This is a genomic window from Paenibacillus sp. FSL R7-0652 (assembly GCF_038595045.1).
In the GTDB taxonomy this organism is placed as follows: domain Bacteria; phylum Bacillota; class Bacilli; order Paenibacillales; family Paenibacillaceae; genus Paenibacillus.
The window spans coordinates 1,336,030-1,566,715 of record NZ_CP152001.1 but is presented as its reverse complement, the minus strand read 5'-3'; the positions used below and the strand labels follow the sequence as shown (position 1 = coordinate 1,566,715).

200 protein-coding genes, 6 tRNA genes, 1 pseudogene, 1 riboswitch and 2 other annotated features (2 of these 210 running past the window's edge) are annotated in these 230,686 nt (G+C 47.7%); of the genes and pseudogenes, 55 read left to right on the top strand and 152 right to left on the bottom strand.

Annotated features, from left to right (window positions below):
* The 14 genes from MKY97_RS06915 to MKY97_RS06850 form a co-directional block, all read right to left on the bottom strand.
* Positions 1–733, bottom strand: the 5' portion of a protein-coding gene (locus MKY97_RS06915; RefSeq protein WP_342554734.1) for a pilus assembly protein. The gene continues 338 nt to the left of window position 1, outside the view; 733 of the gene's 1,071 nt are visible here — the first part of the coding sequence; it begins with the start codon at positions 731–733; the stop codon falls past the left edge of the window.
* Positions 730–2,841 carry a hypothetical protein gene (locus tag MKY97_RS06910; RefSeq protein WP_342554733.1) on the bottom strand — a complete coding sequence of 704 codons (2,112 nt, stop codon included), beginning with the start codon at positions 2,839–2,841 and terminating at the stop codon, positions 730–732. The genes MKY97_RS06915 and MKY97_RS06910 overlap by 4 nt, the downstream gene beginning before the upstream one ends.
* Before the next feature lie 96 nt (positions 2,842–2,937).
* Positions 2,938–3,615, bottom strand: coding sequence for a TadE/TadG family type IV pilus assembly protein (locus tag MKY97_RS06905; RefSeq protein WP_342554732.1), 678 nt, complete (start codon positions 3,613–3,615; stop codon positions 2,938–2,940).
* On the bottom strand, positions 3,593–3,775 hold the full coding sequence (locus MKY97_RS06900) for a Flp1 family type IVb pilin (protein ID WP_342556267.1): 183 nt from the start codon (positions 3,773–3,775) through the stop codon (positions 3,593–3,595). Before MKY97_RS06900 ends, MKY97_RS06905 begins: the two co-directional genes overlap by 23 nt.
* Before the next feature lie 44 nt (positions 3,776–3,819).
* Complete coding sequence (locus MKY97_RS06895; RefSeq protein ID WP_342554731.1) at positions 3,820–4,689, bottom strand: type II secretion system F family protein; 870 nt, start codon at positions 4,687–4,689, stop codon at positions 3,820–3,822.
* A 12-nt stretch (positions 4,690–4,701) separates the two neighbouring features.
* The gene (locus tag MKY97_RS06890; protein WP_342554730.1) at positions 4,702–5,481 is read right to left on the bottom strand and encodes a type II secretion system F family protein; all 780 of its coding nucleotides are present in this window, start codon (positions 5,479–5,481) and stop codon (positions 4,702–4,704) included.
* 75 nt (positions 5,482–5,556) lie between these two features.
* Positions 5,557–6,915: an ATPase, T2SS/T4P/T4SS family gene (locus MKY97_RS06885; protein ID WP_342554729.1), complete on the bottom strand. Its 1,359-nt coding sequence runs from the start codon at positions 6,913–6,915 to the stop codon at positions 5,557–5,559.
* Complete coding sequence (locus MKY97_RS06880) at positions 6,912–8,177, bottom strand: hypothetical protein (RefSeq protein ID WP_342554728.1); 1,266 nt, start codon at positions 8,175–8,177, stop codon at positions 6,912–6,914. The genes MKY97_RS06885 and MKY97_RS06880 overlap by 4 nt, the downstream gene beginning before the upstream one ends.
* Positions 8,178–8,336: 159 nt before the next feature.
* Entirely contained in the window at positions 8,337–8,720 is a 384-nt protein-coding gene (locus MKY97_RS06875) for a VOC family protein (protein ID WP_342554727.1), read from the bottom strand.
* 224 nt (positions 8,721–8,944) lie between these two features.
* On the bottom strand, positions 8,945–9,805 hold the full coding sequence (locus MKY97_RS06870; RefSeq protein WP_342554726.1) for a DUF6612 family protein: 861 nt from the start codon (positions 9,803–9,805) through the stop codon (positions 8,945–8,947).
* 129 nt (positions 9,806–9,934) lie between these two features.
* Positions 9,935–10,357, bottom strand: coding sequence for a thiol-disulfide oxidoreductase DCC family protein (locus MKY97_RS06865; protein ID WP_342554725.1), 423 nt, complete (start codon positions 10,355–10,357; stop codon positions 9,935–9,937).
* A 150-nt stretch (positions 10,358–10,507) separates the two neighbouring features.
* Positions 10,508–10,786, bottom strand: a complete 279-nt coding sequence (locus MKY97_RS06860) for a hypothetical protein (protein ID WP_342554724.1) — start codon at positions 10,784–10,786, stop codon at positions 10,508–10,510.
* A gap of 106 nt (positions 10,787–10,892) precedes the next feature.
* Positions 10,893–11,138 carry a zinc ribbon domain-containing protein gene (locus MKY97_RS06855; RefSeq protein WP_342554723.1) on the bottom strand — a complete coding sequence of 82 codons (246 nt, stop codon included), beginning with the start codon at positions 11,136–11,138 and terminating at the stop codon, positions 10,893–10,895.
* 222 nt (positions 11,139–11,360) lie between these two features.
* Complete coding sequence (locus tag MKY97_RS06850; RefSeq protein WP_342554722.1) at positions 11,361–11,780, bottom strand: organic hydroperoxide resistance protein; 420 nt, start codon at positions 11,778–11,780, stop codon at positions 11,361–11,363.
* 480 nt (positions 11,781–12,260) lie between these two features.
* Between MKY97_RS06850 and MKY97_RS06845 the strand changes: the two genes are divergently transcribed.
* Positions 12,261–13,556, top strand: a complete 1,296-nt coding sequence (locus tag MKY97_RS06845) for an Nramp family divalent metal transporter (protein WP_342556266.1) — start codon at positions 12,261–12,263, stop codon at positions 13,554–13,556.
* Between the two features lie 202 nt (positions 13,557–13,758).
* On the opposite strand, the gene MKY97_RS06840 is transcribed toward MKY97_RS06845, so the two are convergent.
* Complete coding sequence (locus tag MKY97_RS06840) at positions 13,759–14,457, bottom strand: HAD family hydrolase (RefSeq protein ID WP_342554721.1); 699 nt, start codon at positions 14,455–14,457, stop codon at positions 13,759–13,761.
* Between the two features lie 149 nt (positions 14,458–14,606).
* Entirely contained in the window at positions 14,607–15,035 is a 429-nt protein-coding gene (locus MKY97_RS06835; RefSeq protein WP_342554720.1) for a hypothetical protein, read from the bottom strand.
* Positions 15,036–15,153: 118 nt separating this feature from the next.
* Positions 15,154–15,329: riboswitch (cyclic di-AMP (ydaO/yuaA leader) on the bottom strand.
* 390 nt (positions 15,330–15,719) lie between these two features.
* Between MKY97_RS06835 and MKY97_RS06830 the strand changes: the two genes are divergently transcribed.
* Positions 15,720–16,196 carry a glutathione peroxidase gene (locus MKY97_RS06830; RefSeq protein ID WP_342554719.1) on the top strand — a complete coding sequence of 159 codons (477 nt, stop codon included), beginning with the start codon at positions 15,720–15,722 and terminating at the stop codon, positions 16,194–16,196.
* Positions 16,197–16,384: 188 nt separating this feature from the next.
* Here the strand turns inward: MKY97_RS06830 and MKY97_RS06825 are convergent.
* Positions 16,385–16,467: transfer RNA gene (locus tag MKY97_RS06825), tRNA-Leu, on the bottom strand.
* Between the two features lie 500 nt (positions 16,468–16,967).
* Here MKY97_RS06825 and MKY97_RS06820 point away from each other — a divergent pair.
* The 3 genes from MKY97_RS06820 (at position 16,968) to MKY97_RS06810 (ending at position 18,791) form a co-directional block, all read left to right on the top strand.
* Complete coding sequence (locus tag MKY97_RS06820; RefSeq protein WP_342554718.1) at positions 16,968–17,669, top strand: urease accessory UreF family protein; 702 nt, start codon at positions 16,968–16,970, stop codon at positions 17,667–17,669.
* A gap of 260 nt (positions 17,670–17,929) precedes the next feature.
* Positions 17,930–18,133 carry an XRE family transcriptional regulator gene (locus MKY97_RS06815; RefSeq protein WP_342554717.1) on the top strand — a complete coding sequence of 68 codons (204 nt, stop codon included), beginning with the start codon at positions 17,930–17,932 and terminating at the stop codon, positions 18,131–18,133.
* A gap of 28 nt (positions 18,134–18,161) precedes the next feature.
* A complete protein-coding gene (locus MKY97_RS06810) occupies positions 18,162–18,791 on the top strand; it encodes a hypothetical protein (RefSeq protein ID WP_342554716.1) in 630 nt (209 codons plus the stop codon).
* 99 nt (positions 18,792–18,890) lie between these two features.
* On the opposite strand, the gene urtE is transcribed toward MKY97_RS06810, so the two are convergent.
* From urtE to MKY97_RS06760, 10 genes are all read right to left on the bottom strand, one after another.
* Entirely contained in the window at positions 18,891–19,586 is a 696-nt protein-coding gene (gene urtE / locus MKY97_RS06805; RefSeq protein WP_342554715.1) for an urea ABC transporter ATP-binding subunit UrtE, read from the bottom strand.
* The gene (gene urtD / locus MKY97_RS06800; protein WP_342554714.1) at positions 19,564–20,373 is read right to left on the bottom strand and encodes an urea ABC transporter ATP-binding protein UrtD; all 810 of its coding nucleotides are present in this window, start codon (positions 20,371–20,373) and stop codon (positions 19,564–19,566) included. The genes urtE and urtD overlap by 23 nt, the downstream gene beginning before the upstream one ends.
* Positions 20,312–21,358 carry an urea ABC transporter permease subunit UrtC gene (gene urtC / locus MKY97_RS06795; RefSeq protein ID WP_342556265.1) on the bottom strand — a complete coding sequence of 349 codons (1,047 nt, stop codon included), beginning with the start codon at positions 21,356–21,358 and terminating at the stop codon, positions 20,312–20,314. The genes urtD and urtC overlap by 62 nt, the downstream gene beginning before the upstream one ends.
* A 92-nt stretch (positions 21,359–21,450) precedes the next feature.
* The gene (urtB, locus tag MKY97_RS06790; protein WP_342554713.1) at positions 21,451–22,356 is read right to left on the bottom strand and encodes an urea ABC transporter permease subunit UrtB; all 906 of its coding nucleotides are present in this window, start codon (positions 22,354–22,356) and stop codon (positions 21,451–21,453) included.
* Positions 22,357–22,481: 125 nt separating this feature from the next.
* Entirely contained in the window at positions 22,482–23,732 is a 1,251-nt protein-coding gene (urtA, locus tag MKY97_RS06785) for an urea ABC transporter substrate-binding protein (protein WP_342554712.1), read from the bottom strand.
* A 364-nt stretch (positions 23,733–24,096) separates the two neighbouring features.
* Complete coding sequence (locus MKY97_RS06780; protein ID WP_342554711.1) at positions 24,097–24,531, bottom strand: helix-turn-helix transcriptional regulator; 435 nt, start codon at positions 24,529–24,531, stop codon at positions 24,097–24,099.
* Positions 24,532–24,839: 308 nt separating this feature from the next.
* Positions 24,840–25,277 carry a helix-turn-helix domain-containing protein gene (locus MKY97_RS06775; protein ID WP_342554710.1) on the bottom strand — a complete coding sequence of 146 codons (438 nt, stop codon included), beginning with the start codon at positions 25,275–25,277 and terminating at the stop codon, positions 24,840–24,842.
* 373 nt (positions 25,278–25,650) lie between these two features.
* Positions 25,651–25,733, bottom strand: a tRNA-Leu gene (locus MKY97_RS06770).
* A 15-nt stretch (positions 25,734–25,748) separates the two neighbouring features.
* Positions 25,749–25,824: transfer RNA gene (locus MKY97_RS06765), tRNA-Lys, on the bottom strand.
* A gap of 118 nt (positions 25,825–25,942) precedes the next feature.
* Positions 25,943–26,014: transfer RNA gene (locus tag MKY97_RS06760), tRNA-Glu, on the bottom strand.
* A 372-nt stretch (positions 26,015–26,386) separates the two neighbouring features.
* On the opposite strand from MKY97_RS06760, the gene MKY97_RS06755 reads away from it, so the two are divergent.
* Positions 26,387–27,163 (top strand): DeoR/GlpR family DNA-binding transcription regulator, encoded by a 777-nt coding sequence (locus MKY97_RS06755; protein WP_342554709.1) that lies wholly within the window; start codon positions 26,387–26,389, stop codon positions 27,161–27,163.
* A 4-nt stretch (positions 27,164–27,167) separates the two neighbouring features.
* Positions 27,168–28,070, top strand: a complete 903-nt coding sequence (locus tag MKY97_RS06750) for a Cof-type HAD-IIB family hydrolase (protein ID WP_342554708.1) — start codon at positions 27,168–27,170, stop codon at positions 28,068–28,070.
* 100 nt (positions 28,071–28,170) lie between these two features.
* On the opposite strand, the gene MKY97_RS06745 is transcribed toward MKY97_RS06750, so the two are convergent.
* The gene (locus MKY97_RS06745) at positions 28,171–28,830 is read right to left on the bottom strand and encodes a flavin reductase family protein (RefSeq protein ID WP_342554707.1); all 660 of its coding nucleotides are present in this window, start codon (positions 28,828–28,830) and stop codon (positions 28,171–28,173) included.
* Positions 28,831–28,902: 72 nt separating this feature from the next.
* Between MKY97_RS06745 and MKY97_RS06740 the strand changes: the two genes are divergently transcribed.
* Positions 28,903–29,601, top strand: coding sequence for a helix-turn-helix transcriptional regulator (locus MKY97_RS06740; protein ID WP_342554706.1), 699 nt, complete (start codon positions 28,903–28,905; stop codon positions 29,599–29,601).
* Positions 29,602–29,803: 202 nt separating this feature from the next.
* Here MKY97_RS06740 and MKY97_RS06735 read toward each other — a convergent pair.
* The 3 genes from MKY97_RS06735 to MKY97_RS06725 all read right to left on the bottom strand — a co-directional run bounded on the left by MKY97_RS06735 (position 29,804) and on the right by MKY97_RS06725 (position 30,529).
* Positions 29,804–29,892 (bottom strand) — tRNA-Ser (locus tag MKY97_RS06735).
* A 6-nt stretch (positions 29,893–29,898) separates the two neighbouring features.
* Positions 29,899–29,974: transfer RNA gene (locus MKY97_RS06730), tRNA-Asn, on the bottom strand.
* Between the two features lie 93 nt (positions 29,975–30,067).
* A complete protein-coding gene (locus MKY97_RS06725) occupies positions 30,068–30,529 on the bottom strand; it encodes a SprT family protein (protein ID WP_342556264.1) in 462 nt (153 codons plus the stop codon).
* Between the two features lie 120 nt (positions 30,530–30,649).
* Between MKY97_RS06725 and MKY97_RS06720 the strand changes: the two genes are divergently transcribed.
* Together MKY97_RS06720 and cmpA are read left to right on the top strand one after the other, a co-directional pair.
* The gene (locus MKY97_RS06720) at positions 30,650–31,006 is read left to right on the top strand and encodes a hydrolase/acyltransferase (RefSeq protein WP_342554705.1); all 357 of its coding nucleotides are present in this window, start codon (positions 30,650–30,652) and stop codon (positions 31,004–31,006) included.
* Positions 31,007–31,372: 366 nt separating this feature from the next.
* Positions 31,373–31,516 carry a cortex morphogenetic protein CmpA gene (cmpA, locus tag MKY97_RS06715; RefSeq protein ID WP_342554704.1) on the top strand — a complete coding sequence of 48 codons (144 nt, stop codon included), beginning with the start codon at positions 31,373–31,375 and terminating at the stop codon, positions 31,514–31,516.
* A 337-nt stretch (positions 31,517–31,853) separates the two neighbouring features.
* Here cmpA and MKY97_RS06710 read toward each other — a convergent pair whose 3' ends face one another.
* From MKY97_RS06710 to MKY97_RS06685, 6 genes are all read right to left on the bottom strand, one after another.
* Positions 31,854–34,067, bottom strand: a complete 2,214-nt coding sequence (locus MKY97_RS06710) for a Tex family protein (protein WP_342554703.1) — start codon at positions 34,065–34,067, stop codon at positions 31,854–31,856.
* Positions 34,068–34,587: 520 nt separating this feature from the next.
* Complete coding sequence (locus MKY97_RS06705; protein WP_342554702.1) at positions 34,588–36,777, bottom strand: alpha-galactosidase; 2,190 nt, start codon at positions 36,775–36,777, stop codon at positions 34,588–34,590.
* 237 nt (positions 36,778–37,014) lie between these two features.
* Positions 37,015–37,365, bottom strand: coding sequence for a type II toxin-antitoxin system PemK/MazF family toxin (locus MKY97_RS06700; protein ID WP_024630714.1), 351 nt, complete (start codon positions 37,363–37,365; stop codon positions 37,015–37,017).
* A 3-nt stretch (positions 37,366–37,368) separates the two neighbouring features.
* Positions 37,369–37,650: a ribbon-helix-helix protein, CopG family gene (locus MKY97_RS06695; RefSeq protein WP_024630715.1), complete on the bottom strand. Its 282-nt coding sequence runs from the start codon at positions 37,648–37,650 to the stop codon at positions 37,369–37,371.
* Between the two features lie 259 nt (positions 37,651–37,909).
* The gene (gene alr / locus MKY97_RS06690) at positions 37,910–39,097 is read right to left on the bottom strand and encodes an alanine racemase (RefSeq protein ID WP_342554701.1); all 1,188 of its coding nucleotides are present in this window, start codon (positions 39,095–39,097) and stop codon (positions 37,910–37,912) included.
* A 375-nt stretch (positions 39,098–39,472) separates the two neighbouring features.
* A complete protein-coding gene (locus MKY97_RS06685) occupies positions 39,473–40,690 on the bottom strand; it encodes a DUF4367 domain-containing protein (RefSeq protein WP_342554700.1) in 1,218 nt (405 codons plus the stop codon).
* A gap of 347 nt (positions 40,691–41,037) precedes the next feature.
* Here MKY97_RS06685 and MKY97_RS06680 point away from each other — a divergent pair, with 347 nt between their 5' ends.
* Positions 41,038–42,510, top strand: coding sequence for a serine hydrolase (locus MKY97_RS06680; RefSeq protein WP_342554699.1), 1,473 nt, complete (start codon positions 41,038–41,040; stop codon positions 42,508–42,510).
* A gap of 56 nt (positions 42,511–42,566) precedes the next feature.
* Here the strand turns inward: MKY97_RS06680 and MKY97_RS06675 are convergent, their stop codons facing one another.
* Positions 42,567–44,429, bottom strand: a complete 1,863-nt coding sequence (locus MKY97_RS06675) for an ABC transporter substrate-binding protein (protein ID WP_342554698.1) — start codon at positions 44,427–44,429, stop codon at positions 42,567–42,569.
* 137 nt (positions 44,430–44,566) lie between these two features.
* Between MKY97_RS06675 and MKY97_RS06670 the strand changes: the two genes are divergently transcribed.
* The 4 genes from MKY97_RS06670 (at position 44,567) to MKY97_RS06655 (ending at position 49,256) form a co-directional block, all read left to right on the top strand.
* Positions 44,567–45,814, top strand: coding sequence for an MFS transporter (locus MKY97_RS06670; RefSeq protein ID WP_342554697.1), 1,248 nt, complete (start codon positions 44,567–44,569; stop codon positions 45,812–45,814).
* Between the two features lie 171 nt (positions 45,815–45,985).
* Positions 45,986–46,213, top strand: coding sequence for a helix-turn-helix transcriptional regulator (locus tag MKY97_RS06665; protein WP_342554696.1), 228 nt, complete (start codon positions 45,986–45,988; stop codon positions 46,211–46,213).
* Positions 46,197–46,985, top strand: a complete 789-nt coding sequence (locus MKY97_RS06660) for a DUF3169 family protein (protein ID WP_342554695.1) — start codon at positions 46,197–46,199, stop codon at positions 46,983–46,985. The genes MKY97_RS06665 and MKY97_RS06660 overlap by 17 nt, the downstream gene beginning before the upstream one ends.
* 54 nt (positions 46,986–47,039) lie before the next feature.
* Complete coding sequence (locus MKY97_RS06655; protein ID WP_342554694.1) at positions 47,040–49,256, top strand: serine hydrolase; 2,217 nt, start codon at positions 47,040–47,042, stop codon at positions 49,254–49,256.
* A 70-nt stretch (positions 49,257–49,326) separates the two neighbouring features.
* Here MKY97_RS06655 and MKY97_RS06650 read toward each other — a convergent pair whose 3' ends face one another.
* Positions 49,327–50,382, bottom strand: a complete 1,056-nt coding sequence (locus MKY97_RS06650) for a hypothetical protein (protein WP_342554693.1) — start codon at positions 50,380–50,382, stop codon at positions 49,327–49,329.
* Positions 50,382–52,217, bottom strand: a complete 1,836-nt coding sequence (locus tag MKY97_RS06645) for an HSP90 family protein (RefSeq protein ID WP_342554692.1) — start codon at positions 52,215–52,217, stop codon at positions 50,382–50,384. Before MKY97_RS06645 ends, MKY97_RS06650 begins: the two co-directional genes overlap by 1 nt.
* Before the next feature lie 356 nt (positions 52,218–52,573).
* On the opposite strand from MKY97_RS06645, the gene MKY97_RS06640 reads away from it, so the two are divergent.
* The 3 genes from MKY97_RS06640 to MKY97_RS06630 all read left to right on the top strand — a co-directional run bounded on the left by MKY97_RS06640 (position 52,574) and on the right by MKY97_RS06630 (position 56,082).
* Positions 52,574–53,476, top strand: a complete 903-nt coding sequence (locus tag MKY97_RS06640) for an ABC transporter ATP-binding protein (protein WP_342554691.1) — start codon at positions 52,574–52,576, stop codon at positions 53,474–53,476.
* A complete protein-coding gene (locus MKY97_RS06635) occupies positions 53,469–54,302 on the top strand; it encodes an ABC transporter permease subunit (protein WP_342554690.1) in 834 nt (277 codons plus the stop codon). The genes MKY97_RS06640 and MKY97_RS06635 overlap by 8 nt, the downstream gene beginning before the upstream one ends.
* Positions 54,303–54,696: 394 nt before the next feature.
* Positions 54,697–56,082, top strand: a complete 1,386-nt coding sequence (locus MKY97_RS06630; RefSeq protein ID WP_342554689.1) for a helix-turn-helix domain-containing protein — start codon at positions 54,697–54,699, stop codon at positions 56,080–56,082.
* Between the two features lie 44 nt (positions 56,083–56,126).
* On the opposite strand, the gene MKY97_RS06625 is transcribed toward MKY97_RS06630, so the two are convergent.
* On the bottom strand, positions 56,127–56,714 hold the full coding sequence (locus tag MKY97_RS06625; RefSeq protein ID WP_342554688.1) for a GbsR/MarR family transcriptional regulator: 588 nt from the start codon (positions 56,712–56,714) through the stop codon (positions 56,127–56,129).
* Between the two features lie 498 nt (positions 56,715–57,212).
* Here MKY97_RS06625 and MKY97_RS06620 point away from each other — a divergent pair, with 498 nt between their 5' ends.
* Both MKY97_RS06620 and MKY97_RS06615 read left to right on the top strand, forming a co-directional pair.
* On the top strand, positions 57,213–58,442 hold the full coding sequence (locus tag MKY97_RS06620; RefSeq protein WP_342554687.1) for a glycine betaine/L-proline ABC transporter ATP-binding protein: 1,230 nt from the start codon (positions 57,213–57,215) through the stop codon (positions 58,440–58,442).
* Complete coding sequence (locus tag MKY97_RS06615) at positions 58,408–61,008, top strand: glycine betaine ABC transporter substrate-binding protein (RefSeq protein ID WP_342554686.1); 2,601 nt, start codon at positions 58,408–58,410, stop codon at positions 61,006–61,008. The genes MKY97_RS06620 and MKY97_RS06615 overlap by 35 nt, the downstream gene beginning before the upstream one ends.
* 274 nt (positions 61,009–61,282) lie before the next feature.
* On the opposite strand, the gene MKY97_RS06610 is transcribed toward MKY97_RS06615, so the two are convergent.
* The 12 genes and pseudogenes from MKY97_RS06610 to MKY97_RS06555 all read right to left on the bottom strand — a co-directional run bounded on the left by MKY97_RS06610 (position 61,283) and on the right by MKY97_RS06555 (position 74,471).
* Positions 61,283–62,257 (bottom strand): ABC transporter substrate-binding protein, encoded by a 975-nt coding sequence (locus MKY97_RS06610; protein WP_342554685.1) that lies wholly within the window; start codon positions 62,255–62,257, stop codon positions 61,283–61,285.
* A gap of 339 nt (positions 62,258–62,596) precedes the next feature.
* Positions 62,597–63,925, bottom strand: coding sequence for an ABC transporter substrate-binding protein (locus MKY97_RS06605; protein ID WP_342554684.1), 1,329 nt, complete (start codon positions 63,923–63,925; stop codon positions 62,597–62,599).
* Between the two features lie 343 nt (positions 63,926–64,268).
* A complete protein-coding gene (locus MKY97_RS06600) occupies positions 64,269–65,090 on the bottom strand; it encodes a carbohydrate ABC transporter permease (RefSeq protein ID WP_342554683.1) in 822 nt (273 codons plus the stop codon).
* Positions 65,087–66,051 (bottom strand): annotated as a pseudogene (locus MKY97_RS06595) (sugar ABC transporter permease). Before MKY97_RS06595 ends, MKY97_RS06600 begins: the two are co-directional and overlap by 4 nt.
* A 434-nt stretch (positions 66,052–66,485) precedes the next feature.
* Positions 66,486–68,303 carry an APC family permease gene (locus MKY97_RS06590; protein ID WP_342554682.1) on the bottom strand — a complete coding sequence of 606 codons (1,818 nt, stop codon included), beginning with the start codon at positions 68,301–68,303 and terminating at the stop codon, positions 66,486–66,488.
* Between the two features lie 345 nt (positions 68,304–68,648).
* Positions 68,649–69,494: a rhamnulose-1-phosphate aldolase gene (gene rhaD, locus MKY97_RS06585; RefSeq protein WP_342556263.1), complete on the bottom strand. Its 846-nt coding sequence runs from the start codon at positions 69,492–69,494 to the stop codon at positions 68,649–68,651.
* Positions 69,495–69,928: 434 nt separating this feature from the next.
* Positions 69,929–70,468: a GNAT family N-acetyltransferase gene (locus MKY97_RS06580; protein WP_342554681.1), complete on the bottom strand. Its 540-nt coding sequence runs from the start codon at positions 70,466–70,468 to the stop codon at positions 69,929–69,931.
* An 84-nt stretch (positions 70,469–70,552) separates the two neighbouring features.
* Positions 70,553–71,242: a hypothetical protein gene (locus MKY97_RS06575; RefSeq protein ID WP_342554680.1), complete on the bottom strand. Its 690-nt coding sequence runs from the start codon at positions 71,240–71,242 to the stop codon at positions 70,553–70,555.
* A gap of 156 nt (positions 71,243–71,398) precedes the next feature.
* Positions 71,399–71,680 (bottom strand): hypothetical protein, encoded by a 282-nt coding sequence (locus MKY97_RS06570; RefSeq protein WP_342554679.1) that lies wholly within the window; start codon positions 71,678–71,680, stop codon positions 71,399–71,401.
* A 186-nt stretch (positions 71,681–71,866) separates the two neighbouring features.
* On the bottom strand, positions 71,867–72,355 hold the full coding sequence (locus MKY97_RS06565) for a DinB family protein (RefSeq protein WP_342554678.1): 489 nt from the start codon (positions 72,353–72,355) through the stop codon (positions 71,867–71,869).
* A 32-nt stretch (positions 72,356–72,387) separates the two neighbouring features.
* Positions 72,388–73,344 carry a helix-turn-helix domain-containing protein gene (locus tag MKY97_RS06560; RefSeq protein WP_342554677.1) on the bottom strand — a complete coding sequence of 319 codons (957 nt, stop codon included), beginning with the start codon at positions 73,342–73,344 and terminating at the stop codon, positions 72,388–72,390.
* A 290-nt stretch (positions 73,345–73,634) separates the two neighbouring features.
* Positions 73,635–74,471: an AraC family transcriptional regulator gene (locus MKY97_RS06555; RefSeq protein ID WP_342554676.1), complete on the bottom strand. Its 837-nt coding sequence runs from the start codon at positions 74,469–74,471 to the stop codon at positions 73,635–73,637.
* A 128-nt stretch (positions 74,472–74,599) separates the two neighbouring features.
* Between MKY97_RS06555 and MKY97_RS06550 the strand changes: the two genes are divergently transcribed.
* Positions 74,600–77,809 carry a glycoside hydrolase family 2 TIM barrel-domain containing protein gene (locus MKY97_RS06550; RefSeq protein WP_342554675.1) on the top strand — a complete coding sequence of 1,070 codons (3,210 nt, stop codon included), beginning with the start codon at positions 74,600–74,602 and terminating at the stop codon, positions 77,807–77,809.
* A gap of 246 nt (positions 77,810–78,055) precedes the next feature.
* Complete coding sequence (locus MKY97_RS06545; protein WP_342554674.1) at positions 78,056–78,886, top strand: hypothetical protein; 831 nt, start codon at positions 78,056–78,058, stop codon at positions 78,884–78,886.
* Between the two features lie 271 nt (positions 78,887–79,157).
* Here MKY97_RS06545 and MKY97_RS06540 read toward each other — a convergent pair whose 3' ends face one another.
* The 8 genes from MKY97_RS06540 to MKY97_RS06505 all read right to left on the bottom strand — a co-directional run bounded on the left by MKY97_RS06540 (position 79,158) and on the right by MKY97_RS06505 (position 85,153).
* Complete coding sequence (locus MKY97_RS06540) at positions 79,158–79,394, bottom strand: hypothetical protein (RefSeq protein ID WP_342554673.1); 237 nt, start codon at positions 79,392–79,394, stop codon at positions 79,158–79,160.
* Between the two features lie 146 nt (positions 79,395–79,540).
* A complete protein-coding gene (gene groL, locus MKY97_RS06535) occupies positions 79,541–81,172 on the bottom strand; it encodes a chaperonin GroEL (RefSeq protein WP_342554672.1) in 1,632 nt (543 codons plus the stop codon).
* Positions 81,173–81,245: 73 nt separating this feature from the next.
* A complete protein-coding gene (gene groES / locus MKY97_RS06530) occupies positions 81,246–81,527 on the bottom strand; it encodes a co-chaperone GroES (RefSeq protein ID WP_090918205.1) in 282 nt (93 codons plus the stop codon).
* A 589-nt stretch (positions 81,528–82,116) separates the two neighbouring features.
* Complete coding sequence (tatC, locus tag MKY97_RS06525) at positions 82,117–82,899, bottom strand: twin-arginine translocase subunit TatC (RefSeq protein WP_342554671.1); 783 nt, start codon at positions 82,897–82,899, stop codon at positions 82,117–82,119.
* Between the two features lie 77 nt (positions 82,900–82,976).
* Positions 82,977–83,225, bottom strand: a complete 249-nt coding sequence (gene tatA, locus MKY97_RS06520; RefSeq protein WP_342554670.1) for a twin-arginine translocase TatA/TatE family subunit — start codon at positions 83,223–83,225, stop codon at positions 82,977–82,979.
* A gap of 246 nt (positions 83,226–83,471) precedes the next feature.
* Positions 83,472–83,957, bottom strand: coding sequence for a MogA/MoaB family molybdenum cofactor biosynthesis protein (locus MKY97_RS06515; protein ID WP_342554669.1), 486 nt, complete (start codon positions 83,955–83,957; stop codon positions 83,472–83,474).
* 37 nt (positions 83,958–83,994) lie between these two features.
* On the bottom strand, positions 83,995–84,498 hold the full coding sequence (moaC, locus tag MKY97_RS06510; RefSeq protein ID WP_342554668.1) for a cyclic pyranopterin monophosphate synthase MoaC: 504 nt from the start codon (positions 84,496–84,498) through the stop codon (positions 83,995–83,997).
* A 16-nt stretch (positions 84,499–84,514) separates the two neighbouring features.
* A complete protein-coding gene (locus MKY97_RS06505; RefSeq protein ID WP_342554667.1) occupies positions 84,515–85,153 on the bottom strand; it encodes a 5-formyltetrahydrofolate cyclo-ligase in 639 nt (212 codons plus the stop codon).
* A gap of 278 nt (positions 85,154–85,431) precedes the next feature.
* Between MKY97_RS06505 and MKY97_RS06500 the strand changes: the two genes are divergently transcribed.
* Positions 85,432–87,393, top strand: coding sequence for an ABC-F family ATP-binding cassette domain-containing protein (locus MKY97_RS06500; RefSeq protein ID WP_342554666.1), 1,962 nt, complete (start codon positions 85,432–85,434; stop codon positions 87,391–87,393).
* 572 nt (positions 87,394–87,965) lie between these two features.
* Here MKY97_RS06500 and MKY97_RS06495 read toward each other — a convergent pair.
* The 7 genes from MKY97_RS06495 to MKY97_RS06465 form a co-directional block, all read right to left on the bottom strand.
* Positions 87,966–89,519: a 2-isopropylmalate synthase gene (locus tag MKY97_RS06495; protein ID WP_342554665.1), complete on the bottom strand. Its 1,554-nt coding sequence runs from the start codon at positions 89,517–89,519 to the stop codon at positions 87,966–87,968.
* 268 nt (positions 89,520–89,787) lie between these two features.
* Positions 89,788–90,129: a binding site (T-box leader), on the bottom strand.
* A gap of 58 nt (positions 90,130–90,187) precedes the next feature.
* Positions 90,188–90,537, bottom strand: a binding site (T-box leader).
* A gap of 149 nt (positions 90,538–90,686) precedes the next feature.
* Positions 90,687–91,745: a tRNA (adenosine(37)-N6)-threonylcarbamoyltransferase complex transferase subunit TsaD gene (gene tsaD, locus MKY97_RS06490; RefSeq protein WP_342554664.1), complete on the bottom strand. Its 1,059-nt coding sequence runs from the start codon at positions 91,743–91,745 to the stop codon at positions 90,687–90,689.
* A complete protein-coding gene (rimI, locus tag MKY97_RS06485) occupies positions 91,742–92,263 on the bottom strand; it encodes a ribosomal protein S18-alanine N-acetyltransferase (RefSeq protein ID WP_342554663.1) in 522 nt (173 codons plus the stop codon). Before rimI ends, tsaD begins: the two co-directional genes overlap by 4 nt.
* A 17-nt stretch (positions 92,264–92,280) precedes the next feature.
* Positions 92,281–93,174, bottom strand: a complete 894-nt coding sequence (gene tsaB, locus MKY97_RS06480) for a tRNA (adenosine(37)-N6)-threonylcarbamoyltransferase complex dimerization subunit type 1 TsaB (protein WP_342556262.1) — start codon at positions 93,172–93,174, stop codon at positions 92,281–92,283.
* Positions 93,175–93,236: 62 nt separating this feature from the next.
* Positions 93,237–93,722: a tRNA (adenosine(37)-N6)-threonylcarbamoyltransferase complex ATPase subunit type 1 TsaE gene (gene tsaE, locus MKY97_RS06475; RefSeq protein WP_342554662.1), complete on the bottom strand. Its 486-nt coding sequence runs from the start codon at positions 93,720–93,722 to the stop codon at positions 93,237–93,239.
* A gap of 245 nt (positions 93,723–93,967) precedes the next feature.
* Positions 93,968–94,144: an H-type small acid-soluble spore protein gene (locus MKY97_RS06470; RefSeq protein ID WP_342556261.1), complete on the bottom strand. Its 177-nt coding sequence runs from the start codon at positions 94,142–94,144 to the stop codon at positions 93,968–93,970.
* 4 nt (positions 94,145–94,148) lie between these two features.
* On the bottom strand, positions 94,149–94,448 hold the full coding sequence (locus MKY97_RS06465) for a hypothetical protein (RefSeq protein WP_342554661.1): 300 nt from the start codon (positions 94,446–94,448) through the stop codon (positions 94,149–94,151).
* 164 nt (positions 94,449–94,612) lie between these two features.
* Here MKY97_RS06465 and MKY97_RS06460 point away from each other — a divergent pair, with 164 nt between their 5' ends.
* The 5 genes from MKY97_RS06460 to ligD all read left to right on the top strand — a co-directional run bounded on the left by MKY97_RS06460 (position 94,613) and on the right by ligD (position 99,961).
* Positions 94,613–95,524: a Ku protein gene (locus MKY97_RS06460; protein WP_342554660.1), complete on the top strand. Its 912-nt coding sequence runs from the start codon at positions 94,613–94,615 to the stop codon at positions 95,522–95,524.
* A gap of 296 nt (positions 95,525–95,820) precedes the next feature.
* Positions 95,821–96,690 (top strand): VOC family protein, encoded by an 870-nt coding sequence (locus MKY97_RS06455; protein ID WP_342556260.1) that lies wholly within the window; start codon positions 95,821–95,823, stop codon positions 96,688–96,690.
* 187 nt (positions 96,691–96,877) lie between these two features.
* The gene (locus MKY97_RS06450) at positions 96,878–97,975 is read left to right on the top strand and encodes an endospore germination permease (protein WP_342554659.1); all 1,098 of its coding nucleotides are present in this window, start codon (positions 96,878–96,880) and stop codon (positions 97,973–97,975) included.
* A gap of 64 nt (positions 97,976–98,039) precedes the next feature.
* On the top strand, positions 98,040–98,990 hold the full coding sequence (locus tag MKY97_RS06445) for a DNA ligase (RefSeq protein WP_342554658.1): 951 nt from the start codon (positions 98,040–98,042) through the stop codon (positions 98,988–98,990).
* A gap of 80 nt (positions 98,991–99,070) precedes the next feature.
* Positions 99,071–99,961, top strand: coding sequence for a non-homologous end-joining DNA ligase (gene ligD, locus MKY97_RS06440; RefSeq protein ID WP_342554657.1), 891 nt, complete (start codon positions 99,071–99,073; stop codon positions 99,959–99,961).
* A 103-nt stretch (positions 99,962–100,064) separates the two neighbouring features.
* Here ligD and MKY97_RS06435 read toward each other — a convergent pair whose 3' ends face one another.
* Both MKY97_RS06435 and cls read right to left on the bottom strand, forming a co-directional pair.
* On the bottom strand, positions 100,065–100,976 hold the full coding sequence (locus tag MKY97_RS06435) for a YitT family protein (protein ID WP_342554656.1): 912 nt from the start codon (positions 100,974–100,976) through the stop codon (positions 100,065–100,067).
* Positions 100,977–101,334: 358 nt separating this feature from the next.
* A complete protein-coding gene (gene cls / locus MKY97_RS06430) occupies positions 101,335–102,774 on the bottom strand; it encodes a cardiolipin synthase (protein WP_342554655.1) in 1,440 nt (479 codons plus the stop codon).
* 402 nt (positions 102,775–103,176) lie between these two features.
* On the opposite strand from cls, the gene MKY97_RS06425 reads away from it, so the two are divergent.
* On the top strand, positions 103,177–104,529 hold the full coding sequence (locus tag MKY97_RS06425; protein WP_342554654.1) for a hemolysin family protein: 1,353 nt from the start codon (positions 103,177–103,179) through the stop codon (positions 104,527–104,529).
* A gap of 138 nt (positions 104,530–104,667) precedes the next feature.
* Here the strand turns inward: MKY97_RS06425 and MKY97_RS06420 are convergent, their stop codons facing one another.
* From MKY97_RS06420 to MKY97_RS06310, 23 genes are all read right to left on the bottom strand, one after another.
* Positions 104,668–105,741, bottom strand: a complete 1,074-nt coding sequence (locus MKY97_RS06420) for an AI-2E family transporter (RefSeq protein WP_342556259.1) — start codon at positions 105,739–105,741, stop codon at positions 104,668–104,670.
* Between the two features lie 133 nt (positions 105,742–105,874).
* Positions 105,875–106,675 carry an ABC transporter permease subunit gene (locus tag MKY97_RS06415; protein ID WP_342554653.1) on the bottom strand — a complete coding sequence of 267 codons (801 nt, stop codon included), beginning with the start codon at positions 106,673–106,675 and terminating at the stop codon, positions 105,875–105,877.
* Positions 106,659–107,570 (bottom strand): ABC transporter ATP-binding protein, encoded by a 912-nt coding sequence (locus tag MKY97_RS06410; protein WP_342554652.1) that lies wholly within the window; start codon positions 107,568–107,570, stop codon positions 106,659–106,661. Before MKY97_RS06410 ends, MKY97_RS06415 begins: the two co-directional genes overlap by 17 nt.
* Before the next feature lie 30 nt (positions 107,571–107,600).
* A complete protein-coding gene (locus MKY97_RS06405) occupies positions 107,601–107,849 on the bottom strand; it encodes a hypothetical protein (protein WP_342554651.1) in 249 nt (82 codons plus the stop codon).
* A 296-nt stretch (positions 107,850–108,145) separates the two neighbouring features.
* On the bottom strand, positions 108,146–108,658 hold the full coding sequence (locus tag MKY97_RS06400; protein WP_342554650.1) for a hypothetical protein: 513 nt from the start codon (positions 108,656–108,658) through the stop codon (positions 108,146–108,148).
* Positions 108,659–108,750: 92 nt separating this feature from the next.
* Positions 108,751–109,299, bottom strand: coding sequence for a VanZ family protein (locus MKY97_RS06395; protein WP_342554649.1), 549 nt, complete (start codon positions 109,297–109,299; stop codon positions 108,751–108,753).
* A gap of 38 nt (positions 109,300–109,337) precedes the next feature.
* Positions 109,338–110,255 (bottom strand): LCP family protein, encoded by a 918-nt coding sequence (locus MKY97_RS06390; protein ID WP_342554648.1) that lies wholly within the window; start codon positions 110,253–110,255, stop codon positions 109,338–109,340.
* Between the two features lie 41 nt (positions 110,256–110,296).
* Positions 110,297–111,628, bottom strand: coding sequence for a UDP-glucose/GDP-mannose dehydrogenase family protein (locus MKY97_RS06385; RefSeq protein ID WP_342554647.1), 1,332 nt, complete (start codon positions 111,626–111,628; stop codon positions 110,297–110,299).
* A complete protein-coding gene (locus MKY97_RS06380) occupies positions 111,625–113,013 on the bottom strand; it encodes a sugar phosphate nucleotidyltransferase (RefSeq protein WP_342554646.1) in 1,389 nt (462 codons plus the stop codon). The genes MKY97_RS06385 and MKY97_RS06380 overlap by 4 nt, the downstream gene beginning before the upstream one ends.
* A gap of 29 nt (positions 113,014–113,042) precedes the next feature.
* Positions 113,043–114,044, bottom strand: coding sequence for a polysaccharide pyruvyl transferase family protein (locus tag MKY97_RS06375; RefSeq protein WP_342554645.1), 1,002 nt, complete (start codon positions 114,042–114,044; stop codon positions 113,043–113,045).
* Positions 114,010–115,395: an oligosaccharide flippase family protein gene (locus MKY97_RS06370; RefSeq protein WP_342554644.1), complete on the bottom strand. Its 1,386-nt coding sequence runs from the start codon at positions 115,393–115,395 to the stop codon at positions 114,010–114,012. Before MKY97_RS06370 ends, MKY97_RS06375 begins: the two co-directional genes overlap by 35 nt.
* Complete coding sequence (locus MKY97_RS06365; RefSeq protein WP_342554643.1) at positions 115,395–116,291, bottom strand: glycosyltransferase; 897 nt, start codon at positions 116,289–116,291, stop codon at positions 115,395–115,397. Before MKY97_RS06365 ends, MKY97_RS06370 begins: the two co-directional genes overlap by 1 nt.
* A 42-nt stretch (positions 116,292–116,333) precedes the next feature.
* Positions 116,334–117,416, bottom strand: a complete 1,083-nt coding sequence (locus tag MKY97_RS06360; protein ID WP_342554642.1) for a glycosyltransferase family 1 protein — start codon at positions 117,414–117,416, stop codon at positions 116,334–116,336.
* Positions 117,397–118,587: a glycosyltransferase gene (locus tag MKY97_RS06355; RefSeq protein WP_342554641.1), complete on the bottom strand. Its 1,191-nt coding sequence runs from the start codon at positions 118,585–118,587 to the stop codon at positions 117,397–117,399. Before MKY97_RS06355 ends, MKY97_RS06360 begins: the two co-directional genes overlap by 20 nt.
* An 8-nt stretch (positions 118,588–118,595) precedes the next feature.
* Positions 118,596–119,900, bottom strand: a complete 1,305-nt coding sequence (locus MKY97_RS06350; RefSeq protein ID WP_342554640.1) for a hypothetical protein — start codon at positions 119,898–119,900, stop codon at positions 118,596–118,598.
* A 1-nt stretch (position 119,901) separates the two neighbouring features.
* A complete protein-coding gene (locus MKY97_RS06345; RefSeq protein WP_342554639.1) occupies positions 119,902–121,095 on the bottom strand; it encodes a glycosyltransferase family 4 protein in 1,194 nt (397 codons plus the stop codon).
* Between the two features lie 4 nt (positions 121,096–121,099).
* The gene (locus MKY97_RS06340) at positions 121,100–122,062 is read right to left on the bottom strand and encodes a UDP-glucuronic acid decarboxylase family protein (protein WP_342554638.1); all 963 of its coding nucleotides are present in this window, start codon (positions 122,060–122,062) and stop codon (positions 121,100–121,102) included.
* 25 nt (positions 122,063–122,087) lie between these two features.
* Positions 122,088–122,756 (bottom strand): sugar transferase, encoded by a 669-nt coding sequence (locus tag MKY97_RS06335; RefSeq protein WP_342554637.1) that lies wholly within the window; start codon positions 122,754–122,756, stop codon positions 122,088–122,090.
* Positions 122,753–123,664 (bottom strand): UTP--glucose-1-phosphate uridylyltransferase GalU, encoded by a 912-nt coding sequence (galU, locus tag MKY97_RS06330; RefSeq protein WP_342554636.1) that lies wholly within the window; start codon positions 123,662–123,664, stop codon positions 122,753–122,755. Before galU ends, MKY97_RS06335 begins: the two co-directional genes overlap by 4 nt.
* A 231-nt stretch (positions 123,665–123,895) precedes the next feature.
* Positions 123,896–124,570, bottom strand: coding sequence for a CpsD/CapB family tyrosine-protein kinase (locus MKY97_RS06325; protein ID WP_342554635.1), 675 nt, complete (start codon positions 124,568–124,570; stop codon positions 123,896–123,898).
* On the bottom strand, positions 124,551–125,303 hold the full coding sequence (locus MKY97_RS06320) for a Wzz/FepE/Etk N-terminal domain-containing protein (protein WP_342554634.1): 753 nt from the start codon (positions 125,301–125,303) through the stop codon (positions 124,551–124,553). The genes MKY97_RS06325 and MKY97_RS06320 overlap by 20 nt, the downstream gene beginning before the upstream one ends.
* 1 nt (position 125,304) lies before the next feature.
* The gene (locus MKY97_RS06315; protein WP_342554633.1) at positions 125,305–126,111 is read right to left on the bottom strand and encodes a CpsB/CapC family capsule biosynthesis tyrosine phosphatase; all 807 of its coding nucleotides are present in this window, start codon (positions 126,109–126,111) and stop codon (positions 125,305–125,307) included.
* 151 nt (positions 126,112–126,262) lie between these two features.
* On the bottom strand, positions 126,263–126,700 hold the full coding sequence (locus MKY97_RS06310) for a hypothetical protein (RefSeq protein ID WP_342554632.1): 438 nt from the start codon (positions 126,698–126,700) through the stop codon (positions 126,263–126,265).
* 339 nt (positions 126,701–127,039) lie between these two features.
* Between MKY97_RS06310 and MKY97_RS06305 the strand changes: the two genes are divergently transcribed.
* Complete coding sequence (locus MKY97_RS06305) at positions 127,040–127,408, top strand: helix-turn-helix domain-containing protein (RefSeq protein ID WP_123063221.1); 369 nt, start codon at positions 127,040–127,042, stop codon at positions 127,406–127,408.
* A 107-nt stretch (positions 127,409–127,515) separates the two neighbouring features.
* On the opposite strand, the gene MKY97_RS06300 is transcribed toward MKY97_RS06305, so the two are convergent.
* The 4 genes from MKY97_RS06300 to MKY97_RS06285 all read right to left on the bottom strand — a co-directional run bounded on the left by MKY97_RS06300 (position 127,516) and on the right by MKY97_RS06285 (position 136,244).
* The gene (locus tag MKY97_RS06300) at positions 127,516–127,668 is read right to left on the bottom strand and encodes a hypothetical protein (protein WP_342554631.1); all 153 of its coding nucleotides are present in this window, start codon (positions 127,666–127,668) and stop codon (positions 127,516–127,518) included.
* 213 nt (positions 127,669–127,881) lie between these two features.
* Positions 127,882–132,480: a glutamate synthase large subunit gene (gene gltB, locus MKY97_RS06295; RefSeq protein ID WP_342554630.1), complete on the bottom strand. Its 4,599-nt coding sequence runs from the start codon at positions 132,478–132,480 to the stop codon at positions 127,882–127,884.
* Between the two features lie 682 nt (positions 132,481–133,162).
* Positions 133,163–135,445, bottom strand: coding sequence for a YhgE/Pip domain-containing protein (locus MKY97_RS06290; RefSeq protein ID WP_342554629.1), 2,283 nt, complete (start codon positions 135,443–135,445; stop codon positions 133,163–133,165).
* A gap of 202 nt (positions 135,446–135,647) precedes the next feature.
* Positions 135,648–136,244, bottom strand: a complete 597-nt coding sequence (locus MKY97_RS06285) for a TetR/AcrR family transcriptional regulator (protein ID WP_342554628.1) — start codon at positions 136,242–136,244, stop codon at positions 135,648–135,650.
* Between the two features lie 411 nt (positions 136,245–136,655).
* On the opposite strand from MKY97_RS06285, the gene MKY97_RS06280 reads away from it, so the two are divergent.
* On the top strand, positions 136,656–137,870 hold the full coding sequence (locus tag MKY97_RS06280; protein ID WP_342554627.1) for a glycosyltransferase: 1,215 nt from the start codon (positions 136,656–136,658) through the stop codon (positions 137,868–137,870).
* Positions 137,871–138,157: 287 nt separating this feature from the next.
* Here the strand turns inward: MKY97_RS06280 and MKY97_RS06275 are convergent, their stop codons facing one another.
* Positions 138,158–139,015: a cell wall hydrolase gene (locus MKY97_RS06275; protein WP_342554626.1), complete on the bottom strand. Its 858-nt coding sequence runs from the start codon at positions 139,013–139,015 to the stop codon at positions 138,158–138,160.
* A gap of 130 nt (positions 139,016–139,145) precedes the next feature.
* Complete coding sequence (thpR, locus tag MKY97_RS06270; RefSeq protein ID WP_342554625.1) at positions 139,146–139,748, bottom strand: RNA 2',3'-cyclic phosphodiesterase; 603 nt, start codon at positions 139,746–139,748, stop codon at positions 139,146–139,148.
* 199 nt (positions 139,749–139,947) lie between these two features.
* On the opposite strand from thpR, the gene MKY97_RS06265 reads away from it, so the two are divergent.
* Positions 139,948–140,904: a D-2-hydroxyacid dehydrogenase gene (locus MKY97_RS06265; RefSeq protein ID WP_342554624.1), complete on the top strand. Its 957-nt coding sequence runs from the start codon at positions 139,948–139,950 to the stop codon at positions 140,902–140,904.
* Between the two features lie 130 nt (positions 140,905–141,034).
* On the opposite strand, the gene MKY97_RS06260 is transcribed toward MKY97_RS06265, so the two are convergent.
* The 8 genes from MKY97_RS06260 to MKY97_RS06225 form a co-directional block, all read right to left on the bottom strand.
* Positions 141,035–141,997, bottom strand: a complete 963-nt coding sequence (locus tag MKY97_RS06260; protein WP_342554623.1) for an RNA methyltransferase — start codon at positions 141,995–141,997, stop codon at positions 141,035–141,037.
* A gap of 342 nt (positions 141,998–142,339) precedes the next feature.
* Complete coding sequence (locus MKY97_RS06255; protein ID WP_342554622.1) at positions 142,340–144,052, bottom strand: methyl-accepting chemotaxis protein; 1,713 nt, start codon at positions 144,050–144,052, stop codon at positions 142,340–142,342.
* Between the two features lie 341 nt (positions 144,053–144,393).
* Positions 144,394–145,371, bottom strand: a complete 978-nt coding sequence (locus MKY97_RS06250) for an MsnO8 family LLM class oxidoreductase (RefSeq protein ID WP_342556258.1) — start codon at positions 145,369–145,371, stop codon at positions 144,394–144,396.
* A 140-nt stretch (positions 145,372–145,511) separates the two neighbouring features.
* Positions 145,512–146,927, bottom strand: a complete 1,416-nt coding sequence (gene dgt / locus MKY97_RS06245; protein WP_342554621.1) for a dGTP triphosphohydrolase — start codon at positions 146,925–146,927, stop codon at positions 145,512–145,514.
* A 427-nt stretch (positions 146,928–147,354) separates the two neighbouring features.
* Positions 147,355–149,238, bottom strand: a complete 1,884-nt coding sequence (gene htpG, locus MKY97_RS06240; RefSeq protein WP_342554620.1) for a molecular chaperone HtpG — start codon at positions 149,236–149,238, stop codon at positions 147,355–147,357.
* 392 nt (positions 149,239–149,630) lie between these two features.
* Positions 149,631–150,530: a nickel transporter permease gene (gene nikC / locus MKY97_RS06235; protein WP_342554619.1), complete on the bottom strand. Its 900-nt coding sequence runs from the start codon at positions 150,528–150,530 to the stop codon at positions 149,631–149,633.
* Positions 150,531–150,673: 143 nt separating this feature from the next.
* Positions 150,674–151,678: an ABC transporter permease gene (locus tag MKY97_RS06230; protein WP_342554618.1), complete on the bottom strand. Its 1,005-nt coding sequence runs from the start codon at positions 151,676–151,678 to the stop codon at positions 150,674–150,676.
* Positions 151,679–151,856: 178 nt separating this feature from the next.
* Positions 151,857–153,506, bottom strand: coding sequence for an ABC transporter substrate-binding protein (locus MKY97_RS06225; protein WP_342556257.1), 1,650 nt, complete (start codon positions 153,504–153,506; stop codon positions 151,857–151,859).
* A gap of 1,048 nt (positions 153,507–154,554) precedes the next feature.
* Between MKY97_RS06225 and MKY97_RS06220 the strand changes: the two genes are divergently transcribed.
* Together MKY97_RS06220 and MKY97_RS06215 are read left to right on the top strand one after the other, a co-directional pair.
* Positions 154,555–155,112 (top strand): XRE family transcriptional regulator, encoded by a 558-nt coding sequence (locus tag MKY97_RS06220; protein ID WP_342554617.1) that lies wholly within the window; start codon positions 154,555–154,557, stop codon positions 155,110–155,112.
* 30 nt (positions 155,113–155,142) lie between these two features.
* Positions 155,143–155,622: a YbaK/EbsC family protein gene (locus tag MKY97_RS06215; RefSeq protein ID WP_342554616.1), complete on the top strand. Its 480-nt coding sequence runs from the start codon at positions 155,143–155,145 to the stop codon at positions 155,620–155,622.
* A gap of 184 nt (positions 155,623–155,806) precedes the next feature.
* Here MKY97_RS06215 and MKY97_RS06210 read toward each other — a convergent pair whose 3' ends face one another.
* The 26 genes from MKY97_RS06210 to MKY97_RS06085 all read right to left on the bottom strand — a co-directional run bounded on the left by MKY97_RS06210 (position 155,807) and on the right by MKY97_RS06085 (position 179,376).
* Entirely contained in the window at positions 155,807–156,778 is a 972-nt protein-coding gene (locus MKY97_RS06210; protein WP_342554615.1) for a glycoside hydrolase family 25 protein, read from the bottom strand.
* Between the two features lie 258 nt (positions 156,779–157,036).
* Positions 157,037–157,543 carry a phage holin family protein gene (locus MKY97_RS06205; RefSeq protein WP_342554614.1) on the bottom strand — a complete coding sequence of 169 codons (507 nt, stop codon included), beginning with the start codon at positions 157,541–157,543 and terminating at the stop codon, positions 157,037–157,039.
* Between the two features lie 485 nt (positions 157,544–158,028).
* Positions 158,029–158,451: a hypothetical protein gene (locus MKY97_RS06200; RefSeq protein ID WP_342554613.1), complete on the bottom strand. Its 423-nt coding sequence runs from the start codon at positions 158,449–158,451 to the stop codon at positions 158,029–158,031.
* Entirely contained in the window at positions 158,444–159,094 is a 651-nt protein-coding gene (locus MKY97_RS06195) for a hypothetical protein (RefSeq protein ID WP_342554612.1), read from the bottom strand. The genes MKY97_RS06200 and MKY97_RS06195 overlap by 8 nt, the downstream gene beginning before the upstream one ends.
* The gene (locus tag MKY97_RS06190) at positions 159,095–159,940 is read right to left on the bottom strand and encodes a tail fiber protein (protein ID WP_342554611.1); all 846 of its coding nucleotides are present in this window, start codon (positions 159,938–159,940) and stop codon (positions 159,095–159,097) included.
* Positions 159,940–160,530, bottom strand: a complete 591-nt coding sequence (locus MKY97_RS06185) for a YmfQ family protein (RefSeq protein WP_342554610.1) — start codon at positions 160,528–160,530, stop codon at positions 159,940–159,942. The genes MKY97_RS06190 and MKY97_RS06185 overlap by 1 nt, the downstream gene beginning before the upstream one ends.
* Before the next feature lie 188 nt (positions 160,531–160,718).
* Complete coding sequence (locus MKY97_RS06180; protein ID WP_342554609.1) at positions 160,719–161,858, bottom strand: baseplate J/gp47 family protein; 1,140 nt, start codon at positions 161,856–161,858, stop codon at positions 160,719–160,721.
* A 4-nt stretch (positions 161,859–161,862) separates the two neighbouring features.
* The gene (locus MKY97_RS06175) at positions 161,863–162,318 is read right to left on the bottom strand and encodes a DUF2634 domain-containing protein (RefSeq protein ID WP_342554608.1); all 456 of its coding nucleotides are present in this window, start codon (positions 162,316–162,318) and stop codon (positions 161,863–161,865) included.
* Positions 162,311–162,721: a hypothetical protein gene (locus tag MKY97_RS06170; RefSeq protein ID WP_342554607.1), complete on the bottom strand. Its 411-nt coding sequence runs from the start codon at positions 162,719–162,721 to the stop codon at positions 162,311–162,313. The genes MKY97_RS06175 and MKY97_RS06170 overlap by 8 nt, the downstream gene beginning before the upstream one ends.
* Complete coding sequence (locus MKY97_RS06165; protein ID WP_342554606.1) at positions 162,714–163,703, bottom strand: phage portal protein; 990 nt, start codon at positions 163,701–163,703, stop codon at positions 162,714–162,716. The genes MKY97_RS06170 and MKY97_RS06165 overlap by 8 nt, the downstream gene beginning before the upstream one ends.
* Positions 163,700–164,329, bottom strand: a complete 630-nt coding sequence (locus tag MKY97_RS06160; protein ID WP_342556256.1) for a LysM peptidoglycan-binding domain-containing protein — start codon at positions 164,327–164,329, stop codon at positions 163,700–163,702. The genes MKY97_RS06165 and MKY97_RS06160 overlap by 4 nt, the downstream gene beginning before the upstream one ends.
* A 56-nt stretch (positions 164,330–164,385) precedes the next feature.
* Positions 164,386–166,158 carry a hypothetical protein gene (locus MKY97_RS06155; RefSeq protein WP_342554605.1) on the bottom strand — a complete coding sequence of 591 codons (1,773 nt, stop codon included), beginning with the start codon at positions 166,156–166,158 and terminating at the stop codon, positions 164,386–164,388.
* Positions 166,159–166,182: 24 nt separating this feature from the next.
* Positions 166,183–166,305, bottom strand: a complete 123-nt coding sequence (locus MKY97_RS06150; protein ID WP_260410751.1) for a hypothetical protein — start codon at positions 166,303–166,305, stop codon at positions 166,183–166,185.
* A 35-nt stretch (positions 166,306–166,340) separates the two neighbouring features.
* Positions 166,341–166,775: a hypothetical protein gene (locus MKY97_RS06145; protein ID WP_293202845.1), complete on the bottom strand. Its 435-nt coding sequence runs from the start codon at positions 166,773–166,775 to the stop codon at positions 166,341–166,343.
* Positions 166,776–166,929: 154 nt separating this feature from the next.
* Entirely contained in the window at positions 166,930–167,337 is a 408-nt protein-coding gene (locus MKY97_RS06140) for a phage tail tube protein (RefSeq protein WP_095288940.1), read from the bottom strand.
* Positions 167,338–167,505: 168 nt separating this feature from the next.
* Positions 167,506–168,969, bottom strand: a complete 1,464-nt coding sequence (locus tag MKY97_RS06135) for a phage tail sheath subtilisin-like domain-containing protein (protein WP_342554604.1) — start codon at positions 168,967–168,969, stop codon at positions 167,506–167,508.
* On the bottom strand, positions 168,969–169,169 hold the full coding sequence (locus MKY97_RS06130) for a hypothetical protein (protein WP_342554603.1): 201 nt from the start codon (positions 169,167–169,169) through the stop codon (positions 168,969–168,971). The genes MKY97_RS06135 and MKY97_RS06130 overlap by 1 nt, the downstream gene beginning before the upstream one ends.
* An 80-nt stretch (positions 169,170–169,249) precedes the next feature.
* Positions 169,250–170,239: a hypothetical protein gene (locus tag MKY97_RS06125; protein ID WP_342554602.1), complete on the bottom strand. Its 990-nt coding sequence runs from the start codon at positions 170,237–170,239 to the stop codon at positions 169,250–169,252.
* Between the two features lie 816 nt (positions 170,240–171,055).
* The gene (locus MKY97_RS06120; RefSeq protein WP_342554601.1) at positions 171,056–172,759 is read right to left on the bottom strand and encodes a DUF4127 family protein; all 1,704 of its coding nucleotides are present in this window, start codon (positions 172,757–172,759) and stop codon (positions 171,056–171,058) included.
* 403 nt (positions 172,760–173,162) lie between these two features.
* Positions 173,163–174,125, bottom strand: coding sequence for a hypothetical protein (locus MKY97_RS06115; protein WP_342554600.1), 963 nt, complete (start codon positions 174,123–174,125; stop codon positions 173,163–173,165).
* A gap of 126 nt (positions 174,126–174,251) precedes the next feature.
* A complete protein-coding gene (locus MKY97_RS06110; protein ID WP_342554599.1) occupies positions 174,252–174,962 on the bottom strand; it encodes a ring-cleaving dioxygenase in 711 nt (236 codons plus the stop codon).
* Positions 174,959–175,417, bottom strand: a complete 459-nt coding sequence (locus MKY97_RS06105; RefSeq protein WP_342554598.1) for a VOC family protein — start codon at positions 175,415–175,417, stop codon at positions 174,959–174,961. The genes MKY97_RS06110 and MKY97_RS06105 overlap by 4 nt, the downstream gene beginning before the upstream one ends.
* A gap of 82 nt (positions 175,418–175,499) precedes the next feature.
* Positions 175,500–176,069 (bottom strand): NADPH-dependent FMN reductase, encoded by a 570-nt coding sequence (locus MKY97_RS06100; RefSeq protein ID WP_342556255.1) that lies wholly within the window; start codon positions 176,067–176,069, stop codon positions 175,500–175,502.
* Between the two features lie 249 nt (positions 176,070–176,318).
* On the bottom strand, positions 176,319–177,104 hold the full coding sequence (locus MKY97_RS06095) for a response regulator transcription factor (RefSeq protein ID WP_342554597.1): 786 nt from the start codon (positions 177,102–177,104) through the stop codon (positions 176,319–176,321).
* Positions 177,105–177,123: 19 nt separating this feature from the next.
* Positions 177,124–178,797 carry a GAF domain-containing sensor histidine kinase gene (locus MKY97_RS06090; protein WP_342554596.1) on the bottom strand — a complete coding sequence of 558 codons (1,674 nt, stop codon included), beginning with the start codon at positions 178,795–178,797 and terminating at the stop codon, positions 177,124–177,126.
* A gap of 96 nt (positions 178,798–178,893) precedes the next feature.
* Entirely contained in the window at positions 178,894–179,376 is a 483-nt protein-coding gene (locus MKY97_RS06085) for an ArpU family phage packaging/lysis transcriptional regulator (protein ID WP_342556254.1), read from the bottom strand.
* A 714-nt stretch (positions 179,377–180,090) separates the two neighbouring features.
* On the opposite strand from MKY97_RS06085, the gene MKY97_RS06080 reads away from it, so the two are divergent.
* From MKY97_RS06080 to MKY97_RS06070, 3 genes are all read left to right on the top strand, one after another.
* Positions 180,091–180,534 (top strand): helix-turn-helix domain-containing protein, encoded by a 444-nt coding sequence (locus tag MKY97_RS06080; RefSeq protein ID WP_342556253.1) that lies wholly within the window; start codon positions 180,091–180,093, stop codon positions 180,532–180,534.
* A 45-nt stretch (positions 180,535–180,579) separates the two neighbouring features.
* Positions 180,580–180,996 (top strand): ImmA/IrrE family metallo-endopeptidase, encoded by a 417-nt coding sequence (locus MKY97_RS06075; RefSeq protein ID WP_342554595.1) that lies wholly within the window; start codon positions 180,580–180,582, stop codon positions 180,994–180,996.
* Between the two features lie 176 nt (positions 180,997–181,172).
* Positions 181,173–182,996, top strand: coding sequence for a 5'-nucleotidase C-terminal domain-containing protein (locus MKY97_RS06070; protein ID WP_342554594.1), 1,824 nt, complete (start codon positions 181,173–181,175; stop codon positions 182,994–182,996).
* A gap of 579 nt (positions 182,997–183,575) precedes the next feature.
* On the opposite strand, the gene MKY97_RS06065 is transcribed toward MKY97_RS06070, so the two are convergent.
* Positions 183,576–185,312, bottom strand: coding sequence for a proline--tRNA ligase (locus MKY97_RS06065; RefSeq protein WP_342554593.1), 1,737 nt, complete (start codon positions 185,310–185,312; stop codon positions 183,576–183,578).
* A gap of 533 nt (positions 185,313–185,845) precedes the next feature.
* Here MKY97_RS06065 and MKY97_RS06060 point away from each other — a divergent pair.
* A complete protein-coding gene (locus MKY97_RS06060) occupies positions 185,846–186,520 on the top strand; it encodes a 3'-5' exonuclease (protein ID WP_342554592.1) in 675 nt (224 codons plus the stop codon).
* A 27-nt stretch (positions 186,521–186,547) separates the two neighbouring features.
* On the opposite strand, the gene MKY97_RS06055 is transcribed toward MKY97_RS06060, so the two are convergent.
* The 3 genes from MKY97_RS06055 to MKY97_RS06045 all read right to left on the bottom strand — a co-directional run bounded on the left by MKY97_RS06055 (position 186,548) and on the right by MKY97_RS06045 (position 188,755).
* Positions 186,548–187,519 (bottom strand): WYL domain-containing protein, encoded by a 972-nt coding sequence (locus MKY97_RS06055; RefSeq protein ID WP_342554591.1) that lies wholly within the window; start codon positions 187,517–187,519, stop codon positions 186,548–186,550.
* Between the two features lie 156 nt (positions 187,520–187,675).
* Entirely contained in the window at positions 187,676–188,380 is a 705-nt protein-coding gene (locus MKY97_RS06050) for a hypothetical protein (protein ID WP_342554590.1), read from the bottom strand.
* A gap of 207 nt (positions 188,381–188,587) precedes the next feature.
* Complete coding sequence (locus MKY97_RS06045; protein ID WP_342554589.1) at positions 188,588–188,755, bottom strand: hypothetical protein; 168 nt, start codon at positions 188,753–188,755, stop codon at positions 188,588–188,590.
* A gap of 330 nt (positions 188,756–189,085) precedes the next feature.
* Between MKY97_RS06045 and MKY97_RS06040 the strand changes: the two genes are divergently transcribed.
* The 6 genes from MKY97_RS06040 to queF all read left to right on the top strand — a co-directional run bounded on the left by MKY97_RS06040 (position 189,086) and on the right by queF (position 193,273).
* A complete protein-coding gene (locus tag MKY97_RS06040) occupies positions 189,086–189,541 on the top strand; it encodes a hypothetical protein (RefSeq protein ID WP_342554588.1) in 456 nt (151 codons plus the stop codon).
* Positions 189,542–189,559: 18 nt separating this feature from the next.
* Complete coding sequence (locus MKY97_RS06035) at positions 189,560–190,264, top strand: AIM24 family protein (RefSeq protein WP_342554587.1); 705 nt, start codon at positions 189,560–189,562, stop codon at positions 190,262–190,264.
* A gap of 375 nt (positions 190,265–190,639) precedes the next feature.
* Entirely contained in the window at positions 190,640–191,329 is a 690-nt protein-coding gene (gene queC / locus MKY97_RS06030) for a 7-cyano-7-deazaguanine synthase QueC (protein ID WP_342556252.1), read from the top strand.
* Positions 191,329–191,820, top strand: a complete 492-nt coding sequence (queD, locus tag MKY97_RS06025; RefSeq protein WP_342556251.1) for a 6-carboxytetrahydropterin synthase QueD — start codon at positions 191,329–191,331, stop codon at positions 191,818–191,820. The genes queC and queD overlap by 1 nt, the downstream gene beginning before the upstream one ends.
* A gap of 73 nt (positions 191,821–191,893) precedes the next feature.
* The gene (gene queE, locus MKY97_RS06020; protein WP_342556250.1) at positions 191,894–192,604 is read left to right on the top strand and encodes a 7-carboxy-7-deazaguanine synthase QueE; all 711 of its coding nucleotides are present in this window, start codon (positions 191,894–191,896) and stop codon (positions 192,602–192,604) included.
* A gap of 177 nt (positions 192,605–192,781) precedes the next feature.
* Complete coding sequence (gene queF, locus MKY97_RS06015) at positions 192,782–193,273, top strand: preQ(1) synthase (RefSeq protein WP_342554586.1); 492 nt, start codon at positions 192,782–192,784, stop codon at positions 193,271–193,273.
* A gap of 317 nt (positions 193,274–193,590) precedes the next feature.
* Here the strand turns inward: queF and MKY97_RS06010 are convergent, their stop codons facing one another.
* Complete coding sequence (locus MKY97_RS06010) at positions 193,591–193,707, bottom strand: putative holin-like toxin (RefSeq protein WP_342554585.1); 117 nt, start codon at positions 193,705–193,707, stop codon at positions 193,591–193,593.
* Positions 193,708–194,066: 359 nt separating this feature from the next.
* Here MKY97_RS06010 and MKY97_RS06005 point away from each other — a divergent pair, with 359 nt between their 5' ends.
* Positions 194,067–195,341: an MFS transporter gene (locus MKY97_RS06005; protein ID WP_342554584.1), complete on the top strand. Its 1,275-nt coding sequence runs from the start codon at positions 194,067–194,069 to the stop codon at positions 195,339–195,341.
* Positions 195,342–195,957: 616 nt separating this feature from the next.
* Here the strand turns inward: MKY97_RS06005 and MKY97_RS06000 are convergent.
* From MKY97_RS06000 to MKY97_RS05970, 7 genes are all read right to left on the bottom strand, one after another.
* Positions 195,958–196,803 carry an EcsC family protein gene (locus MKY97_RS06000; RefSeq protein ID WP_342554583.1) on the bottom strand — a complete coding sequence of 282 codons (846 nt, stop codon included), beginning with the start codon at positions 196,801–196,803 and terminating at the stop codon, positions 195,958–195,960.
* Positions 196,804–197,164: 361 nt separating this feature from the next.
* Entirely contained in the window at positions 197,165–198,145 is a 981-nt protein-coding gene (locus MKY97_RS05995) for a family 43 glycosylhydrolase (protein WP_342554582.1), read from the bottom strand.
* 673 nt (positions 198,146–198,818) lie between these two features.
* On the bottom strand, positions 198,819–200,234 hold the full coding sequence (locus tag MKY97_RS05990) for an arabinan endo-1,5-alpha-L-arabinosidase (RefSeq protein WP_342556249.1): 1,416 nt from the start codon (positions 200,232–200,234) through the stop codon (positions 198,819–198,821).
* Between the two features lie 164 nt (positions 200,235–200,398).
* Positions 200,399–201,241, bottom strand: coding sequence for a carbohydrate ABC transporter permease (locus MKY97_RS05985; protein WP_090918394.1), 843 nt, complete (start codon positions 201,239–201,241; stop codon positions 200,399–200,401).
* Between the two features lie 27 nt (positions 201,242–201,268).
* Positions 201,269–202,159 (bottom strand): sugar ABC transporter permease, encoded by an 891-nt coding sequence (locus tag MKY97_RS05980; protein WP_342554581.1) that lies wholly within the window; start codon positions 202,157–202,159, stop codon positions 201,269–201,271.
* Positions 202,160–202,563: 404 nt separating this feature from the next.
* On the bottom strand, positions 202,564–203,910 hold the full coding sequence (locus MKY97_RS05975) for a sugar ABC transporter substrate-binding protein (RefSeq protein ID WP_342554580.1): 1,347 nt from the start codon (positions 203,908–203,910) through the stop codon (positions 202,564–202,566).
* 139 nt (positions 203,911–204,049) lie between these two features.
* Positions 204,050–205,075, bottom strand: coding sequence for a glycoside hydrolase family 43 protein (locus tag MKY97_RS05970; RefSeq protein WP_342554579.1), 1,026 nt, complete (start codon positions 205,073–205,075; stop codon positions 204,050–204,052).
* Between the two features lie 333 nt (positions 205,076–205,408).
* On the opposite strand from MKY97_RS05970, the gene MKY97_RS05965 reads away from it, so the two are divergent.
* From MKY97_RS05965 to MKY97_RS05950, 4 genes are all read left to right on the top strand, one after another.
* The gene (locus MKY97_RS05965; RefSeq protein WP_342554578.1) at positions 205,409–206,326 is read left to right on the top strand and encodes a winged helix-turn-helix transcriptional regulator; all 918 of its coding nucleotides are present in this window, start codon (positions 205,409–205,411) and stop codon (positions 206,324–206,326) included.
* A 169-nt stretch (positions 206,327–206,495) separates the two neighbouring features.
* Entirely contained in the window at positions 206,496–207,419 is a 924-nt protein-coding gene (locus MKY97_RS05960; RefSeq protein WP_342554577.1) for a YafY family protein, read from the top strand.
* Between the two features lie 247 nt (positions 207,420–207,666).
* Positions 207,667–208,179, top strand: coding sequence for a DinB family protein (locus MKY97_RS05955; protein ID WP_342554576.1), 513 nt, complete (start codon positions 207,667–207,669; stop codon positions 208,177–208,179).
* 40 nt (positions 208,180–208,219) lie between these two features.
* Complete coding sequence (locus MKY97_RS05950; protein WP_342554575.1) at positions 208,220–208,807, top strand: YdeI/OmpD-associated family protein; 588 nt, start codon at positions 208,220–208,222, stop codon at positions 208,805–208,807.
* A gap of 234 nt (positions 208,808–209,041) precedes the next feature.
* Here MKY97_RS05950 and MKY97_RS05945 read toward each other — a convergent pair whose 3' ends face one another.
* The gene (locus tag MKY97_RS05945; RefSeq protein WP_342554574.1) at positions 209,042–209,965 is read right to left on the bottom strand and encodes an S-layer homology domain-containing protein; all 924 of its coding nucleotides are present in this window, start codon (positions 209,963–209,965) and stop codon (positions 209,042–209,044) included.
* A 627-nt stretch (positions 209,966–210,592) separates the two neighbouring features.
* Between MKY97_RS05945 and MKY97_RS05940 the strand changes: the two genes are divergently transcribed.
* The 3 genes from MKY97_RS05940 to MKY97_RS05930 all read left to right on the top strand — a co-directional run bounded on the left by MKY97_RS05940 (position 210,593) and on the right by MKY97_RS05930 (position 214,950).
* Positions 210,593–212,335: an ABC transporter ATP-binding protein gene (locus tag MKY97_RS05940; protein WP_342554573.1), complete on the top strand. Its 1,743-nt coding sequence runs from the start codon at positions 210,593–210,595 to the stop codon at positions 212,333–212,335.
* 145 nt (positions 212,336–212,480) lie between these two features.
* A complete protein-coding gene (locus MKY97_RS05935; protein ID WP_342556248.1) occupies positions 212,481–214,226 on the top strand; it encodes an ABC transporter ATP-binding protein in 1,746 nt (581 codons plus the stop codon).
* Positions 214,227–214,434: 208 nt separating this feature from the next.
* Positions 214,435–214,950 (top strand): hypothetical protein, encoded by a 516-nt coding sequence (locus MKY97_RS05930; RefSeq protein ID WP_342554572.1) that lies wholly within the window; start codon positions 214,435–214,437, stop codon positions 214,948–214,950.
* Here the strand turns inward: MKY97_RS05930 and MKY97_RS05925 are convergent.
* Positions 214,947–215,381 carry an Lrp/AsnC family transcriptional regulator gene (locus MKY97_RS05925; RefSeq protein ID WP_342556247.1) on the bottom strand — a complete coding sequence of 145 codons (435 nt, stop codon included), beginning with the start codon at positions 215,379–215,381 and terminating at the stop codon, positions 214,947–214,949. The genes MKY97_RS05930 and MKY97_RS05925 overlap by 4 nt on opposite strands.
* Positions 215,382–215,511: 130 nt before the next feature.
* On the opposite strand from MKY97_RS05925, the gene MKY97_RS05920 reads away from it, so the two are divergent.
* Positions 215,512–216,276 carry an MBL fold metallo-hydrolase gene (locus MKY97_RS05920; RefSeq protein ID WP_342554571.1) on the top strand — a complete coding sequence of 255 codons (765 nt, stop codon included), beginning with the start codon at positions 215,512–215,514 and terminating at the stop codon, positions 216,274–216,276.
* A 925-nt stretch (positions 216,277–217,201) separates the two neighbouring features.
* Here MKY97_RS05920 and MKY97_RS05915 read toward each other — a convergent pair.
* Positions 217,202–218,707, bottom strand: coding sequence for an alpha-N-arabinofuranosidase (locus tag MKY97_RS05915; protein WP_342554570.1), 1,506 nt, complete (start codon positions 218,705–218,707; stop codon positions 217,202–217,204).
* 178 nt (positions 218,708–218,885) lie between these two features.
* Between MKY97_RS05915 and MKY97_RS05910 the strand changes: the two genes are divergently transcribed.
* Positions 218,886–219,809, top strand: a complete 924-nt coding sequence (locus MKY97_RS05910; RefSeq protein WP_342554569.1) for an ArsR family transcriptional regulator — start codon at positions 218,886–218,888, stop codon at positions 219,807–219,809.
* A gap of 194 nt (positions 219,810–220,003) precedes the next feature.
* On the opposite strand, the gene MKY97_RS05905 is transcribed toward MKY97_RS05910, so the two are convergent.
* The 4 genes from MKY97_RS05905 to MKY97_RS05890 all read right to left on the bottom strand — a co-directional run bounded on the left by MKY97_RS05905 (position 220,004) and on the right by MKY97_RS05890 (position 229,736).
* A complete protein-coding gene (locus tag MKY97_RS05905; RefSeq protein WP_342554568.1) occupies positions 220,004–220,822 on the bottom strand; it encodes an SH3 domain-containing C40 family peptidase in 819 nt (272 codons plus the stop codon).
* Between the two features lie 573 nt (positions 220,823–221,395).
* The gene (locus tag MKY97_RS05900; protein ID WP_342554567.1) at positions 221,396–224,671 is read right to left on the bottom strand and encodes a glycoside hydrolase family 48 protein; all 3,276 of its coding nucleotides are present in this window, start codon (positions 224,669–224,671) and stop codon (positions 221,396–221,398) included.
* Between the two features lie 73 nt (positions 224,672–224,744).
* A complete protein-coding gene (locus MKY97_RS05895) occupies positions 224,745–227,738 on the bottom strand; it encodes a glycoside hydrolase family 9 protein (RefSeq protein ID WP_342554566.1) in 2,994 nt (997 codons plus the stop codon).
* Positions 227,739–227,999: 261 nt separating this feature from the next.
* Complete coding sequence (locus MKY97_RS05890; RefSeq protein ID WP_342554565.1) at positions 228,000–229,736, bottom strand: methyl-accepting chemotaxis protein; 1,737 nt, start codon at positions 229,734–229,736, stop codon at positions 228,000–228,002.
* A 353-nt stretch (positions 229,737–230,089) separates the two neighbouring features.
* Here MKY97_RS05890 and MKY97_RS05885 point away from each other — a divergent pair, with 353 nt between their 5' ends.
* Positions 230,090–230,686, top strand: partial view of an LCP family protein gene (locus tag MKY97_RS05885; RefSeq protein WP_342554564.1) — the 5' portion only. The gene runs 405 nt beyond the window's last position; the window shows 597 of its 1,002 coding nt (coding positions 1–597); its start codon is at positions 230,090–230,092; the stop codon falls past the right edge of the window.

The following is a 230,686-nucleotide window of genomic DNA, read 5'->3' as shown; positions in this document are numbered from 1 at the left end:
TCCATATCCGTTCTGCCGCAGCAGCCTGAATCCGCAGAGCTTTCCCGAGAAAAGGAACCTTCACAGGCAGCTCGTAACTCAGCTCAAGTCTGAAATAAGGATTCGTTCTACTCTTCAGGTTGGGAACGGATACTCCGTTAACATGAGTCCGCTCTAAATCCAGCAGCGCCGATTCAACAAATGGCTGCAGCAGCGGCTTGACAACAGGATCAAGCACCGTCTCCACTGCTGAGGATTTAATGTTTTGCAGCGGCTCTTCTCCACTTTTCGCTGCCGCTCGTACCCAGTCACTTAACGGTTCTGGTAATAAAGAGGCGTAATCGTCCGCCCATTCCGTCAGAGATAGCTTGGGCCACTTCCATGCCTGCTCTGAACTCTCGCCTCCGGCAGCATCAGAAGGAGCAAATACAAGCGAGACCGGATATACTTTAGTTGACAGCTGTTTTACGGTTTCCCCTGCTGCACTTTGCAGAGCAGTTGAGATTAATGTCATCTGAACGATGAAGATCAGAAACAGAATAAAGAATAGGAAAACAGGCAGAACCAGCGAAGCCTCCAGCACCATGCTGCCCTGCTCTTTTTTAGCTTCCAACATCTGTTCTCGCATCAGCTTCAAGCGTTCCGCTCTACTGATTCGCAAGATTCGATGCTGTATCCGCACACTTGTCCTTTCATCCTCAACCTGAATTTGTTTATCTACCCTGCCTGCAATCAAATCTCTCCACCTGTTCAATAGGAATAATCCGCCTTCCGTTCAATGAACAACCGTCCATCCTCTACTTGATCCGCACTGCCCATGGCAGCACCTATACTTCGTACAACTCCGGGCAGGAACCACAGCTTGATGCTGCTCCGGATCTGCCCGGAAGCATACGTCTGCTTCTCATCCGGATTCACACCCGTATTCAACCGAATCAATGCCAGCATACGTGACATTTTACGTTCATTACTGCTGTGCATGAGCAGGAATAGTCGAAGATGATCCCTATACGTCAGCTCCACTTTAATATATTTGGATAACTCGACACTGCCGTCTTTAGCCAGTTTGACCATATCTTCTACAGCATGCGTAATTCCATATAGTATTGCCGCAGACAGCACAAGAAGCGGATTCCCCAGCTTACTGTTCTCAACTAAACCTTCGGCTGTACGAATGGCCAGACGTATGCCGAAAACCTCCGCATATGCAGCCGCGATGTTACCTGAAGGATTGTGAAAGCCATAAATGATATATTCCAGCTCCTGATTCTCCAGCTTAAACACATCATTAGCATCTCCACTGCCTTCGGTCCAAGAGAACAACTGACCAAAATCCATCGAGTTAAAGTAGGCGAGTGCATACTCATTCTGAAATAACTCATCTCCAAGATCATCCAGCAGCCCAGACATTCCGCCAAACAGATGATCCATCCCCCTCATAGCCTGACCTCCGGAATCGTAAGGATCACTCGCAACGTCAGCCGTTTCCACATTTCCTTTACTCTTCTCATTCAGCTCCAAATTGTCCTCATAGAATTGTTCCAGCTGCTTGAAGGCCTGCTTCGAACCGGAATTCCCTTTTTCAATTCGGGTAAGTATTCGCTTGACTGCTCTCAATTCCCCTTTGGACTGCTTGTCATTCTCTTTGCGCTGCGCATCCGATCCACGCCCGTTCTCAAGCTCCTGCTTACTTTGCGCAATGAGATTGGAAGGACCTTTTCTCCCGAAGGAATCCATGTATTGTTCCACAGTCTGACCAGCCCGTATAACAGCAGGTTTAATCGGAACCCCACTCCTATGTATTACATCACGAAGCTGTGCGTTTAGTTCAATACTGTCTTTTCGCATGTCAGAAAATGATTCATTTTGCGAATGGACACGGGAACTTAAACGATCAAACAAAACATCCTCCCTCACAAGCTCCGAAGCAAGTGAACGTGTACTTTTGACTTCACTGCCGGAACCGGTAGATGGAGCACTCGTTCCAGGCAGAGCAGCGCTTCCCACGTGCTCATAATCGGCATTCTCGGAACGACTTTCTCCTTCTGCAATGACTCGTTTCATCTCTTCATTTATTTGCCGTGCCTCTTCAATCTTGGCCTGTGCTTCCACAAGCTTGGTCTGATGGGTCTGAAGTGCTGGCTGCAGCAGCATGCTGATCTCTGTCACTACATGATTTACTCCTGTCCGGTAACGCCCCAATTCCAATATGTACTGCTGTTCGTTAAAAGGCAGCCCCTCATCTGCCTGCTTCTTGCTTAAGTAATCGGCATAACGTGCCGCAGTTTCTGCTGCGGTATCCGGGGTTTCTTCAAGCATTTCGTCATAGATCATCTGGGCAGGGGATTTCATAATCAAGACGGGGAGCCTCTTGACCTTCTCTGCAGACGCTGCCTGATTGGATATCGCTTCATCCAGCAGTTTCTCGCGTTTGTCATAGAGCTTTTGTAATTTCTTCAGCAGGTCTACCGTATGTGCCGCTTCTTTCATCTCATCCGAGATTGGCTTGAATCGATTAATCACTTCAATCACAAAGTCAACCGGAGCCCTATACTTCATGTCCTCCTGAATCTGACGATTAAAAATATGATACCTGCCCAGTTCACGCTCCATACGTAGTGATGTCGTATCCCATTGAATATCCAGAATCGGGAACCCATCTTTTACAGATGAAGGTTTTACACTATCATTCAATACCTTAGCCATAATCGCATCTCCGCTGCTGTCGCCATACGCAAACAAACCATACTCCCGAAGTGATGTATCATAAGCTGACATAACCGATCTCATTGCAGCATGTGCCATCCGCTCGGCCTGTACCTTGAAAGCTGCCATTCGTGCATAATCAATAAAGATCGCCACAAACATATACACTCCAGCCAAAATTAAGATTATAAACAGCGTGACAGCACCTGATTCACCATCTCTTTTTCGAAACAGCGCCTCCCTCCTCCTCTACTATTTTTTGCTTTTGCCAAAATACTGTATAACTTGTCCCGCTTCTGCAGATAAAGCCGCTGCCTTCCCGCCTTTACCTTTGAACTTCGCACCGTAATACCTTGCCAAATCGACCATTCGAATGAATTCGACTGGTTCCACAACTGCGGATGAGCCCTGTGTGAGCACACCGCTGCCTGAATTGAATAAAAATGAGGGCAGAGGCAGAAATATGACCTGCTCAAGCCTGGTTGTGACCTTCCGCTGGATCAATGTATTTTGATACATCATTGTGCCTTTCATGGCTGAAGGCATATGACTGGAGGCTTGAATTAACTTTTTTTCTGAAAGATTACCGTCTTCATATCCAGGTACAGGAACACTAATCTCATTATCCGCTCCTGCCCACCCAAACAATGCACCCAATAGCCGATCGTCTGTTATCCGCCAGTACAAAGGATCATGTTCTCCGGCAGTATACTCCCCAGTCAGTGCTTGTTTGCGGCTGTTATCCCAGCTGTAGGCTGCTCGTTCAGACGCTGCATAGGCGTGCTGGTTCAAAAATGTTTTTTGATACATATACATGGTAAAAAAAAGCAGCAGCACCAGAATAAACAGCAGGATCGGAAAGACCAGGGAAGCTTCAACGGTGAAGCTCCCTTCTTCCTTCCTGAGCTTATTTACCCGGGAAAAATTCATTGCTTTTTGTATCCACTTTGGAAAGCAGACTTGTAATCAATCGTGTAATCTGGTCTTTAAAGATGAGCGCAATAATGATAATTACACCGATGATCAGAATCAGTTCCAGCGTACCCAGACCCTCTTCGTCTTTCCACAATGCGGCTGTCTTGTTCTTCATCACTTCGATCGTGCTGCTTCTCGGTACAAACATCCCAATCCCTCCTACATATTCATCATCATAAAAGCAGGCGCACCGATCATGACCACAATTGTAAAAAAGATCAATACCATCGGAAACACCAGTTTGGAAGAAGCCTTCTCTCCCTTGGCCCGGCTGACCGCCTTGCGTTTCTCCCACAAAACATGTGACAGATCCCGCAGCGCCAATACAAAGTCACCTCCCCCACGCCTTAAATTCAGCAGCACGGTCGTTGTAAAAATCGTCACTTCCTGTACACCACAGCGGCGGCTGAACTGCTCGAAGGACTGCTGGAACGAATAACCGTTATTCCAATCCTCTGCTGCCCTTCGCAGCTCGTTATACAATGGATGTTCCCGTTCGCCCTGGTTGTTCACACAATGAACGATCGCACGCTGCACCGTTTCTCCCGCTCCAACCAGAAGCACAATCCGATTAAGCAGTTCAGGCAGCTCTAAGAGGATATCCTGGTCCCTTCGCTTTACTTTGGTGTCAAGATCTTTATACATTGCAAAGGGTACAGCCATTCCAAGAACAAATCCCCCGACTAATCCTCCTGTACCTACTTCCCCGACAAGTGCAAGCAGGCACCCTGCCAGCATCAGCAGCCATGAGTAGGTCAGCATCTCGGCACAATAGAGCAGCGTTTTCTCACCGCTATGCTGCACGCCGTGCATCTTCTGGATCGCATGCTGCATTCGGAACATGAGCACAGGTAGTCTGCGGCTCATCTCCAACTTGTCCATGATGAACAGAAACGGGCCATGCATTTTTTTAAAACGTATCCCTTCCATATGCAGCTTTCGCAAATGTCTATAGGTTTGCCCCCGGGTTCGATCAAGCATGATCCACCCCGTTCCGAGCACGCCTCCAATGATGAGGGACAGCAGCATCCTTTCATCTCCTCACACTTTGATATCCATAATGCGATGAATCCACAAGTAACAGCAGACCAGAACAGCAAGTGCACCTGTAGAGATGAGATATCCAAGCCCGCTGTATAGCGGCTTCATGAAATCACCCGCCGTCCAGTTGAGAAATAGCAGAAAGATAAACGGTGCTGCAAACATCACCTTGGATTCAAATCTTTTCTGGGCCACGGCGACCATAATATCCTGCTGTATATCCAGCTTCTCTCCTATCACTGCAGAGGTACGGCGGACCACTTCCACCAGATCACCCCCCGTTCGTTTGCAGGTAATAAACACGTCTGCAAAATTGGTGATATCTTCAATCTGTGCACGATCCGAAAAATCCTGGAGCGCCTCTTCAATCGGCTGTCCGTATTCCATCCGTGTCCGCAATATGGTGAATTCCCGAATCAAATCCGTATCTGCTTCCGGATTCAACATTCGCAGGTCTTCAACCGATTCCTTAAACCCGTTCTCTACTGATTTTCCGGCCGCCAGCGCGGAAGACAGTGCATAAAGGGCTTGTTTGAAATGCAGACTAAGCGTCATTCTTCTCCGTTCAAGAAGCACCTTTGTCCAAAACCTCGGTACCCATATACACCCTGCAGCCAGAACAGCTCCTGCAAGCCAGTGATGATAAAAAAGCAAACCAACACCAAAGAACAATAGACCGCTGACCAGCATGCACACCAGACGCTGTTTGGAACCAAGTGCATATACGGTATAATCCGTCAAAACCTGCCTCCCTCGCTCCACACTGCACCTCCTCCCCATGATGTCGTTTCGTAAGCGAGATACGGATAACACTATCAACGACTTCAGCCAACGATTTTTCACTCAATACTGTTGTTATAAGATTTCAATTTCATTTTCTTCAACCTCTTGTTCGTTCTGCTGCTTATTATACTGCTCATTCACCTGCGACTCTCGCCCGGCGATTTGTTCCAGATATCCATCAAGCCATTGTCCAAGTCCAGCCATCCGAACTTTATCCACGTTCATTAGTCTCCCCGTTCCGATTAGTCCACCGATAATGCGCCCTTCCCGCTCCTCGTCTTCTTGAAAACGAAACAAAGGGTTCAGCACCACTTCCCCATGCTGCATACCAATCACTTCACTGATTTCCGTCACTCGCCTTGATCGGTCACGAAGGCGGGAAAGATGTACAAAAATATCGATAGCTGAGCCGATCTGCTGCCTCACAACGGTAATTGGAAGTTCCGCACCACTGAGTACCATCGTTTCAAGTCTGCTCATCATGTCCTGGATCGTATTGGCGTGCCCCGTTGACAAGCTTCCATCATGGCCAGTATTCATCGCCTGCAGCATATCCAGTGCCTCAGATCCCCTCACTTCTCCAATAATAATCCGGTTCGGACGCATCCGCAGGGAAGTTCTGATCAAATCCCGGATAGAAATTTGTCCTTTCCCCTCCGTGTTGGCGTTTCGGGTTTCCAACGAGACAAGGTTAGGGACCGTCACAATCTGCAGCTCTGCCGAATCCTCAATCGTAATAATCCGTTCATCAACAGGTATGAATTGGGCTAGAGCATTCAGAAAGGTCGTTTTCCCTGACCCTGTTCCACCTCCGATAAAAATGTTATACCTGCTCCGTACTAACTGTTGCAACAACACGGCAGCTTCCTGGTGCAGAGCCCCTTTCTCAATCAGTTCCGACATGCTCATCGGTTCGTGCGGGAATTTCCGGATTGTCATGGTTGGACCTTTAAGCGCAATGGGCGGCAGGACAATGTTGACCCGCGAACCATCCTTCATGCGCGCATCGACAATAGGAGAAGATTCATTAACAATTCGGTTCACCTGAGATACGACCATCTGTATAATATCCTCCAGCCGTTCTCTGGACTCAAACTGCTGCGGAATCCGCCTGACTTCCCCTTCCTTCTCTACAAAAATTTCCTGATGACTGTTGATCATAATCTCTGTAATATCGGGGTCATCAACCAGAGGCTGCAGCATATCCAGTCCGCGAAAAGAATCAAATAATCGCTGTATCAAAGCATGACGTTCACCCGAAGTCATATCTTTTAGATTCGGATCACCAAGGACCTTCTTCTCGATTCCCTGCCACAGTTCCTCATCGCCAGCCGATGAAGTCAGATCCAGTGATGCACGTATTTCCCTGCGCATGGCTTGAAATTGCTGTTCGCGCTCTCTGATATGCCCGAAACGTGAATGTTCTGTCATAGAACCCACGATCCCTGTTGAGGAGTCTGCCCTGTCTGCCGCCGCTCTTCTCCCTCAGCTCGAAACAGCAGTGCACACAATTTCTTCACTTCACGCTGAAAGATGGGCGAACTCAGCATAACCTCCGCCTGATTGAGCTGCTTCCAGGAAGGAATATAAGGCAGGACTGCATCCACTTGCAGATCAGCCCTTGGTAAAGGATTAAGCACCTGCTCACGATGTTTATTGATTACGAAATACGTACGTTCCAGCATACCTGCCAGCATATCCGGATGGGTTCGTTCAGCATGCTGCAGCCACTGCCCCCATCGGTGCATTGCAGCAATATCATCCTCAATCAGCCAGACGAAGGAATCCGCCGCTTCCATTATGCCTTCACTTCGTCCATTCCAGCCCGAATCTCCGTCCACAATGACTACTTCATAATGTCCACAATCACTCAGGTATCGGATAAGACTCACAGTGTCGGCCTTAGACATCTGCAGCATTTCACTCCGGTTTGCTAACGGCCAGAATATATCCGACTTTAACGCCTCATGTGAAATAACATATTCACCCGGCCCTTTGATTTCCCCACCTTTCCCTGGTGTCGAACTGTGCTCCGGCTCAGGATGTTTCTTCTGAACCTGTCCGTTCGCCATCTCCCTTTTATGAGCCTTTAGTTCGTATAACAGCCGTGATAATCCCGTCTCCGCTTCCCCATGAGGCTGACTGCCCTGCCCCAGTCCGCTCTCCAAAAAAGGAAGCGAACTGTCCAGCGTCTCCAGATTAAGATACAGCACTGCATACCCCGCGAGTCCAAGCTGCTTCGCCATATGCAGGGCTGCGGCTGTTTTACCACTGCCACCTGATGCCGATAATAAACCAACTGTTAACGTCTCTTGACCCGGACGCCGATTTCGCTTGGTCCGCGGCTGCCGGCAGGCGTTCCTGACAGCTTCCAGCAGAACAGGTAGCGGCTGATACTTCATGAGCCGATTTATCTCGCTTCCTTCTTCACTCCCCTCACTAAGCATGAGCCATGGCACGCCTGATTCCCTCCCTCCATTCATCAGCCACGGGTTCAAAAACTCCGGCTCAGCAATGATCACATCAGGCACTTCGCGTTCAGTCTGTTTATCCATATAACTTCTGAAGGCATCCCACTGGGAAAAAGCAGTGAATCGCATGTGGAAGCTTGATGAATGGCCCTGTATATAATCAAGCCAGGCACGAATATAATCTTTATCCCTTGACACCAGTACCGCTTTAAGTACGATCACCTTCTCATTCCCTCCTTGCAAAGAAGCACAAAAAAGCACCGTCCATTACCTGCGTAAAGCTGCAGGATATGGACGGTGCTTCCGTCACGTGCTGTGAATTTATACATAATATAACATACAATTTCTGGACGAGCAAGATATTTATTCTATCCTGCTTATCTAGGAACCATATGGTGCACCAAACTCGATAATATTTCGATCAGGATCGAGAATAAAAATCTGGGCAAATCCAGCCACACTATCAGGTCTGGCCTCATAATCAATGCCCTGCTGCTCCAGCCAGGCAATCGTCTCCGAATAACTGACCACCCATAGTGCAAAGTGTCCGTCTGTCGTATCAATTCCTGCTTCCCGCAAGGTGTGACCATCTGGATGCTGCAGCAGATGAAGCTGCTGACTGCCGATGGCGTACCACGTACCCGTTGAACGAAAAGGTGGACGTTTAATCTCCTGCATACCTAACAAGCCGGAATAAAATTTTTTAGCCTTCTCCAAATCTCGAACAGCCAGACTTACGTGATGAATATGTGCATATCTAATCATCTCAGCGTCCCCTTCCCAGTATGACAATGATGCATAACCTTACACAGCGATGCGGAGCCCCGTGCTTATCATGCTGATTATGTCCATAGTTATAAATAAATCACATATGCCTATACTATACCATTTTGACAGGAGGCAAAAACCAAAAAACACCCTTGACCCTCATTCGGCTACCTGCAGGGTATACCGAAGTCAGATTCAAAGGTGTTTTGTTAGGCTGTCACTTACTTCGCGCTGTCCAGCGCCTCTTGAGGGATCTTGATTTCCGCTACCTTGTCATGGTTGGAGAATGAAGTGTCCATTTTCATGTCCATCGTCATTTTCTGATTGTTTTGCTCCATTTCCATCATCATTTCTACATCGATCTTCTCCATAAGAGACGTCTCTTTGTTAATCAAATATTTCATTTTCATGCTCTTAATATTCATTTGATCAAGCATAGCCTTCATTTGAGCATCTGAACCGTTTTGTTCCATAACGGATTTAGCCAATTCCTTGACATTGTCACCAGACACATCTGCGTTCAGGACATAGTTGTCGCCCTCTTCGGTGATCTTAACGTCTTCTTTTACTTTTTTGAATTGGTCCAGCTCTTTTTCCGGATTCATGCTAGCTTTCAATTGTTCGATGAGTGCCTTCGTTTGATCTTCTGGAATGGCTACCCACTGGTCACCTACTTGGGAGTAAATTTTGTCTGAAGTAATATACTGTTTTACATTTTGCTTCTGTCCAGACATATCCAGTTCCATCTCTTGATAGATCATCATCGGATCTTTAATGATATCCATTTTCAAAGACGTTTTCACCTGCTGATCCTGAGACTGCTCACCTGCATCCAGTTTGATCTTCTGATCGATGTTGGCTTCAGTCGTGAAGCTTTTCAGTGCTTTCGTTGCTTCACCTGTTTTGGCAAGCAATTCATCCAGTGTTGGAACAGCCGCAGTCTGCTCCGCCGTTTTACCGCTCTCGTTTGTTGTCGTTTCGTTTCCTGCTGATGGCGCTGCAGATTTATCTGTATCGTTCCCGCATGCTGCCAAGCTTACTGTTAGTAATGCCCCAATAATCATTGTCGTCCACTTCTTCAAGTTGTTATCCTCCCAATAATGTAAAAATAATTTGACTTATACTATTACCCAATAATTTCCGACATTAAACATCTTACAGGCAATTTCTTTCTTATGGAAGATTATCCTGAAAAACTGCTACTTATATACTTATAGAAATCGGTCTTTAGTCTCAGGTGTAGGCAGCATACATGCTTCTTCTTTCCCGAACCAGCGATATCGATTGCGTGCAACCCAGTTATACACCGCATTACGAATGAATTTGGGCACGATAATAAACATATAGAGCAGCGGATAGGGAAACTTTAAACCTTTAGCCAGCCTTAGCGCCGCAGTTGAACGTGTGTAGTATTTTCCATCTTCAATCAAGACAAACGTATCCATGCTGTCTGTCTTCAGGCCGCCCTTCTCCAGCAGTCCCTTCGCCACCTCAGACTGAAGTGAAGCAAAGTGATATTTCCCCTCCGGGTCACGCTTGATAATCCATTTTGTTAATCCCTGGCAGAAGCTGCATACGCCGTCGACAAGAACAATCGGGTGTCCCTCGTGCTTATCCTTATGAGCTGCTGTCATCGTATAGTGGCCTCCTATTATGGTGCTGTGACAATACTTACCCACTTTGAGCCAACATTTCTCGCCGAATCTGAACTTTATGTCATGCTTTCCGTACCAAAATAGAAAAAAAGCGCAGGCTCATTGCCTACGCTCATATCTGTCCAACAATTACTCAGCCAGTGCTTTTTCCATCCACTCGTCGTCCACCATCTGTTGGTGCAGGTCACCTGACCATTGATCCATACATTTGCAGATGAAATCTTTACGACATACAGGGCAGGGTGTTTTCTGCAGACGGCTGATCGCAGTCATTTTCCAATCCGGAGACTTGGAGTAGAATACACGGCACTGTGTACCATCCACGAGTTTCATCGTAAATTCGTACAATCCGTCTTTTTCGTTTTTGCTGGCTACTTGCAGTTGTGCAATACTTGGTCTATAAGACATGGATATCACCCTGTGAATTCAAATTTGGTTCATGCTGATGACACTGACATTTTTCAGTACTAAGTCATATTAAAGAAATTTCAGGTCAATGTCAACTTACCAATGCCTATCCGCCAAAGAGAATATCCAGAATCGTACCAACCTGTCCCTGTTTTTTACCTTTCAGCACATCCGGGTTAAAGACCTCTACATAACCGCAGGACGTACAGCTTACAAACAAATAATGGTTATGCTGAATATCAAATACTTTGCTGAGTCCCGCGCCTGACATGGAAACTTCTTTGATGCTGCAATCCGTCCCCCGGCATTTGGTGCATACAAATTTTCTCTCAATCATCTCTTCAATACTCATCGCCGTTCCCCCTTATGGAATATGTGGCATGAATGTCTGTACTGTTATGTAAAAAAGTACGCGCTAAGGTCAGGATATTCCTCCCTTCATGTTTAGATATGGAAAACAAAACCCTGCTGAATCGCCAGCAGGGCTTCGTGTTTGAACATGGGGTATCGCTGCATACCCTGCTCTCTATTTCACCAGTGACTCCGGCATAAAGAGCTCGGGTCCGTCTATTTATTAAACTACGTTCAGTACAACGTCGATATTGCCGCGTGTTGCTTTGGAGTAAGGGCAGAAGTCATGAGCCTTGCGGGCCAGATCCTCAGCCTGGCTGTGATCTACGCCCGGCATACTTACATCGAGACGTACTGCCAGTCTAAATCCATCATCTGCAGGATCTTTACCGATGGAGACGTTGCTGGTTACAACGACGTTTTCCAATTTCACTCCTGCTTTGCGGGCTACATTAGCCAAAGCACTTTCGTAACAAGCACCGTATCCGGCTGCAAAAAGCTGCTCAGGGTTGGTTCCTTCTCCTCCGGCTCCACCCAGCTCTTTCGGCATTTTCAGATCATGCTGCAGTACCCCGTCCGAAGAAGCTACCGAACCTGTACGTCCACCTTTTACCGTTGCTGTAGCTGTATATAAAGCTTCCATCAGAAATCTCTCCTTTGCTGCTGTAATTTTAACTGCCTACAATTCATTTTAAACTTCTGGCCCGATTTGAAACGCCAGATTGTCCTCTTTATCAGCATTTACAATTGACTCCATTTCATGCACTCCCTATGTGAGGCTGTTTTTTTCGGCATCATGGGTAAGATATTATAAGATATATTTTGGTATGACTCTTTTTTTGTCCAAGCACATAAAAGTTGCACTAGACAAAAATTATTGTAGGTGTACAATGTAAATGTGAACATAAAATTTTAGATATATCGCTGTCGTTTTTTCCTTTATTGTTAAGCCTATCTTTTTATAGGAAGTATACACTGTAGTATTCGTGCCAGAGCACATACAAAAATTGATCAATCCTCGGCTGCAGGCCGATCACATCTTATTGTAAAGTCAGGTGATCCAAGTATGAGTCATAAAAATCCATTTAATTCTCCAGCCAGCGAAACTGCATCTGCAGCATCAATGGCCCCTTCACTGGGTGAAGCACACAGTTCCATGAAAGTCCCTAAGAATGCAGCATGGTGGAAAAAATTTCTTGCTTTTGTTGGTCCGGGTTATCTCGTAGCTGTCGGTTATATGGACCCTGGGAACTGGGCCACTGATATCGCAGGCGGCTCCCAATTCGGATATACCTTACTATCCGTCATTCTTATTTCAAACATGATGGCCGTAGTGCTTCAGTCCCTCGCAGGCAAACTGGGTATTGCGACCGGGCGGGATTTGGCTCAAGCCTGTCGCGAACGTTTTAGCCCCCCTGTTGTCATGATGTTATGGATTCTATGTGAGCTGGCGATTGCTGCTACCGATCTGGCTGAAGTCATCGGCTCGGCAATTGCTCTCAAGCTTCTATTTAATATCCCTATGCTGTACGGGGTGATCATTACCGCTGTGGACGTGCTTCTCATTCTGGTACTGCAGAACAAAGGCTTCCGTGCACTGGAGACACTCGTCATTGTGCTGATGGCGACCATTGCGCTCTGTTTTGGCATCGACCTGTTTTTGGCAAAACCCGATATGGGCGGTGTTCTTCACGGATTTGTACCCAGCACCGAGATTTTGCAAAACCCGGCCATGCTGTATATTGCGATTGGCATCATCGGCGCTACCGTCATGCCCCATAATCTGTATCTGCACTCTTCCATTGTACAGACCCGCCAGATTGAGCAGACCACTCAGGGCAAAAGAGAAGCCATTCGCTATACTACGCTGGATTCAACCATTGCTTTAACACTCGCACTGTTCATCAACGCCGCCATTCTGATCGTATCTGCGGCTGTATTTCACAGTGCAGGCATGACACAGGTCGCCGAGATTTCAGATGCCTATCATCTGCTGACACCACTGCTCGGCACAACGATTGCCAGTATCCTGTTCGGCGTTGCTTTGCTCGCATCCGGTCAAAACTCCACCCTTACAGGCACACTGGCGGGCCAAATCGTCATGGAAGGTTTCCTGAATATCCGTATCCCGGCATGGCTGCGCAGACTGGTCACCCGTCTGATCGCAATTATCCCAGCTGTCATCGTCACCGCAATTGCGGGTGAACACGGCACAGAAGAACTGCTGATCTTAAGTCAGGTCGTTCTATCTCTGCAATTGCCTTTTGCTGTCATTCCACTTGTCATGTTTACAAGCGACAAAAAAAGCATGGGACCTTTTGTCAACAAACTTTGGCTCAAAATCGTTTCCTGGATCATTGCTGCCATCATCGTTGTGCTGAATGTATATCTCATTATCCAGACCATCATGCTGTTCTAACCTATATAAGGCGAACGCTTCGCTTTTCAGGTTGTTCCTTTCAATCAACGTTTCTGTGTAAAAAGGATTTAGGCTTATATCATTCCAAAATAAAAAAAGGCTGATGTGCCGCAGTACACGGGCGCATCAGCCTTTTGGTGTCTTTGCTTTGTTAAGCCACCCAGACACCTATACCTCGAATCCGATCTCATCGACCAGATCGTTATATAGGTTTACTTGCATCGTCATCAGGTATGAGCAGGGGCAGCAGTTCGTCCAGTGATTCAACAGTCCAGTCCGCCCGCTCATCTTCCGACGTTTCGGGCTGAAACCTTCCGTATCCCTGTAAAATACGGATGGTATGCAGGCCCAGGCTGCGTGCTGGTATGATATCATTATCGATTCGGTCTCCGACCATCACCGCTTCTTCTGGAGCACATCCAGCTTGTTTCAGCGCAACCGCATACAGCTCCGGGTCCGGCTTGGACACGCCTTCTTCCGCTGAACAGGCCAGAACATCGACATACTTCCGAAGTCCGTAACTCTCCAGCCGAGTCTCAGTTCCAGGACTCTGATTGGCTATGATGCCAATACGATAGTAATGTGAGAGCCGTTCCAGCACCTTGGCCGCCGAAGGGAAGGGCCGCTCCAGTTCTTTGCGGAATTTCAGCTTGTCCTGAATCTGCTTGCGGTGATCTTCATCATGAATATATGTACGTATTGCAGCTTTCATTGGCCACTGTTCATAATTACGATAACAGGATGCAAACAGCTCTCGTACCGCTTCAATTTTCACTGGATAGCCATAAGCACAAGCTTCACGAACGAATTGACCGATGATATCGTCTACCGGCTCCCATTCATCCACCAGCGTATCCCCCACATCAAAAAACAACCACTTCAATCCGGCAATATCCGGCACGCCGATTCCTCCTCATAAGCCGCAGGTCACCCCTAGCTTGCATACTGTATCCATAAAAAAAGAAGACCCACGACAAGCATGAGTCTCCTCAAATTCCGTTAGTCTATAGCTGCAATTATAGCAGGCGTCTTACATCGAATCAATCTCAATCATAAGCTGCTGACTTCAGCTTCCTGTTTGCTGCAGCTGTTGAGAAGGAAACCGACTTCTCCGTTCAATGAATACACGATTTTGTCAGCCCCCATCCCCCGATAAATCCCTTTAGGATGGCTCTGCTCTGTGATCACACACAGGGACTTGGATGTCCATGACCGGCAAATCTGCAGATAACGGCAGGTCAAGTTCAGACTATTTTCAAAAATAAATACATTCCCTACACTGCCCTGCGGCAAAAACCATTTTTCAGCCGCTGCCGTATTCATGCGGATCACATGTTCTACGCCAATCTGGCGAAGTTTGCGCTCCTCACCAGCACTATTCGTCAGAACGGCAAAAGGCATTTTTTTGTACATCAGCAATTTCACAAATTTACGTCCAGCTTCATTCGGAGCCGTCACCAAAATCATCTCTTTATCCATTGTTCGTTCCTCCCTTGGCGTGAAAAGACAACAAAAAAGAAGCGTGGGGGACCAAGGCCTCCGAAACGCTTCTTAAATAATCCATGACGAAAACGCCATGAACCAGCGTGCGGTTTGCTGCCTCTCCCTTTAACGCTTACGAGGTTAGCTGACGGATTCGGGCGCGAGAGTCGCCCTATTTCCGGCTGTCACCGGAAAATTCACCCCATGGATGTCTGCTGCTGTAATACAGCCCATCCTGTTGGTTCCCCCGTTTTCCACCCTTAATGAATGGAAACTCAGCGATTAAAACATCGTTCGTACATCTTGAATAAAGAACCGATCGATATTATCGTTTGTTTCGTTTTTCAGGTATAAATTTATTAAAATTCAAATTACGCTATGAATCATACACCTGTGCCATGATGATGTAAAGTGCGGCCAGATCACTGAATCGTCAGATTTCCGGCAATAATCTTCAATAATAACGCTTACAATGAGGTTATACGCTATCCAACTCTTCCAAGCTGTCTAATTCTCTGCCGCACAAAAATGGATCATCACATTTCACAACGATTTCAATCTTACGTCGATCTTACACACCAAGGATGGTCATAACAACGCAGAAGCCAAATAAGTTTTGCATTACTTAATTGCATAAAATATAATGAATGTATCTAGAACAAGATGATGGAGGCGATCCCTATGTCAGTTTATGATTACAAAGTAAACACCCTTCGCGGACAAGAGATTGAGATGTCCGAGTATCGCGGCAAAGTGTTGTTAATAGTAAATACAGCAAGTCAGTGTGGTCTCACACCTCAATTCAAGGGCCTGCAGGAGCTGCAGGATAAATTCCAGGATGCTCCGTTTGAAGTGCTTGGGTTCCCAAGCAATCAGTTTGCGCAGGAGAAAGGTTCCTCCGATGATATTGCCGAGTTCTGTCAGATGAATTACGGTGTCAGCTTCCCTATGTTTGAAAAAATTGACGTCAATGGCTCCAGCGCCCATCCACTTTTCCAACATATTACCAAAGAAGCACCCGGCCTGCTCGGCTCGAAAGCAATCAAATGGAACTTCACCAAATTCCTGGTTGACCAGAACGGGAAAGTAGTGAAACGATATGCTCCGCAGACGATACCAGACAAAATTCAAGAGGATATTGAGGCTTTGTTGAAATAAACTATATTTTATAAAATGAAAAAGCGATCCGAAACCAAAGAGCCAAGGCTCAGGCTTCAGGATGGCTTTTTTTCGCTGTACCCGCTTCAACTAGTTCAGAACGTTCCATTGAGCTGCGGAACTTCAGTTCTGATCAAAGAAAAGAAGCTTTCCATTATGGAAAGCTTCTCAGGTATCTCTTCATATAATGCGGTCGAGAGGACTCGAACCTCCACGGGCATACGCCCACTACCCCCTCAAGATAGCGTGTCTGCCATTCCACCACGACCGCATGTCGTAAATTATCGGCAACAGAATTGATTATACCGGAATCTTATTTAAAAGTAAAGCAATTATCTAGATTTTCTTGTGCAGCCTGAATATAACACTTCTTTTTATACAACTCAGCTTCCTTTCTCCTTTCATTTTTCATTTAACTGCTCAAATTCCATCTAACTGCGCAAATTTTTGTCATAACTCTGAAGTAAGCACATAACATTAATCTGATTGCGAAAAAGAGGCCACACGAAGACGGAGTAAATCCATCCGTTTTCGAAATAGGAACTTTAGAAGAATCAAATTATTTTATCACAAATAAGCTTGTGTAAGTTTATATAACACAAAATACTTACCAGGCCTATACAAACGTCTTTTTTTCTGTTAACTATTGACAAAACACCGATTATTATGTGAAAATATATATCATATAATTCGGATTTACACACAAATTTTCAAAAAAACCTTTATCAAGTTAGGAAAATTTACACAACTGTACACAGGAGGCGAAAGATCTTGAATCGTGGGAATAAGCTTCTCGATTACGCGAAACTGCTTGATCCCTCTGTGCAGGTTGGAGGGTTCTCCCATCTCTTCGGCATGAACACCCATATCAAGGAAGGCTCCATACGTACTGCCGAGGATATCGAATCGTTCATGCGATGCCAGCTTCACCCTAGTCTTGTGCGTCTTGAAGGCATGGCGATCAAAGGCATCTACACCGCAACAGATCATAAGGACACCTGGCGTGTCGCTTTGATCGACAAACTGGTCCATGTACAGCGCACACCCGCTGAACTTCGAGAACAAGCATCAGCTATAGGCAAACGTTTAATCAAACTCTCGCGCGCCCTGCATCCGTGGATTGACTTCAGCCCGCTTGAACAGATCTTCGCAAAATACAATTCCGTTGGCTGCCTCCCTACCGTTCACGCCTGGATTAACCACCACCTTGACATCCCCGTCGAAGAGGCGGTTCTCGGTTACCTGCATTCAGCCATGTATGCTTGTATATCCGAAGCCTCCAAAGTTATCCCTCTAACTGAAGAAGTCACCAAGGAACTGCTGGGTCGTCTGACCACAGACCTAGAGAAGGAATGGACGACCGTGAGCACCTCTTCTCCAGATGGACATATGCCCCCCGCATCCCTGTCTATGAAGCCCTTGTTCCCCAACTTTCACATGCTCGGGGCAGGCCTCCATGCTTACAGAGCATAACTCTCCCCGTTCCACCCTTCTATAAAAATGCATACAAAAAAACACGCCGCAATCCCCTTGCTGGCGTGTTTTTCACTTTTTTGCAAGCTTATAAAAACGTATTTACGTCATATTAATTCAAAAAATACACTTATTTCCGTATTTTTTAATTGTTAGATGACGTAAATACGTATATAATGGAAATCACAGCTCGCATTTCTATATATCTTACACCAATACAAGCTTGCTGAATACTATAATCCATTCAGGAGTGAACCATTTTGAACAAGAAAAAACCAGTCACTCCGTTCGGATGGGCTATCAAACGACGCCTAACCGAACTGCAGGTCGATCAGAAAACCTTCTGCGAACAGCATGGCATTCCACCCTATCGTCTGTCCAACCTTATCCACGGCACACGCAAAGCAACCAGATTCAGGCATTTGGTCGCTGATATTCTGGACATACCCGAGGAGCTGCGATAACCATTTTCATCAAAGGAGGATTTCTCTCGTGAGATATGTGACATCAGACCTCGAAAGCTTGTCTTTCCAATCGACCAACCATCAGCTGATTATCGTTGATCAGCATTGGATGATTCGGAGCTGCAACCGAGCCTGGGAACGCGGGTTTCATAGACCTTTTTCACACACAGCCCGCTGTCACAGGCATTACCTGCATTTGATGGAAGCCTGGGCGGCGCAGCAGAAAGATATCCTTCCGGCTACCACATTTGCACAAGATCTGAGACACAACGTCGTTCCGTTTAAGCAAACTCATACATACGACATCTCTGTGACCACCCCATATAATGAAGAGAGATGGTTTCGTGTAGAGCTCACTCCACTGTATGATGGACCCGCAATGGATACTGCCCTGGCTCTGGTAGCTCACACCGACATTACCGAACAGAAAAAAACAGAGCTTCAGCTAAGGCAAGCCCTGACTGAAGCACGCACATTATTCGGCCTATTGCCCATTTGCGCCGTCTGTAAACATATTAAAGACGAATCGGAGGAATGGAGCTCCGTCGAACATTATTTGGAGAAACACACCTCTGCCGAATTCACACATGATATCTGCCCTGAATGCATCCGCCGGCTGTATCCGAAATACTCCAACGTTCTCGATCAGCCTCATTAAACCTGTACAGCACAGGTCGCACCTCCTTACATTCAAAACCATTACAGCATGCGTACACTGGAGTCAGGCACGAAACAAACACGGATAGCCCGGACTGCATTATACAGACAGATGATATTCAAACTGCGATATATCCAGCTCATGCGGTGCTCCCTGCAGAGCCATAACCCCTCTGTCCATCACATAAATATAATCCGCCGCACTGCGCACAAAATCAATACTCTGCTCCACCAATAAAATTGAAATATCGCCCTGCATTTTCAGTTTGAGTATTACCTGTCTGATATCCTCAACGATGGAGGGCTGAATGCCTTCCGTCGGCTCATCCAGCAGCAGCAGGCCAGGACGGGACGCAAGCGCACGAGCAATGGCAAGCTGCTGCTGCTGCCCACCACTCAAGTCACCACCTTGACGTCCATACATGGAAGCAAGTACCGGAAACAGATCCAGCACATCCTCAGGGAACGATTGATTCCCGGAAGCATTCCTTTCCAGTCCAAGCAGCAGGTTCTCTTTCACCGTAAGCTGGGGGAAAATCTCCCTCCCTTGCGGCACATATCCTATTCCCGCCTTTGCCCGTTTAGCCGATTCGAGCGAAGCCAGTTCCTGATGGTTCCATTGAATACTGCCTTTACGTGTCCGAATCAGCCCCATCAAGGTTTTCATCAGCGTCGTTTTCCCCACGCCATTCCTTCCCATCAGACACGTCACTTGACCAGACTGCACTTCCAGATCCACACCACGCAGCACCCGGCTCTCCCCGTACCCTGACTCAACGTTCTGCAGCGTCAGCATTTGCCTTCCCCCTTTGGCCCAAATATACCTCAGCTACCCTTGGATCAGCCTGCACTTCAGCCATCGTGCCTTCCTTGAGCAGCTGTCCTTCGTGCATCACCGTCACCTTCGCTGCAAACTCCCTTACAAACTCCATGTCATGCTCCACAACAACGACCGAACGTTCGGCCGCAATATCCTGCAGCAGTCGTCCCGTCTTATAGGTTTCCTCATCCGTCATACCTGCGGCCGGTTCATCAAGCAGCAGCACCTGCGGCTCCTGAAGCAGCAGCATTCCGATCTCCAGCCACTGCTTCTCTCCATGAGACAGCGCACCTGCCCGCTCGTTGATTCGATCCTGCAGGCCCGTCTGAAGCATGACACGCTCGATTACCTCCCCCCTTTTGCCACGTCTATGGATTCCGATCGTTCGAAGGGGAGAACGCTTCGTCTCCGCCGCCAGCGTCAGATTCTCTTCCACCGTCAGGCTGGGGAATACGGAAGGCGCCTGAAACTTGCGACCCACTCCTTTACGAACAATCTGATGTTCTCTCAGCCTCGTCAGTTCTGTTCCGTCCACCAGCTTTACCGAACCGGATACCGGTTTGGTTTTGCCGCAAATCACATCCAGCATCGTCGTTTTCCCGGCACCATTAGGTCCGATCAAGAAATGCAGATCACGTTCAAACAGCTTCAGATTCATGCCTTTAACTGCAGTAAAACCACCAAAGGTCACCGTGACCTCCTCAGCGGCCAGTATCACCTGAGGCTCCAAAGATTTTTCGTTTTTCCGAAGCAGTCTGGACATGCGAACTCTCCCCTCTCCGACGTACCATATGGACGACATTTCGGTATACACCCACAATGCCATTCGGCATGAACAAAACAACGGTGACAAAAAGCCCACCAACCACGAACAGCCACCCCTCCGGATAAGCCTCACTTATCCCCGTTTTAGCCGCATTCAACATGAGAGTACCAATGACCGCGCCAATCAGGGTCCCGCGTCCCCCCAAGGCAACCCACAGCACCATCTCAATGGAAGGTACGATGCCCATCATGGATGGCGAGATAATGCCCACCTGCAGCACAAACAGCATGCCTGCTATTCCCGCAAGTGCACCCGACAAGGCAAAGGCAAGCGTTTTATAACCTGCGGGGTCAAACCCCAGAAATCGAACCCGATTTTCTCCATCACGCGCAGCTTCAAGCACCTGCCCAAAACGGCTGTTCACTATCCGGCGGCAGAACACATATGCGAGCACCAGAACAATAAGAGTGATATAGTACAGCACAATCGTGGTGCCCGCTGCATGAAGCTCAAACCCAAAAATCGTCTGGTAACCCGTTATCCCGTTTGTACCGCCCGTCCATTCCTGTTTGCCTACAAATAACGTCACCGTAATAAGAACAAGAGCTTGAGTCAGGATGGTAAAATACACCCCGGTAATTCGATTACGAAACGTGAACCACGCCAGCACAAAAGCAAGCATAGCGGGAATGGCAATGCCAAGGAAAATCGCTGCCGGGAATGAACGGAACGGCTCCCAGAACCACGGCAATCCACTGAGACCACTCCAGCCCATGAAATCCGGGATCGCTCCACCAGCTTGAAGCTTCAGATACATCGCCATAGCATAGCCGCCAAGACCAAAAAACACCCCGTGTCCAAGACTAAGCACGCCCCCGTATCCCCAGATCAGGTCAAGTCCAATTGCCAGAATGGCCAGCGCCAGAAACTTAGCTAACAAGCTGAGGCGAAATTCTGTAGAGACCAGTGGTGCAAGGCACATCAAAATCAGCACAATCGCCCAGATCACCCTCGTTTTCAAACTTCCCGCTCTAAGTAATGCCGGCATGGTCGAACCCCCTTCTCTTCTTCTGGTTAATCCAAGCTTCGCGTGCGAATAGCAACCAAGCCTCGAGGCTTCCATTGCAAAAATGCGACGATGCATACAAACACAAGCACTTTGCCGATTGATGCCGAAGTATATGTTTCGAAAAGCGTATTAAACATGCCGATGCCAAGTGCACCGCACACTGTACCCACTAATTTCCCCACTCCTCCAAGCACAACAACCATAAAGGCATCCACAATGTAGTATGTGCCCAGCGAAGGGCCAATCGGCCCGATCAGCGTTAAAGCACAGCCCGCAATGCCTGCAATACCTGAACCAATCGCAAACGTCATGCCATCCACCCGGCGCGTGGAGATCCCCAGACAGCCGGCCATGTTCCGATTCTGCATCACCGCCCTCATCCGTCTGCCGGAAGCCGTGCGATAGATGTAGAGGTACATGCACATCAGTACTGCGGCTACAAGCGCAAGGATAAACACTCGCTTATACGGAAAAATAATCCCCTCCGAAATCATCCATCCTCCATTCAGCCAGACAGGGCTGGATACACCCACATTTGGGGCCCCAAATATAGTGCGAGCCAACTGCTGCAGCATCATACCTACTCCCCAGGTGGCGAGCAAACTGTCCAGCGGCCTGCCATACAGATGCCTGATCAAAACCACTTCCAGCAGCCACCCGATCAAAGCGGCTGTACCAAATGCAAGAGGCAGCGCAGCCGCAAAATACATATCGAACCAGGACGCCGGAGCATATGACATAAACAGGTTTTGCGTCACATAAGTCGCATATGCGCCAATCATAATCAATTCGCCATGTGCCATATTGATAACATTCATCAAACCAAATGTGACCGCGAGTCCCAGAGCAATCAACAGCAGAATCGAGCTTATGCTGAGACCGTTGAATATTTGTAGAATAAACATCTCCACTGCAGACCCTCCCTTTGTCATTTTTTCGAATCAACGCTTTACTGTAATAGTGTGCAGGGGTGTACTATCTGCTCCCTTTCACCTCTAAGTCATGCATCCAGCCTTTCTCACACCCACCTACACCACTATTTATCACTCAGAGCAGCTCCCCACTCATATGTTTTCAAATATGGATCAGGCTTCACAGGCGAACCCGAATTCCATAATTCCTTGAATTGACCATCTTCCTGCACTTCACCGATACGCACCGTTTTGTAAATATGCTGATTTTCTCCATCCACCGTGACTTTGCCTTCCGGCGCATCCAGCTCAAGCCCTTTGGCAGCTTCCTTCACTTTCTCAACATCCGTTGATCCTGCCTTCTCTACAGCTGCTTTCCACAGGTAAACAGCCACATACCCAGCCTCAATCGGATCAGCCGTAACTCGGTCCGAACCATATTTCTCTTTATATTTCGCAACAAAATTGTTATTCTCAGGTGTTTCTGTTGTCTGGTAATAGTTCCACGAAGCAAGATGCCCCTTAAGCACGTCTGCTCCGATTCCGCGAATCTCTTCTTCAGCCACACTTACAGACAGCGTTGTAAGCTCATCTGAAGTGATCCCTGCATCCTTCAACTGCTTGAAGAAAGCAGCATTGCTATCCCCGTTTAACGTGTTATAGACGATATCCGGTTTGGCCGCTTTGATTTTACTGATGATTGTACTGTAGTCGGTATGTCCCAGCGGTGTATATTCCTCTCCCACAACTTCGCCACCCTCTGCTGCAAGCTGTGCTTTAATCACCTGATTCGCCGTCCTTGGGAAAACATAATCCGAACCGAGCAAATAAAACGTCCTGCCCCGGTTCTCCAGCAGCCAAGTTACCGACGGAACAATCTGCTGATTGGTCGCTGCACCGGTATAGAAAATATTAGGGGAGGATTCCAAACCTTCATACTGCACAGGGTAAAATAACAGACCCTTGTTTTGCTCAAACACCGGAAGCATCGCTTTTCTACTGGCTGAAGTCCATCCGCCAAATACAGCAGCCACCTTATCCTGCTGCAGCAGTTTCCCTGCCTTCTCGGCAAAAGTAGGCCAATCCGAGGCACCATCTTCAATGACCGGTTCAATGGGTTTGCCCAGAACACCACCCGCAGCGTTAATCTCTTCAATCGCGAGCATCTCTGCATCTTTGACCGAGACTTCACTAATGGCCATCGTACCGCTCAGGGAGTGAAGAATGCCAACCTTGATCGTTTCACCAGCCGCAGCTGCATTCCCCGCACCCTCAGAACCTTTAGCTCCAGGCGGAGCAGTACCTTCCACACATGCGGTTACCATCAGACATACACCGAGAAGCATACCCCATAATCGAAACGACCTCTTTTTCAATAGCCAACACTCCCTCTTTATCGTCTATTGACGAACATTAAGGCAAAAAATAATTAAAATGTTCGTTGAACCAAATTATGGAGTCAAGTGCTTTAAATGTCAATATACCTTACATAACTTTATCTTGAATATCTAAAACCTATACATACTTCTCTTGCAATCTAAAATAAATTGACTTATAGTCAATTTTTATGTAAGTATATATAACATAAATATGAATTATTTCTGCCTTCAGCACCTTCCTACGCAAAAAAAACCTCCATACTGTTTCCGAAGGGTCGGAACAGAAGAGGTTTTCATCTGCCTTATTTAAAGTAGGATCTCTGACAGTCTTAATAGGGCACCAACAAACAGGGAATTCCTGCTACCGTTCTTGTTGATCCGCATTCTTGTCACCACCATCATCACTGGGTTCAGATGGATAACGATATGCGCTGCCTTCTTTGCTTTCTTTCAATTTACGATAACGAGTGAACTCAATATATTCACTGATAAAAGCCTGTTCCGCAGCCGACAATTCACTTTCCTGGCAATCCAATTGCCGCAGCACGTTAAAAAAATAATCCTCCCGCTTTTCCCGCACAATCGCTTCTTTCGATAAACGCCCGATCATAAGCCAGTCCAGACTCACATCGAAAAACGAAGCAATTTCAATCAATTTATTCGTGCTTGGGATGGATTTCCCCCGCTTCCAGTCACCCAGATTACCTGTGCTGATCTTCAGCTGTTCACAGAATGCTTTCTTTGTCATTCCTTTTTCGGCAATCAGGTGTTCGATTCGCTCATAGATCGACTGCATGTATGAACCGCCTTCCAACCGTAATAATCAACTCATATGTCATATGATAGAATTATAGCATAATCTACACGTCAATAAATCTATCGGAAAATCTCCACTTTTCCCAGCGTATGAAGTGCAGATCGTCTCATGTTCACCTCTGGCCCACTCATGCTGCATCGCAAAAAAAACTCCGCTCTGTCATCGGAGGAATTCACTACAAATAGGGATCAATACCGTTATCCACAACCCAAACTATAAAACACATTACACGCTCTGCTGTTTCTCACCCTGTCTTATGGAGACATGAACAGAAGCGATGAATACGATCAGCTCTTGTTCCGTTCTGAATTATTCTGTTCTAACTCGTTCTCTTCACCCTGTTCGGATGGATAGCGAAAGCTGCCCTCTTTACTTTCCTTGAATCTGCGATAACGAGTGAACTCAATATATTCACTGATAAAAGACTGTTCTTCAGCCGACAATTCGTTTTCCTGGCAATCCAATTGCCGCAGCACGTCAAAAAAATAATCCTCCCGCTTTTCCCGCACAATCGCTTCTTTCGATAAACGCCCGATCATAAGCCAGTCCAGACTCACATCGAAAAACGAAGCAATTTCAATCAATTTGTTCGTGCTCGGGATGGATTTACCACGCTTCCAGTCACCCAGATTACCTGTGCTGATCTTCAGCTGTTCACAGAATGCTTTCTTTGTCATTCCTTTTTCGGCAATCAGGTGTTCAATTCGCTCATAGATTGACTGCATGCAGGAACCGCCTTCCATCCATAATAATCAACTCATATGTCATATGATAGAATTATAGCATAATATTCCTGAATGCTCAGCCTTTAAAATCCAGAACTCCCCAAGAGAAACCAACTCAGAACAGTCATATCTCAAGCCGAGCCGCGTGCTGTAATGATCGGCAGCTTCAAGACTGGAATCAAACCTTGCGTACTAAACCAGCCACGCTCCTTCCTAACCAACGCCTACCTTGTATATAACTTCAACATAAAAAGAAATATTTAAATTACATGCTCCGCTCTGGTACCTTTAACACCCAAAGATCCATACGTATAAAAAAAAAAATGAACATTCACAATTAATCATGAATGTCCACTTGCTGTTACTGCTGTGATGCGGTCGAGAGGACTCGAACCTCCACGGGTATACACCCACTACCCCCTCAAGATAGCGTGTCTGCCATTCCACCACGACCGCATATTAAATTGTAAATGGTGAGCCATGAAGGACTCGAACCTTCGACACCCTGATTAAAAGTCAGGTGCTCTACCAACTGAGCTAATGGCTCCTAATGTAACTCCACCTGATGTTATGCCATGCTTCATATTGATGTTACAGAGCAGTGACTTTTGAAGAAACTCTTATAAAAAGCGAATCTATACACAGTGAAGAAATAGGTATTGCTATGACCCGTAGGGGATTCGAACCCCTGTTACCTCCGTGAAAGGGAGGTGTCTTAACCCCTTGACCAACGGGCCTTGTAAACAAGTTGTCTTTCTTGGCGACAAGAATGAGTATACCATAGAAAAATAAAATAGTGCAACACTTTTTTTATTTTTTTATATTTCATTTTTTATGTTCCCATCTTTCTCATTTTATCAATCTAAATCACCTTGTCCTTATCCTGGCTTAGATCCAGCCTACACCGGCTTATTTCCCTCCTTTTACGATGTTCACTTTAATTCCAAAATCATAACCATGTTATCCCCATCCTCTGATTCTGTAAATTAAAGATTAAAAAACTTAAGAAAACTTATTTACACTTATAATATTGCAGATTACATTATGATTCCTTATAATTAAATGATAGTACAGCGCACGGTCATCCATAATAAAGGGAGGCTTTACGTTTGTTTCAAGAAGAACGCATGCAGCTCATTATAGAGCACCTACGCAAGCATAATCGCATTTCGGCTGAAGAGATCGTGTCTTTGTTCGATGTCTCGCGAGATACTGCACGCAGGGATCTGATTAAACTTGAAGAGCAGGAGGCCATCATTCGCACACGCGGCGGTGCTATTCTCCCCTCTCCACCACAAGAGTTCAAGACTTACCAAGACCGGCTCAAACATATTACTGAGGAAAAACGAGCCATAGGCAAATTGGCCGCTGCTCTCGTCCGTTCAGGTGAAACGATAATTTTGGATTCCTCCACGACAGTACAGAGCTGCGCAGAGAATCTGAACGGGAAATCCTGCACTGTCATTACCAATTCGTTATATTCTGCTGAACTGTTATCCAATCATACTGCAGTCCAGATTCGACTGCTCGGGGGCAAGCTGGATAAAGAGCAGCGTTATGTCTATGGAACACCTGTTATCGAGACACTGTCTCACTACTATGCAGATAAAGCCTTTATTGGGATCGGCGGCCTCACGATGGATGGATTCAGTGCATCCGAAGAGGAAGGCAAGATCAAACATCAAATGATGAAGTCTGCCAAAAATGTAATTGTACTTGCCGACCATTCCAAGATGGGCAAGCGATACGGTTTTCGTTTTGCAGACTGGTCACTCGTTAATGTGTTAATTACAGATCAATGGCCGGCTCAGGAGTGGCTGGATTTTTTGAAGGAACAAAAGGTTGAAATTCTGATTCCCGAACCAATACAAGACAAGGAGTTGTAAGAATATGAAATTGTTTGCTACCGATCTAGACGGAACATTGTTGAACCGAGACAGTCAGATCAGCCGGGAGAATGCGGAAGCTATTCAGAAGGCTCAAACGTCTGGAATGAAAGTAACGATTGCGACTGGACGTGTATATTCAGATGTTGTGGAGATCAGCCGCCAAGGTGGAATCAAAACCCCGATTATTGGCTCAAACGGCGCCACCATTCATGACGAGAACGGAGAACGGTTATTCCACCTTCCATTCGAACGCGAGACGGCTGCTTCTGTCATGAAGTGGCTGGAAGATCAGCATATTTACTATGAAGCTTCAACTCAGATGGGCATCTATGCCCCAATCAGCAGTCATGAAACTATGCTCGCGGAGTTGGAACGCGTACTTGGCTCAAGACCAGGGGAAGATGTAGAGCGCATGATCCGTTCGATCAAGAAACACTACAACAAAAAAGATTATCACCGCGTGACCAGCCATCTTGAAATTCCAGCCGATGCCTTCATCTATAACATTATGGCCTTCTCGATGAATCCCGACAAACTCCAACTGGGACGTGAATACTTCTCCTCCAGAACCGATGTCGCGATGGTTGTATCCTTCGAGCATAACTTCGAGATGCAGCACCCGGATGTCTCCAAAGGGAACGCACTCGCCAAACTGGCAGCACATTTCAATATTGCGATGAAAGACACCGCAGCGATCGGAGATAACTTTAATGACGTTTCCATGCTGCAAATGGCAGGGCTGAGTATCGCCATGGGTAATGCCGAACCTGAAATCCGCGCCCTGGCCAAAACGATAACACTTACGAATACGGAGCATGGCGTTGCTCATGCGATTCACAGCTTGCTGGAAGGCAAACCTATCGCTCCTGCGCAGGCCGAAACTACCGTTACCGAAGGGCTGTAAAAAGCCAATATAACGAAAACAAGTACAGTCTCTTCTACCGAGCCTGTGCTTGTTTTGTATACTGAACGAGTTGAACAGTATAATCCTCCATTGGATTCCTCTAACGCTCGGTCCGAAAATTTTCACCCCGTCTTTCCCCAAGTCCGTAATAATGCCGGAAATTATAAATTAACGGATGCCACCGCTCAGGATCAATCCTGTTGATCCCCGAGATCAGACGAGTATGGGCATGTACTTTTATGGCTTTCGCTTCTACAATCGCCATAAACGGGGTATGCTCCGGAATGCGTATATGCTGTACTGCAGCTTCGATCTGAAGCGGACATTCCGCGATTCTATCCGGTGCTGCGAGAACTGAACTTTGGGGCGTTAATCCAGCTGCGGCGAATTTATCACGGCAGAACGTGTAACCCACCTGTTTCTTAGCTTCCGGCACGGGAGAACTCCCCGTTGTCCGTCCTAGTGCCTCAACGTTCTCCCACAGCGAGACATCCGGCAGGTTAATAACACATTCGGAATGACGAAGGAGGTTTTCATAAGCTTTGCCCTGTGTGCCTATACCCAGCACGAGACAATCACCCAGTGCCCAGGATGATGATAGCGGAGAAAGATTCGTGGACCCGTCTTGATTTAATGTGCTGAGGATAATGACGGGTGTACCGTAGTATAAAATACTTGGATTAATCGTTTCGTGTTCATTCACCTGTGCCCATTCCGAAGTTCGTTTTGACTTGTTCTGCTGCTGTATATGGTTATTCATCTACATCGCCCCTGTTCGGATATTGAATTCCAAACCATTGTAATACATCATTAGTTCAGCTATCATCGAAGTATGAATGCATATCCGAATATCACTGTTATCGCTTCACTTATTGCCGACACAAGCCGCTCTATATTTCTCTCCTCCCTGCTGGATGGACGAGCGTTACCTGCAGGAGAGCTTGCCTATATGGCAGGGGTTAGTCCACAGACAGCAAGTAATCATCTCGCTAAACTCGTTAATGGAGGGCTTCTGCAGGTTGAACAGCAAGGTCGCCATCGCTATTACCGTCTTGCAAACCGGGACATTGCCGATCTGATTGAGAAAATGGCCGCCATTGCTCCACCGGTACAGATTCGCTCATTAAAACAATCCAATCAACTGCAGCAGTTAAGCTGTGCTCGTACCTGTTACGATCACCTGGCCGGAAAACTCGGAACTTCCCTCTGTGAAGCGCTGCTCAGAAAAGGGTATCTGGTTGAGCCGAAAGAAACCCATAATAAAGATTTTATAATGACAGAGAAAGGAAAGCAGTGGTTTGCCGAATTTGGTATTCAGTGTCAGTTAAAACCAGGATCACGCCGAGCCATTGCTCGTAAATGTCTGGATTGGAGCGAACGCCGTCACCACCTGTCCGGTTTGCTTGGTGAACAGTTTGTTCAGCGATTCCTTGCACTGGACTGGATTCGGCAAAAACCGGGTCATCGCTCTATCGAAATAACTGATGCCGGGAAGGCAGGTTTGTACGAAGTGTTGGATATTTCCATCTGAATGGAGTCCGCGCTGAAAAATCAAAAAAACCTCCATATAAAGATGATGAATTCATCCTTGTATGGAGGGTTTAACTGTGTTGTTAGAAACGCAAAGAGAGGGATACTCTCACTTCATTATGGACTGCGATGGATCGTTATCGAAGCTTACGCTCCGACGAACCTTTAGGGTTCTCATCCCTGGCATTGAAGTATTCTCAGAACGGAGAGAGAGGGATTCGAACCCTCGCACCGCTTACGCAGTCTAACCCCTTAGCAGAGGGTCCCCTTATAGCCACTTGGGTATCTCTCCAAGAAATGGCTCCCCGAACAGGACTCGAACCTGTGACAACTCGATTAACAGTCGAGTGCTCTACCAACTGAGCTATCAGGGAAAATTAACTTGAATAACATTAATTTATCATGATTAATAATTCAAGTCAACCTGCCTTTTATCACTTTCTACGACCGGACGTTTCGTATTTACCTTAGATGCTTTGAAGCGTCAATTTCCCCGAACATCGCCCACAGCGATAACGCTTCGGATCTATTTTCCGTTTACGCAGATACTCCATCCCGCAGCCCTTACATATCAGCTTGTACCGATACGGAAGCGGCTTCCTGCCTTTGTCCCCGGGAAGAGACTGACAGAACCTTGAGCCGCCTACCTTCTGCAAAAGTGCCTTGAATTCCGGGTCCCGATGCTGATATCCCCGTCCTCGAATATGCAGATGATAGTGGCACAGTTCATGTTTTATAATTTTCTCAACCTCATCCTTCCCGTACACTTCCAGCTGATGCGGATTAATTTCAATCCGATGGCTTTTGAGCATATACCGCCCGCCTGTTGTCGTTAAACGACGGTTAAATATCGCTTCATGGGTAAACGGAACTCCGAAATGCTCCAGTGAAACCTGCTCGATCCATTGCTGCAGTTCCTTGTTTTCCATCATTCTCCTCTCTCTCCACCCGCGCAGGTTCGCTATTTTTTGCCGTACAATACTTGAATTTTAACCGTTTCGTAGGCTACACTGTCAAGTAGAATGTATGAGGGGAGATTACTACTCGTTATGCCTACAATGCGCTATGTCATCCTGCAGCAGGAGCAGCAATTGCAGTTTGTGGAAATGCCTGCGGACTATGCTTATCAACTCAGTGCGCTCAATCTGCGTCTGCACAAAGAAATCGATAAACTCACGGCAGCAGATGTACCTGTTCTACCCTGGGCTGTTGCCGAATGCGACCGTCTCGATCTGCTGAACGAAAACTTGTCCATAATCGGCGGCCTTGATTATATCAACGCCCTTGAAGAGCGTTTCGCCGCGCTGCGTGAAAGTAATTATCCGCTGATATCCCTGCTCACCGAAATCCGGGCGCTGCAGGCTCAGTTGGAACAGTGGTATGAAGAAGAGATGGAGTCACTCTGATCCATAGAAACTTACTTCAGTTGAACTTGGTGAATCTCTGCTTGATTCACTTTTCCCAGCAGTATTGTACTTATTCTCCTTAAGATCGGCCGGCTAAAATGTAGAAATTCAAATGAAGAAGCGCGCCACCCGCAAGCCGGGTGATGCGCTTTTTTTTCTGACTTTACCCCTGTGCATGTGCCCCCCGCAATAACGCCCTTAATTCAGACCAGAAGCTTTGGTTTGCCGCCAAAAGAACAGCATCCAATTCGCTCTGGTTCAGCATCCCCTGACCATTTTCGGTTGACTTTGAGTAATCTCGCACAGTCCAGGCTGCTGCAACATATGCTAACGTACAGATGAAATATGCAAAAGGAGGAGATTTCTTTGCCTCAATGGCTCTGCAACCAGCTCATGCGAGCGTTTCACAAAAAGGACAGCCGTCAGATCAAACTGCTGAACGAATGCTGGTACTTTTATCGCAACAAACCTTCCAACGGTTCATCGCGCAGTATAGAGAACGAAATTTAGGCCGTGTATAACGGAATGCAGACGGCCTTCTCCCGATTGGCCTTACTTACCCAAAAATCACCAGCGTACTGCAAACAACAATACTTAACAGCAAACAGCCTTCCCGATCCGGGAAGGCTGTACCCACAACTGCAGTTCTAACCATACAGCCTTACACGTACGAATCTGCACATGCAGGCGCTGACAGCAGACTCTTTACAGATATATGCTCTACACAAGTCACTTTACAACAGTATGCTGTAACGCGCACATGCTCTACACAAGTTACTTTGTACTGTACATAAGCACGCCCTGTCAAACCTAAGCTTCACATCTGGTCATGCAGTCGAGCTGATAATTAGTTGGCAGAGGAAGGCTTTTTCATCGTCAGGCCGACACGGCCTTTTTTGGTATCTACATTCATCACCCATACGGTCACATTATCACCAACGGAGACAACATCCATCGGATGTTTGACATACCCGTTACTCAGTTGGGAAATGTGGACAAGCCCGTCACTCTTGATCCCGATGTCCACAAAGGCACCGAAGTCAATAACGTTACGAACCGTACCCTGCAGTTCCATTCCTTCCACCAGATCTTCAATCTTGAGTACATCTGTGCGGAAAATGGGCAGCGGCATCTCTTCGCGCGGGTCACGCCCTGGACGCTGCAAGCTGTCCAGAATGTCGCGCAGTGTCGGCACACCCACATCCAGTTTCACAGCCAGCTGCTCTGTCTGCTGCTCAGACAGAAGGACAGCCAGTTCTTTGCTTCCAAGCTTGTCCAGTTCAACCTGAAGTTCCTTGAACAGCTTATCTACAACCTTATACGATTCAGGGTGAATTGGCGTACGATCCAGCGGATTCTCGCCCTCGGAGATGCGCATAAAACCTACGCATTGTTCATACGTTTTGGCCCCCAGGCGAGGCACCTTCTGCAGCTGACGGCGATTCGTGAAACGCCCATTTTCTTCGCGATATTTAACGATGTTCTTGGCAATGGTGGCATTAACGCCGGCTACATAAGATAACAAGGAAGGCGAAGCCGTATTGACATCCACACCAACATGGTTAACTGCTGATTCCACGACAGCCTTCAGACTCTCTTCCAGTACCTTTTGCGATACGTCATGCTGATATTGGCCGACGCCAATCGCCTTGGGATCAATTTTAACAAGTTCAGCCAGCGGGTCCTGTACCCGGCGAGCTATGGAAGCCGCACTTCGCTCGGCGACATCCAGATCCGGAAACTCTTCCTGAGCAAGCTTGGATGCAGAGTACACACTCGCACCGGCCTCGTTAACAATCAGGTAGACCAGACTCTCGTCTCCATTCTCCTGAATAATTTCGGCTACAAACTGTTCTGTTTCACGTGAACCCGTTCCGTTACCGATAACGATCAATCCGATATCGTACTGCTTGATCATCCGGTGGAATACTTCAGCCGCTTCACGTTTCTTGTTATGTGGAGGTGTCGGGTAAGTTACAGCGACTTCGAGCAGCTTGCCTGTATCGTCGACAACGGCCAGTTTACAGCCTGTACGGTAGGCTGGATCGACACCCAGTACCCGTTTGCCATGAATCGGCGGCTGTAACAGCAGGTTGCGCAGATTCGCAGAGAATACCGAAATCGCCTGAGTTTCCCCTTTTTCCGTCAACTCGGCACGCACTTCACGTTCAATGGACGGGGCAATCAGTCGTTTGTACGCATCTTCAACGACAGAACGCAGAATCTCCTGCACTACAGAAGCGCCTCGAATAATCTGCCCTTCCATATGGCGGTGAGCAGGCTCGGCTTGAACGTCCAGTCCGACCTTGAGAATGCCTTCGCGTTCTCCGCGGTTAATCGCAAGAATACGGTGCGGCGGCATTTTTTTGGCCAACTCACGATAACTGTAATAATTCTCGTACACTGACTCCTGCTCGGTATCCTTGGCTTCTGAAGTCAGCATGCCGTGATCCAGTGTATATCTGCGAATCCAGGCACGAATGGCTGCATCATCAGCAATATTTTCAGCCAGAATATCCTTGGCACCCTGCAGGGCTGACTCTGCATCCTCTACTCCCAGTTCTGCATTAATGTAACGTGCAGCCTCCTGAAGTGCATCTCCCTGTTTCGGCTGTTCCCAGATCCATGCAGCAAGCGGCTCCAGACCTTTCTCCTTGGCCGCACTGGCACGCGTCTTCCGTTTCTGACGATAAGGACGATACAAGTCCTCGACTTCCTGCAGTTTAACCGCCTGGGTAATGGATTTTTCCAGCTCTTTCGTCAGCTTGCCCTGTTCCTCTATAATACGGATAACTTCCAGCTTGCGATCTTCCAGATTGCGCAAATACACAAGACGCTCTTCAATCTGGCGCAGCTGGTTCTCATCCAGTTCTCCAGTCATTTCTTTACGGTAGCGGGCGATAAATGGAATCGTATTGCCTTCGTCCAGAAGCTCCGATGTGGTGCGAATCTGCTTCAAGGACAGTGACAGTTCCTTGGCTACCTGTTTGATGATTCGTTCTTGGCGTTCCGCCTTTAATGTTTCTTCATTGGGTTCCAGAACCGTTTCCTGTTCAGACAAATAAATCCCTCTTTCCTTCCTGAATTGTTCGTGATACTCATTTCAGGGCAGCTGTGCTGCATAATAACAGTATGGTCGATCATCCGAAGTTGATCACTAGCTTTTCGAGCTTTCATAACACTCCACTCTATATTATCACAAAATCACGTTGAAATTTCTATCATTCCTCTGTCATGCTTGCCGCTTGCGTTTTTACACCCTAACATCCTTCCCAGCTGGGCGAAAAAAAAGACCAAGAACGTCATGATGACATCCTCGGTCTTCTTCATCATACAAATTTAATCCAATTCCTCTAAATAAGTTGAATGTTTCTTTTACACGTTAACGGAGAGGACAGAATAAACCTGGAAAAGCGAAGCATTTGCCTAAAAGCTTTCTGCAAGGAAGCTGCATCGGAAGCATACACTTATCACCGGATTTTCCCCTTTGGAAAAGGGAATCAAAAAATCTGGGGATAACAGCGAATGGAAGGTTATTCTGTCATCGGAGTGGATGGTGTAAAATCCTTAGTTCAACTTATTTACACCCGCTCAAACCGGAACATTTCGCTCAGATAGTCTCCGGACTCGCTGCCTACAGCAATTCCGCCGTACATCAGGGCATCACCTGTAAACGTCTCTGAACCGCCTTTCAGACGATAATCCGCATTGGGATCAAGCCCCTTCAGCTTCAGGCGCTGAAGCGGTGCGTTCGGTTCAGAGAGTACACGGAAGTAAAATACAATCACTTCACTGCCATCTGGCGCAGTGAACATCCATGCCGTCTCGTTGCCCTCGAATGGACTGAGCAGACGGCGGAATGTACCGTACTGCACGGTGCTCCGAATTTCCTTGTACAGCTCGACCTGTGCTTTTACAATCGCATTCTCTTCGTCTGTGAACTTGGTCAGATCCAGCTCATATCCGAAGTTGCCCGACATGGCAACATGGCCGCGGATCTCCAGAGAAGTAATACGGTTCACCTGGTGGTTAGGTACAGCCGAAATATGTGAACCCATTGAACTTACAGGGTACACAAGACTGGTACCATATTGAATACGCAAACGGGAAATCGCATCCGTGTTATCGCTGGTCCATGCCTGAGGCATGTAATACAGCATCCCTGGGTCAAAACGTCCGCCACCACCCGAGCAGCTTTCGAACAAAATATGTGGGAAGGAGGTAACGATGCGCTCCATCACTTCGTATAGTCCAAGCATATAGCGGTGCGCCGTTTCTCGCTGTCTGTCAGCCGGGAGCAGCGCAGAACCAACCTCTGTCATGTTTCGGTTCATATCCCACTTCACGTAAGTAATTGGTGCCGAGCTCAGAACATCAGACAGCATACGAACGATCTCATCACGTACATCCTGACGGGAGAAGTCCAGCACAAGCTGCTGTCTTCCTTCCGTTCGGCGGCGATCCGGTACATGCAGACACCAGTCTGGATGTGCACGATACAGTTCACTATCCGGGGAGATCATCTCCGGTTCGAACCATAATCCAAACTGCATGTCCAGACCTGTGACACGGTTAGCCAAGTCATCCAGTCCCTGCGGCAGTTTGTTTTTGTCCACAATCCAGTCACCCAGAGATGAATTGTCACTATCCCGATGACCGAACCAGCCGTCATCCAGCACAAACAATTCAATGCCCAGCTTCTGCCCGGCGCGAGCAATCTGCTCAATCTTGTCCGCGTTAAAGCCGAAATACGTCGCTTCCCAGTTGTTAACCAGCACAGGACGCTCCGCATTGCGGAATTGTCCGCGCGCCAGACGTTCACGGTACAGCTCATGGTAAGATTGAGACATGCCATCCAGACCTGCATCTGAGTAGACCATAACCGTCTCAGGTGTCTGGAATGACTCCTGCGGCTCCAGCTTCCAGCTGAATTCAAACGGATTGATACCTACCGATACACGCGTCGTATAGAATTGATCCACTTCAGCCTGTGCAGTAAAGCTGCCGCTGTATACCAGACTGAATCCATACACTTCTCCTTGATCTTCATCCGTTCCTGGTGTCATGAGCGCAATAAATGGATTCTGCTGGTGACTGCTGGAGCCGCGGCGGCTCTCGATGCCCTGCAATCCGGAAGCGAGTGGACGGCGAACGATGTCACGTTCACGTGTCCAGGCACCTGACAGCTGCAGCAGCTCGTAATCCGCATGCGGCAGATCTACTGAAGAGCTGAGGGCACGCAGCACATTTACAACGTTAGCGCTCTCATTAATGATCCGCATGGACCGTGTGATTGCATTAAAAGCTGCAAACGCGGTATAGGTAAGCTCGATTTTTACGCCGGATACCTTATCCTGCATTTCGATCACTAACGTGTCCGCTTCATCCTCGGATTCTACGTACGTTGCCGGGAGGCCAGCTAATCCTTCTTTCCCTTTGACCAATCGATGGCCTATATACGTAAACTCGGATACCGTTGAGCCATTCTCCAGTTCCAGCTGAATGGCGGGGTTGCGGAAATCACTCGTACCATAGACCGGAAGTTCCACTGGCAGAGTGTCGAAAGAGATCGTTCGATCCTCAGGCACCGGATTCGGGCTGAAAGATGCTCTTTCGGTCCGAACATGAAGCCAGCTCAGGTCGGTATCACGCAGTTTTTTGCCATAATACAAATGCACCAAATATCCCGAAGGCAGCACTTGAAACACATAACTCGCCTCGCGGGTCTGTAAATGAAATTGAAGTTTCTCTTGATTGATGTAAATGCTCATATGTCTCCTCCATCTATCTATATAGGTGTCTAGCGGGTAAACGGTTTCTCAGGTTTCATTATAGCGAAAAGATCAGCTTTGTTCTACGCTTTCACCAAGTCTTAATCAAAAGAGCGCACAATACCTTCAAAGGTATCGCACGCTCTCCTGATTACATTCTGAAATTGTGTGTTCCTTACAGGAACGACCGTTGTCAACGAACAGGCAGATAAACACAAACTTGCTGTTCCTGCTGCCTTAAAAATCGATTAAGCCCAGGCTGATCTGCAAGGCTTCGTTGACCAGTTTCATGGTCTCCTCATCCAAATGGGTAATCTTGTCTGTCAGCCTCTGCTTATCAATCGTCCGAATCTGTTCGAGCAAAATCACCGAGTCCCTGTCAAAGCCGTGCGCAGCCGCATCAATCTCGACATGCGTCGGCAGCTTTGCCTTCTGAATCTGGGCGGTAATGGCCGCCACAATACAGGTTGGACTGAACCGGTTGCCGATATCGTTCTGAATCACCAGAACCGGCCTGACTCCACCTTGCTCGGAACCGACAACGGGAGAAAGATCCGCAAAAAAAACGTCACCACGTTTTACGATCACTGTCTACACCCCGCTAACTAAGCGGTCCAGAGTGCTGTCCGCATCTTCCTCCGCGTGAAAGGCTTCGGATGCCATGGTCAGATTGATTTTCGCCATCTCCATGTACCCTCGCTGCATCGATTCACGGATATAACGTTTCTTCCGCTCCGTCAAGTACAGCTTCATCGCCTGCCTAATCAATTCGCTGCGGTTGGAATTCTCCAGCGCTACGATGCCATCCACTTCCTGCAAAAGATAATCAGGCAAACTGATCATAATCCGCTTGGTGTTCTGCAAGTTGGCCACCTTTCTTCCACCCCCACAAACCTTTCGCCATTGTGAACCAGTATTACGCTTTTCCAGAACTTTTATACAAAGGAATATATATGCCCCGCGTATATCAAGTATGCTGTACTCCATTATAAACACGGGAAACATTATTCGTACAGACCAAACATCGCATTTCAGGATTTAAATCCGAATATCGTACATATTTCGCGATGCGGCGACAGTTTTCCTTCTGTTCTGAAAAAAAGTTTACTGGAAGTCGTGTCCAAATTACGAATCAAGTTGTCAAAAGGGGATTGATCCTGGCGACTACCGTTCCTCCACGGGTATAAATCCGTGGAATACGATGTGCCATCATGCAGATCACTTCGTAGTCAATCGTACCTAACTGGTCTGCCACCTCTCTAGCGGTAATCACACCACCAGACTGATGGCCGATGAGAACAACCTCTTCGCCGGCTTGAATTTCTTCCGCCTCTTGTGCGAAAGATTGCAGCGACACCATACACTGGTCCATACAGATCGTGCCAACGACAGGGACGCGGCGGCCGCGCACAAGCACTTGTGCTTTACCTGTCAGCATTCTTGAGAAGCCGTCTGCATAACCGATAGGTAAGGTCGCTATTCGTTCATTTTCCTGCGTAAAATAGCGGGTTCCATAACTGACTCCCCAATGAGGAGGCAGTGTTTTCACAAGAACCGCTTCGGTCTTCAGTGTCAATACCGGGAGCAGCTTCACCACCTGATGATTCACCTCTGCAGAAGGATACAGTCCGTACAGGCTGATACCCACACGCACCATATCATAGGATAATTCAGGTGTATCAATGGCAGCGGCACTGTTCGCCGTATGTATAATCGGGATGACACATCCCTGATCCCGGAGTGCCTCAACAGCACTCTGGAACCGTCGATACTGCTCAAGTGTGTAGGTCTTGTCTCGTTCATCTGCTTTGGCATAATGCGTAAACATGCCTTCAAGCATCACCTGATCAAGCGAGGACACCTCTTGTATAAAATCAATGGCCTCCTTGCCGGGAAGCAGACCCAGTCTTCCCATACCGCTGTCAATTTTGATGTGAACTTTTAGCGGGTTCGCATAGGTGCCTGGCTTCACCTGTCTGATCGCCTCAAGCACTTCTCTGCTGAACAAGGTAATGGTCACATCGTGCTGCCATGCTGCAGCGACTCCTTCAGGCGGCGTATATCCCAATACCAGAATTGGACTTGTAATACCGTGCAGACGAAGTTCAAGAGCTTCATCAAGAAACGCTACACTTAAATAATCCACACCCAGTCGTTCCAGTTCTCTGGCAGTCTCCACTGCACCGTGCCCGTAGGCGTTAGCCTTGACGCAGGCGAGGAATCTCGTACCTTGAGGCAGTGCCTTACGAAAAGCGGTCACGTTGCTTCGCAGATGGTCCAGATTAATCTCCGCCTGAGTCGGCCTATATTGTCCTTGCACGTTAAGTCACCTTCTCCAATCTTCTTAATCCGGCTTATGTCAGACTCCATCGTAATGCTACAGCATGTCACTGTCAAATGAACGAAAGTTTTGCTTCTCAGATCTTATGCCGCAGGAGTCTGCAGTGTACCATAATCATGCACAGAAGAAGGACACTAAGCGATATTATTCCAGTAATACCTGCTTGCCCGGCGAATGGATATACCTGCTTACATCGACTTATTACCCGGTTCCCTCCGCATAGAAGCGTTTTTTGCTTTTTTGGAATGAACTTGGCATGATCTTCTGTACGATAAAATAAACAAAGCACCGGAGAAACGATATCTCCGATGCTCTATAGCATTCCTTACAACAAGACTGCTATGCGCTCCTATTCTATTTGCCTGACTCTTCCTGCATCGAAGTCGCAATACGTACCATTTCATTCTCAGGCAGATCGGCACTCGTAATTCGATACTCTACGCCGTCAGAAGTCCAAGTCAGTGTCTGGAGAGCATCTCCACTGATCATACCTGCTGTGAATCCAAGATCGACTAGTCGGGAAGGCGCTAGAGATACCGCACGATCCTGAGGCCTTGCTTCATAAATGGTGTAATTGTACGTTCCTTCATAACGGAGCAGGACGGAATAATCCCCGGCTTCCTCCAAAATCTGATCATCCTTCAACTTCACACCTTCCGGTGCATATGTCGGCTGAATGACACCAAAGCTTCCGGATTCTTTCGGTTCCGCGGAGGTCGGTTCTTCGCTGCCCGGCTCACCAGCAGCTCCTTCTGAACCAGACGTTCCTTCTGTTCCTTGCTGCTGTGCGCCCTCACTTACACCTGACTGCCCGTCACTTACAGCTCCGTCCGTCCCTGCAGCATTCGGAGTATTGGCCGATGATTGTTCGCCCGCATCATCCGTTTTCTCGGCTGGTGCTGCACCTGCGTCGGTCCCCGCCTTATTCCCCTCTTCTGCCGCAGCTGTCATGTTACGCTGCATATCAAAGGCATCTTTTCCAAAATCGGCACCGAACTTGAAGCTGTCAAACTTCACATCCACAACCACGTTGGCATTGGAATCCGATACCTCCACTTGTTTAGGAGCGTAATCACTTTTGTTCAGCCAGATTTTCTGTCTGACCAGCGCATGTGTATTGTAGTTGGCAGCAACATCGAACACATAGCTTTCTTTTTCATCCGCAAATTGACGGGTTGTATCCCCCGTAATGCTTCGAATCAACGTTTCATATAGGTAAACCTGACCCTGATTATCCGGCCAGTCGCTCTGGAAGCGGAAGCTTTTATTCTGACTCGGAGTAAGCACAAAAACCCCTTCATCATTACGAAGTACAATTTGCGTTACATCTTTTTTGGCATTGGTCAGTGCGATGCGATAATACGAAGGCTTCTGATGCCATACCTCAACCTTATAATGCTGCGGTGTTTCTCCGGTATGCAGCGTCATGACGCCTGCTCCTTGGTAACTTTCCATCTCTCCAACGACTTCGTTCAGATCTTTGACCACTGCAGCCGCATCCTTCTTCCCGCAGGCGGCAAGTAAGGCCGATAAGACCAATACCATGGCAAGCATCCATGATATTCGGCGCATGACATCATCCCCTTTAGCACATGTTTTCACTTCAGGATTGTGCGTACAGCAGAACCCCTACTTGATTAGTACATGTTTATGAGGGACTTGTTCGATATATGCGGACTAGTTTGACAAGCATTGATTGAAACTGTGAGAACATAAGGCAGCGAAGCAAATCTAAGGCGAATCCGTCTCGAGGAGGATGAAAATATATTCCACAAAAGGGATAATGAATGCAGCTGCATACCTGCCGAGTTCATCGGCCGTGCGCATCATAAATTTTATTTTTATCTGTTCGATGAATGGGGACTAAATCGACTTCGTTCTTTACTGAAATATCAATTTATAGTTAGGGAGAGATGGATATGACAACCACAAATACGACTGCCGCTGCAGCGGCATCACTTCAGACCAAACTGCTTGGATTGGATCAATTCATGACCGGACAGCTCGAACAATGGAAAGGTGTAGGTGCAGCCGTCGCAGTCGTTCACAAGGATCAGGTCATCTGGAGTAAAGGATACGGCTATCGTGATCTTGAAGCGGGATTGGAGGTCACACCGGACACTTTGTTCGCGATCGGTTCCAGTACCAAATCGTTCACGGCTGCCGCGGCGGCTCAACTTGTCGATGAAGGGCTCCTTGATTGGGATACTCCGGTTAAAACTTACCTGCCTGATTTTCAAATGTACGATCCGGTTGCAACCGAACGCCTTACCATCCGGGATATGTTATGCCACCGTTCAGGTCTGCCAAGACATGAGATGGTTTGGTACAATTCTCCGCGCTCGAGAGAAGAACTGCTGCTCAGCCTGCGTCATCTTGAACCGAATCGGGACTTCCGCAGCAAATGGCAGTATCAAAACCTGATGTACATGGCTGCCGGTTATTTGATTGGTCACCTCAAAGGGACCTCATGGGAGCAGGTTGTTCAGGAACGTTTGCTGAACCCGCTCGGAATGAACTCCAGTCTGTTTTCGGTGAAGGAGATGCAGCAGCTGTCCAACTACGCCAAACCATACATGGATCACGAGGGAGTGCACACGCAGATCCCTTTTCGCACCATCGATGCCATTGGTCCTGCCGGCTGCCTCAACAGCTGCTTGACAGATATGACAGCTTGGCTTCAGTTTCAACTGCAGCAGGGCGTGTGGAAGGAGAACAGTCTCATTTCCAAAGAACAAATGGCCGAAATGCATATTCCACAGATGGCCTCTGATTCTCCGTTCCACAGCAAAGAGCTGCCTGTAAGTACATACGGGCTTGGGTGGATGATTGAACCTTACCGCGGACACGCCATGATCCATCACGGCGGAGCTATTGACGGTTTTGCTTCCCAGGTGGCCTTCCTGCCGGATGAACAGATTGGAATCGTTGTGCTCAGCAATACCAACGGAAGTGTCATTCCGTATACTACTGCCTTTTACATTATGGACTGCCTACTGGGAATGGAGCCTGTCGACTGGACCTCAACCTTTTTGGGACTCATGGGACAAGTGGAGCTTACAGAAGAAGAAAAACCAAAACCTGAGGCTTCCCCCTCTGTCCAGCCCCTTGATTGTCCTGTCTCCGTATACACAGGAACTTACAACCATCCCGGATATGGAGAGATCCTTGTACATGAGACGGATGAAGGTTTGCAGATGAGATTAAATAACCTCGATATGCCACTGCAGTATAAGGGCAGTCACTCGTTCTCCGTCACATTGTCCCATTTTGGTTGGAGCCTGGATTGTACATTTGAGGTAAACGAGGGTCTGCCTGCTGCTTCGGTGTGTGTCCCTTTTGTACTCGAACCGAAAGCTCGGCCAATCCTATTCACCAGACTGCAGGACTAAAAAATTCTACAGTCGTTGTAAAGGAGTTACGTCCCGTTGTGGAAGATTACCATTGTCTACCACAACGGGATATACACCGGATAACTCGTCTCTGTCTCCGAGGATTCTTCTGCGGTCAACGATCCTGACTTTCTTCGTATCCAAAGCTGCCGCAGATCGGGTAACCCATAACCCGCAATTTTATAATTACGCAGAGAAGCATCATGGGCATGTTCTTCTTTGAAAGAGTATACTGGCAAAATCAATGCTTCTTCGATCAGCCGATCCTCCAGTTGAATTAATCTTTCCATCCGCAGAGCTGGTTCCCGGATCATGACGATATGCTCGCATTCATGCGCAAGTTCTGCTCTCCAGTAGTCATTCATTGCAAGCAGGAATAATGTATTGCCGAATGTATACATCGTGATCAAACTCCGCATCACATGCTCATCAAATACTTCTCCCGTGTAGATGATCTCATAAGGCTGCAGTTCATGATGATAGACCGCATGAACAGGATCACCGGGAACAATGGTTACATTTAATCCAATCGCTGCACAGCGCTCAGCAAACCATGCCATATCGGACTCCATCTGCTCCCCTTCCTCCACCCAGACCCGTAAATGCTCTCCTTGGTAAGAGCTTTGTTCCAGCAGCGCCGCTGCCTGTTCAAGTACAGACCTGCCCGATTCCGTTTGAACCGCATCCCTCTCAACAGAAGGAGCTATCGTTCGAACCTCTCGCATTGGACCACGAATCAAACTTTCAGCTTTCTTGATGTGAGGACTGGCGGACGCTGCAGTTAACTCATCCGACTGGAGAAGCAGCCTAACCGCTTGACGGAAATAAAGATCTTGATGCGGGCCGTCCTTTTGCATATTAAACGTCATAAATACACCTCCCTGAATCTCATGCTCGACAGCACGAGGTGTATCCTCTGGGAACAGACGCTGCTTAATTGCGTTTTCAGGCCAGTCAGAGTGCGGCAGCTGCCATACTTCAACCCGGTCAATATAGGCGCGTCCCCGGAAGTAAGAGGGGAATGCCTCCAGTACTAACAGATTAGCGTCATGACGTGTAATGCGATACGGTCCTGTTCCAATCGGACGAAGCGGCTCCATCTGTACATCCCTGGGTATAATCGAAGCATACAGACTGCTCAGCAGATCAGGGAACATGAAGTTGGGTTGACACAGTACAAAGTGCACCGTCAGGCTGTCCACTGCCTCAATGGATTGGATGGAGGCAAACATGGCTCTGCTGGGGTTCGCCGGATCTTCAATAATGCGATCAAAGGAAAATTTGACATCTGCTGCGTCCATAACGCGACCATGATGGAAAAGGATGCCTTTGTTCAGATGAAACGTCCACCGTCTTCCTTCCCGGTCACTCTCCCACGCTACAGCGAGACTTGGCTCGCACTGCTGTCGCTCCGCATTATACCGAACCAAACGGTCGAAAACTTCAGTAATGATAAAACCTTCTCCCCACATCGCCGTCTGCGTGGGGTCCAGCGTCTTGAAAGGCGTGTTCTGTGGAATCCGCAGCGTATCCGTTCTGCCTTCCATCCCCTCATTAGAGCGCAAACCGAATAGATGCTGCAGATTATGGACCAGCTGCTCTCTGATTAAGGGAGGCAGGGACGAGGCCATTTCGTAGGCATCTTCCATTCTGTTGGCATACAGAAGCTGGTCAAAACGTTCCGAAGCAGCCGCGGCCGCTGGTTTGCAAAAGACAAGTACCGACTTTTTGCCTCGTCCACGCTGCGGGCTCCAACTCACCCAACCGTTCTCTTTGAATTTGTTCATAATCAGATTCATGTTGCGCATCGTACAGCACAAATGCCCTGCAAGTTCGCCGATGGTAATATGCAGTTCCTGATCGTCCTGTATATGCTGAAACTTCAACCGCAGCTGCATGTAATGTTCCGAGATATCCATATGCCGCCCTTCACTCCCAACCCGTTCAATATTAGAGTTCATAAAATACGAAATACATGCGATTATGTATACAGTTTTTCTTCAGGTTTTCTTCCATTATACTCGGTAACATCAACTTGAACACTGGAAGGAAGAAGATGAAAGCTATGAAATTTACCGATCTGCATCCGAATATCAAGATTCGAATCGTGACTGATTTTTTTACCGATTTGACGCAAAAAACAATTCTTCCCTTTATGGCGATTTATCTGAGTTTGCAGATTGGTGCCGAATGGGCAGGGCTGCTGCTGACCGTTAATATTATTGCTTCCATGTTAGCCGGACTTGGCGCAGGATATTGGTCCGATCGAATCGGTCGTAAAAAACTGATGATCCTCGCTCAAAGTCTGCAGGTATTTTCCCTCTTCTGGCTGGCAGCTGCCAACTCACCCTGGATGAATTCCGTGACATTGACATGTCTCATGTTTCTTCTCAGCAGCATCAGTTCAGGAATAACGGCCCCGATTGCAGGTGCCATGATTGTGGATGTAAGCAGTGAACAGGAACGTCATTACATCTATGGACTGCAGTACTGGACAACCAACGCAGCCATCACTTTCGGTGCCCTGCTGGGTGGGCTTTTATTCGAATCCTTTCGTTTTCTGCTGTTCAGCCTGGTCTGTATGGAAAGTATCGCAACTTTGCTGATTCTGATTTTTTTTATTCATGAAACAATGGAGAACAGACATGATACAGTCCTCCCCCAAAACGCACTAAACACCTACAAAAGTATTGTCTACGACAAACGCTTCATGGTGTTTTTTACAGCAACCGTTCTTGCCGTGTCCCTAGAATTTCAGTTGGATAAATACATTGCAGTGCGGTTAAAAAATGAATTCGCCGGAGAGCTGCTGGGCTTCCATATATCAGGTCTTCACATGTTCAGCTTCGTCATGATCATCAATACCGTGCTGGTTGTCTTAATCGCGATTCCCTTCGGTAAATGCATCAGCCGCCTTAGTTCCAGAACGATTATAACAACAGGAATGATGCTCTATACAGCAGGATTTGTCGTCCTGGCTTTCAGTAACTGGGCATGGCTGCTTATCACTTCTGCTGTGCTGCTGACGATTGGGGAACTTATGTATGCACCTGTGCGTCAGGTTCTCCTGGCCGGGATCATTCCTGATTCAAATCGTGCTGCTTATCTGGCTGCCGATGGACTCAGCTATAATATCGCTGCTCTGCTGGGAAGTATCGGCTTGACCGTGGGTGCTCTCCTCCCTTCATACGTAATGGCTGGTTTATACCTGACCACCGGATTGGGTGCCCTTTACTTTTTTCGAATCTTGCTTCGAGCCAAGGCCTCACGGCAGCAGAACCACTCCTATGCAGATGCCTCTTAAGCCGTATAAAACCTGTGGCAAAACATGAATCTCAAGAGCCCTTCGAGGCTCTTTTTTTCTCCTATTGAACTCGAAGTACAAGTTTGAAAAGTAAATAATCATTATCATTTTGTATATTATTGTTTACATTTTGAAAATAATCATGTACATTATATCCATGGAGGTGAGTACGTGGAAGAATTGCACAATCATGTTCGGGAGCTGCGTGCCAGAGACCGTTTATCCCAGGCTGAGCTGGCCAAACTCATCGGTGCATCCCGTCAAACGATCGCTCTGATTGAACGCGGAGATTATTCTCCTTCGGTCGTTCTGGCACTGAAAATTGCCCATGTGTTCGGCGAATCTGTTGAAAAAATATTTGAATTGAAAGGTGGAGATGAAAATGAACCAAACCGCTAATACCTCATCGAAAAAGAAACGCATGCGTCTTCCGCTTTATGCCGCTGGCGGAGCTGTTGTCGGATTTCTGACCTCAGCTATGGTCACCAAAATCCCCTCTGATCTCAACTGGACCCTGTCCGTTTATTATGATTACGATCTGCTGTTTGCCCTCACTGCGCTTGTCGTGCTGGTTACGATGATCTGGAACAGCATCAGCCTAGCTCGTACACCATCTGTTCGTCCCGAGGAGGAAGATGACATGGATTCCATGGGTGACAACCATTCACTGGTTTCCCCCGCCGAGCGTTCACTGGGGAGTGCCATGATGCTCAGCACGTTCAGTGTCATTGCTTCGTTTGCCTGGGTCGCGCTTGCCCTTTCATTATATATGTCCAACAGGAAATTCCCCTTGTCCTCGTCTCCGGACCTGTATATGCTTGGAAACCTTGTAGTCTCATTTATTGCTGTGATCATCGTTGTTATACTGCAGACCCTGACCATTAAACGTTACAATCTGTATTTCCCTGACCGTGCACTCGACCTGAATTCCCGCAGCATGAAAAAAGATCACTTTGAAAAGCTGGATGAAGGAGAAAAATGGATTGTTTATCGTGCAGCGTATCGTTCCTTTCAGATGATGAATCTGCTTCTTGGCATAGGAATGGCGGCCATGGTGCTGTATTCCGTGTTATTTACCTTTGCCCCATTCCCCATCGTACTGCTGTCCATCATCTGGATTATCAACCTGGGCGTTTATTTTCGTGAAACCTATCGCAATCAGAAACAGTAATACAAGTGAGCTTCCTGCTTTGGTAAAAATGACTAAAGGAGTGATTACGTGCATTTGTTCAATTCAAATTCTCGCTTCAAATGGACAGCCGTTACCAGCGCATGTCTGGCGGTTGTCCTGTCTTTAAGTCTCTGGGTTCCTCAGGTTCAGGCGCAGTCCGCTGCAGCAGCTGGCGATTCAAAGCCTCCAGCTGCGCTGAATGCAGAGTCTGCCGCTGCATTTCTGGATGAATTCTTCGCATCATCTGAAACCAAACCTCATTACGTTGGCGCTTCCGTTATCGTTGTAAAGGACGGTCAGATTCTCGCTGAAAAAGGATACGGCTATGCCGATCTGGACAAAAAGACACCTGTCGATCCGAAAAATACAGCGTTTCGTGTCGCCTCCGTCTCCAAAACCTTTACAGCAGCTGCTGTAATGCAGCTTGCGGAGCAGGGCAAAGTTGATTTGAAAGCTGATTTTCAGACTTATGTAAAAGGCCTTGAATTCGAAAATCCGTTCGGCACTCCGGTAACCGTGGAAAACCTGCTGACACATACCACGGGATTTGAAATTCGTGATCCGCAGTTAGAAGATATCCACACCGATCCGGGCAAGCACATATCGATGGAAGATTACGCAATGAAGCACATGCCTCCTGTTGTGCGAAAGCCTGGGAGCGCATACATGTACGATAACTTCTCGTTTCTGCTGCTCGGCATGATTGTGGAAAACGTCAGCGGTGAGCCATTTGAATCTTATATGCAGGAGCATATCTTCAAGCCTCTTGGCATGAATAACAGCAGTTTTATGCTGAACGAAAAGTTCAAGTCTCAGCTCGCTACCGGCTACGATACCGTACATAAGCCGGTTGATCTATATATGCTCGAACCGACACCCATGCCGCAAGGCGGGATGCTGTCGACAGCGGATGACATCGGTAAGTTTATGATTGCCTTTCTGAATGACGGCAAAAAGGATGATCATCAGATTTTGAAAGCCGCAACCGTGAAAAGCATGGAACAATATCGTTCTTCCATTCACCCGCTGCTGCCGGATACCGCTTACGGATTTGAAGCACCATTTCAGCTTCCTGGGGCAGGAAGCAGTTCCAAAGTAATTACCAAAGCAGGCGACCTGTCAGGTTACAGCTCTTATCTATTTTTTATTCCTGAGCAGAACACAGGTGTCTTCCTGACCTATAATCAGAATGGAGCTCTCCGCAGCCTGCTCTACTCGGCCTTTATTCAGCATTTCTATCCGCAGTATGCTAAACCCGTACAATTCAAGGAGTACACACCACAATCTGCGGAAGAGCTGCAGCGCTTCAACGGTTTGTATGCCGACCTTCGGATCAGCACAATCATCAGCAAGCTTCAAGCTGGCGGTGAAACGTCCAGTCAATTAAGCATTAGTGATCCGTTTCTGGGCGAACGTAAGCTGATTCAAGTGGAGGACAATCTGTTCAAAGATGAATTAACAGGACAGTTTACAGCCTTCAAATCATACGAAGATGGAACGACCTACATGAGGGAACCTTACCTCAATCCTTTCGGGTATGCTAAAAAAGGGCAAAAAGCTGCCGGCTTCCGGGATGTTCCGAACAACAGTCCTTATGCTCAAGCAATCCATGGTTTGCAATCTCTGGGATACTTGGAGAATGAAGCTAACCAGTCTTTCAAACCCAAAACAACAGTAACCCGAGCTGAATTTATTGAGAATATCCTTAAATTAAGCGGGCTTAAACCGAGCAAGACCACACCACCTGCAGATACTGACTGGGCAGGCCATGCCGCAGCCGGCTATATTCAGCTTGGTTATGAAATGGGCATGATTACAGGTGCAGATGAGAAACAGTTCAAACCGGATCAAGCTATAGTTCGGCAGGAAGCAGCTGCGATGATGTGGCGAGCTTTGCAGCTGCAGTATCCAAGCGAACTGTTTAAGGACGTCAAACTTGCAGGTAGTACCGATACCTGGGCTGTGCCTGCGGTGCAAATGATGGTGAAGCTCGGCATCTATGGCCCTGAGGTTAAAATCCAGGAGGATGGTGCTGTGGACTTCCTTTCACGCAAACCACTGATTCGCCAGGAACAGGCTGCCATCATGTATGCATTAATCACGCAGCCAACAGACCGTATCGTCGCTGAATTGAGAGCTGAACAGCAGCAGGAGCCGCAACCTTCAGCGGAGGAGTCATCCGAAGAAGCTGGTACGCCAGAGAGCAAGCCAGAGGTTACCCCGCCGATTCCAACAACAGAGAGCGCTCCTGCCGCAGCATCCGTCCAATAAAAATGCAGTAACAGTAAACAACCAAAAGGCTTGTTCGAAAGGGAATCCCCTTCACGAACAAGCCTTTTGGTTATGCAATTAACGAAGATACATGATTATTTCCGTTACGTTGATCAAACTTCGCCGCGGTAGTCTGAGCATATTCCTCAAAATAATCTGCGAGCTTGAGCAGATCTCCCGGATCTCCCTCATACGGGAAGGAAGCTGGCAGACGCAGGCGATACCCTTCTGAGTCTTTTTCTTCAGTCCAGCGCCGCAATAATGAAGCTGCCTTCGCATAATACATCATTTTGGCATACACGTCTTCATGATCGGCTCCGAGCACCAGTGTTTCTTCGAGAATATCGATCCCTTTAGCCGGATTCGTAAGCGTGAGATACTCCATCTGCTCGGAAAAACTCTGCACAAAATCGTTCTCACCTTTGATCAAACGATATCCTTTAACCTGATGTTTATCTGCCTCATCCTTCCGTCCCAGACGATACAGCGGCATCAGAACTTCGGACAAGGTCAGGTGCGGGATCTCCGCACAGCTCATGCGTCCTTTGAGAATCGGCTGCGCCACTTCCAGCACCTTCTCGTCGTCTCCTTTTAACATAAAGTAACGCATAATCTCATCCTGCTCACACGCCTCGCAGTCACTCATGAAGTCGCGGTCTAACGTTCTGAACTTGTCATAGCTGCGTCCCGCTTCCTCCAGCTCTCCGAAATCCATAAAAATACGGAAACGGTAGTACCAGTAAGAACGCTCGCTGTACCCATAAGACTTAAACCTTGCACCGAAATCCTCCAGCAGCTCCATGATCTTTTCACGTGAGATTTCCGGAAAATCAGGCATTTTGCCAAGAATCCATTTATAAGACCACAATAACGTTTCTTCATCATAAAGCTCTGGCTGCTGATCAAACTTGCCCAGCTGCCAAGAGAAAGCAATCAAAGCTTTCATCGGATACCCACAGAAGGTAGCTGCATCCACAATCTCTGAGCGTGCTTCGTACGCCTCTTCGACCATACCATTGACATCGGCTACTCTCGCTGCTTCCTCCAATAGACCAAGCTTCGCCGCGCCATTAGGCAGCTGGTAGGCCTCTTCCATCAAATCTTCAAAATCCATCTCTGTCTTCATCAGGCATCTCCCTCATGATTCGTATTTGCGCTTAGACCCCAATCAATAAACCGTACAATGCCCTGGTTCAACACTTCAAGCTCCTGTTTATTCATTGCATAATGCCCCATCATCAGTGCGTTAACATACAACATCTCGATGGCAATCGGTGTCATCTGATTATCCGGTGAAGTCAGTACCCGTTTAATAATGGGATTGTTCACATTCAGATACAGCGTTGAATACCCTGCCGAATTAATGCCCGCTGACAATGAACCGAGAACAGAGGAGAATAAGTCTGTACTCTCTTCGCTGGCTTTTTCCAGTGCACGCAGTGTAGATGATTCCTGCGAAAGGGTAAACAGCACCGGCAGGTCGGCTGGCTTGAATCCCTTCACCTCAGCCCGGCAGCGGAAACGCTGCAGCGCCGAATCTGCCAGACGCAATGCATCATAATATTGGTTGCGCTCAGCTGGTGCAATATCTGTGAACGTCATCGATACTTCATCCGGCTCAAGCCGCTCGGTCTGTACATTGTTCATAATGACAGGCAGCATCGCCATCAGTTCCTTATCGTAGATATAACCTGCGTTCACGACCAGCATGGACTGTGCTGAGGCCACATGGTGAATCTGGCGGTATTCATCAATGGAGCCCGTGTAATACAGCGTCTCTCCTTCATCAATCAGTTCACCCAGTTCCCGATGTCCCCGTGTTGTCTCAAAGGGCAGCCAGCGGTGAATCATCGCGTAGAACTCCTGATCTTGTACAGCCAGTGCCTTCATCGAGAGGGCATGCAGACGAATCAGTTTCTGCAGACGTTCGGTCTGCTGTTCAGCCATCTCGGCCAGTCCCATCCGCAGGGCGTCTCCAAGTTCGGAGCGCACTTCTTCCAGCTTTTCATTCTCATAAAAATGCTCTCTTGAAGCTGTCGGCTGCAGCTCGTCGGTCCAGATCAGACATTTTACAAAGAAGGCCCATTCTGGCAAAATGTTCTCGGCTTTCTCCGAAATCAGCATGCGCTTCAGATACACCCGGTGAGAACGTTTGGCGTTCAAATTCACGGCATGCGGCAGCACGTAAGCAATGCCTCCCGTGCGTCCCGATGCTGTTGTCAGCGGGATAAAGTCCTGGAACTTCTCTCCAAGCAGACGTTCACCAAAGGCAAGTACTTCCGCGCGGCAGGAACGGGCAAGCTCCGGACGTGTAAGCCAGATGGGAGAATCGCTGTTTACAACCGACTGCCCCCCGTCATGAATCAACGTAACCGGATAAGGCAGCAGCGCACCATAATAAAATAAAGCCTCCTTCACATAATCGGCTTCAAAGTAGTGTGCTGCTTCAGGCATACAGCGCAGATATACTCTCGTTCCGGGAGACAACTGCGTGTCCAGCTGTCTGATCGTATATGTACCATCCGGTTTTCCGCGCCACTCCATCGAAGGGCCGCCCTTCACAGATTGAGTCAGCATGACGATCTCATGACTAACCATAAAACAGCTCAGCAGACCGATACCGAAACGCCCAATAAACGATGTCTCTCCATCGAGCAGCGCCTGCTGACCACGCTTCGAGGATTGCCCAATCATCGCCAGGAATTCGTGGATATCTGCCTCGGTCAGTCCGACTCCATTGTCCTCGACCATCATCGTCAATTGATCTCCGGTACCTGTCAGCTCAATACGTGCTTCTCCCTGATATCCGGGTTCCACTTCCTTGCGTGCCGTGATCGCATCCGTTGCATTCTGCATAAGCTCACGCAGAAATACTTTCGGACTACTGTATAGATGATTCGATAAAATCTGAATCATTCCGCTCAGGTTCACCTGAAAGCGATATTCGTTTGGTGTACTCATAAATCACTTCACCTTTCCTTTGGGTCCAAACACAACACTTAGAGCAGCTCAGTTCTACTGCATCCACACTGATAAACGAATGTGTTAGACGAACTCATTATGTATATAAGGGCCTATACTCTATTACTCCATTATCGATAGCAATGAAACGGCCATGATATCCTTCTTTTCTAGAATAACTCGTATAGCTCGTCAAAAAAACAAACCTTAGACCCGATTTGGTGAAATTTCCCGGGGAATTATGCACCAGAATTTCGGGACTATCGGAGCAAAAGTATATTTCTTTAGTCTTACATTGAACGATCTGACGATGCTGTACGTATAATCATCAAATTCAGAACGGACGGTGATTATAGATGATTGAAGTACGGAACATAACCAAGCAATTCGAGAAACAGCAAGCGCTGCAGGATGTCAGCTTCACCATTCAGCAGGGCAGCATTACCGGACTTATTGGTCCTAACGGCTCGGGTAAAACGACCCTCATTCGCATCATGAACGGAGTGCTGGGCGCAAACCACGGGCAGGTTACCATCCAAGGTATGGATACTTCGATAGAAACAGAAAAGGTGCTGGCGATCTGCGGTACACTGACTGAACAAAGCGGCTTGTACGAAAATATGAGCGGGCGGGATAATCTGCTATTTTTTGCGGATGCCTTTGGGCTAAAACGTGCAGCTGAACGCATTGATGAACTGGTACAGCTGCTTGAAGTTCAGGAGTACCAGCACCGTAAAGTCGGCACCTACAGCACAGGGATGAAGAAACGTTTAGGTCTTGCACGAGTGCTGCTGCACCGTCCTTCTATTCTGTTTCTCGATGAGCCAACCAATGGTCTTGATCCTGATGGAATCCAGATGGTGCTTCGTATCATTCGTCAGTTAAATACCGAGCTGAACTTTACGATTCTCATCTCCTCACACGTGCTTACTCAGCTTTCCGCCGTGTGTGATCATTATATTTTTATGGAAAAGGGCCGTGTTGTTGAGAAAGGGACAGAACAGGAGATTATTCATCGATATCAATCCGCACCGCGGCTAGAGGTCGAAGCAGATATGCCAAACGGGTGGAAGACCGGAATATATTCGCCTGAGACGGTTACAGCGCATACAGCAATCTACCAACTCTCGTCTCGTGAGCACATTCCGCTGCTGCTTCGACAGCTGACCGAGCATGGTCAAGTTTATCAGGCACGTATTGAAGGCAATGATCTGGAAAGCATCTATTTTGCGATAAGGGAGGCGAATGCACATGAATAATCGACAAGCCATACGTGCACTCATTCGTAAAGACATCCGTTCTGTCACATCCAGCGTGCAGCTGTGGCTGCCAATGCTGATTGTGCCATTGATTATTGGCATTATCATGCCTTCTGCTCTGATCTGGGCAGCATCCAGAATGAATCTGGATTCGATAAGCAATTTAAATGTCATTCTCGAAACGTTAGACAAGGTGATCCAAGGCGGACAGATGCCATCCCTTGCTTCCATGGCCACAGATAATCAACGCCTTGTCTATTATCTGGGATTGTATATGTTCGCCCCCTTGTTTCTCATCATTCCAGTGATGGCTTCCAGCATACTCACCGCGAACAGCTTCGCCGGCGAAAAAGAGCGTAAGACATTGGAAGCATTACTGTTTACACCAATGAGTATGAGCACACTGTTTAAAGGTAAAGTACTGGCTGCTCTCATTCCGTCACTATTGTTATCCTGGGTGACATTCATCATCTATGGCATCATTGCCAACGTCCTGATGTACCCAATCTTCGGCACACTGATGTTTCCGAACTGGAACTGGATCATTCTGATCCTTTGGGTGGTCCCTACATGCAGTTTAGCCGTTATTCTCCTCAATGTGCTGATCTCGGCTAAAGTAAGAGGATTTCAGGAAGCGTACCAGCTTGGTGGTCTTGTTGTCCTGCCCCTGATTGCCCTGATTGCTGGTCAGGCCACCGGCATGTTAATGATTGGGCCATGGATGCTGCTTGGCACCGGAGCCGTGCTGCTGTTCATAAGCTGGGTTCTGCTTCGCCTCGTAACGATCTGGAATCGCCGTCAGCAGCTCGCGGAGAGTCAGATCTGAGGGGCTTCTATGATAACCACAACATATAAAAGAGGAATCCTACGTGGATTCCTCTTTTATATGTTACGTGCTGAGTGGAATTATAATAATAAAGATTTGCTGCACTGCAGAATAGACATAATCAACCTTGAGCTGCAAGGTACATTCATATCCTGCCTCTTTACTTTCATTTCCGTATAAGAAACGACAAATAAAAAGACACTCGTCTGAGCGTCCATATACTATTCAAATTCGCTGTATGTATCCCATGGAGGATGACTTCACAGCCCTTTAGCTGCCGATAGTCATCCTTTTTTATATTCTCTTTTTCTTTCGAAACTATTTTTCAAAAACACCTTCCATTTGAGAATGATAATTGTTATCATTAAGAAAATAAGACAAAAGGATGGTCCGTATGAATGAATCGTTTCACGCATTAACCGAAACCTCTTCTCTGCCGCTGCTCTCTTCAATGTGCCTTGTACGCCGCGGGAGCAATTTTCGTCTACAAGGCATGACGGTAAACCGGCCCATACTTTGTCTTATTTTACAAGGCAAAGGCCTGTTGGCTCTGAACGACATTGTATATGAGGCACAAGCAGGAGAATTGTTCATGATCGAACCGGGTACCCCGGTTGACGCTTTGCCGAACTCAGAAACTACTGAATTTCTAATGGTTAGTATGGAATATATGAGTATGAAGCGAGAACGAGGCCAATGGAAAATGACGCCATCTCCTTCTCTTCCTCCGGGCTGGCAGTCGGGCAAATTGCGAATCCGGCATGAAGAACAAGCGGCATTACGAATGACCAAACTGCATGAATCGTATCGAGCCGGACAGTCAGACCATTTTGTCAGCATACATACCCAGCTGCACGAACTGCTGCAGTTTCTGTTAGAGAATCGGCTGGAAGCCAATCTTGAAAAGGTGGACCCCGCTTTGGAGCGCAGCATTATGTATATGAATCGTTTCATGCGTGAAGGCATCAGCATGGATCAACTTGCCAAAATCGCCGGACTTACACCAAGTTCGTATTCCCGAAGCTTCAAAAAAGCAAAAGGCATGTCACCTACCGATTATTTGAATCTTCTGCGGATCGAAGAAGCCAAAAAGCAGCTGTCCGAGGAGAATTGTGTTCTCAAAGACGTTGCCGCATCCGTAGGTTATGGTAATGAATATTATTTTAGCCGTAAATTCAAGCAAATGCTCGGCATTGCGCCAAGTATATATATGAAGAAGTATCGTTTACGTGCAGCTGCAGTTTCCAGCACCGGCTTTGATGAACATTTACGCTTCCTAGGGCTCCGGCCTATCGGATCACTGGACTTAACAAATCATTCGACAGATGCAGCAGACGATGAGCATGTATTAACGAACAAGCTTGATCAGCTTCGCCGGGCTAAGCCAGATTTAATCATAGGAGATCGCTCCTGCAAGCCGTATTACGATCGCCTGAAAAGCATTGCCCCCACCGTCATCGTCGAAGAGACGGACGACTGGAACGAAACTCATCTCCGCCTGGCAGAGCTTATCGGACGTGAGAAAGAAGCGAGGTCGCATATCAAGAAACTTGCATTTCAGCATCTGGAAACCAAGCGTTTACCTGCATCCAGTCGGAATCAGGAGCCGAATCGGTTCGCTTGGTCAAACTATACCAATACTCTACGTGCCGAAATACAGGTCAGCGGCTCCAAACTGCGAGTACCTGCAAAACCGATGCAAAAGATAAACCCGGAGCCGACTGCATTACCTTCTTCTATCCGTACGAAACGGACCATTTTCAGTGCCATTGGACAATGAAGTAAAGGGACCCTTCCTGCCGGAACGGGTCCTTGATTTTGATCCTATAATTGTTCTTTCATTTCTTCTCTAATCTCTTCTTTTGGAACAAGCTTGTAAATCTCTTCATCTTCCATCGTATCAATCAGCCTGTCGAGCCACCGATAATACGCCTCCGCCTGCAGTATTTTACGCTTGTCCTCATGCAGCACACGCAGCATGTCCGCATCAACCTGTTCATCAAGCTCATTGATTATCCGGTTCATCTCATCAACGGACTTACGAAGAATCTGAAGATTACTCTCCACCGCTTTTCTCCATTTAATGACGAAATAATCGGTAAATGTCTGGTGCCAGTCATACTCCACTTCATATAGATCTTTCCTAGAACCTTTATTCCACACCTTATTTACCATTTTAAGATCCAGCAGTGTTCGCACTCCAGTGCTCATGCTTGTTTTGCTCATTTCCATCTCCCGGCCCATATCATCAAGGGTCATCGGTTTGTCTGCGAAAAATAGCAATCCGTATAAATGTCCCGTGGACAACGTTACGCCGTATAGATCCATATTCCGTCCGATGGCTTCTATAACACGTTTACGGATCTTCATCACGGCAGCCTGCTGATCTTCTTGCAAATGGTCCAAGCTCATGCTTGCAACCTCCATTCTAAGCATTCCAGTCTTGGCAAAAAAATATCAGCATGTTCAAGCTCTGCTTACATTGGAAAGCATGCAGCTGGATATCCTATAGGTCAGGAAAACATCTCACACCCAATAACTAATATTGGGAACTTTACCATGCTTCATTTTGCCTACGATGATCTTTTAACCAAAAAAATAAGCTTTAATTCAGCTCATTTTCTATTGTAGGAAAAGCGATAATAAAAGTAAAGCTGCCTAATTAGCCAGAATAAGGAGATAGACAGAGTATACGAGAGGAAAACTTTATACAGTTTTTACTGTACAAACATTATGTACTGTTTATTCGGTTGATATACTGGTTAACTACTGTTAGAATACAAACCGTTACCCAGAAAGACGGGAAGCGAAGCAAAAATTACCGGATTTCGTGGCTGGGCGCACAAGTGTATGGGCTTGTGACTGCTGAAAGCCGTTCGAAGTGCACAACACATCAGAAGGGGTGAAAACATGACCATACTTGAAGTGAAAAACGTAAGTAAACTGTTTGGCCCCCAAACCGAGCAGGGTCTTGAACTGCTGGAACAGGGTTGGGGGAAAGAAAAGTTGGCCAAAGAAAAACAAATAACGGTTGGTGTCAATCGGGTCAACATGGAAATACAGGAAGGCGAAATCTTCGTTATTATGGGCCTGTCCGGTAGTGGTAAATCTACACTGGTTCGCATGTTCAATCGTTTGATTGAGCCGACATCTGGAGAAATTTTGGTCCATGGCAAGGATTTGCGCAAAATGAACAAAGAACAACTGCGTGAAGTGCGCCGTAAAACGATCAGCATGGTATTTCAGAAGTTTGCATTGTTTCCGCACAGAACGGTTCTTGATAATGTGGAATACGGCTTGGAGATTCAGAAGGTAGATAAAGAAGTACGCCGGGAGAAAGCGAAAACCTCGTTGGAACTGGTTGGCCTTAAAGGCTGGGAAGACAAAATGCCGGATGAGCTGAGCGGCGGGATGCAGCAGCGTGTCGGCCTCGCTCGTGCACTTGCGAATGACCCGGAAGTACTGCTGATGGACGAAGCTTTCAGTGCGCTTGATCCATTGATTCGTCGTGATATGCAGGATGAGTTGATTGAGCTTCAGGATAAGATGAAAAAGACCATTATTTTCATTACCCATGACTTGGACGAAGCGCTGCGCATTGGCGACCGGATTGCTCTTATGAAAGACGGCGCCGTTGTGCAGATCGGTACACCTGAGGAAATTATGATTCAACCGGCCAACTCATACGTGGCCCGCTTCGTCGAAGACGTGGACTTGTCCAAGGTCCTCACAGCATCACACGTTATGCGCCGACCTGAAACGATCACAACCGATCGCGGCCCTCGTGTCGCTCTCGAATTAATGCGTGAGCGCGGTATATCGAACCTGTTTGTCATTGACCGCTCCAAGAAACTGCTGGGTGTCATTACAGCAGAAGACGCAACCCGTGCAATGCGCGAAAATAAAGTATTAAATGACATTCTGATCACGGATGGGCCGACGGTATCGCCTGAGACCCTGATTCATGAATTGTTCGAGATTGTAAGTTCAGCGCATGTGCCGCTCGCTGTTGTAAGCGAAACTGGCCGTCTGCAAGGTGTTATCGTTCGCGGTGCCCTGCTCGGTGCACTAAGCGGTGAAGTTGCAGAAAAGGAGGACGCTCTGAATGATTCCCAAAATACCACTAGCATCGTGGATTGAATCCATCGTTGACTGGATGAGCTCCTCGCTCTCCGGATTGTTTAAAGTAATCTCTGTTGTTATTCAGGAAGTGGTTGGATTTTTCTCGGGGCTGTTCATGCTGCCTCACCCACTCCTGTTTATTGCCATACTAGGTGTGCTGGCATTCCTGGTAGGCAGATTGCCGCTTACCTTGTTTACCGTTATCGGGTTCCTGCTCGTAGATAACCTGGGCTACTGGTCCCAATCCATGGACACGCTTGGCCTCGTTATTACGTCAGGATTAATATCGATTCTTGTGGGTGTGCCTGTCGGTATCTGGCTTGCATACAGTAAAACAGCCGCACGGATTATCACGCCACTGCTGGACTTCATGCAGACGATGCCAGCATTCGTTTATCTGCTGCCAGCCGTTACGTTCTTTAGTCTCGGCGTTGTTCCCGGCGTTATCGCATCGGTAATCTTTGCCATTCCGCCAACCATTCGTCTGACTCACCTGGGAATCAAACAGGTTTCTGGTGAGCTGGTTGAAGCGGCGGATGCATTCGGATCAACTTCTGCACAGAAATTATTCAAGGTACAGCTTCCACTCGCGCTGCCTACCGTGATGTCCGGTATTAACCAGACCATCATGCTGTCCCTTTCTATGGTAGTTATCGCTTCCATGATCGGTGCACAGGGTATCGGAGCGGAAGTATATCGTGCGGTAACGCAGCTGCAGATTGGTAAAGGTTTTGAAGCCGGTCTGGCCGTAGTTGTACTTGCGATTGTACTTGACCGCTTTACGCAAAACCTGTTCATGCCAGGACGCAAAAAGACTTCCCGAGTTTCGGCGAAACAAAAGGCATGGATTACTGCTGCAGCGACACTGGTCGTATTAATCGCTGGATTCTCACAATACTTTACAGGCAGCACTAGCTCTGCTGGTGGCAGCAGCGGAGCAGCCAATGCTGTAGGTAAGGAAGTAAACTATCAAATTATTGGTATCGATCCAGGTGCCGGTATTATGAAGTCTGCAGCCAAAGCCATTGAAGATTACAAATTGTCTGACTGGAATCTGATCGAAGGTTCTGGTGCCGCTATGACCGCAACACTCGATAAAGCCATGAAAAACGAACAACCCATTATTATAACGGGATGGACACCTCACTGGATGTTCAATAAGTACGATCTTAAATATTTGGAAGACCCGAAAAAATCTTTTGGTGATTCCGAAGAAATTCATACCATTGCCCGTAAAGGTCTGAAGGAAGATCATCCGGTCGCTTACGAATTCCTGAAGCGTTTCAAATGGACTTCGGATGAAATGGGCGAGATGATGATTGCTATTCAGGATGGCACTTCCCCTGAACAAGCAGCTAAAGACTATGCCGAGAAGCATGCGGATCAGATCAATGAATGGACGAAAGATCTGACACCGGTTAACGGTGATACGTTCAAACTGAGCTATGTGGCATGGGATTCCGAGATTGCCAGTACGAATTTACTGAAATATGTGATGGAGAGCAAACTAGGATACAAAGTCAATGCGCTTCAGGTTGAAGCAGGACCAATGTGGACTGGTGTCGCTTCGGGTGACGTTGATGCTTCTCCGGCTGCATGGCTGCCGCTGACACACGCGGACTACTGGGATCGTTACAAAGATCAGGTTGAAGATCTCGGAGCCAACATGACAGGTGTGCGTACAGGTCTGGTTGTTCCAAAATACATGACAGACGTAAACTCGATTGAAGATTTGGAAACAGGGGCTTCCGCTTCCAGTTCTTCTTCCTCACCTGCGGCTAATGCGAACGTGGGAAATGAAGTTAATCACCAAATTATCGGCATCGATCCAGGTGCCGGTATCATGAAATCCACCGCCAGTGCCATTGAAAAATATGGTCTGGCAAACTGGAATCTGGTAGAAGGGTCCGGTGCAGCCATGACGGCTGCGCTGGACAAAGCTTACAAAAATGAAGAACCCATTATTATTACAGGCTGGACTCCGCACTGGATGTTTAACCAGTATGATCTGAAATATCTGGAAGACCCTGATAAGGTATATGGTGATGCAGAAGAGATACACACCATCGCTCGTAAAGGTCTGAAGGAAGATCATCCGACTGCTTATGAATTCCTGTCCCGTTTCAAGTGGACTTCAGATGAGATGGGCGAAATGATGATTGCTATTCAGGGCGGTACTTCCCCTGAACAAGCTGCCAAAGACTATGCGGAGAAACATGCGGACCAGATTAATGAATGGACCAAAGGTTTGAAGCCAGTCAACGGAGACACATTCCGTCTTGGTTATGTGGCTTGGGACTCGGAGATTGCGAGTACAAATCTCTTGAAATACGTAATGGAGAACAATCTGGGTTACAAAGTAAACGCACTGCAAGTGGAAGCCGGACCGATGTGGACTGGTGTTGCATCAGGAGACGTTGATGCTTCTCCGGCTGCATGGCTGCCGCTGACACATGCGGATTACTGGTCTAAATATAAAGATCAGTTGGATGATTTGGGACCTAATATGACTGGCGTGAAAACCGGCCTTGTCGTTCCTGCTTACATGGATGTTAAATCTATAGCTGATCTGAAGGATAATTAATCAGAAGTCAGAACAGTTTTACACTCATCATAAGATAAGTCATTATAACTGCTCTCATACTGTTATCATTGAATTTTTTTCTTTAACCCCCTTTCTCTACTACGGAGAAAGGGGATTTTGTCTAGATTAAACCAAAGAGACGAAGAGGCTTTGGCTGCCATCTTCGTCTCTTTGATTGTATATTTCGATTACACGGTCAAGAAGTGCATGCAGCTCCCGCACGCGCGCTCTGTATCAAAGCTTCTCTGATTCAAAACCCAACTGCAGATTCAGCTCATTTATTCCCTGCACCAAGAAATCCTTCTTTGAAAATATTTAATACATATTCCAACGTGGTCGGGTCGCTATACGTCACCGATTTGGTATCCAATTCGATCACATGTTTGTTCTGAACGGCCGGGATTTTACCCCAAATCCCCGATTTCATAATTTCGTTATCGCGGGCCATATCCCTACTTACCACAACGAAGTCACCCATGTATTCCGGAAGAACTTCAAGTGACAAGGAGTGATAACCTTCTTTTAACGTATCATTTTTCACTTTTTCCGGCATATTCAGCTTCATGGCTTGATACAGTACTTCTGTTCCGCGTGCCCAGTGATCTCCCATAGCGAAAACATCTTTATCAGCAATTTCAATCGTAGAAACTGTTACCTTATCACCATATTTGGCTTTGATCTCGTTACCAATTTCTTCTGCTCTTTTGGTGAAGTCATCCATCCACGCCTGCGCTTCGGACTCTTTGTTTAACACCTTGCCAATCTCCAGCTGCTGCTGCAGATAATCGAGTTTCCCCCAAGTGTATACAATGGTTGGAGCAATTTTGGACAGCTGCTCCAAATTTTTCATGTGCGAACCTGCAATGATCAGATCCGGATTAAGAGCCGAAACACTCTCGGGGTCTTCCTCGCTTACAATCGCGACATCCTTTAATTTATCCTTGAACAGCGGGTTTTCCGCCGTCCATTTATCCACGCCCACTGGTGTTACATCCATAGAAAGCACATTTGGACCGTTCGTTAGAGCAACGATGCGCTGCGGTTTGGCGGGAATCTCAACTGGCCCTGTTTCGGATGGATACGTGATTGTATCTGCCGTATTTGCTGATTCACCGCTTGTCCCTTCTTCTGCAGTTGTCTCTTGTTTGCCATTGTCTGATGTACCGTTTGCAGCTCCGTTACCACATGCGCTGGCAATGATCGTAAACATCATCAGTACAATGAGTGGCAGAATCCATTTCTTTTTCATCTGTATATTCTCTCCTAATCGTTAATGATAATCATTATCAATTTAATGAACGAGTTGATTATAAGATATGAGCCGATAGCATGTCAATCATTTATCCAGCGTCTTATATTTGTCCCCTTGAATTTTCGGGATAATAGTTTACATAAAAAGGGATACGTCTTCATGACAAAAAAACAGCTTGCAGAACAATTTCTGCAAGCTGTTTTTTTTGGATATAACAATCTATCCTTCCATACGGTTAACTCTGTCATCGCCATATTTACACCTGCGGCTCTACCCTATTGGAAATGTGTGCGACCAAGAGAGATATGGTGTCTGGCCTGCTGTTTTATAGATTCATTACTTCTTCACGGTACTGTTATATTGATTGATTTTCTCTGTAATCTGCTTCGCAGCTGCATCCAGTGCCTCCTGCGGTGCTCCTTGTCCATTCAACACGGTTTCAACAGCACCTTCGACAATTTGTCTTGCTTCTGGAAAAACACCCATAATGGCCCCGGATGTTGCTGTCGAATCAGCTGAAGCGTGCAGTTGGTCGACTGCTGTCTGGAACTGCGGATATTTCGCCATATTATCCTTTAATACCTGCTCGTCGTAAGCTGCTGTCGTAATCGGGAAGTATCCTGTCGCTACGCTCCAGTTAGCCTGTACCTCAGGTGTCGCCAGGTACTTAATGAATTCCCATGCAGCCTGCTGCTGCGCTTCCGACTTGTTGTTCATAATGTACAAGCTTGCGCCACCGACTACAACTCCGCCTTTGGCACCTTCAGGACGGGGCAGAAAACCTGTCCCCAGCTCGAACTTACCACCTGAGCCTTCGACAATTTTACGCAGTCCTGCAGTGGAATCCAGCGTCATGCCAATCTGCTGTGCTGTAAAAGCTGCGGTGGTATCATCTGTGCTGCGTCCCAGATTCGAGAGGGTCTTCTCATCGATCATCTTTTTCCACCACGTTAATGTTTTCACGCCAGCTTCAGAATTGAGCAGAGATTCCGTGGCCGTCTCACTTCTGCCGTTTCCATTGTTAACATAATCTGCATTCTGGTTGGCAAAAAACTGTTCTATAAACCAGCCGTAAATCGCCATTGATGCACCTGGTTTACCGTCCTTCGATAATGCTTTCGCTGCTTTCTCAAACTCTTCGTAGGTCTTTGGCGGACTCTCCGGATCAAGACCCGCAGCCTTGAACATATCTTTGTTATAGTACAAAATCGGGTTTGACGTGTTAAAAGGCATCGCGTTCAATTTGCCATCAATCGTATAGTATCGAATAATGTTCGGCTCCAGTTGGGACAGGTCAAACTTATCCTTGTCAATGAACTGCTGCACCGGTGTAATCATACCGGAGTCGATCATAAACTTGCTTCCAATCTCATAGACCTGGATCAGATCCGGGCCGCTGTCTGAACCGATCGATGCTTTAAGCTTATTCAAGCTCTCGTCATATTTCCCCTGATAGATTGCTTTAACCTGAATGTCCGGATGGCCTGCATTAAAATCGGAAGCGAGCTGATTAATCGCCTTCTCGCCTGCACCAGACATGGAGTGCCACCAGATCAATTGAACAGGTTCTGCTGCTGCAGCTTCAGCTTGAGCTCCACTTCCCGGGCTGCTTGTTTCTGCTTTCGTGCCGCAGGCAGATATAATAAGCATCAGCGCGACCAGCATTAGTGCAAAGGTTCCTCTTTTTTCATGTCGCTCTCCTTTTATATGGCTCGTGTTAAAAAAGATTCTTGTAAACTGCAAAGTGACCGTTACGGATATGAATCATTCTTACGATCGCTGTTGTCACCAAATTTAATTGAACTATTTTTAGTTGTGTAAATTCTAGAGACAAAGGCGAGCGCTTCGCTTCTTCAGAATTGATTCTTCTCCTCCACTACTCTTGCTGTTTCACAAAAACTTTGTTAAGAGGCGCGCCTCATTTTATTCGCTCCTGGCAGTTCATGCGTAACCTGCAAGCTCGGCCAGACATGTTAACGCAGATTGCTGCAAGTTATTTATCTATCTTTCATCCCTTAAGCGCACCTGCAGCCATGCCGCGTACCAGCTGTTTCAGTCCAAAGATCAGGAGCAGCAGGGATGGCACAATCACCATCGCCGTTCCGGCAAACACCAGATTCCACGCCGTCGATTCCTGGAACTCCAACATGGAGATGCCGATTTGAGCTGTCCTCATCTCAGGGGTATTGGTGACGAGCAGCGGCCACAGATATGAATTGTACATACTCAGGAATGAATAGATGGCTAACGTGCCAAGGGCTGGACGGGACAGTGGGAGCACATGTGAGATGAAATAACGAATGTGTCCACAGCCGTCGATTTTCGCTGCTTCGAACAGCTCCTTGGGAAGCTGCATAAAGAACTGCCGGAGCAGAAATGTACCGAATGCCGTTGCGAGAAACGGCACCGTCAGTCCCGGATAGCTGTCCAGCCAGCCCCAACTGCGAATCGTCAGGTAGTTAGGGATCATGGTGACTTCCCACGGAATCATCATGGTGGCAACAAACATGCTGAAGATAATGTTTTTGCCTCTGAACTGCATCTTGGCAAAAGCATAGGCAGCCATACTGGCTGTACTTAATTGACCGATCGTGGTCAAGCCCGCTACCAGAAAAGTGTTACCGATGAACCGTCCAATCGGTACAATGTCGAATACCTCCGCGAAATTGGACAAATCAACGGCAGTCGGGATAATATGCGGTGGATAAGCACTGGCATCCTCAGGAGTCATCACGGCCATGAAAAAGGTGTACATCACCGGGTATAACACCAGTGCAGCGCAGATCGTCAGCAGCATATAGAGCAGGGTCTGGGTCCATTTTGCACTCATTGGTAATGTACTTTCCTTTCTACCCATTTAAACTGAAGCAGGGTCAGCAGCATAATGACTGCAAACAGAATTAAAGCTTGTGCACTGCCTGTCCCAAAGCGGAAGTTAACAAAAGCTTCCTGATAGATGGAATACACAAACACATTGGTGCTGTCCATTGGGCCGCCCCGAGTCAGAATGTTGATCTGACCGAAGGATTGAAACGCTCCAATGATGGATACAACCGTCACAAAGAACAGGGTTGGCGACAGCAGCGGCATGGAGATTTTGCGAAACGTCAAGAGTGCACCTGCCCCATCCATCCTGGCACTTTCATAGATTTCATCCGGAATCCCCTGCAATCCGCTGGATAGAATGATGTAGTTGAAACCGAGATTCATCCAGATCGTCATGATGGAGATGGAAATCAGTGCCCAATCGGGACTGATTAACCAAGGAATGGGATCAATCCCTGCTCTGCCAAGCAGATAATTGAGCATGCCAAGCGTCGGATGGAATAGAAATTTCCAGATGACCGCCGACGAGCCAACCGATAACACGACAGGCAGCGAGAATACAAATTGGAACACACGCATCCCCCTGAAGCGGTTGTGGGTCAGAGCAGCTAGGATAAGAGCCCCGAATATACCCGTTGGTACGGTGAACAGGACAAATAATAATTCACTTTCATGCCCTGCATAAACAGCCCTGACTGAAATACCGCTTTGAAGTTTTCCAGCCCTACGTAAGCTGCAATCTGTCCTGTCGGATCGGTAGAATGCAGACTCAGATACACCGATTTGAACATGGGGTAAAACAAAAACACAGCAAACAAAAGCAGTGATGGTGCCAGAAAACCATAGGCCAGCAGGTTCTCCCTCACACGCTGCAGCCGAAGTGAGGCTGTTCGTTGTTCACGTGTACTTGAGGTTATACGCCGTTTGACGGCGGGCAGGCTGAACTGGTTATCAAGATCACTCATCTGACGTTTTTCCTCCTAAAATACATTTCTTGATTTACACTTCTCATTTAGCTTTTCAATTTTCGATTGAGTGTACAAGCTTCGCGATGGACTCAGCTCGGCACCACATGATCTAGTCTAAATTTTCAATGTCACAGCCAAATGAAATGTTCATCAAAATCAAGTTAATCCTCACCAAGTTGTTTTACACAAAACAGCATGGATCAGCTAGAGGGTACTGCGCTTTACAAATATACAAAAAACCGCAAGGAACCTCCTCTCCTGGAGAATTCCCTGCGGTAATATGTGTAAATACTATATTAAATATTAACGTTACAATGATAAACCTCATTTTACATTATACTTCCATTTTCAAAATGCAGATCATTAAGTTCGATACTTCATCAACTTCATTCAGCATCTCGCCCATCTGGTATTTCCGCTGCCTTCTTCAATTATCGATTGAGATGATACGGTACAGTGGTAACAATCACATCTTTATAATTAATCAGATAGGCACGGATCATAAAGCTGGTCTGGTTATGAAGTACATTTTGCCACCAGTGCTTCGTAATGAATTGCGGAATTAGTATGGTGATATGATCGGTCTCAGCTGTTTTCCACTCTACGGTATCAATGAATTTCTTCAGCGGCCCCATAATGCTGCGGTACCTTGATTTGATTACGACCAGACGCACGCCGGGATTCCATTCCTCCCACTTCTGTTCCATCTTGCGAATGGCCTCATCATCAAAGCCAATGTACAGCGCCACTACATGATCCGACATCGTCTGTGCGTAACTGATCGTATTCATGACGACCCGAGTAATGCCTGCCACCGGAATAACAATGGTGTTGCCTTTCTTGGCCGGTTTATCCACTTGAATATCGATACGCAGTTCGTCTGCAATGTTGCAATAATGGCTGCGAATGCGCATGAACACATAGACTACAAGCGGCAGGAAGATAAAGATAACCCATGTCTGCGTGAACTTGGTAAAAATAAAAATCAGCGTAATCGACAACGTGGTCAGCATACCGATCGTATTCACCAGAAGCTTTGTTCTCCACCCGGACGGCTTGATTTTGATCCAACGAATCATCATGCCCAGTTGGGACAGGGTGAACGGAATGAACACCCCAACCGCATAGAGCGGAATCAGGCTGCCGGTATCTCCTTTGAAACCTACCACCAGCAATGCAGACATCACACTGAGAAAAATAATGCCGTTCGAGAAGCCCAGACGGTCTCCTCGCACCATAAACATATGCGGCATATATTTATCTTTTGCCATCATGAAAGACAACAGCGGAAAGGCCGAGTATGCTGTATTGGCGGCCAGGAACAAGATCAAAGCCGTTACACCTTGGATGATAAAATACATCCACCCTCTGCCAAACGTCGCTTCGGCAATCTGGGAAATGACCGTTGCTTTCGGATCAGGCTTGATGCCGTACCCAAAGGCTAGCAGCGTGATGCCAATAAACATTGCTCCGAGGATACATCCCATGAGCAGCAAGGTTCCAGCGGCATTTTTCTCCGCAGGCTGCTTGAAGTTCGGGATTGCGTTACTTACCGCCTCTACCCCGGTCAGAGCCGAGCACCCAGAACTGAACGCTTTGAGCAGCAGGAAGATGCTGACATGTGACAGACTTGTTCCGAACTCTGGAGCCGCAGCATGCATTCCGCCAGCCAGAAACTTGATACCGCCCGAAATAATGAGAATGGCAATGGAGAAGATAAACAGATAAATGGGGATCGCCAGCACCGAAGCTGACTCCGTAACCCCCCGCAAATTCATAACCGTCAGAAACACAATCATAATAAGCGCAATAATGACACTATAGTCATGCAGTACAGGAAAAGCGGATGTGATCGCATCCGTGCCTGCGGACGAACTCACAGCCACCGTCAGGATATAATCGACCAGCAGTGAACCTCCGGCAATCAGACTCGGTGTGGTACCCAGGTTATCCTTAGCTACGATGTATGCGCCGCCCCCTGTAGGATAAGCAAATATCGTCTGGCGATACGAAAAAATTAAAATGACGAGCAATCCCAGCACGGCGATGGAAATCGGAACCGAGTACCACAGGGCGGCGAATCCGGCCGCAACCAGCACAAGCAAAATCTGTTCCGTACCGTAGGCCACGGATGACAAAGCATCGGAGGACAGAATGGCGAGCGCCTTCCATTTCCCCAATTTTTCTGCATCCAATTCAGCCGACTTCATTGGCTTGCCGATTAAGATTCTCTTCATTTTGCCAAGCATGATCATAACTTCCTTCCATCTCTCATCTGTAAGCTTATTTTCATCTCATCTGTAAAGCAATGTATGTTTTTATCTGTGAAGCATAGTTATTATGCAAAATCGCAGAGCCATTGACAATATGTCATTTCACCCGAAAATCGCCAGCGCGTGATAATGCATGCTGCGATTCAATATTCGATAACAAAGCCATTCTTACTGAACAAATTGAACGTTTTTGAACCAAAACGACGATTGTTTGCCTGAAAAAAAGAAAAAGACCTTCGATTCAGAGAATCGAAGGCTGCTGCTGTTCAATTATTTCGTTAGTTTGATATGACACCATTGTCATATTCGGATTGCTGCAAGTTAACTTTCAATGATACCGGGACGAGGCGTTACGCCGAATTGCTGCGCAAGTGCACGCAGCTGCTCATCCGTGATCCGCTGGCGGATGTCATGGCCTGCAACAAGCATGTATACTTGGGCGGCCTTCTCAATCGTTTCAATCAGTCCAAACGCTTCGTCGATCGTTGTGCCTGTTCCAAATATGCCATGCTGCGGCCAGATGACTGCGTGGTATTCCTTCATTTTCTCCGCGGTTGCGCGGCCGATCTCATTCGACCCAGGCATCATCCATGGGATAATGCCAACGCCATCTGGAAAGACCACCACACACTCGGTGCACATCTGCCAAAGAGTCTTCGTGAACTTGGCCTCATGCAGCTCATGAATGAAGGTCATCGCAAGTACATGTGTCGCATGGTTGTGCATCACAACCCGGTGATTCGGGTCTATTTTCAAACGTTCCATATGGCTCATAAAATGGGTTGGCAGTTCACTTGTCGGATTCGCTCCGCCATTCAGTCCCCACAGCACCTCCAGCTCCTGTCCATCTGACGATACACGAAGCACGCCCAGATTGCCCTCCGGGTCTGCCAGCACGTTTTTGAAATATTTGCCCGAAGCCGTAACGATAAAGTACTGACCTGCCAGCTCCTGCACGGAAAAGGCAGGTGTAATGGTCCGAATGACCCGATGAATATCGATGTACGGGGCAACCTCCTCTTCGCTCAGCAGATAACTGACATTGCCGCCGTTGCGCTCATCCCAGCCATTCTTCCACATATGCTGCGTAATCTCTGCCATCTCGCGTACAAATGGAATATCGAACCCGGCAGGGTGCTGTCTTTCGGTACGAAGGGTCACGTTCATCATTATCCTCTCCTATGTTCAACTATAAATGGTCTGTCACGATCAAAGTAAGTTCCTTTTTTCACATTTATTATACCTTTGTTTGTGTTTGAAAGTCAATGATTTATGCTTAAAATAACTTTTGTAATATTTTATTTATGTTTGTTTTTCTTTGTTATAAATCGTAACATAATAATAAGATAGAAATAAAACAAAAAAACACCCCGCCGTCGCCCGGCAGGGTCAGTCACACATCTATTTAACACGAGAAGGGGTTTACAAGAGTTATCTTATCCCTTTTACCTTAAAAGAAGCTGAAAGCAAAATAAATACAGCATAAAATAACAGGGGATCATCCCGCATAATATGAAACTCGTTCAATGACATGGCGTATGGCGCTGCCTCTAACTAGATTCCGGCATATTCATTTGGATAACGCCACATGAGGGATGTATTCAGCAGACTTCATTATTTTTTTGCAAACGATAGAATGGCTGCACCATATCTGATGCCTCATCCCGCCGATCATCCGCATGCTCAAACCCCAGCCTCTTTAGAATGTGATACGCCGCTTCATTATCAGGATGATGCACTGCAACCAGAGAGGATGCTTCTAGCTTGTCAAAAGCATAGTGAACAACGGCCTGTGCCGCTTCCTGTGCATATCCTTGTCCCCAGTGATCCCGGGTCAGCAGGAAACCAAGCTCATAGATATTTTCTTCCGGTGCATAAGGATAAAGACCACAGCAGCCGACAAATACGCCAGAATCTTTTTGAAAAAGAGCCCAGTACTGCACTCCCTCCTGCTTCTCGCGCTGAATCTCCTGCGTTAACCTCGCTTCCACTTCCTCTTCACTCAGCACATCGCTGCCGCTGATCCACTTGGTCACCTCATGATCACCCCAGAGCGCAAATGCGAGTGCCTGATCCCCTTCGTCCCATGTCGTAAATACAAGTCGTTCTGTTTCCATTAATTTTGTTCGCTTGCGGTTCATTCGATCAACCTCCCGAATCCGAGGCACGCTCTCAACGTGCGGTCTATACTATGTAATTAATCGTACCGGGTTCGGGATAAACAATTATAGTTTTTTCGCAAGCTTTTCGAATTGCTGGATATAAGGTTTAATCTCTTTTTCTATACTTAAGATAAAGGAACGAAACGCTTTGGGATCATACTCATCCCCGACACCAACATTTTTATGTACTTTTCCTTTTTGATACTTAAAAGTGAAGAAATAACCTTCTTTAAGCCCTTTCAAAATTTCTCCTGCCTCACCCATAATTTGAAGTTTTATTTTTGCATCTTGATAAGCAAAATAATACGGAGGGTCAGACTCCCCCTTGCGCACATCATACCCGGCAATCCACTGATCTTTAGAAAAGGTCCCTGTTTGCACTCGTGACTCCAGCATTGTTCCAGTCAGACTAATCTCGTTGACACGCAGTTCCCCCTTGCCTTCTTTTTGATCGCTTTTCCAGGTTCCTTCATACTGTGTTTCTGAGATTCGGTCTGTTTCTCGCGTTATCATCTTATAAACTCCCTGTCCTGAACGTTTGCCCTCCATCCAGCTTCCATTGTAAGTTTTGGATTTCCCCCATGTCATTGTTCCTTCCCCGTGAGGTTTTCCGTTTTTGGTCTCTCCGTAATATACTGCTCCGTTACTGTAATTTAATGATTGTCTTTCTGCTTGAGCTAACATGGGCGCTGATAACAGCACGGTTAAACCTAGGCTTGCTCCTAGGATGTAACAGAACATTTTTTTGATCATCCTTATCTTCCCTTCTTTTTCCTGCAGACTACACTGCTTAAAATAGTAAATCAACACACCTTAGTATATTATCACTATAAATCCAGATCACACCAGCAAAAAAAGACCCCTGCCGAACATGTCCGACAGAGGCCCTTAAGTTTCTACCACACCGAATTACGACAAAGCAACTTCAATCGTACCGGAAGCAGCACCTCCCTGGTTCGCCAGCAAAGCGAAGACCAGCACCTGACTTGCGGTAATGCTCAAACTGCTGTTCACCGGAACAACATAAGTGACAACCGGAGCATTGACACGAGTGATGACGAGAGATACCGGAAACGGTCCATTGTTGTTCACCGTAACACTTGCATTGGTGCCGCCAGACAGGTTTTCATAGTAGGATTTACCCACACCTGCTGGAAGATTGTAGAATTGTAATGGTAAAAGGATGGCCATCAAAATCACCTCCTTTTTGCTTTGATACGGTATTCTATGTTTGAAATCTAGTAAAGCCACGGTGAATCGACCGTGGTAGAACGTACATTTATAGCTGACATGCAAGTTTAATAGATACTGCATATTCGCAAAAAACAAAACAAGCCCCGCCGGATGATCCGGCGGAGCTGTTTGTTCAAGAATAAATTAAGCATACAGCATAAAGAAGTTTAATTCATGCCCCTGCTGTTTGAGATAATTGTAGAGCTGTGAGCGATGGTGGAACACATGTGTCAGCGTTTCGATCTGCCACTGCACCTGCAGATGTCCATGCTCTGCATAGAAAGCTTGGGTAGAGCGGTTCAGAAAGTCCTCTTCGCTGAGACTTGTGATATACGCTTTATATGCCTCAAAGTTACTCCATAATGTCCCTTCTAATTGCTCAATATCCTGGTTTCCCGATAGGCTGTTCTCCACTTGACTTACTTCAGCTTCACCTTTTTCCTGCATAATGACAAGATCCGAAGCGGTAATCTGGATAAAATGATGCACCAGTTCAACGAGTGAGCGCATATTGTCCTGCGGACGATATGCCCAGTCCTCCTCACGTATAAGCCGAATTAACGAAGCGCCTGTACGCACGCCAGTCTCCAGCTCCGTTAACAGATGATCCCGAATTTGCAATGTTCCATTCATGATTCATTACTCCTTTGTAATAAGTCTATGGTTCATAGTATAACGGAGGATACTGCCGCATCATTGTACTTTTCGGACAACATCTGTTGATGCTCCTGAACAGCAGCCAGCGGCGTATCGCCATAAAACTTGCGGAACTGCCTGATCAGATGTGCCTGATCATAGAAACCATAGGTCTGAGCAAGAGCTGCTCCGTCAGCAGTATGCCCATTCCGGATTCCGTGCAGTACCTGATGGAAACGAACAATTTCACTGAATCGCTTGGGGCTGATGCCCACCTGCTCGGTCATTTTACGATGAAGCTGGCGTTCGCTGACCGCTTCCCGCAGCGCAATTTCCTGTATACTCATGGTGCCTTTTTCCTTGAAGATGCGGTGCAAAACGCTGCGAAGCAAATCCTGATCGGCTTGATTAGGAGCCCAGCTGCTGGATGCAATCATACGCCGGAGATAATGCTCCATCACCTGCACGCGCTCTGCGAAATTCATTGTTTCCTGCATCTGTATCCGCAGCTCGTCCCACCCGATCGGCCAGCAATCCTCCAGCGGTATACGTTGATCCGTGAACAAATCCAGAGATTGGCCGTGCAGGAAAGGTGCTCCTCCGGGAAAAAAACGCACACCAAATGTATAAGCTCCCGCCAGCGGCGCTGTCTGCGATAACGGAAAAGCAAATGGCTGCATGTAATTGCCGCAATAACTGTACGCATGTCGATCCTTCTCCGGATTATAATCGATCAGGATGTCGGTACAGCCATCCGGCAGCACACGGGCAGAAGTCGCAGACTTCAGCATGATATCCCTCACCTTGATATCCATTGTCACCGCGTCTTGTCCATCGCCTTCTGCATGTTTACGGCTCCCAGACTCCCAGTAACAGGCGACATAGGGCTTAAGTACAGGCGACGGATCGCATTCGATATAGTATGTACGCGGATCAAGTCCATTCAGTTGTACGGGACGATACAACGAGTGCAGAAGAGTATCCATTCATTTCCCTGCCTTTCCCTTCCTCATTCAAATGGAACAAATCTGACCCGATCTCTGGGTTCACGTTATGTATCATTATGGTCAGTCTTCTCTCTCATCATATCATGATGATCTTTAATCAGGGTAAAAAAAGTGCCCTGCTCGGAGGATAATCCGAACAGGGCCAGTCACACATCTATTTAACACGAGAAGGGGTTTACAAGAGTAATCTTAATCCCCCAACCTTAAGAGAAACTGAAATTCTGATGAAGAACAGATCAAAAAATGAGCAGGGTAACGTTCGCTCCGGTTTAGCTTAAACCGTGCAGCTTCCGAAATCGTTCCGGACTCATGCCGGTATGCCGTTTGAACATGCTGCAGAAATAACTTGCATTCTCATACCCAACCCGGTCTGCAACTTCATAGATTCGCAGTGCCCGTTCACTGAACATCAGCTGTTTACTGCGGTTGATTCGCTCTTGATTGATATAAAATACAGGTCTGACATGCAGGGCCTTTTGGAACAACCGGCACAGATATTGAGGAGATACAACGGCAACGTTGGCCAGTTCCTTCAGCGATAGCGGCCGATCCAGATGTTCTGTAATATAGCGCAGCACCGGTTTTAGACGCTCCATCTCATCGTTGTCATTGTCCGAAACAATCAGCAGCGGTTTCAAATCAAGAAGCAGGGCGTACAGATGTTTGGAGCTATCCCGATCCTCGGCTGCATCCATCGTATCCCCCGTGCCCTCTCCCCTCACAAGCATCTGCTCCAAGGCAGACAGCAGCTCGGGATTTCTAAGTTTATACACGCCTGAACTGGTAATCCCCGCATAGGCCAGCAGCTGACTGGCTTCCCTGCCCTGAAAGGATACCCACGCCAGCTCCCAGCGATCCGTCATTGGCATATACCGGTGCGGAATGTCAGGGTAGGTGATGAATACTTCCCCCGGACCAACGGTATATTCTTCTTCATCCTCTATAATCAGCCTGCCCTGCCCCTGAATGACCTGATGGATCTGATAATCGGGGAAACCTTCCGGGCGCTCCGTTTCGAATTGGTGTTCCCAGTAACCGACGGTCGTCATATAGATCGGCAGACGTGCGGCTTCATCTGTTTTGCCAAAAAAGATTCGTGTATTCATCCGGCACACCACGCTCTCCAGCCTTAGTTTCATATTGTGATATACATGGGCAATATCCTTTATTCTCTAAGTGCCTGATCAATTCTATACTGTGAATATATTATAACATGATCAAAGGAGCTGCTGTTATGCGAAAGAAACTCGTGCACACCCCTCCGGCTAACGGATATCCGGAATGGAACAACAATCCCGAGACGTTTCAGGTGAATCGTCTGCCAGCGCATGCCAATATGGTAGCGTTCCCATCTATAGAAGAGGCCTTGTCTAATGAGTTCACCTCTTCTCCATGGTACAGGTCTCTGAATGGATCATGGAAGTTCAACTTTGCGGAAACGCCGGAACAGCGGATTACTTCTTTTTATGAAACGGACTATAATGCCAGCGGCTGGGATGAAATTAGCGTGCCATCCAACTGGCAGCTTCAGGGTTATGATTACCCTCATTACACCAACATGACGTATCCATGGGTAGAGCGTGAGCCTGAGTTAAAGCCACCTTTTGCACCGGCAACCTACAACCCTGTAGGTTCATATATTCGCACATTCACGGTACCTGCGGACTGGAAGGAACGTCCTGTCCTGCTGCACTTTGAGGGTGTTGAATCAGCTTTCTATGTTTGGGTGAATGGAGAGCTTGTGGGCTACAGTGAAGATACCTTCACACCTGCGGAATTTGATATCACGGCATACCTGACAGAAGGCGAGAACAAGCTCGCGGTTGAAGTTTACCGCTGGTGTGATGCAAGCTGGCTGGAGAATCAGGATTTCTGGCGGCTTAGCGGTATTTTCCGCGGCGTATATCTGCACTCGCCTTCACCGGTTCAGATCGCTGATTTCTTCGTTCGTACAGAACTCGATGATGCTTTGCAGAATGCAGAACTTCAGTTGGATGTGCAACTGTACAATCATAATGCTGGACAGCAAGTGGAAGGCTTGACGGTTCAAGCGCAGCTCTATGATGCGGAGCAGCAGCTTGTTCTGGATCAGCCGCTGGCGGCAGAGGTTTCTTTTACCAATGAAGAAGAAGTAACGTTACACCTCTCTGCTCCAGTTGCGAACCCGCTCTTGTGGAGTGCCGAAACGCCTAACCTGTACACACTGGTGCTGTCCATTCAGAATACATCGGGCGAAACGGTAGAGGCTGTTCGCACCCGTGTCGGCTTCCGCAGATTTGAGATCAAGGACGGCTTGATGAAAATTAACGGCAAACGCATCGTATTCAAAGGTGTCAACCGCCATGAATTCTCGCCTGATTCAGGACGGGCCATCGGACGTGAAGATATGATTCGCGACATTGAGCTGATGAAAGCCTACAATATTAACGCTGTACGAACGTCCCACTATCCGAACCAGACGCTTTGGTATGAGCTTTGTGACGAATATGGACTCTACGTTATTGACGAGACGAATCTGGAGACACATGGTACCTGGTACTACGGGCAAAAAGAAATGAATGACGACAACATCCCGGCAAGCAAACCGGAATGGCGCAGCAATGTTATCGATCGCTGTAATTCGATGTTCCAGCGGGATAAAAACCATCCGTCCATCATCATCTGGTCACTCGGGAATGAATCGTTTGGCGGCGATAACTTTATTGCCATGTATGACTATTTGAAACAAGCTGATCCGACAAGACTCGTTCATTATGAAGGCACCTATCACTACCGCCCTTCCGATTCAGCCAGTGATATTGAGTCTACGATGTATATCAGTCCGAATGATATCGAGCAGTACGCACGTATGAAGGGTGATAAAAAACCTTATATCATCTGCGAGTACAGTCATGCCATGGGGAACTCCTGCGGCGGCCTGCATTTGTACTGGGAAATGTTCGATAAATACGAGATTCTACAAGGGGCATTCATCTGGGACTGGGTGGATCAATCGATCCGTACCAAGACAGCAGACGGTGTGGAATATCTCGCATACGGCGGAGATTTTGGTGAATCACCGCATGACGGCAACTTCTGCGGCAACGGACTGATTTTGGCAGATAAAACCGTTACACCTAAGCTCGAAGAAGTGAAAAAATGTTATCAGAACGTTCGCATGCAGGCACTCAATCTGCAAACCGGGCTGATTCGCATCACGAATCATTTCCTGTTCACCGATCTGAATGAATATGCACTGGCCTGGACGTTATCCCATAACGGTGTACCTGTAGAAAAAGGCCACCTGGATATTGCTGCTCAGCCTGGTGAATCCGTTGAAGTCCATATCCCTTACACACCATCTTCCGACCTGTACACAGAAGCTGTTCTTACTGTCTCTCTGGAGACCAAGAAAGCTGCGAAGTGGGCAGAAGCAGGACATGAGATTGGTTGGGAGCAATTCGTCGTATCTCCTCGTCTGCGTGCAATTCAGCAACCTGTTGCGGGAGCAAGTGACGCGCTTCAAGTGGAGGAACTGCAAGATGGCGGATTGAAAGTGAATGCGGGTGAAGTTTCCGTAAGCTTTAGCTCGGTTACTGGCGCACTTACTTCCTATCAGATTAACTCTCAGGAGCAGCTGCTGTCCCCTGCTCGTGCGAACTTCTGGCGTGCAATGACAGATAACGATCTGGGTAACAAACTGAATGAACGCGCCGCGTTCTGGCGGGATGCTCATGTGACGAACAGACTGATTCGTTTCGAACATCATACGGATGCGCAGGGCTGTCATGTGGTAACGGACTTTACATGGGATGCCAGTCCGGGAACTACGCTGTCTATCACGTATCACATTAAACCAAATGGCGAGCTTGAGATCAGTCAAACCCTCGTTCCCGGTGCCGGTCTGCCTGAGCTGCCTGAATTCGGCATGCTGTTTGAATTAACAGATCGTCTGGACTCCATCTCCTGGTACGGCAGAGGGCCGCATGACAACTATGTTGACCGTCTGACCAGTGCACGCCTGGGCTATTACACCGGAGCCGTTCGTGATCAGTTCGTGCCATACCTGAAACCGCAGGAATGCGGTAACAAAACGGATGTGCGATATGCAGCAATCACATCTGCTGTGGGTGGTGATGGTGAGAAGGGCAATGATGGCTCTGACGGGAATGCTGGAAGGGCTGCAAACGACGGAAATGCTGATAATGCTGTACATGGCAGCAGCGGTCTGTATTTTGAAGCCAATGCTCCGTTTGAAATCAATGCACTTCCGTGGTCACCAGAAGAACTGGAAGCAGGTGACCACGTCTACAAATTGCCAGTAAGCTCACACACCATCGCCCGCATCAACTATATGCAGATGGGTGTAGGCGGTGACGACAGCTGGAGTGCACGTACGCATCCAGAGTATACGCTGCAGGCCAATCGTCCGTATCACTTCATATTTACAGTGAAGCCTGTATAAATGGATAGGGTATGAAGACATGTTGTAACATGAAGGCTTTTCTTCATTCCCATACTTCTCTCATCTATCAAAAAAATCCCTGCTGGCATGATGCTGGCAGGGATTTTTTCAGCTCGCTTGTACTGTGTCACTGAAGCAATGATCATAAATTCTCATGACGTGTTATGATATATGTACAATGCCGATCCGTTAGAAGGCTCCGCAATATTTTACTTTTATGTGACCATGAAATGATGGGGTGAAGTTATGAAGCTGCTGTACACCGCTTTGTTCATTTTGGGATCGATTGCTTTCTTTCGTCTGCTCCTATTTTTTGTTTTGTCCACGCGCAAACATAAGCAGGTACGGGTGAAATGGGTCATCTTTGGGGCGGTGAGTTTGGTATGTAGTATTATCGGCCTGATTGGAATGATGACGGTTCCTTCTTCCAATGCTTCGCAATCCGGGGAAAACGAAATGAAGCTGAATGGATCAGGCACCACAGTTAAAGCCAAAGATGCATTTCCTTCAACATATCCCGATCCGTCTAGTTCAGTGCGGCCAGACCAATCTTCTGCGGAGAACTCTGAGCAGCCCACCTCGGCGCAGCCGGGTTCGTCTTCATCCGAGCAGCTGCATAACTCCAGCCTCGGCATGACTGCAGATGAGTTCAAAAACAGGTTTAACAGCGCAGTGGGCAAATACCGATTGAATGGCTTAAACATCTCTCGTTTGAATACAACCACCTCTGCCGATAACAGCACCACACCTTTTGAATATGTCTTCAACGATAACTTACGCCTGGCTGGTGTGCTGGATAAAGCAGGAGAAATTCACAAAGTCACTTTGTTCCATACGGGAAACACCGGTGAACCTACGGGTGGATTACAGTTAGTTGCCATTGCCGTGCTAATTCTTACAACGAATGAAGACTACACATACAATGATGCCCAAGATGTCATGCAGGAGATGGGACTGCTAACCCGAGACGTGAACCAAGCTGAATTCAAAGGTGCAGCCGTACGCGGTGGATTTGAATATGAGTTTGTTATTCCGGATCTCGAACATTCTGTTTTCGAAATTGCAGCCGCCAATTGATCCATACGGACTCTCGTGTTCACGTCATATACTCCATGCGCTTTGCCTTAAGCGCTAACGATTCTGAGAAACCTTATTTAAGATGAGAACACCTACTCCACATTTTAACGATTCCTAGTAACGCTATTTATTAAAAAAACACTGTTTTCGCAAAGAAATCAACCTAATGTCAGAGATAACGTCTCTGGGAATCGTTACATTTTAATTCGACTTTAAAAGCGCCAAATAGCGTCTATGGAGTTCGTTAGCGCTTAGCTGCACATTAGAGAAGTTATCTGGTGTACTCGTCTATATCCTCCATCGCAGAATCATGCCTTCTTTTGTGCAGCTCTTCATGCTGGTATACATCGTTTTTCAACTTGGCCAGAAATCCCCACCCGGTAAAAAACATCAAAAGCACGGCAATCAACGCATAAGCAAACGTAAATAGGTTCATATAAAAATTCACAAATATTGCAGCCAGCATCAGTCCCACAATCCATAATACCCACTTTGTACTCTTTCTCATCGCTGTCCCTCCTCACTCTATTCAAGTTTTCAATCTCTGTATCCTCTTACATACGCCCAAGAAGGTTTAAAGCTGCATTAAAAAGAAAAAAGGCTCCCTCTCGGGAGCCCTCCTCTGTCGGCATAACAAAGATTTTGACACCTTTATTACATCATGCCGCCCATACCGCCCATGCCGCCCATGTCAGGAGCGCCAGCAGCGCCTGCAGGTTCTGGCTTGTCAGCGATAACCGCTTCAGTAGTCAGGAACATTGCTGCTACGGAAGCAGCGTTTTGCAGTGCATAACGCGTTACTTTCGCAGGGTCAACGATACCTGCTTCGATCATGTTAACCCACTCGCCAGTCGCAGCGTTGAAGCCTACGCCAACTTGCTCTTTTTTCAGACGTTCCACGATGACGGAACCTTCTTCACCAGCGTTAGCCGCGATTGTGCGGATTGGCGCTTCCAGAGCTTTCAGGACAATGTTTACACCTGTCTGCTCGTCACCGGACAAAGCTACACCAGCAACAGCATGATATACGTTCAGAAGCGCAGTACCACCACCGGATACGATACCTTCTTCAACCGCAGCGCGAGTTGCGTTCAGGGCATCTTCGATACGCAGTTTGCGTTCTTTCAATTCAGTTTCAGTAGCCGCACCGACCTTGATTACTGCTACGCCGCCGGACAATTTAGCCAGACGCTCTTGCAGTTTCTCTTTGTCGAACTCGGAAGTTGTTTCTTCCAATTGTGTACGGATTTGGCTAACACGTGCATCGATATCGGATTTGTTACCAGCACCGTCAACGATGATTGTGTTTTCTTTTGTTACACGGATTTGGCGAGCTGTACCCAGTTGTTCCACAACAGCGGATTTCAGGTCCAGACCCAGTTCTTCCGTAATCAATTGGCCACCAGTAAGAGCTGCGATATCCTGCAGCATTGCTTTACGACGGTCACCGAATCCTGGCGCTTTAACAGCTACAGCATTGAATGTACCACGCAATTTGTTCACAACCAGCATAGCCAGTGCTTCGCCTTCGATATCTTCAGCGATCAATACCAGCGGTTTACCTTGTTGAACGATTTTCTCAAGCAGTGGCAGGATGTCCTGCGTGCTGGAGATTTTTTTGTCTGTGATCAAGATGTACGGATTGTCCAAAACAGCTTCCATTTTGTCCGTGTCTGTGATCATGTAAGGAGAGATGTATCCGCGGTCGAACTGCATACCTTCAACCACTTCAAGCTCAGTAGCGAATCCACGGGATTCTTCTACAGTGATAACGCCGTCTTTACCTACTTTTTCCATAGCTTCAGCGATCAGTTCGCCTACTTCTTCGTCAGCTGCAGAGATTGCTGCAACTTGTGCGATGGATTGTTTGGTTTCAACCGGTTTGGAGATGGATTGCAATTCAGCAACCGCAGCTTTAACCGCTTTGTCGATCCCTTTACGGATACCGATTGGGCTAGCGCCTGCAGTTACGTTTTTCAAACCTTCAGTGATGAGGGCTTGAGCAAGTACTGTTGCAGTTGTTGTACCGTCACCGGCAACATCGTTAGTTTTCGTTGCTACTTCTTTAACCAGCTGTGCACCCATGTTCTCGAATGCATCTTCCAGTTCGATTTCTTTTGCAATCGTTACACCGTCATTCGTGATGAGCGGGCTTCCGAATTTTTTCTCCAGAACCACGTTGCGGCCTTTTGGTCCGAGGGTTACTTTCACTGCGTTAGCCAATGCATCCACACCACGAAGCATGGAGCGACGAGCGTCTTCACTGAATTTAATGTCTTTAGCCATTTAAGAAAACCTCCCTGGTATATTGTGTAAAATGATACTGCTATATGGTTCGGTTAACCGATTAAATTTGAAATTAGTCGAGAATCGCGTGAATGTCGCTCTCTTTCATAATCAAATATTCTTTACCTTCGAATTTGATTTCTGTACCGGCATATTTGGAGAAAATAACGCGGTCTCCTTCTTTCACTTCCAGAGCTACACGTACGCCGTCTTTCAATGCGCCCGCACCAACTGCAATGATTTTACCCTCTTGCGGTTTTTCTTTGGCGGAGTCCGGAAGTACGATCCCGAAAGAAGTCGTTTGCTCTTGCTCCAGTGGTTCTACCAATACGCGTTCACCTAAAGGTCTGATCATGAAAAATAGCCTCCTTTTGAAATTATATAGCCTTGCATTTGTAGGCTGCAGCCATATGTATTAGCACTCGACTGTGTTTAGTGCTAACAACCAACTTTATGATACTCAACTTGAAGCATGATTTCAAGTCTTTTTGATGAATTTTTGCGAGAATTTACGTTGAATTTACACCAACAGATTCCAATCATGCCTGATACAGCTGGATGAATGTGACATTCATACGCTTTTTATTTTACGTGATTCGCTCGCCCACATGCAAACTGCAGCCCGAATCCCCTTCTCCATTGTATCCATTGACCGGCATAATATGCCTGCATGTCCAGTTCTGCTCTCTTTTTGATCTGAACCAAAAGACCCGGAGCAGCACATAACGTCTTCTCCGGGCCTTCAACCGAGTGAATTCTTCATTCACCCGTACCTTGATATTTTTTTCTCAAGCTGCTGAATATCCTTAAGCACCATGAAGATGAATCCGGTGCCTCTAGCCTCTATAGATATAACAGACCATGATTGTTCCAGCGCCTCCAGCAGATTATGATGCTGATGCAGAGGAGAAACAAACGACTGTATTTCAAACTCCCTCACTATTCTATCCTACATGCTGGTTATCATCTGCCCGAATATAACGGGCTTCAATCTCCTGGTCAGCCGCAAGCTGCTTGCGATATACCATTCCTGATAAAAACACGCTGATCTCATATAACAGCAGCAGCGGAATCATGACAAGCAGGTCGGATATTAAATCCGGCGGCGTAATAACCACCGCGATAAAGATGAGTACAAAGTAGGCCACTCTGCGCATTTTGCGCAGACGAATCGGATTCAGAATCCGAAGCCCTGTCAGGAACATAATGAGCAGAGGCAGCTCAAACAGCAGTGACACCGGCAGCACAATGCCAAATAGAAAACTGAAGTACTGCTTCATGCCGTAGGTTTCGACAAGCCCCATTTTTTCCGTAATCATTGTTGTAAACGCAAGTGCCATCGGAAAGACAACATAATATGAGAACGCTACACCGACCAGGAACAGCAGAAATACATAAGGCACATATCTCAAGGATGCCTTACGCTCCTGAGGCCGCAGACCCGGGCTTACAAACTTCCAGATTTGATAGACTGTAAAAGGCAGTGTAATAATTATCGAGAAAAGTCCGGCTATCTTCATATAGATGCCTATACCGTCCCAGAAAGAGAAGGCATGCAGTACGAAACCTTTGGCCGACTCCGCCTTGGTCAGATAACGATATACCGGGTCTGCCACAAAGAACCCTGCGATGAGTCCCAGAATAAATATGCTCAATACATAGATCAGCCGCTTACGCAGCTCACTCAGATGTTCCGAAAGCGTCATTTCTTCATTCTGCTGCGTCATGCCTGCCTCCCCTGGAATTCAGCTTAAAATACAAAACCCTTCCGGCAGGAAGGGATGTCTCTTTCAATGCCATAACATTATTCCGGCAGGCGTTTATCCACAGGTTTGTCAGCAGTTGTCGTCTCTACTGCCACCGGTTTTGCTTTTTCCTGCTCTTTACGGCTCGAAGCATCATCGTCCGAAATAATATCGCGCGCGCCTTCCTTAAACTCCCGGAATGTACGTCCGACGGCCCGTCCCAATTCCGGCAGCTTATTAGGTCCAAACAACAGCAATGCAATGACGGCCAGCAAAATAAATCCTGTTGGTCCAATCGAACTTAACATTGATCTTCCTCCTTGTTTCAAGCGTTCAACATGCGCATATCCGAAGTCATGTTCACAGTTGTCTGAGTGCATTTGGATTTATGCCCATCATACCACAGATGTAACCACTTACATACCCGTAAAATGTTATAACAGCACATATTTTCTCTCAGCCGAATCTTAGAGGACAGGGCCTTTTAACAAAGGAAAGGTTTATCCTTTATGGGATCTACACCATTCTAGTTCATCCACGAGCACATCTTCAGCTTACTGGTTGAATTGGCCGGTTACCATCAGGAGCGCCTCTGGAAGCTGATCCATGATGGCTGCCAGATGCTCATGTACGCCTTTTGGTGTACCCGGCAGATTCACGATCAATGTACGCCCGCGAATACCGCATACTCCGCGGAATAACATCGCTGAACGGTTTTTGCTCATCACACTGAATCTCATGGCTTCCGCCATTCCGGGAACTTCCCGTTCAATGACACGCCTTGTCGCCTCAGGCGTAATATCCCGAATTGCCAGTTCCGTGCCTCCTGTCGTCAATACGAGGTCAGCATGAAAATAATCGGTCATCTCGATCAAAGCTGCAATAATCTCATCGGGTTCGTCAGGAACGATCCGATACTCCACGATCTGACCACCCAGTTCTTCTTCTACCAGTTCCCGTATGACTTGCGCACTCGTATCCTCTCGTTCTCCACGGGCCCCTTTGTCACTGGCTGTCAGGATTGCTGTTCTCCACACCATAAAGATCACCCTTCTCCTCTATGAAAATAAATATCCGTTACCGGTTATAATCACCGTTTTTACCGCCGCTTTTGGACTGCAGCATCGTTGGACCGATGATCATATCCTTTTGCATTGCCTTGCACATGTCATAGACCGTCAGTGCCGCCGCCGAAGCGGCCGTGAGCGCCTCCATCTCGACACCTGTCTTGCCCTCTGTCTTGACTGTTACTTCAATATGAAGCTCATCCACTCCGTTATCATGAAAACGAATATCCACACCATTCAGTGCAAGCGGATGACACATGGGAATCCAGTCGGACGTTTTCTTCGCTCCCTGGATGCCCGCAACTTGAGCAACCGCGAGCACATCCCCTTTGCCAATACGACCTTGGCGGATCGCTTCCAGTGTCTCCGGGTTCATCGTTACTTTGGTTACAGCCGAAGCGGTACGCACCGTAACATCCTTACCTGAAATATCCACCATTCGAGCCCGCCCCTGCTCGTTAAAATGAGTCAGCTTCCCGCTGGAAGCATGATCACGGTTTATTTCCGAGTTCAATCACATCACAACCCTTTTATTCGATATGTAATATACCTTCGGGTGTTATCAACAGATCCAGCCGCAGATCAAGCGGGTCCATCGGAATATCGGGCACCAGCTGCCCAGGCATTACCAGAGCTGCCATAAGAGGTCTTTTGCCTTGTTCCGCACACTGCTTCTCCAGACACTCCGCAAATCGGTCATAATAACCGCCGCCGTATCCAATACGCCCTCCCTGGAGGTCATAACCCAGTCCCGGTACAAGCACAAGATCCAGTTCTGGCCAGTCCTCGGGATGCAGTACGTCACAAGAGCCCTTAGGTTCAGGTATGCCCCATATGCCCGGTTCAATATCCTGAGTCCCCGTCACTTTACGCAGTTCCATGCGGGGCGGATCAGCGAGCACTTTAGGCGCAAGCATAACATCCCCCTGTTTCCATCCCTCTTCAAAAAGAAAAACGGTAGATGCCTCACTGCCGTAGGACAGATAGCTGAAAATAACCAGCGGTTCACGCCGCTGCCTGTTTTTGCTCAGCCGCAGGCAGTCCAGTTCACGCTTCAATCCGCCATTCATCTGAATGAGAGCTTGCTGACGCATCTGTTCGTCCAGCCGTTCGCGCAGCTGTCTGAGCCGGGATCGAAGCTGCTTCTTCTGTTCCGCATGATCCTGCATAATGCCGCCAAACCTCCTGTTGATCTGGAAGGTAAAAAAGAATTCATTCCACTGCATTTATATGTTAAGACAAGATGTCATCTGGATGATCAGGTTCAAATGATTCATTTTCTGCAAAATCGTCATGTAATAACATGTCTTCTTTCAGTTTATCATTGATTGAACAAAAAGACTACAAGCCGGGGCTGTTCCCAATCGGTGCATTTGCTCTGTATTTCATGTAAACTGAAAGGTAAGTGTTTAATACAAGAACTCGACCTATGGAGGAACTTCATTCTATGCTGCTGCAAGTATCCGGAATTATTAAACGTTTTGGTGTCGATCCGATCCTGGACGGCGTGAACTTACAAATATTAGAACGTGAGCGTATCGGCCTGGTTGGTGTTAATGGTGCAGGTAAATCAACACTGCTCAAAATTATAGCTGGCGAGATGTCCTATGACGGCGGACAAATCTTCAAATCCAAAGAAACAACGCTCGGTTACCTCGCACAGAACAGCGGCCTGCAGTCCGACCGCAGCATCTGGGAAGAGATGATGCATGTCTTCTCACATCTCACCCAAACCGAAGCAGAACTCAGACAGATGGAACATGATATTGCCGATCCTGCCCTGATGGAGGATGAGAAACAGTATGCCGACCTGCTGGAACGTTATGCAAGACGCTCGGACTGGTTCAAGGATCATGGCGGCTACGAGATGGAAACGCGCATTCGCAGTGTCCTGCACGGAATGGGCTTCGGTGAATTTTCACCCGATACCCCGATCGGTACACTCAGCGGCGGACAGAAGACCAGACTCGCATTAGCTCGCATTCTGCTGCAAGCTCCCGACCTGCTCATGCTGGACGAGCCGACAAACTATCTGGACATTGCCACACTGACGTGGCTTGAGGATTACCTGAGAGGTTACTCAGGCGCCCTGCTGGTTGTATCGCATGACCGGTACTTCCTGGACAGGCTTGTCACAACGATCGTCGAAATCGAGCGTCATCGCTCCAAGAAATATACAGGGAATTACAGCCGTTATATGGAACTGAAGGCTGCCGAATATGAAAGTCAGATGAAGCAGTACGAGAAACAGCAGGGCGAGATCGCAAAGATGGAAGACTTTGTGCAAAAAAATATCGTGCGCGCTTCGACTACGAAGCGTGCACAGAGCCGCCGCAAAGCGCTGGAGAAGATGGATCGTCTCGACAAACCGCTCGGTGATCTGAAGAAAGCCCATTTTTCATTCGAAACGGCTGTCATGTCCGGCAAGGAAGTGCTTCGCGTAGATCAGCTGTCGGCTGCATATGATGAAGGTCCACCGCTGTTCCGCAATGTATCCTTTGATCTGCGGCGCGGCGAGACGGTTGCACTGATCGGACCTAACGGGATCGGGAAATCAACGATGCTGAAATGCCTTACCGGAAGTCTTCGCCCTGCGCAGGGCGACATTCAGTGGGGCACCAAAGTACAGATCGGTTATTATGACCAGGAACAGACCGGACTTAATCCGTCCAATACCGTACTGGAGGAACTTTGGAGTGCCTACCCAGGCATGGAAGAAGCACGCATCCGTACCGTACTGGGTAACTTTTTGTTCAGCGGTGACGATGTGCTCAAAAAAATATCCTCACTGAGCGGTGGAGAGAAAGCGCGTGTGTCTCTGTCCAAGCTTATGTTGAAGGAAGCCAATGTGCTGATTCTCGACGAACCGACGAACCATCTTGATCTCTTCGCCAAAGAAGTGCTGGAAGCCGCGTTAATGGATTACGAGGGAACACTCCTCTTTATCTCCCATGACCGTTATTTCCTGAATAAAATGGCAGAACGTATCGTTGAACTTCATCCTGAAGGTACAGAGCACTATCTGGGCAACTATGATGATTACGTGGAGAAAAAGCAGGAGCTGGAAGAGATTGCGCGCGAAGCCGCCGAAGCTCGCCAGTCAACGTCAAAATCAGCTTCATCAGCCGCAAAGACGAGTCCGCAAGCTTCCGAGAAATCCGGTGCAGCTTCCTTCGAGGCAGACAAACAAGCCAAGCGCGAGGAACGGAACAGACAGCGCAGACAGGAAGCTCTGGAACAGCAGATTTCCGAGCTGGAGGCAGAGATTACCTCACTGGAGGAACAGATGGCTTTGCCCGAAGTTTATCAGGACTATATGAAGCTTCAGGAGCTTCAGCAGACCTCCGAAGAGCACAAATCCCAGCTTGCCAAGGCTTATGAGGAATGGGAAGCACTGGCTATGGGCTAGACCGCGATCGTAATCCTGGTTACGAATAACAATATCACTCAGGGTATGTGAACGGGGTAAGTCCTGTTGAACATTCATATATTAAATTCATGTAAAAGGGGCACACCGTTAACATGGTAACGGTGTGCCCCTTTTCGTATACCCCCATAAACTCTCGGGTGACTATATAGAAATTTAGATGTTAAGAATGGTAAGATCAGAAATCTGTCGACTCGCCAGAGATCCTGAAATCATGTTTTCACAATTGTCAAATTCAATCGAATTTCGCAAAATAATTTTCCAGGTTGTACACCGTTTTTATCCACAAGAGCAGGCATTCCTTCTCAGCCCATTTCAAGTAATTAAACGTTGGTAGAATAAGGTTTCTTTAAAAAAGCCATAATTATCCACCATTTTATCCACATTATCCACAATGTTGTGGGTAAATGAGGCACATTATATCCCCTATAAGCTGTATGTTTCGAAAACATGACTTACAGGGCTTTGCCTTAGTTACCCACATTTTACACTGGATATGTGGATAACTATAATAACACCTTGACAGATTCGAATACTGCACAGTTATTTCGCGCTTAAGCTAATACTTCTTCATCTTCCGCAGATTCGACTTTCAGGCCTGCTGCATTACACGCCGCAACGTAAGCCAAACCTGCTGCCATGACGATATCATGATGTGTAGCAGTTCCCCGGAATTCTCGTCCGGCACGCTCTACCGTCACCACCGCTTCCGCACTGGCTGCTTCTCCACCGCTCAAGGCATGCATCTCCATGTCTACAAACGTAATATCGTCCGAAATACACTGCCCAATCGCCTGAATCGTCGCGTCTACAGGACCTCCGCCTACAGCAGAGTAAGAATGTTCCCCTGCACTGGTTCGAATACGTACCGCCGCCATGCGGTCTGTCATACTTCCCGCGGTCACCTGCAGCTCAACCAATTCATAATCCTGAGCCGGGATGTTCATCGTTTGGCTCACCATCTGCAGCAGCTGGTCATCACTCACCACTTTTTGTTGATCCGCGGTGACTTTGAACACTTCGTACAGCTGTTCCATCTGCTGCTCATCCGGTTCAAAACCGTATTTGCGTACCCGATCCTTCAGGGCGTGTCGGCCGGAGTGTTTCCCCAAAATAATCATGCTCCGCGGAATGCCCAGTGCTTCCGGGTCCATAATCTCATACGTATTACGATTCTTCAGCAGACCATCCTGATGGATGCCTGACTCGTGCTGGAAGGCATTGCGTCCAACCACCGGCTTGTTATATGCAATCGGAAAATGCATAGCCCGGCTGATCTGGCGGGATGTTTCATACAGCTGATTCAGCTTGATGTTGGTTGCGGCTCCGATAACATCACCACGTGTCTCCAATGCCATAATCAGCTCCTCCAGCGCACAATTCCCCGTCCGCTCGCCAATTCCATTAATCGTCACTTCAATCTGTGAAGCTCCGTTTGCAATGGCAGCCAGACTGTTCGCAACCGCAAGCCCCAAATCATTGTGACAGTGTGCACTATAGCGAACCCGATCGCCGCCTCTTGCTCCTTCGCGCACTCGCCGGAACATCTCTCCATATTCATGCGGCAGCGCATAGCCAACCGTATCCGGAAGATTGATAATACTTGCCCCAGCTTCAATGGCCGTTTCGACCATTTCGATCAGATCATCCATCTTGGTACGCGCAGCATCCATCGCCGTGAACTCAACCGTATCTGTAAACTGGCGTGCATAGGCGACCATCTCCCGGGCAGTTGCGACGACCTCACTCCGTGGACGACGAAGCTGATGCTCGATATGAATATCCGACGAAGAGATAAACAGGTGAATCCGGCGCCTCGCGGCATCCTGCGTCGCTTTCACTGCTGCGTCAATATCCCCTTTGACTGCACGTGCAAACCCGCAAATTTCTACCTGCTGCAGCTGCCTTGAAATCGCCTGAACCGCCGCGAATTCTCCTGGACTGGAGATCGGGAATCCAGGCTCGATGACGTCAATACCAAGCGAAGCCAGCTGATGAGCCAGTTCTATTTTCTGCTCAGGCTGCAGACTGGCTCCCGGTGCCTGCTCTCCATCACGCAGCGTCGTATCAAAAATTTCAATCATTCGTTTATTCGAGTTAGTTGTCATCGTAAATCAGCCTCCATTAAATTTCGGGTTATTGTGCACGTTTCTTCATAGTCATATCGCTGAAAACACGGGTGAAATACTTCTCTCAGCTCACTTCGTTGTTATATGTTTGGGGTTGTAAAAAGTTATGTTCAAGGTAATGATTCAAAGTGTACGTCGACTTACACTCTGACCTGATTCTGATGTTGACTTGATGCCGCATCCCATATGGTTGTTTCTTTTGCCCACCCTGCTGCCGGCAGCAAATACAAATAACCCGCCATCTCATCTAAGAGACGGCGGGTTATTCTCCCCTCCGCGGTACCACTCTCGCTTGACAGCCTCAGCCCTGCGCTGACACCATCCACCTCGTGTTCTCCATAAATGCATTGAACTGCGCAGCCGTCTGCGTGAAGCCAGTCAATGAATCCAAGAGAAACACCCTGTAACGGGGGTTAACCGTTGCTTTGTACACATGAGATGCCGCCTCCAAGGCAGTGGTTAATCAGATCCCATGTTTCCAAAACTCTGTTCCCGGGCGAGATTCAAACGTTTCCGGCCGCTGCGTCGCACCACCCCGCAGCTCTCTGAGCACCTTTGCCGTTCTACTGCTCCCGTTCATTACATTTGTTTGATATGTTCACATTTGTCGTCCAAAATCAAAAAAGCCTGCCCTCTCCTGCATAAATGCAAGAGACGACAGGCTGTTCACCTTCGCGGTACCACTCTTGTTGACTCCCATCCTGTATAAATAACGGGTTGAAAGTCCCCTCAGTATTGTTCATCGATCTTTCGGTTAGACTCAGGTATCGTCAATGTATCCCCGCTCTAATCTGAAGTAAATCGATAACAACGCCCGTTCACGGAGGCCAGCCGTAACAATATACTGCCGGGTTGCTTCAGCCTTCGGCTCTGCAAACAACAGCGTTCCATCGTTCCGCTTCCAGGTGAGTTTCAGGTTTCCTTCGGCTGCGTTGCACCATCCCGCAACTCTCTAATGACCGGGAGTGACCTTACTGTTCCTGTTCATTGCGTTTATCGGTTCAGGAGATAACTCCTGTTTAAATTTGTAACTAATATACAATCTTCACAACCTGCTGTCAACTACCTTCTCACCGTCTGCTGTCAGACATTCAATCCAAAGCTAAATAATCTCTTTTCAGAATGCGCTTTGCTCCTGCAAAATCATCAGGCTTCAGCCTGTACCGACCAGGCTTCCAGAGAAAGCCCGGGATCAGCCTTCGCGTCAAAATCAGTCCCTTCGCCGCGAATCCATTTCAGATGCGCTGCCGCACCAATCATGGCTGCATTATCTGTGCAGTATTCCATCGGCGGAATAACGAGTTCCAGCCCTTCCTTCGCACAGCGTTCCTGCAGGGCCGTCCGCAAGCCGCGATTAGCCGCAACTCCGCCGCACAGGAGCAGCTGCCGTGAGCCGTATTCCCGGACAGCTCGTACCGCTTTTTCAACCAGCACCTCCACGACAGCTTCCTGAAAACCACGTGCCACCGCAGACGGCTCCAGTGTTTCGCCGCGCATTTTAGCCTGATTCAGCGCATTCAATACCGCCGATTTCAGCCCGCTAAGACTGAAATCATAGGACCCTGCTTCAAGCCATACTCGCGGCAGCGGAACAACGTCCTCCGCTTCGGACGCCATCCGGTCTACATGCGGCCCGCCCGGATAAGGGCACCCTAGGGCGCGGGCAACTTTGTCGTACGCCTCACCAACCGCATCGTCTCGTGTGCGGCCAATCAGCTTGAATTTGCCTTCGGACTCCAGATGCACAAGCTCTGTGTGCCCCCCCGATACGACAAGGGCCATTGCCGGATACTGCAGTTCACGCACAAGGCGGTTTGCATAAATATGCCCGGCAATATGGTGGGTGCCGATTAGTGGTTTGCCCAGCGCCATCGCCAGCGTTTTGGCAGCTACGATGCCCACCAACAGTGCGCCGACCAATCCAGGTCCCTGGGTGACTGCGATCGCGCTCAGATCACGTGGACGAATGCCCGACTGTTCAATCGCCTGCTCCAGCATCAGAGTGATGACTTCGACGTGCTTACGCGAAGCCACCTCCGGTACAACTCCACCGAACGCTTTATGTGTTTCGATCTGACTAGAGATCAGATTGGACAGCACTTCCCGCCCGTCTTTGACAACGGCTACCGATGTTTCATCACAGCTTGTCTCTACCGCCAGAATATAGGACGGGGCATAACTTTGATTATCTATAAAATCGTTCATGAATCCAGTACGCTTCCTTCCTCTTCGCCGCTCCGGCTCACAGGCGGCAGTGCCGCCCACATGATCATTGCATCCTCTCCGTTATCGGAGTAGTACCCTTTGCGCAGACCTGCCGATTCAAACCCTTTTTTCTGATACAAATTCTGGGCTACGATATTGGACACCCTGACCTCCAGCGTCATTCGCTCCATGCCGAGATAAGCCGCTGTTTTCATCAGCTCGTCCAGCAGCTTCTCGCCCAGCTTGCGGCCTTGGTATGCTTTTCTTACCGCAATATTGGTAATGTGAGCTTCGTCCATAATCGTCCACATGCCCGCATACCCAATGGCTGTACCGTCTAACTCCATGACCATATATTTTGCAAAATGATTATGCTTCAATTCATTATGAAAAGCCTCTTCCGTCCAAGGGAGGGTAAATGCCTCATGCTCAATCTCCATCACATCCGGAATATCCGCTACCGTCATGAGTCTGAACTGAAACATGGTTTCCTGTCCTTCTTTCGCTGCGTTGTCCATCCGCTCTCCCTCTCCCTTCAGCCTTTGCGCAGCAGGTTCGCTTCCGCTTCGGACAGCTGGGTGTAGTTTGGCACCAAAGCATGTACGTCGTCGCGCTGACCTGCCAGCAGCGCTTCAGCGCCGAGGCGCCCAATCCAGCGGCCTTCCAGCTCATATGGTACGAGCTGAAGCGCCGTTCCTGCGGGACAGCGAAGCGCTGCCGCTGCCTCCGCATGCTGGCCCGTCTCGCCGACGATCCAGACGGCAGCGGGCCGCTCTTCCGGCGCCGCCTCCGCTATGCGGGCGGCGAGCTCTTCCAGCCATCCGTCCATTTGACGGATGGCATCCGGCGCCAGCCGGCGGGGCGCATCGCCGCCGGCGGAGGCGAACAGCGCGGTATAGGCTTGACCGCGCCGCGCATCCACGAGCGGAACGATCCAGTGGACAGGGGCGGCACTCGTGCCGCCCTGGTCCGCGGATGGCGTTCCGCCAGACCCGGCTGCGGTATCGTCTGCCGCAGCCATCGCCTTGGCGGCGAGGCCGCTGTGCCAGCCGCCCCAGGCGATGGCCTGAAGGCTGGACACCCCCGCAACGGGGATGTCCCATGCCCAGGCCAGCGTCTTCGCCGCGGTCACCGCGATGCGGATGCCCGTGTACGATCCTGGCCCAATGCCGACGGCGATCCCGCTGAGCTGGCCCGGCTCGGTACTGCTGGCGGCCAGCAGCTGCTCCATTACAGGCACAACGTGCACCGAGTGGTTACGTTCAGCTCGTTCATTGCGCTCCTCCAGCAGTGATCGTTCTTCCATCACCGCTGCGGCCATCACCGCGGTAGATGTATCCAACACCAAAAACCGCTGACGCGGCTTTTCTTGCAAAGGTTCGATCAGATCCTTTTCTTGCGAATCCTTGATTATACTTTTATTTTCCATATCCTTGATCATCTTCTTATTTTGCAGTTCTTCCATCACACTCTTGTTTTGCAGCTCTTTTGTCATCCCAAGACTCCATTCTGTCTGAACTGTCGGCACAGCTCAGCATACACCTCACCATACCCATCCAGCGTTATCGTTCGCTCTTCAAGACCTGTCGTCTCGATCTGCACATGAAGATGCTCCTGCGGCAGCAGCTCGGGAATGATGCTGGACCACTCTACCAAACTGACACCATCACCGTAAAAATACTCCTCAAGCCCCAGCTCGTCCGCTTCTTCCAGCGAAATACGGTACACATCCATGTGATACAGCGGCAATCGCCCTTCGTATTCCTTGATCAGTGTGAACGTCGGACTGCTCACGACATCTCTCACACCCAAATGCCAGGCAAACTTCTGTGAAAATGCTGTTTTGCCTGCGCCCAAATTGCCATCCAGCGCAATGACCATTCCGGCCTGTGCCCGCACCGCGAGTGCGGACGCAAGCGCTTCTGTATCTGCAATGCTGCGGGATGGATACACCCACTGCTCATGCGTCTGATTCAATATACGCCCCACCTTTGACGGTTCCCCGCCTGAGTTCACTTTGACCCTTATTATATCGGTCCCTTTCCTCGCCCGCAACATTGAAGGAACAAGCTGGAAGCCCTAGACTTCATAACCATCTTGATGGACGATCGTGGATAAAATCAAAACAAATAAACCGGCACCTTTAGGTACCGGATTTGTGAATCCATGAACAGCTGGAATTCCCCTTCTCCTCTTCATCAATCACCAATAGGCCCTACCTGCTATTCCTCCAGACGATCCACACGGACTGTCTGTGTATTGCCAGGTCTGCTGCCAACCTGTACGGTCGCCATACCGTTAGCTTCATCTACATTCTCAATCCAGACAGGCTCCCCTTCAAGCATGACTGCAATCGTATCTTTGGATTCATATATTGCTTTTGCCCGCTTCGCATCCATCATGTTATTCGTAATCTCCTTCCGGGTCTTCGTTATGGGTTTCCTGAACCATCGTATCTGTCGTACTATCCCCAATATAGCCGTTGTCCTCCGTAACCTGACCGCCGCCTAAACCTTCATTGACCATACGATCGATGTCCAGCATAAATGATTCACGATCCAGCGGCAGCTTCTCCGAAGTAACTGCTTCCCAATTTACAGCCGATGCGGGGGTATAAAACTCTTCTGCACTTTCGGCATCCTCCAGAGGATAGGGTGTGAACGTATGCTTGTGCGCCTCTTCCTCGTCCCGCCTGTTCTTCATTTGGCACCTCCCCTGTTGTTTCTGTTATCATCCCCGACTCTTACAGAACCATTCAGTCCATTACACTGCCCCTGCGAAACCATGTAATCAGCGGATTTACGATTATCCCTCATTACAGCTGCCCATACTATTATAAAAAAGAAATTTCGAAAGGAGCCGCCCCCATGCATACCGTCTGGAAAGGCGCCATCAGTTTCGGCCTCGTGCATGTGCCCGTCAAAATGTTCTCCGCTACAGAGGACAAGGATATCTCCATGCGTTATATCCACAATGTCTGCGGAAGTCCGCTCGCTTATGTACGTCAGTGTCCCTCCTGTGAGGTTGAAGTGAAATGGGAAGAGATCACCAAAGGTTACGAATATGAGAAGGGTAAATTTGTTTTGTTTGAAAAAGAAGAACTCGAGGCGTTAAACGAGTCCGCCAGCAAAACCATTACCATTCTGGATTTTGTAGATTTAACCGAGATTGACCCGATCTACTTCCAAAAAACCTATTACCTCTCTCCCGATCAGGCTGGCGGAAACGCCTATCAACTGCTTATGAACGCCATGCGGGATACGGGTAAAATCGGAATCGCCAAAATCTCCATCCGTTCTAAAAGCAGTCTAGCCGCCATTCGTGTACTGGATGACTGTTTATCGATGGAAACGATCTTTTACCCTGATGAGATTCGCCCGGTGTCTCAAGTCCCTAACCTTCCTGAAATTCAGAATGTGAATGAAAAGGAACTCACGATGGCCAAGCTGTTGATCGATCAGCTCTCCACCCCGTTTGATCCTGGTAAATACACAGATGACTACCGGGCGAAGCTGCTCGATCTTATTCAGCACAAAGTAGCAGGTGAGGAAATTAAAATTGCACCAGCCAAACCGGAAGCCAATGTGATGGATCTCATGGCAGCGCTGCAGGCCAGTATTGAAGCGGTTAAACCGATTCCTGCCGATCCGGGCACATCTACGGCCAAACCAAAAAAGCGTGCTCCACGAAAAACAACTGCTCAGGCTGCCGCCGGAGGAGAAACCGATGTTACTGCTGCACCCAAACGCAAAAAGGCCCCAGCCAAGCCAAAAGCTTAACCCCTCTGGGAAGAGCTGATGTAACGATCTGAGAAGCTGTTTCTTGAAATTCAAAGGTAAATAGTCGATTCAATACTCAAAATTCAAGGAACAGCACTTCTCAGGTTCTTTCGGTTATAAGACATTGACGAATAAAGATAAATATTTTATACTTAATTACGAAAAGTAACTTGTTTATATTTTTAAAGTGAGTTTACTCTTATTGTTTTTCAATACTCATCATCTCCCTTGATCCCGGCGTTCTTTCATTTGTTATTCAATACTTATCTTATACACATTACTAGGAGGAAATCATGATGAACACCCCTTATCAAATTCCAGCGACAACCCATCTGGGTGAGGTTAGTCTTAAAATCAGCGATCTGGACCGCTCTATTCAATTCTATTCAGACGTTGTCGGTCTAAAATTGCTGGAGCGCGAAGATCACATGGCTTCGATGACTGCGGACGGAAAGAACGTACTTCTTCGCCTCGAAGAGGTCAGCGGCAGCATCACTCTGCCTGAGCGTTCCCATACAGGTTTGTACCACTTTGCCATTTTGCTTCCTGACCGCAAATCACTTGGACTTGCCGTTCGTAATCTGGCCGCATCCGGTATCGAGATTGGTCAAGGAGATCATTTGGTAAGTGAAGCCTTTTATATCTCTGACCCCGATTTAAACGGGATTGAAATTTACGCCGACCGCCCTCGGGACACCTGGAAACGCGATGCGGATAACAATTATGTTATGGCCAGTGATCCAGTCGATGTACAGAGCTTATTTGATATTTCGGAAAATGAAACCTGGAAGGGTCTGCCCGCCGGCACCGTTATTGGTCATGTTCACTTTCACGTTCGCAGTCTGGAAGAAGCCCGGAGCTTCTATTCGGATATCCTCGGATTTGATGTTGTAGGTAACTTTGCCAATATGTCCGCGTTGTTCGTGTCTGCAGGCGGTTACCATCATCATATCGGGCTGAACATCTGGGCGGGCGTTAACGCTCCGGTCAATCCTGCCAATGGTACGGGGATCGACTATTTTACCATTGTGTATGCTCATTCGGACGAAGTCGAACAGGCTGCTGCACGTTTGCGCCAATCGGGTGTTGAAGTGATTCAAGATGACAAGGCATACTATGCGGCAGACCCGCAAAACATTCGGATCCGTATGATCGCAAAAGCATAAATAAATCTCTACTTCACCAAGCAAGTTATAATGAACTCGGTAGTGCAAAAATGCCTGACAAATGTCTCTTCGCAGCTTTATCTGAAGAACATGCTGTTCAGGCTTTTTGATATGTTTTCATAAAACCCGAAATGTTGGCACATCCTAACCCTACCCAAACAACGCCAGATGAAGGAGTTTTATTCCAATGATTGAAAAGGGACGTTTGACCGTCAGGCAGCTCGCTTCGCTCATGTTCCTTTGTACGATCGGGGAGCAGATTCTGGTCTTCCCCTCGATGATTACGTCTTATGCACAGCAGGATGCCTGGATTTCCTCCTTACTTGGAGTGGGCGGTGGGCTGGGGGTACTTCTAATCCTGTTCGCTGTGTACAACCTGAATCCGCGGCTGAATCTGATTGAACATATACTTCGCATCCTGGGGCCATGGATCGGGGCTGTAGTCAGCCTGTTTTATTTATTTTACTTTCTGATCAGCACATCCACCTTTATCCGGGAAATCGGCGACTTCATGGCCACCGAAATTCTGACCAGTTCTCCACTATGGGTGCTGCATCTGGTATTTATCTGTGCACTGGCCTGGGGATTAAAATCAGGACTCGTGAATATCGGCAGGACCGCCGAAGCTTTCTTACCTCTAATTGTGCTGTTTCTGATTATTCTTACTTTGTGTCTGCTGCCCAAAGCAGAACTGGATAACATCAAGCCCGTTCTCGCTCAAGGTTTTCTCGCCCCTTTCAAGGGCTTTATTGCTGTACTTACATATCCGTACTGTGAACTATGTATTTTCATGATGCTTTTACCTTACACCGAGCGGAGTCCCCATCTGAAAAGAGACTTTTTACTCATGGGTATGATTGGCGGATTACTGTTAACGCTAACACTAAGTATATGTCTGCTGGTTTTGGGACCATTCATGACACAGCATCACTGGTTTGCATCGTTTAGCGTATCTCGATTGATTAACATCGGCAACTTTGTACAGCGGATTGAAGCTTTCATGGCCTCCGTCTGGGTTATCGCTGTGTTTTTCAAAAGCGTTCTCTTTTTCTACAGTTTTGCACTCGGCATGGCTCACCTGTTTCGATTATCCAGTTACCGGATTCTGATACTGCCCGCCTCACTTCTCATTTTAGCCTGTTCCATACTGGTGGCTCCGAATGAAACTTTTTACCTTAAATTTGTCATCCCCTACTGGATCGATTGGGATTTAACCTGCGGCATCTTCCTGCCGCTGCTGCTGATTCTGATTCACCACTTGAGACATCGTATGCAAAAACAATGACTGCCTTCGCCCGTTTATGTGTACCTTTATTATTCCAGCGCTGGCTTAAGGAAAGGAGTCACCCATGTTCAAACCCGTTATTCCGTTCGAACCCATCTCCCGCGACACCCTGCCTGCAGGCTCACAGTGGACTGCCCAAATCAAGTGGGACGGCGTGCGCATGCTGGCTTACGAGAACGGACAGGAGCTGCGGCTGGTCAATCGCAGATTACATGACCGGACAGCCCAGTATCCCGAACTGGTACAACCGCGTAATCTGTGTGCCGGCTCTTCTTACATTCTGGACGGAGAGATTATCGCGCTGGACCCGGACACGGGACGCCCCTCCTTTTACCATGTACTGCGCCGGGACCGGATGAGCAAACCGGGTGGTATCGCCCATGCCGTTCAGCAGATACCGGTTACTTATATGGTATTTGATATTCTTTTTTATGAGGGGAAATGGATCACTGACCAAGCGCTCGAAGTTCGCCAGCAGCTGCTGCACAAGGTGCTGCAAACCAGCGATCATGTACAGGAAGTGACCAACTCACGAGATGCATCCGCTCTGCTTACGGTGATGAGACAGCACCAGATGGAAGGCATCGTCTGTAAAGATCTTTCCAGTACCTACGGGATCGGAGGTAAAGATGCGCGCTGGCAGAAGGTCAAAATCATGCATGACCTCTATGGCATGATTGGGGGAGTTACCTATCGAAGCGGTATCGTCAATGCTGTTGCGATCGGCGTATATGACGGACCTCATTTTATTTATATCGGTCATGTCGGGACAGGGAAATTAAACATCAATCGCTGGCGTGAACTCACTGCACAAGTTGAGCCGCTTATTGTAAATGAAAGGCCATTCCATAACATTCCTGAACGCAGCGCGGAGACCACATGGGTAACACCACGCATCGGCCTTAAAGTGCAGTATATGGAACTGACTCACCATCAGACACTGCGTCACCCCAGCATCCAGACTTTCGCTGATGTGAAACCTGAAGATTGTCCGATAAGCCAACTTGAACAGTAAAAGTCTATCTCGCGGATAAACCATTTCACTCCTTTCATACGTTTAACCAAGAGTTACATACACAGGAGGTGCTCTGCCCTATGCCGCATAAAATCAAAGGTTCCATCACAATCGAAGGTGTGGAACTCACCGTCACCAATCCAGACAAGCCCTTATGGCCTGAAGCAGGCATAACCAAAGCCATTTATTTGCAAAAGCTGGCCGCACTTGCGCCTTACCTGCTGACCTACACCCGTAATCGACTTCTGACAACGATTCGTTACCCTCATGGTGCAGGCGGAACGTTCTTTTATCAGAAAAATGCGCCCGAACCTGTGCCTGATTTTGTTCATACACACGATCACGAGGGCATCCGTTACGTTGTTATGAACGGACTGCCGGAGCTGCTCTGGCTTGGCAATCTTGCGGCACTTGAGTTTCACCCTTCGCTGCATGCCATTAACAGCACACTTCCATGTGAATGGATGATCGATCTCGATCCTTCAATGGAACATGAGCCGCGGATTATGCAGGCTGCCTTGATTGTAGGCGAAACGTTATCCTCTCTTGGATTGCAATCGGTTCCCAAAACGTCCGGGGCCACGGGTGTGCAGATCATTGTGCCGGTTACCCGTGGTGTGACATTTGATGAACTGCGGGATATCGGTCATTTTGTAGGCAAATATGTCACGCAAAAACATCCTGAACTGTTTACACTGGAGCGGCTGAAAAAAGATAGGGGTGATCGAATTTACTTTGATTATCTCCAGCATTATGGCGGCAAAACGCTGGCCTCTCCCTATACGCCTCGCGCCAAACCAGGCGGCACTGTCTCCACCCCCCTGACTTGGGATGAGGTCCGCCGAAATGTCTCCATTCAGGATTATCACCTGATGAATATTATCGAACGGTTGAATGACGTCGGCGATCTGATTGCAGCGGTTCCTCCGCAGCCAATCGAGCTGATTCTGAAACATTTGCAGAAAAAATAGCCGATCCCCTGTGAACCAGGGAATCGGCTATTTTTTCTGCACAATTCGTGCAGGATGTTTCCTTCATTATCTCATCCTGCAGCATGCTCCGAAATAGAAGCGGCTAGTGGATACCTTTTTTCTTGAAACGTCCACCCTTAACATCGTGAATGTTACCGATTGCTACGAATGCCTGCGGGTCCCAATCCTCTACAATAGACTTCAGCTTCGCTTCTTCCAGACGGGTAATCACAACAAAAATAATTTTTTTCTCATCTCCGCTGAATCCGCCTTCTCCGTCCAGATACGTTACACCACGACCGAGACGATCTGTCAAAGCGGAACCGATATCGCGATACTTCTCACTGATGATCCAGACCGACTTGGACTGATCAAGCCCCTCGTTCACGATATCAATCATCTTCATAGCGATGTAATAAGCAATCATCGAATAAAGGGCATTCGGCCAGCCGAATACGAAACCTGCACCCGCAAAGATAAATACGTTAATGATCAAAACAATCTGCCCTACTGACAGCGGAGACTTCTCACTAAACAGAATGGCAACAATCTCTGTACCGTCCAGTGAACCACCGGAACGAATGACCAGACCTACCCCCACACCCAGAATTAAGCCGCCGAATACAGCACCGAGCAGCGGTTCGCCTGGTGTAAGCGCCGGAACTTTGTGCAGTAGAGATGTACCAATGGACATCACAACAATGCCCAGCAGCGTTGATAATGCAAAGGTCTTACCGATCTGCTTGTATCCAAGGATCAGAAAAGGCAAATTGAGCAAAGTCAGGAATATCCCCAGCGGCAGATGCGTGAGCTCCGAAACCATAATTGAAATCCCCGTGATCCCGCCGTCGATAACGCCATTCGGCACCAGGAACACTTCAAGTGATACAGCCATCAGCGCGGCACCGATCAGGATCATTACAATACGCTGCAGTAACTTCAGCGTAAACACCGAGCTTTTGACGCCCCGGTCAGCTTGTTTGGCCGTTAGTTCTTTCACCGTTACATTGGACATGGTATCCCCCCCGTTAAGTTAAATCAGAATGTGAATCCATTTTATATATCCATTAAATAACTCCACGGGGAAGATGCATGTAGAAAAAACGAGCCAAGCTTTATTCTGCATGTACTTTAACCCAACATTAAACGGGCATCTAAAGGCGATATAAAATAGATTCAAGATATACTGCTTGCCGGATCACACTTCCAAAAGAGAGCAAAAGGGAGCCTGTTTCCCCAGACTCCCTCCTTCGCCACGACATGATTTATATAACTATTATATCATAAAAGATCAAATTGGAGCAAAATACTTAGCAAAAAGAAGATAAATTCGCAAAAAGTGAATTTATCTTCAGAAATCTGCCCTAAATCGGCTATAGAAGCGGAGAAAGCATCCGAGAAAGCATTTCAGCCCCTTTTTGCAGGCGTGAGCGATGTTGGAATACAAGGGGTTCGATCTGGCTGCACTCCTCCAGATCCCGTTCAAAATCATGAAGCAGACGATGAATTGCAGTGTCCTCAAACAATACAGCCGTTAATTCAAAGTTGCAGAAAAAACTGCGCATATCCATATTGGCTGTGCCTACCGTAGCCAGCAGCTCATCTACAATCATCACTTTCGCATGAACAAAACCTTTGCGGTATTGATAAAACTTCACACCAGCGCGAAGCAGCTCTTCTACATAAGAGAGGGATGCCAGATGCACCAGCCGGGAATCGGATTGATAAGGAATGATAATCCTTACATCTACACCACTGACTGCAGCGGTCTTAAGAGCCTCGTAAAGGGCGGGATCAGGAATAAAGTACGGCGTTGTTATATATATGCGTTCATACGCAACGGAAATCGCGCCAAAACACATTTCCTGTATGGCATCCCAATCCTGGTCAGGCCCGCTCCCCAAAATCTGAATGCGCTCCCCTCCACTGCAAATATGCGGTGGAAATAATCCCGCAAGCTGAGGCTCCATAATTCGTTTTCCCGAAGCGAGTTTCCAGTCATTCAGAAACGTGCTTTGGAGAAAATAAACCGCATCCCCTTCAATCTGCACATGAGTATCCCGCCAAAAGCCAACCTCCGGATATAGACCCAGGTAATCATCACCGACGTTAATGCCGCCGACAAAGCCAACCTTGCCATCGACAACTACAATTTTACGATGGTTGCGATAGTTGACCCTGCGATCAATTGTGGCGATAAGTGGCGGCAGAAAAAAATGAAACTCGACACCTGCATCCTGCATTTTGCGAATAAAACTCCAGCTCAGGTGATGACTGCCTAGTCCATCGCAGATGAACCGGACCTTTACTCCCTCCTGCGCTTTACGGATCATCACCTGCTGAAAGCGAGTTCCGATGACATCATCCCTGAAAATATAAAACTCCACATGCAGATGATGCTCGGCCTTTTCCATCTCTCTCAGCATCGCCGCAAAAGCCTCTTCTCCATTCGTCAGCACCTTGCTCCGGTTGCATCCCGTAATCGGACTCTCGGACAGATGAGATAAAAGGTTAAACAGACGATGCTGGTGATTGTATTTATCTCCTGGCATTTGGGCAATCTCATGGACGATGTGTGCCTGCTTCCATATGGTTTCACGCATTTCCCGGAAAATTCGCGACCCACCTTTTCGCAGCTTCTTGCGTTTACTGTAGTCTTGAGCCACAAAATAATACACCACAAATCCAATCAGAGGTACACAAAATAAGATGAACAGCCAAGCCACCGCTTTGGCCGGGTTGCGGAATTCCAGTATAAGAATTGTAGCAGCCTGAAAAATAAAAATAAGTAAAATAATAACCAGCCAGAACATGCGGCCTCCCCCTTAACCCCTTACTTTTCTAGTGTTCCGTTCCCCTGCTTTCCAAGCTTGTCTATCTGTCCGTCATTTTAATCATCTTTGACGGTATTGCTCCCAGCTAATCATAGATACCCAATGTCGACCCGGTTCGTAACGATTCCTTAGATAAAACTTTACATAGCCAGCTTCTCGTAAAATTTGGATAAGAGATTTTTCTCTTCAGCCTTGTCCATAATGACTCTGTATCCTATGACATAACAGCTGAAGCTGCAGAAAAACCACCTTATGCTGTACTGTTTTGACTAACCCACCTTCCAGACTCTTCCTCTTTTCTGCAGGAGAAGGTGGTCTTCTTACGTAAAATTAGATATAATACTCGTTAAAACTTATTACTTAGAAGGAGAAGAGTAGTGAATGGACAGTGAGAGGTATGCGATAAATTTGGTTATGGTTGCATTTTTGATAGGATTATCAGCATTTTTTGTGGCAGTAGAGTTCGCTCTGGTACGGGTTCGTCCGAGCCGAATCGATCAAATGATTGCTGAAGGGAACAAACGTGCACTTGCGGTCAAGCAGACCGTTGCCAATCTGGATGGGTATCTGTCTGCATGTCAGCTCGGGATAACCATCACGTCTCTCGGACTGGGCTGGCTTGGTGAACCCACGGTTGAGAAGATTCTCCACCCTGTGTTCGAAAGCATGAGCATTCCGGATGCACTTGCTTCCTTCTTGTCATTTGTTATTGCTTTTGTAGCGATTACTTATCTGCACGTGGTTGTAGGCGAGCTTGCGCCCAAAACCATTGCGATCCGCAAAGCCGAGACCGTTGCACTGCTGACGTCCGGTCCTATCATCTTGTTTAACCGAGTGATGTATCCTTTTATCTGGCTGTTAAACGGCTCTGCGAACCAATTGGTTAAATTGTTTGGCATCAAGCCAGCTTCTGAACATGAAGAGGCACACTCTGAAGAGGAGCTGCAGATCATCATTAACGAAAGCTTTGAGAGTGGTAAAATCAATCAGGCTGAATTTGGATATGTGAGCCGAATTTTTGCTTTTGACGAGATGCTGGCCAAAGAAATCATGGTTCCACGGACCGACATGGTCTGCCTTTATCTAAATAAAACGAACGAGGAAAATCTGGAGATCATTCGAGAAGAACAGTACACCCGGTTCCCGGTCGTTAATGAGAGCAAGGACGATATTATCGGAATCATTAATACGAAACAATTCTTCCTTGAACTGTACGGTAATCATGAACCTGTGGACCTGTCTTCGCTGATTCAGCCTGTGTCCGCTGTGCATGAGACAACTCCCGTCAAGGATCTGCTCAAGAAAATGCAGAAGGACGGCGTACACATCGCTGTGCTGGTTGATGAGTACGGAGGCACTTCCGGTATTGTAACGATTGAGGATGTGCTGGAGCAGATCGTCGGCGAGATCCGCGACGAGTTCGATGCAGATGAAGAGGAAGAGATTCAGATTGTGAATGAGCACTATGTCATTTTCGACGGCAAAGTTTCACTATCGAAGGTCAACGATATGTTCATGTCATCCCTGGATGCAGATGAGTGGGACACCATCGGCGGATGGCTCTACAGCCATCGTCCGGAGATGGATGAACAGGAAGAGTATGAATATGAGAACATGACCTTCGTTCTGCTGGAAAAAGATAAAAATCGCTTCTACAAAGTCGCCATCGTTCCGAAAGAACCGCTGGATATGTCAGGGTACACTAATCAAGATCAAAAAGAAGCACAAGCATAATTTTAAAAGGTCTGTCTCATCGTCATCATTGACGAAGGACAGACCTTTTCTATTCCACCACATGAAGCATTCGGCAATGCTCGTTTCGTTCCTCTCGTACCACGATCCTGTACTGCTTCACATGACTCCAACACCCTCTCATTTCACCTCTGCTTTATCCTCAACAATCCGGTTCTGAATTTTACGGAATATAATTTTGAGAATCATATACAGCGGGATAATGATAATCATCCCGAGAATGCTGCCGAGGTCCGCTCCGACGAGCAGCAGGATGACCGTGGTCAGCGGATGAATATCAAGCTGCTTGCCATACACATACGGCGAGATCAGATTATCCTGGATCTGCTGGGCAACTACGATAATAATTAAGGACCAGAGCGCCATGGAAGGTGAGTCGATAAAAGCAACGATTACAACGGGAATGGCTGCCAGCAGGGCACCTACATAAGGGATAAAATTCAGGATGATGGACACCACTGTTAATAACAGCGCATAAGGCAGGCCGATCAAGATAAAACCGATAAACATCAGAATCCCCAGTGCCACATTAACGATAACCCGGCCTACAATATAATTGCTCAAGGCCTCATCGATTTCATGTACGGTCTCTTCCCCGTCTTTCCGATAATGCCTTGGCAGCAGCAGTGTCAGGTTGGTACCAAACTTATTCCCTTCCTTGAGCATGTAATAGAGCATAATCGGGAAGGTGGCCAGAATAATGACCAGGTTGGACACGACGGAGAACAAACCGGAAACATAATCGGTCACCTGCGTAATCCCCTGGCTTAGATACTTGGATAAACGGGTGAATAAATCCGAATCCTCAGGCAGGTACCGGGCGAGAAAACGATTATTTTCCAGTGCTTTAATCTGCTCTATAAGGGAAGAAATAAGCGCAGGTGTGTTTTCGATAAAATTCCATAGCTGCTCCCGCAGCGAAGGCCATACGACAACACTGAATCCTGCGATAAGCAGTCCAACAGCGACATAAATAATGAGCACAGACAGTGCCCTTTTTATTTTGTGCCGTTCCATGAAGTCCACAAGCGGACGCAGCAAATAATAGAAAAATCCTGCGATCAGCAGCGGGATAATAATGATATGAATCAGCGAGGTAAGAGGGCGGAAAATAAAGTTAACTTTATCCCCCAAATACACGATCAGCAAAAGCAAAATAATTGCTATGCATACGCGGTAAAATTTGTTGTTCATCAAGAAGATTGATCCCTCCGTGTGCCGTCATACCAAGGTGACTGCAGCCATAATATATTTCTAACATTACAATACCAGTATGTACCCTAAATAGACAGCTATGCCTCATATGAACACAAAAAAGAGGCAGGAATTAACCTGCCACATCTCTTTTGTTAAATACAACCCAGGAAATCACCATAAAGATGACATAATATACACCGAGAACCGCTAAAGAGAACCCGAGAGTCATCCCTTCACTTGGGCCGTTTAATAATCCCATGCCCGACGAAGGGTTCATATATTTGCTCAGATCCATATTGTTGAACAGAACATATTTAGCCCATTCATATCGATCCGGATTAAAAATCAGTGAAAATATATTTTGCGTGAACATGATAAACAAGGACAAACCGATTGCAAGCGCACCCGAACGAAATACAGAAGATACCATAAAAGCAATCGCGAGTGTAATGAAAAGGTCGATATACAGATAGCTCCATCTCGTAAACGCATCGCCTGCCATTACACCACTCTCTACCGAAACATCATGGGAGAACAGAATATAAGAACTGAGCATGGCCATACCAATGACGAGTAGTGTACTTAGTATACTGAAGCCCACTACCGTCAGATATTTGGAAGCCAGAATTTTGCTGCGTGACCACGGACGGATGAGTAACAGTTTAATGGTGCCCCACGTAAATTCACCCGCAACCGATTCGGCTGCAACGACGACACAGAAAATCGTATTCAGGAAAAATGCAATTTGAACCGTTGTAGCTGCTGGCTGCCAATACAGCACATCGCTTGTTCCCATCCCCTGCTTCATTAACACAGGCATTAGAAGCGATATCAGAGCAAGAATAGCTAACATAACCCAGGTGCGCACACGACGGAACACTTTCATATTTTCATTCAGCAGCAGATTGCCGAAACTACCCAATACCGCCACCTCCAGTCACTTGCAAGAATTGATCTTCCAACGTACGAGTCACACTGCGAATGCCGTAAACCTGCACGCCTTCACGTACCAGTCTGGCATTCACCTCCGGAATCTGTTCACGTGAGAGAGACATGACGATAACGTTACCCTGAATAACGGCCTCTCCCTCCAAAAGTTGGACAGCACGCTCAGCCTCATTCACTTCAAAGCCAACTTCAATTAAAGCATCTGAACCCTGCTCATCCCGCAGATTTCGAACATCGATCAGTTTGCCGTTCTGAATAATAGCCACGGTGTCACACATCAATTCCATCTCGGACAACAGATGGCTCGATACAAAGACGGTGATCCCTTCTTCATGCGTGAGAAGCCGCAGATAATCTCTCAGCTCCCTAATCCCCTGAGGGTCCAGACCATTGGTTGGCTCATCCAGAACAAGCAGCTTAGGTCTATGTAGTATAGCCTGTGCGACACCAAGACGCTGGCGCATACCCAAGGAATAGGTTTTGACCTTGTCGTGAATGCGGGCTGTCAAGCCTACACGCTCAATGGTTTCTGTAATACGCTCCTTGGTAACACCCGGCGACATGCGGGCAAAGTGCACCAGATTCTGGTATCCGGTCAGAAACTTGTACATTTCCGGATTTTCTACTATTGCGCCTACCTGGGATATGGCCTTTTCAAACTCATTCTTCACACTGTGTCCAGAGATCAAAATATCTCCTTTACTAATGGACATCAAACCGACCATCATACGAATAGTCGTTGTTTTCCCCGCGCCATTCGGTCCTAAAAAACCAAAAACCTGCCCCGGAGAAATATCCAGGGTCAGGTCGCTGACCAATGATCGGGAGGAAATGATTTTACTGACACCCTGAAGTCGGACAACCGGCTCCTGCTGCATTCAATCCTCTCCTTCATGGACGGGCTTATGTTATGCCCGTTTCTCATATGAGCATAGTGTATCATAATCTTTAGTATATTGTCCTGCAAACTGGGATTTCCCTTCTCGTTTTGACTCAACTACACACGCTTCACAGTATCCAAGCGGCATTTCACTCCGATAAAATCCGGTACGAAACACGTGATTGCCTCCGCAGCCCTCATCCTTCAAGGCTTCGTCTCTGGCGACCGACACAATCATCCCACAACTGACACAGTAAAAGCGGCCCGTTTCATTCAATGGAATACCTTCCCCTCACAGGGAGCCTCTGGTCCCCTGTTATTTGTCGTTAGACGCTGAAAATTGATACATTTTGTATCCTAATTCGTAATTTACTTGACACCGGGACTATTGTCAAGCTTTTTAAGCATAAAAACAGGGCCAAAACTAAAAAAAGCGCTATAAACGCGACAAAAGTCTCGCATTTACAGCGCTTGATCAGGGACTAATGATACAAATCGGTCCGGTCAACCTTCAAATACATAACATAATATGTAACAGTCGATTCATTCACTGCTGTTATGCAGCAGAATCGCTCACGACTTATTTTCAGTGTCGGTATTCCTCTCATCTGGATAATACCACAGCAGCGTCCATTCCTTACCATCCTGTACCAGATAACACATCTGCACTAGATCAAATTCCCCAAAGGTTCCGGAATACGTCTGTGTAACTTTTATTTTGTAAGCTTCCGGAAAAGGTTTCACGCCTTGAATGATCTGCACATCGAACTCCCGCTCCGGCGATTCCATCTGTAATTTAAAGGTCTGCACACCAAAATGCTGCATGAAAATATGCGCCCTGTTCTGGACATAGGCACTCTTCGGGAATCGTTCTTTCATTAATGGATGAAACAGCTCCCAGGAGCTCCCGAAGTCACCTGATTGCTCGTATTTATAGAACTCTTCCGCTGCTGCTGCAGCCCCATCAGGGGCATCTGCACGGAACAATGCGGGTAAGCTCCTGCCGATCAGCCACAGTAAAAGCAGCACGAACAATATAAAAGCGATCCTTTTGAGCATTGTATTCCGATTTCTTCTTCGCAGCATAATCCAGCCTCCTTGTCCTGCTATCCCATAATTATGATGGTTGGCAGACAAGTAGAAGTTCAATGAGACAGGAAACTGCATTTCCTGGGAAATCAATTTTTTCTTTTGGTTAATAAAGCTCTGATCCCGGTATAAATCGCGATCCCGCAGCACCCGCCGATCAAATCCACACCGACATCCCAGATTGAACTTGTCCGATTAGGACTGAACTGTTGGATATATTCGTCGGTGGAGGCAATGATCACTACAATGACCAGGGCCGTAATAATACAGGTCATTACACGTACTCTCTTGTATCGCAATCCTCCATAAACCAGCACGGCGAGTACAGCATACACAAACAAATGTGCAGTCTTACGAAATACAAACTCGATAAACGCGTAAGGTCTCTGCTGCAGCGAATACTCCTGACCATTATAAAACAGGTGCACATCGGGTAGTATGACCCCGATGTGCACCTGTTGGGTTAATCGATGAAGCCACGGCTGGATGTCCTGCTGCTGATAAGATTGACCGGATAACGACCAAATGACAGCAATCCAGCATCCGGCCAGCATCAGCCAAAAAATATAGGTGTATGCTCGAGGCTTTCGCTGCTGTTTTCGTATTTTACTTGCTTTCCGTCCCTCCGTCTTGAGCAATGTTTTCACCACTTTCCTTGCAGTACTGCAGACTATCTTTACGGCTCCAGATGCTGCTTCAGTATTCCATGAATGCGATCCTTTTCCTGCTGATTGACGATAAAATAATAAATTCCGTTGAGTTTCTCACCCTTACCCTTGATTTCTACCGTATCAATCTCTTCCAGATCACCTGGATAGTCCAGAAGCAGCTCTTTCATCTCATCAAATGTTAGATCAGTCCTGACATGTGTTCCCAGTTCATCAAGCATATTCTGAAGATGAAGCACACTGGAGAACTGCATCGTATTCTTCAGCAGCTGTTTCAGCACCTCCCGCTGACGATCATTACGGCCCAAGTCTCCCTTCGGATCATCGTAACGCATTCTGGAGAACCCGAGTGCTGCAGCACCATCCAGGTGGATACTGCCCTGCTCATACCGTCTCCCTTCATAATCAAAGGCAAAAGGGTTATTCACATCTACTCCACCTAACAGATCAATAATTTTGGAGAAGCCCTCCATATCTACTTTCATGTAATAGTGAATGGGCGTGCCCAAAAATTGCTCCACGGTAGCCAGAGACATATCCACGCCTCCAAAGGCGTACGCATGATTGATCTTGTCTTCGGTGCTGCGCCCCACTATTTCCGTTCGCGTATCCCGCGGAATATTAAACATAAGCACTTTCTTTTTCCCCGGATTTACACTTAGAACAATCATTGTATCCGAACGGCCTCTGTCATTCGGGCGCTCATCCACCCCTAGGATCAGTGCATTGAAAGGCTCTTTGCGGTTGATATCCACCTGAAGTCCGCCTCTCTCATCAGTTACCGCAACAGGCTGCACCGGATTTCGCGGCTCATAGATCTGATCTGCGGTTGATTTGACCGATTGATAGAGATAGATGGCGTAACCGAATACAACGATAACAAACAGCGAAACCAGCCATGCTGTCCATTTCATCCACTTTTTCATGGGGATCTTCCTCACTCATATTCTTAATATTCATCAGCCCGTCAAATGATCGCTGCTGCTTTCCCTTCCAGCTTGGTCAGACTCGGACGTCCCACCGAGTAATATTGGATGGCAGATGCCTGAATCTGTTCTGCACTGTAAACATTGCGGCCATCAATCATAACCGGCACCTTCATCATTTTAGCTAATGCATTCAGATCTACCTGGGCAAACTCTTTCCATTCCGTCAGCACACAGATTGCATCTGCACCCTCGGCAGCTTGGAGCGGGTTATTCCCCCACGAGATGGAGGTTATGTCGATCTCTTTACGGAAGTTATCTGCTGCAATCGGATCATACGCTTTGACTGCAGCTCCAGCATCTATTAAGTATTGAATAATATCAATGGCCGGAGCGTCACGAACATCGTCCGTATCCGGTTTGAACGCAAGCCCCCAGACCGCAATCGTTTTACCAGCCAGTGACCCGATCGCTTCCTCCAGCTTGTAAATGACCTGCATACGCTGATCCTGATTCACCTGCACGACGGATTTCAACAGCCTGAAATCATAATCGACCATGCCTGCAATCTGGATCAGCGCCTGCGTATCTTTGGGAAAACAAGATCCTCCATAACCGATACCCGCCTTCAAAAAGGAAGCCCCAATGCGCTTGTCATACCCCATGCCTTCTGCAACGCGTGTAACATCAGCTCCGACTTTCTCGCAAATATTCGAAATCTCATTAATAAATGAGATTTTGGTTGCCAGAAATGCGTTGGAGGCATATTTAATCATTTCGGCCGAGCGGATGTCTGTGATGACCAGATTGTTGGTCAATGGACGATGAAGCTTCTTCAACGTTTGAATGGCCCGATTACTGCTGGTTCCGATTACAATCCGATCGGGGTTCAGCGTATCCTTGATCGCCGATCCTTCACGCAGAAACTCGGGAACCGAGGCCATGTCGAAGGGCTGAGAAGATATGCTGCGAATGAGATCACGAATACGGTCATTGGTACCTACAGGGACGGTGCTTTTGGTCACGATTATTTTGTAGCTTTCGATGTGGGTCCCGATTTCGTACGCTGCCTGCTCTACATAACTCAGGTTGGCCTCGCCATTAGGAAGAGATGGAGTGCCTACCGCAATAAATACAATGTCTGCCTGGTGTACTGCCTCACCGATCTTGGAAGTGAAGGATAATTTGCCTGCCTGCATATTGGAGGTCATCAACTCTTGAAGACCAGGTTCGTAGATGGGCACGACGCCCTTGTTCAGCATCTCTACTTTGTCCTCATTGTTGTCTACACAGATGACCTGATTGCCGATCTCCGAAAAACATACCCCCGATACAAGACCTACGTATCCCGTTCCAATCACCGCAATATTCATCTTGTTTCCCTCCAATTCACGCAATTTAGTAAAATATCCTGCCACTCCATCTCAACGCGCACGATATCCTCTTCTACCAGTTCTCGGCCCATCTGCACCTCGATAATTTCGAGTTCTGTCACTGCCTTTACACTGTGTTTCCCGCCTGCAGGAATCACAACGACATCGCCCTGATGAAGCGGCCTCAGCTCACCATCCAGAATGAACTCACCTTGACCCGAGACAACGGTCCAAACTTCATTTCGCTCGAGATGGTACTGATAAGAAAAGTTTTTATTGGGTTCAATGATAATGCGCTTGGTTAGTACCTCTTCTCCTTTGACATTGCGTGTATAATCCAGAACCTTGTAACAGCCCCATCGGCGTTCCTCATACATAGGTCGCTCAGCGCTATCCTTCAGCACCTCTTTAATCTGCGGACTTGCCTCTTTCTCACTAACGAGAATGCCGTCAGGACTTGCCGCGACGATAAGATTGGATACGCCCAGCACACATACCGGAATGTTTAATTCATTGATCAGATGTGTATTGACGGTACTGTTTGTCATGACACCTTTGCCTACAATATGGGTGCTCATCTCGTCCGTCAGGGTGTTCCATGTGCCCAGGTCTTTCCAATATCCTTCATACGGTGTGACGACAATATGACGAGCCTTCTCCACCACCTGGTAATCAAAGCTGATTTTCTGCAATCTGCCGTACTGCTTCAGCATTTCTTCATATTGAATGGGCAGCTCCAGTGAAATCAGCAGATTGATTAGATAATTCAGCTTGAATGCAAAAACCCCGCAATTCCAAAGGGCAGATTGTTCAATCATCTCTGCCGCTTCAGCTTCACGGGGTTTCTCATGAAAACGGGATACTTTGGTGTAACGCTCGGATTGCTTGGTTTCAAGCTGCTCTGGAATGATATATCCATACTTCTCGGAAGGATACGTCGGTTTTACTCCAATTAAGGCCAGTTCTGCACCGGACTCGTGCAGCACGCTCTCCAGCTCTGTAACTTTATAAAAAAAGGATTCGTCCACGTAGGGATCAACGGGAAGCATCACGACCGTTTCATTTAAGCCGGCTCCCTGCACGGAGTATAGATATACGGCTGCCAAAGCAATGGCAGGAAAGGTGTCCCTGCGTTCAGGCTCCACAACCAGATCTACGTCATAACCCAGCTGGCTTCTCAAAATTTCCACCTGAGGTTTGCTCGTTGCAATCACTGCCTGCCCACCAAGCCCTGTACGTTCCAGCTGCCTCCATACGCGCTGTACCATCGATTCCGTCTGTCCATCTTCACCTTCAAGTACTTTCAAAAATTGCTTGGACCTTGTGTCGTTGGACAACGGCCATAACCTTTTGCCCGATCCGCCGGATAGAAGTACAATTCTCAAAGCAACCACTCCAATTCGTGTATTCGGCTTTAGACTGTTATTGTTTGTTTCTCTCTGTAATTCGGCTTCACAGATATGCTTCCAGATATGGTTTCAGCCAGATTTGCCGTGTTAACTTTATGCGTCCAGAGATGATAGTAACCGGAATTTTTACCATAGGAGTTGTCAATAAGCACATTGGGTTTGGCCATCAAACAGGACAGAATATGTCCGTGCAATCGGGAGGTATAAATGGTTTCGTATTTGGCAAAACGACGAATTGCCTTATTGACCAAATAATCGCTGTACAGCCTCCATCCTAACTGAAGCAGTTTGCTTCCTTTCATTCTACGAAGCCCGCCTCCTGCCCACTGCACCAGTTTTCTCTCGTACCTGTTATACAGTGTATGCCAATCCAGCGTATTGTCCTGCATCTGGGAAGCGACAGCAGCTTGTTCATCGCCTGCTTCAATATCCATTCGTAGAAAGTTTAACCTCTCCTTACTTGGTGATCCCTTGAACGGAATAGGCCACAGTTGGTGTGCCATATCAGGCATTAATCTCGCCTTACAATTCGGGAAATGATCCGATATAAGCTGAAATGATTTCTCATCTCTAAGGTATAGATGAAGATCTTTATGTTTATTAAAAATAGAGACGGTCTGTCGCAAAGCTTCTTCACTTTGGTAATAGACAGTCTGCGGCAGCAGTACGATCCGATGATGCGGATAATTTTCCACTATTTTTTCCCGCAAGTTCTGATGCATTAAGTACAAATCACCGAAGTTTCCTCCTCCGTGCAAAACAAGGATATGATCACGAGGAATGTCCATTCGCTCGTCAAAATCATACACGCTGAACCGCTGGATCACTTGAATTTGATTATCCTTGAAAAAGGCCTCTGTTCCTTTCATGATCAAAAGGTCGCCGCAATTACTATGAACGGGATAATCGATATAATAAACTTTTGAACGCGGAGGAATGACCTCCAAGATCTGTTCAAGACGCTGTTTCAATTCACTCATGGGATGAATCTGCTGCACGTTCGGCATCTTTCCCGGCTCCTTTGAATGGATTTTTCTCTCTGAATTTTCTTCTCAGAAATACGATATCTTCTTTGTTGTAGAGCATGCGGCGCATAGGAAGTTTGAATAGGAGGGAAATCGAGATCAAAGACATCAAAATCCGGACCATCGCCCCCGCTAACAATGCCACGCCGATCCCATTAAGACCGAATGTTGGTGTAAGTATAAAAAATAACGTAACTGTCACAGCCAGCGCACATATCTGCCTTAACAGAATAACACCTGGCCGCCCAAGCGCATTGAACGCCGAAGCGAGAATCCATGAACCTCCACCAATGATGCATTCAAACGAAAGTAAATAAAATACTGTACTTGCTTGCAAAAATTCTTCGCCATAGAAAAGACCGATAAAATAACGCCCGATAAACATGCTTGGTACAACAATTAGAGTCATTAGAAAAATACTGATCCGAAAAGCTCTGCCCACTAACGACAAAACCTGGTCTTTATCCTTGCCAGCGACTTTTGGGAAAATGACGTTTGCGATCGCATTTTGAACAACATCGAACATTCTGGACAGCGCAAAAACCACTGAATACAAACCGAAATCACGCGGAGTAAGCAGTGTGATGATAATAATCTTGTCAAACTGCGTATAAAGCGTTCCGAGAAGCTCAACGCCATATACGCGAACACCGTAGTTGAAGAGCTCCATACCGGCTTTGAATTGGCGGAACAGCGTACCAACCGACTCAAAAATATGAGTTCGCATCATGTACATGTACATGCCTAATACGATTAGTGTCGAAATCAGACTTGTCACTACAGCACGTTCGACTGTCAATGTACCGGAAATCCACAATATAAGCAGACCAATCAAGTTAAAGCAAGGTACAAGCAGACGTGAAAGATTATAAATAATGAATCGTTCAGTTCCCTGTGCAGATGCCGCAAGAACACCCATAAGCAGCAGCAGAGGAACCATGAGCACTGTATACCACTGAGCCAGAACTATAATCGATTCCGAATACCCGCCCAGCCAAAAGGATACCCCATACCAGCTAATACATCCTACAATTACACTAATGGGTACCTGGATCGCAAAACTCATACCGATATACGTCGACAGCTGATGCTGATTTCTTTTTACATTAAAGATCAATGAAGTCGGCAGCCCCAAAGCTGCGAGCCCCGACAGAAAAGATGGCCAGAACAAAACCGCCGCCAGTTCACCTCTTCCCTCTGCCCCAAACATGCGAGCTGTCAGAATGGAGGTAAGCGTCGTTACGGCCATAATCAAAATATTAGCGAAACTCGTCATAAGAATCGTATGGAGCAAACCAAACTGCCGAGTTGAGGGAGCTGCGACGCTGCTCATTAGACATTCATTCCTTTACTTTTACGAAAAGTCCCAACGATACTCCCATTCCGATAAACGATTTTAGCTAACCCCTTGGTGACTTTTTTGACGTTCGTCATGGAAACGATGATATAGACGCATGCTAGAATGATAACCAACAGATGCTTGAAGATTCCGCTTGAATTTTTCTGCTGTAAAGCTGCATCACTGATTCCCTGCCAATAGACTCTGCGCAGCAACCAGCGTCGATTAAGCCTGCTTTTTGAAATCTTGTGTTCAACCGCTGCGTATGGATTGTAATAAATCTTATATTTTGCTCGAACACGTCCGATGAGATCCGTTTCTTCACCAGACAATAGATTTTTTCCTATTCGCCCCAAATCCGTTCTGAATGGCTCAATTTCCTTAAATATACTCTTTCTGAAAGAAACGTTCGCTCCAAATGGAATATGGGGATCACTCATCTCTACGATTTCGTTCGAAAAGTCCAAAATGGAGTACATACTCACAAAATCGTCCGGTATCCAATCCGGCTTTCCGCCTTCCCATATGGGAGTAATCTTTCCCCCTACACATCCTATGGCAGCATCCATATCAAATATTTTCACGACTTCTCTAATCCATGACGTTGAAGCCAAGGCATCATCATCCAGAAACATGACAATTTCCCCTTCTGCTTCTTCAATTGCCCTATTCCTTGCGAAGGATAGTCCCAATCGAGACTCGTATACATAACGTACATGTGCAGGGAAATCCATAGACTCAAATAATACTTTGGTATGATCCGTGGAACAGTTATCAATGACCAGAATTTCATAGGATGCAGCATCGGTATCGCCTTTCAACAGACTTTCGATCGCCTGCATCGTATCACTGCCTCGGTTATGTGTGCAAATGGCTACAGATGCCCTCATGTTCTCACCTCAGACTTGCCGTTTTTTTCTTGAAATACTCCGTTATACTGCATTCATAATGATGTTAATCGTATCTTTGGCACATTTATTCCAGGAAAAGAAGGAAGAGTGTTCCTTACCCTTGGCGGATAATTGCTGCACCAGTTCCGGATTAGATGAAATTTCCACCAATCGCGAAGCTGCCTCTTGAGGCTGATGGGGATCAAAATATAAACCGACCTCTCCGCAAACTTCAGGAATAGACCCTCTGGAGGAGACAATTACCGGGCATCCTAATGCCATTGCTTCGAGTGGGGGTAATCCAAAACCTTCATACAATGAGGGGAATATGAAACCTGCTGCATTTTCGTAAAGTGCCTTAAGTTCCTCATCCGATACATATCCCACCCATTGAACAGCCTCTGATTCATCCTGAATATGACTGCTGAAGACCTTGCTGTTTTGTGAGCCAACAATGACGACATTCAGGTTCTGAGCCTTTACTTCAGGTAAAATTTCGAATATCAGCTTGAAATTTTTATAGGGGTTCATCGTGCTTACAGCCAAAACGTATGGTGATTCAATGCCATATTTCTCAAGCGTACCTTGAGCCGCCTGCCTTTCATGAATATGATCAATGCCCAGATGCGTAACGGAAACTTTTTGTGCAGCAATTTTACAATGTTGAATCAACTCTCCCTTGGAGAAGTTGGATACGGTGATCACCCGTTTAGAGATTTTCCCCAAACGTACAGTCAAAAACTGATACCATGAGCGAAAAGCAAACGAAAATGCGTTAGGGTAACTGAAGACAGATGCATCATGAATGGTGACCACCTGATTACGTTTAAACGCCGGACCAGTATTGCACAGGTTAATTAACAGTCCACCCTTGGAATAGAACGGAAGTTCAAACTGTTCCCATGCATGCCCCTTGAGTTTCCCGACGCTCCGATGACGAATATGTTTTAAATCCAAATGAGTGAGTACATTGGTTGGAGAAAGCAAACAGAACTCATACTTCGTGCCGTCAACTTCTCCGCAATCAATGAGTTTATCGATTTCTTTCATGAGTTCGATGGCATACCGCTGCACTCCCGTAACGGTCTGAGTCAAAAAGCGAGCATTAATGTATATCGTATTCATGTTTAGGTGACTCTCCATTCCTGTTATAGTTTTCAGAACGTGAGGTAAGTGTGCCGTGCTGAAGCGTTACATTCACATTGCGAGCTTCATAATACAAGCTGACAAACTCTTCATTCATCCGATCCGCACTGAACTTTTCCACAAATATACTGCGTCCGATTTCTCCCATTTCAGTTAACTTCTTCTTATTCAGTCGTCTCAATATGTGCACCAATTCCTCGGGCTGATCGAGATCAAAAATGTATCCGTTAACTTCATGCGATACCAGTTCCGGCAAGGAGGCACGGCTGCTCGATATAACCGCTTTACGATTCTTCATTGCTTCGAGTGCAACCAGCGGAAGCCCTTCCCATCTAGATGGCATAATAACGGCATCACATTGCTGGTAATACAGGTCAATCGAAGCGTTGTCCACCCACCCTAGACGTACGACATTCTCCGGAAATGTCCACTCGTTTTTTTCAAGCACACTGTCTCCGATCACATACAATTGGGTCAGGTCCTGAAGATCCGGATATTGGGCGAGTACGTCCAGAAGCACATCCAATCCCTTCTGACGATCATATCGGCCAACAAATAAAAGCCGGATCACGTTATCTCCTTTTACAGGATCGAGGAGAACTGAAGTGTTGGATTCTGATGAAGGTCTTGAATTTCTTTCTCGCAAACCACTATATACGAATCTGGATTTGGTAGATGACATGCCTAAACGTACGGATTGTTCCAATTCATATTTTGAAATATTAATAATAAAGTCCGTCTTGAACTCCAACATTTTCTCGATCATGTAGTAAGCCTTTTTCAGCCTAGGTTTGGTATCCATTAAAAAAGACCACCCGTGAGAACAATAAAACACACTGGCTTTTGGGGGGAAAACAAAAAATAAGCTCCTTGCCAGCATCCCTGCAAAAGAGCTGTGGATATGAATGATATCCGGTTGAATACGTTGAATCGCTTTGCGAATGCAGTTCATGGCCGACAAGAAATACTTGGGATGACGTCTATACTCGTAACGCAGGATATGATCCGGGTCCAAGTCAAAATCAGAGGCTGAATTGTAGTCGCTCATCATTAAATACACATCGAAAAATTGACTTTGATACGCTGCTAGTTCGTTTAGATAGGTTGCTACACCACCCACAACGTATTCTCCTATATGCAAAACCTTCATGAATACCCTCACCTGCTTTGTATTGGTATTTCGTCTACATCCCTTTGTTGATATAGTGCCATGCCAACAACCAGCCATATCGATACATTTCCTGGGAACAGCTCCAGTACATTTGTAGTAAAACTGGCTGCTGCCGCACCCATTAACAGTGCAATGGCCATCTGAGGCAATCTCATAGCATCGGCTGCGGGAAGACTTATCATTCGTTTATGAAGGCATGCCGCCATCCATGCAAACAAAACAACCAGATAAATAATACCGATCCAACCGATCTGTTCATAGAATGAAAAGTACTGGTTGTCTACCGGGTAATCACGAGATTCCAAACCAAGCATATGGGTTCGGCGGCTGGCTGCACCTACCGCGCCGATTCCGTTCCCAATCACGCCGTTCATTGTAAATGGAGATGTCAAATAAGATCCCCAGCTCTGAAATCGTACTAACATAGAATTGATGGAAAGCAGATTATAGTTCTCCATTAAACGAAATCCAAACACGACTGCTCCCGGCAGCAGTAGGAACACAGCGGACAGCAGCAGCATATTATTACGATTGTATTTGCGAACACGGAGAACAAATGTCACGATCTGATAGATGATCCAGAAGACCAAAGCAGATCGGATCGTGGATAAAAGCAGGAAGCTGAAAACGAGCAAACGGATAAACATCTGAAATAAACGATACTTTTCTGCTGTTCGGACTTTTTCAGCAATTAGTCCTGTTATCAACAGAGCATATGCATAGCTATCCGGAGACACCGTGATGGAATTCAGACGGGGAACTCCTTCCAGATAATGCTTGATGTTTACACCATAAACAAAACCTAACGAAATAAGCTTATCAATCCCTAGAGAATACTGGATCAGCCAGCCTGTAATTAACAGAAACAGAATGATTAGATTGGTTCTGGCAAATGTATAGATCGCCTTTTTTTCAGCTATATACATTCCGGCAAATAACATTAACATAGGCAAAAAAGTAACCTTCACTCCGTACACCCACGAGACGATGCTCCCGCCCAGAAGAAGATTCATAGAACCTATGAATAATATCGAACTAAACAGGAACAGAAACAAAACGATGAAATTAGGCTGACCGCGATACAGCCTGCTCATACCGACTACAGCTAACAAAAGCATTCCGACGTCCTTAAGTGAGCGAAACACAATGTTATCCACATAGACCGATACCAGACCGTAAAACGACAGATACACCAGCAAAACGTAAAACATAACCTGATATGCTGATCCCTTTGATTCGACATCCGAAGTGATATATACAGGTTTGCCTCTATTCATGGAAATCGTCTGCATCTTAACCTCCACACCCGATAAGCCTATCGTAAACATCCGCATGTTTTTGGAGCTGGTAAGATTCATTAAAAGTCAGGCTGTATTGATGGCATTGCTCCTTTAACGCCACCTTCTCGCTTTCACTCATATGAAAGTATTCCAGAATAGAACGGGTTATATCTTCTGAGCTATTAGGTTGAAACGAATATTTCTCCGTATTGAGCAGGATCTCGGCCATACCTCCAACCCGCGAGGCATACACCGGTGTACCCACTTGATAGGCTTCAATCACGACTAATCCAAAGGGTTCATTCCACGTAGAGGGAACAATGACCAGATCTACCGCTGCCATATATTTCATGACATCCGTTTTGGGGATCTTACCCTTGAATTCAATACGATGATCCGGTAACGCACACTCTTTCAATGAATCCAACAATGGACCGTCACCAAAGATATACAGTTTCTCGACAATGTCAGGACCAAGCGCCTTGACTGCACGAATCAGATGATCCACACCCTTCACATCCGTGAGCTGCCCAAAATATCCGACGATCATCGGTCCGCTTGTATTCACCTTTTTCTCTTTATACCGTTCCGCGGCACATGGATTGTTATCAACAATGTTGTATATGACATGTTTCGTGGAGTTTTCAAATAGTCCTAGCGAGGTATGCGTACCCAGAATGTGATTGGAAACTCCAATAACCGATGCAGTCATGCGGCTGAACCTTTTGGAGATCAATCTATACATTTTGGAATATGCAGGTATCTTTATTGGATCAATAAGAGCAAAATCATGAATGGTGTGTACTACAGGGATATTCAACTCGTGAGCAGCTCTCCACATGGCCAGACTTAGTCCAGCGAGGTTATGCGTATGCACCAGATCAGGTTTATGTTCGGTAAGATGCTTCTTAATATGCTGATACTGTCTGAAATTGAAAATATCTCGAACCCGCCACACGACCTTGTTTAGAACAGATGAATTTCTTCCATGTTCTCCAATCCAATACCGATTGTTATAGGGAAGGCGAATCACGTTGATTCCGTTTACGATGTCGGTTCGGACCTGGCTGTCATTATGTCCACCAACCGTCATAACCTGTACTTCATATTGACGGTTTATCGTTTGGGCCAGGATCTGAGTAGAAACTTCCGCACCTCCAATCATATCCGGCGGGTACAGACTGTGGGCAATCATTATTTTGGCCATGGGATCAGATTGCCCCAAGCAGCATGGAACGATAATGTTGAATCATTTGTCCCAGCCCCTCTTCCAGGCTGATTTTTGGTTCCCAATCCAGCAGTTCCTTCGCTTTATCGATCACCGGTCTTCTGACTTTCGGATCGTCTTGAGGCAAAGGCATATATACAATTTGACTTTCCGATTGTGTCAGCCTTTTGATCATGTGGGCTACTTCAACCACGCTGTATTCAGATGGATTACCTATGTTAACGATTTCCCCCTCTGCCTGTTCCGACGCCATCAATTTCTCAAGGCCTTCGATATTGTCGTCTACGTAGCAGAATGACCGGGTCTGCGAACCATCACCATACACTGTAATATCCTGACCTGTAAGTGCCTGAGTCACAAAATTCGAGATGACTCTGCCATCATCGTTGCGTAGGCCTGCAGAATACGTGTTAAAAATACGGGCAACTCTTACAGCTACCTGATATTTTGTGTAATATTCGTAACACAGCACTTCCCCCAAACGCTTGGACTCATCGTAGCAAGCTCGGGGGCCCCATGTATTCACATGCCCGCGATAACTCTCGGGTTGTGGATGGACCTCAGGATCCCCATAGGCCTCACTCGTACTGGAGTATAGGAATCGAGCTTTTTTATTGCGAGCCAGCTCCAGCATATGATAGGTCCCCTGCGTATTGACCCAGATTGTCTCTATCGAACTGGCTTGATAGAATTTGGGAGAAGCGGGTGATGCAAGATGATAGATTTCCTCCACGGGTTCTTGATTCAGAAAATCGAGCGCCTCCCGGTTCGTAACATCGACTTCAGCAAAAGAAAAAAGGGGGCTTTTCGCCACCTCTCGCAAATTGGAAATCATACCGGTGGAGAGATTATCCAACCCGGTTACCCGATGTCCTTTACTAATTAGAGATTTGACAAGATGCGATCCCAGGAATCCCGCTGCCCCCGTAACAACAATATGTTTCAATCCAATCATCCTCCAATTCAGCAGCTTAAAATGTATTGCTTTTAATCATGACACGTACCGTTCGAATGATAACTTTAAGATCCATGACCAAAGACATATTTAAGATATAATGAAAATCATATTGCAAGTTGTGGTGGATTGGCTCTTTACGTGCTTCGCTTACCTGCCACAGGCCGGTAATTCCCGGTTTTACGAGAAAACGTCTGCGTTCCAACTCGGTATAGTGCTGCTCCACGATCGTTTTCAGCTCAGGTCTTGGCCCGATAAAACTCATTTCTCCTTTGAGAATGTTGAGCAGCTGCGGTAATTCATCCAGACTCGTTTTTCGAAGAAATCGACCAACTCTTGTAATCCTCGGGTCCAGACTGCTCGTAGGAGAAACACTGTATTTGGGTGCATCTACATACATCGTTCTGAATTTATAAATACTGAACTTGACTCCATTTTTCCCATAACGGTCTTGGCGAAAAATGATAGAACCCTTCGAATCAACCTTAATCAATATAGATAACAGTATCATCACAGGCGAAACCGCAAGCAGCAGTATCGCGGCTGCTGTAACGTCGATTAGGGGTTTCCAAAAATTGGCGTATCCTCCGAGCCGCTGCGAATAAGTCTGGCCCAGAACAGCTGCACTTCCTTCTAGGGCCGCAGTTTCATGATTTACAACATATTCTGTTCCTGATAAATTCACAGATTATCACCTCCCGCCACTAACAGCCGTTGATTTGCTTGTTCTCTCATTAAAATTTCTTCAATTGAAGTGAGTACGGAGGCTCGAAGATCCGCATTATTCAATGCAAAATCAAGGGTAGTTAGAATATAACCCAGCTTCTCGCCAACATCGTAACGCGTGCCTTCAAAATCATAGGCATACAGACCTTCCTCATTGTTCAACTTCTGCAATGCATCTGTCAGCTGTATTTCCCCACCAGCTCCAATATGCTGCTGCTCCAAATACTTAAATACATCAGGAGTCAGGATATATCGCCCCATAATCGCCAGATTGGACGGAGCCGAACCCAATGGCGGTTTTTCTACCATGCTGTTAACTGAAGACAATCGTCCTTCCGTGCATAGAGGATCAATGATCCCATATCTATAGGTCTCGCTTGGGCTTACCGTCTTCACGCCCAGGACCGATTGTTGAACCGTCTCATACTGCTGAATCAGCTGCCGAGTGCAGGGGACATCCGAAACAACAATGTCATCACCAAGCAGCACGGCAAAAGGTTCGCTGCCTATAAAGTTTCGCGCGCACCAAACGGCATGTCCCAGACCCAACGGTTCCTTTTGTCTTATGTAATGAATGTCCACATTGGAGGATTTTTTGACTTCTTCAAGCAAAGAAAGTTTTCCTTTCTCAAGCAGGTTCTGCTCCAGCTCAAATGCACTGTCAAAATGATCCTCAATTGCACGTTTTCCCTTTCCCGTCACAATAATAATATCTTCAATACCTGAAGCGATGGCTTCTTCAACAATGTATTGAATCGTTGGCTTATCAACGATAGGGAGCATTTCTTTAGGCATCGCCTTTGTGGCAGGCAAAAATCGGGTTCCCAGACCCGCCGCAGGAATAATTGCTTTCCTAACTCTACTCATAAATACCACCCTATCCTCTATTATTTTTATGAAATCAGAACCACATGACATCAAGAGCAAAAATATTGTTTTTATTGGGCATTTAACCCTGCCTCACGTCACACCCTTGACGATTAACGTCTAAGGTACACTACCCACAGTGTGACCGAGTGCCTACCTTGATAAAGGTGTAGTAGACATGACCTTAAAATGGTAGATGAAGGGTCAACGTGATTCACGGTAAATGAGCTTCTATGCCTCCTCACCGTAACGTCTTTTGGATTGTTGGACATTATTCAACGCCGCACCCAAAATACGTGCATTCACATGTTCCAAATAGCCCTTTGCTTTTTTTACAAGATCCTTTTTGACCTTGCCTGCACTGACAACAAGAATGACGCCATCACATAGTGAACTGATAATTAACGCATCCGTTACAGTCAAAACAGGTGGAGTGTCAAATAGAATGACATCATATTCCTCCTTTAGATCCTCAAGCAGTGCAAGCATTTTTCGTGAGCCGATCATTTCTGAAGGATTGGGTGGAATCGGACCAGAGGTCAGCACGTGTAAACCTTCAACAACCGTTTCCCGCAACACTTCGGTTACCTGATATTGGCTTGATAACACGCTCGTTAATCCGATGTGATTTGGCACGTTAAACATTCGATGCAGCGCTGGTTTGCGCAAATCCGTATCCATGAGCAATACTTTCTTCCCTTCTTGCGCATACGCTACAGCTAAATTTCCAATGGTTGTTGTTTTACCTTCACCCGAGACAGCAGAAGCGATCATTATCGTTCTAATCTGACTATCAATCGAAGAAAATTGAATGTTAGTTCTTAATTTTCGATAAGCCTCTGACGAAACAGACTTTGGGTTAGCGACCGTAACGAGGTTGCCTTTGTCATTGGTTTGCCGTGACATATTGTCCATCTCCTACTTTCTTTTGAGGTGTGGATGATTGTTTGGAAGGACGTGCCTCTTCTTTACGTATTTTGGAGATGACTGCAAGAGCAGGTATTTCAAGTTCCTTCTCCAATTCATCTTCCGTTTTCAAGGTGTCATCCAAGTATTCCAATAAAAGGACAAAGCCGATAGCAAGCATTAATCCAACGAAGAAACTGATCAGGATATTCAGTGCGGGTTTAACATTGATAGGTTTGGAAAGTTCTGTAGGTTTGGCTTCACTAAGAATCGTCACGTTATCGACCTTCATAATGACGGGGATTTGAGATTGAAATACCTTTGCGACTGCATTTACCGTTTTTGCCGCTTTCTCGGATGATATTCCTGAGGCGGTCAGGCTCATCACTTGGGATTCATTCGCGGTAGATACCCGAATGCTCTCACCCAATTGGTTGGCAGTCAGACCAAGATCGGGGTATGTAGTAACGACTTTATCGAGGATAGCGGAAGATTTGATGATCTCCATGTAGGAACTGATTACTTTAATATTTGTTTGAATGGAGGAAATATCCAGGTTAGGCACACCGTTCGCGTTATAGACTTGATTCACAATTAATTTTGAATTTGCTTCATATATAGGTGTTGTAAAGAAGTAGCTTTTCACCCCCGCACCGATGCATGCAACCAGAACAAAAGCAACGATAATCCAGATCCTTTTGCGCAGAATCCCCATGTACTCCTTCAATCCCATCTCATTTCCTCCATTCAACTTTGCTTTTCATCCGTTGAAACATGGGCAGCCCCTCAAAATAACGATAGCGTCTTCGAATAGGCGGCTTCTGCCCTTCCACCGTTTGGTTACACCACAACAAGGCTGCATTTTCCTTGAGAATCTGAACGACACTGTAATCGAACTTTCGAGCAATTAATCTATAGGCCCCGTTTAATTCAAATGTTCTCAGCCTCACATCATGTGCGTCTGATGAAATGAAATGAAACCCGTTTTCTTTGCAAAAATGAAAACACCACTTCTGAACTTTTCGTCCGAAAAGCCCCGTGAAAGATTGAGCCGTAAGCTGACACAGTCCGCCTTGATTCAAATAATCGGACAACAGCATTGGCTTTTTCAAAATAACAAGGTTGCGCTCAGGATGAGCGATAATTGGGGTAATTCCCGCGATTCGCAGTTCATGCAGTATTTCGGGGAACTGTGAGGGAATATGACCAAAGGGCAGCTCCAGCAGCATGTAGCGGCTGCCTGCAAGTGTGCAGCACTTACCTGCATACAAGTCTTCAATCAGTCTGTCGTGCACTCGGATCTCCTGTCCGGGTCTAACCTGCAAACGAATATTTCGTTTGGCGAGCTCTGCACGAAGCATATGAACAGCCTGATTCACTACCATTGGTTCATTGTGGTACTGTCCGTTCAGGTGATGCGGAGTTGCAATAATGGAGGTTATTCCTGAGGCTGCTGCCTTCTCAGCCATCGCAACGGACTGCTCCATTCGAACAGGGCCATCATCCAGACCGGATAAAATGTGGCAGTGCATTTCAACCATATCCAAACTTCCTCAATGTATGATCCTCCTCGCCTCTTTATTCATTGCGCAAATGCTTTTGGTGTTAAAGAACTAATGCATAACGCTATGAAATATAGTAAAATGGCGTTAAGTACATGCTTGTTCAGAAATTGTTCAGATTTAACCAACACTATATGGTAAAATCGATGTAACGATAAGGTTTTGACTGAGGAGATGGGTCTGCCAACTTCTCATACGCAAAACGGGAAACTGCCTCAAATTCAACTTCAGTGAGCATTCTGTTTAACTGTCCAGTTATATATAGTGTCTGCTCTTTGTGAATATGCAAGTTCGAATGATACAATATTAGCTCTCCAAAGGGCTGCTTCCACTGCAGCTTGGCATGAAGCCTGACGCATACACGGCTGTCTTCGACATCCAAACCTATTAGCATTTCTGATATTACCGGCAGGTTCAGGTCGCTCAGGAAAGTGATCGCTTGTGTGTCCATACCAAGTAACAGGACGGGACGTCTTTTGCGGTCTACCATTTTTCCATGAAACTCCTGAATGTACATATGGACATTTGGTTTGAGATCAGCCCATTCCTGAAGAAATTTTGAATTCATGATTTCATTCCTTTTAGAATGGATTAGTCTGCACGCACTGCCCCTGTTCCTCTCTGAAAGGTATAAAGCCAGGGCAATGTGGAAACACTTTAAATACTTCGAATGATACATTTTGTAACTCCATACGTTCAATTTACGATACAAAACGTATCATGTCAAGCGGTATTTGGACATGGTTCTTTTGATTTACGACAATTTGAGCTGTCCTTAGACAGACCTATTTACAGGAGTATATGAGACGAATGAGGCGTAGTACATTTGCAGGAAAACTTGCCCTGATCAAAGACTTGGCTCAGGATTGTTTCAATATATATGATGGTGTTCAGGGGGAAATAGCTTATGAGCTACGGAAATCGCATTGCTGAATTAAGAGAACAGCGGGGACTTACTCAAGAAGAACTTGCGAACTCCATTCATATCACCAGAGCGGCTCTCTCCCACTACGAGAAAAACCGGCGCAAACCGGATTTCGAGGTGTTAACACGACTTGCCGACATCTTCGATGTGTCCATTGATTATTTGATTGGACGTACGAAGCAGAGTGATATGGTCATGGATGAAGACGTGCGTGAATTCGTGGATGCTCTTGAATTATCGGATAAAGAAGTGTTGGAACGTTTTGATCTGATGATCGATGGTAAACCTCTAACGGAGGAAGAAGCTCGCCGCTTTATCGCTTTTGTGCGCATGGAGCGCAGTATGGATTAATCAGGAGCTTACCCGAAAAGAAAACCCAGTATCCGAGTACATACTGCTCCGGGTTCTGGGCCTTTTTGTGTATCTTGAATTCCCTCCATTCTATGGTGTGTACTGGATCAAGAACGCTTGATGTCGGAGGAAACGAAATGTTTCAAACGCTCCGGGTCGATTCCACATTGCAGCAAAACTTTCATGATGTCGATCTGGGTTGCTTCGACTGGTTCACCTGTCGGCTTAGAATCGCCCATGTTTGGATGCTTCATCTTCATTCCGCTAACCTCTCTTATCTTATACTTTCTCTGCACTCCAAAACTAAGCCTAATTATACTTGAGAACGTTCCTTGATGTTGTCGTCTCATGGCGATAACGTTTTTTGAGCGGGTTCTAATTTTGTCGAAAGCAAAAAGGAGCCTTATGACGCCGGGGTGGCGACCATAAAAGCTCCCTTTGTTTTATATCTTTTTGCAGCGATGAATAAAGACTTAACCTCCGGTACGTGCAAGCTCACGCATATTGGCTTCAAATGCTGCAAGCAGAGCAGCTTCACCTGTCAGACCTGTCGCTTGTACGCGTTCGATCTGTTCCGTCATGCGTTTGAAGTCCTTTGGAATAACACGTACAAAATGATTCAGGGAATCCTGCCAATTATCCAGAATGCGCTGACCTGCAGCACTTCCCGTGAGCGCTGTGTGACGCTGAATCATACCGCGCAGATCTGCGCTCTCGGAAGCATCCTCGATACGCTCCAAAAGAACCATTTCCAGGTTGCAGCGCTGCAGGAATGTGCCGTTTGGATCGTACACGTAAGCAATACCTCCAGACATCCCTGCTGCGAAGTTACGGCCTGTATCGCCCAGTACAACGACACGACCACCCGTCATATATTCGCAGCCATGATCGCCGACACCCTCAACGACCACTTTGGCACCCGAGTTACGTACGGCAAAACGCTCTCCAGCAATTCCGCGAATGTACGCTTCACCACTCGTCGCACCATACAGCGCTGTGTTTCCGATAATAATGTTATTCTCTGCCTCAAATGTTGCTTTTGGCGAAGGCATCACAATCAGTTTGCCTCCAGACAATCCTTTACCCACGTAGTCATTGGAGTCTCCTTCGACCGTGAGCGTCATGCCTTTTGGTACAAAAGCACCAAAGCTTTGTCCGGCAGAGCCGACAAACTTGAATTGAACGGTATCTTCAGGCAAACCGGCAAGGCCGTATTTGCGCGTAATCTCACTACCCAGAATCGTACCGACTGCACGGTTAACGTTGGTAATTGGCAGTACGGCCTCGACCGGTTGACCGGATTCGATTGCCGGCTGTGCGAGTGGTACGAGCTGCTGCATATCCAGCGTCTCCTCCAGCTGGTGGTTCTGGTGCTGCGTACGATAACGTGCAGAACCTTCAGGCATCTCAGGCACGTGCAGCAGTACAGACAGATCCACACCTTTTTTCTTCCAGTGGTCTACCGCTTCGACCGCTTCCAGACAGTCTGTGCGACCAACCATCTCCTGAATAGTACGGAAACCGAGTTCAGCCATAATCTCACGCATATCCTCCGCCACAAAACGCATGAAGTTCACGACATGTTCAGGATCACCCATGTAGTTTTTACGCAGCTCCGGATTTTGTGTTGCTACACCGACTGGACAAGTATCCATCTGACATACACGCATCATGATGCAGCCAAGTGCAACAAGTGGTGCAGTAGAGAAACCATACTCTTCCGCTCCAAGAAGTGCGGCAATCGCCAGATCGCGCCCGTTCAGCATTTTACCGTCTGTTTCAAGGACTACACGATCACGCAAATTGTTCAGCATCAGCGTTTGATGCGTTTCCGCCAGTCCCAGCTCCCATGGCATACCCGCATGACGGATTGAACCTTGTGGAGATGCGCCTGTACCGCCATCATATCCACTAACCAGGATAATGTCTGCACGGCCTTTAGCTACACCGGCTGCAATCGTTCCAACGCCGACTTCCGATACCAGTTTCACGTTAATTTCGGCACGTGGATTGGCATTTTTCAAGTCGTAGATCAACTCGGCCAAGTCCTCGATCGAATAAATATCGTGATGTGGTGGCGGTGAGATCAAACCTACGCCCGGCGTGGAACCGCGAACCTCAGCTACCCAAGGATACACTTTACGTCCCGGCAGCTGTCCGCCTTCACCCGGTTTAGCCCCTTGAGCCATCTTGATCTGAATCTCGTCCGCATTCACCAGGTAGTTGGATGTTACACCAAAACGTCCGGATGCAACCTGCTTGATCGCACTGCGGCGGGAATCCCCATTGCTGTCTTTAATGAAACGAGCCGGGTCTTCTCCGCCTTCACCTGTATTGGATTTACCACCCACACGGTTCATGGCGATCGCCAAGTCTTCGTGGGCTTCTTTACTAATCGAACCGAAGGACATCGCACCGGTTTTGAAACGACGCATGATGTTTTCTACGGATTCTACTTCTTCCAATGGAATGGAAGCTCCTACCGGTTTCAGCTTCAGCATGGAACGAATGGTCAGCAGCTGATCATTCTCACCCTGCACAAGTTTCGAGTACTTTTTGTACAGTTTATAATCTCCGGTACGTACGGCATGCTGCAGCGTGTGGATCGTTTGCGGGTTGAACAGATGCTCTTCGCCATCATTACGCCACTGGTATTCACCGCCGGAATCGAGCACTCGGTCATTGCCGTCTTTATCCGTGAAAGCACGGTTATGATGCGTGAGCGCTTCTGCGGCCACTTCCTCCAAGCCGATGCCTCCGATTCGGGAAGGTGTCCAAGTGAAGTAACGGTCAACGAAATCGGATTTCAGACCCACTGCTTCGAAGATTTGAGCACCGCGATACGACTGAATCGTGGAAATCCCCATTTTGGACAAAATTTTAATAACGCCTTTGGTTGCGGCTTTAATGTAATTCTTAACGGCTTTCTCATGGGAGATACCGCGCAGCAGACCTTGCTGAATCATGTCATCCAGCGTTTCAAACGCCAGATAAGGGTTAACCGCACTAACGCCATAACCCAGAAGCAGTGCGTAGTGGTGAATATCACGCGGCTCTCCCGATTCGAGCAAAATGCTGACTTTGGTTCTTGTGCCCTGACGAATCAGGTGGTGATGCAGCCCTGCAACAGCAAGCAATGCAGGAATTGCGGCATTCTCGGCATCCACACCGCGGTCAGACAGGATCAAAATATTATGTCCCTTGTCGATAACACGGTCTGCTGCTTCAAAAAGCAGGTCCATCGCTTTACGCAGTCCTTCTGCTCCTTCAGCAGCAGTGAAGAAGATCGGGATCGTCATCGAGCGGAAGCCCGGACGACGTACGTGGCGAATTTTTGCAAAGTCTTCATTAGATAATACCGGCGTATCCAGACGAATCTGGCGACAGCTCTCCGGTTCAGGGTTAAGCAGGTTCCGCTCCGGACCGATCGTTGTCGCTGTAGATGTAACAATCTCTTCGCGGATTGCGTCAATCGGCGGATTGGTTACCTGTGCAAACATCTGTTTAAAGTAGTTATACAGGCGCTGCGGACGATCGGACAGAACGGCCAGCGGCGCATCATAACCCATGGAACCTGTTGCTTCCATTCCCGTGGATGCCATGGGCTCCAGCACTTTGCGCAGTTCTTCAAACGTATAGCCGTAAGCCAGCTGAAGCTGGGTTACGTTATCATGTTTAGGGTCTGGCAGCTCCGGCGCTTCAGGCAGCTCGTTCAGATCCATCAAATGCTCTTCCAGCCATTCCTCATAAGGGTTCTCGGCTGCAATGATCGCTTTGACTTCTTCATCCGAGATAATGCGGCCCTCTTGGGTATCTACGAGCAGCATCCGTCCTGGACGAAGACGATCCTTATACAGGATGTCTTCCGGTGCGATATCCAGAACACCGACTTCGGAAGAAAGGATGATTCGGTCATCCTTCGTTACATAATAACGGGCGGGACGCAAACCGTTACGGTCAAGCGTGGCACCAATCTGTAAACCGTCGGTAAATGCCATTGCAGCCGGGCCATCCCATGGCTCCATCATTGTGCTGTGATATTCATAGAAAGCTTTTTTCGCAGGGTCCATGCCTTCATCGGTGCTCCACGGCTCGGGAACCATCATCATCGCCACATGCGGCAGAGAGCGTCCGCTCAGATACAAAAACTCCAGCGTGTTATCAAACATTGCTGTGTCCGAACCATCCGGATTAATAACCGGTTTTACTTTGGCAATATCATCGCCGAACAGTTCACTTTCGAACAAGGATTGACGCGCATGCATCCAGTTCACGTTACCACGCATCGTGTTGATCTCACCGTTGTGGATCATGAAGCGGTACGGGTGAGCCCGTTCCCAGCTTGGGAAGGTGTTCGTACTGAATCGGGAGTGCACGAGCGCAATCGCCGATTCAACCAGTTCTTCCTGCAGATCCAGATAGAACTTGCCTACCTGTTCGGTGGTCAGCATGCCTTTGTAAACTACTTTGCGGCACGACAAGCTTGGCAGGTAGAACGATTCTCCCTCCGCCTCATCTGCGGAATAGCGAATCGCGAGTTCGGCGCGTCTGCGAATAACATATAATTTGCGCTCAAATGCAAGCTCATCCTTCACTTCATCCGATCTTCCGATAAATACCTGACGTACATAAGGTTTCGCAGCCAGTGCCGAACGGCCCAGCATCTCATCATACGTAGGTACATCCCGGAAACCCAGGAAGATCTGTCCTTCTTCTTCAATAATGTTCTTCAAGCTCTCTTCATGTGCAGTCCGAACTGCTGGATCATGAGACAGGAACAGCATGCCTACGCCGTAGAAGCCCTGTTCAGGCAGTGCAAAGCCGAGACGGTCTGCTTCCTTGGCAAAATAACGATGTGGAATCTGAATCAGGATTCCCGCTCCGTCGCCGGAGTTCGGTTCACTTCCCTGACCTCCGCGGTGCTCCATATTGCTGAGCATGGTCAGTGCCTGACTAACGATATCGTGTGAAGGTACTCCTTTGATGTTGGCAACAAAACCCATTCCGCATGCATCTTTTTCGAATTGTGGATCGTACAGACCTTGTTTTGGAGGTAATCCGATGTGTCTCATGGAACGCAACCTTTCTATAATGAAGTATTTCGGAAAGATCAAGAACATAGCAACAGGCAACAATGAAACGGGAGGAGCCGGCATTTCGCTTGCGATAAGCCTGCCTGCTGAAATGAAGAGGTGACAGCTTCTTAGGATCAGCCATCGGTTATAAATCTGGTACTGCGGCAAAGGCCGCGACAATTGCGAGGGACTGACACCGATCATCCGGTAACAGCATGTATACAACAAGACGCAGTCGCTGGCACGACTACTCCTTGTGGAGCGACGTTTTTTGATATAGTTCTATTATTTTAACACCGACCTAACATCAGCGCAATTTAAACTTTTTAATATCTCTGATAAGAAATGCTTTGCAGTACAGCTTTAGTGTGATGACGTTTAAAAACGTCTCTTTTTCGAATAATTATACACATTTTAAGGCAGAGTACAACTGATTTTAATTGCAGGTAAAAGAAAATCGTTCCATATACAGCATGCGTTTGACCATATTTTCGCAATTTTCATACTCAAGCTTCCAATAAAGCTTTCTATTTTCATACAATCGTATACAAAATAGCCTGCAGCTCATTTTAGAGCCGCAGGCTATTTGCACTATTTGACTACTATATTGCATAATTCCGCTGCATATCTTTTAACTTTTTTTTGCAAAAGTTGTCCGAAATGTCGTTTTGTTTCTCGATTATACGGTCAAGGGCTGACCGGATTCTGCCACTTCAGCTTCTTTCTTCGGACGTCGGCCATTCCAGAGAAAGTACGCCAGCGTCAGCAGAATGGATACACATGCGTAGATGCTCAGTATTCCTGCCTGATGCCACATGACATCAAAGTTACCGCTGGATACGACGGCTCTGAGGCCCATTATGCTGTGTGTCATCGGCAGCCACTCACTGATCGCCTGAAGCCATGAAGGAATCAGTTCTAGCGGGAATGTACCTGCACTCGCTGCAAGCTGGAAGACCAGAAGCAGGATGATAACATAACGTCCAGGCAGATCAAGCCAGGTCACCAGTGCCTGAACGATCAGCATAAAGGTCAGGCCCGTTATGATGGTAAATAGATAGAACAACCCTGTACTGTGTGTTTCCAGTCCAAGCCCGTACAGCATAAAGCTTGCTACGATAACCGACTGGAATATGCTTACCGAACCAAACACAAGCGTACGGCTGACAAACCGATTCCAGCCCGACGCACCCGGTACAGACGTTTCACGCATTTTCAGAACAATCGTGGAGATCAGCGATCCCACAAACAAACCGATGGACAGGAAGAACGGTGTCATACCTGTTCCGTAGTTGCTTACGTTTTCCGCTTTATTCTCGGAGGAGCTGACCGGTTCTGCGAACATATTTACCACGTCATCCGTTTTCTTCACTTCGGATGTTTTCTTGGCTGCATCTTTCAGCTTGGTCGCCAGTTCACCGGAGCCGTCTTTCAGTTCAGAAAGGCCGTCAGCCAGTTTGCCCGCACCGTCTCCAAGCTGTTTGGAGCCGTCAGCCAGTGATGTAACACCGCCGCTGAGCTTACCAACACCGGTCTGCAGTGCCGTTGTGCCTGAACCCAGCTGTTTCGCGCCTGCGGCCAGCTGTGTGCCGCCCGACGCCGCTTCACCCAGCTTGCTGCTGAACTGCTTCAAGCCGTCGGAGAGTTTCGCTCCGCCTTGGCTGAGTTGTCCAGCACCTGCGAGCAGCTGTTTCTGCCCATCTGCCAATTGAGATGCTCCGGCGAGAAGCTGCTGCTGCCCGTTATGCAGTTCGGATGCCCCTGCAGCCAGCTGTTGATTTCCTTGATGAAGCTGATCCGCGCCCTGCGCCAGCTTCTGTTCGCTCTCATGCAGCTGTGCGCTGCCATCAGCAACAGCCTGACTCGCCGCAATCAGCTTCTGTACATCTTCGTTTGCAGCCAGTTCGGGGCTGTTTGCAGCAAGCTGTTTCAGACCAGCAGCCACGCCCTGTGCCCCGTCAGCAACTTTACCGCTGCCATCCACAGCGGACTGCAGTCCACCTGCCAGTGTTCCACTCCCCTGTACTGCGGTTTGCAGTCCGTCAGACAGCTTGGCACTGCCCTGCTCAGATGACTGCAGTCCAGCCTGCAGCTTGTTGGTGCCGTCTAATGAAGACTGAAGACCTGCCGCAAGTTGGCTGCTGCCGTCTTTCAACTGGTCAGCACCGCTTTGAAGCTGACCCGCGGCTGCCTCATGGAGCTGCTGTAAACCCGATACCAGACTCGTTGTTCCAGTCTCCAGTTTCGAAGCACCATTATGCAGTGCATTAACACCATTGCTTAATGGAGATAATCCATCCTGAAGTTTCAACGTACCCGATGCAAGTTTAGCCAGATTATCCTTGAGCTTCACAGCGCCGTCATCGAGCTTGCCTGCTCCGCTTTTCAGATCTCCCGCACCATCGCCCGCTTCAGCCAAACCATCTGATACCTCAGAGAATTTATCAAGCAGTGTCTCTGCGTAGGATTCTGTAACTTTGGCTGAAACTTTCGCTTTCAAATCCTTGATTGCCGTTTTACCGATCTGTGCCCCGACAAAGTTGTAATTGCCGTTTGGCTCATAGATCAAATCTGCTGGTGCAGGTTTATCATCGAGCAGTGTCGTTGCTTTCGATGAGAAGTTTTCCGGAATCGTAATCTGCATGTAATATTTGTCGTTCTGCATACCTTCCTTTGCCTTGGCAGCACTAACGAAATCCCATTTGAAATCTTCATTTTTCTTCAATTCATCGATAAGGTCCTTACCTACATGAAGAGATTTACCTTCAAGCTCCGCACCTTTATCTAGATTGACAACAGCCACCGGCAGTTTATCTACATTACCGTAAGGGTCCCAGTAAGCTGCCAAATATATGCCGCTGTACAGGATCGGTATAAATAGAATTGCAATGACAGGGATCAACACCTTCGGGTTTCTCACGGCTGATCCCAAATCCTTGAAAAACACGTTTAATGATTTCATGTTATTTTCTCCCCTTAATCTCTCTGCCGACAGCAGGAATATCCAATATGAAAACAGAATGAAAATCTCTGGAATTTTTACCGAAATACGTGATGACCATTTCTCTCAAACGGTCAGTCCAGAGCAAAAAACAAACTTGTCCTTAGACAAGTTTCATATATAACGCGTTGTGTTCATGACCTTTGACGTCCTGCACGTCCTCTCACAGACCTTCGGCTGATTGGATGGCCGCAATGCCTTCCATTAGGAAAAGACGAAAGTAGTTCTTGATTTCTTCTTTGCTAAGCGGCTCATGGTGCTTGCTCCAGTCTGAGGTTAGTGCGATGTACAGACGAATCATCATAAAAGCAACTACTTGCGGATTGCAATCGCGGATTTCTCCGCTATCTCTTGCTTTCTCCAATTCACGGGCCAGAAAATCCGTAATGACTTTCTCTACTTTTTCAAGACCCTCTTTGGCCTGAAGCGTTCCGAAATCCTTCAATTCCTGTGACAGTTTAACGAGCAGTTCATGATCACGGCGGAATTCCAGCAGCGCGTCCAGCACGCGAAACAAGTTATCAAAGAATGCACTCTCCTGATGAACTTCGCGCTGCGCGATATTTTTCATCTCCTGAATGACTTCCACCAGAATCTGATCAAACAGCTGTTCCTTATTCGTAAAAAAAGTATAAATCGTGCCTTTGCCCACATTGGCGATCTTGGCAACTTGATCCATCGTGGTCGCTTTGTATCCAAACATGGCAAACGACTGGGCGGCTGCATGAATGACCTGCTGTCTCCTGTCGATCGGAGCCATCTTATCTCCTCCTTGCTTCATATCAAATGTGATGAGTGATTCAATCGCTCTTCTTTGAATGACCAGAAATACAAAACGGTCATTTGGTCAAAAACTACAATATCACCTTGAAAATAAGATTGCAAGCCTAACAATAAAAAAATGTATTAATATTTTTTAACCGAAATGCAGTGGAAACTGTCCGCTTCGTCGTCTATAGTGTAAGATGACTTAAACAATCCGCACATAACTGAAGTTTGCTGTCTCAAAACTCGGTGTACCGTGTAAATATTGTTTGGATGAAACATGATTCGGTGTTTTACTGTATATTCATGTAGTAACAAACCTAGCAGGACTGTCCTACTTAAAACTTACGAATGCTGTTTTTATTCCATTTTAAATTAACTCAAACTTATGAATAAAGGTGAACTCATGCGAAAACCAAGAGTGCTCTTATTATCAGAAGGATTCGGTACTGGTCACACACAGGCAGCTCATGCCTTGGCACATGGTATCAAAAAAGTTAGTCCCCATGTTCACAGCCGCGTTATTGAACTTGGGAAATTTTTGAATCCGACCGTCGCTCCGCTGATCTTTTCTGCATATCGAAAGACACTATCGGTTCAACCCAAACTTGTCAGCCTGTTGTACCGCACACAGTACAACAAATCGTTAAACGGCTTAACCAAACTGGCGTTGCACCGTATTTTTTACACACAAACGGCGCAGGTCGTATCCCAGTTGAAGCCGGATATCGTGATCTGCACTCATCCGTTTCCCAATGCGGTCATTTCCAGGCTTAAGCGTCAAGGCCTGAATATCCCGCTGTATACGTTGATCACGGATTACGATGTGCATGGAACGTGGATCAACCCTGAGGTAAACAAATATCTGGTTTCCACGCCTCAAGTCAAAGCTATGCTTGAGATTCGAGGTATCCCCTCTTCACAAATCCAGATTACAGGAATCCCTGTGCATCCTGATTTCTGGGAAGCCGGCGACAAAGTCAAACTGAGAGAAGAGATGGGACTGAAAAACATGCCGACGGCGCTGCTTATGGGCGGCGGCTGGGGACTTTCTTTTGAAGAGGATCATATGAAAGCTCTCGCATCATGGGCAGATCGGGTACAGTTAGTCTTTTGTCTCGGAAGCAACCAGAAAATGATAGACAAAATGAAGGAAATCCCCTGCTTCCAGCACCCAAATATACGTATTTTGGGCTACACCAGGGAAGTCAGCAAACTCATGGATGTCTCTGATGTTCTCATCACTAAACCCGGAGGCATGACATGCACGGAGGCGATGGCTAAAGGTCTTCCGATGCTCTTTATCCCGCCGCATCCAGGACAGGAAGAGGAGAACTGTGAGTATTTTGTACAAGCTGGATATGGAGAGATCATTCACTCGGCGGACGTCATAACCGATCGATTCCGGGAACTGTCTGAACACCAGTCCATGCAGGCTGGTCGTCCTCAGCAGCGAGTGCACCAATCCAGCCGTTCTTTGGCTTACGATCCAACCTGCTGTGCTCAAGCCGTTCATGATTTGCTGTTCCCTTCAACGACTGAAGTCACAACAACGTCCCTGGAGCGCTTCTCAGCCGGAATTTCCACCAGACCCTTGTCTGGTACCAGACTACCTTTATAACGCCTCTAGCCCACCTTAGAGTTCGTCTGAGTCTATGATTAACATTACTCAATCCATCTAGATGTTAATCTGGACTCCAATAATAAAAAGGTTCCCCTTCATGCAGCGAAGGGGAACCTTTTTGAATTCTGCTCAATTTTATCGAATATTCTGCCAAAAAACTGGGTAAATTACAGATAGATATTCACTCAAAAATGACGAAATAAAACTGCTTCCCAGAATTTTCAGGGCTCATGCGGCACTCACATAGTTAACTACCCTGCCTGTTTGCAGAATTTTAAGGTCTTTTACTTGTAAAAAGTATGATGACCAATCGTTTGTACTTCTTTCTTCGTGCGGGCCACCGTCAGATCGTCAGCAAGTGTCAATGATAAGAAATAATACGTATCATCCGAGACTTCCTTCTGTCCGTTCAGTGCAGCATTGACTGCCTTGATGCTGTCTTCATTCGGTGTTACCCGTTTGAGACGTCCATTCGCCACAGGACTGAACTGGGATTTCTGATAGATGACCTTGTAAATGGTATCGGGAAAATTGGCTGACCGCAGCCGGTTCAAGACAACGTTGGCCACAGCCACTTTGCCTTTGTACGGTTCGCCTTCCGCCTCTGCCATGACAATTTTTTGCAGCAGAAACAGCTCTTTATCGGACACACTGTATGACCAGGTTGCGAGTTTTGCATCTTCCTGATTTAGAAGTTTGGTCCGCGTAAAGTAAAGTTTTTGGGGGGGAGTTGACATCGCAGCCGCTGCTTTGGCATGTTCCAATTTGGCCAGTTTCAGGGCAGCTTCTTTCTTCGCTTTGGCGTCAGCTATAGCTTTTGCTTTTTGTTTGGCCGCAGCTTTCTTTTGCTCCTGCTCTTCCTGAGCATTCAAAAGCCAGTTTTTGGCTGGCAGTGCATTCGTCCACGCAGCGGTCTGCACAGACGAGTCAGCAGATAGACTTGTCCCGTCTTCCGTCATTCGCCTCTGCTCTTGCGGCAATGATGAGTTATTATGAGCCGAAGACGCAAGCTCCGTCATTTGTTTACTTTCACTCGCTTGATACCATTTCCCAGTCGCCTGAACGACATTTACCCCCACTATACATACAAGCAGCACAGATAACATCGGTGCTACCCAACGATTCTTACTTATAATTTCCATTCGAAGATTCCTCCTGTCCAAACAATTCCCTAATCTAAGTAACCCAAAAAAAAGAATTTGAATAACGTTGGCTAATATTACATAGGGATAAACACAATGTCAATGTGAGTTTATGGTATAAAAAAGTTTTTCAGGAAAATGAAAACGTATCCAGCACCTCATACATTGGCGTTTGTCCAAGCCTCGTCACATAAAGTACAAAACCTTCTACAGACCATGAATTACCATGGGAAGCATGTTCTGTAATGATCTCGGAAACACCATGTTTGCCCATACCTGGAAGGGATCCAAGATATTTTCGAGCTGCAGTAACATGTGGACGATATGGTCTTAACTCGGCCTCAAAACCTAAAGGTCTGGTGACCTCTACTATACGTTTTTGCAATTGATGCAAGCGCTCCAAATCTCCGCTAACACCTCTCCATAGAACCTTGGGTGCTTCTTCCAGACCAAATGTCCCCCATGCAGCAAGCTCCAGGTCAAATGCATGAAATTCGGCAGCAGCAGCGTGCAGCGCAGCACGAAGGTGACCGACATCACTCATCAACGTATCTCCCAGAAATTGCAAAGTTATATGATAATCCCTATGGTCTGTCCATTTGCGAAAATCAAGCTTATTCCGTAATAGCTGCGTCTGCATATGAAGAGACTGTTGAACGGATTCAGGTAGACGCAGAGCAATAAACAGACGTTCACGTCTGGATGCATGTTCTTGAAGTATTCGGGAATTCACCAGCATACACCTCTCTAAAGTTCGCTCTATTATTCCATATTTATGCATATCATTTCAAGATGGGTATATATAGAGTGACACACGATATGGATTTTGCATATCAGACTTCATTCCTGCATTTACCATGCTTGTGCACATCATGTACTGAATCTGCTACACTTGAAATGACTAATTCATTCGCTCAGGAGGAACAGACACTATGGGTAAAATCGTATGTTTTCCATCTTTATCCGAAGAACAGCAGCAGCAAATACAGCAGGCCGCACCAGGATACACCATTAAAGTAGGTAAAGCCAAGGACCTGGACCCTGCCGAATTAAAAGAAGCCGAAATCATACTGGGCTGGTCTCCCCTTGTTACCGAACATGCCCTGAAACAGGACAGCCCTCTGAAATGGATTCAGGTCTGGTCAGCCGGTGTTGATAATCTCCCGTTTGCGGAGCTGCAGCATAAAAATATTCAAGTTACCAGTGCCAACGGGGTTCACGCCATCCCTATTACAGAGATCATTCTGGGCATGATGTTATCCCACAGCCGTTGGTTGAGACAAGCTATGCTGTATCAGCAGCAGGCTGAATGGAAAAACCCGGGCAGGGCGCTGCCAGAGCTTCATGGCAAAACGGCCGTCATTGTCGGGGTTGGCGAGATCGGGACAGAAACTGCCCGTGTACTAAAGGCCCTTGGGATGCGTACGATCGGGGTACGACGTTCTGGAAAAGACGTACCTCATGTTGACCATATGTACGATATGTCCGGACTATATGAAGCTCTTGGCCAAGGCGACTATGTTATTAATATTTTGCCGCTGACCGATGAAACCCGTCATATTTATAATCAGGATGCATTCGACCATTTCAAGACAGGCGCGTGTTTTGTGAATGTTGGTCGGGGGCCAAGCGTGAATACAGAAGCATTACTGCATGCCCTCGGCAGCGAAAAAATCGCATTCGCTGCTCTGGACGTATTTGAAGAGGAACCTCTTCCGGCAGACCACCCGCTCTGGGGCATGGACAATGTGTTGATCACACCCCATATCGCAGGAAGCACAGAACAATATACAGCCCGTGCCCTCGATATTTTCATCCAAAACTTGAAAGCGTACGTGGCTGGTAAAACTCTTCCGCTCAACCTTGTCGATTATAGTCATAAATATTAACACAAACACCCGTTCCCATGCAACACGATGCATATGAGTACAGCTGCATCACATAACACAACAAAACACTCCACTAGAGAAACATTCTATTTACCCTAGTGGAGTGTTTATTATGCACATGATCGTATCATTACATACATACCCAGACATGGCGAATAAATGAGCCTTTTTGTACAGGTACATACTGTTCTATCGACCAGCCGGCTGTCAGCAGGTGCTCCTGCACCCACTCTGTAGAAACAACAACAGCTCGTCCGGATAACTTGCGTAATTTCACCAGCATTGCTCGCTGTTCCTGCTCGGGAAGAACAGAGCAGAGGTTATAGGGCATGTCGAATACTGCCGAATCATATTCACCTTCCAAACTCTTCATATCCCCCAAAGTTATCCGATCAGGATCATATCCAAAGTAGTGTAAATTGGTACGAGCCCCACGTACAGCAAGTGCATTAAGATCATTACCTTTCGTATCAATCCCCATGGATAAAGCTTCAATAACCACTGTCCCCATTCCGCAGCACGGATCAAGCAAGCGATGATTCCGAACCTCTGGAACCGCAATATTCACCAGTGCTCTAGCCAAAGTAACTCCAAATCCTGTGGAGTAATTTTGAGGTTTTTGCTGATGTACCTGCCACGACTTGTCGGATTCTGTCCACTGACCGAAGATCCATTTTCCCTTCGTTTTAATTAGGCCGAAAGTCACTTCAGGTTTCTTCATCTGCGCTGTTCCAACGATGCACATCCCTATCTCTCTTTCAAGCTTTCGTGCCTGATCATAGTCTGGGGGATGATCTCCCGCTTTCAGACAAATCACTTTAAACGTCTCATCCTGCGTCAGACGGATTTCACGAGCTATAGGAAGCAGTTCAGTGACAGAGTCACCTTCCCCCAGTACATCCAGCCGTCCATGAATAAACGGACTTCTCCCCGGCGGGATACAGCGTTCAGACCAAACGTAAGAACCACTGTCCGAATACACCATTGAAGCCGATGCGAGCAGTGTGCTCAGTTCAAGCTGGCATAATTGGCGTTCATTCTCATGACAGGCATACGTGTATACATATTTCACCGCAACCATAACTTTTCTCATTCTCCCATCTACCTTATTCTCGAAATCTATATCACCAGATGGATTAATCCGGCTTCATTTCACTTTTCTTAAATCTGTTTCTTTAATCTGTTTAAATTCAGGTTTACTTTCATCGATAAGCGCTGTAGGTAGTTATTGTATCCAATGCCAAGCTGAGAATCAACGACGCCGAAATATACCTTCGCTTTCATATGAGAACACAGCAAAAAAATAAGGATTCCCCGCATGGGAATCCCTATTATTGCATGTTTTTTAGGACCTGATACTAAACAGAACATGATACGTTAAATTTGTCAATTCAAACAATTGTTTTACCTTGTTTCTTCTATTATATAGAAAAGGTTATACTTTCAATTTTTCAATCGATGCAAGTAGATCGTCGGACATTTCTTTCAGGGTCTGAATGTTGCTGCTGATCGCCTCCATCGAGCCTACCTGTTCCTCTGCCGAAGCAGATACTTCTTCCACGCTTGCAGCGGATTGCTCGGACACCGCAGAGATCTGCTGGCTGAAGTCATTCATTCGACCACTGCTCTCTTCCATACCTGCGAGTCCTTGCGACATCGTTCCGATCACCTCTACCATACTTTCAACCGATGTATTGATCGTTTTGAACAGCTGACCTGAAGCAGATACCCGTTCCTGTCCCAGTTCCGTCTCCTGCACACCCAAACGCAGCTCGTTCACTACCCCTTGGGAATCCTGCTGAATATCCTGAGTAATGGTTGTGATCTCTTCAACCGATTCCTGAACGGCTTCGGACAATTTCCGAACCTCGGATGCCACAACAGCAAAACCACGTCCGCTCTCTCCAGCCCGTGCCGCTTCAATCGAAGCGTTCAGCGCCAGCAGGTTAGTCTGGCGGGCGATATCATGAATCACCAGGACCAGCTTGGAGATATCTTCATTTTTGCGATTCAGCTGTTCCATTTTGCTCATCGAGGACGACACAGCGCTGGCAATCTGCTGCATCTGCTGTACCGATTCCTCCATGGCTTCACGTCCACTCTGCCCCTGCTCCAGCACTTGATTGGACATGGAACGAAGCTGGTTCCCCTGCTCGGCATGTTTCTGAATATGATCATTCAGTTCATCCACGGTGCGAGCCGACTCGACAGCGGTCTGAGCCTGACTTTCGGCCGCCTTGGCAGACTCCTCCATCGTGATCGCAATCTGCTGACTGCCAATCTTGACTTCTTCAGAAGCGATGGCTAATTCGTTGCTTTGACGATTTACCGTTTCGGCTACACGCCTTACATTTAGCACCATGGCAGTGAGATTAGCCTTCATCTCATTGACTGCTTTGGCCAAGGCACCGACCTCATCTTCATGTTTGGTGTGCACATCCTGTACGTTCAACTGACCTTCCGCGATCAATTTAACAGCACTGATGACACGAAGCAGCGGTTTGACCACCTGTGTACGAATAATCGGTACAAATACGGCCGTGATGAGAATCATCGCAAGCACACCTATAATGACAAACAATCGGCCATCCTGGACAGAACGAATCGTTTTCGCTGCCGAGATGTCTGATTGCTGCTGATTGTAATTAACGAGAAAATCCAGATTCACCTGCATGGTATCGAAGGATTCTGCCCCTTTATCAGCTACTTCTTTCGCAAGCTGCGTCTCTCCTTCGTCACTCAACCGAATCGCCTGAGTGTTGATTTTCAGATATGCTTCCCACTTCTGTTTAAACTCCGACCAATGTTTCGCTTCTTCCGCAGACTTTTGCTGTTTATCATAAATAGTCATAGCCTGTGATGTTTCACGAATAAATTTGGTACGCTCTTCATTAATCTTGGGTCTGTCGGATGTGTCTGCATCAAAGTAACGATAGCTTAGAGACAAAATATGCTCCGTTGTATAGTTCAATCGGTTAATCTCTTGAATAGATGGCATCCAGTTACCTGTAATATCATTTGTGTTGGTCTCAATCGAATTCATTCGGCCAATGATGGTAACGCTTAAAATAATCAAACAGAGGATTAACAAGTAAAACGCGATGCTGATACGCAGACCGATACTCTTGATTTTAAATCTGCTGAACATATGATTTCCCCCTCATAACAACTTTCTCCACATTTACAACTTAGTACTAATTTCGCAAATAAACCCATCTATTGGCCCCTTGCAAATTAAACTCGTCTATATTATATCTGCACAATTGCCGTAAAGTATTATAGCATTCTTTGATCAGTAAGCGCTGTAATTCGTGAAAATTTGTTGAAATTTATCGAAATGAAAAGAACTGCAGCATCCGGCAACGTTCAGATCTGCAGCTCTTGGTCTCTAACATATGATAGATCGCTAGTTTGATCATCTTTCATTTGATACGACCATGTCGATTTCACAACATCTAACTCATTAAGTTTATCATGAAAAAAAACGATTCATTGCTGTTCACTCAAGCCCTCCATCAGCAATCGATAAGATTCCAGTCTCCGCTCATAATCAGGTCCAGCCGTGACCACGAGTATGCGGTTCGTCCTCAGTCGCTGACCCAACTCTCGGATATAACGCCATACTTGTTCGGGTGTCCCGACAATCTGCCGAAGTGCATCGTTATCTCCTGCCTGTGACGTATTATTATAAGGGACAGTTTGGGTAGTGTCCTCTCGGGTTGGATACACTTCCTGTTCCTTCTTACGTCGTTCCGTCATCTCACGACTCCACGTTAAAGCCTCGTCTTCAGATGCTGCACATAATACCCGGATGGCCACCATCACTTCTGGTTCCTTCAGCCGGGCACTTGGCACGAAGTCTTTCCGATAACGCTGTACCGCCTCCACTCCATCGGAATCACTCATAAATTGACCAAATACATACCCCATACCAAACTGGGCGGCGTATGCTGCACTTTTGACATTGGTTCCCAGCATCCATAGAGATAACGGAATATCGGGGATTGGACGCGCTGTAACCGGAACATTCTCATACGTATACCGATCTTCCAAGAGCTCGGTCAGGGAAGCAAGTGCGGCAGGAAGATTCGCAACATGCTGCAGGTAGTTGCCGCTAAGTGCCATTGCTGCATGCGGCCCTCCGCCAGGAGCTCGTCCCAGGCCAAGCTCGATGCGGCCCGGATAGAGTGAAGCCAGCAGGCGGAACGACTCCGCAACCTTAAGCGGGCTGTAGTGCGGAAGCAGAACGGCGCCTGATCCAAGCTGTATCGATTCGGTTCTGGCACCTATATGTGCCAGCAGCACCTCAGGAGCAGCAGAGGCAAGCTCATCCATATCATGATGCTCAGACGTCCAGTACCGGGTATATCCCCATATTTCAGCACGTTGAGCCAGAAGGACAGCCTGCTGGAGAGCCTGTTCAGCAGAAGCGTCATTCAGCCTGGGAACAAGGTCCAGCACACCCAGACTGAATTTCCCCTCCGCATTGTCTCCAGCGTTCTGGCCAGCACTTTTACCATAATATTTACTACCACTTTCACTTAAGTTTTCGCTAAAGTTAGCAGTCAACTCCTACAACTCCTTTGCCGCTGCTCGTCTCTCTTCTATTAATCCAGATCATAGATCGAACCGACCTTCAGACCGTAAAGTTCATTATAGATCTTCTCGGCAAACGCATCGGTCATCCCTGCTATATAATCAATCACCATATGCTCCCAAGTCCAGATGGGCTGTGCTTTCGCTTGATCTTTCTCGTATCGCTGCAGCCAATCGGAAGGAATGATAGATTTTGATGTTTCCGGATCCAGAAAGGCATCCCACAACCGTTTAATCATCCATTCACTGCGTTTCTGCAGCCGCTGTACGCGCAGATCCCGGATCATCGTCACCCAGGCGAAGCTCTTGAGCACACTCACCGTGCGCAGCATGTCGAGGTCTTCCGCGCCTTCCCGGACGAAGGTTACCTTTTTCCAGTCCCCGTCATCAATTACACCAAGACTGCCTACGAAAAGGCTGACCCAATACGCTTTCACCTCACGACGGGTACGGGAGTAATCGTGCTCACAGAAAGGCATCTTCTCATTCCAGATGCGTAGAAATGACGCAAGCACCTCTTCTACTTTTGCCGCGATCGCTTCTCTTGTCCAGCCCTTCCAGAACAGATCCTCCAGTGTGGTGATTTTGTCGACGATAAGCCGGTTGATATGTTGGTCCTGCAGGAAATGCTCATGCACCTCGATTTTGCCAGCTTTGATGCCATCCTCCAGATCATGTGCAGAATATGCGATGTCATCGCAGAGGTCCATCAGCTGGGCCTCAAGTGTTTTCTTGCCTGCCGGGATGTTCCATCGGTCCCGAATCTCGCGGATGTACTGCCATTCATGATGGTACATGCCTTTTTTGCTTTCGGTGCCTGGATAGGGATACTTGTTGATCCCCAGCAGTACGGCATCGGACAGGTTCAGCCCATCAATATCTTCACGTTTCTCCAAATACATAATGAGCCGGAAGTTATGCGCGTTGCCTTCAAAATGCTCGTATTTGCGTTTCAGTTCCGCTCGTACATCGGATTCCGCCTTAGGGGTCTTCGCTGCACGGCTTTTCTTCATAATCTTCTTCGTCTCGCTGTTAATCAGATCATCCAGAATGCCGTCCAGCACCTCTTCCCCTTTATGCCCAAAAGGAGGATGGCCGAAATCATGTGCGATTGCCGCACATTCTACAACTTCCGAGTCAATGATCAGACCTGGACTCTCCGCCAAACCCCAGTCTACCTCCGGGTAATGCCGCAGCAGACTTCTGGCCGCTTCTCGTGCAATTTGCGCCACCTCAAGGGAATGAGTAAGACGTGTCCGATAATAATCACCGGTTCCGGCCCCGAATACCTGTGATTTGCCCTGCAGTCTGCGGAAAGTCGGTGAATGAATCAGTCTGGAATAGTCACGTTCGTATGCTGCACGCGAGCCCTCCAGCTTCGTAAGTTCAGGATATTGTCTATGTTCTCTCAGATCGTTCCATTGCATGTGGATCACTCCTAGCCGATTGTCTCTATTTTGAGTGATTATACACAACATCTGCGGTTTCGAAAAGCAAAATCCGTCTGTCATGTCAACTCTTCTCACATCAACTGATGAAGTACAGCCTCTCTCTGTATATTATACCCGCAAGATTATCCTCTGTGCATCGGATTAAAGTGCTGCGCTGTGCTGCAGAGAAGACGGCTGTACGCAGATAAGAATGGAATGAAGCCAGAACGCTGAAAAATGGAGCTCCTACGAATGCTCGTACTGCACCACATTGCGACCAGATTTCAGAACATTCCATGAAAAAGAACCCGGCAGGCACATCATGTCCTGTCGGGCTCAGTTTCAAAGTATAGGTTTTAAATACCAACGTATCGGTCCGTATGACCATGCAGCACTCACATTTTCATACCCTTTCCTTCCAGACCTACACCATCACCTTACAGATATCGTTTGTAAACTCAACAGGGTCCTGAATCGGTAATCCTTCAATCAGCAGTGCCTGATGATACAGCAGGCTGGTGTACAAGCTCAACTTTTCCTTATCCTGTGCAAAAGCTTCCTTCAACGATTTGAACACATCGTGGTTCACGTTAATCTCCAGCACTTTGTCAGCCTGTACATCGCCGCTGTTCGGCATCGCTTTTAACACTTTTTCCATCTCGATCGTCAGTTCGCCCTCGGTGGACAAACATACCGGATGGCTGCGGAGGCGCTTGGAGGCTTTCACCGCTTTGACTTTGCCTTCCAGCTGTGCCTGCATCGCTTCAAACAATTCCTTGTTGTCATTGTCCTGCGCATCGGTCTCTTCTTTCTCCGCGCTGTCTTCAATGCCCAGATCACCGCTGGAGATCGATTTAAATTCTTTTTCCTTATAGTTCATAATCATCTTGATTGCGAACTCATCGATATCGTCGGTGAAGTAAAGCACCTCATAGCCTTTTTCGAGTACTCCTTCGATCTGCGGAAGCTTCTCGATCCGGCTGATGGATTCACCTGCGGCATAATAGATATATTTCTGATCTTCAGGCATTCTGGAGACGTATTCGTCCAGGCTGACCAGCTTGTTCTCTTTCGAGGACGTGAACAGCAGCAGATCCTGCAGTGTATCCTTATTTACGCCATAATCACTGTACACACCATACTTCAGCTGACGACCAAAAGCTTGATAGAACTTCTCGTAGTTCTCCCGTTCGTCTTTGAGCAGGCTCTGCAGCTGGCTCTTGATTTTGTTTTTGATGTTCTTCGCGATCAGGCTGAGCTGACGGTCATGCTGCAGCATCTCACGAGAGATATTCAAAGACAGATCCTCCGAATCCACCATCCCTTTAACAAAACCGAAGTAATCCGGCAGCAGGTCGCCGCACTTGTCCATAATCAATACCCCGTTGGAGTACAGCTCCAGACCTTTTTCATACTCTTTGGTGTAGTAGTCAAACGGCGTGTTCTCCGGGATAAACAAAATCGCGTTGTATACCACAGCGCCATCCGCGCTGATATGAAGATGCTTCAGCGGTTTATCGAAACCGTACCGTTTCTCCATATAGAAATTGGTATAGTCTTCTTCGGTGAGCTCGCTTTTGTTTTTACGCCAGATTGGCACCATGCTGTTCACGGTTTGTTCTTCCTTGTATTCCTCAAACTCGTTCTCCGTACCTTCCTTCGGACGCTGGCTGGTCACATCCATTTTGATCGGATAACGAATGAAGTCAGAGTATTTCTTGATGATCGATCTCAGGCGATACTCTTCCAAAAACTCGTCATAGGAGTCTTCTTCGGTATTTTGTTTGATCGTCAAAACGATCTCTGTCCCTACGCTGTCTTTCTCAGCGGGTGTGATCGTGTATCCATCCGCGCCTTCGGATTCCCATCTCCAGGCCTCGTCGCTGCCAACTGTTTTACTCGTTACCGTCAGCTTGTCCGCCACCATAAATGCGGAGTAGAAACCAACCCCGAATTGACCGATGATGTTATGGCCGTCTTTGGCTTCGTTTTCTTTTTTGAACGCCAGGGAACCACTTTTCGCAATCACACCCAGGTTGTTCTCCAGCTCTTCCTGCGTCATACCAATCCCGGTATCGGTGATCGTGAGCGTGCGGTTTTCCTTGTCGATCGTAAGTTTGATGAAATAGTCCTCTTTATTAAAAACGAGCGTGTCGTCGGTTAGAGCTTTGTAATATATTTTGTCGATAGCGTCACTGGAATTGGAGATCAATTCTCTGAGGAAAATTTCCTTTTGGGTGTAAATGGAGTTAATCATCATATCCAGCAAACGTTTGGATTCCGCCTGAAATTCTTTCTTAATCGCCATGAATGAAATGCTCCTTTCAAATTTGGGAATCAAATGATCCTGTCCACAAACACAAAATCATTCCATATGTAATGGTAACTTCGCTTATTTGTTAGCACTCAAATAGCCAGAGTGCTAAACCCTTCTTTTTATATAACATATGGGAAAATTGGGTGTCAATATAAAGATGGTTATTTTCACAAAATGATGGATTTCCCTCGCAGGCTGATGCTCCATCTCTAGCTGTATGACCTCTCTTCACAGTTTAACGCACTTGCTCGATCAACACAAAAACCGTCTCAAAATTTGGGACGGTGTGGAGTGCGGTTGAATGGTAACGAGCAGCTTACAGGCGCAATTCACAAGAACGCTATTATATTTCAGCTCCGCCTGTATTTTAACATTTCGGCTCCCTACTTCTTTGCCATCTTGGGGTCGAGTGTGTCACGCAGGCCATCGCCCATCAGATTGAAGCCAAGCACAGTCAGCATGATCGAAAGGCCCGGGAAAATTAGTGTCCATGGAGCCTTTTGAATAAACTGGCGGGAGTCTGACAGCATTTTGCCCCATTCCGGGTCGGGAGGCTGCGCTCCCATGCCTAGAAATCCAAGTGCGGCTGCCTCGATAATCGCTGTGCCGATTCCGAGTGTACCCTGCACAATGAGAGGCGTTAGGCTGTTTGGTAAAATGTGCCGAAACAAGATGCGTCCGTTCCCCGCTCCCAGCGTTCGTGCCGATGTAATAAATTCCTCCTGCCGTAAACTGAGCACCCGGGACCGCACCAGCCGCCCATATGTAGGAACATTCACAATCGCAATAGCAAGCAGCGCATTTTGCAAAGATGGACCTAGTATGGCAACGATGGCAATGGCCAGCAAAATACCCGGAAAGGCCAGCAGAATATCGAACAAACGCGAGATCATCATGTCAGCCCATTTTCCATAAAATCCGGCGATCAATCCCAATAGCGCTCCTGCAATAATGGAACCGATAACCGAGAAAAAACCAACCCACAAAGATATTCGTGCCCCATGCAGTACACGGGAAAACACATCCCGACCCAGGTCATCCGTTCCAAACCAATGCTCCGCCGAAGGAGCTTGAAGCCGTTCCTGCAGCACCTGTTCTTTGTAATCATATGGCGCGATGTACGGTGCGAGGAAAGCCAGCACGATGAAAAAAACGATAATGATCAAGCCTGCCAGCGCAAGCCGATTTCGCCGAAACGTTGTCCATGCCTCACGCCAGGGGCCAGATCTATTCATTCGCACCGCGTCAACGCTTTGTCCGGTATTGGTCGACAATTTGGCCATACAGGTTCTCCTTTGTTGAACTTAGATATGTTGAACGGGAAAATTCGGTGACACATGCACAGCCTAAGCTTCCGAAGCAGCTTCTTTCACAAGGTACACGGTTGCTTGCCTCCTTGCATCGGTATGCCTGTGAATCCGCTTCCCTATTTGTAGCTGATTCTTGGATCAAACACTGCATAGAGCAAATCTACAATCAGATTGATCAATACAAAAAAGAAAGCCACGATCAGGATTCCACTCTGAATCACAGGATAATCCCGTGAACTAATCGCTTCATATATATAACGCCCTACACCCGGCCAGGCAAAAATCGTTTCCGTCAGCACCGCGCCACCCAGCAGAGATCCAGTTTGGATGCCGATGACAGTCAACACAGGGATAAATGCATTTTTCAAAGCATGTCCATATACGACAAAAAACGGCCCTAATCCTTTCGCCTTGGCGGTACGAATATAATCGGAACTCATCACTTCCAGCATGCTGGAACGGGTCATCCGTGCAATAACCGCCATCGGGATAGTACCCAGTGCCACACTTGGCAGAATCAGATGTTTTGTCACCGTCCACAGCTGATCCCAGCGGCCTGCAAGCATCGTATCCAGTACGTATAAACCAGTGATTGCGTCAACCGGATCACGCGCATTCATTCGCCCAATCGAAGGGAGCCACTGCAGCTTGTTCGCGAACAGCCACTGTTCCATCAGACCGAGCCAGAAGATCGGCATGGATACCCCCACAAGAGCAATCACCATACAGCAGTAATCAAACCAGGAGTTGTGCTTCCATGCGCTGACAATCCCTGCATTGACGCCAATAACGACGGCAAACAGCATACTCGCCATGGTAAGTTCAAGCGTTGCTGTCAGATAAGGTACAATTTCCTGGGCAATAGGCACTTTGGTGCGAATGGAAGTGCCCAGATCCCCTTTGAGCAGATCGCCCAGATAGGCGAAATACTGCTGTAACCAGGGTTTGTCCAGTCCAAGTTGGTCCCGAAGGGCCTGTTTGGACTGCTCGGTTGCTTTTTGCCCCAGAATCGTCTCTGCCGGATCACCTGGTATTGCATGAATGATCGAAAAAACGATTAACGTCATCCCCAGCAAAACGGGTAACAGTACCAGCACGCGTTTGACAATATAACTGTTCAATTCCAGATCACCTGCCCTAAACGTACGTATCATACATGTCTTCAGATCTTCAGATAAGAGAAAACGCACCAGCGAATACGTATGCTTAGGATCGTTATCTCCAGATGCAGCTTCTGCCAAGCATTACATGTCCGCCAGCGCGTTCCGGTTCACTTCTTACTCAGAACCCGCAAAATCATCATTCGAAGTAAGCACCTGCGTACGATTCGCTTCCGAGCGGAGAAGGTACAAACCCTTTCAAGTTCGCTTTACCAGCCAAGATCGGCGTTGTATGCACAAGCGGAATCCAGGGAGCGTCTTCCTTGATGATCACTTGGGCCTGTTTGTACAGCTCCGCACGTTTGTCCTGATCCGTCTCTTTCTGCGCATCTGTCAGCAGCACATGCAGATCCTCATTCACATAGAAGCTGCGGTTGTTGCCTGGAATGGCATCTTTGTCCAAAAGGGTATACAGGAAGTTATCCGGGTCTCCGTTGTCCCCTGTCCAGCCGAGCATGTAGATATCATCCTTCTCCCCGGCTTTGGCATCGTCCAGATAAGTCGCCCACTCGGGGGATTCGATGTTTGTTTTCACGCCAATTTTCTCGAAATCTGCCTGAATCGCTTCCGCTATTTTCTTGCCATCTGGCATGTACGGACGAGATACCGGCATGGCATAAAATGTCACCGGATCAGGCAGCCCGTCAGGGAAGCCGGCTTCGGCGAGTAACGCTTTCGCTTTTTCCAGATCATAGGTGTAATCTTCAATCGAATCATTGTAGCCCCATAACGTAGGCGGCATCGGGTTCACGGCAGGCTTGGCCTGGCCGGCAAAAAAGGCGTCGATAAGCGCTTGTTTGTTAACGGCATGGTTGAGGGCTTGTCTGACTTTGACATTATCAAACGGTTTTTTCTTAAAATTAAAGCCGATATACGCCACGTTGAACGGTGGACGTTCAATCTTCTGCAGCTCGCTGCTGCTCTCCAGAATGCTCAGATCATCCGGGTTCAGGTCTTCCATGACATCAATCTCGCCATTCTGCAGTGCATTGAAACGGGCCGTGTTATCCGGGATGGAGCGCACGATCACCTTGTTCAGCTTCGGCAGTCCTTCCTTCCAGTAGTCCGCGTTTTTCTCCAGAGTGATGGAGTCGTTCCGCTTCCACTCTTTGAATACAAATGGACCTGTGCCTACGGGCTCGCTCTTAAAGTTTTCTTTTTTCTCCTGAATCGCCTTTGGACTGCCTATGCCAAACGGGGTCATCGCAATGTTTTGCAGGAAAGGTGCCTGCGGCTGGGTTAAAGTAAATTCAACCGTTGTTTCATCGAGCGCCTTCACTTCCTTGATCACGCGTCCGTCCTCCGGCCCAAACATCGAATCATAGTAATCGAAGGAATCTCCTTCGAATTTATATTCACTTGCCGGATCACTCCAGCGATTAAAATTGAAAACGACCGCATCCGCATTGAAGTCGGTACCGTCATGGAACTTCACCCCGGATTTTAGCTTAAACACATACTTGAGCCCGTCCGCGGAAATTTCCCAACTCTCGGCCAGCCCCGGCACAACCTCGGTTTCGCCCTCCTTGTAATCCAGAAGGGAATCAAATACCTGATGCCCAATCTTCAGGGATTCCCCATCGGTCACAATGGCTGGATCAAGCGCTACCGAGTCTCCGCCGCGTCCCATAATCATCGTATCCTGGGCAGCTGTTTCCGCCTTGGGATCACTACCTTCCGCAGGTGCTGGCGTGCCCTCGCCGCCCTCATTGCTGCTGGTGCAGCCGGACAGCACAAGTACCGTACTCAGTGCCAAAGTTAATAAACCGGACATCCATTTTTTTCTCATTCGCATACGTACAACACCCTTCCCTGTCTCATAATGTGTGTAATGCCTGCATGAAAAAACGGCAGCTCTGGCAGTCTGTACAATGATGTTAATGGTGGTGCTGGTCAGTCATCCGATGATTCTTCGTCGGTCGTAAGCATTGGAAAACTTGTATCATCTATTAAAGGCTTTAACTGCCTCTGATACCTGTGTTAGAGTGTTGAGCGCGGAGAGGTGGTTCAACCACCATAACCAAGCGGGAGAATACAGTAGAACGTACAAATAAAAACAAAAATTAAAGGCCTAAATGGATAAAATGAAATAACAGCTGTATAACCTGCAGGACCAGCTATTAGAAAAGTTAGCAGCAAAGTGGACAGCGATCAGCGAGCTGTAAGAAGTAAGCAGCGAATCTTAAGCAGCAGTACGCAGTAAGCTTCTTTTAATTCTCTTAATCAGTCTCAGCTTAGGTCCTCTATTAAGCATTCCTATTTCAGTGGTTCACAAAGAAAGGCTCGGACCTAATTAAACTAAGGTCAATTTTCCTCAGAGCATTTTGCTTTAGCAGGGCAGTGAGAGTGAGTTTGTTTTTCATGAGGTGTCATGCTGATAGAATCACGGATAGATAAGAATAGAACAGAACGACGCTACAATAACTTACAATGTTATAGTTTTGTCATGATGAGGAGGATTCTGTAATTAAATCGTGGTAGAAAATATTTTCGTGTAACTTACTTTACATCACATTTACCAAATAGACAAGAGATTTACAGACATATGTTTTAAGCGACCTAATACACGTTATTTTTACTGACATTATGTATAAAAAAGGAACACAGATCGACAATAACCGCCGTGTTCCTTCCTGTTTTTCTCCAGATTCAGATCTGTTCTATTTCTACAGATGATTCATTATGACTTAACCATAAACGGATCAAATGTTTGCCCGTAAGTATGTCAGCAAATGTTTAAACGAACAGACAGTTAAGCACAATGCAGCATTTGAAAAACGTTCTATATAATGATAAAATTGTATACTATAATGAACAAAAAAAAGGGGTGTTACTACTTGAATGCTATACACATCAGGATAGGAAACAACCTGCAGCGTATTAGAAAACATAGGCAGTTAAGCTTAGATAAGCTTGCTAATTTAACAAAGGTTAGTAAAGGTATGCTTCATCAAATTGAGCAAGGACAGACGCAGCCCACCGTGACAACCGTGTGGAAAATTGCTACGGGACTTAATATTTCGTTTTCGTCTCTACTTAAAGAGGATGAGGCAGTAGTATCCATTGCAGCTCGAAAAGAAATTCCGGATTTAACAGAAGACAATGGAAATTGTAGAGTATACTTACTGTTTCCGTTTGACCCCCAAACCCGTATTGAAATGTTCACGATTATTCTTAGTCCTACTTGTAACTATGTTTCACTCCCACACAATGATGGGGTTCAAGAGTACATCACAGTTATCTCCGGAGTGTTTAATCTACAGATTAAGGATGAAATATATGCATTACAAGAAGGACAGGCTATACGATTCGCAGGCAATGTCGAACACCGTTATATCAATAAATCGGACGAAAATGTGACGATCCAGGTTGTTATGTATTATGCGGAATCTTAATGGCATGTAATTATTAAGGAGGGATACACGTTGACAAGTCAACTTAAAGATAGTGCACAACAGGTTCAAAACAAACTAATAGAGTTGAGATACGCAAATAAAGTTATAGAACTGCCTGACAGTACGCGAACTGCACAGGAAGCTGCCGATACGATAGGCTGCGAGGTTGCACATATAGCTAAGTCAATTATCTTTCGACTCAAAAGTAACGATAAACCCTTATTGGTTATAGCCAGTGGTGTAAATCGAATTAATGAAAAACAAATTAACACCCACGTGAATGACCGTTTAGGAAAAGCTGACGCTGATTTTGTACGTGAACACACAGGGTTTGTTATTGGAGGCGTACCACCTTTAGGACATACAGAGTCCCTCATCACTCTTATTGATGAAGACTTGTTACAATTTAGAGAGATATGGGCTGCTGCCGGACATCCAAAAGCAGTGTTTCAATTAACACCCGAAGAATTAGTGCAAATGACAAAAGGACAAGTAATCTGTGTAAAATAAACTTGTGTTAACTTTCTGTCATTTCATTAACGGGAAACGATAACTCAATACATTCAAGTGAAATCAATCGTAATAGTGATTAGCTTCTTTAACTTTCAAGATTTTCATTTGTGTTTGTAGATGGGTGAATTGGAAGCATAAGTTTGCCAAACGGCAAACTTATGGGTTAAGTCTCACATATTATTTACTTTTTAAATAAACCTCTGCGGTGCATTACGGTAATGAAACGATAGAAATCGTAACTCGCTCCGTTATCGATGCTGAACAGCGGATTTTTGGCATCATAGGCCAGCGCTGCCTCCACGGCAGCTTTCGCCCATACCGGAACTTCCATCTGCTGACGTGCCTGCAAACGGTCAACCTGTGCTTTGAGCGCTTCAAACGCGGCTTTTTCTTCAGCTGTCATCGGTTCGCCCCCTTTCGGTGGTTCAGCTGGCGGATTTGGATTCGGGTTGGTCGGATTGGATGGCTCCGTTGGGTTTGTCGGATTGGTTGGATTTGTCGGGTTTGGGGCTGCTGCCGTGTATCTCGCTCTGAGCTGCTGCGCTGTTCCCTCGTATTCGTTCATATCCACATTGCCGCTGATTCCGTTCACCCTGCCCGAGTCCGTGTACTGCCAGAACGTCCAGCGCTTCCATGCTGCCTGTTCATCAGGCACACGTGTACTGCTGTACCGCGCGATCCACAGATCGTAAGAACCCAGGGAAGCATCAAAGTTTCTGGCAAATGCGTTGCCTGTGTATATGATCGGTTTCACACCTGTCAAACGCTGTAATTCTGTTAAAAAGGCTTTGGCCACCGTGTTCATCTGTGCTTTGCTCAGATTGCCGGGGTTGTTCTCATAGTCCAGAACGGGCGGCAGCTGTAAGGCTTTGGCTCCCCCGACTTTGTTCAGCGTATTGGCATAATGCGCCGCTTCAGCCTTCGCGATCTCGACAGACGTTCCGCGGAAGAAATGATAGGTTCCTACCATCATGCCCGCCGCCAGCGCACCTGTTACATTTTTCTGAAAATTCGGATCGATATACGTCCGCCCTTCGGTTGCCTTGATAAACACAAACGTCATGCCGCTTGCCTTCACCTTGGCCCAGTCGATACTGCCCTGGTACCGGGAGACGTCAATGCCCTGCGTGTTGCCCGGGGTTCTATTTTGCAAAATTCTCACACCCTTTATGCGGCTGCTGCCGTTTGTATATAGTTAATGCGGACGGGTTAGGAACTGCTTGTGTGCGTGTCCCTTAATGAAGCAAAGAAAATGAATGAACGTATTATGTCCACAGGAGTCGAATAATGACGGTTTGCAGACAATTCAAAAACAAAATAACCTGGAGAGACGCAAGTCTCCCTAGGTTACTTTAAGCTTATGTTGTCGAAGTCCAGCTCCACCTATCTGTAAAATAATAACTTGCAGCATCTACTGCTTCTTTACATCATCCTGAGCTGCTGGCAGTTCTGTTTCATCCGGTCCGGATTGTGAAAAAGAATCTTTGACATGTGGAGAAAGGTTACCGGGGGATTCCCCGGCTCCCCCCTTCCCCTTCAGCACCTCAATCGCCTGCCGAATGACTGGCGGAATCGGTGCACCCAGCTTGCCCCCATTTTCGATGATCGACAACAGCTCATTGGCGATATAAAAAAAGGCGACCGCATCCCTGAACAAATGTCCGTCTCCCAGAACACCGTCCACCAGATGAGCCACCGATACCATTGCAAATATAAATACCTTCCGCGCGATCCCGAACATCCCGACATTACTTTCAAGCTTACCCGTCATCCCAGCTGCCGCGATGCCGGTTAAGTAGTCAAGGATGACGAACACGAGCAATACGCCGAGCACCCCTGACCACCCTCCGAAGAAGTAGGTTGCTGAGCTGCTTATTAGCGCAATTCCCCATTTCCAAAGGGTGTCCCATCGCTCCATAGCTTCACCTCCTTAGATTTTAAATACCAGCTGCTCCAGAGGGAATAATAAAAGCGCACCACTTGGGTACGCTCGTTAAATTCCTTCAGTTTTTCTAAAATATATCCTCAATAGCCTGGCGATAATCAGTATTGGTAATGTCATCAAGCAAGTATACTTGACTTGTCTTTGGGTTGAGTACTTTATTCAATATTCTTGCAAAATTCCTCCTGTATTTTCATTGGCTAATAATAAATTTGGTCTTCCAATTCCTTTATTTTTTTGTTCTGGTGTTTCGACAATGGGAAGATCCTCTAAAACTGGTTGTTTCGCAGCAGGATCGATACTGACAATTCGATGAGTGTGATAATCGATTACCCCATATTCCAAATCGATGTAATGCAGCTCAGTGTTTTCTTTCCTTGGAAGTACATCATCCTGTATTTCACCAGCTCGATAGATGATTTCACCGTCTTGATCGTATATAATTCAGATCCCAATATTCATTATTCGTATGCCCTCCAATAAAACGGCCTTGATGACGCCAATTCAAAATATGGCAGCGGTAACTGAAATCCACCGTTTGTGATATAGGTTCTGCCAGCGCTCTTGTCCTCTACCCGGAAAGTATCAAATATAGTTTCTCCGTTTATCCATCTTAGCCCGTTAAACACGGGGTAACCATTTTCTATTCTTTTGGAATTATAACCCAGTATATTATCCCCATCATCATCATAAGTAATAATAATTTGCGATGGTAAAAAATCCAGAGTGGAAACACTTATATACCCACAGGTAAATGCAGTTCCATCTGAATAAAGAAACCTTTTATCACCTAAGTTATATCCAAACCCTGAAGCAAACTTCCTCCCCTTATCTGGCCCATCCAACCCGTAATTATCTAATAAGAAATTATCGATTTTAGGCATTGGTCGCCTCCTGCATGACAACATGGACCTGAGCATTCCCGGCGGTTGAAGTCCAGCCTTCGATATATTCGTTTGGCGAAATAAACATATCAGCGAACGGAATCAAAACTGTATCATTTCCAGCTATGGTGTACTTGTTTATCAAATTACAGTTATCACCACTCCAACCGAAACGAATAGTTACTGTTTGTGGTCCGCTGCTTACGTTACAAATAACGATAGACTTGACCAATCTATTAACACCATTTCCGGCGGCCGGAACAATGGCCGTCGTTCCCGTTCCTAAACCAACACGGTACTGCGCAAGCCCTAATGAACTGGGGATTCCATCTTTTTCAACACCTGTTATTCTAGCGTTAACAATTGAATTTGCGCACCACATGTGAAGGGTTTCCCCTGGGCTGATAACAATATCACTGATCGGAATAACCAAGGTTTGATTTGCCTTAATAGACTTGTTGTGCAATAAAAAATACAAAGGCACAGTGTTAAGCCTCATATTTACTGTCGTGTCTACTCCGCTAACATTACAAATAATAATGGATTTTATAATGCATGTCTTACCCGTTTTTCCAGTGTAAATAGTTGTCCCAGATGTTGTGGATAAAGCGTCCCCGTATATTTTAATAGGCGTTTCTGCCATCTACAACGCCCCCCATACTCTTCTTTGTGGTGTTTGCAATATCCAAGGTGTCCATGTCGTTGTTGACCATCTTTGCCTTACGTACACTATCGCAGTACTTGTGCTTGCTAGCGTAGCGCGTTGAATTAAATTGTTCACACTAATTTTAATTACTTCGACGTAAAAATCAGCTCCGTTTACAGTGGGTAAATTCGGAGATTGTGAACCGTCAGCGTAATACATTCCCGGATCAGTCAAAGTATTTAAATCCACTCTACTTAATCTTGAATACCCGTTATCTTGCGTTAGAGGATACTTTTGCCACGCTTTATCATTCACGTATTGTTGAGCGGACAGTCTTACATCGTTAACCGCCTTCTCCGTCGCCGCCACCGTCTCGGACGTGCCGTCCGTCTTGTTGGACAGCTGTACTATTCCCGGTTCAGTCAATGATGCAGGTGGGATGGCTGCGTTTTGGAGATCCTCCTGCAGCTGTTGGATTTCGTCCCTAGTAGGTACTTTTTTCCACGAACCCCATCCGAAATAGTAGTTGCGTTGAAAAACTTGTAAGTCACTCGGCTCGAAAGTTGTTAGAGTTTGGACGACACCAGCATGTTTTTCTATCGTCAAATGAAAAGCTACACCTGTTGGAGAATTAGCTAAAGTTTCTACCATGGCATTCTCCGGGCAATAATACTCCCCTTCTGTAATATAACTATTAAGATCAGAGCCAGCAGATATAAGAATTGCTTCACGTGTCGCCACACCTGCATCAATCTTTTCAAAAATTCCGTTAATACTCTCCCGGGTTACATTCTCATTCCCCAAGGGAAGAGGTAATTTCAGTCGATCCGTTTCTTTTGGCATTACGCCCACACCTCCAATTCATTCCACGTCAAGGACGCGGCATCGAGTTCATCCCAAGTCATCTGCTTCTTATCCAGGTCGTCCCAGACCAGATAACGGTATTTATATTCCACAGCCATGTGGGCCGGCTTCAGCTCATCAATGGCTCGTTTCAGATCATCGATATTGGGCGGAATGCCCATGGTATCTACAAAGCTCACCGTAAAGCTCCACGCTTCCGGCTGGAAGGTAACATCAACCTTGCCCCCGGCATAGGCTTCAGCCACGTTAGCTACCTGCCTGCCTGAAAACTTGCCTGCCCCGCGCAGCTTCGACTCCACCACAGCACGCCGCTGCTCTACAGGTTTGAGACGATCAGTCTCAATGCCAAGCTCCTGCTCCCAAAAGTCCAGTCCCCACGTCGCCGTACGGACAAAAAACTGCTCCAGCGTCTCGTCCAGAGCCTGATACAGCAGATCCATCTCCGCACCTTTGGCCTGCATATCGGCCTGCATGACACGGGAAGTCTCATAGTACCGGGGCAAATAGGAGAACAGTTCCCGACCCTTCTCACTTGTCAGTCCAGCATGTACAGCAGAAGGAGCACTCATGTCCTGTGTCCTCCTTTCTATTCACATCTGTGGAAAGCCGCTCACTGGACTGATCTGCCCGAAAGGAAGCTAGTTCTTGTTCTAAATGTACCTTGGACCAGTCTAATTCTTCCACTTGAGAATCTAGCAAGCTTGCCGCTACTTTCCCCTCCACCTTTTCCAATACATCCCTCACCTCTGCCCCCACACTACTCATGCACATCCACCGTCCCCAGCACAGCCACCTGGCTGGCGGTCATCTCGATATTCTGGTCGCTTACACCATTCACGGTCAGCTCCGAATAGTCGATAATCGGCGGAATGTCGAGCAGGATTGCGGCAATGCGGGTGTACCGCACGAGAGGATCGGAAAAAGCAAGCTGCTTCAAATACGCGGTCACTCCGCGTTCGATTAATGCCCGCACATCTGCCAGCGCTGCATCACTTGCCAGCGTAAGCTTCACCTGAATGTTCATCGGCACTTCCTCTGCCGGCATCACTGTCACGACAGGTCCAGCCGGGGCAGCACCTTCGCCCTGTCCATCCTGCGTCGGGTCAACATATTTTTGCACTGCAGCCACCAGATCTGAGCCCGCAGCACGCTTGTCCGTATCCAGCAGATACAGTCCAACTGTGCCCGGTCCCTGCCACAGCGGGATGACCCGCGCTGCCCCGACGCCCGGCACTTCACTGGCCCACTGCACATACTGTGCCTTGTTGCCGCTTGTTCCCTGGTTGCGGACTTTGGCATAAAAGCGCTCCAGCAGCGCGGTGTCTGCCTCGATGTCTGCACCGCCCTTAATCACATCTGTGTTCACCACAGATGTTACACCGCTTACCGGTGTAGACAGCACGGTTACGGTGCCTGCGGGTACATTGCTTTCTTTTCCGGCAGCGAGTGCTCTTACGCCTACAGTCCCGACACCATCCTCACCAAGCTCCACACGGCTCACGGTTTCATATTCCAGCGATGCTTCACCAGACACTTCGTCCGCAAGTGTAGCCACCACCGTTTCTGCTGGGACCACTTTACCCGGCTCACCCGTAAATTTCACTGTGCCCTGTGCTGCGACCGCCGCCCGGCGTGTAATGCCATGTTCCCCCGCCCGCAAATCCAGCTCCTCCGAACGAAAATTCGGATCACGGCTTGCTGCCGTGCTGGCAAATCCACGCCGCAGCAGCTCCTGCGCCCACAATGCTGCTTCGGACAGCATAAAGGCCGCCGGAGCCTCTGCATCCCACAAAAACGAACCTTCCGACTTATCCAGATCCGCGGGTAGACGATCCAGCATACGCTGCATGATCTGTTCCTCCGTCTGGTCCTCCAAATAACGCGGAATCTCAGCCATCCCGTCAGATCACCTCACTTTCCAGAATAAACGTCTCTTCCTGCACACTCATCACCCGGCACGAAAACCGGCACTGCTCCCGGTCCCAGTCAAAGGCAAACTGGTCAACCGCATCCGTACGCGGATCAACCAGCAGTGTCTCCGTCACCATTCGGGCAATCTCACTTTCCATCACACCGCGGCTGTCCCCTTGGCCCACCAGATCCTCCAGTTCCGAGCCATAGTCTCGGGAGTAGATTACATGTCTGTAGCGCGGGGTTTTCACCGCCTTGATGCACCACTGGACCCACGCCTCATGTGCGTCTGCCGCAGCCACTTTGCCGCTTGGGGTCAGCACAAAATCACCGGCATCATAGTCGTAGCGCCAGCTCCGTCCAAAGCGCACTTCTTCAGAAGCCGCACCCGACAGGTCCTCTTCATCTCCCCAGACCATACCCGTTTCCGGAAATAAACTAGGCATGGGCACTCACCACCTTACACAGCACCACAATGTCGTTACCGCCATTTACCCGCATCGCCAGCACACGGTCCCCGGCCTTCAGGCCTTTTCCCAAAGACCAAACCGCTTCTTCCACTTCCCCTTTTTGCAAAAGAAACCGTCCCGTGCCCGTCGTGCCTCCGTTTGCCACGTCAGATATCCCCGAAATCGCGCCAGCCATCTCGCGCTCCGGTAACTCTAGCGTGCCCGGTAGCTCGGCCACGAGATAATCCTGCACTTCGTGCTTGAAATCGTCCAGCTTCACACCGGACGCTGTCATCGTACCCAGCACCGCACCAAGGCCGCTCACCGCCTGGCGGGAATGGTTACTCATCGCTCCCCGCATCACATCGGCAAAGTGCCCATACGGATCTTCTTTACTCAAGGTAAACCCTCCTTTTCACCAGCTCCGCCGTACCGAGCTCCAGCGTCATTGTGCCCGGCCCAGCCGACAGATCACGGCTGACCGACATGACGATCAGCTTCAACCCTTTGAGCGTGACCGCGTCTCCGGCGCGAATGGTATTGATATCCGGGACCGAAACCGTAAATGTCTCCTGGATACCCGTCAGCTTGCTTTTTGCCAGCTTTTTGGCGGCGCCGGTTGTTTTCACCTGATCGTCCTCGATCAGTTTTTGCAGCGTACCCAGCTGTTCTGTATCCCCCTGCTCAATCGCCAGCACTTTCGAAGGCACCTCTTTGCCACTACCGCCAGATTCAGACGCAGCCATCACCTTTACTTTGGTGACTGCCCCCTCCAGCGTACGCAGCTGCGTCAGGTCGATCAGCCGATCCAAAGCATGCACCTTGGTATTGCTCCCTACCTTGAACAGCTGCAGCCCACCGGACGTCATCCGCGGATGGTACATCTCTCCCCCGGATTTAGCGGTTTCTTTGAGGTCGGCAAACATCATCGCAAAAATCGTCTGCGACCGGTACACCGCCTTGCCCAGCTTGGTCTTGATTTCCGGCATTGCACCCAGAGGAATTTTCCATTCCTTGGCGTACGATTTAAGCCGCTGCACAGCGGTCTGATCCTTGGGAAAGAGGAATTCGTCCTCTGATTTTTCGAGATAAATCATCCGGTCGTAGACCGTGAGGGATAAGCGTTTTGTGCCGCTGTTTGAGCTTTCCACTTCCCAGATGACTGCCGGATGCAGCAGATGTACCATTGATTTCCCACCAAAAGGAACCCCGCTGATCCGTATCGGCATTCCCGGTGAAATCGCAGGCAGTCCGGAAGAAGCCGACACTGCCAGCCGGATGTTCGCCTGGTAGGCGATCTGATCCAGCGAATCCTTGAGTGTGATCGTCTCGACCAGCTTGGTGACATCGTGCTTGTCATCGACAATGACTTTGTAGGTCATGGCATCACCAGCTTTTGCCCCGGCTTGATCCGGTTCGGATCACTCCCGATCGTTTTGGCATTGAGCTTGTAAATCTCGTTCCATTTGGAACTGTTCCCCAGCTCAAGCTTCGCTATTTTCGACAGAGAATCCCCGGCTTTGACGGTATAGGTCCTGCTCGTCTTTTTCAGATCTGTTCGTGAACTGGACTTACTTGCGGCAGCCCCCGAACCCACCTTCTCCACTTTGGAATCCCGCCAGGTTCGCAGGGTCAGGTCAAAATAAATATCTCCCGTCTCTCCGCCGCGGAAGCTCGAATTAAGCGAAATCAGAAACACCGGCACATTCACTCCGGTCCCGGAAATGATGAAACGCAGCGGCTTTTTGGAGATCAGGAACGTATTCAGCACATTCATCGCCACGCGCGGATCGGGAATGTCCGTCACCGTACAATAGGACTCGTCGTACTCTTTGGGAAAAAAAGAAGAGAAGGTGATCTCCTTCACCTTCTCCCCCTGCGCAAAATCAAATTCGCCATGCTCCAGCATCTGGATTGTTTCGTACCCCTTGGATCTGGAGATGTTGACCTCCTCCGGGTTAACCGGAAATTGAAACGAAGTGCTGCCGTCCTTCAACGTGAACGACATTTGGTTAGGTCCAACTTCATCTTTAAGTACAGACATATCTGCGGCCTCCTTTCTGCTTAGGCCATAATCGTTTTGCGATTTTGCATCGCGCGGCGCAGCTCGTTAGTAATCCGCTGTCCCACCTGTTGACTTACAATATCGTAATCTATAGCGTTCTCGCGAACTGTCACTTGTACCGTTCCCGGCGCAATATGGACATCGATCTGGTTCGTTGTTTCGGTTTTGAAATCCTTGAGGTAACCCGCCAGACTGCCCATCTGCTCTTCGGAAATGTGAACCGTCATCGGGGAAGCTTTACTATTCGATTGAGCGGTGTTATGAACGGCTATGGCTTGGGACTGCATCATACTGGCGCCCATCAAGCCCGCGGAGGTTGATGTACCCAACTGATTATTCATGTAAGCTTCAGGACCAGTGATTGATAAAGCTGCCGGCCTGTATGGCGGCGGCATCTGCGGTGCTGCCGGCACGGAAGGCGATGAGGATGCTGCTGCAGGCGGAGCGGTCTGTTCTTCCTTTTTCGAACCGAAACCGAAGAAATTCGAGATGCCTTCTGTCAGCCCTTTTGTTTTCTCAGAAAAATAATCCGCTACTCCAGTTATTGCTTTACCTGCTCCCTCAGACGCTTTGGAAAAGAAGTTTCCGATATTCTGTACTTTACTGCCAATCCAGCCGCCTGCTTCACTTCCCAGCCAGCCTCCAACTGCACCCCCTACGTATGTTCCAATCACTGGTGAGATCAGCGTTCCCAGCGCGCTGCCAAGCGCAGTACCTGCGGAACCTCCAAGCATAGAGCCGATCGCACGGCCTTTTTCTTCAGGAGGTGCACTTGCAATGTCAGCCACATCCGCCAGCATGCTGATCGGACCCAGCAATCTCTTAGCTCCTTTGGCAAGGCCTCCGCCCAACTTCCCCATCATTCCATCACCTGAGAAAAAGTTGGACATCGCCATGGGTGAAGAAGACATTAGACCAGAGCTGAGTTTAGATTTTCCAACAGCATTGTTCGCTGCATATTTCGAATCTTTCATAACTTCTTTAAACGTTTGATTTGACGTGTCGGTAATTATTTGAGCCTTCGGAGATGAGGGTGAAGATGAAGCAAATTTTCCAACTTCGTTCTTACCGGTTTTTGCATCTCTCAATGCTTCTTTAAAGGCACGGTCAGAGGTATCTGTCAGTATTTTGGGTGTCGGAGCTGCTGCTGGTTTATCTTTCAAGTCTATTCGTCTAAATCTTCCAACAGGTTCACTTGGATTGGCGGCTTTATTCTTGTTAGCTTTTCGCTCAGACCACCAATTTTTAACTTTCTTACCCTTCTCAAATAGGTCACCAACATTGTTAAAGATATTCAATACTGTGTCGGCATTTTCCCACCATGCCTTACCCTCTTCTTTAGCCACATTATTAATCGTTGTATTTGTATTGTGACTCCCAATCACAACGGACATGGAAGAGGCGCTCGCCGGGGTCATTTTCCCCATCGCCACTTCAACCTTCTGCTTCACCTCAACCGACACCGTTCCCGAAGCCTTCACTAACTGATTGCGGAAACTGTTCAGTTTGACCAAAGCACGATCCAGAGCCGGGCTTAACTGATCATCCAGTCCGATTTTGGGTGTGATGCGCAGCCGACTCAAACGTACAGCGGTGCTGTAGATACTTTCCAGCCTGCGGCCCGTTGTTCTGAGCTCATTGTTTACTTTGATCAGGCTCTGGTAACGCACCCTGCCCAAGCGTTCGGTAGAGCGCTGGATTTGATCCAGATAACGAAGGGTGGTCTTCATTTGTGTATTGGATTGGGATAATCCAATAATCAATTCTGCCATTTGTTCACCTCCTGCCTTGTTGAACTAACGATTCATTTGAGCGCTAAGCGCGGCCATCTCTTCTTCCGAGAACGCAAGCAGCAGCGAGCGCTCGCCGCGCGGCAAAGACCAGAACTCTCCGGGACGAAGATGATGACGCACCCACATGTGGTAGAGGAACGTCGTCATCCCGCCGGAGCGAATCAGTTTTTTAGGTCTTCAATCTCCACGCCGAAGCCGGACAGTTCCAGCACTTTATCGCCAACGGCATCCAGCTCACCCGCCAGAAGCATGCGGCGAACCGCCTGCTCTCCACCGGACAGCTTCATGCGGCCCGTGATGCGATTGTCTCCCCAGCCGGACAGCTCCAGTCCGCGGACATTCATTTTTACTGTGGCCTCGGAAATCAGCAGAGCATTGAATGTTTCGGTATCCACTTTCTCCTCGGTGCGCCCCTTCGTCGTCTTGCGAATCGTGCAGCGCTCGCGAATCTGATCCACCTTGGACGAAGTCAGTCCACGCAAAGTAAGCAGCAGGTCCAGACGCTGAATGCGCACATTCTCTTCAGGCAGACGTTCCGCTGCTTCAAACAATTGATCCAGAATCTGTTCCTCGGACAATTTCTCGTTCATGCTCATAAGTCGTATTCTCCTTTTTTATTCCCATATGTTCTCTTATACGGCTGACATTTCAGCTTCACCTAGTAAGATCATCTAAGACACCAAAAAGACCGAGATGTCCTCGGCCTGCATTAGTGTTCTTGTTTGTTTCTTCGCAATTGTTATACGGAGCCTAGTTCGCCACAATCGGATTCAGCAGCTCAAATCCTTCGAAAGTAAATCCGGTCTCCTCAGGCACTTCCTCGCCTGCCGTCCAGTTGGCGAGCTGGATTTTATCCACCATACATCCCTTCAGCAGCACACTTTCATGTCCATACGACTCGGGATCATCCAGCTTCGAGATAATCTGAAATTTAGTGAAACCACGCTGGATCATATCGGATGTGACTTTGTAACCTGTCATCGTACCTGTACCCTTTTTGGCTCCGTTTTTGTGTACTTTCCAGTCATTGCCGACCAGATTCAGCTCCCGCTTCTCAATCTCCACGCTGGCCTCCAGCTTGTTGATGTTTGTCTGCCATACGCCATCCATATGCAGCTGACCATGTGTACCGAGAATCACTCTTGATGCATCCAACATGTATAATTCCTCCTTATTATGGTTGAGCGGCTGCCCTTACACGGTATAACTGCGCGGTTAGAATCCTCTTCCGCTCGCAATTCCTCCTGCAGACCTCCGCTCAACATGTGCTTCTGTTTTTACCAAATCGTTTATCTACCTGCCTATTAGCCTGCTGTCAAGGCTTCCTTACTGAACGTAAAACGTACCGAACAGCTGCTCCATCACATCCGTCAGCTTCACGTTCCACTGCAGGAAGACCTGATCTGCCTCCGGTTTCAGCACCGGGGAGGCACCGTAATATGCCGGGTCGAGAACGACGTCATACCCTTCGGCTTCAATGACATTGCTCTGTGCCAGCAGCGCCAAATAGGCCTTCATCGCACCAATGAGTGCCTGACGACCTTCCTCCGTATTATTCACTTTGCCGATATACGTATCTTCTGCGGAACGCTGCAGATCCGTATTGATTGCATCCATTACACGGATGGAACGAATTTTTTTCCAGGCATTATTCTGTCCGGCAGCTGGTGTTACCAGGGTGTTCACACCGCGAAGCGCTTTAACCCGGCGACCGTCGTGGAAGAAAATAAATACACCATTCTGTACAGCCTGCTCCTGTTCGGCGCGTGTCCAGCGGCGGGTGACATCGTCAAACGGCGCTGCCGCATACGTTGTCGATTCATTGAGACGCTGACCGGCAATAAGACCCGCTACATAAGCGGATGTTTGAGCAGAGCTGTAGAACGCATCGCCCAAACGCACGCCCGTGCCCACATTAATCACACCTTCATGGTTCAGTGTATGTGAACGTGTCGCCGCCTTCTGAGCTGCAGTCGCCGAAGTGTCATCTGCTGTGGAGCCGCCAAATACAGCCATCACGGGTTTACCTTCACCGCGCACACGCTTCACCCATGCAGCATAGCTGGCAAGCAGCGCTGCATCTGCCGCATGATCCAGTGCCAGCACATCGAACTGCTCCCCTTCCAGTGCTCCCTGCAGAGCAATATATTCCGCATTAGTCAGCGCATCGTTTCCACTTGCGCCGCCTTTGAACGCCGCACCCGATACGTTCGCAACCTCTCCTGTCCCATCTCCAATCGCCTTAGCCGTGATCCAGATATTCTGCTCATCCGCATTCATCGCTTTGGCCAGAGCAGCCGCCGTAACGTCTGCCGTCAGGAGCGCGTACAGCATGCGGCTTCCTTCAAACAGACGCACTTCAAACTTCGTATTATCAATGACACCCGGCTGGATCGTCACATAGAATCCATTGGCACGGTCGCCCGGATATTTCGCATCAAGCTGCAGCACATCCGCACCGTCACTATCCTTCAACGTCAGAGCAGCCGCTTTGGCGGTCGAACTTGCGACACGATATGCAAGCAGCTTCTTCGGGCCGCCCAGCAAAGCCAGCTTCAGAGACGTATACGCCGTCCCGTTATCCCCTGCATTTGATGCAAACGTACGATCAATGGCTGCTTCACTGCCAATTTCCACAAATGTGCCAACTGGACCCCAATTGGCCTTCACCGGCACAACAACGGTTCCACGACTGCCTGCCTGGATGGCCGAAGACGCTGCCGCCTGAAAATTCATATATAAGCCCGGAAGTACCGGACGATTGTTTTGCTCCCATGTTCCACCTGCCATTATTCCTTCACCTTCGCTTTCAAAAATTGGTTGAGTCGTACCTGTGCTTCTTCAATAGAAAACGTCTGCTGCGCCGCTTCGTGCAGCGCACCAACCAGCACCTCTGCCTTCACGGCAAAGAGGGCTTCCGAATGATTCATCAGTTCAGCCCGCGTATACTGCGGAAGAACCGTTATCTTTTTGTTCGCCGAGCTGGGCATGTTTCTCTTCACCTCATGGATTCACTTCAATTCATATGATCTGAGGCCGCCTGCCAATATCGGCCCCTCTGGACTTCCATTTACTGTATCCCTTTGGTATGGTGGATTTCGCGCATAAGCGGTGCACTCGTAACCGGACGACGCATCCGCTGCGTCAGCATTAGACGAATCTGTCCATTCAGATATGCATCGGCTTGCAAATCCGCTGCTGCCTCATCTACCGTCATATAACGCATGCTGCTTTCGTCACCTGAGTCAGCTCCATCACCTTCACTGCTCAATGAGGTGACGGCGATTCGGGATTGAAGCGCCAGCTGCTTAACCAAATGACTTATCGTCTGCTCTGTCAGACCTGTGTGATCTGTCAGGACATGTCCGACACATTGTTTGCGCACCTCCATTGCGGCAGTTCCTGCCGCCGCGGTACTGCACCCGGTCAAACGCCATAATATCGATGGCATTGTATATCCTCCCGGCCAGCGGTCTGTGTACACCGAATAGTCTGCGCTTAACTCATTTACGGTCCACCGCTGCAGCGCAGCAAGCCAAGGATCACTTGTAACAGCAGCATTTTCAGAGGTAGAGGCACGCTGTGGTTCGGGAATGTACACACCAAAACGCAAGCTTCGCGTAACCAGCCCTGATTCGGTATCCATGCGCTCACTGTCCGTTGATCCCAGAAAGATGCATGTAAAAGCGCCGCCTGCCTCATCCTCCAGCCGTACTTGGTGGAGCCCTGCAATCAGGACTGCAGACCAAGTTTCTATCTGCTCCGCGCCTCCATCTTCCTGCCGGGCATAAGGCGAAATCTTGATGATCCGCCGATACCCTGCCCAGGTTGACTTCGGTACTTCTTCCGCAAAAGCGGCCACGGCACACGGACCTGACAGTACTTCACCCGAAGCTGTCACATCCTGCACGCGGCCTTCCCATGCGGGGACCAGAGCTGTCAGCTTGTTTTTTAACGTCTTTTTGATACGTGTACTGAGCCGAATATTCGGTCCGGTACTGCTGCCGCTGTGGCTTTGTTCACTGCCTGCTCCACTGCTTGCTTCATGACTTATAGACACATTCATTTCGCCCCCTTCTGCTGTAAAAATAATTTCTGTCCCCATGTTACAGCAGCCATGCGGCAGTTCAGGACTCCCCCCTTTTTCCGCACTCCATGTGGAACCGGATCACGTGCAGGGACAACTTCACCGCATCAAAAAGACCAGCCATCCCGGCTGGTCTGTACATTAGCGTATGTGCTTTCGGTGTGTCCCCTGCGATTGATCCGATAATACAATCTTACACCCTTTCTCCCCAAGCGCGGACGGTCATTCGGTTGACTTCAGTGCGATTAAGGGAGAAGCTTGGGCGGTAAAAAGACGAGTTAAGATGGCCATTTCACAATCAAGCGTCTGGCTATACGAATTGCAAAAATATACAATAGATTGAAATCTCTATAATTCTTATAAAGGGAGTCTGTCATGAAAAAAGCCCTCTCGCTATACTTGTTTTTGCCAATCTTCAGTTACTGCACAGGTTTAACAGCGTATGCACTCTTATTCACTGTATTTTATAACGAGTCCGTTACAGATTGGGGTCAGCTCATGATCTGGACTGCGCCAGTCTACTTGATCTTCAATTCAGCCTGCTTCATTCTTTCCTATGTTCTGCTAAACACCGTTCAAAAGTACTTCTTTTGGACACAAACCCTTCTCTTCGTCATTTCAAGCGCTTTTTCGGTTTATTTAATCCCGTTTATGTCAGGGATATTTATAATTAGACCCAACTTTATATTTACGAGAGAAGGGCTATCCTTTTACGTATTATTCGGCATCGCATCCGTCACTGCTTCATATATCCTATGGCGAGCACATCAACGAAGAGTTTGATGCTGCCTAGTTTAATCTCACCTTAGGGCTCAATGTAATCTCAAATGCACGGCCCCAAATGAAATCTGGGTTATTGTATTCCAGCAGTGCACCGTTGTAAACCGCATACGTCAGCTGCCCGTTACAGATCTGGCGAATGGCGGGATTCCCCTGCTGGAAGGCTGGTCTACTTGCCAGTTCAGCAGTGTGGGTCTGCATCAGATCACGCAGCAGGCTTTGCAGATGAGCATAATCCTCATCCGAATTGAACAGTGCCATATTTTGATCCGCCAGCGCGGCCGCATTGGTATACAGGGCGTGAGCACGTGAATAGGTGCGAACATCGGCAATAGCCACCGCTTTGTAGCTGTAATCCTTCAAAAATCGTTTAAACAGCAGCGAACCATGTGCATTCATCGCTTCCCGCAGCTTATGTTCATGCTTTTCCGTGGTGATCAGCGCATATCTCGATTGTGCCATCCCTACGGCAAGTCCGATTTTGTTCCCCGGCGTGTTCCAGGCACTATAACCAAGCACCCGTCCGGTATATGGACTGTTCAGGAGCGCTTCAGCCACATCGACATTCGCAGGCCCTTTACCCACAAAATCAATCAGGATGGATGGAAGTCCCTGTTCTCCATTAAACGCCAGACGCTCTACAGCCGCCTGCAACTGATCCAGCGCCGTTACAGCGATAACCTCCATGTCCACTGCGGTATCAGCCGCATCCTCAGTGGCTACACCACCCACAATATCGACATGGTGCAGGATATTTTGGTGTACGTCCATATATTCGTAGGTGTTGATAATTGTAGAACCGTGCGGGCCGAAGTATTTTATCCCATACTTTGTCTTAGCCCCACCTCGGAACAGCTGATTAGCCATCCGCGCGACCAAAGCATGCCCCAATCCGTCTGCATCCGGCAGTATGATTGCCCGATCCGGATTCTGACCATCCGTTCCGCCGAGCCATTCATTGATTCGTGCTTCCACATACTTGATTTCATTAATCTGAACGCCCTGCGTATTGGCATCATCCACACCAACAGCAAGAAAATCGATATAACCCGTGCGCGCCAGCTGATCCAGAATGTAACGATTCGTTTTGAACTTGTGCTGCCTTGTATTGTAATATTGCTGCTTATCAAAATAGGTCGTATCCCCGTATGCCTCACCCGCTGGAGATACGTTATACCCTTCAATAATATCTTCAAATTCAGTGTAGGTCTGGCGCGGCTGCTGCATCAGCGCACGGGATTCATTATACGCATCAAGCGCCAGGCCATCGGCGAATGAAGTCGTCGCAAGCCGCATAATCGTGTCCATCACAAACAGCGGTTTACGCGGGTACTTTGTTTTAATGTCGCGAATAACATCCAGCAGATGAGTAGTTTGCTCATCATACGCAGGGTACGTCCCCCCACCGTCTTCCCGAAGCTGACGACTGCCAATCAGTCCGCCGTAGGCAAGCATGTCGGTAGAAATAATAAAACCATCCACCTTGGACGCGTGTTTGAGTACAAAATCATAAATTCTGGACGGATTCCCGTAAATAGGTGTGGAAGTACCGAGAAGCGTGGTACCGTCTGTCGTCTTTTCCGTATCCAAACGATTTTTGATATCCTTCAGGTCAGGTGTAATGATGTGAAGACCGGCTGCTTGCCCTTGTACAATTACGTCATCCAAATTCGCGGGACGATCATCGAGTGGAACATACAATACTGTTTTCATATCCTGTAGCCTCCTGTTTTTGATATTCTTCAATACCCGATCAGAGCAGGAAAGCAATCATCAAATAGAAAAAAACCGACAGATTGCCGGTCTGATTCTTCGTCTGTGAGCTGCTTAACGCTTTTGCCTACCTGCTTGTTACTTCTGCTTTCCCTCCAGCTTGCTCTCCAGCTCTCTGCCCTTCCTTGCTTCTGATCCGATAATACCATCTTACCGCCTTTTCCTTCTCACGGAGACGGCTTAACGGATGATTTACGTCGGATTGTCGATGGTTTTAGGATCATCAAATGGCGAAAAAAAGCACCTGCCGCCTGGGCAAGTGCTTCTTCATTATGAGTTATTCGTTATCTGTGAATTACGGTTTGCTCGCTATTTATAGATCATGCATTCTCTGCTATCAAGCTTATGCGATAATATATCTGAAGTTCTCCCAAATCTCGGGCTCAGCTTCCACGTTCCTGGCATGGTGATAGAAGCTGAACGGGAACTTAAATACATGGCCGCCGTACCAGTCATGGCACCTACGATCCGTCAGCCAGTACTCCAGCTCATGCGGCAGTGCGCCTGAACGCTCGGCTCGGGTTAGCGGCAGTACGTCCACAGGAGATTGCAGCGTGGCTGTTTTGTCCGTTATAACATCGATACTGCGGCTGAGACGCAAAGCCTTCACCATTTTGAGGAATGGAGGAATGCCTTTGTCAAACAATTCTCTGTAACCCAGCTCATAAAGTATATTCAGTGCATGCCCGTAGGTAAGCATATGACCGATCAGATCATGGTGTGATTCTGCCTGATAGATCGTATGAAAAGCACCCAGTTCCTCCAAAATCAGCTGCGACAGCTGCATCGGATTTTGGATTTCAAGGAAACCGTCCTTTTCTTCCAGGCGCATATGGCGAATCTCTTTCACCGTGGTATTCACCCAGGATCTGCCTGGAATCGTTCGTTCGAATGATGCAATTAATTGAGCAATCTGCTCAATCTCTTCTGCTGTGCCCCATCCTTCCAGTTCGCGAATAGCCTTGAGGCTGACCGCTCCATAGATGGCCTGATGTCCCACCCAGTGCAGCTCCCCAATCGTTTGTTCCAGAGCATCGGCTATGCGCGCTTCAGCTTCAACCAGCGGCAAACACGCATCTGGCAGATCGGTCGGTGCGGAACGTGTCCCATGCTGACGAAGCATCGCTTTGGCTTCGGCGGTGACGCTGCCAGCGGCGAGGGAGGTGAGCCGATTTTCTCTTACGTAAAAATAAGCTGCAATCGCCCCTGCCCCATAGTGGGCATGCCACAGGTCTCCTGTGCGTTCCCGACTGAACGCAATGGTCGCTAATCCCTCTTCCAACAAACGTCGATCCAAGTCTGCCATCCCCCTTCAACTTATAGAAACCTCGTTAACAAGCTGGACGGATCTTAATCCCCCAAAATAAAGCGTTTACTTCTATAACATGATCCGGTTCAGACACTTATGACCTTTTGGGCTGTATAAATCGAATTAAAAATGTCGTACAAGGGTACTCGGCTGGCGGCATAATCTTCCATTCCCATCAAATTGAAGCCTGCCCACGTCGCGGATTACAGCTTCCAGGGGGAAGATCAGTGCCTTTTGAGATGAGAAAAACCAGACTCGTTCCTGCTTCACCACGATAAACAAACCTCTTCGGTCGCCTACCGGAGAGAAGGTATCACTGCCCTCACCCCAGCGAGCCAGTCCGACCTTCTCCAGTTCTTTCACCGCAGCCGGTACATCCTCCGATACCAGCCCGATCTCACACACCTGCAGGATAGCTGCTGCCGAGAATGCACGCTGCTGCTCATTATTTTCCCGATGATGGGCGATCAGCTCTACAATATTTCCGGCGGGATCTTCAAAATACAATGAATGAGAATCCCAATTGGTCGAATACGTTTCATCCCGCTCCCCATCTGTACTTAGCGTTACACGTGATGCCGCCCACTGCTTGGCTTCCTGAAACTGATTGCGCGGAATCATCCAGGCAAAATGGTAGAACGGCTCTACCGTTCTATTCGCCGCTTCAGGCGCGGTGCTCCACTGCTTGAATACCATCCTGGTTGTTCCTGCCTGCAGCGTGAACGTCCCTTCCGAAGGTTGGAGTTCGGACACCGGCATACCCAGCGTAACCCCATAGAAATGGTGCAGTTCCTCCAGCTTCACGGTATAAAATGACACCTCTTCAATGATCATACGCTTCTTCCCTGCAGCTTCTCCCATTCACTCCACGGCACCAAGCCCAGTTCAGGTCTTGCTTCATCGGGCAGCACAGCGATAAATTCCAAGGAGTGACCATCCGGGTCGGCAAAATAGACGGACACCGCCGGCATCCAGCCAAACACATATAACTCCCCAATATCGTCATCCTGAAAATTGCGAGTGGCAATACCCTTGTTTTCCAGATATTCAACCGCATGTTTCATATCCTCCAGAGACACGTGAAAAGCAAAGTGCTGGCGCTGCACCTGAGCAGGGTCCTTCTCCCACAGCCCCAGCATCGCATTACGCTCGCCGCCTACCCAATAGAACGAAACTCCGCGCTCCGGTTGTCCATGTGCATGAGTCAATCCCAGTACCTTTTCATAGAAATGATGTGACTTCTCCAGATTCGTAACATTCAGATGGGTTTCATATATGCCCTTAATCATGATACATACCTTCTTTCCAGGTTCATTACCAATATTTTAATTATTAAAATGAGTGATGGTCGGCTTGTCATTCCGAGCTGCTCTACAGTGCCTTCTTTGCGGCCGTTAACGTCTGAGCCAGATTCAAAAATGAACCCAGCACTCGCTGTACCCTGTCCTCGACATCCTGGCTTCCCTCGAATTCCTCGTATCCATCCAGAGCTGCTTCAAAGCGTCTGCGCTGTGCTCCCCCGATGGAGATCCATTCCGGGGCATTGATACCGTGCAGATTGCGAACCATCGTCTGCATCTGGGTAAGCGAGCTTACGCCCACTGCTCCTCCGGCAGAGCTGATCGACAGAACCGGTTTACCACTGAAATGTGCCTGACTGAGATGGTCCAGCGCATTTTTAAGCACACCGCTGATACTGCCGTGGTACTCCGGGCTGGATAAAATAACAGCATCTGCTGCAAGCATCAAGGCATTCAAAGCAGCCAAATGCTCGTCTGTATCCTGTTTTTCATCCGGAGCGTAGAACGGCAGCGGTTTTTCATATAGATTAAACAAGTTGGCTTCATGCCCCTGTGCTCGAATAATCTCTGCTGCATATTCACCCAAACGTGTGCTGGTTGCGTTTTTTCGATTGCTGCCTGCCAAAATTACGATATTCATGTCTTTGTTCATGTCATTCACTCTCCTGTGTTTTAGTTCGAACCGAATGTGTTGGTATACTCCCGAATTCTCCTGCCGCTTCAGTTTGGACTGTTCTGATCTTCATCCTGTCTTTATCCTTATTTTACCTTGTATGTATGGCCGAATTCGTCAGCTAATGGACTTAACTTCCGCACAAAAAAACTCAACCTTTCGGTTGAGTTCATACGACTTTAGTCTGAGTTTGTCTGAATTTGGCGGCTGCTTCGCTCACAGTTCCCAGCCATTCCGGACAGCATGAAGTGCTGCCTGTGTGCGGTCTGCCAAGCCTAACTTATCCAGTAGATGACTGACATGTGTTTTTACCGTTTTTTCCGTAATGACAAGTCGAACTGCAATCTCCTTATTGCTCAGTCCTTGGGTGAGCAGTCCCAGCACTTCCCGTTCACGGCGAGTGAGTACACTCAGGCCAGTCTTTGACAATTCGGACAACTCGCCTGTTTCGCTCCATTGACTTGACTTACTTGATCCGCTGTTTTGAACAGCCTGCGGGACCGTCTCTTGATCTAAACGCGGTAGAGAAGCTGCACTGTTTCCATCTTGTGCTGCGCACAGAGACTCGGACAGCGTATCCATAGACGCCATAACATGCATCAATTGACCTGCGGCCGCCGGATGAAGTTCGACCTGGCCTGAATATACATTTCGAATCGCGGTGGCTAAATCCTCCGGTTCAATATCTTTGAGCAGATAACCCTTCACGCCTGCACGAACAGCAGGAACAACATGATCCTGGTCCGAGAAGGAAGTCAGCACGATGATCCGTGTATCGGGCAGCAGGCTGCGCAGGTGTCTGGCTGTTTCGATCCCATCCATAACGGGCATGTGAAGGTCCATCAGCACCACGTCTGGCTGCAGCTCCTGCGCTAGTGCCAAAGCCTCCTGTCCATTGGACGCTTCACCAACCACCTTCATATCCTGCTGTGTTTTCAGAAAAACATGCAGGCCCCGTCTGACCATCGCGTGATCATCGGCAAGTAAAATTGTAATCGGCATTGCTGCCAACCTCCTGACTTTATTCAGATTCATATGGAAGTGGTATGACTGCCGTTACGGTTGTTCCTTTCTGTGAAGAACTCCATATTTCCAGCCTGCCGCCCAGCGATTGTGCACGCTCTCTCATGATGGATAAGCCCAGTGAGTTTTCAGAGGATGGTTTACGCCGTTTGGCGCCCCCCTTTCCCCGATCCGAGATCGTGAGCTTCGCTTCGTGTTCATTACACTCAAGTAGAATGTTTGCGGTAGACACTTCTGCGTGCTTTCGAATATTGTTAAGCGCCTCTTGACCGATACGCCATAACCCTTCTTCCATGACACGCGGAATAGAGCGTATCCCTATTCGGTCAGCGACCACTTGGAGCCCCTGTTTGGCCCCATACTCCTGCAGTGCACTCAGCAGCCCGGCCTCCAGTCCAGCTGGACGAAGCTGCATAATAAGCGCACGCATTTCCTTGAGCGCCTCCTGAGATAAAGCTCGTATATCTTTCATGGCTTCGGCTGCCGGATGCCTCGGCTCCGTGCCGGACAGCATACTTTCTGCACCTCTCGCCGTCAACGATAAGGAGAACAAAATCTGATTGACCGAATCATGCAGGTCCCGGGCAAGCCGATTCCGTTCTTCAAGCCTTGCCAATTCACGTCTGTGATCTGCAAGCTTCAAGCTCTCTCGCGCAGCGATAATGTGCTCGGCCAAAGCCTCCATCACTTCGCTGTCTGCTCTGATCAGACCCAGGGATCGTGTCCCTGTGCCAATAACCAGCACACCAGATTCCTCTGGTGAAGGGTAGGGCAGCGGTACACCAATTCCGGTTCCAAGCTGTCTCGAATTCAGTTCAAGTTGATCCGGGCCGAATATGTCAACCAGTTCATCTGCTGTCAGCACGCCTGCACGATAATGATCAATGATACGATCCATAAGACGTGTCCCTTCCAATGAAAAGGGGGCTACTGCACCCATGCTTACGTGACCATCCGCATAAACTGCCTGTATATGAAATCTTTCATCCGTCTGTTTAATCAGTGCAGCAAACGGCCAGTCAAAATGTTTTCCCAGCAGCCTTACCACCGTGCCAGGCAATGCATCTGTCTCTGTGCATTCATTGACTGTAAGACTTAGTGCTGCACCGAAATCCCCCAGTCTGGCATACAGCTGAGCCCGGCGCTGCTCTGCACGATACAGCCGCATCCGCTCCATCGCACTGCCGATCTGATAGGCAACCGCCTGTAGAAGTGCCAACTCGCTATCGCTAAAATGCACCTTGTCAGGCGCAGCCACATTAAGCAGTCCCAGCATCTGTTCGCCCGAACGCAGCGGAACTGTGGCATGGTGGGTAATATCGGATGTATCCCCCCACTTGAACTCCACCGCATCCTCCAAGCGCTTGCAGTTAATGATGTTAACCGCGTACTGCAGCCTGCCATCCCGGAAACGATTGACACACCAGCATGTCCCTGTACGCATCGGCTCTTTGTCATTTCGCATCAATGCCGGAGGCAGATTATAATCCGAGACACAGGTATATTCTCCGCGTTCGTCGATCAGAAAAAGCCAGCCTGCAGATAACCCGGTCAGTTCAAGTAATTTGCCAACAACCGTATCCAGCATCAGGCTGAGATCATTGGAGGTATTCAACGTTTCCGCAATGGTCTTCAGCGTTGCCATCTCCTGCATTCCAACCTCTTCCGGCATAACTTCCTCCCTTCCGCTGCTGTACACCGTAATTTTGTCCCAACTATTGTAACCAATCCCCCGGCGATATTAAAGCTTCAACTTTGAGCCGAAAGCTCAGCCGAGCTTTTGCCGCTCTTTTCTCTTCAATGATAAAGGTTCCATATTAATCAGCCCGCGATCAGACAAGGCCAGCGCCATTTTATAGAAAGCACGCGTTCGAATTTTGGTGTACGTATCCTTGCTTACCGGTGGATCAAAGACATGGTTATATATTTTATAGTCAAACACATCATCGTCCTTCATATACCGCTCCGTCACAAGCACACGTTCTTTTTCGCTGAGCCTGGACACGATATGGTCCATTGTCTCGCAGTAAGCCTGACGTGCACGCTGCACATCCACATTAAAGATTGCAGTTCTTGCCGTGGAATCACTGGTCACATTGACAGTACCATGCAAACGTTCCGTGTAACTTGCCGTTACCTGCACCTCTCGTTCTTCAAACGCAATTGTTTTGTAGATCCGATACTTTTCCAATGCAGCTTCAACGGCTGCCTGCGTTTTGCGACGGTCCAATTCCGGTAACATCAATTCCATATTTGCCATATCGTTATGCCCTCCTGTTATATGTTCGGTTATATCTCCCAAAATGATGACGACTTATCTCTATCTTTTAGTGTAGACAGATTCCTGATTCATAGAATGGCTGCTTACCTCAAACCCCAACAATCGTTTCCTTACTTAAGGTACCTATGCTGCCTTTTGGATTTGATTATTATTTACATTTTGTTCGTATGTTGTTCGCATTTCTACTAGAGGATACCACTTTCTGGAGATTGAAGTAAACCTTCATTTTGGATCGTTTAGGCGATAAAATAAAACCTACGCTCTCATTTTCTATACCTTTTGGCATAATTGTTTCGTATCCCTTTACCTAATGGTATATATACGATATAGTACAGATAATTACTGAACTCGTATAAGTCATTTGTTTTTTATAAAGAAGTCCAAGGCGCTGGGAATGACTCAAGCGTTGGCATGGCGTGCAAACGTAGTGCAGGAGGCGGAATCAATTCTGAAGAAGCGAAGCGTTCGCCTAAAAGCTTTCTGTAAGAAAGCTTCTTCGGAAGCATACGCTTATCCCCGGATTTCTCCCTTTAAGGAGAAGATGATATGGAATCCGGGGATAACAGCGATCGAAAGAATGATCCGCATCCGGAACGGGCAGGTTTGCAGACAGTCCCCATGAGCAGTTACAGCAGACCTCTTTATAATCACAAGCATTTATAACGAGTCGAAGGAGATGGCATAATTGTGGAGCACGCTTTTGGTCCTTATATGAAGCAGCTGCGAGAGCAGCAGGGATTCAGCATCAACCAGCTAGCCGAAGCAGCCGGAATAAGCAATTCCCAGATTTCACGTATTGAAAATGGTGTGCGCGGCGTACCCAAACCAGCGACCATCCGCAAAATTGCCGATGCCCTGGCTGTACCTTATACGGATATGATGAAACAGGCGGGATACATCGAAACAGGCAGTGAAGAAGCCGATCAGGATGTTCCGGAATGGGCGACGTACAAAGACAGGCGGGATTTCAAAAAAATGCTGGAAGATGAAGACGACCTGATGTTTGACGGCATTCCGCTGGATGAAGAGGACAAGAAACGAATCAAGGACGTGCTGACAGGTTTGTTCTGGGAAGCAAAGCAGATGAACAAACGCAAAAAGCCAGGCGAATCGGACCAGCGCCCATGAGGCCAAGACGCGAGTTCAACTTACTGAAACTGCAGGTGAGATCATATGGATGACATCGTAACCAAGCTGATTCGAAAACACCGGACCAATTGTCCGTTCAGCATTGCCCGTGCTGTAGGCATACAGATTCGTTTTGCCAATCTCGGCAGCTCTACCAAAGGGCTGTATTTCCGCAAACTTCGCCGCAGATTTATCGTGATACACAATGATTTACCGCCCGAATGGCAGCGATTTGTATGTGCGCATGAACTGGGTCATGACAGGCTGCACAAAGGCATTAACCGTTTCTTTCTGGAGGAGCATTCCTACTTTGCCCCAGGCAAGCTGGAGAGGCAGGCTAATCGATTTGCCATTCAATTGTTGACGGCCGGAATTGTTCCCGAGCGGGACGAATCCCTTGAGAAATTTTGTCTGCGCACCGGACTGCCGCGTGAAGCGCAGCATTTTTTTTACACGTTTTAAGAACATATGTTCCTTAAAAACACTTTGGCTGTATGTTCAAACAGCAGATTAATATGTCACTTTCAGGTTACTTATTTTTACGTAAATCACGAGATTTCCTTAGGGTAGTCTGTTAAAATACTACGTGAGCTGTGTAAACGCTCTAATAGATTACTATTTTGGGAGGTATCGGATTCATGAAAAACTGGAATCACATTGTTTCACTTCTGCTAACGGTTTGCTTACTGTTCAGCAGTGTAGGCATTGCGGCAGCAGCAGATTCCGCTCCAGGCACAGGCAAACATATTACGATCCTACATACGAATGACATGCATGCTCGTGCAGTTGAGCAATCCCCTGCCATGGGGTTCGCCAAAACTGCGGGCATCGTGGACAACTATCGCAGTAAAAATCCAAACACGCTCCTGCTGGATGCAGGCGATGCCGTACACGGCACCACTTTTGCCACACTTGTCAGAGGTGAGAGCATCGTAAAGGTCATGAACGAAATCGGCTATCAAGCGATCGTACCCGGTAACCATGAGTTCAACTATGGCTCCGATCGTCTCGTTGAACTGGCAAACATGATGAACTTCCCTATGCTCAGCGCGAATGTGAAGAAAAAAGATGGAACTCGTCTCTTCGAGCCCTACCTTATTAAAGAAGTAGATGGTGTGAAGGTCGGAATTATCGCCCTGACCACCCCGGAAACGATGTACAAAACAAACCCTAAAAATGTAGAAGGTTTGCAGATAACAGATCCTTCAGCTGAAGCCAAAACACTTGTGAATGAAATTCGCGGTAAAGTGGATGTTGTCGTGGTGCTTGGACACCTTGGACAAGATGCTTCCAGTACCGATACCAGCTTCAAAGTTGTCAAAGAGGTGCCCGGCATCGATGTTTTCATTGATGGACACAGTCATACGGTACTGAAGGACGGCCTTGTATCAGATCACGGCACATTGATCGCAAGTGCAGGTGAATACACGAACTATGTAGGTGTCATTGACCTGTGGGTAGACGGCGGCAAAGTTACGAAGAAAACGGCAGCGTTAATCGACGAAACCAAAGCCAAAGAAATCAAACCAAACGAGAAGGTTGCAGCTCTCGTAAGCTCCATTCAAAAAGAACAAGAACCCATCCTGAAAGAAGAAGTAGCGAATACCGCTGTTCTGCTGGATGGTAAACGTGAACAAGTACGTGCAGGCGAAACCAACCTGGGCGATCTGCTGGCGGATGCAATCCGTGATGTCAGCAAAGCCGATATCGCTTTGACCAACGGCGGCGGAATCCGTTCTTCGATTGAAAAAGGCATCGTGACCAAAGGTGATGTTATTACGGTTCTTCCTTTTGGCAATCAAGTGGTGACCCTTGATGTAAAAGGCGCCGATGTCCTTGCAGCATTGGAAAACGGTGTGGGTTCTTACCCTGAACCAAGCGGTGGATTCCCGCAGGTGTCCGGAATCACATTCAAAATTGATGCAGCGGCTCCAGAAGGCAGTCGTGTGCACTCCGTTATGATTGGTGATAAAGCTCTTGACCCGGCAGCAACCTATACACTGGCAACCAATGATTTTACAGCTGTCGGTGGCGATGAGTACACGATGTTTGCCAAATATCCGACAACCGGGATGTACGGTGCGCTGGATGAAGCGTTGATCAACTACATGCAGAAGCTTGGCGCAGTGGATATGCAAACCGATGGCCGCATCAGCGAAGGCAGCAAATCCGCTGCCCAGCCGGAAGAAACACCAATAACTGAAATTCCAGCTCCTGTTCCAACACCTGAACCAACGAAACCTCAACCAGAGAAACCAAAACCCGAGAAACCTGTTAAGCCAGCGCCAGGTAAACCAACTCCAGCCCCTGCTAAACTGCATATTGTAAAATCAGGAGAATCTCTCTACTCGATCTCCAAACAATATGGAACAACTTGGCAGGCACTGCAGAAGTTGAATAAAATCAAAAATCCGCACCGAATCTATCCAGGTCAAACTTTGAAATTGCCAGCTGCTTCTTAATTCAAGCCACTTCAACTGAACCAGAAAAGGGAGTCCCTCACCAGAAAAAACTGGCGGAGGGACTCCCTTTCGTTTCGTTCATGTTGTGTAGAACAGCGGTGGTAGTATCGTGGTAACATCGATTCTGCAGCGCAGACCGTCCAGATTGCAGACAAACTCAAAAATAAATCTCCTGCAACCAGCTTGCGTCTCGAATCATGATGTTTCCAACATGCTGAACTAGAACAGATTGGACTTCAATATCCGTATCTATGCGATTTGTCGTACAGATGAGGTATATCAGCTTTTAAGCAGGCTTTGCATACTTACACCAAAAATGTATCGAACAGTCAATCTGGTCCCTGCTTTATGAGCAAAAAGATGAACTAACCTATTCTTTCAGTTCGTTTGTAGTCGCTTGGTCTGATAATGTTCTGAAAATACACCCTTTTCTACTTCTGGAGTCCTCATTTTCTGGATAACCCCATGCGTATACACCTGCTGTATAACAATCGACATCATATTCAGTCCTATTATATATATCTATGTTATCTTTCAGGCCATACCACTGTTCCGCACTTCTCTCACGCCGTATACAAACTAAACTCGCCGGATTTGATCCGTGACATATTGAACCGCTTCCTGTGCTGTCATATGGACACGCTTCGTTTCACCTGAAGAAGCCAGCATATGAGATCCCAGCTCAACCTGCGCTTCAGCAGCACCTCTGCCGACGACAATATGTATCGGCAGTCCGATTAACTCGGCATCCTTGAATTTTACGCCCGGGCGTTCGTCCCGATCATCAACCAGCACGCGGAAACCGTAATCCAGCAGCTGCTGTTCGAGTTCAAGAACAAGCTTCTGCTGATGCTCATCCTTCCAGCTTACCGGAATGAGATGCACATCATAAGGCGCAGTCGATACAGGCCACTGAATGCCCTGCTCTGTCGCGTACTGTTCAGCGATCGCTGCCATCAAACGGGATACACCTATGCCATAACATCCCATTACAGGCGCACATTGACGGCCATTCCGGTCCAGGAAAGAGGCTCCCATGGCGTCACTGTACTTCGTGCCCAATTTGAAAATGTGCCCGACCTCAATTCCTTTAGTGAATACAAGAGATTCACCACAAGAGTCACAGCAATCCCCTGCAGCAGCAAAGCGGATGCGTTCGACTTGATTCAGAGCAAAATCGACGCCTGGACGTACGCCTGATAAATGCATGCCAACTTCATTAGCTCCGGTTACTGCCTGTTTCATAGCAGCCACATCCGCATCCACAACCATTCGCAGTCCAAGTCCTACAGGGCCAAGGTAACCAACGGCGAGATTGGGATGTGAGGCAATCGCTGCATCATCAGCCAAAACCAGCTCTTCTGCTCCAAGTGCCTGCTTCAGGGCGATGTCATTTATTTCATGATCTCCGCGAACAAGCGCTGCAGTAAGCTGACCATCAGCGAGATAGAGCAGTGTCTTGATCATGGTCTCTGCCTTTTGACCGAGGAATAAACTTAATTCCGCAATCGTGCGAACATCTGGTGTCGCGATGCGCTGTACTCCCGCATGAACACCTGCTTCTTGCTCTTCCGTAAGGGCTTCGGACCGGGCTGGACGATAAGCCGCTTTCTCCAGGTTTGCAGCGTAACCACAATGTTTACACGTCACAATGGTATCCTCACCTACATCGGCCAAAGCCATGAACTCATGTGTTTCCCCTTGTCCGCCAATCGTTCCCGCATCCGCCTCCACCCGGATGTATTCCAATCCGCAGCGTTCCAGTATACGGCAGTACGCTGTATTCATGGCTTGATAGGTTCGGTCCAGTTCATTCCAATCCGCTGCAAAGGAATAGGCATCCTTCATGATAAACTCTCGCCCGCGCAGCAGACCAAAACGCGGCCGGCGCTCATCCCTGAACTTGGTGCCGATCTGATATACCGTAAATGGCAGCTTACGGTACGAGTTGATCTCGTCACGAGCTAAAGCTGTAACCACTTCCTCATGGGTTGGTCCAAGTGCAAACTCCCTTGAATGCCGGTCCTTCAGACGCATGAGCTCCGGGCCGTACTGTGTGTATCTGCCAGACTCCTCCCACAATTCGGCGGGCTGCATAATAGGGAGCAGCACCTCCTGACATCCTGCGCGGTCCATTTCTTCCCGAACGATCCGTTCCACGTTCAGAAGCACACGCCGTCCGAGCGGTAGATAACTGTATACACCGGCTGCCAATTGGCGAATCATGCCCGATCGCAGCAGCCAGCGGTGCCCTGCCGCATCAGCCTCTGCAGGTGCTTCACGTAACGTTGGAATAAACATTTCACTTTGGCGCATCTCTACACACTCCTCGTTTCATCTGATTGCAAACATCTGAAAATATCAGTCCTTAAACAGCAAAAAGACACATTCATCAAGGGACGAATGTGTCGTGGTACCACCCTTATTTAACTGCACACGATCCGTAAACGCGTAAAATTACACAGGTTCCGGCTGCAGTCCTATGAGGCATAACGGGCCCTTCCGGCGCAGGCTGCATCCCTTATTCTGCAAAGGCATTCTCCTGCGCAGCTGGCGAGGTAGGAATTATGCAGCAGCAGCAGGAATGTTGCACCGATCCATTCCCTCTCTGTTGAAGCCAGCTTACATAATTATGTCCTCGATATACGCTGTTCTCATTTTTGATCACATTAGAACATTTACAAGCACTTGTCAACAAATCATGTTCTTAACAATCCTTAAAACAATTCCATAACAATGGCTGACATGGCTCAACGTTCACTGTAAAATAGAGAAATGAAATAACATTTCAGGATCGAAAATACAGATCCCGAATGAAACTTGTACTCTTCATAAAAGGAGTTTATCTTATGCCATATATTATATATGATCTTGAATTCACAGTAAGCCGCAATACGCGCTATTCTTCTGAAATTATTGATATCGGTGCCGTCAAAGTGAACGAGGACCCTGCGGCTGGCCTTGTAGTCACTGATACCTTCCATACGTATGTCCGCCCTTCGAATAAATCTGTCCTGTCCACCGACACCGTACAGTTCACAGGCATTACCCAAAAAGACATTGACGCTGCCCCATTGTTTCCGGCCGCGCTCAGTCAGTTTATCGACTGGATGGGCACCGAACCTTATTATATGTGTTCATGGGGACCGGACGACCGCAGTAAGCTCATCTCCCATTGCCGTACACACCAGCTCGATGTATCCTGGATCACCAATCATAATGACCTGCAGCAGCAGTGGTCACGGGCCATGCGCAAAGAAGGAAAGTTCCGGCAGCTCGGGCTTGCCCAAGCTCTTGAACTCTGTGGAATCGAGTTTGATGGTACACAGCACCGTGCTCTGGATGATGCCATTAATACGGCCAAAGTGTTTATCCATCAGTTTGATCAGTTCAAGCTGGAAAACAACTGTGCAGCCGATGATGAAGGCACAGCCTCCAAAGTGGTTTATTCGAGCGCTGCCGATGATGAAGAAAAAGAATCACCATTTGGCAATCTGGCCGATCTGTTCAAAGGCAAGGTTTAGTGCGGCCTAGGGAACCATATATTCCGATTATCTTTGGTTGTATACCTGCTGCCAGCGTTCCAGTCGTTCCTGCATGAGGACTCGGCAGTGCTCCGGTTCGAGAATTTCAGCCTCTGGTCCATACTTGGATATCCATGCGAGCATTTCCTCAATATCACTAAATGCAGCTTCAAACAGCAGGGTTCCTTCGGGCTCTATGGTTAGAATGGGACGTACAAAAAAGCTTTCCTGCATTACGCGTTCGACGACAAGGGAAGAAAATCGGATTTTAACAGCGTCTCCCTCCGTGATCCCTTTCGTGATCCAGGGAGCACGGAAATAAGACTGGATCAAATAATCATTTTTGCGGAAGGTACGCGGCATCATTCGTAAGTCATGCATTCGGTTTACCTGGAATGTCTTCATTCTTTCGGACAGGTGACAATAGGCTAACAGATCAAATTGATATTCCCGAGGAATCAGACAGTAAGGATCAATCCGAATCTCTCTCATCTCTCCATGATACAGATAATTCCCTTCAATGCTGTTTTGCGAAATTCCGGCTTGAAGCAGCGTAAGAAGGGAATGATTCGGTTCATGTCCGTCATTTTTCTGCCAGGCCGCTGCTCCTTCTTTGAACATTTCTCTGATCTGCTCAGACCATTCCACCCGCTCGGTCTTGTTTTTCTGACTTGATGCTACCACCTTCTCATAGGCACTCTCAAAAGCTGGCTTTAACAGTGGACGTATATGTTCCATAACGTCGGCAAGATGCATGAAAGCTTGCGCTTCCTCGTCAGTCCAATTGAGCGGATACATGGCAAAATGGCTGATAAACATGTACCCTCTTCCATGTCCCATGTTAGCGATCGGAATATGCATTGCGCTGAGGGCCTCCATGTCGCGGTATATCGTCCTTTCCGTCGTCTCGCATCGCTCGGCAAGCTCCCGGGCAAGAATGCCTGGCTTGGCTTGTACCAGCGTAATAATGCGCATTAATCGGATTAGTCGGTCTGTCATTTTGCCGGGCCCTCCATGATGTTGTTTCAATTCGTGTGATACAGCTCCATCCTCGACTGAGATAGTATTGATATATACATTCGACTTATTGTTTGACTTCACCTTCAAAAAATATGTAAACTCGTCCTCTTAAAACTGCACTCATTCGACTCCGTTTTATTCGCCTAACACTGCACTTTCACGATTTCTGTAACCGGTTGTAAATGTAATCCCATAGTGATAACGAAGCTTCTCAACCATTTCAGCTTCTGTGTAATAATCCAGATCCTGTTTGCGTGCAGCTTCGATCAGCAGTGCATCTGCATGACGGCGCAGCAGGTCACTGCCCTCCTCGATCCGGCCTCGTTCATAGGCACGCAGCGCTTGTTTAAGAAGTGGTACCGTTTCGTTCAGCTTTATCGTCTTCTCTACTTTTGGGTCCTCTGGCTGCCGAAGCATGCCCAGATGACTTGTGTACTGAATGTAGAGCTGTTCCCTGCGGAGAAGTACACGCTGGCTCTGCTTCAGTTTGCGTGTGCTCCAATAGGCAGAACATACAGCAGCTTTACCAGAGACATGAGGGCCCACGGAGAATTCCAGCAGGATCTGCTTACTCTCTCCTTTGTAAACGTCACCAAGCCTGAGTACCCAACCTATATCCGTTTCTTTGGACCGGCATCCATAGATGCCTTTAAGTTGAACTCCATGTTCCGGTTTGAGCAAGAGCTCTAAATCTCTCGACAAAATTTTGGGTGCTATTTTCCTAAGTCTTTTGGCAGGGGCTCCGTAACGCCACTCTATCATCATATATACGGGATCGGCTCCCCCTGTCGGTATGGCCTCTTTATTCCACGAATAAGATACTTCAAAGACTGAGTTCACTGGTAGTCTCTCCCCCGATTTATGTGTATTATCTTCTAAGTTATCAGGGTGAATGGACACTATATTGTCACGGAACATATGTTCTCATTACTTTTTTCCATTATATTAGTTTTATCTCCCTTGATCCGCCTAGAAGCGACAATAAACGACGAAAAAGCCTGGCTGTTAGCCAAGCTTTCCCCGCTCTTCTCTATGACAAGTCCCAACTTATACGGCAGAATGATCAATCTCCATTTTGTGCATGTATTGGGTACTGTCCGTTTCAGAAACAGGTGCATAAGTTACACTGTCAATAATCAGTTTGCGTCCGACTGGCTCGCCATTTACGGTAATCATAATCGTCTTCGTTGCTGTGGTCTGGTTGGATACGTACATATTATTCTACTCCTTCGTTTCACGATATTTATTTCAATCGAATGTATTGGGTTAAGGCATTATATTGCATATTTGTGAACAGGATATACGCGGAACGGAAGTCCAAGATTATGTTTTGATCTGTTCAAGGTGCAGCTATCCTTGTATTACCCGATGATTTTTACAATTAAACATTTGTTTTTTCAATCTTTTCGAGTGATTTCGGGTAATAAAACATCATCATCTTGAACCCATTCTCCCGATTATGACGTATAATGTAAGAGCCGTAATTCAACAAAAGACGACGAATTCGGCGATGAATTAATCTTACCGAAGAAAGAGGTGTACCTTATGCCAAAATCCGTTCAGGGTTATTTCATTCGGGTGTTTGTCACCACATGTATTCTGTTTACCGTCACATTCGTTTCGACTACAAATGCAGCGAGTGCCAATATATTTTCGGATATTTATAGCGGATGGGAGCGCGTGTCAGAACTGCCTGGAGAAGTGAATGCTCTACAGGAAAGCTACAAGCAGACGCTGGAGCAGTTAAATCAAACCTCCGCTCAATTGGGACAAGCCCAGGCCAATGTCGAAGCATTCAAGGCTCAAAATGATCAGCTCCTCGCCCAGAACCAAAAGCTGACGGAAATGGTCAGTAAACTGCAGAATGATCAGGATGCCAGAACAGCCACCGCACAGCGAATTCAAACGATGGTCATTACTGTCGCTGCTCTCATATTAGGTTACTTCCTATTGATTCGCGTGATGCGCTGGGGAATGCGCCGCAGATCCGGCCGATTATAAAAGAACAGGAGCAACTGCATGCAAATACATCTAAATCATGCTGAAAATGGCGGAGTCGGGCAGGTAGTCACATTTTCGCTAATCCAGGATGACCGCCTTCATATTTTGCATCCGCAGCAAATCGTCGCTTTTCGCGGGCCCAGCAGCGCCAGACAGGATAAATTGTTGAACATTTCGGGCATATATCGCAAAAAAAAGCTGATCAAATCCGAAATTACCGGTCCATGCCAGTTTGTCGCTGCCCTTCCTCCCGGATTTACTATGAAAGAAGTGGAGCTTACCGAGCACAGTGATCTGCTCTACGATTTTCGCCATTTGTTTTTTTACTCTGACGGTATCACGATGCAGACCAAAATTCAGAAAATTAAAAATATGCTGATTACCCGAGATGCTGTGAAGATGAAGTTTTCAGGTAAAGGCAGAATCGGCTTGCTGACACAGGGCCACGTATGTCAGCAAGAACTGCATCCCACTGCCCCGCTTTATGTCGATGCCGGGAGTATCATTGCCTACCCTGAGAATGCTCATCTAGAATTAACCGTATATGGAAATAATCTGGCAAGCCAGCATATGAACTATCATTGGAAAATGACGGGGCAGGGTTCAGTGCTTTTTCAAGCCGGACGGGAAAACCACAAGCTGCAGCAGGATATGAACGACGAAGGGTTGTTCAAACGTATACTTAAAGAAGTTATCCCTTTCGGCAATGTCATTATTAAATAAACCGGGATTGAAACTCCATATGCCGATCGGGCAGTGATGTGGTATACTGTTCCCGGACAATTAAAGAAGAAAATCCATGCCTATGGCATGGGAGAGGTTCGCGAACTCCCTCTACAAGACTTGACCTGCATAGGGTCGCTGCAGTCTTGCGTACAGATTTCGGTGGTTACATATAAACTTCACAAGCTAATGCTGTTTATATGCTGACACCGTGTACGTAAAAAACTAAGGACACTTGCTTATTACCGTTTTTTGAAGCGGTTATTAAGAAGGTGTGTTTTTTGATGGATGCCAGTTCATGAACTTCTCTGTTCTTCCGACATTCCCTGCTTCGCTGCAGGGGTGATCTCAAGAAGATGGAGAGGTTTTTTTATGTTGAACAAAGAAAAAGCAGTCGTTGTATTCAGCGGCGGACAGGACAGTACAACTTGTTTGTTCTGGGCGAAACAACAATTCGCCGAAGTTGAAGTGGTTACGTTTGATTACGGACAGCGTCACAAGCTGGAGATTGAATGTGCAGCTGCCATTGCGAAGGATCTGGGTGTGCAGCAGACCGTACTGGATATGAGCTTGCTTAACCAGCTCGCACCAAACGCTCTCACACGTTCCGATGTGGAAATTACGCATGAAGAAGGCGAGCTGCCCAGCACATTTGTTGACGGAAGGAACTTACTGTTCCTCAGCTTTGCCGCCATTATGGCGAAACAAAAAGGGGCTCGTCACCTGGTTACAGGTGTATGCGAGACTGACTTCAGCGGATATCCCGATTGCCGGGATTCGTTTGTGAAGTCGATGAATGTGACCCTTAATCTGTCGATGGATTATCCATTCGTCATTCACACTCCGCTGATGTGGCTGGACAAAGCCCAGACGTGGAAAATGGCCGATGAACTGGGTGCTTTCGATTATGTGCGTGAACGTACGCTGACCTGTTATAACGGTGTCATCGGTGATGGATGCGGTGAATGCCCTGCCTGCAAGCTGCGTAAAGCCGGGCTGGATCGTTATGTACAGGAACGTACAGCCGCTCGTACTACAGCACCTTCCACTGGAGCAGATGCATGATGAGAGAGCCTGGAACATTTCGAATCGTTGAACGGCTGCAGCGCATCGACCAGGATATTCTGCCCACCCAGCTGAGATATCATCGCAAACGGGTACTGGTCAGCAAAGAGTTTACTTTTGATGCGGCGCATCATCTGCATTGTTATGAAGGCAAGTGCAAAAACCTGCACGGCCATACGTATAAAGTGGTTTTTGGCATTAGCGGTTATCCGGGTGAAACCGGGCTGACGGTTGATTTTGGACATATCAAGGACATCTGGAAAAGCCGGATTGAAGGTTATCTGGATCATCAATATTTGAACGAAACCCTGCCTCTGATGAATACGACAGCTGAAAATATGGTTGTCTGGCTGTTTGAACAGATGGAACACGCTTTACAATCGGAGCCTTATGCCGGGCTCACGGACGGCGCCCGCACCGAATTTGTGCGCCTCTTCGAAACACCAACCAGTTATGCCGAGGCAAGACGGGAGTGGATGATCGATGCGTAGTGTACAGAACGAACCGGGGTCGAATCTCCTTGCCGTACCGCCAGTCCGCGCCGGGGAAGCACGTATCCCTGTCATGGAGGTTTTTGGTCCGACGGTTCAAGGCGAAGGCATGGTGATCGGACAAAAAACGATGTTTGTTCGCACCGCGGGCTGCGATTATCGCTGCTCCTGGTGCGACTCGGCCTTTACCTGGGACGGCAGCGGCAAGGACCAGATCCGCATGCTCACGCCGGAGGCGGTATGGGATGAACTGCGCCGCCTGGGCGGCACGCGTTTCTCCCATGTGACCCTCTCCGGCGGCAACCCCGCCCTGTTGGCTTCGCTGGGCGGGCTGGTTGCCCTGCTGCGGGAGAACGGCGTCCGCACCGCGGTCGAAACGCAGGGCTCCCGCTGGCAGTCATGGCTGGCGGACATTGACGAAGTCACGGTCTCGCCCAAGCCGCCCAGTTCGGGCATGGACACCGACTGGTCCGTGCTGGATGATGTGATCGGCCGTCTGGACGCTGGCCCGGCCGATCGAAGTCACAGTCTGAAGATCGTGATCTTCGATCAGGCAGACTTAGATTATGCCCGCCGTGTGCATACACGATATCCGGGCACATCTTTATTTTTACAAACCGGGAACCCCGATGTTTCCTCTGTGGATACACCAGATCTGGCCGCTTCCCTGCTGACCCGTTATGAGTGGTTGATTGATCAAGTAAGTGCCTCGGACGATCTGAATAATGTTCGCGTGCTGCCGCAGCTGCATACACTCGTATGGGGTAACAAACGCGGTGTTTAATCCGCTCGCCGCTCTATAGGGCTGGGGTGAAAAGCTCGCGAGTCGGAAGAGGAAGCTTGAAACTTTCGATCAAACACGTTAAAGAAGAGACACAGGCCGTTTTGCCTGTTCGATATAACAAAAATATACTGTACAAGGCCCAAGGCTTATGATGGATAAGAGGAGCGTTCGTAAACGATGAGACAACCTGAAGAGATGCAAGATGTGACATTACTGGGTAACCAGCATGTAAAGTATACGTTTGAGTATGATCCGGGTATTTTGGAGAGCTTTGATAACAAGCATCCGTACCGTGATTATTTTGTAAAATTCAACTGCCCGGAGTTCACCAGCCTGTGCCCGATTACGGGTCAGCCCGACTTTGCAACGATTTATATAAGCTATATTCCCGATATCAAAATGGTTGAAAGCAAGTCGCTCAAGCTCTACCTGTTCAGCTTCCGTAATCATGGGGATTTCCACGAGGACTGCGTGAACATTATCATGAACGACCTGATCAAGCTGATGGACCCGCGCTTCATTGAAGTCTGGGGCAAATTCACCCCACGCGGCGGCATCTCTATCGACCCGTACACCAACTACGGCAAACCGGGAACCAAATACGAACAGATGGCTGAGCACCGCATGATGAACCATGATATGAACCCGGAGACGATTGATAATCGGTAATTTGAATCAATAAATACTCATAAAAGCGGGACTCTTCAAGGATGAAGCAGTCCTGTTTCTACGGTTTGAAACGATGAATTCCGACTTATCTGTACAATGATTTTAACGTTTAACCTTGAAGAAATGAGTACAAAACAGATCAAAAATCAGCATTGTACAGTGGAGTTTTGGGAAATGTTGTGATAAACTGTAGTCAATAAGGACAATATAAAAAGAGTAAGGATGCGTCAACATCCTCACTCTTTTACAACAGTCGCTTTCAAGGGCGGTGGCTGTAACCGGTAATCGAAATAGACCATTACCTTAGTCGGGGCGGTCTATTTCTTTTTGTTTTGATTATTCAATGCAACGACGATCGTTACGATCAGTCCAATCAAGGTTACGATAACCCCCGCAAAACTGATCATCAGCGTCAGTACATCTTTAATCTCCACAGGCATCACCTCCTTACACAGGAGACTAGCCGACCGCCTATTCAAGCCATTCTGTTTGTTGTAACATATTATACCATATGGTCCAACCCGTGGACATCCACTTAGAACAAACCTATAAGGTTGTTTTCATTGGAATATTGAAGGCCGCATTAAGTAAAAATCTGCATATCCGATTTGTCTGATGGTCTGATTTGTACGTACATAGCTTATACAATGATATTAAAATCTCCACTACCATTTCTCTTCTGTTCCCCTTGTCGCTTCTTGCAATCTATCCTATTATGTAACAATATGCTTAATTGCATAGAATCTAACATAGGCGCTGATCCCTCGTGACCGCGACCAAAGGAGAACAGAACATGTCTACACAAACTACATTAGCCAAGGACGCCGCTGCGCGTTCGAAATCCCCACCCGGATTGGATGCCCAAGGCACCGTATACCGGATACTCATTGCCATCAGCCTGGTGCATCTATTCAATGATTCCATCCAGTCTGTAATCCCGGCCATATTTCCTATTTTAAAAGATTCCATGCATCTAACCTACACACAGATTGGCTGGATTGCGTTTGCGATCAACTTCACCGCATCCATCATGCAGCCTGTTGTCGGCTGGTTTGCTGATAAAAAACCGACCCCGTCCATTCTGCCCATCGGCATGGGCTTCACGTTTACGGGCATGCTGCTGCTGGCCTTTGCCGATAGTTATATGATGGTGCTCATCTCTGTTATCTTTGTCGGCCTGGGTTCCGCTGCTTTTCATCCCGAAGGTTCACGAGTATCCCATATGGCTGCAGGGCAGCGTCGCGGGCTGGCCCAATCCATCTTTCAGGTGGGCGGGAATGCCGGACAATCGTTAGCGCCGCTGCTGACACGCTGGATCTTCATTCCGTTTGGACTGTTTGGCGCCATCGGCTTTACTGGAATTGCAGCCATGGGGATCGCCGTGCAGCTCTATGTTGCCCGTTGGTATGGACAGATGCTGCAATCAGGTGCGTACCTGCGTAAACAGGCCGCGGCCCGCCGCGCTCCTAATCCAGCCCTGCGCAAAAAGATTGCAGCTGCGATTACCGTCCTCATTCTGCTGGTATTTGTCCGGTCATGGTACGTAGCTTCCATCGGAAGTTTCTATGCCTTTCATTTGAAAGATACGTTCGGTCTGTCCACAGAGGACGCGCAGATCTACATCTTCCTGTTTCTGGCTGCTGGTGCACTTGGGACATTTTTTGGCGGCCCACTCGCTGACCGATTCGGCAAACGCAATATGATCTTTTTATCCATGGCAGGGGCCGCACCGCTGGCCCTGCTCCTGCCGTACGCAAACCTGTTCTGGACAGGCGTACTGCTGACGATTATCGGGTTTATCATGTTATCCAGCTTTTCCGTTACTGTGGTATACGCTCAGATGCTCATTCCCGGTAAGATCGGAACCGTCTCCGGGCTGATTACTGGTCTTGCCTTTGGTATGGGAGGTCTGGGTGCACTCGTGCTCGGTAACTGGATCGATGTCTTCGGCGTATCACCCGTCATGCAGATATGCAGCTTCCTGCCGCTGATCGGCATCTTTACCTTCATGCTCCCATCCGATAAGCTTCTGAATCGCTGGGCACAAGAAAACGGCAGTAAAGAGTAGTTCGTTTTCCACTCACTTCATCGGGGGTTTTTATCATGGTGGCCGGTGTAATACTTATCCTTTCACAATTAAGTTTCGTGATAGGCGTTTTCCTCATCATTTTTGGATTTATGGCAGGGGCTAAAGAGGAAGGTCCCTACAATTGGAGAGCTGTAATCAATGGCAAACTCATTGGAGGGCTTTTCCTCATCGTAGTTTCTCAGTATTGGATATACCGATTGTCCGGAAGCTTTCTTCTAGGATAGCGCATCGGGATCAGCCAATATATGAATAAGATTTTTTAGGAAAAACCTAAAAAACTCGACTATCATTCTAGGGTGTGTCTAAAAACGCTGAAGGAATCAGATTTTGCTGAATTTTCGTTCCAAGCCAGGAAGTTTTCCGCAGGCGTGCAGAAGCACGTCATGGGAAAGTGACGAAGCAGGGGGCGAAAAGGCGATAAAGATGTACTTCAGTAGGTTTCAAGACACGCCCTAATGTAACCATTGCAAAGAGGCTCCTGTCCGTATCTGTGTCATACAGATCGGCTGGAGCCTCTTTCAACGTTTGCGGATGTCATTATACTTTTCGTACCTGACTGATGCGGAACCTACTTCAAGCAGCACTGATTGACCTTCTATTGCAGGCGCTGCAGTACCAGACGTTTTTTGTACATCATTCTTCCTGCTTCAGCCACATCCTGGATCGTATTTTTGTTGCTGACTGAACCAAAAATCATGCCCGCAACAGGTACCAGCTGGAACAGCTTTTTCCAGCCAAAAGACTCACTGTATGAATTAAACACTTCACGCCAGCCCTGCATTTGCGAGATCACCTCGATCTGCTTGTCCGGGTTATCGTAGTCCGCCAGCTCTTCAATAATCGCTTTTTTACCTACAATATCGGCAGAAGAGAACTGCAGACATTTCACAATAAAGACGCGCTCCAGCGGGTCATCGGGATCATAACCGTAACACAGTGCCATCTCCTGCAGCACTTTTAGGGAGAGTCCCATAACGAGCGGAATGTCAGCTGCGATCGTAACAATTCCGCCAAATCCTGTCGCGGCCCCTTGTGCCGCAGCAAACTTGCTTCGACTTTCGGTAATGTTATCCGCCACACGGTCCAGTACCTCAAGTGGTAATTTTTCCACACTATAGATTTTGGCTGTTTTCTCCGTTTCTGCATCCTGTTCCAAACGATAGATATCATCTGTCATACTGTAACCTGAGCGCTCGGCCTCTTCTTGCAAAAGCTTGGCTACTTTTTTCTTCTGTACAAGAAACTTGCCGCCCGTCTGCAGGTACTGCCCCACTTCGTTCAAGGCATCACCAATCTTCTGCTTTAACGCCTTCGGCATCACCTTATCCAGCATAGCAAACGGCAGACGTCCGATTTTATCCCAGATGAACAAATCTTTCTGCTCTTTCTCCCACTTTAAAATGTGTTCAAGTTCCCGATCCAGTGTCTCGCGTGACTCCATATCTAATCCTCCTAACAGGTTGTCATCATGTGTTCCCAACATTGTACACTCCCAGCACCGTCTTAACACTCATACCCTGTCGCCCAATGGATGGGGCGGGTTGTAGTGCTGCATTCATCTATCGTTCTGCTTTTCGGTTGGTTTGAGTTCACTTTCGATGTAATTGTATACGTTACTCCCCGCTTTCGGTTGCTTCCCTAATCCAAGCTTTCATGAATCTAGCTTTCGTAATCTGAGCTTTTTTCTCCATACCTTCCTGATCCATATATTCCTGGCTCTCTCTTGAACCACACTTATCAAAAAGAGCCTTTCATCAGCATGCTCTGCTGATAAAAGGCTCTTCGTATGCGTTCACAAAGCGTTATCTCACCTCTGCCACGGTTTGACCATCGGGGACAGGAGTTCCAAAGTCTGGTGTACCATCTTCTTTCCAATGAAGGATTTGGGCACGGGCATGGCGGTTCGGATCGTACAGCGGGTCTCCCTCAATCTCTTTGTAGTTACGGGCATGATAGATCAAAATATCGGTTTGACCATCCGGTGAAACGGTAAAGCTGTTATGTCCAGGTCCGTATTGTCCGTTCTCTTCACTAGTCTGAAATACAGGCTCTGGTGACTTCACCCAGCTCGCCGGATCAAGCAGATCGGCATTTTCATCCGCTGTGAGCAGTCCCATACAGTAATGATGATCCGTTGCACTCGCAGAATAACTGATAAACAGGCGTCCATTGCGATGCAGCACTGCGGCACCTTCATTCACTTTAAAACCGATGATCTCCCAATCGTATTCAGGGGTTGCAATCATAACCTGCTCACCGCGCAGTGTCCACGGATTTTCCATTTCACAAATGTAGAGATTTGAATTGCCGTCAATGCTCGGGTCTTTCTGGGCCCAGACCAGATAACGCGTGCCTCTATGCTCAAAGGTGGTAGCATCCAGCGCAAAACTCTCCCATTTCGTGCGAATCTGGCCTTTTTCCTCCCACTTTCCTTCAAGCGGGTTAGCAGCGGCGTTCTCCAGCACATACATACGGTGGTCAAACAAACCGTCATTGGTCTCACTTGTATGTGCCGCCGCGTAGTAAATGTACCATTTGCCATCGATAAAATGAATCTCCGGTGCCCAAATGTTGGCACTCATTGGCCCTGTCTCCCGTTTAGTCCAAGCAGTTACTGGTTCAGCATCTCTCAAAGCCTCCAGTGTCGCTGCACGCCGAATTTCAATCCGGTCAAAAGCCGGTACGGAAGCTGAAAAGTAATAGTATCCGTCCGTATGACGGTACACCCAAGGATCAGCTCGCTGCTCCAGCATGGGATTGGTGAATGTAATTGAATTGGTCATAGGTATAAACCCCTTTCATATATGTGTGTATGGCTTGGATCTATGATGTGCTTAGTGCGCTTACGAAAATGGAGAGCAGGGGTGGAGGGGCACAGCGGACGTTCGCGGGCGGTAGGGCCTTGGTGCTCTCCTTGCCTTCCGATTTCTTTCTTCACCGCTCCTGGCGGTGGAAATCGGATGTCAAACTCGCACGCGCGGCTCCTTTCTCCCTCTCACTGCTTGTGCCTCTATGCCGCTTCAAGCACAGCGGGCGTTCGCGGGCGGTAGGGCCTTGCTGCTCTCCTTGCCCTCCGATTTCTTCCTTCACCGCTCCTGGCGGTGGAAATCGGATGTCAAACTCGCACGCGCGGCTCCTTCCTCCCTCTCACTGCTTGTGCCTCGATGCCGCTTCAAGCACAGCGGGCGTTCGCGGGCGGTAGGGCCTTGCTGCTCTCCTTGCCCTCCGATTTCTTCCTTCACCGCTCCTGGCGGTGGAAATCGGATGTCAAACTCGCACGCGCGGCTCCTTCCTCCCTCTCACTGCTTGTGCCCCTCTGCGATGGCTGCTCGCGATGTTTTTGCTCGCTGACACACATCGGGCTTCGAGCCTTTAGGTTGGCTCGATCACTTCGGGCGTCGACCGCTCTGTCGGGTCAACGCGCCCCTTCGCTGACCACCCTCCGGGGTCAGCGGTCTATTTCTCGGCTCCGCTGATTTGTTTGCCCCAGACCGCGATGCCGCGGTCATTCAGGCCAGTCACTACCAGCGCAGGCTGGCTTCGCTCCCAATCCCAGGATGGGAGCAGCTTCAGCTCTTCCGTGGAAGCGCCTCCCCCGGGGCTCTCCTTCCACGTCAGCGTTAACGTTTGTTTGCCATCAAACGTCCAGGTGCCTGAACCGTTCTCGCTTTCAATTTTGCCTTTGCTCGTCAGCGTATACGGTACGGCCTGCACCTGTCCGTTCACAGCCGGATCGAGGGCCATGCCTTCCCACGCTCCGGCAATCATCGATTGTGGAATGTCCTGCGCAGCCTCTCCGGCGTAACGTTCAGGCGACACGACAGGCCAGCCGTCTTTCGTCCACAGCATTTTGCGTACATGCAGATACGGCCAGTTTTTATCCGTCTCGCCCCGCGCATGATGCACGATATAATAATCGTCGCCATCCTTGAGCACGGAATTGTGTCCAGGAGCAACCCAGCCCTCTCCCTCAGTGAAGCGGTATCCGCCCAGAATTTTGGTGCCTATCTCATACTGCGGCAGGTGCTCCGTATCCAACATTTTATTGCCGTTCATATCCGTATAAGGCCCTGTGATCGAGTCGGCACGAGCTACCCGCACGTTATAGTCTTCGAACAGAGAATCATAAGACACGAACAGGTAATATTTTTGAAATTCAGGATTGTAGACAATGTAAGGCCCCTCAACTGCGCCCTCTTCGGTTGCTCGATCTCTTGCGGCGATGCGGGTACCGTACCCCTCTTCCTTGAACTTGCCCGTATCCGGGTCAAGCGGTGCAATGTAGATCCCGTCGAAAAAGGAACCATATACCATCCACGGGTTGCCCAAGGCATCGAGCACCGGATTGGCATCAATAGCATTCAGGCCGTCCTTTTCCTGACCAGCGGTCTTCACAACCAGTCCTTCATCTTTCCATGGCCCCTCGGGAGACTTGGAGGTCTGCAGCCCGATGGCGGACTGCGTGCTGCCAAAACTCGAAGCCGAATAATACAGTCGGTACGTATCTCCCGCTTTAATAATATCCGGTGCCCACAGGTTCGCTGCTCCTGTCCAATCAAGTGCTTCCTTTGGGATGCCTGGCAGAGCCTGCCCCACCCATTTCCAGTTGATCAAATCATCAGATTTGCGTACCATAACTCCCGGTTTGGGTTCCCCTGCTACTCGCACGTCTGTGGAATAGACGTAGTAACCTTGGTCTGTTTTGATAATCGCGGGATCATGTGCGTTGTTGACCGTCCACTTGGACTCGTCATCCAGAATCGAAAGATCATACATTTTTTGTTCCTGCGGGGCTTCCGGAAAGACCGGGGGTTTCGCCGTTTCTCCGCCATCTGCACAGCCTACCGTACCTATAAGCATCAGTAACATCAATGCTGCAGCTCCCTTCCTCGCCATGTTCCATTTCTTGGGTTCGATCCGCTCTTTGCATTCTTTCATTTCATTCAACTCTTCTTTTCGCTCTTTTCGTCCTTTCGCTTCCTTCCAGCCTTCTCGCTGCTTCGGATTTTTCCATACTTTCCAGCCTTTCATGCCCATCACCCCTTGACTCCCGAGATTGCAACCGACTCGATAATCTGCTTCTGGAAGATCAGGAAGATGATTAGAACAGGTAACAGAGCTACAATCGACGCCGCCATAATGAGCGGATAATCCGTTTGAATCGCATAGGTCGCGTTAAAGTTGGCAATGACCAGCTGCAAAGTTTGCTTTTCAGGTGAATTCAGATAAATGATCGGTGCCAAATAATCATTCCAGATGCCCATAAACCAGAGAATCAGCTGTGCAGCCACCGCAGGTTTTATCAGCGGAAACGTGATGCTGGAATACAACCGGAAGTAGGAGCTTCCGTCGATCTTCGCTGCCTCAATGATCGCATCAGGCACACTGAGCAGATACTGCCGCAGGAAAAAGATCATAATCACATTCCCGAACAGTCCCGGTACAATGAGCGGCAGCAGGGTGTCCACCCAGCCCAGCTTGGAGAACATAATGAATTGTGGAATCATGACCGTCGGATACGGAATCATCATGGATGCCAGCAGGGCGAGAAACAGTTTGTTTTTATGTGGGAATCTTAACTTGGCAAAAGCAAATGCTGCAAGACTCGATGTAAACGTACCTACCACCGTCACACTGAGTGCTACGATAAGACTGTTCTTGATCCCGCTGAGCAGCGGGCCCGCTTCCCAGATCTCTTTATATTTATCGAACCGAAACACTTCCGGAATCCAGACCGGCGGCAGTGCGAACACATCCTGCTTCTCCTTGAGCGAGGTGGACAGCATCCAGAGCAAAGGCGCAATCATCGCAATCGCACCGATGGACAGAACGATAAATATAATGGAGTTTGTTACTTTCCTTCTTTGACTATAAGACATCTTCCGTTCCACTCCCTTCCTCGCCCATTAATCCCCGTCGTAGGCTGATCTTTCGTTAAGTTTGAACTGCACAAGCGTAATCACAAAGATGAAGATACCCAGAATCATGGCCATCGCTGAAGCATAACCCATCTGCAGGTTGCTGAAGGCCTTCTGCCAGATATAAAAGACAATCGAAGCCGATGCATATTCCGGTCCGCCTGTCGGTGTCATAATGTTCATCTCGGTGAAGATTTGCGAACCCCCGATGATATTCGTCACCACGAGGAAAAACGTTACAGGTTTCACCATTGGCCAGGTGATATTACGGAAAATCTGAAAGCCGTTCGCGCCATCCAGCTCGGCAGCTTCGTAATAGGTACGGGACACACTTTGCAGTGCCGCCAGGTATAACAGCATCGTATATCCGAGACCTTTCCAGACGGTCATGATGATCAGTGCAGGTTTTACCGTATCTTTGTTGGCCAGCCAGTTGGGGCCTTTAATGCCAAACAGGTCGAGGAACTGGTTCACCAGACCATAGTCTCCGTTGTAAGCCCAGTTCCACATAATGGATACCGCTGCCAAGGAAGAGATAACCGGTATGTAGTAGATCACACGAAAAGTGGTTGTACCCGGAATTTTACGATTTAGCCCCATTGCTAGCAGCAGCGCCAGCAAAAGACCAATCGGAATGCCGAGCATCAGGTAAAACGTATTAAACATCGCCTTGTAAAAAAGATCATCGGTCAACAAATCTTTAAAGTTGGCAAGCCCGATAAAGTTCATCTGCCCCAGTCCGTCCCAATCGGTAAAGGAACCATAGAGAGAATAGAGGAACGGGAACAATACAAAGATCAGCAGCCCCAAAATGGGGGGCAAAATAAACAAGTATCCATACATCATCTCTTTGCGATACAAACTCGATTTCGTATTCACGTGTTCACCCCTGTTTCTAAGATCAGCATGTGGCATACATCGATTGGCCTTTTCGAATCATGACTTCTGCTCTGTTCCGGTCAATACATGCCACATGCTCGTATGGAATCTGGCGATAAAAGTTAAACTCAAGCGTTTGTTCAGTCCACTCCGATGACAGAATAACCTGGAGAGCAGCTGTTATCCCCAGATTTCTTGAATTCCCTTTTTCAAAGGGGAAAAACCGGTGATAAAGGCGAAGCTTATGCTTCCGACGCAGCTTTCTTCCAGAAAGCTTTTAGCTCCACTTTTCCAGTTTTTTCTATCCTCTACGTTACAACGTGTAAAAAATAGTTCATCTCATATCATCTCTAACAAACAAATGCCAGCAGCATCGGTTCAGGCTGCTGGCATCCCTTGTCTATCTATTTATTCTGGGATTTCTTCTCCTGCTCCACCGCTTTGTCCAGCAGCTTCTGCATCTTCGGCTGCTGCTGCTTCACATAGTCTGCGGCAGTGATCTTGCCGTCGAGTACTGGCTGAATGTCAGTGAAGAACATGTCATACCACTCTGCGTTGTATGTGTAGTTACCTGGCAGCGCACGTCCGTAGTCTTTCACGATATCGATAAATTCCTGTTTGTTTGCCGGTTTAGTCGAGGTGTCTTTCGCCCACTCGTCCGCCATATCAAGCAGGTTCGGAATCTGCACCTTGGCGTCTACCAACTGCTTCATGCCTTCCTTCGATGCCGTGAGGTAATTCACCAGTGCAGCGGCTTCTTCCGGATGTTTTGTTTTGGCGGATACGCCGATTCCGAGGGAACCGATCCATGTTGCCGGTTTGCCTGTTGATCCAGCCGGGAAAGGCAGCAGGTCATAATCGAATGGAAGCTTTTCAAAAGTACTCATGTCCCACGGACCTACAGGGAAGAAAGCCATCTCACCCTTCATCCAGCGCTGATATGTATCAAGCGTTTGTGCTTCCTCAATGGAAGGTGTGATTTTGTATTTGTTCTGCATGTCCGCAAAAAATTGCAGCGCTTCCGCAAATTTCGGATCATCAATGGTTACTTTCGTTTTGCTCTCGTCCAGCCAGTCTGCCCCGTTGCTCCATACAAAAGCTTGCAGTGCCCACTGTACGTTAAAACCTGTGCCGAATACATCCGGTTTACCGTCCCCGTTCGTATCCTTGGTAGCCTGCTGGTTCACCTTAATGAACTCTTCCCAAGTATACGGTTTGTCCGGATCAGGGAGTGGAATGCCTTCTTTTTCAAACAGTGTCTTGTTGTACCCCAATGCAAACGGCCCGACATCCTTAGGCATACCGTAAAGATCACCCTGCCCTGCCATCTGACCATCATAACGATACAAGTCCACACCGTACTTCCAAATATTATCCAGATTGATATCCTTGTTTTTCTCAATATAAGGTGTGAGGTTCATCAGCACCTTGCTGTTAACGTATGCCTTCATATCCCCCGGTGCGAAATAAAATACGTCAGGCATGCTGTTGCCTGTAATCGCTGCCCGCAGTTTGGTTGCGTATTGATCTGCAGCGGTTACGATGATTTTAACTTTGACGCCGGGATGCTCTTCTTCAAACTTTTTCACAACAGCCTGATACGCTTTCTGTTCGTCCGTACCTCCCCGGAACATAAACGTCAGCTCTTTCTCCCCGCTCGAACTTCCACTTCCCCCTCCACAGCCTGCAAGCACCAGCGCACTAACCAGCATTAGCAGCATAAACGTAACCCAACTCTTTCTCTTGACCATATGAACCCCTCCTGATCTGGACTTGTAAACGTATTCAATATGATGAATCAGCATTTCTGTTGTTAAATTTATCAAATCCAGATCCGTTTAGTCAATACTTTATTAAAACATTTTATATTTATTTAAAATAAATGACATGCTAATATGTCGGCCATCCGTTTGCGTCCCACAGCAGATCATTAATGAGCAGTTTCGGATTGCCATTATCAGTCGCATCATAAGCATGGCGTACGATTAGATTGCCGTTAACCACGTCCTGCCCACCCGGGCCTTTCCATCTCACATTGCCTGCATCGAGCACTGTGCCGCCACCATTCATCATATTAACTCCATTTTTGTCCACATAAGGTCCCGTGATGCTGGCGGAGCGCCCGTAGACCATTTTGTAGGTACTGTTCACGCCTTTACAGCAGGAGTCAATCGAAGCAAACAGATAATAATATCCGTTCCGGTACACGATACTTGGCGCTTCAATCGCGCCCCCGTTATTGGGACGTGCTGCAATCGAGGAGATGCCGCCTGTCGGTTTCATCGTGTTTTTGTCCAGCTTAACAATCTTCAGACCACTCCAGAACGATCCAAAGGCCAGCCATGGATTACCTGAAGCGTCAATGACCAGTTCCGGATCAATGGCGTTGTAATTATTCGATGTTGTGGACTGCAGCACAAGCCCCTCATCCTTCCACTGCCCTGCGCCAACGCTGTTTGCGGATGCCAAGCCAATAGCAGATCTGTTGGAGCCAAAGGTGGAGATGGAATAATAGAGCCACACTTTACCGTTGTACCGCTGCACGTCCGGTGCCCATACATCCAGATCTTTCTGTCCAGGTACAGCCGAGTTCCACCACGATGGCTCTTTCAAAAAAATCTGCGGCACACGGTACCATGACGTTCCGTTATCTGATTTCAACACCTGAATGCCAGGCCCTGTGGAAAAGGTGTACCAGGAATTCCCCTCTTTGATGAGGGTTGGATCATGAACAGCGATGTCTCCCGACAAGTTCCAAAACGCCGCCAAAGCCTTCGACTGTCCTGCAAGCACCAGCACCAACACCAACAATACCGGTAAAGCCCAACGCCTTTTTTCTGGAATCCTCGAACTCCTTAATTCCTCTGAGCCCGCTGCACTCTTCACCCATCTCTTCCATAAACTGAATTTCTTCATACCGGAACGCCACCTCTCCTGATTAAATGGTTTCTTTGGTTCATGAAGTATTAAATCAATTTAAGTATAATAGGATTATAAAAGCGGTTACATGACAATTCAATGGTATATTTCAAATATATATGAATTAATTCAATGTTTTATTTGGAGCTAATTTGAGATGAAACGTGAGTCTTAGTTTCGATTTTTCAACGTTTAATAGGGAATAACTCTCGATTCTCCGCTCTTTCTTTCCAGCATATAATGATTTATAATTATATGAAATAAAACAGTCACATGTACAAAAGTCTGCGTAATGAGGCTTTGTTCAGAACGGGGAAAGGACATCCACCTATGATTTATATTAAAGATCTGATGTCAGGTGTGAACATTTTCAAAGCACTCAGTTCCGAAATTCGCATTCAGATTATTGAACTGCTGGCCAAAAACCAAAGTCTTAATCTCAATGACCTCGCGACCAAGCTCGGACTTAGTAACGGTGCAATCACAATGCATATCAAAAAACTGGAGGAGAGCGGATTAATCGAGATTAATACCGCTGTTGGCAAACACGGCATCCAGAAGATCTGTTATCTTAACGAGGAAAAATTAATGGTTGACCTGCGCTCACAGGAGATTCACAACCGGTACGAGGTGGAGATTCAGGTTGGGCATTACAGCGATTATCAGGCTGCACCAACGTGCGGGATCGCTACCAAAGACAGCATTATCGGGGAGTTCGATGACCCCCGCTATTTTGCCGATCCGCTTCGGATCGATGCAGAGATGATCTGGCTGGCCGAAGGATATCTGGAATATCGTATTCCCAACTATCTCAAGCCCAACCAGACCTTTAGCGAGATTCAGCTGTCTATGGAACTGGGTTCAGAAGCCCCTGGATTCTGTGATAACTATCCGTCGGATATTTACTTTTATATCAATGGCAAAAAAATCGGACTCTGGACGAGTCCGGGAGATTTCGGCGATACGCGCGGCACGTTTAATCCGGATTGGTGGCCTCCGCACCTGAATCAATACGGCATGCTGAAGCTGATTCGCATTACGAAGGAAGGCAGCTATATTGACGGATGCCGGATTTCGGATGTAACGCTGGATGATATCGCGCTGGATTACAAAAGTGATATCCACTTTCGCATAGCAGTTACCGACGAGCCTGTCAACAAACGCGGCCTGACCATTTTCGGCAAAAACTTCGGCAACTACGGTCAGGGACTGCTGGCACGGGTGCTTTATAATGTGCAGGAGGACTAGGTTGACAGAGTTACCCCGGGAGCATCCTCCTGATCTGTAGAAGAGTGCGAATCTGCACTCTTTTTTTATGCCTTTGGTACCGTCCATATCCATCTTAAGTTAAACGAATGAGGATATCGCTGTGATATACTTGTAGTCTGTAGGAAAAGTGATAACGGGTGGGATTCTTTTGAAACTGGAACGGTTAGTCTCAATTATCTACAAGCTGCTCAATCATGAGGTGTTATCTGCGTCTACACTTGCGGAGGAATATCAAGTTTCGCCTAGAACCATTTATCGGGATATTGATGTCATCTGTGCAGCCGGATTTCCGGTCATTTCCCATCAGGGAATGAATGGCGGATACGGCATCATGGACGGATACAAAATGGATAAAAGCCTGCTCGGTTCTTATGATGTACATGCGCTGATTACGGTGCTTACCAGTCTCTCGACCGTTTTCAACGATGCGCGTGCTCAGGGTACGATTGAACGTCTGCAGACGATTGGTGACGCGCATCAGAATCCAAGCTTGACTGTAGACCTCGATACGGGCAGGACGGAACCCGATGCTCTTCCCTATCTTCGTGAAGGCATCATGAATTCTCAGGTCGTTCAGTTTGATTACATTAATGCCAAAAATGAACGTTCCACCCGCAGCATTGAACCCGTTCGACTGCAGTTCAAATACCGCAGCTGGTACGTGTATGGATACTGCCGAAGTCGGCAGGATTTTCGGGAATTCCGGCTGTCGCGGATGCTGAACGTGCATCTGACAAACCGTGCTTTTGAGCCCCATACAAATCCCTCAGATAAGCTGCCTTCCTCCGCCCATGACACACTGGATTACAGGTCAGAAGTAGTCTTTCGGGTATATCCAGAAGCACTCGCCGAGGCATTGGATCACTTTCAGCAGGCAGATAAACAATTTCATGAGGATGGAAGCATGACGATGCGTATTCAGGTTCTTCAGCCTTTGAAAGCCTCATGGTTATGGTCATTTTTGCTCAGCCTAGGCAGTGGTGCAGAGGTTCTTCAACCTATAGAACTGAGAAATCTTCTGGAGACGCAGCTGCGAAATGCTCTCAAACATTACGAAAGACATGATGAGTGATAGGCGGCATGTAATGGATTTGGCCTTTAATGTTCAAGGAGTGTAATGCGCGATTAAAGCTCGATGAATGGTAGAATGTGATGTCCAGTAAATGTAATGTCGAATGTAATGTTCGACACAAATGTTCGATACAGATGAAGAAGAAGTATGACACGCTGTTGTCATACTTCTTTTTTTATAATCATCTCAGAAGTAAGGGAGGTACCTAACCACCCCATCATTCGCCAATACAAAGGAGACGATGTTCATGAATCATCCAGAACAAATGTATCATTATCATGTTTGGGCTTCACAGACCATTATGCAGCGTATTCAGGAGCTGCCGGCTGCTGTACTGCATCAGGAAGTGAACAGTTCCTTTCCTACCCTCGCCCATGCACTCAGCCACATGTATGCTGTAGATCAAATGTGGTATCTGGTGCTGACGGGAACCAGCATGCCGGAAGCTTTACAAATCTGCATGCCGCGTAACGGAGAAACGTATGCGACAATGGAAGAATACGCGGACCGTTATGTACAACTATCCGATCAGTATCTTGCTTGGTTCGGTCATCAGACGGATTTAGAGCAAACGCTTCTGCTTGACAACCCCTTTGCAGGCTCACGCCACACCCGTCTTGCAGAGGTCATTCTTCATCTGGTGAACCACGGAACCTATCACCGAGGAAATATATCCACCATGCTGCGTCAGTTGGGGCATGCCTCCGTTATGAACGATTACTCTAGATTTTGGTATGAGAGCTCTAATGCTGCCGTGTGATCCTTCGAGACTTGAAGTGCCTGATGAAGCATGAAAGGTCGTGGATAAATTGAAACTCGCCCCACTTGAAAACATACTCCCGTTTACTTCAAGAGACGAGCTAAGGCAGTGGCTGCTGGAACATGGAACAGAACAGCCCTGCTGCTGGGTTTACGTCAGTATGAAGCCCTGCGTCGACACCATTTTATATCTGGATACTGTGGAAGAAGCGTTATGCTTCGGCTGGATTTATGGTGTCAAAAAGAAAGCTTCGGATAGCCGGCTGTTACAGCGGTTATCTCCCCGCAGTCGCAGAAGCTCTTGGACAGAACTCAACAAGGAACGTGCACGCCGCCTGGAAAGGCTTGGTCTTATGCAGGATGCGGGGAGAAAGACTCTTCCGGATTTGTCCCCGGAAGCTTTTGTCGTCGATGCCGAAATTAAGCAAAGGCTGACGGCGGACAGACAAGTGTATGATTACTTCTTGGGGTTTCCTCACCTCTATCAGCGCGTGCGTATCGACACAATCCAGAGTGTTAAGCAGCAGCCCGCTCTCTTTCAAAGTCGGCTCGACAAGTTCATCATGCATACAAGGGATAATCGAATGTACGGAAAATGGCATGATGATGGAAGATTGCTGCAGGATTAGAAACCTCATTCTCCAATCTTCAGCCTGAAGATCCGCTCCATCTCGCACCAAAAAAACACCTGCCTCACCGTTTACCCAAGAAAGATAATAGGCAGATACCACGATAGGTATCTGCCTATATACTTATCTCGAATTTACGTTCAGTTCAGGTGGTTTTCAGGTGTACTCATACTCGTTTTACTTTACCCAACCCAATCTGCTGCTGCAGTGAACTGCCGCCTTACGCATATCCATTTACTTGCCGGAAGGCTGTGCTTCAGCCGTGTAACCTGCTGGAATTTCGGCTTCTGCTGTCACTTTCGTGATGACCATGGGATACATCTTGTCCGGATCAGGCTGCACGATTGAATATTTTACAACGGCATGTTTATCCTTCTCCAATTTGACGTCATCAATTTTTAATCCATACCCCGGATGCGGCATTTCGGCCGTCAAGGTCACTTTACTTGTTTGGTCATCCACTTCGCTGATGGTTACGGCAGGTACGATAGCCTGCTGTCCTTCACCAGGATTCGTCGGAGCTGGTTCCGTTGAACCGCCGCCACTGTGCTGATCCACAAATTCAAGCGCATTGAAAATCATACTTGCTGCCTCCATACGGGTAAGTGACTGATCTGGGCGGAAATTCCCGTCCTTGTCCAGTTCAATGATGTTCATATTCAGCAGATTCTGGACGGCAGATATAGCGTCCTTACTTAGTTTTTTTTCATCCTTCACTTCATTATATTTCATGATCACCGGATAATTCCCGGTCGTATTAATCCCCTCATGCAGCAAAATAACAAATTGCTCACGTGTCATCTTGCCTTGAGGATTCACTTCTACCGGAATAGACAGACCATTCTGAGCGGCTGCCTGCACAGCATCTGCATACCAGGTGTTCGGACTGATTTTATTCTGAGCAGAAGCTTCCGCATATGCATTTTTCAATCCAAATGCGTTAACAATGAATTGAATCCCCTGCGGCTCGGACAAAGTCATATCAGGTCGGAACAAATCTGCCGTTACTCCGTTCACAATGCCTTTTGATTTCAATGAATCGACAACCGTTTTCTGTCCTTCGTCTTTAATGTCGGAAAATGCAAATACCGAAGCACCTCCCGCTGTCAGAGAAACGCAAAGTGCAAGTGCTGCGGCCAACCCTTTTTTATGTTTCATTTCCTGGCACCTCCATATAATTAGGAAAACCTGTTTTTCATCTTTTCATCCCTACAGACGGGATACCCTCGCAAAATGTTTCAGTTCATTTCGCATTTGGTGAATACAATTTCATAACCATGCATATGAATTGCCATGGATGGATAACGTATCTGGATTTGTCATATCACCTGCAATAACCGCATCTAGACTGTATGCAGCCGTTATTACATCTTTAGATCATCATTCATATTTCGGAGTATTCCCTTAACGTACCTGCTATCCACATGAGCTGACAGATCTGCTGAAACTAGTTCATCACAGCTCTATGTCTCACATCATGATTACTTCATACCTCTCCGTCTCAACGTTTGGGGACCCGACTCTTTCGGTCCGTTAGAAGCAGCACCGTTGAAAAATAACTCCATACTTCAAGGATGAGCAGGTTCATTGACAACAGCTCGCATTAGCGCGAAAATATAAATAGATCCATTTATCAGCAGACGGATAAATACCAATCAAGTTCGCATAAAGTAAGGGGGCATGACACGCTAACATGAGGTGTCTGCCCTTTTCTTGACTTATTTTGCCCAACTATGATCTCAGGGCGTTCCGAAGCTCTAACCTAAAAAAGGAGAACCCACACCTATGTCCCAAAAAGGTTTGCTGCGCGGTTATGTGTTGTCCAACTGGCCCATCTATCTGCTGGCCGTTCTTTTGATCATTGCATCCAATGTCGGTCAGGCCTCGCTGCCTCGTATACTGGGCAGCTTTACGGATCAATTAATGCAAAACACACTCCAGATGCAGACGGTGATTCGTTACAGCTTATCGCTTCTCGCCATTGCCATTGCATACAACCTGCTGTTTGGTACCGGCCAATTTATGATTATGAAGCTGGGCCGGAAGTTTGAATTTATGACACGCGAGCGGATATTCCGCAAGTTTTCCGAGCTTAGTGAGCACTATTTTTCCAAACAGGGTAACGGCAAGCTGCTTAGTTATTTTATGAACGATGTCACTTCCGTCCGTGAAGCAATTTCCAACGGGGTTACGATGATGACCAATGCCGTTTTTCTGTTAATGTCCTGCGTTGTCATGATGCTGCTCAGCGGCATTCCGCTGACACTGATTCTGATCAGTATTGTGCCTCTGCTGGGCATTCCATTCCTGGTTGTCTTTTTCGGGCCGCGGATTCGTAAGCGCTCCCGTGATGTGCAGGAGGCGCTGGCATCGATGACAGAGTCTGCCGAGGAACAGCTCGGCGGTATTCGTGTGATCAAAACATTTGCCATCGAGGATGGCGCTCGTTCACGTTTTGGCGCAACCGTTGATGATATCAAACACAAGCAGCTGCGCTTGGTTCGTCTATCTTCCCTTTTTCAGGCGACACTTCCTTTGCTCGGTGCAGTATCTCTTGTCATTTCGCTGCTGGTAGGCGGTATTCTGACGATGCAAAATTCCATTACGCTGGGCAGCTTTGTCGCCCTGACCTTGTATCTGCGCATCATCATGGGGCCGCTTCAGCAGATTGGCAATGTCATTAACACTATGCAGCGCTCGGGAGCCTCGCTCGAAAGAGTGAATGATCTTCTCCGTGAAGAACCTGACGTACAGGAAGTCCCTGAAGCGGAGACGCTGCAAAATATGCAGCAGATTACGATCCAAAATTTAACCTTCCATTATCCAGGCAGCTCGTCGCCCGCACTAAAGAACATTCAGCTCCACATCCATGCGGGGCGCACCGTTGGCATTGTCGGTAAAACGGGTTCCGGCAAAAGCACACTGGTCAAGCTGCTGCTCCGTACATATGAACCGCCAGAAGGCAGCATTTTCATCAATAACACCGATATTCGGGAATTGTCACTGGACAGTCTCAGGTCTCAGATCGCTTATGTGCCTCAGGACGGTTTCTTATTCAGCACCACGATCCGGGATAATATTGCATTCAGTAACCGTGAAGCACCCATGGATGACGTAGAAGACAGTGCAAAACAAGCGATGATCTATGAAAATATTGTTCGTTTCCCTGATCGTTTCGATACGCTGCTGGGAGAACGCGGACTTACATTGTCTGGTGGACAGCGGCAGCGTACGAGTCTCGCTCGCGGGTTAATTAAGCAGGCTCAGATGCTGATCCTGGATGACAGCATGAGTGCCGTAGATGCCGTTACCGAAACAGGGATTCTCCGCAGCCTGCGTAAGATCAGCCAAGGCAAAACCACCTTGATCATCTCTCACCGTATTAGTGCAGTCCGTCATGCGGATGACATTCTTGTGCTGGATGAAGGACAGATTGTGGAACAGGGAACACATGCGGAGCTGATGGCTGCCAAAGGGTTATACGCGGCGACCTATCGTCTGCAGGAGGAGGGATTACATCATGTCTAATGGGGATGGAAATCCTAAACACAAGATCAATAAAGCTGGTCGTACCGATCATTCGGACAATAACAGCAGCGATTCGGGCAGTACAGCCGTGAAATTGGAATCCTCTGCCGAGAGTCATCATAGTAAACGTGCTTCCTTTAAAGAAATGATGGGCTACGCCAAACCGCATCGCTGGGCTTTTGCAGGTATTTTTGTCTGCTCCCTGCTCGGCATATCAGCCGATTTGCTGCAGCCTTACCTGGTGAAGATCGCCATCGATGACCATCTGGCCGTCGGTCAAACCAGCACCTTGTTCCTCGTTCAGCTTGCAGCCGTTTTTCTGGGGCTGGCTGTGGTCAGTTTTATTTTTACGTATATTCAAAATAACCTGCTCCAGCATGTCGGTCAGAGCATCGTCTCCCGCATTCGTAAGGATTTGTTCAGACATATCTCCAAAATGTCCATGTCCTTCTTCGACCGCTTCCATATCGGCAGTCTGGTGACCAATGTGTCCAGCGATACGGAAACGATCAGCAGTTTCTTCACGCAGGTGCTGCTCAGCCTGATTCGGGACGGGATGATGCTGGTGCTCATTATCTTCTTCATGTTTCAGCTTGATCCCATGCTCGCCAGTTATTCGCTGATTCTTCTTCCGGTCATCGCTGTCGTGGCCGCACTGTTTCGCCGCAGACTGCGGAGTGCCTATCAAAATGCACGCACACGGCTCTCCCGTCTTATCGCGTTTACGGCGGAAAACCTGTCGGGTATGTTCCTGATTCAAGCGTTCCATCAGGAGGAAGAGCAGAAAAAAAGGTTCAAAGAACAGAATGCTCGGCATCTGGAGGCAAACATCACACAGGCACGTTCCAATGTGATTTTTAACCGGACGTTTGACGTCCTCGGTAACGCAGCGCTCGTGATGATGGTTTGGCTCGGTGGTCGCGCCGTGCTGGGCGAGTCTTTGCAAGTCGGGGTGCTGTATGCGTTTATCAGCTACATTCGTCAGTTTTTTCAGCCGATCAACCAGATTACGATGCAGTGGAACACCTTTCAGTCCACTACAGTTTCAATGGATCGGATCTGGAACATTTTGAACACCAGACCTGAGGTTCATGATCCGTCCCCGGATGAAGCTTCTCCGCTAGAGCCACAGCAAGTGATGGGACAGATTGATTTTAATGATGTATCCTTTGGTTACCGGGCCGATCGGCCGATCATTCAACATATGAATCTTCATCTGTATCCCGGGGAGATGGTGGGCATTGTAGGTACAACCGGTGCGGGCAAAAGCACATTGATCTCCCTGCTCAATCGGTTCTATGACGTCAATCAGGGCAGCATTCACATCGATGGCACCGATATTCGCCACATTCCGCAAGCTGTACTCCACCGGATTGTAGGTCTGATTCAACAGGAGCCTTTCCTGTTCTCGGGCACCATTATCGATAACGTGACCATGTTCAGAGAAGATATTACGCGTGAGCAGGCAATGGAAGCCTGCCGTTTTGTAGGCGCAGATACAATGATTCAGCGTTTGCCGCAAGGATATGATACCCGTCTGTCCGAGCGGGGAAGCGGGTTATCTGCCGGGGAACGACAGCTGATCTCGTTTGCACGAATCGTTGTATTTCAGCCGCGGATTCTCATTCTGGATGAAGCCACCGCCAATCTGGACTCACACACCGAACAACTTGTACAGCATGCACTGGAGTCCGTATCCCAAGGCAGAACCACGATTGTGATTGCACATCGCCTGTCTACAGTCATGCATGCCGACCGGATTCTGGTCATGGAACACGGTGCTGTAGTCGAGGAAGGATCACATCAGGAACTGGTTGCGGCTCAAGGGATCTATGCGGATTTGTACCAGCATGCAAGGGAAGCCGGGCAGCAGTCGAGTAAGTTAGGATGATTTCTTACGTGTTCGTTTTGAGCGAGGAAAGATTTGTGAACAGGACATGATACGATTAGTCATCGTAACCATAGGTTGATGCTGATTCTGCGCATCCAAAGGCCGCCTCAACACGTAAACATGAAGGTAGGCCTCACGTCATGCAAGCCGCTCTGCTCGCGCAGGCGGCATTTTACATATGGATTTGAAATGAAAGGAGGATAAGATTATGTTGTCTGGAACATCCGAGCATCAGCAGGGGGAGATTCGCTATCGCCGCATCACAGCCATCTGGAAAGCAGCACTCTGTCTCCTGTTCCTCGTTTTATGTATTCTGCTGTTAGGGGTCATCTTTTCCGGGCAGACCGAAAGTGTGGAAAAAATCTATTATCCGATGGCAGCCATACTCGGCATGTGGATGGTAGGGCCGTTTTTCTTTATGTTCCTGAACCGATCCATTCAGCGCGAAGCGGTACTTGTCTCATGGGATAAACACTCCCTCCGCGCAGGCCAGCGCGATATTCCGTGGAATCAGATTCGCAAAATTGAGCTTGCTGCCCCTGCCCGAAGCAAATGGCAGTTGTCCGCCTCCCCCATGTACGCCTTGTATTTGAAGGACGGCACGAGAATTCATATTCATACCGACCATCTGTTTGGAAAAAAAAAGCTGCAGGCCTCTTTGTCTATTCTCCAAAATTCGTTACAGGAACATCAAGGGCCTGATGCAGGCAGCCCATCCCCTTAGTACCTTGACTTCTCCACTCCGATGGAGAGGTTTACTCTGTAATTGCCTAGAGGCAGCAGAGCCTCTAGGAGTTCGCCAAGCTGCTCCGTTGTTCCGGTCCGCACCTGCATCAGGTAGCAGCCCTCCCCACTTACCCGGTGGACTTCAACGATGTCCTCGCGGGCTGCCGCAAACGCACGAAAGGCGGTATGTCTGTCGCCAGAGTTCAGAAATACCGTGACAAATGCCTGCAGGCCAAGGCCGAGGCGGTCGGGGTTCCATTTTACCGTATACCCTTCAATGACTCCCAGATCCTGCATCTTGCGAATTCTTGCCCCAACCGCCTGCCCCGTAAGATGCACTTCCTCTCCGATCTCCTTGTTCGAACGCTTGGCATCCTGAATCAAACTTCGTAAAATGCGTATATCTGTGGCGTCTATCGTTTCGTTCATGGTGTTCTGCATTCCTTTCACCTTGAAAATAGTCAGGCCGAATTGCATTCAACGTGTTATGTACGACGTGAATCGGGTTGTATAACATATAGGATAATACTAAGAGAGAACATAGAGGAGTGCAAACAAAATGAAAATCCAATTGATTCGCCATGCCACACTATGGCTCGAATATGGCGGCATGAACATTCTGGTCGACCCGATGCTGATGGATGCCGAGAGCATGCCCGCTTTTCAAAATACACCAAATGAGCTTCGCAACCCTAGGGTTGCTCTCCCGGAAACCGAAACAGATTATCTGAATCCCGATCTGTTGATTGTGACGCATACCCATGCGGACCATTGGGATGAGGCAGCCGCGAGCCAGCTGCGCAAGGACATTCCATTGTTGTGCCAGCCAGGGGACGAGCCTATTTTCATAAAAGCTGGATTCACGAACGTGACGCCTGTGGATGCGAAGCATGAGCATCATTCGGTGCGTTTCGCTCGCACTTCAGGTCAGCACGGCACAGGGGAAATTGGCAAACGTATGGGCAGCGTATCAGGCTTTGTACTTGAAGCAGATGGAGAACCTCTTACTTACATTGCCGGAGATACGATCTGGTGCGAGGAGCCTGCTGCGGCTATTAAGCAGTACAATCCAGAGGTCATTGTCGTTAATGCTGGCGGTGCCCGCTTCTTACAAGGTGATCCCATCACCATGGACGGTCCGGATGTCGCTGCGGTAAAACGAGCTGCACCTTCGGCTCATCTCATCGCTGTTCATATGGATGCGATCAACCACTGCATGACAACACGTGCTGACCTAGCGGCTTATCTGGCAGCCGAAGACTTGAAAGGTCAAGTGCTCATTCCGCTGGATGGCGAAAGTTTTGAGTTTGAAGGACGAGCTTGAGGAGATGTTATTCGCATCATTGGGTAGTGAGGAAGTAAAAGCCATTTGCAGCTCGAGATAATTTGGTAATGAGAAAGTAAGTGCTGTTTCGCCACGAGATATAATTCACGCCGCTGCCCGCTAACTGAGCGGAATGGTGACATATTATAATAAGTTCTCTAGTTGAAAACACGACAAACCACTGCTGCTCTGACCCGCCGGAAAGGTCGCGGACAAATCCTGGCATCTGAGGCTGGCTGAGAGCACCGAGTCATCGAGTTATTATTAGGTGTTACGTTAACGATCTCAGATGACCTTATTTGGGGTACCTATGCCTTTTTACAATTCTAACGATTTCAGGAGACGCTATTTAGGCGAAATGTCCCCATTTCCCTGTGAAATCGGACCTTATTACCGAAATAACGTCTCTCGGAATCGTTACAATTTGAATGTGCTGCTAAATGCCTAAATAAGGTTTCCTGAGATCGTTAGCGCTGCGTTGGATCATCATTTGCATGACTACGCGTATACTTCGGGACTGGAACTTCGCTCAGGTACAGCTGCGTTCGGGTACGGAGCTTCACTCGGATACGAAAAAAAATCTGAATACGATAAATTCGCATCCAGATTTCTTTATTTACTTCAACTCTTGTTTCATTTTATTCCGTTCAGTTCAGTTCATCTTAATTCTTACTTCAGCTCACTCAGCTCTAACTTCAGTTCAATTCTCAGTTCTCACTTCTGTTCTCATTTCGATTACCTTCTGCTCGTCTTCCTTCTGCTCGTCTTCCTTCAGCCTGACTCTACTGTCCGAACTCCAGCTTCACCGTACTTCAGCCTTGTCTGACTCGCCTTGGTTCACTTCAAACCCGAGACTTCATTTTACACCTGATTTTCATTTACTATCGCCTGCAGACTGCCCTGCTGCCAATTCTTTCGAAGCCCTTTATTGCACTTTCAAACGAATCACGTTCCATGATGCTTTCGCCAAACTTGCGCTAATCAGCGTATCGGATACCGCAGCTCCGCCGCGATTGTGCGGAACGACGCGATTCGGCTGTGCAGCTGTGTTGACTGCTTTCAAATCATCTGCTTCCAGAACGATATGCTCAATCAGAGTGCATTTGCCAAAGCTGCGCAGATCCACTTCAAGCGGCAGTGATTCCTGCAGGTGACGGTTAACCGCAAATACGGTGACTTCACCCTGCTCCTCGTTATGCACCGCAATAGCCTCCAAATAAGGAACATCCGTAATTTGTTTTGTGTCGTATTTCGGTGACTGAATCAACGGTACCAATGCCGTTCCACGACCATAAACGGATGCGTGCATAAATGGATAGAAGATCGTCTGCCTCCATGATCCTCCGCCCGTTTCCGTCATGATTGGAGCAATAACGTTGACGAGCTGCGCCAGACACGCCATTTTGACCCGATCCGCATGTTTCAGCATACTGATCAGCATACAGCCCACCAAGAGTGCATCCTCGTGATTATAGATGTCTTCGAGCTGCGGCGGAGCGATCTGCCACGGGTCCATTTTGGAGTCATTGTCGTGGGAGTGATACCAGACATTCCACTCATCGAAGGACAAATGCATTGTTTTTTTGCTGCGTTTCTTCGCTTTGATATAATCACAAGTCGCTTTCACCGTATCGATAAAACGATCCATCTCCAAAGAGCGTGCCAGGAACGTTGGCGTATCATTATCCGGGTTCCCGTAATATTGGTGCAGAGACAGATACTCTACATGGTCATACGTATGATCCAGCACGGTTGCTTCCCAGTCCGGGAAGGAAGGCATGCCCAGATGCGAGCTTCCGCAGGCAACGAGTTCAATTGTTGGATCTGTCCATTTCATGACTTTGGCTGCTTCCGCAGCTGTGCGACCATATTCCTCGGCTGTTTTGTGGCCGATCTGCCAAGGACCGTCCATCTCATTCCCCAGACACCAGGTTTTCACACCATGCGGCTGCTTGTATCCGTGCTTGATCCGAAGATCACTGTAATACGAGCCTTCCGGATGGTTGCTGTATTCTACGATATTACGCGCAGCATCGACACCGCGCGTTCCCAGGTTCACCGCCATCATGACTTCGGAGTTCGCTTGTTTGGCCCAATCTACAAATTCATTAAAACCGAATTCATTCGTTTCAACCGTCCGCCATGCCAGTTCCAGCCTGCGTTTACGCTCAGACACCGGTCCGACGCTGTCCTCCCAATTGTAACCGGATACAAAATTACCGCCCGGATAACGCACAATCGGTACCTGCAGCTCCTTCACCATCTCCAATACGTCTGTGCGGAAACCCTGCTCATTCGCTGAAGCATGACCCGGCTCATAAATTCCACCGTATACAGCACGTCCCAGATGCTCAATAAATGACCCATACAGACGCTTATCTACTTCGCCAATCGTAAAATCTTTATCTACCGTCATTTTCGCTTTTTCCATGAATGATCTCATCCCCCTAAGATTAATATAAAAATTAATTGATATTCTATGGATCAACGTTCATATTTATATTAAAATCGATAACAACACATATTTCAACCCGAAATGCGAAAAATATTATTCTTTTCATTGAATTTATGTTTAACTTAATTCTATAAATGAAATTGGAGGAACACCTGTGATCAGAGCAAATACCGATGCCGAATGGCTTCCTTTATATGAGGCACTTGCAAGCGAGGTCCGTCTGCAAATCATCCGCCTTGTTGCGGATAAACCGATGAATGTGAAAGACATTGCCGCTTCACTCGGTCTGAGCAGTGCAATTGTTACTATGCATGTCCGCAAACTTCAGGATGTAGGCATTATTCAGTCCAAAATGGTACGCAAGGATGGGGGCACGCACAAAATGAACAGCCTGGCCGTCGACTGGATCGGCATCTCCATGCCTCAGGACAGCGGGGTATCCCGCAAGTTTCACGAAGTATCCGTGCCTGTCGGTCACTATACACATTTTGACGTGTATCCTACATGCGGTTTAGCCACATCAGACCATGTCATCGGTCAGTATGATGACCCCCGTTATTTTTTGGACCCGGACCGGATGCACGCGCATATTCTGTGGTTTGGACGCGGGTTTGTCGAGTATAAAATTCCAAACTATATGCTGACTGGACAGCAGATTGACGCGATCGAACTGTCGCTGGAGATCGGCTCTGAAGCGCCATCCGTAAATCCAAACTGGCCTTCCGATATCACGTTCACACTGAACGGCGTTCGATTGGGCGAATGGACCAGCCCAGGCGACTCCGGCAATGGACGCGGCATATTTACGCCTGACTGGTGGAGCGATATTGTCAATCAGTACGGTATGCTCAAAGTGCTGCGTATAACCAACGAAGGAACGTTTATCGACGGGCAGCATCTGTCGAGCATTACACTCGCAGACATTCCGGTAGAGCGTAATCAGTGGACTTTACGCCTTTCTGTGGAGGAGGACGCCCGACATGTGGGCGGAATGACACTATACGGCGAGGGATTTGGCAACTATAACCAGGATATTTTGTTCCGATTGTTCTATCACGACGGAATTCCGGCAATGTGAACCGCAGCAAATACTAAACGTAAAAACACCTTGCCTCTGTTAAGTTCACAGCAAAAATGCAAGGTGTATTTGTTCAATTCCGTATACGGTAAGCTTACGCATCTCGGCTAATGCACGGCTCGTTCTCAGCATTTGTGCTGTGGCATGCTGTTTTGCACTTTGCTTCTCCGCACTTAGCCGCTTTCAGCTTGTCCTTACAGCGCACTTCCACCAAACAGGAAGCGGTATTCCCAATGTTTTCCGGCAATATCACTGATCGTCACACCACCGCCAGCGTTGGAGTATGTATGCAGTATTTTACCATTTCCCAGATAAATTCCCGTATGTGTAATGACTGCCCGTGATTTGTTCACACCGTTGTAGGCTGATGCCGAGGTGCCTTTGTACGACATAAAGTACATCAAATCACCACGTTTCAGGTTTTTCCAATTGGTTTTGACTGTGCCTTTCTTCTTTACATAGTCCCCTTGTTGGCGTGAGTCAGCAGGAAGTGTAATGCCCAATCCATCGATAAAAGCCCGCCGTACAAAGCTGGAGCAGTCAAACATTGCCGTACTATTGCGGTCTGCTCCATGTTTATAAGGCGTTCCCATGTACTTCATTCCGGCTGCAATGACCTTCTCTACAGCGGTACTTCCTTTAACCGTTGAGCCAGAAGCAGAACTGTTTGAAACATTAGTACTGGTACTTCCTGATGCTGTCCCCCCGCTTACAGTCTGCGTGTATTTGGATGAAGACGATATATAACCTGTCCGATTAGACGAGTCTTTAATTTTGTACCAATCCGAGCCGGATTGCTCAAGCACGGTTAACGTTTCTCCTTTGGAGACCATACGAATAACTTTGCCTGATGACGTTGGTGTGGTTCGAAGGTTTACACCCCAGATGACTTTTACTTTCGATTGATCTGCCGCCGCTGCGGATACCTGTTCTGTGAGCGATGCCGTTGTAAGACTTCCCATCAGCAATGCTGCTGTTACACCTGCCGTAACAATGGTATTCTTCCAGTTCATGATGTCGTGCCCCTCCGGATATTACAAAATTTTAACCAAGAAGACATCTTCCCGGCTCGCCTTATTGTAAACGGGCATTCCACAACGTTCATCAGCCCAAAGTCCTGCAAGGATTCAGAGCACTTTGAGCATATCGAATCAGGGAAAACGTTCTTTGACTGGAAAAATAGAACACAAACTACACGGGATTAAAGGTTAAATTATTGTAACCAATTGATACACCTCGGGTTTCTGCGTTTTGCTTAAGCAGACCTCCTGTTTCTCACACATCCAACCTATGTCCTAGATTTTAATAATTCTTCTGAACCAATTGGAAAACATTACTACGTTTCATTTCACTTCAATCTGGAATCCACCCTTCGCAAATGAAAATATATGTCTTTAAACAACGTGAAGAACCGGAGATTTCTCCCCGGTTCTTCACCTACTGCGTCTGTTCAATGAGTCTGTTCTTACTCATGCCGCACCCACTAAACCCACGGAATAATTTAAACGGCTGAATAATCTTTCGGACGTTCCGTTCCCGGCCCCAATTCCTGAAACCAGCCCTGATCATTCAGCTTTTTGCCGGATTTATGGCTCCATGCCCCACACTTTCACACCATCTTGGTACGCTGTCACTTTAGTCCAGGCACCAAATGCTGTTTGAGTGCCATCGAAGGAATAATCATTCGATTGATCAAAATTCGTCCAGTTGTTCTTGGAGGAACGTGTCTGAATGATCCCCGTTTCAGCACCTGCTTCCAAGCTGCCTGCACCAGCAGTAAAGCTGATCTCCAGATACGTATCTGCCGTTCCTTTGGCTGGCTCGACTGCTGCAAAGCTCCCCTTCACATTCGCACTGCCAATCTGTGCATAGTCACACCAGAAGGTCAGATCCGCGGAACTATCTTTGGTAAAGTAATAACGAAGCTTCACTTTGCTCAGATCGATCGCGGTTGTTCCTGTATTTCTCAGGTTGAATTGCGGCGTAAGCGCATTGCCAGAAGCGCCCGAGCCTCCATTACGGTACTGCACTTCCAGTGTTCCGGTTGAAATCGGAGCAGCGGTTGGCGTCAGTACAATTACATTGGAATTCGTCTGACCATCCGCGTTGATGGCAACCACTCGGTAATTATAGGCTGTTCCATTCACTGCCGCTGCATCGGTATACGTCAGTGCCGTCAGATCAGCCGCAAGATCAACATATGCCCCGCTGCCTGTGGAGCGCTGCACAGTATACGTCGCGGCTCCGGTAGAAGCCGTCCAGTTCAGCACAGCCTGTGCATCTCCAGCTGTTCCACTTAGGGTGAAGGCACCTGGTACACTCACGCCATCCTGAGGTGTTGCTGTAACCTGTGCCGAAGGTGCAGACTCACCAACACTGTTCACTGCGCTGATGACATAATAATAAGCCTTTCCATTCGTCAATCCGGTGTCTGTGAAGGTTAAACCGCTAACACCAGTCGCTACAGAAGTATACGGACCACCGTTCACTTCTGCACGCTTCACCGTATACGAAGATGCCCCTGCTGCGGCTTTCCAGTTCAGAACGATTTGTTCGTCACCGCCAGCTGCCGTTACGCCGGCAGGTGCAGCGGGTACTTCAACTCCTGGTGTGTCGCTGTCACCAAGGAGGCGGTCAAATTCGCCATAAGCGGTAGCCATATCAACCTGTGACCAGAAACGGTGATACGTAAAGGTAGGTGCACCATTTTCCCACTGTTTCGTCGTTGGATTGTAAGAGGTTTTGTACTTATTCTCGAGATAAGCCCAAGCCGGGTCTTGCTTGATCGCTGGACGCAGATCGGAGTATCCAATATACACACCGTTTCCGCCTTTGGCCGGATCCGAAGGTACGCCTGCATTGCCCGGAATTGTATTGCCTTGACCGAATTTACCCGACCAATTCGCCGGAAGATAGATTTCTTTGGCGAAGTAGCGGAAGTAGTCTTTGCGCTCCTCTTCTGTCACGATCCCTACACCGTCATTGTAATCCCAAGCCGTATCGAGTAATGTCTGAGCCAAGTCCTTGGCCTCCTGACCTTTCGCACTCAACGTACCATTCTCTGCTTCCGTTCCAGCAGCAAAGAACGTCAGCGCTTTGATATAACTTCCAAGCACGCCAGTATCCTGTACCGGATCTTTGGTAATCGCGTGGAAGTTTGGATTATTCGTATACGTGCTGAATCCATTCCATTTATCGGGCTGTCCCTGCCATTCCTGGCCACCTGGAATCCAGAACTCGCCCGGAGCCGGGGTTGTCGCTACCTCAACATTGGTGCCACCGAGAATACGCTGTCCAGCTGCATTCAGATAGTAACCTTGATCATCCGTTACAGGGCGTTCACCGGCAAATACATAATCTTTCGTCCAGTCAACCCATTTGGTAATGACCTTCTTGGCCATCTGGAAGTTCTCGGATGTCAGGTCACCACTCTCTGCGAGAATATAATACATCTCGGCTACACGCTCCAGCGGCCAAGCCTGGAATCCGAACCATGTGTTGGAATCCGGATCACGGTATACCGGAGCTTCCTGATAGGCCATGTCATAGAACGTGCTGACTCCTGCAGGGTAAGCTGCGTAGGAACCGCCAATACTGTTGGTTGCTCCGCCACCAATTGCACCTTCATGGGATTGGAGCCAAGTGTAGAATTCGAGCTGGCGCTTTAACGTTGCATTCCAGTCTGCTTTCGCTGTAGGCGAATCAGGGATCAAACCTCCTGCGGGATCAGACAAGGCATAGGCTGCAACCGGATTTTGATAGGCTTGGTGAGTATGGCTCGCTCCAATACGCCATGCCCAGTCCCCGCCTTGGCCCAATCCGCCACCCCATGACGTGTACCAAGCCATGAGATACATGTTGGAATCTTTACCTGTACCTGCGGTCGGTGTCCCGTTCTTCGCACTTCCGATCTTCTGGAAGTACTTGTCGTACATGCCATACCGCAGATAGTCGCCCATCTTTTTCGCTTTATCCAGATATTCCGAGTTGTTGTACCCCATCTCTTTCGCCCAATACAATACCTGAACCGCACGTGCATCGGCATCTGTCGCGTTGGTGTAACGCCACTGTGCTGACGGTGCCTGATTTTCCTTGGTAAACAAACTCATGAAACCTTCGCCCGGTTTACCAAATGACTTATCATCCTGGGATGGATGAGGAATGGCCTCCCATACTGACTCCTGTTCGCCGCGCTGGAACGTATTCACATACGTTGTCGTGTGGGATGGATTCAGCAGATTTCCGTATTTATACCAGTTATCCACGTCAATAAGCCAGTGCATCAGATAGGTCTGATTATCGCCATAGGTTGCCTTGAGTTCAGCATCCAGCGGGTCCTTACCGGCTGCATATTGACCGTTCAGATTGGATGGATATTGGTCAGGAAACGGTTTTTCCCCTGCATATGTTGCAGGACTGTTTGGATTATAAAAGCTCATGGTTGGCTGTTCTTCCTTGCCATCCCCTTCGTTGACCGGAATAATGTACTTCTCCATGTTATCCCAGGCCGCCTCCAGTTTGGACCAGTCTCCCGTATAGTGACCGTACATGGTTTCTAACCACAACCAGTAACTGTACGCCTCCGATGTAGACATATGACCATAATCCGGTGCTTCACTCAGCAGCGTTTCAATCGAGTGATACGGAATACCTTCTGGAGAAAAGTATCCGTTTGCCGGGTCTTTCAATTGATCGTACAATTGCAGAAAGCGGGCTTCATTGACACCTTCAGCCTGAACTTCAATGGCCTGATCCGCGGCATTCGCCGGTTGAGGATAAGCCCAGAGGCCCGTGTAACCCGTCAGCATGACGGTTCCCGCCAGCATGGCAGTTAAACTCTTTTTTGCAGCTGTTTTCAACATGAATATATACCTCCCTGGAATAGTGGAAATCGGATATCGATGCTGTTGGTCTGCCCATGCTGTAGTTGAGTATTTAAGGCTCCAGCCCCCATACCTGCGTATTTCCTTGATATGCAGTTACTTTGTTCCAAGCGGCAAAAGCAGTTTTGGAACCATCAAAAGAATAGTCGTTGCTCTGATCAAAAGTACTCCAATTGTTTTTCGAGAAACGTCCCTGGATGACGCCCGTCTCCGCTCCGGCTGCCAGACTGCCCGCTCCAGAGGTGAAACTGATCTCCAAATACGTGTCAGCCATTCCTTTCGCCGGATTTACCGTCACAAACTTGCCTTGGATGTTGGCTGTACCAACCTCTGCATAATCACACCAGAAGGTCAGATCCTCTGAGCCATCTTTGGTAAAATAATATCGAATCTTCACTGTACTCAAATCAACCGCCTGTGTGCCCGTGTTCTTCACATTGAACTGTGGAGTTACCGCATTGCTGGAATTCCCGGACCCTCCGCTCCGATACTGTACTTCAAGCGTGCCTGTCGAAATGGGCGGCTCGGAAGGTGTCAGCACCACTACATTGGATAAGGTCTGCCCGCTCGCATTCACAGCAGCGATCCGATAACTGTAGGCTGTACCATTAAGTGCTGTTGTGTCATTATAGGTCAGCGTCGTTAGTCCGGCTGCCGCATCGACATACGATCCGCCTGCAGCTGCACGCTGCACATTGTAGCTGGCGGCCCCTGATGATGCTGTCCACGACAGCACATTTTGGTTATTGCCTGCTGTCCCGCTTAAAATCAGCGATCCTGGCACAGTCGATACTTCCTGCGGCAGTGCCTGCACCTGCATAGAAGCTGGTGATTCCCCGGCTCCATTAACTGCACTCACTACGTAATAATAGGTCTTGCCATTCGTCAAACCTGTGTTGGTATAAGTCAGCCCGCTAACACCCGAAGCAGTTGTTGTATAAGGGCCTCCGCTAACTTCGGCACGCTTGACCGTATACGTTACAGCCCCGGCAGATGCTGCCCAGCTCAGCGTGACCTGGCTGTTTCCGGCTGCTGCCTGCACGCCAGAAGGTGCAGCCGGCACGGTCACCGGTGTCATACCCGGTTCCTGTCCATATACCTTTACTCCAGCATCATAGACGGGAATGTACGCACTTTTTACCGGATTCCCTGTCGTCAGGTTCTGGTACGAAGGGTCATTCGCCGGGTTCCATGCCCCCTGCGGACCTGTAATGCGGAATTGAACTTCTTTGCGATAATTCCCCTCTCCGCCAGGATAGATTTTGGTATTGCTGAAGTTTGCCGTAATGGCATAGATCCGCTTGGCAGCATCCACCACAACAGGCTGTGAAACGACTGCACCTTCGCTGGATGATACAGTTACCTGAACATCCGATACGGTATGCCCTGCAGCATACACCTCACTCAAATCGAGGAAATATTTGAAGGAAAGCTGATCCCCCATTCGCGCAGGCCAGCCTGAGCGGTTGTTCAGCAGTGCACGAATTTCCGTATAATTCGAACCTGATGAGCGAACAGCCGCTTCGACAAAGTATTCGTCACCTTTGACCTCAGGAGCAGGGAAATTCGCAAGAGGCTGATGATTCTGTCCATACAGCAGATTCATCTTGGCGAGTGCTCCAGTGAAGCCGGCATTGTAATCTGTCGCTACTTCATTGCTCACGTAATCCCCGATGTCATCCGTATATTGATCCGACGCGTTTGGTCCTCCTACCATGGCGCCGTATAAAATATGACGGTGATCCGCCGGAATATCTTCGTTGTTCATCCATGAACTATGAGCGGTACGATGATGCGGATGCTTCGGTGGATTTTTCCCATATCCGACCACATAACTGCTCTGACGAGGATTATCCCCTAAAATGTAATTGATCTGCGAGGCGGCAAAATTTTGATATCTGGATTTTTTCACAGGGTCACTGACCCAATCGGAGTACACAAAAGAGATAAAAGCCGCATTCGCCGCATAACGGAGTGAACCCCACTGATCCAGCCAAGCCAATCCGCCCGGGGTATAAGTCACACGGCCCCCATTTGTTCCTACCGTCCAGTAATCCAGATTGCGTTCCGTCGACTGAATGAATTTGGTGGCCTCCGGCATATTCAAACTGGATGTAATCCGGGCAAGCAGAATCTGGGCACCGTAATGTTTACTATCCCAGCCCTGTGTCCAGGTATAAGGCCAGTTCGCAGAACCTCCGCTTGCAGACCAGCGGTCTGCAGCTGCGATCGCTTTGGACAAGTAAGCGTTATCATTAGTGGCTAAATAAAGCCATGCTCCGCCCCATGCAAGCTCATCTTCATATCCGGTCCACGAATTATAGAATGCTGCAGCATCGGTAATACAATCGGTGTATTTTCCCCGATATGTATCTGCAAAGTTGTACAGTTCTTTTGCATGCTGAAGCATTCTGGCCGAGTAGGCCGGATCATCATCTGCAAATACGATCGAGGAGGCCGCCAGGGCAGCCGCTGTCTCTGCCGCCAGATCACTTCCCGGACAGGAAGCATCGATCTTGAACGATGGGCGGTTCATCTGCATTACCTCTGCAGGTCCCCACCAGGCATGATCGATATTACCTCCTCCAACTTGTCCCCATAATTCGTTTGGTTTCGTATGCGCTTTCATAAAATAGTCGGCTGCCCACCGGATATTATCCTTGATTTCCTCCAGCTGTCCGGCCTGCTCATACCCATCACCGTATTCCACAACGGACCAGGCCAGCATTGTGGCTGAAGCTGCCATTGGAAAGCCAAATTTCACATGGTCTCCAGCATCGTACCAGCCTCCTGTCAGATCGACTCCGACATCCGCTCCATCCTGCATTCCCGAATCACCACGCCATTCAACCCGGTTGTCTGCAGGCAGCGGCCCCGACCGCTGCGCCTCATAGAAATAAATAGCCTTCTGAAGTGCTTCTGCATAGTTATGATCTCCAGCGGCCGCATCCGCCTGGCGTAATCCTGTATTCATAGAAAAGCTTCCTGCCAGCAGTCCTGCCGATAACGCTGCCATAGCAACTCGTTTCCACCAGCGCCCTTTCATTATTTACTGTTCATCTCCTTTTCTTGAAAGTTCCGGGTGAACATCTCCAGATTATTGATGATTCACGCTCCTCTCCATGGTGGTAACCGCATGTAATTTCCACCATTAATTACCATTATAGTGTTTTGTTTAACTTACAATATCAACATTGGTGACTTCTGGAATAACATTGTTGTGACCTGATCAGCGTGATATGACAAAAAAGCTGTTTCTTCCCGGATACCTCCCGGGAGAAACAGCTCCGTATTCCTCCGTGTGAATCTATACTTTGAATTTGCCCACCTGTCCCTGCAGTTCCTCGGCCATCTTGGATAACATTCCTGCCGATGAAGCGATCTCTTCCATGGAAGCCAACTGCTCCTGCGTAGCAGCAGATACGTTATGTGCAGCCCCTGCAGCTTCTGATGCAATATTAGAGATCTGGGTCACATAACTTACGACCTCGTTTGTACTTGCTGACATTTCCTCTGAACCTGCAGATACTTCTTCAATATCCCCGGCTACCTTGTTGGCAGCATTCGAGATCTGCTCGAATGCTTCTCCGGCTGCAGTAACCAGCTCAATTCCGGCTTCCGTTTCATTACTGTTCACCTTCACAGCCTCTACAGCATGATTCGTATCCTGCTGAATCAGCTGAACAATCTCTGAGATCTGTTGGGCTGAAGCTGAGGATTCCTCGGCCAGTTTACGCACCTCACCCGCAACTACAGCAAATCCTCGGCCATGTTCCCCTGCACGTGCAGCTTCGATCGCCGCATTCAGCGCAAGCAAGTTGGTTTGCCGGGCAATGTTGTTGATCACTTCAGTGATGGTTCCAATCTCGGCTGAACGCTCTCCGAGTCCTGTAACCAGTTCTCTCAGCGAAGCGATAGAGTTACGAACAGCCCCCATCTGTTGAACAGCCTGCTGTATAATCTGGTTACCTTCCGCAGATTGATTTGCTGCATCCACGGCGGACACGGATACACTTTGAGCCAGTTCGGCAATCTGTTCGGAGCCTAATGCCATTTCATTCATTTCCTGCGAAGAACGCTTCACAATATCTACCTGATTCGCTGTTCCGACAGATAGTTCTTCAACCGTTTCGGTAATTTGCTCCGAAGCTTTCGTGTTTTGCTCTGCGCTGGCAAGAAGTTCCTCGGATGAAGCTGCGACCTGCTCGGATGTTTCCGATACAGATTGAATCATCGAACGCAGATTGGTACTCATTGTATTAAAAGCGGCTGCCAAAATACCCAGCTCATCCCTGTTTTTCAGCGTGATGGCTTCACCGGTAAGATCACCATCTGCGATCGCTGAAGCTGCTTCCGTCATCTTCTTGATCGGTCGTGAGATCATACTTGCGATAAATAACGCAATGAACAATGCCAGCAGCGTTGCCACTATAGATACAACCAAAATGATATTAAAAGCATTTTCGGCAAGTTTGACAGATCCGCCAGCAACCTCTTTCGCTCCGTCATTCCCTAAATTAATTAACTGGGTGATGGTATCATTAGCTGCATACCAGAGCGTGTAGGCTTCTGTGTGCAGCTTGCTGGCCGTATCAAAGTCATTTTTCAGACCAAAGTCTACAAATGTGGGCATTTTCTGCAGATATGCATCATAACTACTGGAAAACTGCTCATACATTTTCTCAGCCTCAGCATTACCATTAATTAAGGTCAGCAATTCCTTGCGCTCATCCTCAATCTTGGCAAGCAGCTCGGTCAACACTCCATTCATTCTCTCCGTTTCACTTGGGTTCTGTTCTACAATAATGGCCAGTGCCAGCCGTTCTACATCCGACACATCACCATTCATAATCCCAAGTAAACTTACACTAGGCATCCAAGTCTGGTCGATCTGTCTTGCACTATCCGCCATCTTGAAAACCTGAGTCAGCGTGTACACGCTAACAAAAATCAGTAATGCCAAGACAATCAAGAAACCGCTCAATAACTTACCGCGAATCGTAAACTTCACTTTTCCTAATGCGTTCCCCCGCACTTTCCCCATCTTCCCACTCCTCCAACTTGGCCCAATAAACTAGTACATCTGTATAATATATCGACACACATGTTCCGTGAATGAATATATGACATCTGAATTTCAGAAAATTTCACTTAACAACGCATAACGTTCAAAAAGAAAGGTGCTTCTTTGCCAAATACACAGACGAACATTTTGCAGTTTATAAGACCGTGAAGAATCTCGTTTTTCCATAATGCAGGCCGCATTCTATTTGAACCAACGATTCGTTCATTAATATGTAAATGAACCGCATTTTCGGAATCAGGGAGGACATTTCTCTTTCTTTTTGTTAAACTAGTTTGGGTATCTATCAGTTTATACATAGAAAGGTGAAGATTATGCTTAAAAAATGGTTATGGGGGACAGCCCTGACCTTGGTAATTACTGTAATAGGAGTGGTTGTCTACTACGGATATTCCATTGTTCATTTTGCCAATAGCATCTCGACTGCATCCAGTGCCTCATCCACTTCTAACAATGACTCAGGCAGCACTCCAACCCCCGATACTCCCGCAGCGGTCATTCCGAAATGGGACGGCGAAGAGAGAGTAAATATTTTACTGATTGGCGGTGACTCCAGAGGGGATGACGCGGGGCGTTCAGACTCGGTGATGGTTGCTTCCATTGACCCGGTTTCCAAAAAAGCCCATCTGTTTTCGGTGCTTCGAGACACGTATGTGGAGATTCCAGGCCATGGCAAAAGTCGTCTTAATGCGGCCTTTTCCTATGGAGGAGCTGAATTAACCAAACAAACGGTCAGCAATCTGCTTGGCATTCCCATTCAGCACTACGTCTATACAGACTTTACCGGATTCATGGCTCTCGTTGATGCACTGGGCGGCATTGAAATTGATGTAGAGAAAGACATGTATTACACGAGTAAAGCCGACAAGCATATGTATGATATTGATCTGAAAAAAGGGCTGCAGCATATG

What these genes read in the sequence shown, in the direction of transcription:
- MKY97_RS06385 (WP_342554647.1), bottom strand. Translation starts at nt 111,628, where the DNA reads ATGAATATTGCGGTGATTGGAACGGGATACGTAGGTCTTGTATCGGGG.
- MKY97_RS06150 (WP_260410751.1), bottom strand. Translation starts at nt 166,305, where the DNA reads ATGTGGGTGCGTCATCATCTTCGTCCCGGAGAGTTCTGGTCTTTGCCG.
- MKY97_RS06255 (WP_342554622.1), bottom strand. Translation starts at nt 144,052, where the DNA reads ATGTTCAGCAGATTTAAAATCAAGAGTATCGGTCTGCGTATCAGCATC.
- MKY97_RS06350 (WP_342554640.1), bottom strand. Translation starts at nt 119,900, where the DNA reads ATGCAGACGATTTCCATGAATAGAGGCAAACCTGTATATATCACTTCG.
- MKY97_RS06895 (WP_342554731.1), bottom strand. Translation starts at nt 4,689, where the DNA reads ATGCTGCTGTCCCTCATCATTGGAGGCGTGCTCGGAACGGGGTGGATC.
- MKY97_RS06635 (WP_342554690.1), top strand. Translation starts at nt 53,469, where the DNA reads ATGAATAATCGACAAGCCATACGTGCACTCATTCGTAAAGACATCCGT.
- urtC (WP_342556265.1), bottom strand. Translation starts at nt 21,358, where the DNA reads ATGTGCCTTGCACCACTGGTCTCTACAGAATTTCGCCTCAGCTTGTTA.
- MKY97_RS06275 (WP_342554626.1), bottom strand. Translation starts at nt 139,015, where the DNA reads ATGGAAATTATAAGTAAGAATCGTTGGGTAGCACCGATGTTATCTGTG.
- MKY97_RS06505 (WP_342554667.1), bottom strand. Translation starts at nt 85,153, where the DNA reads ATGCAGGATCATGCGGAACAGAAGAAGCAGCTTCGATCCCGGCTCAGA.
- MKY97_RS05945 (WP_342554574.1), bottom strand. Translation starts at nt 209,965, where the DNA reads ATGAAACATAAAAAAGGGTTGGCCGCAGCACTTGCACTTTGCGTTTCT.
- MKY97_RS06605 (WP_342554684.1), bottom strand. Translation starts at nt 63,925, where the DNA reads ATGCTGGTCGCGCTGATGCTTATTATATCTGCCTGCGGCACGAAAGCA.
- tsaD (WP_342554664.1), bottom strand. Translation starts at nt 91,745, where the DNA reads ATGAACGATTTTATAGATAATCAAAGTTATGCCCCGTCCTATATTCTG.
- MKY97_RS06455 (WP_342556260.1), top strand. Translation starts at nt 95,821, where the DNA reads ATGAACACCCCTTATCAAATTCCAGCGACAACCCATCTGGGTGAGGTT.
- MKY97_RS06035 (WP_342554587.1), top strand. Translation starts at nt 189,560, where the DNA reads ATGCAAATACATCTAAATCATGCTGAAAATGGCGGAGTCGGGCAGGTA.
- MKY97_RS06830 (WP_342554719.1), top strand. Translation starts at nt 15,720, where the DNA reads ATGTCAGTTTATGATTACAAAGTAAACACCCTTCGCGGACAAGAGATT.
- gltB (WP_342554630.1), bottom strand. Translation starts at nt 132,480, where the DNA reads ATGAGACACATCGGATTACCTCCAAAACAAGGTCTGTACGATCCACAA.
- MKY97_RS06360 (WP_342554642.1), bottom strand. Translation starts at nt 117,416, where the DNA reads ATGAATACGATATACATTAATGCTCGCTTTTTGACTCAGACCGTTACG.
- MKY97_RS06260 (WP_342554623.1), bottom strand. Translation starts at nt 141,997, where the DNA reads ATGAGAAAAGTTATGGTTGCGGTGAAATATGTATACACGTATGCCTGT.
- MKY97_RS06465 (WP_342554661.1), bottom strand. Translation starts at nt 94,448, where the DNA reads ATGAAGAACAGGCGGGACGAGGAAGAGGCGCACAAGCATACGTTCACA.
- MKY97_RS06375 (WP_342554645.1), bottom strand. Translation starts at nt 114,044, where the DNA reads ATGCCGAACGTGCAGCAGATTCATCCCATGAGTGAATTGAAACAGCGT.
- MKY97_RS06065 (WP_342554593.1), bottom strand. Translation starts at nt 185,312, where the DNA reads ATGCGCCAAAGTGAAATGTTTATTCCAACGTTACGTGAAGCACCTGCA.
- MKY97_RS06370 (WP_342554644.1), bottom strand. Translation starts at nt 115,395, where the DNA reads ATGAGCAGCGTCGCAGCTCCCTCAACTCGGCAGTTTGGTTTGCTCCAT.
- MKY97_RS06500 (WP_342554666.1), top strand. Translation starts at nt 85,432, where the DNA reads ATGCTGCTGCAAGTATCCGGAATTATTAAACGTTTTGGTGTCGATCCG.
- tatC (WP_342554671.1), bottom strand. Translation starts at nt 82,899, where the DNA reads ATGACGCAGCAGAATGAAGAAATGACGCTTTCGGAACATCTGAGTGAG.
- MKY97_RS06905 (WP_342554732.1), bottom strand. Translation starts at nt 3,615, where the DNA reads ATGAATTTTTCCCGGGTAAATAAGCTCAGGAAGGAAGAAGGGAGCTTC.
- MKY97_RS06845 (WP_342556266.1), top strand. Translation starts at nt 12,261, where the DNA reads ATGGCCCCTTCACTGGGTGAAGCACACAGTTCCATGAAAGTCCCTAAG.
- MKY97_RS06225 (WP_342556257.1), bottom strand. Translation starts at nt 153,506, where the DNA reads ATGAGAAAAAAATGGATGTCCGGTTTATTAACTTTGGCACTGAGTACG.
- MKY97_RS05905 (WP_342554568.1), bottom strand. Translation starts at nt 220,822, where the DNA reads ATGAACTGGAAGAATACCATTGTTACGGCAGGTGTAACAGCAGCATTG.
- MKY97_RS06580 (WP_342554681.1), bottom strand. Translation starts at nt 70,468, where the DNA reads ATGAACCGCAAGCGAACAAAATTAATGGAAACAGAACGACTTGTATTT.
- nikC (WP_342554619.1), bottom strand. Translation starts at nt 150,530, where the DNA reads ATGGCCAAATTGTCGACCAATACCGGACAAAGCGTTGACGCGGTGCGA.
- MKY97_RS06155 (WP_342554605.1), bottom strand. Translation starts at nt 166,158, where the DNA reads ATGGCAGAATTGATTATTGGATTATCCCAATCCAATACACAAATGAAG.
- MKY97_RS06140 (WP_095288940.1), bottom strand. Translation starts at nt 167,337, where the DNA reads ATGTTGGATGCATCAAGAGTGATTCTCGGTACACATGGTCAGCTGCAT.
- htpG (WP_342554620.1), bottom strand. Translation starts at nt 149,238, where the DNA reads ATGGCGATTAAGAAAGAATTTCAGGCGGAATCCAAACGTTTGCTGGAT.
- MKY97_RS05940 (WP_342554573.1), top strand. Translation starts at nt 210,593, where the DNA reads ATGTCCCAAAAAGGTTTGCTGCGCGGTTATGTGTTGTCCAACTGGCCC.
- queF (WP_342554586.1), top strand. Translation starts at nt 192,782, where the DNA reads ATGAGACAACCTGAAGAGATGCAAGATGTGACATTACTGGGTAACCAG.
- MKY97_RS06560 (WP_342554677.1), bottom strand. Translation starts at nt 73,344, where the DNA reads ATGGATACTCTTCTGCACTCGTTGTATCGTCCCGTACAACTGAATGGA.
- MKY97_RS06550 (WP_342554675.1), top strand. Translation starts at nt 74,600, where the DNA reads ATGCGAAAGAAACTCGTGCACACCCCTCCGGCTAACGGATATCCGGAA.
- MKY97_RS06600 (WP_342554683.1), bottom strand. Translation starts at nt 65,090, where the DNA reads ATGAGTGCAAAATGGACCCAGACCCTGCTCTATATGCTGCTGACGATC.
- MKY97_RS05915 (WP_342554570.1), bottom strand. Translation starts at nt 218,707, where the DNA reads ATGGAAAAAGCGAAAATGACGGTAGATAAAGATTTTACGATTGGCGAA.
- MKY97_RS06345 (WP_342554639.1), bottom strand. Translation starts at nt 121,095, where the DNA reads ATGGCCAAAATAATGATTGCCCACAGTCTGTACCCGCCGGATATGATT.
- MKY97_RS06875 (WP_342554727.1), bottom strand. Translation starts at nt 8,720, where the DNA reads ATGATTAGATATGCACATATTCATCACGTAAGTCTGGCTGTTCGAGAT.
- MKY97_RS06175 (WP_342554608.1), bottom strand. Translation starts at nt 162,318, where the DNA reads ATGCCTAGTTTATTTCCGGAAACGGGTATGGTCTGGGGAGATGAAGAG.
- tatA (WP_342554670.1), bottom strand. Translation starts at nt 83,225, where the DNA reads ATGTTAAGTTCGATTGGACCAACAGGATTTATTTTGCTGGCCGTCATT.
- MKY97_RS06145 (WP_293202845.1), bottom strand. Translation starts at nt 166,775, where the DNA reads ATGAGCATGAACGAGAAATTGTCCGAGGAACAGATTCTGGATCAATTG.
- MKY97_RS06365 (WP_342554643.1), bottom strand. Translation starts at nt 116,291, where the DNA reads ATGAGGGCATCTGTAGCCATTTGCACACATAACCGAGGCAGTGATACG.
- MKY97_RS06120 (WP_342554601.1), bottom strand. Translation starts at nt 172,759, where the DNA reads ATGAAAACAGTATTGTATGTTCCACTCGATGATCGTCCCGCGAATTTG.
- MKY97_RS05955 (WP_342554576.1), top strand. Translation starts at nt 207,667, where the DNA reads ATGAATCATCCAGAACAAATGTATCATTATCATGTTTGGGCTTCACAG.
- MKY97_RS06040 (WP_342554588.1), top strand. Translation starts at nt 189,086, where the DNA reads ATGCCAAAATCCGTTCAGGGTTATTTCATTCGGGTGTTTGTCACCACA.
- MKY97_RS06095 (WP_342554597.1), bottom strand. Translation starts at nt 177,104, where the DNA reads ATGCCGATTACAATTTTACTTGCCGATGATCACGCGATGGTCAGACGG.
- MKY97_RS05975 (WP_342554580.1), bottom strand. Translation starts at nt 203,910, where the DNA reads ATGGTCAAGAGAAAGAGTTGGGTTACGTTTATGCTGCTAATGCTGGTT.
- MKY97_RS06190 (WP_342554611.1), bottom strand. Translation starts at nt 159,940, where the DNA reads ATGCCAAAAGAAACGGATCGACTGAAATTACCTCTTCCCTTGGGGAAT.
- MKY97_RS06105 (WP_342554598.1), bottom strand. Translation starts at nt 175,417, where the DNA reads ATGATTAAGGGCATATATGAAACCCATCTGAATGTTACGAATCTGGAG.
- MKY97_RS06115 (WP_342554600.1), bottom strand. Translation starts at nt 174,125, where the DNA reads ATGGCAGACTTGGATCGACGTTTGTTGGAAGAGGGATTAGCGACCATT.
- galU (WP_342554636.1), bottom strand. Translation starts at nt 123,664, where the DNA reads ATGAGTAGAGTTAGGAAAGCAATTATTCCTGCGGCGGGTCTGGGAACC.
- MKY97_RS06470 (WP_342556261.1), bottom strand. Translation starts at nt 94,144, where the DNA reads ATGGATGCGAAGCGGGCAAAAGCAATATATGAATCCAAAGATACGATT.
- MKY97_RS06425 (WP_342554654.1), top strand. Translation starts at nt 103,177, where the DNA reads ATGGACAGTGAGAGGTATGCGATAAATTTGGTTATGGTTGCATTTTTG.
- MKY97_RS06680 (WP_342554699.1), top strand. Translation starts at nt 41,038, where the DNA reads ATGACAACCACAAATACGACTGCCGCTGCAGCGGCATCACTTCAGACC.
- MKY97_RS06265 (WP_342554624.1), top strand. Translation starts at nt 139,948, where the DNA reads ATGGGTAAAATCGTATGTTTTCCATCTTTATCCGAAGAACAGCAGCAG.
- MKY97_RS06280 (WP_342554627.1), top strand. Translation starts at nt 136,656, where the DNA reads ATGCGAAAACCAAGAGTGCTCTTATTATCAGAAGGATTCGGTACTGGT.
- MKY97_RS06720 (WP_342554705.1), top strand. Translation starts at nt 30,650, where the DNA reads ATGCCTACAATGCGCTATGTCATCCTGCAGCAGGAGCAGCAATTGCAG.
- MKY97_RS06725 (WP_342556264.1), bottom strand. Translation starts at nt 30,529, where the DNA reads ATGGAAAACAAGGAACTGCAGCAATGGATCGAGCAGGTTTCACTGGAG.
- MKY97_RS05995 (WP_342554582.1), bottom strand. Translation starts at nt 198,145, where the DNA reads ATGACCAATTCAATTACATTCACCAATCCCATGCTGGAGCAGCGAGCT.
- MKY97_RS06410 (WP_342554652.1), bottom strand. Translation starts at nt 107,570, where the DNA reads ATGCAGCAGGAGCCGGTTGTCCGACTTCAGGGTGTCAGTAAAATCATT.
- queE (WP_342556250.1), top strand. Translation starts at nt 191,894, where the DNA reads ATGGAGGTTTTTGGTCCGACGGTTCAAGGCGAAGGCATGGTGATCGGA.
- MKY97_RS06055 (WP_342554591.1), bottom strand. Translation starts at nt 187,519, where the DNA reads ATGACAGACCGACTAATCCGATTAATGCGCATTATTACGCTGGTACAA.
- ligD (WP_342554657.1), top strand. Translation starts at nt 99,071, where the DNA reads ATGCCGCATAAAATCAAAGGTTCCATCACAATCGAAGGTGTGGAACTC.
- MKY97_RS06285 (WP_342554628.1), bottom strand. Translation starts at nt 136,244, where the DNA reads ATGGCTCCGATCGACAGGAGACAGCAGGTCATTCATGCAGCCGCCCAG.
- MKY97_RS06160 (WP_342556256.1), bottom strand. Translation starts at nt 164,329, where the DNA reads ATGTCGTTCACGTTGAAGGACGGCAGCACTTCGTTTCAATTTCCGGTT.
- MKY97_RS06005 (WP_342554584.1), top strand. Translation starts at nt 194,067, where the DNA reads ATGTCTACACAAACTACATTAGCCAAGGACGCCGCTGCGCGTTCGAAA.
- MKY97_RS06590 (WP_342554682.1), bottom strand. Translation starts at nt 68,303, where the DNA reads ATGCTTGGCAAAATGAAGAGAATCTTAATCGGCAAGCCAATGAAGTCG.
- rimI (WP_342554663.1), bottom strand. Translation starts at nt 92,263, where the DNA reads ATGGACAACGCAGCGAAAGAAGGACAGGAAACCATGTTTCAGTTCAGA.
- MKY97_RS06670 (WP_342554697.1), top strand. Translation starts at nt 44,567, where the DNA reads ATGAAAGCTATGAAATTTACCGATCTGCATCCGAATATCAAGATTCGA.
- MKY97_RS06540 (WP_342554673.1), bottom strand. Translation starts at nt 79,394, where the DNA reads ATGAGAAAGAGTACAAAGTGGGTATTATGGATTGTGGGACTGATGCTG.
- MKY97_RS06290 (WP_342554629.1), bottom strand. Translation starts at nt 135,445, where the DNA reads ATGAAATCATTAAACGTGTTTTTCAAGGATTTGGGATCAGCCGTGAGA.
- MKY97_RS05925 (WP_342556247.1), bottom strand. Translation starts at nt 215,381, where the DNA reads ATGAACGAAACGATAGACGCCACAGATATACGCATTTTACGAAGTTTG.
- MKY97_RS06310 (WP_342554632.1), bottom strand. Translation starts at nt 126,700, where the DNA reads ATGAATTCAAAATTTCTTCAGGAATGGGCTGATCTCAAACCAAATGTC.
- MKY97_RS06675 (WP_342554698.1), bottom strand. Translation starts at nt 44,429, where the DNA reads ATGGATATCTCGGAACATTACATGCAGCTGCGGTTGAAGTTTCAGCAT.
- MKY97_RS06135 (WP_342554604.1), bottom strand. Translation starts at nt 168,969, where the DNA reads ATGGCAGGTGGAACATGGGAGCAAAACAATCGTCCGGTACTTCCGGGC.
- MKY97_RS06180 (WP_342554609.1), bottom strand. Translation starts at nt 161,858, where the DNA reads ATGGCTGAGATTCCGCGTTATTTGGAGGACCAGACGGAGGAACAGATC.
- MKY97_RS06610 (WP_342554685.1), bottom strand. Translation starts at nt 62,257, where the DNA reads ATGAAAAAGAAATGGATTCTGCCACTCATTGTACTGATGATGTTTACG.
- MKY97_RS06185 (WP_342554610.1), bottom strand. Translation starts at nt 160,530, where the DNA reads ATGAGTGCTCCTTCTGCTGTACATGCTGGACTGACAAGTGAGAAGGGT.
- urtE (WP_342554715.1), bottom strand. Translation starts at nt 19,586, where the DNA reads ATGCTGACGCTGCAGAACGTTGAGTCAGGGTACGGGGAGAGCCGGGTG.
- MKY97_RS06400 (WP_342554650.1), bottom strand. Translation starts at nt 108,658, where the DNA reads ATGCTGCGAAGAAGAAATCGGAATACAATGCTCAAAAGGATCGCTTTT.
- MKY97_RS06000 (WP_342554583.1), bottom strand. Translation starts at nt 196,803, where the DNA reads ATGGAGTCACGCGAGACACTGGATCGGGAACTTGAACACATTTTAAAG.
- MKY97_RS05985 (WP_090918394.1), bottom strand. Translation starts at nt 201,241, where the DNA reads ATGTCTTATAGTCAAAGAAGGAAAGTAACAAACTCCATTATATTTATC.
- MKY97_RS06305 (WP_123063221.1), top strand. Translation starts at nt 127,040, where the DNA reads ATGAGCTACGGAAATCGCATTGCTGAATTAAGAGAACAGCGGGGACTT.
- MKY97_RS06780 (WP_342554711.1), bottom strand. Translation starts at nt 24,531, where the DNA reads ATGCAGTCGATCTATGAGCGAATCGAACACCTGATTGCCGAAAAAGGA.
- MKY97_RS06445 (WP_342554658.1), top strand. Translation starts at nt 98,040, where the DNA reads ATGTTCAAACCCGTTATTCCGTTCGAACCCATCTCCCGCGACACCCTG.
- MKY97_RS06460 (WP_342554660.1), top strand. Translation starts at nt 94,613, where the DNA reads ATGCATACCGTCTGGAAAGGCGCCATCAGTTTCGGCCTCGTGCATGTG.
- MKY97_RS06745 (WP_342554707.1), bottom strand. Translation starts at nt 28,830, where the DNA reads ATGAATAACCATATACAGCAGCAGAACAAGTCAAAACGAACTTCGGAA.
- queD (WP_342556251.1), top strand. Translation starts at nt 191,329, where the DNA reads ATGAGAGAGCCTGGAACATTTCGAATCGTTGAACGGCTGCAGCGCATC.
- MKY97_RS06390 (WP_342554648.1), bottom strand. Translation starts at nt 110,255, where the DNA reads ATGAAAAAGTGGATGAAATGGACAGCATGGCTGGTTTCGCTGTTTGTT.
- MKY97_RS06090 (WP_342554596.1), bottom strand. Translation starts at nt 178,797, where the DNA reads ATGCCGGAAGAGGTTGGAATGCAGGAGATGGCAACGCTGAAGACCATT.
- MKY97_RS06860 (WP_342554724.1), bottom strand. Translation starts at nt 10,786, where the DNA reads ATGTCTTATAGACCAAGTATTGCACAACTGCAAGTAGCCAGCAAAAAC.
- MKY97_RS06625 (WP_342554688.1), bottom strand. Translation starts at nt 56,714, where the DNA reads ATGAGCTTGGACCATTTGCAAGAAGATCAGCAGGCTGCCGTGATGAAG.
- MKY97_RS05965 (WP_342554578.1), top strand. Translation starts at nt 205,409, where the DNA reads ATGATTTATATTAAAGATCTGATGTCAGGTGTGAACATTTTCAAAGCA.
- MKY97_RS05900 (WP_342554567.1), bottom strand. Translation starts at nt 224,671, where the DNA reads ATGTTGAAAACAGCTGCAAAAAAGAGTTTAACTGCCATGCTGGCGGGA.
- MKY97_RS06300 (WP_342554631.1), bottom strand. Translation starts at nt 127,668, where the DNA reads ATGAAGATGAAGCATCCAAACATGGGCGATTCTAAGCCGACAGGTGAA.
- MKY97_RS06070 (WP_342554594.1), top strand. Translation starts at nt 181,173, where the DNA reads ATGAAAAACTGGAATCACATTGTTTCACTTCTGCTAACGGTTTGCTTA.
- MKY97_RS06495 (WP_342554665.1), bottom strand. Translation starts at nt 89,519, where the DNA reads ATGACAACTAACTCGAATAAACGAATGATTGAAATTTTTGATACGACG.
- MKY97_RS06420 (WP_342556259.1), bottom strand. Translation starts at nt 105,741, where the DNA reads ATGAACAACAAATTTTACCGCGTATGCATAGCAATTATTTTGCTTTTG.
- MKY97_RS06835 (WP_342554720.1), bottom strand. Translation starts at nt 15,035, where the DNA reads ATGGATAAAGAGATGATTTTGGTGACGGCTCCGAATGAAGCTGGACGT.
- MKY97_RS06435 (WP_342554656.1), bottom strand. Translation starts at nt 100,976, where the DNA reads ATGTCCAATGTAACGGTGAAAGAACTAACGGCCAAACAAGCTGACCGG.
- groL (WP_342554672.1), bottom strand. Translation starts at nt 81,172, where the DNA reads ATGGCTAAAGACATTAAATTCAGTGAAGACGCTCGTCGCTCCATGCTT.
- MKY97_RS06355 (WP_342554641.1), bottom strand. Translation starts at nt 118,587, where the DNA reads ATGAAGGTTTTGCATATAGGAGAATACGTTGTGGGTGGTGTAGCAACC.
- MKY97_RS06630 (WP_342554689.1), top strand. Translation starts at nt 54,697, where the DNA reads ATGAATGAATCGTTTCACGCATTAACCGAAACCTCTTCTCTGCCGCTG.
- MKY97_RS06645 (WP_342554692.1), bottom strand. Translation starts at nt 52,217, where the DNA reads ATGAGTACACCAAACGAATATCGCTTTCAGGTGAACCTGAGCGGAATG.
- MKY97_RS06325 (WP_342554635.1), bottom strand. Translation starts at nt 124,570, where the DNA reads ATGTCACGGCAAACCAATGACAAAGGCAACCTCGTTACGGTCGCTAAC.
- MKY97_RS05890 (WP_342554565.1), bottom strand. Translation starts at nt 229,736, where the DNA reads ATGGGGAAAGTGCGGGGGAACGCATTAGGAAAAGTGAAGTTTACGATT.
- MKY97_RS06565 (WP_342554678.1), bottom strand. Translation starts at nt 72,355, where the DNA reads ATGAATGGAACATTGCAAATTCGGGATCATCTGTTAACGGAGCTGGAG.
- MKY97_RS06195 (WP_342554612.1), bottom strand. Translation starts at nt 159,094, where the DNA reads ATGGCAGAAACGCCTATTAAAATATACGGGGACGCTTTATCCACAACA.
- MKY97_RS06740 (WP_342554706.1), top strand. Translation starts at nt 28,903, where the DNA reads ATGAATGCATATCCGAATATCACTGTTATCGCTTCACTTATTGCCGAC.
- dgt (WP_342554621.1), bottom strand. Translation starts at nt 146,927, where the DNA reads ATGCAATGGAACGATCTGAGAGAACATAGACAATATCCTGAACTTACG.
- MKY97_RS05895 (WP_342554566.1), bottom strand. Translation starts at nt 227,738, where the DNA reads ATGAAAGGGCGCTGGTGGAAACGAGTTGCTATGGCAGCGTTATCGGCA.
- MKY97_RS06640 (WP_342554691.1), top strand. Translation starts at nt 52,574, where the DNA reads ATGATTGAAGTACGGAACATAACCAAGCAATTCGAGAAACAGCAAGCG.
- MKY97_RS06900 (WP_342556267.1), bottom strand. Translation starts at nt 3,775, where the DNA reads ATGAAGAACAAGACAGCCGCATTGTGGAAAGACGAAGAGGGTCTGGGT.
- tsaB (WP_342556262.1), bottom strand. Translation starts at nt 93,174, where the DNA reads ATGGAAAATAAAAGTATAATCAAGGATTCGCAAGAAAAGGATCTGATC.
- urtD (WP_342554714.1), bottom strand. Translation starts at nt 20,373, where the DNA reads ATGTCCAGACTGCTTCGGAAAAACGAAAAATCTTTGGAGCCTCAGGTG.
- MKY97_RS06850 (WP_342554722.1), bottom strand. Translation starts at nt 11,780, where the DNA reads ATGGAAGCTTTATATACAGCTACAGCAACGGTAAAAGGTGGACGTACA.
- MKY97_RS06555 (WP_342554676.1), bottom strand. Translation starts at nt 74,471, where the DNA reads ATGAATACACGAATCTTTTTTGGCAAAACAGATGAAGCCGCACGTCTG.
- MKY97_RS06100 (WP_342556255.1), bottom strand. Translation starts at nt 176,069, where the DNA reads ATGAATATCGTAATTTTGGCAGGCAGCAATCGAAAAAACGCAACCAGC.
- MKY97_RS06685 (WP_342554700.1), bottom strand. Translation starts at nt 40,690, where the DNA reads ATGCGCCGAATATCATGGATGCTTGCCATGGTATTGGTCTTATCGGCC.
- MKY97_RS06045 (WP_342554589.1), bottom strand. Translation starts at nt 188,755, where the DNA reads ATGTACGTATCCAACCAGACCACAGCAACGAAGACGATTATGATTACC.
- MKY97_RS06060 (WP_342554592.1), top strand. Translation starts at nt 185,846, where the DNA reads ATGCCATATATTATATATGATCTTGAATTCACAGTAAGCCGCAATACG.
- MKY97_RS06165 (WP_342554606.1), bottom strand. Translation starts at nt 163,703, where the DNA reads ATGACCTACAAAGTCATTGTCGATGACAAGCACGATGTCACCAAGCTG.
- MKY97_RS06620 (WP_342554687.1), top strand. Translation starts at nt 57,213, where the DNA reads ATGACCATACTTGAAGTGAAAAACGTAAGTAAACTGTTTGGCCCCCAA.
- MKY97_RS05935 (WP_342556248.1), top strand. Translation starts at nt 212,481, where the DNA reads ATGATGGGCTACGCCAAACCGCATCGCTGGGCTTTTGCAGGTATTTTT.
- MKY97_RS06110 (WP_342554599.1), bottom strand. Translation starts at nt 174,962, where the DNA reads ATGATCATTGAAGAGGTGTCATTTTATACCGTGAAGCTGGAGGAACTG.
- MKY97_RS06650 (WP_342554693.1), bottom strand. Translation starts at nt 50,382, where the DNA reads ATGAAGACAGAGATGGATTTTGAAGATTTGATGGAAGAGGCCTACCAG.
- cls (WP_342554655.1), bottom strand. Translation starts at nt 102,774, where the DNA reads ATGTTCTGGCTGGTTATTATTTTACTTATTTTTATTTTTCAGGCTGCT.
- MKY97_RS06075 (WP_342554595.1), top strand. Translation starts at nt 180,580, where the DNA reads ATGGATGACATCGTAACCAAGCTGATTCGAAAACACCGGACCAATTGT.
- MKY97_RS05920 (WP_342554571.1), top strand. Translation starts at nt 215,512, where the DNA reads ATGAAAATCCAATTGATTCGCCATGCCACACTATGGCTCGAATATGGC.
- groES (WP_090918205.1), bottom strand. Translation starts at nt 81,527, where the DNA reads ATGATCAGACCTTTAGGTGAACGCGTATTGGTAGAACCACTGGAGCAA.
- MKY97_RS06750 (WP_342554708.1), top strand. Translation starts at nt 27,168, where the DNA reads ATGAAATTGTTTGCTACCGATCTAGACGGAACATTGTTGAACCGAGAC.
- MKY97_RS06705 (WP_342554702.1), bottom strand. Translation starts at nt 36,777, where the DNA reads ATGAGCATTTACATCAATCAAGAGAAACTTCAATTTCATTTACAGACC.
- MKY97_RS06515 (WP_342554669.1), bottom strand. Translation starts at nt 83,957, where the DNA reads ATGGTGTGGAGAACAGCAATCCTGACAGCCAGTGACAAAGGGGCCCGT.
- MKY97_RS06890 (WP_342554730.1), bottom strand. Translation starts at nt 5,481, where the DNA reads ATGGGGAGGAGGTGCAGTGTGGAGCGAGGGAGGCAGGTTTTGACGGAT.
- MKY97_RS06570 (WP_342554679.1), bottom strand. Translation starts at nt 71,680, where the DNA reads ATGGCCATCCTTTTACCATTACAATTCTACAATCTTCCAGCAGGTGTG.
- rhaD (WP_342556263.1), bottom strand. Translation starts at nt 69,494, where the DNA reads ATGAACGTGACCCTTCGTACCGAAAGACAGCACCCTGCCGGGTTCGAT.
- MKY97_RS06775 (WP_342554710.1), bottom strand. Translation starts at nt 25,277, where the DNA reads ATGCAGTCAATCTATGAGCGAATTGAACACCTGATTGCCGAAAAAGGA.
- MKY97_RS05970 (WP_342554579.1), bottom strand. Translation starts at nt 205,075, where the DNA reads ATGAAGAAATTCAGTTTATGGAAGAGATGGGTGAAGAGTGCAGCGGGC.
- MKY97_RS06085 (WP_342556254.1), bottom strand. Translation starts at nt 179,376, where the DNA reads ATGGAATTGATGTTACCGGAATTGGACCGTCGCAAAACGCAGGCAGCC.
- MKY97_RS06545 (WP_342554674.1), top strand. Translation starts at nt 78,056, where the DNA reads ATGAAGCTGCTGTACACCGCTTTGTTCATTTTGGGATCGATTGCTTTC.
- MKY97_RS06865 (WP_342554725.1), bottom strand. Translation starts at nt 10,357, where the DNA reads ATGACAGCAGCTCATAAGGATAAGCACGAGGGACACCCGATTGTTCTT.
- MKY97_RS06615 (WP_342554686.1), top strand. Translation starts at nt 58,408, where the DNA reads ATGATTCCCAAAATACCACTAGCATCGTGGATTGAATCCATCGTTGAC.
- MKY97_RS06320 (WP_342554634.1), bottom strand. Translation starts at nt 125,303, where the DNA reads ATGGGATTGAAGGAGTACATGGGGATTCTGCGCAAAAGGATCTGGATT.
- MKY97_RS06450 (WP_342554659.1), top strand. Translation starts at nt 96,878, where the DNA reads ATGATTGAAAAGGGACGTTTGACCGTCAGGCAGCTCGCTTCGCTCATG.
- MKY97_RS06205 (WP_342554614.1), bottom strand. Translation starts at nt 157,543, where the DNA reads ATGGAGCGATGGGACACCCTTTGGAAATGGGGAATTGCGCTAATAAGC.
- MKY97_RS06130 (WP_342554603.1), bottom strand. Translation starts at nt 169,169, where the DNA reads ATGCCCAGCTCGGCGAACAAAAAGATAACGGTTCTTCCGCAGTATACG.
- MKY97_RS06885 (WP_342554729.1), bottom strand. Translation starts at nt 6,915, where the DNA reads ATGACAGAACATTCACGTTTCGGGCATATCAGAGAGCGCGAACAGCAA.
- MKY97_RS06575 (WP_342554680.1), bottom strand. Translation starts at nt 71,242, where the DNA reads ATGATCAAAAAAATGTTCTGTTACATCCTAGGAGCAAGCCTAGGTTTA.
- MKY97_RS06660 (WP_342554695.1), top strand. Translation starts at nt 46,197, where the DNA reads ATGAACCAAACCGCTAATACCTCATCGAAAAAGAAACGCATGCGTCTT.
- MKY97_RS05930 (WP_342554572.1), top strand. Translation starts at nt 214,435, where the DNA reads ATGTTGTCTGGAACATCCGAGCATCAGCAGGGGGAGATTCGCTATCGC.
- MKY97_RS06200 (WP_342554613.1), bottom strand. Translation starts at nt 158,451, where the DNA reads ATGCCTAAAATCGATAATTTCTTATTAGATAATTACGGGTTGGATGGG.
- MKY97_RS06855 (WP_342554723.1), bottom strand. Translation starts at nt 11,138, where the DNA reads ATGAGTATTGAAGAGATGATTGAGAGAAAATTTGTATGCACCAAATGC.
- MKY97_RS06315 (WP_342554633.1), bottom strand. Translation starts at nt 126,111, where the DNA reads ATGGTTGAAATGCACTGCCACATTTTATCCGGTCTGGATGATGGCCCT.